A 177,516-nucleotide genomic window follows, 5' to 3' on the forward strand; every position below is an offset into this window, starting at 1 on the left:
TGTTGAGTTCTCAAGGAACGGTCGCTTCCTTTGTACTCACCCTCTCGGGCTTTCCTCCGGGCTTCCCTTCGGTGTTTCCGACTCTATCAGACCTTCTCTCGATCCGATTTCCTCGGCGCTTTCCAGGTTTCCGCTCTCGCGGTTTCCTTTTCGGCGGCTCCGACTTTATCAGAAGTCTTTGGCCGGTCTGACCGGCCGCTCATTTCTGAGTAGTAAGTCGGGGGTGCTTCTCAGGGTCACAGTCGCGACGCCTCGGGAAGCAGACAGACTCTAAACGATCAGCCCTGAACTGTCCAGTTCTAGGCAACTCATTGAATCTACCTCCCCACTCCACCCGTGTCAACGGGTCTTGCGGGGCGCAGAGGAGACTAGCAGCTCACAGGCCCCGAACGCACATCAGGCGGCCGTGGGGACGGTCGTACTGCGTTCGGTCGCGTCGAGGTCACCCGTCTCGCCGGAGCGCACCGCGCGGCCGCCGAGGACATAGACGTACGTCAGGAAGGCCACCTCGGCCGCGACCCCTATGCCGATGCGGGCCCAGGTGGGGAGGCCGGACGGGGTGACGAAGCCTTCGATGGCGCCGGAGACGAACAGGACCAGGGCAAGGCCTATCGCCATACCCACGGCGGCCCGGCCCTCCTCGGCAAGAGCGGTACGGCGGCTTCGGGGGCCCGGGTCGATGACGGTCCAGCCCAGCCGGAGACCGGTGCCGGCGGCGACGAAGACCGCGGTCAGTTCGAGCAGGCCGTGCGGGAGGATCAGTCCGAGGAAGGTGTCGAGGCGGCCGGCGGAGGACATCAGGCCGATGCCGACGCCCAGGTTGAGCATGTTCTCGAAGAGGATCCAGAGGACGGGCAGACCGAGGAAGACGCCCAGGACCAGGCACATCGCGGCTGCCCGGGCGTTGTTCGTCCACACCTGGGCGGCGAAGGAGGCCGCAGGGTGGCTCGAGTAGTAGGTCTCGTACTCGCCGCCGGGGCGGGTCAGCTCGCGCAGCTGGCTGGGGGCCGCGATGGTCGACTGCACGTCCGGGTGGGTGCCTATCCACCAGCCCAGAAGGATCGCGATGGTGGTGGAGATGAGCGCGGTGGGCACCCACCAGTGGCGCGCGCGATAGACCGCGGCGGGGAATCCCTGACCGAGGAAGCGCGTGACGTCGCGCCATGAGGCACGGCGGGTTCCGGTGACGGCGCTGCGCGCGCGTGCCACAAGTTGGCTGAGCCGTCCCGTCAGCTGTGGATCGGGAGCGCTGGACTGGATGAGGGACAGGTGGGTGGCGGTGCGCTGGTAGAGGGCGACGAGTTCGTCGGCCTCGGCGCCGTTGAGGCGGCGCTGGCGGCGGAGCAGGGCGTCGAGGCGGTCCCATTCGGCTCGGTGTGCGGAGACGAAGACGTCCAGGTCCATCGGGTCTGCCTGCTCCTCGGCTGGTCGTCCACTGCTCTTGGTGGAGGCTCGTGATGCTGTCAGCTTGTCCTACTGCAGCGCGATGCGCCCTCAGCTTGGCAGACTTGCGCTTCACGGGGCAGACCAGGGGAAGGGCGGCGGGCGTGAGTGAGCTGGTGACCGGCGAGGCGGTGGCGCTGGAACTGCGCCCGGCCAAGCTGCCGAGCAGGGCGTTGGCGGTGCTGCTGGACCTGGTCGTGGCGGTGCTCGTGTACATAGGCGTGACCGTCGCGCTGGTGGCCGCGACTTCGTCGTTGGACGAGGCGGCCCAGCTCGCGGTGTCGATCGCGACCTTCATGTTGGTGCTGGTCGGCGGTCCGATCGCGGTGGAGACGCTCAGTCATGGGCGCTCGCTCGGGAAGCTGGCGTTCGGGCTGCGCGTGGTACGGGACGACGGTGGGCCCATCCGGTTCCGGCACGCGCTGGTGCGGGGCGCGATCGGTGTGGTCGAGATCCTGATGACGTTCGGGATCGTGGCCTGCATCGCCTCGCTGGTGTCGGCGCGGGGCCGGCGGCTCGGGGACGTCTTCGCGGGCACCCTGGTCGTACGCGAGCGGATTCCCGTGGGGCGGGCCGGTCTCGTGCCTCCGCCTCCGCCGGGGCTCGCGGGGCGGTTCGCCGAGCTGGACCTGTCGGCCGTGCCGGATGGACTGTGGCTCGCCGTCCGGCAGTACCTGACGCGGATGCAGCAGCTCGATCCTCAGGTGTCCTGGGACATGGGTCAGCGGCTCGCGGCCGATCTCGCGGCTCGCACGGGGGCCCCGGCGCCGCAGGGCGTGCACCCGGCCGCCTTCCTGGCGGCTGTGGTCCATGAGCGGCAGGCTCGCGAGGCGCGGCAGGCCTTCGGGGGCCCGGGGCCCGTGGTGGCCGGGGGTGCGCCCGCCGGCTTCGCGCCCGGCGTGCCCGCTGGTGCCGTGCCCGGTGGCTATCCTCCGCCGGTGCCTCGGACGCCCGTGGCGAACGGGTATCAGCAGCAGGCGCCGCTCTGGCCGCAGAATCCCGGTCAGCCCGGCCCGTCCCAGGCGCCGGGCCCGCCGCAGTCCCAGGCTCCGGTCGTGCCGCCCGCGTCGACGCAGCGGGACGAGTCACCGTCCGACCCGCCGGCCAAGGGTTCCGGTTCCACCGGGTTCGCTCCGCCGGCGTAGCAGGCTGCGTCGCGCCGACGGCTCGGGCGGCGTCGGCTCAGTCGAATCTCGACGGCGGTGACTGGAGGTCTTCCAGCTCGATTCCGGGCGCGGACAGGACCACGTCCCCGGCGATGTGCACGGTGTGCCGTTCGCCCGTGTCCAGGGCTGTGACCTGGTATTCGTCCACGGTCAGGGGGCCGTTGTCGGTGGCGTGTGCTTCGCTGTTCACCAAGGCCCAGGACTGGTCCACGGTGCGGGGGGCGAGGACCGGGTCCGTGAAGGCCACGAGGCGTACGCGGGTGGCGGCGGACGAGGGGGTGAGGCGCAGCAGACGGGCGGTGGCGACCAGGAACGCGGGGGACGTGCCGGTGAAGGCATGGGCGCGCACATTGCCTTCGGTGGCCTGGGTTCCGGTGGGGTCGGTACGGACCCAGGTGACGCCGTCGAGGGCGGCGCCGCGTACCTGCCAGCCTCCCGCGTGGAGTTCGAGGCGGATGGGCCGCCCGAGGTCGTCCAGGGTGAGGTCGACCGAGCCGCTGTGGTCTCCCGCGGGGGTGGTCAGCTGGGAGACGTAGCGCCAGCCGGACGGGCCGGGGGCGCACTGGAAGTGTTCTTCTGCGAGGGGGGTGTGATCGTGCGGATCGTGGAGCGAATAGCGGCCGCGCGGCATGGGGGTCCTGGGGCTTGACGGGTGGGTCCGGCCTGAGACCAAAGGGGCAGGCCCCCGGCACGGGGGTGCGGGGGCCTGCCTCGGAGGAACTGGCTGCGGACCTACGAACTCAGTAGCGGTAGTGGTCCGACTTGTACGGGCCGTCGACCTCCACGCCGATGTACGCGGCCTGCTCGGGGCGCAGCTGGGTGAGCTTCACGCCGAGCGCGTCCAGGTGGAGACGGGCGACCTTCTCGTCGAGGTGCTTGGGCAGCGTGTAGACGCCGGTCGGGTACTCGTCGGGCTTGGTGAACAGCTCGATCTGGGCCAGGGTCTGGTCAGCGAAGGAGTTGGACATCACGAACGACGGGTGCCCGGTGGCGTTGCCCAGGTTCAGCAGGCGGCCCTCGGACAGCACGATGATCTTCTTGCCGTCCGGGAAGGTCCAGGTGTGGACCTGCGGCTTGACCTCGTCCTTGACGATGCCGGGGACCTTGGCGAGGCCGGCCATGTCGATCTCGTTGTCGAAGTGGCCGATGTTGCCGACGATGGCCTGGTGCTTCATCTTGGCCATGTCCGAGGCCATGATGATGTCCTTGTTGCCGGTCGTGGTGATGAAGATGTCGGCCTTGTCGATGACCTCTTCGAGGGTCGTGACCTGGTAGCCGTCCATCGCCGCCTGCAGGGCGCAGATCGGGTCGATCTCGGTGACGATCACGCGGGCGCCCTGGCCGCGCAGGGACTCGGCGCAGCCCTTGCCGACGTCGCCGTAGCCGCAGACGACAGCGGTCTTGCCGCCGATCAGGACGTCGGTGGCGCGGTTGATGCCGTCGACCAGGGAGTGGCGGCAGCCGTACTTGTTGTCGAACTTCGACTTGGTGACGGCGTCGTTGACGTTGATCGCCGGGAAGAGAAGGACGCCGTCGCGCTGCATCTCGTACAGGCGGTGGACGCCGGTGGTGGTCTCCTCGGTGACACCGCGGATCTCGGAGGCCAGCTGGGTCCACTTCTGGGGGTCCTCGCCCAGGGTGCGGTGCAGCAGCTGGAGGATGACGCGGTGCTCGTCGGACTCGGCGGTCTCCAGACCGGGGACCTTGCCGTCCTTCTCGTACTCGACGCCCTTGTGGACGAGGAGGGTGGCGTCACCGCCGTCGTCCAGGATCATGTTCGGGCCGCCGGTGGGGCTGTCCGGCCAGGTCAGCGCCTGCTCGGTGCACCACCAGTACTCCTCCAGGGTCTCGCCCTTCCAGGCGAAGACCGGGATGCCCTGCGGGTTGTCGGGCGTGCCGTTCGGGCCGACGGCGATGGCGGCGGCCGCGTGGTCCTGGGTGGAGAAGATGTTGCAGGACGCCCAGCGGACCTGCGCGCCCAGGGCGACGAGGGTCTCGATGAGCACGGCGGTCTGCACGGTCATGTGCAGGGAGCCGGTGACACGGGCGCCGGCGAGGGGCTGCGCCTCGGCGTACTCCTTGCGGATCGCCATGAGGCCCGGCATCTCGTGCTCGGCGAGGGTGATCTCCTTGCGGCCGAACTCGGCCAGGGAGAGGTCGGCGACCTTGAAGTCCTGTCGGTTCTCGACAGTCGTCATTGCGAGCTGCTCCTCGGGGTTGGGTCGAGGTGGGTACGGCTGGTCTGCGCGGCTGCGGACACAGGGGTGCCCGAGAAGAGGCACAGGCATGCCCACGTCCGCGCAGCGCAGTCCGTCGGAGGCCCTCTCTCCCTCGGTCGGTCCGCAGGGGGACCGCCCGACCGCCATCAGCAGCGACGTCTGGCTCCGTCCCAAGCTACACCGGAGGTCCGGGTCGTCCCCAGTCCGCATGCGAACAGTTCAGGTCGTTCCGGGGACGTGGCCGGGGGTCGGAGCGGGGTTTCGCGGGCTGGTCGGCAGGTGGCGGGAGAGCGTGGGCGGAAGGCCTCAGACCGGCATGACCTGGGACTTTCGCACCTTTGAGCCGGGGGTTGGGTGCCCGCTCCGCCGGGCCTGCACCGGCTTCTCTCCTGGCCGGGGAAGAGTTACCGCGCGACGAGTCCACGGCGAGCGGTTGTCGTCCGCGCCGCGGACGAGACGCCTGCGGGCGCGCCTGCGGTACGACGGCGAAGGGCGCCGACGGTGCCGCCGGCGCCCTGGCCTGTGGAGGTGACTCGGGGTGGGCCCCTCAGTGACCGACGGGGTGCGGGGTCGGGCCGCCCGGGGTCGCCTCCGGGTCCGGGCCCTTGGCGGCCTCGGCCTCGCTGTAGATGTCCGGCTCCAGGTAGATGACCCGGGCGATGGGGACGGCGGCGCGGATGCGGGCCTCGGCCGCGTTGATGGCGCTCGCGACCTCGGCGGCCGTGTCGTCGTGCTGGACGGCGATCTTGGCGGCGATCAGCAGCTCCTCGGGGCCGAGGTGGAGCGTGCGCATGTGGATGACGCCGGTGACGGTGTCGCCGTCGACGATCGCGGCCTCGATCTTCTTGACCTCGTCGATGCCCGCGGCCTCGCCGAGCAGCAGCGACTTGGTCTCCGCGGCCAGGACCAGGGCGATCAGGACGAGCAGGACGCCGATGCAGACGGTGCCGATGCCGTCCCAGACACCGTCGCCGGTGAGCAGGGCGAGGCCGACGCCGCCGAGGGCGAGGACCAGACCGATGAGCGCGCCGAAGTCCTCCAGCAGGACCACCGGCAGCTCGGGTGCCTTGGCGCGGCGGATGAACTGCGACCAGGAGAGCTTGCCCCGCAGCTCGTTCGACTCCTTGATGGCCGTACGGAACGAGAAGCCCTCGGCGATGATCGCGAACACGAGGACGCCCACCGGCCAGTACCAGTGCTCGATCTGGTGCGGGTGCAGGATCTTCTCGTAGCCCTCGTAGATGGCGAACATGCCGCCGACGGAGAACAGGACGATCGACACGAGGAAGGCGTAGATGTACCGCTCGCGGCCGTAGCCGAAGGGGTGCTGGGGGGTCGCCTCGCGCTGGGCCTTCTTGCCGCCGACCAGGAGCAGGAACTGGTTCCCCGAGTCGGCGAGCGAGTGGACGCCCTCGGCGAGCATCGACGAGGAGCCACTGAACGCGAACGCCACGAACTTCGATGCCGCGATCGCGAGGTTGGCGCCGAGTGCCGCCACGATCGCCTTGGTACCGCCTGACGCGCTCATGTGTCCGCGTTGTCCCTTCGCCCTCGTCCGTCCACGCCGTCCGGGCGTGTGCCCGGCTTTGCCCGTGCTTTGCCGGTGGGCCATTCTTGCAGCCCGCCCGGGCGGCGACGCCTCAGGTGTCCACAGCCCCGGTCATACGATCACAGTGGCGCGGAAGACCGTGCCCGCACCGGACACCTCGGCCTTCTCGTCGGCGGGGACGAAGACCGACTGGCCGGGGGCGAGTTCGTGTTCGCCCGCCCGGACGGAACCGGCCGTGCAGAGCAGGATCTGCGGGGTGTGCAGGGTGAGGTCGTGGGTGGTGCCGCCCTCGGGGAGCACGTACCGGGAGAGCCGGAACTCGTCGATCGGCGTCTCGTAGACCTCCTCGCCGTCCGGGGAGGCCTCGGGGCGCAGCACGCCCGGGTCGCCGGCCTCGAAGCGGACGATACGCAGGAGTTCGGGGACGTCGACGTGCTTGGGGGTCAGGCCGCAGCGCAGGACGTTGTCGGAGTTGGCCATGATCTCGACGCCGAGGCCGTTGAGGTAGGCGTGCGGGATGCCGGCGCCGAGGAACAGGGCCTCGCCGGGCTGCAGGCGGACGTGGTTGAGCAGCATCGCCGCGATGACGCCGGGGTCGCCCGGGTAGTGGTGGGCGAGATCGGCGTAGGGCGCGTAGTCGCCGCCGAGACGGGTGCAGGCGGCGGTGGCCTCGGCGACCGTGTGGGCCATCTCCTCCGGGTCGGCGCTGAGGACCGCCGTGAGGACCTCGCGCAGGGCCGCGTCCTCGGGGTGTGCGTGCAGCAGGTCGACGTACGGCTTCAGGGAGTCGACGCCGAGACCGTCGAGCAGACCCGCCGCCCGGACCGGGTCACGGAAGCCGCACAGGCCGTCGAACTCGGTGAGCGCGCAGATCAGTTCCGGCTTGTGGTTGGCGTCCTTGTAGTTGCGGTGCGGGGCGTCGACGGGGATGCCGCGCCGCTCCTCGTCGGCGTAGCCCTCCTTGGCCTGTGCCAGGTCGGGATGCACCTGGAGGGAGAGGGGGGCGCCGGCGGCGAGGATCTTGAGCAGGAAGGGCAGGTGGGGGCCGAACTTGGCGACCGCCTCCGCTCCCAGTTCCCTCTCCGGGTCGGCGTCGATGACCTCGACGAGCGTCCCGCGCGCGGTGCGCGAGGGAGCACCCGGGTGTGCTCCCATCCACATCTCCGCCTGCGGTTCGCCGGTCGGCTCCACTCCGAGCAGGTGCGGAATGGCGGTGGGGGAACCCCAGGCGTAGGGGCGGACGGTGTTGTCGAGGCGGTCCATGTGGTTTCTCTGTCTCCGTTGCGTACGCTGCTCGGCCGGCGCCGTCGCCGGGTCCCGCACCGGTGGTGGGCGCGGGACCGGACGACCTGGAGCAAGGTCAGGCCCCGGAAGCGAGCGCCAGGTAAACGGCGGCGAAATCCGTGATGGCGATCAGTTCCGCGAGGGTCTCCAGATCGCCGCCCTCCTCCGGTTCCAGCTCGCTGATCGGTGTGTCGTGGCTGAGGGCCAGGTCACGCGCGCCGGGGGCGGCGGTGAGGCCGCCGATCGGGCGGTCGCGGAGCAGCACCACGCGCGCGTGCAACGCGGGCGTCTCCTCCACGCGGTCGCGGAAGAAGTCCTCGGGGTCGGCGCTGGCCGCGAGGGGACCGGCCAGCAGGGCGCTGTGCGCGGCGAGTGCCTCGGGGAGCTCGGCGACCAGGGCGGGGCGGCCCGCCAGCTCGGCGAGGGCGGCGGAGAAGCGGCGGCCCGCGGGCCCGGCCGAGCTGCCCTCCGTCCAGACGACGGGCAGCGCGTCGGCGAGCTCGGCGGCCAGGGTCTTGGCTGGGTTGCTGTAGGTCGCGATGGCCGGGCCGCAGCGTTCGGCGATGTTGTCCAGGCGGTCGGCGACCTTCTCCAGGGCGTCCGGCCCGGCGGTGAGCAGACCGATGCGGTCGAGAAGGGCCAGCAGCGGGGTGAGCAGGGCCCAGAAGACGCCCGAGGAGGACGCGGCGAGGGGTTCTTCCTGGTCGTAGGGCGACGTCGCCATCGGTACGAACAGGCCGTGCGCGCCCGCCATCGCCTCGGCGAGCGGGGTGCCGGCGGGAGCCACGGCGACGACCGAGGACCCGCGGCGGTAGGCCTGCTCGGCCAGCATGGAGAGGCTGGGTTCGGTGCCGTCCGGGGTGGCGATCAGCAGCAGGTCCACGGAGCCGGCCCAGCCCGGGAGGTCCCAGCGCAGGGCGCCCGCGGCCGGGGCGACGCCCGTCGGGGCCAATCGGGTGACGGGGCTGCCGGGGCCGGCGAGGCTGCTGATGAAGTCGGCCGTGTGGGTGGCGGCTGCTCCCGGGCCCGCGATCAGGACGGCGCGGGGCCGTCCGTCGGGCTTGAGGTCGCCGACGCCGGCCTCGATGGCGTGCCGGGCCGCGGTGCGGACGCGGGCGCCGGCCTCCGCCGCGCCGCGGAGGAGGCCTCGTCGGTCGGCCTCGGCGAGGCCCTCCGGGGCGTCGAGCAGCGATTCGTCGAGCATGGGCGGCAGCCTCCGATCGCCGGGGGTCCTGTGCGGGGGGTCGAGCGCGGGGGTGGGCGCCTCGCCGTTGCGGGGCGGTGGGCCACTTACGCGGGGCGGCGGGCCTCGTCGACGAGCAGGACCGGGATGCCGTCACGGACGGGGTACGCCAGGCCGCAGTCCTGGCCGGTGCAGATCAGCTCGGTGTCCTGCTCCTTGAGGGGGGCGTGGCAGGCAGGGCAGGCGAGGATCTCCAGAAGGCCGGCTTCGAGCGGCATGGGGTTTCCCTTCGGGGGTGACGGCTTTGCTGATGTCCGGTCAGCGTACCGCTGGTGGGTGGGTTGAGCTGGGCTTGCGTGCCGCCCAGGGGCTCTGTCCCCTGGGCACCCGGACTTTTTTCCCACCCGCGCACCCGTCTCGATCGGCTGAGAAGCGAGGTCCCGGTGATACGGCTCACCTGGTCCGGAAGGGCAGGGGGGCCTCAGGGGCGGGTTTCGTGGGTCAGGCCCTGATGATCGCCAGTGCCTCGTCTCGGATCTGGGTCATCGTTGCCTCGTCCTTCGCCTCGGCGTTCAGCCGGAGGAGGGGCTCCGTGTTGGACGGGCGGACGTTGAACCACCAGTCGGCGGCGGAGACCGTGAGGCCGTCGAGGTCGTCGAGGGTGATGCCGGGGCGGCCCTCGTAGGCGGCGCGGATCGCGGCGAGGCGGGCGGTCTGGTCGGCGACCGTGGAGTTGATCTCGCCGGAGCCCGCGTAGCGGTCGTACTGCGCGACGAGGGCGGACAGGGGGCCGTCCTGTCCGCCGAGGGCCGCGAGGACGTGCAGGGCCGCCAGCATGCCCGTGTCGGCGTTCCAGAAGTCCTTGAAGTAGTAGTGGGCGGAGTGCTCGCCGCCGAAGATCGCGCCGGAGCGGGCCATCTCGGCCTTGATGAAGGAATGGCCGACGCGGGTACGGGCCGGGGTGCCGCCGTTCTCCTTCACCACCTCCGGGACCGTGCGGGAGGTGATCAGGTTGTGGATCACCGTGCCCCTGCCGCCGTTGCGGGCCAGCTCGCGGGCGGCGACCAGCGCGGTGATCGCCGACGGGGAGACCGGGTCGCCGTTCTCGTCCACGACGAAGCAGCGGTCGGCGTCGCCGTCGAAGGCGATGCCCAGGTCGGCTCCCTCCTCCGGGACCCGCTTCTGCAGGTCCACGATGTTGGCCGGGTCGAGCGGGTTGGCCTCGTGGTTCGGGAAGGTGCCGTCCAGTTCGAAGTACATCGGGACGACGGTCAGGGGCAGGCCGGCGAAGACCGTGGGGACCGTATGGCCGCCCATGCCGTTACCGGCGTCGACCACGACCTTCAGGGGGCGGATGGAGGTCAGGTCGACGAGGGAGCGGAGGTGCGCCGCGTAATCCTCCAACGTCTCGCGCGTGGTGAGGGTTCCCGGCTCGGCGACCGGTTCGGGGGCACCCGACTCCAGCCAGCGCTCGGCCAGTTCACGGATCTGCGTGAGGCCCGTGTCCTGGCCGACGGGGGCGGCGCCCGCGCGGCACATCTTGATCCCGTTGTACTGCGCCGGGTTGTGGGAGGCCGTGAACATCGCGCCCGGGAGGTTCAGCGCGCCGGAGGCGTAGTACAGCTGGTCCGTGGAGCACAGGCCGATCTCGGTGACGTCCACGCCGCGGTCCGCCGCACCGCGTGCGAAGGCGCGGGACAGGGCGGGGGACGAGGGGCGCATGTCGTGGCCGACGACGATCGCCACCGCACCCGTCACCTCGGCGAAGGCGGCACCGAAGAGGCCGGCCAGCGACTCGTCCCACTGGTCCGGGACCACTCCGCGTACGTCGTACGCCTTCACGATCTGCGACAGATCAGCAGCCACGGCCAACCCTCCTGAAAGTCCTATGGGTGCCCACAAACTACCCGTCAGGGGTAAGGGGCGGGTGTGCGGACACCAAGTGGACCCTGAGGCGCCTCTGAGCCGTAACGCGGGGCGGGGGTGGTGCGGGGTGACGCCTGAGGGCCGACTGCCGTTGGGCGGGGCTCAGTTGTCCGGGGAACGCAGGACGCGCAGGTGGCCGCGGCGGGCGACCTCCATGGGGTCCGCCGTACGCCCTCCGCCGCCCGCCTGGGCCGCGCGCTCCTGGGGGCGGGCCGCCTCGCGCACGGCGTTGGCAAGCGCTTCGAGATCGTCGCCGCTGGGCCGTGCGGGAGCGGAGCCGTCGAGAAGACGGACGACCTCCCAGCCACGCGGGGCGGTGAGGCGCTCGGAGTGCTCGGCACACAGGTCGTAGCAGTGGGGTTCGGCGTAGGTGGCGAGCGGGCCGAGGACCGCGGTCGAGTCGGCGTAGACGTACGTCAGCGTCGCGACGGCGGGTCGGCCGCAGGCGGTTCGCGAACAGCGACGTACAGGGCTCACGACGTTGGACGGTACCGCACTCTTGAGCGGGCCGCGACGACTCTCCACCAGGTCACTCCACCGTGTCGTGCTGTGAGACGCCCCACACACCCCTCCGAACACGCCCTTCTGACCTGCGGGGACGGGCCTGTTGGAGGTGCCGGTCGGGAATCCGCCAGGTCATGAGTCGGTACAAACAACGTCAATTGCCTTGAGTTCGGCGGTCTTGGAGGGTTACGGAAACGAGCCAGACCTTGGCCGGAATGGTCATCCTGTGACACGGGGGTGTCGGTGGCCGATCGCCGTGCGGTCGGGGGCCGGTTGCCGCGCGGGCGCCGGGCGGGGCGAGCGTACGGGGACTACGCTTCACCAGTGATGGACAACCGTGTACCGCCCCGTGCCGCCGGCCCCGGGCCCCGTCGACGTGATCGTCACGGGCGGGGCATGAGGGGGCCTATCGCGCCGCCGCAGGTGCCGTTGGCGGCCAGCCGCGCCGAGGTGTTCGCCGACCTCGTGCAGGACTCCGTGGAGCGTCTCGAGCGGCGGTGGCCGCAGCTGGCCGACATCGACTTTCTGGTGCTCGAGGTGCCTCGGCTGGAGGGGCGGAGCACCGAGGCGTGGAGCGACGAGGCTGTGCCGTTGGGCGGGATCATTCCTGCGCGGGACGGACGGCGGGCTCGGGTCGTGGTGTACCGGCGGCCGGTGGAGATCCGGACCAAGGGGCGGGACGAGCGGGCCGCGCTGGTGCACGAGGTGGTGGTGGAGCAGGTGGCCGAGCTGTTGGGGCTGACTCCGGAGACCGTTGATCCTCGCTACGGGGAGGACTAGCCGGGTTTTCCGGTTGCCCGTTGCCGCGGTCGGCCGGGGGTCGGCTTCGCCCCGGCCCCGCTCCTGACCGGCTACTTCTGCAGTACCGACAAGTCCTCGTCCGCTTCCGGTACCGCCACCAGACCTCGGTCACTCGGGATGGTTTGGATGGTGAAGCCCGGGATGCCGGATTCTGTGGCCGAGAGGGTTCGGGCGCCGTAGAGGGGGGCGTCCGAGGTGGGTTCCACCGTGAGGGCGTAGGTGCCCTTCAGACCTGAGGGGACGGGGGCCGAAATGTCCTGGGTGGTGCCGGACTTGATCGTGTAGGTCTTCGTCACCGGGGTGCCGCCCTCGCTGCCCGCCGAGGCGGTGACCTTGACCGTGACCGTCGCGGTGGGGGCGGTCAGGGAGAGGGTCGAGGACTTGCCGCTGTTGTCGGCCGACGTCGCGCGCGTGCCGACGGGGGCCGTGGCGGGGATGAACGCCGTCTCCTGTTTGGCTCCCTTGCCGCGGATCACGCGCAGTGCCGCCACGACCGGGACCGACTGGTCCGTGGGCGTCAGCACCAGGGAGCCCGCCTCGCCGCGGGTGACGTCGCGGAGGTCGGCCGCGGTGGTCATGCCTGACTTGACGTGCAGAGTCTCGTTCCCGGCCGGGGTGATCAGGCCGTCGGGCGAGGCCAGGCGGACCTTCAGGTCCGCGTCGGCGTCGCCGGGCGTGAAGGCGATGAGGCGGACGTCGGTGGCGTCCTTCGGGATGCCGGGCAGGACCAGGCTGCCGGCCGGGTCGGCGGCCGCGGCCAGCCAGTCGCCGCCCACCTTGTCGTCCAGGGCCTGCACCGCCGCGCCGACCCGCCCGCTGCGCACGTTGACGTGCACCGTCAGGTCGGTCTGCTGCTCGTCGGTGAGGGTGGACAGGAGGATGGGCTTGCTCGAGTGCGGGGGGATCGTGAAGCCGTCCGGCACCGTGGACTTGATCGCGCCGCCCTTGCCGTACAGCTCGATGTCGACGACCGCGGCGGAGTCGTCCGGGTTGGTGAGGTGCACGTAGTCGGTGCGGTCGGTGGCCGTGCTGGCGCCCGGGAACCAGAACTCGGTGTCCGGGGCGGTGCAGTTGACGCCCTGGAGGCCGCGGCCGGTACCCGCGACGATCTCGGTGGTCTCCTGGACGGTCCAGCCCGGCGCGAACTTCCCGTCGGCTGTGCCGACCAGCGCGGGCCCGTCGGCACCGGAGGTGTCACCGGTGACCGGTGTGCCGGGTTCCTTCGGGGTGAGGACCGGCTTCTCGGCCTTCTTCTTGGTGCCCTTGCCGGTCTTGGTGCCGCTCGTGCCGTCCGCCGACTGCTCGGTGGCCGCCTGGAGTTCGGCCTTGCCGCCGCTCGCCGCGTCCTTGGTCACGGGCGTGAACGACGTGTACGACGTGTCGGCGATGTCGGAGAGGCTGGGCGCGGGGCACACCAGGCTGGCGCGCTCCACGGGCAGCTCGGCGGCCGCCTTGGCGGTGCTCGCGCCGGACGCGGACGGTGTGTCGAGCGCGGCGAAGGCGGTGACGGCTGCCAGTGCGGTCGTGCCGGCGATCAGGGACAGGGTCGTGCGGTTCACTGCTGGCTCCCGTCGGGGCGCTCGCTGCCGGTGCCGTAGGGGTGCTGGGCCTGGTCGTAGCCCTGCTGGTACGCCGTCGGGTCGTACGGCATCTGCCCGTCCGTACCGCCGTAGGCGTAGGGGTCGTACTGGCCGTTCTGGTACGGATCGGGCTGGTACGCCTGCTGGTCGTAACCGCCTGCCGGGTACTGGCCCGCGCCCTGGTACTGGTCGGTGCCGTAGCCGGTGTACTCGGTGGCCTGGTAGGACGCGGCGTCCCAGTCGGCGTACTGCTGCTGGTGCGGGACGGCGGCCGGGACCTCCTCCGGGACGGGAGGCACGCCGGGCTGTTCCTGGTCGGCCGCTTCCTCGGCCTGGGCGCGCAGGCGGCGGGCGCGGCGGCCCTCGCCCGCGGTGGCCTGGGCGGGCAGCGGCTGCTCCTCGGGGAGGTCGTCGTCGATGTCGCGGCGGCGGCCGGGCAGGGCGAGGACGACGAGGACGACGGCGAGCGCGCCCTGGGTCCACAGCCAGGCGGTGTGGGTGACCGGGGCGTCGTAGGTGACGTCGAGCCTGCCGCCGGTGGCGGGCAGCTGGAAGCCCTGGGCCCAGCCGTCGACCGTGGTGCGGGTGAGCGGCCTGCCGTCCAGGGTGGCCGTCCAGCCGTCGGCGGTGGCGTCGGCCAGGCGCAGGACGCGACTGCCCGCGCCCGAGGGGACGGTGGTGTGGATCTCCACCGGCCCGGCGGCGACGGGCTGGGCGGCGCCGGAGCCGCCCGCGGACACGATGGTGGCGCGGGAGACCTGCTGGTCGACCCGCCACAGGGCGCTGCCGTTCTGCTGGCTGAGCCTGCTCAGGCCGTGCGTGGCGTCCAGGACGCGGGTGATCTCGCGGGGTGCGCCCTTGTGGACGAGGACGTAGCGGACCGCGAAGCCGCCGAGCTGGCCGGCCTGGTCGGCGCCGGAGCCGGCGACGAGGTTGGCGACGACCTTGTCGAGCTTGGCGTTCTCGCCGTCGGCGGCGGCGAGTTCGGCGTCTCCCAGGCGGGCGCCGGAGCCGCGGACGAGGGTGTAGCGCACGCGCGCGGTGGAGTCGCTGTCGAGGATCAGGGTGCGGGCCTGGTCGGCGGTGGTGGCGTCCTCTGCGACGAACGCGGGGACCTGCACCGGGTCGCGGCGCTCCAGCGGGCCGTCGGCGCCGCGGATCATCCAGCCGGCGGCGACGAGCAGCGGGCCCGCGGCCGAGGCGAAGGCGATGAGGGCGGCGACCGGCTGGCGCCAGCCGAAGCTCTGCTCGGCCACGCGCGCGCGTGCCCCGTCGGCGCCGAGCGCGGCGGCGGCCAGCAGGGCGATGCCGTAGACGAGGGTGGCGGGTCCGGCCCAGGTGGAGTGGTTGGACAGGACGCCGAAGACGAGGCCGACCAGGGCGACCGCCCAGGCGGTCCGGATGCCCAACTGGCGTTCGGAGCGCAGGAGTGCGGCCAGGGCGGCGAGGACGATGCCGATGAGCATCAGGCCGTGGACGGTGCCGGGGCCGCCCGGGCTCGCGCCGAGCAGGTCGAGCGCGGTGGCGGACGAGGATCCGTACTCCAGGCCCGCTTCCTTGAAGAAGCCGGTCGGGAGCAGGGTGAGCGACCAGGGGGCGAGGACCAGCAGCGGGGTGCCGAGCTGGGCGACGAAGCGCAGGCCGTGGGCGACGAGGTCGCCGCGGCGCAGGACCAGCACGCCGAGGCCGAGGATCAGGGCGATGGGCCAGACGATCGGCGTGAACGCGGTGGTGACGGTCAGCAGCAGCGCGTACGCCCAGGTGGCGCGCCAGCTGCCGCGCGCGCCGGAGGCATGGGCGAGGCCGCTCGCGGCGATGCCCGCGCGCGCGATGAGCGGCAGCAGCACGGCGAGGACGGCGGTGCCGATGCGGCCGCCGGCCAGGGCGCCGGTGGCGGCGGGCAGGAAGGCGTAGGCGATGGCCGCCCAGGCGCGCAGCAGGCGGGAGGTGACGAGCGGCCGGGAGGCGAAGTAGGCGGTGAAGCCGGCCAGCGGCACCGAGCAGACCAGCAGGACGGTGACCGCGAGCCCGGTGGAGCCGAACAGGATCGACGCGAGCGCCGCCACGACGGCGAGGTAGGGCGGTGCGGACGGGGTGCCGCCGGCGCCGACGGGGTGCCAGCTGTCCGCGAAGCGGGACCAGAGGTCGCCGGCGTCGGCCGGGGCGGGCAGCAGGGCGCCGCCCGCGAGCGCGCCACCGCCGAGCAGGGCGCGGCAGGCGGCGAGGGAGACGAGGAGGAGAGCCAGGAAGAGCACCGGGCCGGGCTTGCGGGCGATCCGCTTGAGCCGGGCGAACTGCTCGATCTCCAGGAATTCGGCGTCGTCGCCGCCGGGACCCGACTCCACGGCGCCGCCGTGCCGGCCGGCCGAGGCGGTGTCGGTGTCGGAGCCGCCGGAGAAGTTGCCGGCGATCTGTTCCACGGTGGCGCGGACGGTGGCGCCGGGCGGCGGGAAGAGCTGGCGCAGTTCGCCCTTGTCGATCTGCGAGGCTCCGCGGCGGCGCCGTCCGGCGAGGATCCGCTCGGGCCGCAGCAGGGTGCCGAGCAGGCCGCGGATCTCGTCGACGGCCTGTCCCGGGACCTTGCCGACGAGATAGGCGACGGTCCGCAGGAGGGTGCCGAGGACGAGCCGCAGCAGCACCCAGGGCAGCACGGCGGCACGGGCGTTGACGAGGAGGGTGTAGACGGCGCCGGCCTTGTCGACCTTGTGCGGGGAAGCGGCGGTGCGGCCCACACAGTCGACGGTACGGCGCTCGCGGGAGGCCGCCTCGGCGTGCCGAACGACCGCCTCGGGGGCGATGAGGACGCGGTGTCCGGCCTGGTGGGCGCGCCAGCACAGGTCGACGTCGTCGCGCATCAGGGGCAGCCGGCGGTCGAATCCGCCGAGCTGTTCGAAAACGTCGCGGCGGATGAGCATGCCGGCGGTGGATACGGACAGCACGGTGCGGACGTGGTCGTGCTGGCCCTGGTCCTGTTCGCGGCGGTCCAGGCCGGTCCAGCGGCGGCCGGAGTTGGCGATGGAGACGCCGACCTCCAGCAGTTGCCTGCGGTCGTACCAGCCGCGCAGCTTGGGGCCGACGACCGCCACGTCGTCGCGGCCCAGTTCGATCTCGTTCTCGACGACGCGGAGCAGCTGGGCGAGGGCGTCGGGTTCGGGCGCGCAGTCGTCGTGCAGCAGCCACAGCCACTGGACGGGCTCGCCGTGCGGCAGTTCGGGCATGTCGTAGGCGTCGTCGCGCCACGAGCGGGTGACCGGGTCCCAGCCGCTGGGGCGCTTGAGGTACGGCAGCTCGTCCGGGGTGAGGACGGGGACGGTGCGGCACGCCTCCTCGACGGCCTGGCCGAAGCCGGTGCGCCGGGCGAGGTGCAGCACGCGGTCGTCGCCGAGGGCCTCGGTGACCAGCTGGGCGGAGTCGTCCGCGCTGCCGGTGTCGGCCGCCACCGCGTACTGGACGGGGCGCTCCTGGCCGAGCAGCCCGGCGAGCGCGTCGGGCAGCCAGCGGGCGCCGTCGTGGGAGACGAGGACCGCGGTCACCACATGACGCGGGAACTCAGGAGTGGCAGCCTGCTCTTGGGCTGCCGTATGGCTGTGCACGGACATCGAGGTACGGGCCCCGGTTCGATGGACTGCGGTGGACGCCTGTGCCCACGGGGGGCAGCGGGGCGTCTCGGACGAGCGACCACACTATCGGCTGGCCATGACGACGGCCCGCCGCCTGTGGATAACCCACTGGCAACGGGCCGTTCGCGTAGCTTGTGTGTGTTTGTACCTTCAGACGGCGGCCTTCTTCAGGCGGCGGCGCTCACGCTCGGACAGACCGCCCCAGATGCCGAAGCGCTCGTCGTTGGCGAGGGCGTACTCGAGGCATTCGGAGCGCACCTCGCAGGCGAGGCAGACCTTCTTCGCCTCTCTGGTGGAGCCGCCCTTCTCGGGGAAGAAGGACTCGGGGTCGGTCTGGGCGCACAGCGCGCGCTCCTGCCAGCCGAGTTCCTCGTCCGCGTCGTCGACCAGCAGTTGCTGCACCAGCTCGGTCATGTGCGCCCCTCGTCTGTCTTTCGCGTCCCCGTGCGTAGCCGTTACCGATTTCGGCTGAACGACACGAGTGAAATTACAAGTGTGCTGCTCCGGGCGAGTCAAGCCGAGATCTGCTATTGAGCCCGTTATTCACTCTGCGGAACCAAGGCCGTGCGGAAAGTGTTCAAATCGCCATATACCTTGACACGCAAGCGAGGCCCAGAGGGGCGACGGACCCCGTACGGACCTTTGTACGAAGAAGGACGCCCCCGCGTTCGATCGCGTTCCGCGAGGCTTGAGCGCTCGGATGTGCGCCATGTGTCCTCGGGGTCAGGTGAACAAACCTTTCACCTGACAGATGAACCGGATGAGGTGAAGCATGTCCCACATTCCGGGCGCCGAGTTGACAGTGCGGGTGTGAACCGCTGTCCTAGGGGGCATGCTCGCGAACTTGGCACTCACCTCGACCCGCACCGCCGGGTCCTTCGGTGCTGCCCAGGTCCGCTGTAGCTGTTGTTGCTGTCCCAGCTGTTGAGCCCGACGCGCTCCGGCTGTCGCCGAGTCCTGTGACCCGGCCGTCTCCTCCTTTGCAGAACCCCAGTTCAGGGCACCCACTCTTCCGCTCTTCCGCCGAGGAATCACAGCATCCCCATGAACAGCGACAGCGACCTCCAGATCGCCGGCGACATCCTCGAAGTCCCGCACCTGCTCCAGCCACCGCGCGAGCACCCGGCCACCGTCGCCGAGTTCGTGGGCCTCGCCCGCGAGATCGCCGCCGACCGCTCCCAGTGGGCGCACCTCGTCCGCTACGACGCCACCACCCGCTGGTACCACCGGCTGCGCACCGGTCCTGGCTACGAGGTATGGCTGCTGTCCTGGGTGCCCGGGCAGGGCAGCGGGCTGCACGACCACGGCCGCTCCTCCGGTGTCCTCACCGTGCTGGAGGGCGAGCTGACCGAGCGGACCGAGCGGACCACGCGCGCGCTGACGCCCGGCGCGCAGCGGGTGTTCGCGCCCGGGTACGTGCACGAGGTGGTGAACGACGCGCTGGAGCCGGCGGTGAGCCTGCACGTCTACTACCCGGGCCTGACCGAGATGCCGATGCACACGGCCCAGCACTGCGAGGCGCGCACCGAGCCGCGCCCGGTGACCGCCTGAGCGATCGACGCCCGGCAGATCATCGGTCGACGGTCCGGCCGGTGGACCGTCCGGCCGATCGACCGTCCGGCCGAATGATCGTCTGGCCGATTGACCACCTGACGCGTTGTCGTACCCGCCTGCCAGACTTGTCCCCATGCGCATTGTGGTTCTGGCAGGCGGCATCGGTGGTGCCCGGTTCCTGCGCGGTCTGAAGCAGGCCGCGCCGAACGCGGACATCACGGTGATCGGCAACACCGGTGACGACATCCACCTCTTCGGGCTGAAGGTCTGCCCGGACCTCGACACGGTGATGTACACGCTGGGTGGCGGCATCAACGAGGAGCAGGGCTGGGGGCGGACCGACGAGACCTTCCACCTCAAGGAGGAACTGGCGGCCTACGGCGTCGGCCCGAACTGGTTCGGGCTCGGCGACCGGGATTTCGCCACGCACATCGTGCGGACCCAGATGCTGGGCGCGGGCTATCCGCTGAGCGCGGTCACCGAGGCGCTGTGCGACCGCTGGAAGCCGGGCGTGAGGCTGATCCCGATGACCGACGACCGCGTGGAGACGCACGTGGCGGTCGAGACGGACGGCGAGCGCAAGGCGATCCATTTCCAGGAGTACTGGGTACGGCTGCGCGCCTCGGTCCCGGCCGAGGCGGTCGTGCCGGTCGGTGCCGAGCAGGCCAAGCCCGCGCCCGGTGTCCTGGAGGCCATCGCCGAGGCCGACGTCATCCTCTTCCCGCCGTCCAACCCGGTCGTGTCCATCGGCACGATCCTGGCCGTGCCCGGCATCCGGGAGGCGATCGCGGACGCGGGCGTGCCGGTGGTGGGCCTCTCCCCCATCGTCGGTGACGCGCCCGTGCGCGGGATGGCCGACAAGGTGCTCGCCGCGGTCGGCGTGGAGTCCACGGCGGCGGCGGTCGCCGAGCACTACGGCTCCGGGCTGCTGGACGGCTGGCTGGTCGACACCGTCGACGCGGGCGCGGTCGAGCGGGTCGAGGCGGACGGGATCCGCTGCAGGGCCGTACCGCTGATGATGACCGACCTGGACGCGACCGCGCAGATGGCGCGGGAGGCGCTGGCGCTCGCCGAGGAGGTGCGCGAAGCGTGAGCGAGGAGCGCGCGGAGTACCGGGTCTGGGCGCTGCCCGGCATCCCCGAGGTGCAGCAGGGCGACGATCTCGCCAAGCTGATCGCCGCGACCGAGCCCGGCCTGGTCGACGGGGACGTGCTGCTCGTGACGTCCAAGATCGTGTCCAAGGCCGAGGGGCGGGTCGTCGAGGCAGCCGATCGGGAGGCCGCGATCGACTCCGAGACCGTGCGGGTGGTGGCCCGGCGCGGCACGCTGCGCATCGTCGAGAACCGGCAGGGCCTGGTCATGGCCGCCGCCGGGGTCGACGCCTCCAACACCCCTGCCGGGACCGTGCTGTTGCTGCCCGAGGACCCGGACGCCTCCGCGCGCGCGATCCGCGACGGGCTGCGCGACACCCTCGGCGTCAACGTCGGGGTGGTCGTCACCGACACCTTCGGGCGGCCCTGGCGCTCGGGGCTCACGGACGTGGCGATCGGCGCCGCCGGGGTGCGTGTGCTGGACGATCTGCGCGGGGGCACGGACGCGTACGGCAATCCGCTCAGCGCCACCGTCGTCGCCACCGCGGACGAACTGGCCGCCGCCGGTGACCTGGTCAAGGGCAAGGCGGCGGGACGGCCGGTCGCCGTGGTGCGCGGGCTGGCCCATGCCGTGGCCGACGAGCACGGTGAGGGGGCGCGGGCGCTGGTGCGTACGGCGCAGGACGACATGTTCCGGCTCGGCACGTCCGAGGCCGTGCGGGAGGCGGTGGCCCAGCGCCGTACCGTGCGGGCCTTCACCGACGCCCCCGTGGACCCGGGCGCGGTCCGGCGTGCGGTGGCCGCGGCAGTGACCGCGCCCGCGCCGCACCACACCACACCCTGGCGGTTCGTGCTGCTGGAGTCGGAGGAGTCGCGGGTACGGCTGCTCGACGCGATGCGCGACGCGTGGATCGCGGATCTGCGCCGGGACGGCAAGAGCGAGGAGTCCATCGCCAAGCGGGTCCGGCGTGGGGACGTGTTGCGGCACGCGCCGTATCTGGCCGTGCCCTGCCTCGTCATGGACGGCTCGCACACCTACGGGGACCCGCGGCGGGACGGCGCCGAGCGGGAGATGTTCGTGGTCGCGGCCGGCGCGGGCGTGCAGAACTTCCTGGTGGCGCTGGCCGGGGAGCGGCTGGGATCGGCGTGGGTGTCCTCGACGATGTTCTGCCGGGACGTGGTGCGCGAGGTGCTGGGGCTGCCGGCGGACTGGGATCCGATGGGGGCGGTGGCGATCGGGAATCCGGCGGAGGAGCCGAGGCCGCGGCCCGAGCGGGACGCGGGGGCGTTCATCGAAGTGCGGTGAGGGCCCCGTACGACCGCCCGCTCTCGCCTAGTCTCGTAGGACGGCAGCCTCGGCGGCGCCGGCACCCGCAGGACTCGTAGGACTCGGACTTGTAGGACTCATTCGTGGCAGGACGATTCGCTCCACGGCCCACTCGCACGACCGTGCGCGGTGGGGAGGTCGCCGTGCCCGCCGGAGTGCCCCGGCAGGGTGCGGGGGCCGCTGTGCGGGTGCGGAGCTGGGTGCCGGACGAGCCGCTCGATCTCGGGCTGGTGCTGGGGCCGCTGCGGCGCGGGCCGGCCGATCCTACGTTCCGGGCGACGCGGGACGGGTCCGTGTGGCGGGCCTGCCGGACGCCCGCCGGGCCCGGGACGCTGCGGGTGTACGTCCACGGCGGTGAGGTGCGCGCGGAGGCGTGGGGGCCGGGTGCCGAGTGGCTGCTGGAGCAGGTGCCGGAGCTGCTCGGTGCCGCCGATGACCCGGCCGCGTTCGTGCCGCGGCACCGGGTCGTGGCGCTGGCGCGGCATCGGCGGCCGGGGCTGCGACTGACGCGGACCGGGCTGGTGCTGGAGTCGTTGATTCCGTCGGTGCTGGAGCAGAAGGTCACGACCGATGAGGCGTATCGGGCGTGGCGGTTGCTGGTGCGGAGGTTCGGGGAGCGGGCGCCCGGGCCTGCGGGGGTGAGCGAGCGGCCGATGTGGGTGATGCCGGCGCCTCGGACCTGGGCTCTGATTCCGTCCTGGGAGTGGCATCGGGCCGGGGTCGACGACAAGCGGGCCTCGACGATTCTGCGGGCCGTGCGGGTTGCTGCGCGGCTGGAGCAGGCGGTGGGCATGTCGGCGGGCGAGGCTCAGGCGCGGTTGGAGGTTGTGCCGGGGATCGGGCCGTGGACGTCGGCGGAGGTTGTGCAGCGCAGTCATGGGGCGGCGGATGCGGTGACCGTCGGGGACCTGCATCTGCCGGGCATCGTGGGGTGGGCGTTGGCCGGGGACCGGGATGCCGACGATGCGGAGATGCTGCGCCTGCTCGAGCCGTATGCGGGGCAGCGGCATCGGGCGGCTCGGTTGATCCTGCTGAGCGGGCAGGTGCCTGCGCGCAGGGCGCCGAAGATGCCCCGGGTGGACATCGGCCTGCTGTAAGGGCGTTGCTTCGGTGCCCGGTGCTGCGGCCGGCCGGGGGCGGGGTTCGCCTGCCCGCGCCGGCAGGGTGCCGCTGCGCCCACCCGTGCCGCCCCTAGCGGCACGACCGCCCGCAGCTACGCAGGTTGGCTGGGCGCCGCCCTGGCGGTACAGCTGCCCGCAGCTACGACGACATACCCAGCCGCGGGTACCAGCGGCACCTATGCAGCCGAGGGGACTGCGCTCCCTGGGGCGCGGGACTGCGTCGATATGCGACTCCGCCGCGTGGGCGCGACCAGCCCCCCGCCGGCCCGCAGGCGAGCGACGGTCCAATGGGGGTCCAGGGGCGCAGCCCCCATGGCGGGCCCCCTGCCGGCCCGCACCGCTACTGGTCGGAAGAGAAGCGGAGCGCCCCCGCCGGGATGCGGGCGTCGCACCACACGCGTACTCCCTCACGGAGTTCGTTGTCGGGGCCGACCACCGCGCCGTCGCCGATGACCGTGCCGGTGAGGACGGAGCGTTCGCCCACTCGGGCCCGGGTGCCGATGAGGGAGTCGGTGATGACGGCGCCGGGTTCGATGACGGCGCCGGGGAGGATCGTCGAGCCGAAGACCCGCGCGCCCTCCGCCACGAACGCGCCCTCGCCGACCACCGTGCCGCCGGTCAGCTTCGCGTCCGGGGCGACCGTGGCCGTGGGCAGGATCAGGCGGTCGCCGCAGCGGCCGGGGACGGCGGGGGACGGGGCCCGGCCGAGGACGAGGTCCGCCGAGCCGCGGACGAAGGCGGCGGGGGTGCCGAGGTCGAGCCAGTACGTGGAGTCGACCATGCCCTGGAGGTGGGCCCCGGCGGAGAGGAGGTCCGGGAAGGTCTCGCGTTCCACCGACACCGGGCGGCCCGCCGGGATCGTGTCGATGACCGAGCGGCGGAAGACGTACGCCCCCGCGTTGATCTGGTCGGTGACGATCTCCTCCGGTGTCTGCGGCTTCTCCAGGAAGGCGAGGACACGGCCGGTGTCGTCGGTGGGGACCAGGCCGTAGGCACGCGGGTCCGTCACCTTGGTGAGGTGCAGGGAGACGTCCGCGCCCGTCGACTCGTGGGTGTGCACGAGCCGCCTGATGTCCAGGCCCGTCAGGATGTCGCCGTTGAAGATCAGCACCGGGTCGTCGGGGCCGGAGTGCAGACGCGAGGCCACGTTGCGGATGGCGCCGCCCGTGCCGAGAGGCTCCTCCTCGGTGACGTACTCGATGTGCAGCCCGAGGGAGGCGCCGTCACCGAAGTAGGGCTCGAAGACCTCGGCGAGATAGCTCGTCGCGAGGACGATGTGCTCCACGCCCGCCGCTCTCGCCCGCGCCAGCTGGTGCGTCAGGAACGGCACCCCGGCCGCCGGGACCATGGGCTTCGGCGTGTGCACGGTGAGCGGACGCAGCCGGGTGCCTTTGCCGCCGACCAGGAGGATCGCTTCTGTCACCTGTCGTCTCTGCTTCCTGCCGGGACCGGCCGAACTACTCGTTTCGGCCGGCCAGTGTATGCAGACCGTGCGACGGTGCCCTCGTCGGCCGCGCGGTGTCCCGCGAGATCGGCGTCCGGTTTCCCCCAACCGACCCCCGCCGTCCGCGAGCCTCCCCACCCGTCCTCCTGACGGCGGTGAACGCGCGCCCCCGTGCCCTCAGCGCCCCTGATACCGCGCCGCACCGGAACGGGCGGTGCCGAGCTGGGCGTAGAGCCGCTTGCCCGGACACTCGGTGGCATACCCGTCCCGATGGCCGGAGATCACGTTCAGTCGTACGTTCTTCCCCTTTGGGTAGAGATTGCCACCGCCCGACGTGAGATATGTCTTTCCGCTGGGATTGGCCCCGAAGAGCCCGAGCTTCCACGCGGTCAGCTTGGCGACGGCCGTCACCGCGGCGGCGGACGGCTTGGTGGAGCTGTATGTGCCGATCACGGCGATGCCCATGCTGTTGCTGTTGAACCCGAGGGTGTGGGCACCCATGACCGCCTTCGCCACGCCCCCGGCCCGGCCCTCGTAGATGCTTCCGCACTTGTCGACGAGGAAGTTGTAGCCGATGTCCCGCCAGCCCATGCTCTTGACGTGGTAGCGGTAGATGCTGCGGACGACGGAGGGGGCCTGGGAGCAGGTGTAGTTGTTGCCCGAGGCGGTGTGGTGCACGAAGGCCGCCTTGACCGTCTTCGTGTAGATGAACCCGCTCTCGCGCAGTGACTCGTCCGCGCCCCAGCCGCGCCGCGTCACGATCGGCGGCCGCGGCCCGATGTACGGCTTCGCGCGCGGAACACCCCCGTTCAGGCGGGCCAGTTCCTGCTCGGTGTCCCGCCGGCCCAGCTGGGGGATCTCCAGGGCGCCGTAGGGCACGAGGTCGGTGTTGGCCGCGTAGGCGGCGACCGTCGCGTCCGTGCGGATGCCGCCGGTGCGGGGCACGTCCGCCGGCGGGCCCTGGGGCGGTGCCTCGTCCCCGGGGTCGACGAGTTCGAGGCGCAGCCCGGTCGGCAGGGACGAGTCCGGGCCGCCGGCGGGGTCGCCCCGGTCTCCGGCCGCCGGGGCCGCACGCACCCGTACGTCCACGCCGTCCGAGTCACCCACCCACAGCGGCGCGGTGGCCCCGCGCACCCGGCCCGAGGACCGTTCCGCCGTGCCCGGGTCGGCGCCGTGCTCCTCGTTGTGGGTCTCGACGTCCTGCCAGCCGGACCACGCCCGGGACGCGGTGGACCGGGTGCGCACCTGGACCCGGCCGTGCAGTTCGGCGTCCGGGTCGTCCCAGACGACGCCGACCAGCGAGAAGTGTCGTACGCCTGCGCGGTACAGGCCCTGCTCCGGGGCCGTGCCGAGACCGCGGGCGCGGGGAACGAGGGGCAGCGACCGAGTGCTGCCCGGGACCGCGGCCTCGTCCACCCGGCCCGTGGCGGCCGTCCGCTCCGCCCGTGCGGGCACGGCGGTCGCGGGCAGGGTCAGCGGGAGTGCGAGGGCGGCCGCGCACGTGACGCCGATCGAGGTAGCGCCGACGGAGGTGGTGAGGAATCCGCGCATGCCCATGATCCTGGACATGGTCATATGAATCTGTCCATCGGGGAACTGACGGGCCGTCGGGAGACGTTCCGCCGAACCGGTGGCCCCGGCGCTCGGTGCGCGGGCCGGCCCCGGCGTACTCTTGCGCGGGTGAATGCCACCGATCGCACCCCTGCCGACCTGCTGCGTTCCGCGCTCGCCGCGGATCCCGGCCGCCCCCTGGTGACCTTCTACGACGACGCCACGGGCGAACGCGTCGAACTGTCCGTCGCCACCTTCGCCAATTGGGTGGCCAAGACCGCGAACCTCCTTCAGGGCGACCTGTCCGCCGGACCCGGCGACCGGGTCGCGCTGCTGCTGCCCGCGCACTGGCAGACGGCCGTGTGGCTGCTCGCGTGTGCGTCGGTGGGGGCGGTGGCGGATGTGGCCGGAGACCCGGCCGCCGCCGACGTCGTCGTCAGCGGGCCGGACTCCCTGGAGGCGGCGCGGGCGTGCCGCGGGGAGCGGATCGCTCTCGCGCTGCGGCCGCTGGGCGGGCGGTTCCCGCAGGCGCCGGACGGCTTCGCCGACTATGCCGTGGAGGTACCGAGCCAGGGCGATCGGTTCGTGCCGTTCGCGCCCGTGGATCCCGAGGAGGCGGCGCTGATCGTCGCGGGGGCCGAGTTCAGTGGGGGCGAGGTCGTCGAGCGGGCCCTGGCGGATGCGGTGTCGCTGCGCTTGGCAGGGCCGGGATCGAGGCTGCTGTCCGCTCTGCCGTACGACACGTGGGAGGGGTTGAGCGCAGGGTTGTACGCGCCGTTGGCTGCCGGGGGGTCCGTGGTGCTGTGCAGGAATGTCGGCCGACTGGATGAGGAAGCTCTCGCCAAGCGGGTCGAGAGCGAGAGGGTGACTGTGTTGCGCCGCTGAGAGGGGGTGGGGGCGGTCATCGGGCGAGTGCGGGTGTGGGGGCCGTTCGCGCCCACGCGGCGGAGCCGCATGTCGACACAGCCCCGCGCCCCTTCAGGTTGGCTGCCCTCACCCATGTGGAGTAGCAAAGGGCGACTCCCCTCCCGCTCCCCCGCCATCGTCGTAAGAGCAGAGGCATGACGCTCGTACGCCATGAGGGGGCCCGCACCGTGAACGACAACGTTCGTCGGGGGCTCGGGGCCTCGCCCGCCGGGGAGGGGCTCCTGCGGCGGCGTCGGCGGCGGCGGTGGGCCAGGGGCGCGGCGCTGGCGGTGGGCGTGGTCGTCGTGGCGGCGGCCGGGGCGGGGTGGGCCGTGTACGCCAAGCTCAGCGCCAACATCACCCCGGATGACGCGGCCGCCGCGGAACTCGCCCGGTACGAGCGGGAGCGGCCCACCGCGCTGGTGCGGGACGCGCAGAACATCCTGCTGATCGGGTCGGACACCCGGGCCGGGGACGGGAACGGGCAGTACGGGCGGGACCTGGGCAGCGAGCGGTCGGACACCACGATCCTGCTGCACCTGGCCGCCGACCGGCGCAGCGCCACCGCCGTCTCGCTGCCCCGGGACCTGATGGTGGACATCCCCGGCTGCCGACGGGCGGACGGCAGCCGCAGCGAGCCGGTGTTCGCGATGTTCAACCACGCCTTCCAGGTGGGCGGTTCGGCCTGCACCATCCGTACCGTCGAGAAGCTGACGGACATCCGGATCGACCATCACATGGTGGTCGACTTCAGCGGGTTCAAGGAGATGGTCGACGCCGTCGACGGGGTCCAGGTGTGCCTGAAGGAGCCCATCGACGACAAGGCGGCCAAGCTGAAACTTCCCGCGGGCCGGGTGACCCTCGACGGGGAGCAGGCGCTCGGGTACGTGCGGGCCCGCAAGTCGATCGGCGACGGCAGCGACACCGAGCGGATGGAGCGCCAGCAGCGGTTCCTCGGCGCGCTCGTCAACAAGGTGCAGAGCAACGACGTCCTGCTGAACCCCGTGAAGCTGTATCCGGTGCTGGACGCGGCCACTTCCTCGCTCACCACGGATCCGGAACTGGCAAGTCTGCGCGGTCTGTACCAGTTGGTGCGCGGGCTGCGGGACATCCCCGCGGAACATGTGCAGTTCCTGACGGTTCCGCGTGAGTCGTACGTCTACGACGCCAACCGTGACCAACTCGTGGAGCCGGAGGCCCAGAAGCTGTTCGCACGGCTGCGGGCGGACCAGCCGGTGGCGGTGGCGCGGTCGGATTCTCAGGAAGTTCTCAGGGAGACTCCCGGGGCGGATCCCGGGAACGGCCCCTCCGCCGCTCCGACGTTCCGTGGGAACACCGCGGCCGAGCAAACCTGCGAGTAAGGCGCGCATCAAGACGACGAACTTCAGTTCAGAAATATGAGGTGGATTGCCCAGTTGTAGGAAGGTGGAATTTGTCACCGGCGTCGCTTGACGCTGAACTGGGCGGATAGTGTGAGCGATCCGGTGCACCCGGCCACGAGGTCCGTCCTGGGGTCGTGCACTGATTCACCGAGACCCGAGCGCCTTTGAGGGGGAAGGCGCCGCGTGGCCCCGACGGAGGATTCGAACAACCGTGGACGCGCAAGGCCGTGGGCGGGCGGACAACATCGACCCCGCAGACCAGTGGGTACTCAATCCGAACACCGGCGAATACGAACTGCGACTGAGCGCTTCCGCACCGCAGTCGTCGGTTCCCGGTCCGCGGAGACCGAACTCCCGTGATTCCGGCGGTGCCGGGCGCGACCGCGGCGACGCGGCGGGGGGTCGGACCCGCGAGATGCAGGAGGTGCGCGGCGCGGAGGTGCCGGGTCCCCGGTCGGGCCGGCGCAGGGGTGCCGAGCCCGAGCCGCCGCCGACGCGGCGCGGCCGACGGCCGGTGAAGAAGAAGTCGAGGGCCAAGAAGGTGCTGGCGTGGACGGCCGGCGGCACGGCGTTCGTCCTGGTCGCCGTCGGCACGGCCGGCTACCTCTACCTCAAGCACCTCGAGGGCAACGTCACCACCACGGACGTCGGCGACGCGGCCAAGGACGGCTTCAGCAAGGACGACGCCTTCAACATCCTGATCATCGGCACCGACAAGCGGACCGGCAAGGGCAACGAGGGCTACGGCGACTCCGGCAGCGTCGGGCACGCGGACACCAACATCCTGCTGCACGTCGCCAAGGACCGGACGAACGCGACCGCGCTGAGCATTCCGCGCGACCTGATCGTGGACGTGCCGGACTGCGAGACCACCCAGGCCGACGACACCAAGAAGGTCATTCCCGGCAGCGACGGCGTCCGCTTCAACACCAGCCTGGGGCAGGAGGGCCGGGACCCGGGATGCACGATGCGCACGGTGAAGGCGGTCACCGGCATCGAGCCCGACCACTTCATGATGGTCGACTTCAACGCCGTGAAGACCCTGACGACGGCGGTCGGCGGCGTCGACGTGTGCCTCAAGCACGCGGTGAAGGACAAGCAGTCGCATCTGGACCTGCCCGCCGGCCCGTCCAAGATCGCGGGCGAGCAGGCGCTGGCGTTCGTCCGCACCCGGCACAGCTGGGGCAACCAGGGCGACCTGGACCGCATCAAGGTGCAACAGCAGTTCATGGCCTCGCTGATGCGCAAGATGTCCTCCAGCGACACCCTCACCAGCCCGACCAAAATCGTGAAGCTGGCGGAGGCGGCCACCAATGCGCTGACCGTCGACAAGGGCATCGGCAAGGTGAGCACGCTCAAGGACGTGGCGCTGGAGCTGAAGAAGGTGCCGCCGAAGAACATCTCGTTCATGACGGTGCCGGTGGTCGACAACCCGGCCGAGAAGGTCCACGCGACGGTCGTCGTCGACAACACGAGGGCGCCCGAGGTCTTCGACGCCATCAGGAACGACGTCTCCTTCACCGAGGTGAAGAAGCGGCAGAAGGCGGCCAAGGACGCGGCGGCCGCCCGCCTCAAGGGCAGCAAGTCCCAGCCCTCCGAGGTGCGGGTGCGGGTCCTCAACGGCGGCGCCGAGGCCGGCAGCGCGCAGGAGACCCTGCAGTGGCTGCAGACCGAGAAGGGCGTGCTCAAGTCGGAGAACGCGGGCAACGCGCCCGCGGAACTGAGCAGGACCACGCTCGAGTACGCGCCCGACCAGGCGCCCCAGGCTCGTGAACTGGCAGCCCTGATGGGGCTGTCCGGATCCGCGCTGAAGCCGGGCAAGAGCGTGACCAACTCGCAGGGGCTGCCCGCGATGACGCTCACCCTGGGCAAGGACTTCAAGGGTGCGGGCGTCTCCCTCACCGCTCCGACGAAGGCTCCGTCGGTCGACAAGTCCACGGCGGACAAGGTTCAGTGCGCCTCGTAGGTAACCCAACGGGTCCGTCGTGCGTCTAACTCGGCGCGGGACGGACCCGTTTCATGGCGCAGGGTGGGGAGGGCAGGGAGTTGTCGCAGAGCGATGTGCGCGGGGAGCCTCCTGCGGTCGAGGACACGATGGCGCTCACGCCGCAGGCCGCTCGGGCGCCTGAGGGGTCCGGACGGCACGGCGGCGGACGTCGCGGCGGCGGCCCGAAGACCGAGCGGCGCGGGCCCCGGCGGCGCGTGCTGCGCTGGTCGGCGAGCGTGCTGGCGGTGGTGATACTCGGGACGGCCGGCGCCGGATACCTGTACTACCAGCACCTGAACGGCAACATCCAGAAGGGCCGCCGCAGCAACGGCGACGACTCCAAGGCGCAGCGCACCCGGCCGAACGCGGCCGGCCAGACCCCGCTGAACATCCTGCTGATCGGCTCCGACAGCCGTAACTCCGACGAGAACGTGAGACTCGGCGGCGCCAAGTACGACCGCGGCAGCCCACCGCTCGCCGACGTGCAGATGCTCATCCACCTCTCCGCGGACCGCAAGAGCGCCGCCATGGTGAGCATTCCCCGGGACACCCGGGTCGACATCCCCAAGTGCACGGACCCCGACTCCGGCAAGGTCTATCCGGCGACGAACGCCATCATCAACACCACCCTGGCCCGGGGCGGGGCCGGCTGCACGCTGGCCACCTGGGAGAACCTCACCGGTGTCTACATCGATCACTGGATGACGATCGACTTCGCGGGTGTGGTGAGCATGGCGCACGCCATCGGCGGCGTCGAGGTCTGTGTGAAGCAGAACGTCTGGGACCACTCGACGCCCGCCCAGCGCGGCGGCTCCGGGCTGAAGCTGAAGGCCGGGACGCACAAGGTCGACGACGTGCAGGCCCTGCAGTGGCTGCGCACGCGGCACGCCTGGGGCAGTGACGTGATGCGGGCCCGCGCCCAGCACATGTACCTCAACTCGATGATCCGCACGCTGAAGCAGCAGAACGTCTTCACCGACACCGGCCGGCTGATGGACCTGGCCGAGGCGGCCACCAAGTCCCTGAAGGTGTCCGAGGAGATCGGCACCGTCAAGAAGCTCTACGACCTGGGCATGGAGCTGAAGTCGGTGCCGGCGGACCGCATCACGTCCGTGACGATGCCCAACGTCGAGGACGCGCAGAACAGCGAGCACGTCGTACCGGAGAAGGCCGGCGCCGACAAGCTGTGGCAGATGCTCCGCGACGACGTCCCCTTCGACAAGAACGGCAAGCCGTCGGGGGCGAAGAAGGCGGCGAGCAAGTCGCAGCCGACGAAGGCTCCTTCGGTCGACGCGGCACGGCTCGGGCTCGTGGTCCAGAACGCGACGCAGTCCGCGACCGAGGCCGCGGTCGGGGGTCGGGCCAGGACGATCGGCCAGGCGCTCGTGCAGAAGGGGTACGGCAGGGCCACGGCCGACACCTCGGCGACGCTGTCCGCGGACCGGACCGTCGTGCGCTACCCGAGCGCCGATCTGGAGGGGGACGCGCAGGCCGTCGCCAAGGCGCTGGGCATCCCGATGAGCCAGGTGAAGCAGTCCACCGACGTGTCGGGGGTCACCCTCGTCGTGGGCGCGGACTGGCGCACGGGCACCGCCTACCCCAAGAAGTCCGCCCCGAAGGCCGGCGACCTGCCCAGCAACTCCGACGCCATCAACGGCTCGGACACCTCCCAGTGCATGGACGTGTACAAGCCCTACCAGTGGTGAACGCAACACGAGGGCCCCTCCGCGACGTGCGGAGGGGCCCTCTTCGTTCCTGTGCTCAGCGGAGTTCGAGCACCGCCGGCCGCCGCGAGGCGATCACTCGCTTCGCCAGGGACCTGGGGCTGGTCAGAAAGCCCCAGCCCCACGACATGTGCATGGTCGCGAGGGCCACGGGGATCTGCAGCCGGGCCTTGACCGGCAGCCCCTTGCCCGCCGGGACCGAACCCGCCACGATCGCCGCCAGATAGCCGCCGGGGATCACCAGGCCCCACGGCGTGAGGGCGGCCCCCACCACGAGACCCGCCGCTATGGCGCACACCGCGGTCGGCGGGGCGAGGTAGCGCAGATTGATGGAGCCCTCGTGGTAGCGGGCGACGACGTGGCGCCAGCGGCCGTAGTCCTTGTACTGCTTGGCGAGCGCCTTCACACTCGGCCGCGGCCGGTACGACACCTTCAGCTCCGGCGAGAACCAGATCAGGCCGCCCGCCTCGCGGATACGGAAGTTCAGCTCCCAGTCCTGGGCGCGGATGAACTCCTCGTTGTAGCCGCCCTGTTGCTCCAGCGCCTCGCGGCGGAAGACGCCGAGGTAGACCGTCTCGGCGGGGCTCGCCTGGCCACCGGTGTGGAAGGCCGCGTTGCCGACGCCGATCTTCGAGGTCATGGCGGCGGCGACCGCGTGCTCCCAGTCGTTCTCGCCCTCGGCGTGCATGATGCCGCCGACGTTCTGCGCGCCGGTCTCCTCCAGGAGCCGCACGGCGGTCGCGATGTAGTTCGGCGAGAGCATGCCGTGGCCGTCGACGCGGACCACGATCGGGTGCCGGGAGGCCTTGATCGCCGCGTTCAGCGCGGCGGGGGTGCGGCCGGTCGGGTTCGGGACGGTGTGCACACGGGGGTCTTCGGCGACCAGCTCGGCGGCGATCTCGTCCGTGCGGTCCGTGGACGGACCGAGGGCGATCACGACCTCCATCTCGCCGGCGTACTCCTGCGCGAGGATCGCTTGGACGGCCCCGCGCAGATGCCGCTCCTCGTTGAGGACGGGCATGATCACAGAAACGGCGGGGTGTCGCACGTCGGGCTTGGCGTTCATAGGGGGCTCACGTTACCGCGAACGGGGGACACCGGTGCGCGCCGCCGGGCGCGTGAAGGCGGGCTGGAGATCGTATCGGCCTACGGTGCTCACAAATCCCACATACGGCCGCAGTCCGGAGGTGTCCCTTGCCCAGCCCGCCTAGGTCCCCCGCCCGGCCGCAGCGCCGACCGCAACCGCCCCGCCGGGTGCCACGGCAGCCCGAACGGATCGTGCGGCCCCCGCGCCCCAGGCGGCCGCGCTGGGCCATGCGGGCGGTGACGACGCTGTCCGTGGTCGTGCTCGCCTCCGCCGGGATCGGGCACGCGGTCGTCACCAGCCTGGACGCCGGCATCACCCGGGTCGACGCCTTCAAGGACATGAAGAACCGTCCCCGCGCGGGGCACGGCATGAACGTCCTGCTGGTCGGCACCGACGCCCGCGACAAGATCAGCGAGTCGGAGCGGCGCGCGTACCGGCTGGGCGGGCAGCCCTGCCACTGCACCGACACGATGATGATCGTGCACATCTCTGAGGACCGGGAACGGGCGAGCGTGGTGAGCCTGCCCCGCGACTCCTACGCCGAGGTGCCCGAGCGCGTCGACCCGCGCACCGGCCGGCGGCACGCCCCGCACCCCGTCAAGCTGAACGCGGCCTACGCCGAGGGCGGCCCCCAGCTGACCATCGCCACGGTCGAGAACATGACCCGTGTGAAGATCGACCACTATCTGGAGGTCGACTTCACCAGCTTCATGAAGACCGTGGACGTGCTCGGCGGCGTCCGGATCTGCACGACGACGCCGCTGAAGGACTCGTACACCGGACTCGACCTCGCGCCCGGCACGTACACCCTCAACGGCGGGCAGGCGCTGCAGTACGTGCGCGCCCGGCACGTGGACGGGGCGAGCGACCTGGGCCGGATGAAGCGGCAGCAGCGGTTCCTGGCCGCGCTGATCGAGCGGGCCACCTCCTCAGGGGTGCTGCTGAACCCGATGCGGTTCCGGGACGTGACCCGGGCGGTGCTCGGCTCGGTGCGGGCCGACGAGGGCTTCGGCACCGACGAGCTGCTCGACCTCGGCCGGGCGATGCGGAACTTCTCCCCGTCCTCCTCCGAGTTCTCCACGGTGCCCATCGGGCAGATGAACTTCCCGGTCAAGGGCCTCGGCTCGACCCTGAAGTGGGACCCGACGGCGTCCGGCCGGCTCTTCCAGACCCTGCGCGAAGACAAGCCGCTCACCGTGGACCACCCGCACCGCGGGCCTCGGCCCGCGCCCGTCGAGGTCGAGCCGCGGCAGGTCCGGGTCCAGGTGGAGAACGGCACCCGCACGGCCGGGCTCGCCAAGCGGATCGACGCGGCGCTCGCGGCGGCCGGCTTCGCCACCACCCACCAGCCGACCACCGCGGCCGTGCACGACGTCAGGCGCACGGTGATCTCCTACGACCCCCGCTGGGACCGCTCCGCCCGCACCCTGGCCGCAGCCCTGCCCGGCAGCGCGTTGCGCGCGGTACCGGGGATGGGCCCGACACTGAAGGTGACCGGCGGGTCCGACTTCAAGGCCGTGCACCGGGTGAAGACCGAGGACCCGGCCAAGCCGGAGCAGAGCGCGCTGCGCGGCAGCGAGGTGGTCTGCTCGGCTTCCGAAGGGGCTTCCGAAGGGGCCTAGGGGCGGCCGGAGGCCAGGACGACCTGGGGGCCGGGCCGACCTGGGGGCCGGGCAGGCCCTAGTCCTCGAAGCCCTCCGCCGCGCGCTTCTCGCGCAGCTCGCGGATCTCGCGTCGGCGCGCCAGGCGGTGGGTGCGGCGGATCTGGGCCTCCTGGTTGCGGCGGCGGTCGCGGTCGGTCTCCGCAAGCACCGGGGGCACCCGGCGCGGCTTGCCATCGGCGTCCACGGCCGCGAAGACCAGATAGGCCGAGCCGACCTGGGTCGGCGGGGTCGACTCGTTCCAGCGCTCGGCCAGGACCCGCACGCCGACCTCCATCGAGGTCCGGCCGGTCCAGTTGACCTGGGCCTTCACATGGACCAGGTCGCCCACGCGGACCGGCTCGAGGAAGGCCATCTCGTCCATGGACGCGGTGACGGCGGGACCGCCGGAGTGCCGGCCGGCCACCGCACCCGCCGCGTCGTCGACCAGTTTCATGATCACCCCGCCGTGCACCGTCCCCAGCAGGTTGGTGTCGTTGTGGGTCATGATGTGGCTGAGCGTGGTGCGGGAAGCGGATATCGGCTTGCCCGGGATGTCCGGATCCGCGTCCGGGGCCTGGTCTGTCATGGCCCCCACCTTATGCCGAAGCGACATTCACGGAATTTGTGTCGGCTTCGCAACAGCGCCGCTCTGATTTTCCGACACCCCTTGTAAGGCCCACACCCGTGCCCTGCACACTGGGGCGCATGAATGACTGGCCCCAGGGATGGTCCGACGACAATCGCGGCCCGCGCTACGGACGCGGCAGCGGCGGCGCGCAGCCGGAAGGCGCCCGTGTGATGCGCCAGGTACAGCGCGGCCCTGCGGGACCGCCCGGGCAGCGCGGCTACGGCGCCGGAGTCCCGCAGCAGCCGTCGTACGTCGACGGCCAGGGACACGACGACGCCGGCTACGGCGAATACGACAGCGGCTACAACACGGGCCAGGTCTACGGCGGTGGCCACGGCGGCTTCGTGCCCAACGACAACGACGCGGACCCGGACGTCGGGCGCTACCGGCCGCGGCCGAACTGGCGCCGTCGCATCAAGTGGACCGCGATCACGGTGGCCGGTGTGCTGATCGTCACGTCGGTGGCGACCTACTTCTGGGCCGACTCGAAGCTGCGTCGCGAGGTCGACCTGTCGAAGGTCATCGACCGGCCGGAGTCCGGCTCGGGCACGAACTACCTGATCGTCGGCTCGGACAGCCGCGAGGGCATGTCCAAGGCGGACGAGAAGAAGCTGCACACCGGCGGCGCCCAGGGCAAGCGCACCGACTCGATGATGATCCTGCACGTCGGCGACAACGGCGACACGCTGATCTCGCTGCCGCGTGACTCGGACGTGGAGGTCCCCTCGTACAAGGGGTCGACGTCCGGGAAGATCTACCCGGCCAAGGGCCGGCACGAGAAGCTGAACGCGGCCTACGCCGAGGACGGCCCGACCCTCCTCGTGCGCACGATCGAGTACAACACCGGCCTGCACATCGACCACTACGTGGAGATCGGCTTCCAGGGCTTCGCGAACATCGTGGACGCGGTCGGCGGTGTCGACATCGACATCGACAAGGGCTTCAAGGACAAGTGGTCCGGCGCCGACTTCAAGGCGGGCAAGCAGACCCTAAACGGCCAGCAAGCCCTCGCCTTCGTCCGCACCCGGCACGCCTTCGCGACCAGCGACCTGCAGCGCACCAAGAACCAGCAGAAGTTCCTGGCCGCGCTGGCCCACCAGGTCGCCACCCCGTCGACGGTCCTGAACCCCTTCAAGCTCTACCCGACCATGGGCGCGGGCCTGGACTCCCTGATCGTCGACAAGGACATGGGCCTGTGGGACCTGGCGTCCATGTTCTGGGCGATGAAGGGCGTCAACAGCGGCGACGGCACCTCGATGAACATGCCGATCTCCGGGTCCACCGGCGGCAACCTCGTCTGGGACAAGGAAAAGGTGAAGACGCTGGTGAGCCAGTTGAAGAACGACGAGAAGGTGACCGTCACCGGCAACTAGGCGGTCGCGGAGGCGAGCAGCGACACATGGGGAAGGGCGAGCTGCCCTTCCCCATCCGCGTATGCGGCGCTCAACCGCTCGTACTCCCGCCGGATCCGGACGGCCGTCTCCGCGTCCTGCGAGGTCACGACCAGCCCGATGGTGGCGACCCCGCCGGCCGCGCCGCCCCACCACTCCTCGACGCCTGCCCGGTGCTCCCAGGCCAGCTCCGCCGCCTCGGCTCCGCCGAACCCGGCCTGCGCGAGCAGCTCCGCCAGGCCCTCCGGGGTGCGCGTGAAGTCCTCGTCCGGATCCAGGCGCGGCAGGTACGACGGCGGTACGGCACCGCCGGCCGCGCACGCCTGCCCGAGCAGCTCCTGACCGGCCCCGCGCCGGGCGCCCCAAAGCGTCAGGGCGATCCGCCCCCCGGGCCGCAGCACCCGCCGCAGCTCGGCGAGCGCGGCCCGCGGCCGGCCCACGTGGTTGAGCACGAAGTTGCCGACCACGGCATCGAACTCGCCGTCGGAGAAGGGCAGTTCGGGCAGGACGGCGACCTCTGCGGCCACCCCGCGCCGCCGCGCCTCGGCGACCATGTCGGCGTCGGCGTCCACGGCCCGCACCAGCGCGCCCCGCTCCGCCGCCGCCAGGGCGGCCGTACCGGTCCCGGTCCCGACGTCGAGGACCCGCGTCCCCGCGCCGACCCGGGCCGCGTCGAGCAGCGCGGGCACCGGGTACGCGCACAGCCGGCCGAAGCTCCCGGCGTACGCCTCGGTCCGCCCCGCCCACATCGCCCGCTCGGCGGCGTCGAAGGCCGCCGTCGCATCCGTCTCGATCATGCCCCCAGCGTGCCGCACAAAGGATCAAGGGCACCCACTGGGGTGCCCTTGAACGCCCTCATGGGGGGGTTCCGCCGCTCGAGCGAAGCCGAGAGCAGGGGAGGGTCACATCCGCGCGCCCGCCATCGCCCGACACGTCTCCGCGGCGCGACGACACGCCTCGGCACAGCGCATCATCTGCTTGTCGTCGGGCATGGACATACACGCCTCGGCGCACATGTCACAGGCCCTGGCGCACATCGCGCACATCTCGGCGGACATCGGCGAGCGGCGCATCATCATGTCGGCGCACATGCGGGTCATCTCGGAGCAGTCCATGAGCGCGCGCATGATCTGCATCTGGGCCTGACCGCCCATCTGCATGCAGGAGCTCATGGTCTCCTCGCAGACGTTGTGGCACGTCATGCAGGCCTCGACGCAGTCCTGCATCTCCTTGGTCATGGCGGGCACGGTGGTTCCGGGCTGGGTCATGGCTCCTCCTGGGAGGGAGAGGGGTCCGGGGCGGGCCCCGTGTGCTTCCGTCCTACGCCCGCGTGCACCGCTCTGCCATCCGACGCCTGTCCCGCTTCGCACCCGTTCGGCCCACAGGGCGACTTCAGACGGTGGGGGTCGTGCCGCCGTCGATGACGTACTCGGCGCCGAGGATGGCCGACGCGCGGTCGGAGACCAGGAAGGCGATGAGGTCGGCGACCTCCTCGGGGCGGTCGGGGCGCCCGAGCGGGATGCCGCCGAGGGAGTCCATGAGGCGGTCCAGGGCCACCTCCCGGGTGACGCCCGCCTCCTCGGCGATCCGGGTCACCAACTGGTCGGCCGCGCTGGTCCGGATGAAGCCGGGCGAGACCGCGGTGACCCGTATCCCGTGCGGGGCGACCTCGTTGGCCAGGCCCTTGCTGTAGGTGGTCAGCGCGGCCTTGGCGGCGGCGTAGGCGAGGGTGCCGTTCCACAGCGGCATCCGGCGCTGGATGGAGGTGACGTGCACGATCACGCCCCGGCCGGCCTCGATCATGCCGGGCAGCAGGCCGCGGTCCAGGCGTACGGCGGCCAGCAGGTTGACGGTCAGCTCGCGGGCCCAGTCGTCCTCGCCGAGGACCGCGAAGCCGCCGGCCGGAGCCTCGGACCCCCCCAGGGTGTGGACGAGGATGTCGACGCCGCCCAGGCGGGCGTCCACCTCGCAGACGACCTCGGCGGCACCCTCGACGGTGGAGAGGTCCGCCGCGATGAACGTCTTCTCCTCCACCTCGTCGGGGCGGCTGCGCGCGGTGACGAGCACGCTCGCGCCGGCCCGGCGCAGGCGTTCGGCGACTGCGGCTCCGGTGCCCCTGGTGCCGCCGGTGACCAGTGCGCGCCGGCCGTCGAGGGATTCGCTGGTGGGCATGGTGACGGTGCCTTCCGTGACCGGGACCGGGCCCGGGAACGCCCCTCTGTCCACGCTACGCCGATACGCCGATACGCCGGCAGCCCCCGTCCGAGGCGGACGGGGGCTGCCGGGAAGCGAGGGGAGCGTGCCTTACGGCAGGTTGCGGGCCATGACGATCCGCTGCACCTGGTTCGTGCCCTCGTAGATCTGGGTGATCTTGGCGTCGCGCATCATGCGCTCCACCGGGTAGTCCCGGGTGTAGCCGTAGCCGCCGAGCAGCTGGACGGCGTCGGTGGTGACCTCCATGGCCACGTCCGAGGCGAAGCACTTGGCGGCCGCGCCCTGGAAGGTGAGGTCGCTGTCGCCGCGCTCGGAGGCGGCCGCGGCCTGGTAGGTCAGGGCGCGGGCGGCGGCGATCTTCATGGCCATGTCGGCGAGCATGAACTGGATGCCCTGGAAGTCGGCGATCGGCTTGCCGAACTGCTTGCGCTCCTGGACGTAGCCCTTGGCGTAGTCGAGGGCGCCCTGGGCGACACCGAGGGCCTGGGCCGCGATGGTGATGCGGGTGTGGTCCAGGGTCTTCATGGCAGTGGCGAAGCCGGTGCCCTCCTCGCCGATCATGCGGTCGGCGGGGATGCGGACGTTGTCGAAGTAGACCTCGCGGGTCGGGGAGCCCTTGATGCCGAGCTTCTTCTCCGGGGCGCCGAAGGAGACGCCCTCGTCCGACTTCTCGACGACGAAGGCGGAGATGCCCTTGGTGCGCTTGGCCGGGTCGGTCACGGCCATGACCGTGTAGTACTCGGAGACGCCCGCGTTGGTGATCCAGCGCTTGACGCCGTTGAGGACGTAGTGGTCGCCGTCGCGGACCGCCTTCGTCTTCATGCCGCCCGCGTCCGAGCCCGCCTCCGGCTCGGAGAGGCAGTACGAGAACATCGCGTCGCCCTTGGCGAGCGGGGTCAGGTACTTCTTCTTCAGGTCCTCGGAGCCGGACAGGATCACCGGGAGCGAGCCCAGCTTGTTCACGGCCGGGATGAGGGAGGACGACACGCAGGCGCGGGCCACCTCCTCGATCACGATGACCGTGGCGAGCGCGTCGGCACCGGCGCCGCCGAACTCCTCGGGTACGTGCACGGCGTGCAGGTCATTGGCGACCAGGGCGTCGAGGGCCTCCTGCGGGAAGCGGGCCTCCTCGTCGACCGCGGCGGCGAACGGCGCGATCTTCGCCTCGACCAGCGAACGGACGGCGTCGCGGAGCATGTCGTGCTCCTCGGACGGGCGGTACAGGTCGAAGTCAGCCGATCCGGCCACGGTCTCTCACGCTCCAAAGACGCAGTGATACTGACGCTAATTACCGTTAAGTAACTCAAATTTTAGAGGGCCGCCCGAAGGACGCCTACGTGAGATGGGCGACAGCGGGGAAATTGCCCGGCGGACGCCCCGACTATGCTCGGCTCCGCATCACCGACGTACCCGATCTGGAGCACATCCATGAGCCTGAAGATCACCGTGATCGGCACCGGTTACCTGGGGGCCACGCACGCCGCGGCCATGGCCGAACTCGGTTTCGAGGTGCTGGGGCTCGATGTCGTGCCCGAGAAGATCGCGATGCTGGAGCGCGGCGAGACCCCGATGTACGAGCCGGGACTCGAGGAGCTGCTGCGCCGGCACGTCGCGGGCTTCGAGGGGTCCACCGGGCGGCTGCGCTTCACCCAGGACTGGGCCGAGGTCGGGGCCTTCGGCGACGTGCACTTCGTCTGCGTGAACACTCCGCAGCGGCACGGGGAGTACGCGGCGGACATGTCGTACGTCGACGCCGCCTTCGCCTCCCTCGCCCCGCATCTGCACGGGCCCGCCCTGGTCGTCGGCAAGTCGACGGTGCCGGTCGGCTCCGCCGAGCGGCTGGCCGCCTATCTGGCCGAGCACGCGCCCGCCGGCGCGGACGCCGAGCTGGCCTGGAACCCGGAGTTCCTGCGCGAGGGCTTCGCCGTGCAGGACACGCTGCACCCGGACCGGATCGTGGTGGGCGTGCGCGGCGAGCGCGCGGAGAAGCTGCTGCGGGAGGTGTACGCGACGCCGACCGGCGAGGGCACGCCGTTCGTGGTGACCGACTTCCCGACCGCCGAACTGGTGAAGACCTCGGCGAACTCCTTCCTCGCCACCAAGATCTCCTTCATCAACGCGATGGCGGAGGTCTGCGAGGCCGCGGGCGGTGACGTGGTGAAGCTGGCGGAGGCCATCGGCCACGACGACCGGATCGGGAAGAAGTTCCTGCGCGCCGGCATCGGGTTCGGCGGTGGCTGTCTGCCGAAGGACATCCGGGCGTTCATGGCGCGCGCCGGTGAGCTGGGCGCGGACCAGGCGCTGACCTTCCTGCGGGAGATCGACTCCGTCAACATGCGCCAGCGCGGCCAGATGGTGGAGCTGGCCCGGCAGGCGCTGGGCGGCGGTCCCTTCCTGGGCAAGCGGGTCGCGGTGCTCGGCGCCACCTTCAAGCCGGACTCGGACGACGTCCGTGACTCGCCCGCGCTGAACGTGGCCGGACAGATCCATCTGCAGGGCGGCCAGGTGACCGTGTACGACCCGAAGGGAATGGAGAACGCCCGCCGGGTCTTCCCCACCCTGGGCTATGCCGACTCGGCGCTCGACGCGGTCCGGGGCGCCGACGTCGTGCTGCACCTGACCGAGTGGCGGGAGTTCCGCGAGCTGGACCCGGCGGCGCTGGGCAGGGTCGCGACGGCCCGGCTGATCCTGGACGGGCGCAACGCCCTGGACCCGGAGCTGTGGCGGCGGGCCGGGTGGACGTACCGGGCGATGGGCCGCCCGACCGCGTAGCCCCGACCCCGCAGAGGCATCCCTGCAGAGGCATCCACGAGGACGCCGGTTCGGCCGAGGCTCAGTCGGCCGAACCGGCGTCTTCCCGCATTCTGCACCACCGAACACATACATGGCCGATGAACTCCCTGTGGTTCACGCCTCCTTCGCGCGGTAGCGGCGCATCTTCGCGCGCGCCCCGCACACCTGCATCGAGCACCAGCGGCCCCGTCCGGCGGGGCTGCGGTCGTAGTACGCCCAGTGGCAGGTCTCGGCCTCGCACGCCTTGAGACGCGTCCAGGTGCCCGCGACCAGCGCCTCGGCCACGGCGGCGGCGACGCGCGAGAGCAGCGGGCCGGTGTCGGCCGGAGCGAGCCTCGCGGAGCCGTCGTGGTCGTCGACGGCGACGTACAGGGGCGCGTGCGCCAGCAGCTCGCCGAGCGGGGTGACCTCGCGGTGCGGTCGATGACCGGCGTGGGCGAGCAGCGTGGCCCGCAGTGACTCGCGCAGCGCGCGGGCCTGCGGCAGCTCGTCCTCGGCGAGTCCGAGGCGTGCCCGGCCGTCCGCCGTGTCGAGCGAGTCGGCGCCCGACTCGATGTCCAGCGTGTTCACCAGGGACTCGACCAGGGCCAGGCCTCCGGGCGCGGGCGATCTCTCACTCATGACTGCAAGTTACCTCCCGAATTCGGTTGCGGCGTTACCACCGATGCGGCAGCATCAGGTAACGCGTTACCGGTTACACGGATTTAAAGGTAACTCCGACTTCGAGGAGGAAGTCATGGCACTCGCCAAGCTGGGTGTGGTCGTCCTGGACTGTCCCGACCCCCGTGCGCTGGCCGGCTTCTACGCCGGGGTGCTGGGCGGCACGGTGGAGGGCGAGGGCGACTGGGTCGATCTGAAGGTGCCGGGCGGTCAGGCGCTGGCCTTCCAGCGCGCGCCCGGGTTCGTGCCGCCGCAGTGGCCCGCGGCCGACGCCTCCCAGCAGCTCCATCTGGACCTGGTGGTGGAGGACCTGGACACGGCCGAGAAGGGCGTGCTGGAGCTGGGGGCGAAGCCGCTGGCCGAGCAGGGCGGCAGCAGCTTCCGGGTCTACGCGGACCCGGCCGGACACCCCTTCTGCCTCTGCGCCTGCTGAGCGGGCTAGCCGTCCAGCTCCGCGATCCGCGCGTTGGACGGCTCCCGGCGGTTCTGTGCGGCGCGGGCCGTGAAGTCCGCGCTGCGGAGCACCCGCTGCACGTTTCCCCAGGTCAGCAGGGACAGCTCGGACTCGGACCAACCGCGGCGCAGCAGCTCGGCGATCAGGTGGGGGTAGCGGGAGGCGTCGGCGAGGTCCTGGGGGTGGGCCGCGCCGGAGTCGTAGGTGCCGGACAGGCCGACGCACTCGGGGCCGGCGACCGCGCGGACGTGGTCGAGGTGGTCGGCGACGTCCCGGACGGTCGGGCCGGTCTGCTCCGCGGTCAGCGGCACCATGCACAGGCCGCCCGCGGCGCCCAGCTCGGCGAGCAGGTCGTCGGGCAGGTTGGCCGGGTGCGCGCGCAGGGCGCGGGCGGCTGAGCGGGTGCACAGCACCGGGGTCTTGGAGAGCGCGGTGGCCCGGCCGACGGTGGCGTCGGAGGCACCGGAGAGGTCGGCCAGGACGCCGAGGCGGTTCATCTCGCGGATGACTTCCTCGCCGAACCGGGTCAGCCCCGCCTCGCTCGCCCAGGCGGTGCCCGTCAGGGTGAGGACGCGCAGGCCGAGGACGTGCAGGATGCGCAGGATGCCCAGGGAGTCGTCGAGCGCGGGCGCCCCGGCCGGGCCCAGCACGACGGCGGCCCGGCCGCAGTTGCGGGCGTCGATGATCTGTCCGGCGGTGCGCACCAGGCGCAGTCCCTCCGGATGGGAGTCGATCACCGAGTGGACGAGGTCCAGCTGCTCCAGGGTGGCGCCCACCGCGCGGTCCCCGGCCAGGCCCTCGGGCAGGTGCAGCGACCAGAACAGGACGCCCACATGCCCCTCGCGCATCCGCGGCACATCGGTGTCGACGGCCATCTCGCCCAGCTCAAGGTCGTACCAGGACAGATGGCGCAGGGCCCAGGGCAGCCCGCTGTAGCCGTCGGCGACGGGGTGGTCGGCGAGCAGGGAGTGCGCCCGCCGCAGCGTCTCGTCGGCCGGTGCGTACGACTCCTCGGGGAACGGGTCGTCCGGCAGGCCGTAGCCCCCGCCGACCTCGGTCGTACTGGGCCTGTCGTCCTGCAGGTCGGCCATGGCGGGCTCCGTACGTCGTCGAGAGCTACGTCGGTCGTGAGCTACGTCTGATGCGGCTGGCGTACCGCCACGGTCGCACGGGGCGCGGTGATCCTTCCTGGTGAGTGGGGCGTTCGGGGGTACGGCCGGTCACGCGTCCCCGGCCGCCCGGATGACCTCGTCCAGCGTGTCCCGCGAGCGGACGAGGTCGGCGATCATGCGGTCGATGCGGTCGCGCTCGGCGGCGAGGTCGGCGACCAGCCTCGGCGTGGCGATCGCGGAGGGCCCGCCGTCCTGGTCGCGCATGCAGGGCAGCAGCTGCCGGATCTTCGCACTGTGCAGCCCGGCCGCGTACAGCTCCTGGATCCGTACGACCCGGTCGACGGCCGACTCCGGGTACTCCCGGTGTCCGCCGGGCGTGCGCTCGGCCGCGAGCAGCCCCTGGGACTCGTAGTAGCGCAGCGACCGCTCGCTCACGCCGGTGCTCCGGGCCAGTTCACCGATCCGCATCGTCCGCCTCCGGGCCGTCCGCGACTTGAATCTGACATCAGTGTCAGCTTCTACCGTACGGCCATGACACGGACAACCGACTTCCTGGCCCCGGCCCGGCTCGGCCGGCTCGCACTCCCCAACCACCTGGTCATGGCCCCGCTGACCCGCAACCGCGCGGAGGCCGACGGCACCCCGACCGCGCTCATGGCGACCCACTACACCCAGCGCGCCTCGGCCGGCCTGATCATCGCCGAGGGCTCGACGCCGAACGCGGTCGGGCAGACGTACCCGGACATCACCGCGATCCACACCGACCGGCACACGGCGGGATGGCGCCAGGTGACCGAGGCCGTACGGGCGGCCGGCGGGCAGATGTTCCTGCAGCTGCAGCACGGCGGCCGGGTGAGTCATCCGGCGACCACGGGCCTGACCCCCGTGGCACCCTCCCCGGTCCCGCTGCCGGAGACGATCTTCACTCCCGACGGCCACCGGCCGGCCCCCGTCCCGCGCGAGATGACGGCGGACGACATCCGCACCACGATCGCCGACTTCGCCGCAGCGGCCCGCCGGGCCGTCGAGGCCGGCTTCGAGGGCGTGGAGGTGCACTCGGCCAACGGGATGCTGCTGCACCAGTTCCTCGCGGACAACACCAACCGCCGCACGGACGCCTACGGCGGCTGCGTCGAACGGCGCGTGCGGTTCGCGGTGGAGGTGACCGAGGCAGTGGCCGACGCGATCGGCGCCGAGCGGGTGGGTATACGGATCTCTCCCGGCTCCACCGTCAACGGCGTCCTGGAGGACGACACCGCCGGCCTCTACGCCGCCCTCACGGCCCGCCTGAAGGGACTGGACCTCGCCTATCTGCACCTGGTGCGCTCCGCCCCGGAGACCGGCTGGTACCGGCGGATCCGCGCGGACTGGCCCGGCACCCTGATCGGCAACCCGGACCTGACCGACCTCACCACGGAGGCCGTCGCCCGGGAGAGTGCACGCATGCTGGCCGCCGGGGCCGACCTGGTGGCGCTCGGCCGGCCGTTCCTCGCCAACCCGGACCTGGTCACGCGACTGCGCCTGGGCGCCCCGCTCAACCCGGTCCGGGAGCGGTACCTGATGTATGTGGGCGGGGCGGACGGCTACACCGACTACCCCGCCCTCGGCGCTCAGCCGTCCAGCGACTCGATGGTCGCGTTGGACGGGCCGCGCGTGGCCTGAACGTCACGGGCCACGTCCTCGGCAGCGCCCAGCACCCGCACCGCGTTCTGCCAGGTCAGCTTGGCCAGGTCGGCCCGGGACCAGCCGCGGTCGAGCAGCTCGGCGATCAGGTTCGGGTAACCGGAGACGTCGCTCAGACCGTCGGGGGTGAAGGCGGTGCCGTCGTAGTCGCCGCCGATGCCGAGGTGGTCGATGCCCGCCACCTCGCGCATGTGGTCGAGGTGGTCCGCGACCGTGGACACGGTGGCGACCGGGCGCGGGTGCCGCTCCTCGAAGGCGCGGTGGACCTTCATCGCCTCGGGAGTGGTGTCGAGGTGGTGGAAGCCGTTGGCGCGCATGTTCTGGTCCGCCGCGACCGTCCAGTCGACCGCCGCCTGGAGCACGAACTTCGGCACGAACGTCACCATCGCCATGCCGCCGTTGGCGGGCAGCCGCTCCAGGACGTCGTCCGGGATGTTGCGCGGGTGGTCGCAGACGGCACGGGCGGAGGAGTGCGAGAAGATCACCGGCGCGGACGAGGCGTCCAGCGCGTCCCGCATGGTCGTGGCCGCCACATGGGAGAGGTCCACGAGCATGCCGAGCCGGTTCATCTCGCGGACGACCTCGCGGCCGAAGGCGGACAGACCGCCCACGTTCGGTGCGTCGGTCGCCGAGTCCGCCCAGGCCACGTTGTCGTTGTGGGTGAGCGTCATGTAGCGCACGCCGAGTGCGTACAGGCCGCGGAGCGTGCCCAGGGAGTTCCCGATGGAGTGGCCGCCCTCGGCACCCATCAGGGAGGCGATACGGCCGTCCGCACGGGCCCCCTCCATGTCGGCCGCCGTCAGGGCCGGGGCCAGCTGCGCGGGGTAGCGGGCCAGCATCTGCCGGACGCCGTCGATCTGTTCCAGCGTCGCCGGGACCGCGTCCGGCTGGTCGGAGGGGACGTACACCGACCAGTACTGGGCGCCGACCCCGCCCTCGCGCAGCCGCGGCAGGTCGGTGTGCAGACTCGCCCTCTGGGAGGCGGCGAGGTCGAGGGCGTCGAGGTCGTAGCGGACCTGCTTGCGCAGCGCGTACGGCAGGTCGTTGTGCCCGTCGACGACGGGGAACTCGCGCAGCAGTGCGCGGGCGTCGTCCAGCGAGGTCACGGGCCTCACTTCCCGAAGCCGAAGCCGCCCGCGGCGCCCTCGACCTTGGCGCGCAGCCGCTTGCCCTTCTCGGTGGCCTGGTCGTTGAGGTCCTGCTGGAAGTCGCGCATCTTCTGCAGCAGGTCCTCGTCGTGCGCGGCGAGCATGCGGGCCGCGAGCAGACCGGCGTTGCGGGCGCCGGCGACGGAGACGGTGGCGACCGGGACGCCGGCCGGCATCTGCACGATGGACAGCAGGGAGTCCATGCCGTCGAGGTACTTCAGCGGCACGGGCACGCCGATGACCGGCAGCGGGGTGACCGAGGCGAGCATGCCCGGCAGGTGGGCGGCGCCGCCGGCACCGGCGATGATCACCTTCAGGCCGCGGTCGGCGGCCTGCTCGCCGTACGTGATCATCTCGCGCGGCATGCGGTGCGCGGAGACGACGTCGACCTCGTACGCGATCTCGAACTCGTCCAGGGCCTTGGCGGCGGCCTCCATGACGGGCCAGTCGGAGTCCGACCCCATGACGATGCCAACAACAGGGCTCATTCGGTGATCGTGCCTCTCAGGTAGCCGGCTGCGTGACGGGCGCGCTCCAGCACGTCGTCCAGGTCGTCGCCGTAGGTGTTGACGTGTCCGACCTTGCGGCCGGGCTTCACGTCCTTGCCATACATGTGGATCTTGAGCTTGGGGTCGCGGGCCATGCAGTGCAAGTACGCCGAGTACATGTCCGGGTAGTCGCCGCCGAGGACGTTGGCCATGACCGTCCACCTGGCCCGGGGACGCGGGTCGCCCAGCGGGAGGTCCAGCACGGCACGCACGTGGTTGGCGAACTGGGAGGTGATCGCGCCGTCCTGGGTCCAGTGGCCCGAGTTGTGCGGACGCATCGCCAGCTCGTTGACGAGTATGCGGCCGTCGCGGGTCTGGAACAGCTCGACGGCGAGGTGACCGACGACGCCGAGTTCCTTGGCGATGCGCAGCGCCATCTCCTCGGCCTGGAGGGCCAGCTCCTCGTCCAGGTCGGGCGCGGGCGCGATCACGGTGTCGCAGACGCCGCCGACCTGCTGCGACTCGACCACCGGGTAGGCGACGGCCTGGCCGTGCGGGGAGCGCACGACGTTGGCGGCCAGCTCGCGGACGTAGTCGACCTTCTCCTCGGCGAGGACCGGGACGCCCGCCTTGAACGGGTCGGCGGCCTCCTCGACGGAGTCGACGACCCACACGCCCTTGCCGTCGTAGCCGCCACGGACGGTCTTGAGGACGACCGGGAAGCCGTCCCCCTCCACCGCGAAGGCCTCGACGTCCTGCGGGTCGCTCACGATCCGGTGCCGCGGGCACGGCACGCCGATGGAATCGAGCTTCGCCCGCATCACGCCCTTGTCCTGGGCGTGCACAAGAGCGTCGGGCCCCGGGCGCACGGGGATGCCGTCCGCCTCCAGAGCCCTGAGGTGCTCGGTGGGTACATGTTCGTGATCGAAGGTGATCACATCGCAACCGCGCGCGAACACACGCAGCGTGTCCAGGTCGCGATAGTCGCCGACGACGACATCGCTGACGACCTGCGCCGCGGAATCCTGAGGGGTGTCACTGAGGAGCTTGAACCTGATGCCCAACGGGATGCCAGCCTCGTGCGTCATACGCGCGAGCTGCCCACCGCCGACCATGCCGACTACCGGGAACGTCACGCCCCTAGGGTATCGGCCGCGGCGACCCGGCCCGGATTACGTCCCTCACACCGCCTCTTACCCGGGGCTTTCCCGGCTCTTTCCGACCCGTTCCCAAGCTGTGGCCCGGTCCGGGGGCGGCGGACAGGTCACCTGGATAGCATGGCTGGGTTGACGAAACCTACCGACGGGAGCTGCACAGCCATGGAACCTCGTTCCTCGGGGCTGCAACGGCTCGTACGCGAGGTGGCCAAGTTCGGCGCTGTCGGAGGCGCCGGCGTCCTAGTCAATCTCGGCGTGTTCAACCTGGTCCGGCATGTCTCCGATCTGCCGGTGGTGCGCGCCAGCATCATCGCGACCGTCGTCGCGATCGCCTTCAACTACGTCGGCTTCCGTTACTGGACGTACCGGGACCGCGACAAGAACGGCCGCACCAAGGAACTCACGCTGTTCCTGATCTTCAGCGCGATCGGCCTGGTGATCGAGAACGGCGTGCTCTTCCTCGCGACGTACGGCTTCGGCTGGGACAGCCCGCTGCAGAGCAACGTCTTCAAGTTCCTCGGCATCGGCGTCGCCACCCTGTTCCGGTTCTGGTCGTACCGCACCTGGGTGTTCCGCGCCATGCCCGCCCGGGATGCCGTGGCGCGTGCGGAATCGATCCTGGAGCAGGAGTCGAGAAAGCCCGCACCCCAGCAGCGCGTCCCCTAGGGACCCGCTAGCGGACCGTCGGCTGGTCCTCGTCCGCCGGCTTGCGGGTCGGGGGCGTGCGGGACAGGAACAGGCCGAAGACCGGTGGCTGGGACTGGAGCAGTTCCAGGCGTCCGCCGTCGGCCTCCGCGAGGTCGCGGGCGACGGCCAGCCCGATCCCCGTCGAGTTGCGGCCGCTGATCGTGCGCTCGAAGATCCGGGCGCCCAGGTCGCCGGGGACGCCCGGCCCCTCGTCGGTGACCTCGACCACGGCCTGGTTGCCGGTGACCCGGGTACGCAGGGCGACCGTGCCGCCACCGTGCATCAGGGAGTTCTCGATCAGCGCGGCCAGCACCTGCGCGACCGCGCCGGGCGTGCCGACGGCCCGCAGATGCCGCTTTCCGGAGCTGACGATGGCCCGGCCCACGCTGCGGTAGGCGGGCCGCCACTCGGCGAGCTGCTGCTGGATGACCTCGTCCAGGTCGAAGGAGACGGCCGAGCCGGTGCGCGGGTCGCGCGCGTTGGTCAGCAGCCGCTCCACCACGTCCGTCAGCCGCTCCACCTGCGCCAGCGCGATCGTCGCCTCCTCCTTCACCGTGTCCGGGTCGTCGGTGAGGGTGATCTCCTCGAGCCGCATGGACAGCGCGGTCAGGGGCGTACGCAGCTGGTGGGAGGCGTCGGCGGCGAGGCGCCGCTCCGCAGTCAGCATCCGGCCGATGCGCTCGGCGGAGGAGTCGAGCACGTCGGCGACCCGGTCCAGCTCGGGGACGCCGTAGCGCTTGTGCCGCGGGCGTGGATCGCCCGAGCCGAGGCGTTCGGCGGTCTCGGCGAGGTCGGTCAGCGGGGAGGCGAGCCGGTTGGCCTGGCGTACGGCGAGCAGGACGGCGGCGACGACCGCCAGCAGCGCCACCAGACCGATGATCAGCAGGGTCCGGCCGACCTCGCGGGTCACCGCGGAGCGGGGCTCCTCGACGGTGACGATCTCGCCCTCCTCGCCCCTCTGCGTGGAGCGGATGACGTCACCCTCGGGCTTGGTGCCGATCTCGATCGCCGGCCGGCCCGGAACCCGGATCTCGGCGTACTGCTCCTTGCTGACCGGGTTGCGCAGGACGTCGGCGTTGACGTTCTCCGCCGCGAGGATGCGGCTGTCCACGATGCTGGCCAGCCGCACCGCCTCGGACTCCACCCGCTCCTGGGCGCTGTTGCTGATCGTCCGCGTCTCGACGATCACCAGGGAGACGCCGAAGACGGCGATCACCACGAGGACTACGGCGAGGGTGGACTGGATGAGACGTCGACGCATGTTCCGTTACCTGAAGGGACTGCCGGACCCCGGTGCGGGGTCAGCTCTTCTCGAAGCGGAAGCCCACGCCGCGCACCGTCGCGATGTACCGGGGGTTCGCCGCGTCGTCGCCCAGCTTCTTGCGCAGCCAGGAGATGTGCATGTCGAGCGTCTTGGTGGACGACCACCACGTGGTGTCCCAGACCTCGCGCATCAGCTGGTCGCGCGTCACGACCCGGCCGGCGTCCCGCACCAGCACCCGCAGCAGGTCGAACTCCTTCGCCGTCAGCTGGAGTTCCTCGTCGCCCATCCAGGCGCGGTGCGACTCGACGTCGATCCGCACGCCGTGCGTGGCCGGCGGCTGCTGCGGCTCCGCCGCACCGCGCCGCAGCAGGGCCCGTACCCGGGCGAGCAGTTCGGCGAGCCGGAAGGGCTTGGTCACGTAGTCGTCGGCGCCCGCGTCCAGACCGACGACGGTGTCCACCTCGTCGGCCCGCGCGGTCAGGATGAGGATCGGCACGGTGTGGCCGTCGGCACGCAGCCGGCGGGCGACCTCCAGGCCGTCCATGCCGGGCAGGCCGAGGTCCAGCACGACCAGATCGACGCCGCCCTGCATTCCGGCGTCGAGCGCGGTGGGTCCGTCCTCGCGCACCTCGACCTCGTAACCTTCCCGGCGCAGGGCGCGGGCCAGCGGCTCCGAGATGGACGCGTCGTCCTCGGCGAGCAGTACACGGGTCATGAGGTGATGGTAGACCGCCTGCGCGCAGTGCTGGGGTGTGATCGCTTCCAGGAGTTCTTACCTTGCCGGGCCCGTGGTACGAACCATTGCCCGAGAGGTGGGATCGTAGATAACGCCTTCGAAACAGGTCGCGCGGTTCCCTCGACACCTGTGATCCGTGTCTCAAGTCCTTCCATATCCGGCACTGTCCTGCCGTATGGTGACCTGAACGCCTGTAGCACACCGGGGACCTTTGGCGGGATTGACGCTGAAGGTCTCTTTTGTGTGCGGGCTGACGAAGATCAGCCTTGAAAGGAATGACCTCTGGCCGGGCTCCGGACGCAGTGACGCGTCCAGGGCGTGGATCCCGGTGGTCGCCGTCCGCCGCTCCGTGATCCGGATCGGACTCCCCCTGGGCGTGGGGGTGGACGACCGACCCTGCCGGTGCCGGCCGCACCCCCACCGGGCGCGCAACGCTCCAGCCGCCGCGTCCCGACCAGCAAGGAACGACCATGGCGTCCAGCCTGACGAAGGACTCGGTCCGCCCGGGCACCCCCGGTTCCGAGAAGACCTTCTTCGGCCACCCCCGCGGACTGGCCACTCTCTTCATGACCGAGATGTGGGAGCGATTCTCCTACTACGGCATGAGGGCCCTGCTCCCGCTGTACCTGGTGGCCCCGGGTGGCCTGCACCTGAACGCGGGCACCGCGACCGCGATCTACTCGGTGTACGTGTCGCTCGTGTACCTGCTCGCCCTGCCCGGCGGCTGGTTCGCGGACCGCGTCCTCGGTCCCCGCAAGACGGTCGCCGTCTCCGGCCTGATCATCATGCTGGGCCACCTGTGCCTGGCCCTGCCGGTCTCGGCCAGCTTCTTCGTCGGCCTCGGCCTCGTCGCCATCGGCTCGGGTCTGCTGAAGGCCAACATCTCCACGATGGTCGGTCACCTGTACAAGGGCGCCGACGACCCGCGCCGTGACGGTGGCTTCACGCTCTTCTACATCGGCATCAACCTGGGCGCCTTCGCCGCGCCGCTGATCATCGGCACCGTCGGCGAGAACGTCAACTGGCACCTCGGCTTCGCGCTGGCCGCGCTCGGCATGGCCCTGGGTCTGGCCCAGTACCTGCTCGGCAGCCGTCACCTGAGCGAGAAGAGCAGCGTCGTCCCCACGCCGCTGTCCGCCGAGGAGAAGTCCGCCACGCTGCGCAAGGGCCTGATCTGGCTGGGCGTCGCCGCGGTCTTCTACGCCGCCGTCGGCTTCTCCGGCCACTTCACCCTGAACTGGGCGCTCATCCCGCTGACCGTCATCGGTCTGATCGTGCCGATCTTCGTCATCACCCGCATCCTGCGGGACAAGGACCTGGACGGTGCCGAGCGTTCGAAGGTGTCGGCCTACGTCTGGTTCTTCGTGGCCGCCGCCGTCTTCTGGATGATCTACGACCAGGGTGGTTCGACCCTGTCGATCTTCGCCGACGGCAAGGCCGAGAACACCGTCTTCGGCTGGGAGTTCCCGGTCTCCTGGTACCAGTCGGTCAACCCGGTCATGATCATGGCCCTGGCGCCCGTCTTCGCCTGGCTGTGGCTGTGGCTGAACCGGCGCGGCAAGGAGCCGAGCACGATCGTGAAGTTCGCCTCCGGCCTGGTGCTGATCGGTGCGTCGTTCTTCCTCTTCCTCGCCCCGCTGTCGATCGCCGAGGGCGGTCACAAGGCCGCGGCGATGTGGCTGGTCGCGATCTACTTCGTCCAGACGATCGGTGAGCTGACGCTGTCTCCGGTGGGTCTGTCCGTCACGACGAAGATGGCGCCGAAGAAGTACGCCTCGCAGATGATGGGCGTCTGGTTCCTCGCGGTCACCGCGGGCGACTCGGTCACCGCGCTGCTGTCCAACCCGGCCGTCGGCGGGGTGAACCTCGACAGGACGGGCTTCGTCACCCTGGAGGCCGTGCTCGCCGTGGTCGCCGGTGTCGCGGTGTGGATGTACCGCAACAAGGTCAACAAGCTCATGGGTGACGTCCACTGACGTAGCCCCAGGCGCTGAGGAGGGCCACCGCATCCCTGACGATGCGGTGGCCCTCCTCCGTTGTCCGGGAACTAGCGCGTCCTTCGCTTCGGCATGAACGTGAACACCGCGGCGCCCAGCAGGATCGCCGTGCCCGCCACCAGGCCGAGGGCCTTGAGGGCGCCGTGGTCACCGGAGCCGGTCTCGGCGAGGCCGCCCGCGCCGCTGCTGCTGGTGCCGCCGGTGGACGACGAACCTCCGGAGGTCGACGTGCCGCCCGAGGCGCCGCCCGGCTGCTGGGCGGTGTCCAGGGTGAGGGAGACCAGCGACTTTTCCGGCGTGCAGGTCGTCGTCGTCCCCAGGGCCTTGATGGTGAGGACGCCCGGCGCCAGCGTCGAGGTGCCGCTCGCGCCCGGCTTGTAGGTGCCGGTGAGATCCGGGATCTCGATCGGATCGCCGGACTTGATGGGCTGCGCGTTCGTCGGCCCCTCCACATGCACGGTGCCCTTGTCCGCACCGCCCAGCACCACCTCCATCGACGGCTTCACGGAGTCCTTCGGGATGTCGGCGGGGCTGTTCATCACCGACTTCTTGAACTGCACCGTGAGGTCGTAGTCACCGCCGTTCTTCTTGGCGTTGATCTGCACCGGCGAGGTCGCGTTCTTGTCGCCGATCGGCGTCTTGCAGGCGTAGGGGACCTGGACCTCCTTGCCCGGGAAGTCGGTCTGGCCCGTGCCGCCGGTCGGGGTCGCGCTCTTCGTCGGCGTGGCCGACTGCGTCGGCGACGAGCTGGACGTGCCGCCGCTGCCCGGCGTCACCTGGATCGTCGCCGCCTTCTGCACGGTCTCCTTCGGCGTGCACTTGGTGTCCGTCGACATCGCGTTGACCGTGTAGGCGTCCGGCGTCAGCGTCACCTCGCCGGCCGTCGTCAGCTTCAGGGTGCCCTTCATGTCGGACAGCACCATGTCGCCGCCCTTGGGGATCGCCGGGTTCTGCCGCGGGCCCTGCATGGCGATGTCGGCGGCCTGCGCCCCGGCCGCCTTGAGCACCCCGGACGGCTGCACCGAGTTGGCGGGCAGGTCGATGATGTCCGGGTTCTTGGAGGCGGCCTGGACGAACTTCCACACGATGTCGACCGTGTCGCCCACCTTGGCCGTGGCCGGCGCGGTGATCTCGACCTTCGTGGTGCCGTCCACCGGGTCGATGCCCGCGGGGGGCACGCAGTGGGTGGCGAACGACACCTCGGCCGCCTGCGCGGGCGTGGCCGCCACGCCCAGCAGCACGCCCGCCGAGCAGAGCACCAGTGCGGCGCCTGCGGCGCCCGTCCTGCGGGCCGGTGTGACTCTCCTTCGCATGCTCACGTGGGTCCCTTCGTGGTGGGAGTCGTAGGACTCGTCGGGCTGTCGTCGTGCGGTGCGGAGAGCCGGCCGGCCGGGCCGCCCGGAGCGGAGTCCGGGGTGAACCACGGCAGGGTCGGAGTCGGGTCGGGCGCGGGCCCGGGGGTGCGGGAGCGGGGCAGCCGCAGTGCCGGCCGGTCGAGCCGCCGGTGGCGGACGCCGCCCGGCCGGCGCGGCCGTACCCGGTCCACGACGGCCATCCCGATGCGGAAGAGCGCGGCCGGGACGACCAGGCAGAGCAGGATCCAGAACAGCGTCACGCCCCAGGGGCGGCCCACGCCCCACGGCTGCTCGGCCAGGACCTTGCCTTCGTACCGGAGGGAGACGGTGTAGTCGCCGTGCGCCCCGGCCGACAGTTCGACGGGCAGCTTGATCTGCGCCTTCTTCCCGGGGGCGAGGGTGCCGCGCCACTGCTGCTCGTCCCACTGGGGCGCGAAGACGCCGTGCGCGGTACCGACGCGGAAGACCGGGTTCTTGATCTCGGTGGAGCCGATGTTGCCCGCGGTGAAGACGAGGGTGCGGCTCGGTGGCGCCCCGAACCAGGTGAGCACGCCGCTGGAGCCGGTCAGCCGGGTGTCGGAGAGGATCGACAGCCGGCCGCCGGAGGGCTCGGCGGGCAGCGGGGCGACGGGATGCCCGGCGACCTGGAGCACGGCGTCCGCCTCGGCCTTCGCACCCGTGACCGTGGCGACGTGCACCACGCAGGGGCAGGGCACGGGCGGCTCGGCGACCGGCAGCTTCTTGGCGAAGGACCCGCCGGTGTCGGTGGTCACGGCCCGGCCGTCGCCGTTGGCGCAGGAGTTGGTGCCGCCGATCACGCCCCGGGACGGGATGGACCGGCCGCAGATCAGCATCATCAGCAGCGTGTGCGGCCGCCAGCCGCTCCCGCTGACGGTGACCGAACCGCCCGTGCCCGCCTGGGACGTGGACAGCTTCACGACGGGCCCGTCCGCCGCGGCCACGGGGACGGAGAGCGGCAGCAGGAGCAGCGCGAGCACCACCGCCAGCACGGGTGTCCGGGCCCCTTTCCGCTTTGCCTCCGGGGCGGCACAGCGGGTGTCGAGAGAGCGACCGTGCTCACCCCTTCGGGCCTTCGCGCTCCCCCACTCTCGGCACCGTCGCACCCCTTCGGCTGTGCCGCTCACGTCACCGCTCCCGTCAACTCGGCTTCCGTAGAGATGTGTTCGTCTGCCTCGGCGGTGCTCCTTCGACGCCTGCCGCGCCGTACGGCCACGAGTGCGGCCGCCGCCCCCAGCGCCCCGAGGACCCCGGTCACCGCGCCCCAGGGCACGAACCGGGCCGAGGTGTGCGTGGTGTCGTGGGCGCCGTCCGCCGCCGTGACCGTCAGCCGTACGTCGACGTCGTCCAGCACGGGCCGGTCGGGCCACGGCTCGCTGAGGGTGCGGCGGGACGCCGGGGGCAGGTGGACCGGCAGGGTGCGTGCGGGGCGGTCCAGGACCGGGCCGAGGAGGCCGTCCGCGTGGACCGCGAGTTTCGGTACGAGGGTGGTCGTACCGCGGTTGACCAGCTCGTACGTGATCCGGTCGCCGTGCACCGCCACATGTTCGACGGTCAGCGCGGACAGGGCCGGGCCACCCACGCGCAGCCGGAGCGCCACGGCCGCCGTACGGCCTTCCGCGTCCCGGGCGGTGATGGTGCCGGAGCGGTCGCCGGGTGCGGCACCGGCCGGCACGGTCACCGTGAACGGCACCTCGGCGCGGGTGCGCGCGGGAACGCGCAGCCCGGTCCGGGCGAACGCGATCGGCACGCCGGTGCCGCGCAGTCGGACGGTGAGCGGCTTCCGGCCGCGGTTGGTCACGGACACCGTGTCCTGCAGGACCGTTCCGGGGGCGCCCTCGGCATAGAAGGAGGGGCGTCCGGCGCCGGCGGGCGCGAGGGACCAGGCTGCCGCGGCTTCCGCGTGCGGTGCGGAGGCCAGCAGCAGGAACAGTGCGAGGCCGAGGACACGGCCGGCGGCGGACGGCATGGGCGGCTCCAGCGGTCGGAGGCTGCGGTTCAGCGGCGTGCGGCTGGTTCAGCGGCGCGTGGCCGGGTTCCGCCGGGTCAGCCACAACGCGCCCGCCGCGCCCGCGAGGAGAACCGTTCCGCCGAGGGTGCCGAGGGCGACGGCGGAATCCTCGGGGCCGGTCTGCGGGAGCTGCCCGCCGGAGCCGCCCGACGACGAGGACGAGGACGAGGACGAGGAGGACGATCCGCCCGCCGCCGTCACGTCCAGCGTCAGGGACGGCTTGGGGCTGTTGGTGGGGGTGCAGGTGGTCGTCGTACCGAGCGCCTTGATGGTGAGCGTGCCCGCCGTGAAGGTGACCTTGCCGGTCTTCTCCGGCGTGTAGGTGCCACTCAAGTCGCTGATCTTGATGGGGGTGTTGGCGGGTATCGCGGCCGCGTTGGCGGGTCCGGTGACGGCGAGGGTGCCGCTGTCGGCGCCGCCGAGGTCGATGGTGGCGCTCGGCTTCATCGCGCCCTTGCCCAGCTCGACCGGGCTGGAGGAGACGCCCTTCTGCCAGGACATGGTGATCTTGTAGCTGTTGCCGCTCTTGACGCCCTTGATGTCGATGGGCGAGAGGGCACTCTTGTCGCCGATCGGCGTCTTGCAGTGGTAGTTGACGTCCACGACGTCGGCGTGGGCCGCCGGCGCTGCCAGCAGCACCGCCGAGCCGGCCAGGGCCGCGGCGGACACGAGCGCGGCGGTTCGTTGCGGGTACGACACGGTCGGTCCACCCCATTCATTCCTGACGGCATATCAGATTCGGCCGTCAAGGTACGCCGGGGGCCTTGAGGAGGGAAGACGCAGCACACGCCGGAGTTGTGTCGATCCGGCGTGCGCGAAAGGGGGTTCGAGTGGAGACGGAGGCTCAGGTGACCGTGCCCGGCCGGGCACCCGAACGCTCAGGCAGGAGCGCCCAGTTCCGCCCAGACGGTTTTGCCCGAGCGGCCCGGCGTGCGGACGACGCCCCAGTCGAGGCACAGCCGCTGCACGATGAACATGCCGTGGCCGCCGGGGCGGCCGGCGCGGTGCGGAGTGCGGGGGGCCGGCTGGCCGGCGCCGCGGTCGGTCACCTCCACCCGGATCACCTTGTCGTCGCGGGCGAGGAGCAGCTCCTCCGGGCCCTCGGCATGCAGGCAGGCGTTGGTGACCAGCTCGGACACGACGAGCAGGACGTCCTCGGCGGCGGCCCGCCGGTCGGCGGAGGCGGCGGGCAGCCAGCCCCACACGTACAGCGCCTGGCGGGCGAAGTCGCGGGCGAGCGGGACGACCCCGCTCTCACCCTCCAGGCGCAGCCTGCGGACCTGCCGCCCCGGGATCTCCCGCGGGGTCTCCCGCACGCCTTCGGACGACACGGACGGCGCGGTTGCCCCCGTGGACACGCCGTCCTCCGGCGCACCCCCCTCGGACGCCCCGGAAGCGCCGCTCGGCTCCGGGCCGCGGTCGCCCGGCGAGTAAGGCCGGGTGGTGCTCATCAGCGCTTCACCTCACCGATTCACCAGTACACGATTCAAAAGCACACGACTCAATAGCTCGGACGTCCGGCCCGGGCCGTTTCACCGACCCCCCGGGCGGTCCGCCCCCCGGCGGCCGACGCGTTCAGCATGCTCCTGCCCGACGGATCCGGGAGAACACCCCCGTTCTGGGCATGACGCGCGCCACGCCGGGCCACGGCCCCACAGGGGACGGCCGGGGCACGGGGCTCAGTCGGCCTCGCCGGCCAGCGCCGCCTCCAGGGAGTCATGGACGGTGAAGACCGCGCCCGCTCCCGTGATCTCGAACACCCGGGCGACCACCGGAAGCATCCCGGACAAGTGCACTCCGCCACCGGCGGCCTCCGCCTTCAGCCGGGTTCCGAGCAATACGTTCAGGCCGGTGGAGTCGCAGAACTCCAGCCGTGAGCAGTCCACCACGAGGCGTGAGAACCCTTTGCCCAGAAGGTCGTCGAGCGGCTCGCGCAGAAGATCGGCGGTGTGGTGATCGAGCTCACCCGCCGGTGTCACTACGGCACTGGAGCCCACTTCGCGCACCTCCACCAGAAGCCGGCCCGACTGTGCGCTGCCGACCGTCCCGTGGTCCATGCCGTCTCTCTCCCGAGGTCGTGGCTGCTACTGACGCCCTCGAACACTACGCCTTCCTCACACTCTCCGACACCCGAACAACCTCACGCAGTAGGACATATCACTACAGAACGTACTTGCGATCGACTCGCCGAAGCAGGTAGGGCTAGTAGGGACACACATCCCTACACGCCGGCTTCGGAGGCGCCGCACACCGCAGTGCACGTATTGGCTTCGGCAGCCATATGCCGAGAACGACGGAGGACACCCATGTCACCCCGGCTCGACGAATCGCCTACCCGTATCGCGACGTCGACACCCCCACGGGAACAACTGGATCACCCCCTCGATCCCGCCGACACCCACGACCCCCTCGCGGGGCTCCCGGAGATCCCGCCCTTCGACGAGGTCGACCCGGTGGACGCGCGGGCCCTGTCCAAGACCCTCTTCGAGCGGCTGGCGTCGCTGGAGGAAGGCACGCACGAGTACGCGTACGTCCGCAACACGCTCGTCGAACTGAACCTCGCGCTCGTCAAGTTCGCGGCCTCCCGCTTCCGCTCCCGCAGCGAACCGATGGAGGACATCGTCCAGGTCGGCACCATCGGCCTGATCAAGGCGATCGACCGCTTCGAACTCACTCGCGGCGTGGAGTTCCCCACCTTCGCGATGCCGACCATCATCGGCGAGATCAAGCGCTTCTTCCGCGACACCTCGTGGTCCGTACGCGTACCCCGCCGGCTGCAGGAGCTGCGCCTCGACCTGGCCAAGGCCGGGGACGAACTGGCCCAGAAGCTGGACCGGGCCCCCACGGTCGGGGAACTCGCCGAGCGGCTCGGCCTGTCCAACGACGAGGTCGTCGAGGGCATGGCCGCCTCGAACGCCTACACCGCATCCTCCCTGGACGCCCAGCCCGAGGAGGACGACTCCGAGGGCGCGCTCGCGGACCGCATCGGATACGAGGACCACGGGCTCGAAGGCATCGAGTACGTCGAGTCGTTGAAGCCCCTGATCGCCGAACTCCCGCCCCGGGAACGGAAGATCCTCTCCCTGCGCTTCGTCGCGGGCATGACCCAGTCGGAGATCGGCGAGGAACTGGGCATCTCCCAGATGCACGTCTCCCGCCTGCTGTCGCGGACCCTGGTGCGGCTGCGCAGGGGGCTGACCCTGGAGGAGTGACCCTCCTTCACCCGCGGGAAGCGGCTCGGCCGACGGCGCCGGGCCGCTTCGCCGTGTTCGATCACCCGAACCGTTATGTGGTTACCCAGGGAAACGTCTTTTCCGAACCGCACCCCTCCACCACGATGGGCCCCCACAACTGACGGGTACGTCAAAGGCCTCGGGGACGGAGTGTGCGGGATGGCTCAGGGCGGCGACCGGGCCGAACCGGGCGCGGAACACGCGGACGCACCGGACGCGCGGCTGACGGAACTGCTGCGCGCCCCCACCCCGACGGCCTACCCAGCACTGCAGGAGCTGCGCCGCCGGCACCACCCGGCAGTGCTCGCCTACGCCCGGCTGTGCACCGCGAGCGAGTCCGCCGCGCGCCGGCTGGCGGCGGAGGCCATCACCACGGCGGCCCGTGAGACGGCCCGCGGCCGGGAACCGAGCGTCCCGCTGCGCCACCAACTCCTGCTCCTCACCGCGCAACTGGCCGCCGGCTGGGCGAGCGACGAACGCTCCGCGGGGGTGGACCCGGCCCTGCTCCTGGTCCTGAACTCCAGCAGCCTGCCCGACGGCCCGACCCCTCCGCTCCTCCCGGCGTTCCAGACGCTCCCGTCCCGCACCCAGGGACTGATCTGGTACGGCGTCCTCGAAGCGGAACCCGTGGAGCGCACCGCGGCCTTCCTCGGTCTGAGCCGCGCGGACGTGGCCCACTGCATCCAGCCGGCCCTCAAGTCCCTGGCCGAGGCGTGCCTGAGACACCGTCTGGCCGCCTCCGACGACCCGCACTGCGCCGACTTCCGCCGGCTCATCGAGGAGGCGGTACGGCAGGACGGCCCCCGCCGCAGCCCCGACCTGGACGCCCACCGGGCCCGCTGCCCCTACTGCACGGCCGCGTTCGAGGACCTGACGGCGCTGCGGGACGCCCCGAGGCAGACCCTGGCGGAGGGCCTGCTGCCGTGGAACGGGACGTCGTACATCCGCCCCGACGAGCCCTTCCTCGCCCCTGAACCGCCTGCCGCCCAGGGGAGTCGGCCGCCGCAGCGCCGCTACCTGCTGGCCTCGGCGGCCCTGGGCGTGGCCCTGCTCCCGCTGCTGGTGTTCCTGCTGTCCTCGCCGGACGACTCCGCCCGGCAGCCGGTGGCCGCCACGCCCACACCCCCACCGGTGACGGTGACGGCGACGGTCTCGCTGACCCCGTCCCCCTCGCCGACCCCGACCCGCACCACCGAGTCCCCGTCCCCGTCCCCGAAGCGGTCTTCACAGCGGCCGACCCCGTCGCCGCGCCCCAGCCGCACCCCGAGTCCGTCCCCCACACCCTCGTTCTCGCCCCCGGGCAGCACCTACGCCCAGGTGGTGAACCTCGCCACGGGCCGCTGCCTGGACATCCGCGACGGCGACCTCTCCCAGGGCAACGACGTCATCACGGCCCCCTGTTCCTCCTCCCCCACCCAGCGCTGGCGTCTCGACACCTACCTGGGTGTCCTCCGCTCGGCCGCCGACTCCGACTTCTGCCTGGACAGCCGCGGCTCGACCGACCGCGGCGTGGGCATCTGGGGCTGCGACTCGGTCTACGGCTCCAACGGCCAGAACCTCCGCTTCACCGTCGACCCCGACGGCACGATCCGCCCGGCGATCGCCATCGAGACGGCGGTGACGCCGGAGGGCTGGGGCGGGGTGGGGCTGGATCCGTTGGACGGGGGTTCGGCGCAGCGGTGGCGGGCGGGGGCCGCCTGAACACGACCCCCACCCGCGCACTCACACGACCCGCTCGCCCCTGCGCCAGACCCCGCTGACCAGCGGCACACCCGGCCGGTACGCCAGGTGGACGTGGCTCGGGGCGTCCAGGAGCGTCAGGTCCGCGTACGCGCCCGGGGTGAGCCGGCCGACGTCCGTGCGGCGCAGGGCCGCGGCGCCGCCCGCGGTGGCCGACCAGACCGCCTCGTCGGGGGTCATCCGCATGTCCCGGACGGCCAGGGCGATGCAGAAGGGCACGGACGAGGTGAAGGACGAGCCCGGGTTGCAGTCCGTGGAGAGGGCGACCGTCACGCCCGCGTCCAGGAGGCGGCGGGCGTTCGGCCACTCGGCGCGGGTGGAGAACTCGGCGCCGGGCAGGAGCGTGGCGACCGTGTTGCCGTTCGCGAGGGCGTCGACGTCCGCGTCCGTGAGGTGGGTGCAGTGGTCGGCGCTCGCCGCGTCCAGTTCGACGGCCAGCTGGACGCCGGGTCCGTAGGAGAGCTGGTTGGCGTGGACGCGGGGGTGCAGCCCCTTGGCCTGGCCCGCGGTCAGGATCGTGCGGGCCTGGTCGCCGTCGAAGGCGCCCTTCTCGCAGAAGACGTCGATCCAGCGGGCGTGGGGCGCGCAGGCGTCCAGCATCTCGCCGGTGACCAGGGCGACGTAGGCCGCCGGGTCGTCGGCGTAGTCCGGGGAGACGATGTGGGCGCCGAGGTACGTCACCTCGTCGGTGTGCCGGGCCGCGATGGCGAGGGCGCGGGACTCGTCCTCGACCGTGAGGCCGTAGCCCGACTTCGTCTCGAAGGTGGTGGTGCCCTGGCGAAGGGCCTCGTCCAGGTAGTGGGTGAGGTTCGCCTCCAGTTCCGCGTCGGTCGCGGCGCGGGTGGCCGCGACCGTGGTGCGGATGCCGCCCGCCGTGTAGGAGCGGCCGGACATGCGGGCGTTGAACTCCTGCGTGCGGTCGCCGGCGAAGACCAGGTGGGAATGGGAGTCCACGAAGCCCGGCAGCACCGCCCGGCCGCCCGCGTCGACCCGGTTGTCAGTGGCGGGTGCTTTGCTGGATTCACCGGTCCACACGACGCGGTCGCCGTCGATGACGACGGCCGCGTCCTGGATCAGGCCCAGGGGGGATCCTCCCCCACTCTCGAATTTACTCGAGCGGGGGGACCCCCATCCGAGGGAGGGGTCGTTGGTGACCAGCGTGGCGATGTTGGTGATGGCGGTGCTGCTGCTCATGGTGTCCTCAGGGGTGGCCGGGTGGGGTTCGGCGGTGGTCAGCCGCGCAGGGCGTCGATCGCTTCCGCGAGTGCCGACGGCACGTCGGGCACGAGCGCGTGCACACCGTCCCGTACGACATGGCGGCCGCCCACGATCGTGTGCCGTACGTCCGCCGCGCTCGCCGCGAATACGGCCGTCTCGGCGCCCAGCCTGGGCAGCGGCCCGGCCGTCCTGACCGAGTCCAGGGCGATCGTCGTCAGGTCGGCGAGCGCACCGGGTTCGATGGTGCCGGCGTCCGTCCAGCCGAGGGCCGCGTGGCCGTCGGTAGCGGCGGCCCGCAGCAGCGCCGCGGCGGTCCAGTGGCCCCGGGTGCGGGTGCGCAGCCGCTCGTTCAGCTCCATCGCGCGTGCCTCTTCGAGCAGGTCGATGACGGCGTGGCTGTCGGAGCCGAGGGAGAGCGGGGAGCCCGCCCGCTGCAGGGCGACGGCGGGGCCGATGCCGTCCGCCAGGTCGCGCTCGGTCGTCGGGCACATGCAGGTGCCGGTGCCGGAGTCACCGAGCAGCGCGATGTCCTCGTCGGTGAGGTGCGTGTTGTGCACACCGGTGGTGCGCGGCCCGAGGACGCCGTGGTCGGCGAGCAGCCGGGTGGGGGTGCAGCCGTGCGCGGCCTGGCAGGCGTCGTTCTCCGCCGTCTGCTCGGACAGGTGCACGTGCAGCGGGGCCCGCCGCTCCTGCGCCCACCGCGCCACGGTCGACAACTGGTCCGCGGGCACGGCCCGTACGGAGTGAATCGCAGCGCCGATCCGCGCGTGGTCCCGCTCCTTGAGAACTGCACAGCGTTCGGCCCAGGCCTCCGCGTCGCCGTCGGAGAAGCGCATCTGGTGCGCGTCGGGTTCCGCTCCGAAGCCGGAGGAGAGGTAGGCCGTGTCCAGCAGGGTGATGCGGATTCCGGCCTCGGCGGCCGCCGCGATCAGCGCCTCGCCCATGGCGTTGGGGTCGGCGTAGGGCCTGCCGCCGGGGGCGTGGTGCACGTAGTGGAACTCACCGACACAGGTGACGCCGGCCAGGGCCATCTCGGCGTACACCGCGCGGGCGAGGGCGTGGTAGGTCTCCGGGGTCAGGTGGTCGGCGACGGAGTACATCACCTCGCGCCAGGTCCAGAAGGTGCCGGAGCCGACCTGGACCGTGCCGCGCAGCGCCCGGTGGAAGGCGTGCGAGTGGGCGTTGGCCAGGCCGGGGAGGGTCAGTCCGCGCAGGATCTCGGCGCCGGGCGGCGGGGTGGTGACGCCCGTGCGGACGGCGGTGATACGGCCACCCGGCCCCGCGGCGGAGCCGCTGATCGACACAGTGAGGGCCACGCCCGGCTCGACGTTGGTGTCGAGCCAGGCGTGCTCCAGCCAGTACGTCCGTGTGGTCACGTGCAGGCCAGCCCTTCCAGTACGTCGGCGAGCGCGCTCACCCCGGCCACGCAGTCGTCCTCGGCCGCGAACTCGGCCGGGGAGTGCGAGACGCCGGTGGGGTTGCGCACGAACAGCATGGCGGTCGGAATGCGCCCGGAGAGGATTCCGGCGTCGTGTCCGGCGCCGGTCCCGAGGACGGGCACCTTCAGTCCGGTGTCCCTGCCCAGGATTCGGCCCAGTTCGTCACGGAGCGCGTGGTCGAACTCGACCACCGGGGTGAAGGACTCCCGGACGACGTCGAGGTCGATGCCGTGGGCGTCCGCGTACTCCCGGGCGGCCTTCTCGATGCCGCCGACGACCGTGTCCAGGGTCTGCTGGTCGGCGGCGCGGGAGTCGAGCCAGCCGCGCACCAGGGAGGGGATGGCGTTGACGCCGTTCGGCTCGACGGAGATCTTGCCGAAGGTGGCGACGGCACCGGCGAGTTCGGCCTCCCGGCGGGCGGCCAGCACGGTCTCGGCGTACGACAGCATCGGGTCGCGCCGGTCGACCAGCCGGGTCGTGCCGGCGTGGTTGGCCTCGCCCCGGAAGTCGAAGCGCCAGCGGCCGTGCGGCCAGATGGCACTGGCGACGCCGACCCGGTCGCCGGACAGGTCCAGCGCGCGGCCCTGCTCGACGTGCAGCTCGACGAAGGCACCGATACGGGCCAGCCGCTCCGGGTCGGCCCCGATGCCGTCGGGGTCGTAGCCGGCGGCCTCCATGGCCTTGGGCAGGCTGATCCCGTCGCCGTCGGTGAGCCGATGGGCCTGCTCGACGGTCAGCTCCCCCGCGGTGAGCCGGGAGCCGACACAGGCCAGCCCGAACCGGGCACCCTCCTCGTCACCGAAGTTGACGATGGCGAGGGGCTTGGCGAACCGCACGTTCCTGCTGCGCAGCTCGTCCAGGGCGGCGAAGGAGGAGACGACCCCGAGAGGCCCGTCGAAGGCGCCGCCGTCCGGCACCGAGTCCAGATGCGACCCGGTGACGACGGCGTCCCCGGCGGCCGGGTCCCCGAGCCAGGCCCACTGGTTCCCGTTCCGGTCGACCTCGTAGGCCAGCCCCCGCGCCTCGGCCTGTTCCTGGAACCAGGCACGGCATTCGGCGTCGGCACCGGTCCAGGCGTAGCGCCGGTAGCCGCCGGAGGCGGAGCTGCGGCCGATCGGCAGCAGCTCCGCCCACATGCTGTGGAAGGTCACGCCTGGTCACCCTCGCGCATAGGCACCCGGACCCCGCGCTCCTGCGCGACCGACTCCGCGATGTCGTACCCGGCGTCCACGTGCCGGATGACACCCATACCGGGGTCGTTGGTGAGGACACGCCGGATCTTCTCGCCGGCCAGCTTCGTGCCGTCGGCCACCGTGACCTGGCCGGCGTGGATGGAGCGGCCCATGCCCACGCCACCGCCGTGGTGGATGGACACCCACGACGCACCGGAGGCCACATTGACCATCGCGTTCAGCAGCGGCCAGTCGGCGATCGCGTCGGAGCCGTCGAGCATGGCCTCGGTCTCGCGGTACGGGGAGGCGACGGAGCCGCAGTCCAGGTGGTCGCGGCCGATGGCCAGCGGAGCCGCCAGCTCGCCGGAGGCCACCATGTCGTTGAAGCGCTCGCCGGCCTTGTCGCGCTCGCCGTAGCCGAGCCAGCAGATACGGGCGGGCAGGCCCTGGAAGTGGACGCGCTCGCCGGCCATCTTGATCCAGCGGTGCAGGGACTCGTTCTCCGGGAAGAGCTCCAGGATCGCCTTGTCGGTCTTGGCGATGTCCGAGGCCTCGCCGGACAGCGCGGCCCAGCGGAACGGGCCCTTGCCCTCGCAGAAGAGGGGACGGATGTAGGCGGGGACGAAGCCGGGGAAGGCGAACGCGCGGTCGTAGCCGGCCAGCTGGGCCTCGCCGCGGATGGAGTTGCCGTAGTCGAAGACCTCGGCACCGGCGTCCATGAAGCCGACCATCGCCTCGACGTGCTTCGCCATCGCCTCACGGGCCCGCGTGGTGAAGCCGGCCGGGTCCTTGGCGGCGGCGTCGGCCATGTCCTCGAAGGCCACGCCGACCGGCAGGTAGGACAGCGGGTCGTGGGCGGAGGTCTGGTCGGTGACGATGTCGATCGGGGCGTTCATCGCGAGCAGCTGCGGGACCAGCTCGGCGGCGTTGCCGAGGACGCCGATGGAGAGCGGCTTGCGCTGGTCACGGGCCTCGGTGGCCAGCTGGAGCGCGTGGTCGAGGTTGTCGGCCCTGACGTCCAGGTAGCGGTGCTCGATGCGGCGCTCGATGGCGCGCGGGTCGCAGTCGATACAGATGGCGACGCCGTCGTTCATGGTCACGGCGAGCGGCTGGGCGCCGCCCATGCCACCGAGGCCGGCGGTGAGGGTGATGGTCCCGGCGAGGGTGCCGTTGAACTTCTTCGCGGCGACGGCGGCGAAGGTCTCGTAGGTGCCCTGCAGGATGCCCTGGGTGCCGATGTAGATCCAGGAGCCGGCGGTCATCTGGCCGTACATGGTCAGGCCGAGGGCCTCCAGACGGCGGAACTCCTCCCAGTTGGCCCAGTCGCCGACCAGGTTGGAGTTGGCGATGAGGACACGCGGGGCCCACTCGTGGGTCTGCATGACGCCGACCGGGCGGCCGGACTGGACCAGCATGGTCTCGTCCTGCTTGAGGGTCCTCAGCGTGCGCACCATCGCGTCGAAGGAGCGCCAGTCACGGGCGGCCTTGCCGGTGCCGCCGTAGACGACGAGCTTGTCGGGGTGCTCGGCGACCTCGGGGTCGAGGTTGTTCTGCAGCATCCGCAGAGCGGCTTCCTGCTGCCATCCCAGGGCGCTCAGTTCCGTGCCGCGCGGTGCTCGTACGGGGCGGGGTCCCGACATCGTCTGCCTCCTCCTGTTGCTATCTCTATTCACATCCTGACTTCCTGAATAGAACTAGTCAATACATCGGCGGCACACCGTCAGCGCGTCGCGGGTGTTTGGCTGGAATCACCCGAACACGCGGGCAGGGCGGCAGGAGGACAGGTCGTGGACCAGGACACCGACAGCGAGGCCCGGGAGCGGGCCGCCCGGCGGGACGAGGCGGTGCGTGGCGCGGTGGAGCAGGGGCTGCTGGGGCCGGACGCGGCCGTGGTGGCACTGCTGGACGTCACCGGCATCCGGGAGTCGGCGGCTGCCCTGCGGGCGGCGTTCGACGCGGTCACGGCGCCGGGGACGCCGGTGCTGCACGCCTTCGCGGTGAAGGCGACCCCGCTGGTGCCGGTACTGCGCCTGCTGCACGAGGAGGGCATCGGCGCGGAGGTGGCGAGCCCGGGCGAGCTGGCGCTGGCGCGGGCGGCGGGGGTGCCGCCGGACCGGACGGTGCTCGACTCCCCCGCCAAGACCCCGGCCGAGCTGCGCGAGGCGCTCGCGCTGGGCATCGCCGTCAACGCGGACAACCCGCAGGAGCTGGACCGGCTCGACGCCCTCGTCCTCCCCCACGGCCCGAAAGGCGGGGGAGGCACCTCCACGGCGCCCGGCCAATCGCCGCTCGGCATCCGGGTCAACCCGCAGATCGGCGGCGGCACCATCGGGGCGACCTCGACGGCGACGGAGACCTCCAAGTTCGGGGTGGCGCTGCGCGACGAGGGGGCCCGGGAGTGGGTCGTGCGGGCGTACGCGGACCGGCCGTGGCTGACCCGGCTGCACGCGCACACCGGTTCACAGGGCATCCCGCTGCCGCTGCTGGCACGGGGCGTGGCGGAGACGTACGCGCTCGCGGAGGAGATCAACGCGCGGATCGGACGGCGGCAGATCGACACGCTCGACATCGGCGGCGGGCTGCCGGTCGACTTCACGGCGGAGGCGACGGCGCCGACGTACGCCCAGTACGCGCGCCTGCTGGCAGAGGAGGTGCCGGGGCTGTTCGACGGGCGGTACGGGCTGGTGACCGAGTTCGGGCGGTCGCTGCTGGCCAGGCACGGCACGGTGGTGGCACGGGTGGAGTACACCAAGAGCTCCGGCGGGCGGCGGATCGCGGTGACGCACGCGGGTGTACAGGTGGCCACGCGGACCGTGTACGCACCCGGGGCGTGGCCGCTGCGGATCGCCGCGTACGACGCCAAGGGGCGGCCCCGGCCGGGCCCCGAGGTGGTGCAGGACGTGGCCGGCCCGGCCTGCTTCTCGGGCGACCTGCTCGCCGAGGGGCGCACACTGCCCCTGCTGGAGCAGGGCGACTACGCGGCGGCGCTGGACACGGGCGCGTACTACTTCGCCCACCACTACGCCTACAACTCCCTCGCCCGCCCGGGGATCTACGGCTTCGCGCCCGACGGCACGGGAGGCGTGGCCTTCGCGACCGTGCGGGAGCCGCAGACCGTGGCGGAGGTCGTGGCCGAGTCCGGTGGGGCGCACGCATCCGCTCTCACCACCCTGCACGCGCCCGGAAGCCGTTGACGTACCCCGGACACATCTCGAACAACTGGATCAACTGCCGTGAAACAGTCGTCAGTTGACCCACACTAGTACGCCGGATGCATGTTCCACCGGAAAATGCCAAAGCGCTCACCTCTCGCGCATACGTTGCGTAGTGTCCCTGTCACTCAACCGGAGTCACAGGCGGGAGGGAAGCCAGGGTGCCCGGAATCGACGAGTGCTTGCTGGAAGCGATGCGGTTGCCCGGTGCCCGGGGAGCCTCCCTGGTGGACTGGACGAGCGGACTGGCCCTGGGCACCGTCGGGGACGCCCCCGGCGGTGACCACGAGACCACCGCGGCCGAGGCCGCCGAACTGGCGCGGCTGGCCGCCGAACACGGTGCCTTCGCGGCCGGGGACGGCGACGACGTCGGCCCGCCCGTCGAGGACGTGATCGTCAGCAACCACGACAGCTACCACCTGCTGCGGTTCGTGGACACGTCCTTCGACAGCAGCGTCTTCCTGCACCTGTGGCTGGGCCGGGAGGAGGGCAATCTCGCCCTCGCCCGGATCCGGCTCGGCGAGATGGCTGCCCGGTTGGTGCTGGGATGACGATGGTCGAAACGCCTCCGCCGCTGCCGGTGCGGGACAGGTCTGCGGCCCAGGACCGTACGGCGGGCGCGCTGTCCCCGATGCTCCGCCGGCTCGCCGAGGAGCAGGCCACCGGCGTCCTCGTCCGCGAGCACGGCACCCTGCACCTCGCCGAGGGCCGGGTGGTGCACGCCGAGAGCCCCCATGCCCCTGGTCTCGACGTGCTCCTCACGGCCCACGGCACCCTGGCCACGACCGCCTGGCAGCGGGCTGCCGCGCAGGCCGACGGCCCGACGGACGCGGCCCGGCTGCTGCTGGACGCCGGGCTGCTCCCGGAGGGCGCGCTGGAGCTGTGCCACCTGGACGCGCTGTACGACGCCGGGTACTTCGCCCTGTCGCCGAGCAGCGCCCCGGGCCGCTTCCGGTACGCCCGGGCGCCCCGCCTCGGCCCGCTGCCCTCGGTTCCGGTCATCGCGCTGGAACGCGAGACGCTGCGCCGCCGGCTGCTGCTGCACCGCCTGTGGCCGGACCCGGCGACCGACAACGTGCCGCTGATCCGCGCCGACCCGGCCGCCACGGCGCCGGTCACCCCCCGCCAGCGGGCGGTCCTGGACCGGGTGGACGGCGTCCGCACGGCCCCGGAGATCGCCCGCAACCTGGGCAGGCAGGCCTTCCACACGCTGGTGGACGTACGCCGGCTCTCGGCGGCCGGACTCCTCAGGCCGAAAGCCGTGACCCCCGTTCCCCCGCCGGTGCCCCCGGCTCCCCCGCTCACGGTCACCGACCCCGACATCGCGCTGCTGAAGAGGCTCAGGGATGCGCTGGAGGCGCTTTGAACGGCACCAACCCGCCGAGAGGAGAGAGCTGATGGTGTCCGCACAGGACCTCGACGCCGTCCTGGACGAGCTGCGTCGACTGCGGACCCGCGTGCCGCAGCTCACCGGCGCCCTCGCGGCCGGCGTCGACGGTCTCGCCGTCGCCCACGACACCCCCGGTGTCGACCCGGAGGGGCTGGCGGCACTCACCGCGGCCGCGCTGGGCGTCGCCGTACGGATGGCCGACGCGACCGGGAACAGCGGCTTCCGGGAGCTGCTGGTGCGCGGCGAGAACGGCTACGTCGCCACCTACGCGGCCGGCCGCACCGCCGTGCTGACGCTGCTCGCCCAGGACCGGGTCAACGTCGGCCGGCTGCATCTGGAGGGCCGCCGCGCGGCCGCCCGCGTCGGGGAAGTGCTCGACGCCGCCGAAGCCGCCGCGGAAGCCACCCGGCCGGCCACCAGGACCACACCCGCATCACGGACCAGAACCACACGCACGCCACGCACCACGACCGAAGCGCGCACCGCAACCGACAGCTGAAAGGACCACCATGGCCAACACCGAAACCGCACTGAAAGAGGCGCTGACCTCCATCGAGGGCGCCACCGGCGTCGCGCTCGTCGACTACACCAGCGGCATGGCGCTGGGCACGATGGGCGGCAGCAAGAGCTTCGACCTGAACGTGGCCGCCGCCGGCAACACGGACGTGATCCGCGCCAAGATGCGCACGATGGAGCACCTGGGCCTCAAGGGCGACATCGAGGACATCCTGATCACGCTGTCGGACCAGTACCACCTGATCCGTCTGCTCAAGGGCCGCGGCGGCAACGGCCTGTTCCTCTATCTGGTCCTGGACGCCAGCCGGGCCAACCTGGCGATGGCCCGGCACCAACTGAAGGGGATCGAGGCAACGCTGGAGGTCTGACAGGTCAGACGAGCGCTGCGGCGCGGCGGCGGGTCCCGCCCGGGGCCGCGTCGCTGGCCGCGAGGCCCGTGCCGCGCAGGCCCTTCACGGCCGCGCCCGCCGGGCTTCCGCCCCGCCGGTCGAGCCAGTCGACCCGCACCCACAGCAGGGTGTCCTCGGCCCGCTCGCGCCGCCCGAGCCAGGCGGCCTTCAGCCGCAGCCCGGTGCCGGCCCCGGCGAGGAGCATGCCCCCGGCCGCGGGCACCGCGAAGGAGCTGCCGAACGCGACGGCGAAGGCGAGCAGCAGCCACCAGCGGTGCCCCCGGCGCCAGGTGCGCACGGTCACCGCCCGGTCCTGCAGGACGTCGAACTTGCCCGCACGGGCGGCCCCGCGGGCGAGGGCGGCGTACCGCCTGTGCCGGACCAGCGCCACGACCGCGGCGGTGACCAGGAACAGGGCGGCCCCCGCGAGCACGCCGATCCGGCGCCCGGTCACCCCGGGCAGCAGGACCCCGATCCCCGCGGCGAACACCCCGAACCACCACAGCGGTGCGGCCCCGGCCCGTACGACGACGGCCACCCGGGCCAGCCCCTGTCCTCCACGCGCCACGATCCGCCTCCTCATCGTCCCGGCACAGTGCTGTCGGCCGGGCACGGTAACGAGCGAACGTGAGACGAGTCTGAGAGCGCGCCGGGCCGTTCGGCCCGTTCGGCCTATTCGACGAACAGTCCGCGGGCCGCCGCGTGCGCGTCGAACTCCTCCAGCCGGGCCTGGGCGTCCGGCAGGTCGTCGCAGACCGCCTCCAGCAGCACCCGCCCGAGCAGCATGGGCGCGCACGCGGTGTCGAAGGCGAGCCCGGTGCCGACGGCGGCGGGCAGCAGCAGGTCGGAGTACTTGGCGACGGGCGCGAAGGCGGAGTCGGCCACCGTGACGACGGTCAGGCCCGCCTCCTTGGCGTAGGCGAGGGTGTCGACGACCTCGCGCGGATGCCGGGGCAGCGCAAAGCACAGCAGGGCGGAGGCGCCCGCGCGGACGGCCGCGTCGATGCGGTCGTGGATCATCGTGCCGCCCTCGTTGAGCAGCCGGACGTCCGGGTGGACCTTGGCGGCGAAGTACGCGAAGCCGTACGCCTGGGAGGCGGCGGCCCGCAGCCCGAGCACCGGCAGCGGGCGGGAGGCGGCCAGGACCCGGCCGGCCCGCTGCACCGGGCGGGGGTCGGCGAGCAGCTCCGCGAGGTGCTTCAGGTTCTCGATCTCGGCCTCGACGGCCTGCTGGTACTCGTTGTAGGAGCCCGCCTCCGCGGCCGGTTCGGCGGGCACGACCTCACGCAGGTGCTTGCGCAGCGCGGGGTAGCCGTCGAAGCCGAGGGCGACCGCGAACCGGGTCACCGACGGCTGGCTGACCCCGGCCAGCTCGGCCAGCTCCACGCTGGACAGGAAGGGCACGTCGGCGGCCCGGCGCACCATGCTGTGCGCGATGCGGCGCTGGGTGGGCGTGAGCCGGTGCCCCTCGAAGAGCACCTGCAGTCGGGCGGCCGGGCTGTCCGCCACAGCGGACATGACCTCGGAAGCCACCTCGGTCGTCGCCTCGGACGTCACACCGGTACTCCTGTCCACGCTCATGCCGTGCTCCCCCTCCAGACCGACGCTGCGAGCGAGGCGAAACCCGCCCGTTCCTCGACGCCCCGGGAGAGTACAGCGTGCCCCGTCGGCACACCCCCGATACGAGACGACAGCAAGCCTGGACTCCCCTCAGCTATTCACACACCAAGAACTCTGCATGACGTTATGCAGCCGGGCAAGGGGCGGTATCGCCGTGGCGATGATCCGACGACGAAACAGCCAAGTGTCGTTAAACAGACACTCAGGGTGATCGGACGGCTGCTTACGGTGAACGTGCGCTACTGGCACGACTCCTGAGGAAGCGTCATGGCCTCCAACCGCAGGGCCTTCCTGACGGCCACCGCCGTCACCGCCCTGACCGCCGCCCCGGCGACGGCCGCCCCCGGTCCCCGTCCCCTCCCCCCGAGCGCGGCGCACACCGCGCGTACCGCCCTCGACGAACTCCTCGCGGGCAACCGCCGCTACGCGGCCGGCCACCCCCGTCACCCGCACGACAGCCCCGGCCGGCGCCACCTGCTGGCCGCCGCACAGGACCCGTTCGCGGTGATCGTCGGCTGCATCGACTCCCGGGTGCCGCCGGAGCTGGTCTTCGACCTGGGACTCGGCGACGTGCTGTGCATAAGGACCGCCGGCCAGGTGCTGGACGAGGCCGTGCTCGGCTCCATCCAGTACGGCGTCCAGGAGCTGGGCGTCCCGCTGGTGCTGGTGCTCGGGCACGAGCGCTGCGGAGCCGTCGCCGCCACGCTGGACCATCTGCGCACGGGGGCGCCGGTGCCGGGCCACCTGGAGCTGCTGGTGGACGAGATCGCACCCGCCGCCTGCCGCACCCGGGCGCTGCCCGGCGACTGGGCCGAGCACACCATGCGCGCCCACACGGCCTGGGTCCGGGACGCGATCCGCGCCGACCCGGCCTTCACCTCGGCCCACGTCGCGGCCGCCCGTTCCGACCTGGACACGGGGCTCGTGTCCCTGCTGCCCTGAACCCACCCCTGAAGAAGCCATGAAACTGAACCGAGCCCTGTCCGTCCTGCCCTCCCCCGCCGACCTCCGCTCCATGGCCCTGGCCCCGCGCCGCGACCTGCTGTGCGGGCTGACCGTCGCCGTCGTCGCCCTGCCCCTGGCCCTCGGCTTCGGCGTCACCTCCGGACTCGGCGCCGCCGCCGGGCTGACCACGGCGGTCGTCGCCGGTGCGCTGGCCGCGCTGTGCGGCGGCAGCGCCCGCCAGGTCAGCGGCCCGACCGGCGCGATGACCGTCGTCCTCGTGCCGATCGTGCATCGCTACGGCTCCGACGGCGTCCTCACCGTCGGCCTGATGGCGGGCGCCCTGCTGCTGCTCCTCGCCTTCGCTCGGGCGGGCGCGGCGATGGCGTACGTCCCCGCGCCGGTGATCGCCGGTTTCACCCTCGGCATCGCCTGTGTGATCGCCCTCCAGCAGGTGCCGGCCGCGCTCGGCGTGCCCACCCCGCACGGCGAGCAGGTCGTCGTGGTCGCCGTACGGGCGGCGCGGGAGTTCGGGCGCGTCCCGCACTGGCCGGCGCTGCTGCTGGCCGTCGGCGCGGCGGCGATCGTGCCGGCCGGCGCCCGCTGGAGGCCGGCCGTGCCCTTCTCCCTGGTCGCGGTGGCCGCGGCCACCGGCGTGGCCGAGGCGCTGCACCTGTCCGTCACCCGCATCGGAACCCTGCCCGCGTCCCTGCCGGCGCCCTCCCTCTCCTTCCTGGACCTCTCCCGTCTCCCCTCCCTGCTCGCCCCTGCCGCCGCGGTGGCCGCGCTGGCCGCGCTGGAGTCCCTGCTGTCGGCGTCGGTCGCCGACGGGATGCGGCCCGGCCAGCGGCACGACCCGTCCAAGGAACTGTTCGGGCAGGGCATCGCCAACCTCGCCGCCCCGCTGTTCGGCGGGGTCCCGGCCACCGGTGCCATCGCCCGCACGGCGGTCAACGTCCGCACCGGCGCCGCCTCCCGGCTGGCCGCGCTCGCGCACGCGGTGATCCTCGCCGGGATCGCGGCGGTCGCCGCCCCGCTGGTGGGCCGTGTCCCGCTGGCCGCGCTGGCCGGGGTGCTGCTGGCGACGGCCGTACGCATGGTGGAGCGGGACGCGGTAAGGGCGATGGCCCGGGCCACCCGCGGCGACGCTCTGGTGCTGGTCCTCACCGCCGGCGCCACGCTCGCCCTGGACCTGGTGCGGGCGGTGCTGATCGGCCTCGGCGTCTCGGTGCTGCTGGCGTTGCGCGCGGCGATGCGCGGCACCCGGCTCACCCCGGCCGCCGCCGACGAACTGCCGGGCCAGGTTGGCACGGTGACCTACCGGTTCGACGGCCCGCTGCTGTTCGCCGCCGCCCACCGCTTCCGATGCGGGCTCGCCGACCTGCACGACGGGGTCTCGGCGGTCGACCTGCGCCTGTCCGGTCTCACGGCGGTGGACGCGACCGGCGCGCTGGCGCTGAAGGAGGCGGTCGCCGAGCTGCGCGGGCGGGGCGTCGACGTCCGGATCAGCGGGGTGGACCTGGACCACCGCAGGGTCCTGGAGTCCTGCGGGGTGCTCACGGCCGGCGGCGCCGGGGCGAAGAGGGGGGTTGTCCCCAGTGCGGCGGGCATGACCGCTCCCTAGGGTGGAGCGCATGAGCGCACTGGACTCACGGGACGTGGACCTCGAGAAGGACCTGGACGCCACCGTGCGGGCACGCAGGGAACTGGGCGAGGAGTACGACTCCGCACTCGTCGAGTCCTTCCTGGAGAAGGTCGACCAGCGGATCGACGACGTGGTGGACCGCCGGGTGCGGCGGCACCTGGCCGAGCAGCGGATGGTGGACGCGCGCGGTGCCCGGCGGCCGAAGGGCGGCGACAGCTGGGCCGAGCGCTTCGGCTTCGCGATCGTCTCGCTGGTGCTGGCGATCCCGCTGTCCGCGATCGGCGGCGCCTTCGCGGACATGACCGGGGTGGTGACCACCTGGGTCGGCATCGTCGGCGTCAACGTGGCCCAGGCGGTCCGGCACAACCCGGAGATCCTCGCCGGGCGCCGGGCCTCCCGGGAGGACTGAGGGGTTCACGCCTGCCGGGTCGGCAGCACCATGATCTGGCGCAGGTTGACGTGCCGGGGGCGGCTGGTGGCGTAGGCGACGACGTCCGCGACCTCCGCCGCCGCGAGGCTGCCGATCGCCTGGAGCATGCCGTCCAGCTGCCCGGACAGCTCCGCGTTGCCGACGTGCGCCTTCAGCTCGGTCTCCGTGAGCCCCGGCTCGACGTTGGTGACCCGTACGTCACGCGGCCCCAACTCGGTGCGCAGGGACTGCGAGAGGTAGGTGACGGCGGCCTTCGTGGCGCCGTACACCGCGTAGTTGGGGAAGGTGACGTGGGCGCCGATGGACGACACGTTCACCAGGTCGGCGGTGCGGCCCTCGGCGGCCGCGGCGACCAGGTCGGCGGTGAAGGCGCGGATGACCCGCAGCACGCCGGCCACGTTGGTGTCGAGCATGCGCTGCCACTCGTCGAGCCGGCCGTCGTCGACGGGGTTCGGCAGCATCACCCCGGCGTTGTTGACGACGAGGTCGACGGGCCCGTAGGTCGCGTGGACCAGGTCCCGGGCGGCCTCGACGGAGGCGTCGTCGGTGACGTCGGCGGCCACCACCAGCGCCTCGCCGCCCTCGGCCCGGATCTTCCCGGCGACGGTCTCCAGCCGGTCCGCGCGCCGGGCGAACAGCGCCACCCGGGCGCCCTGCGCGCCCAGTTGCCGGGCGACGGCCTCGCCGATGCCGCTGGCGGCTCCGGTGACGACGGCGGTGCGGCCGGACAGGTTCTCGTACGACATGGGTGTTCTCCCCGATCGGGTGCCGGGGCGTCTCCCCGGCGGCTGACACCACCCTCGCCGGGTCCGGCGGCCGTACCCAGGGATGCGCTTTTCCTGGGTCTGCCAGTACCAGGTTGGCAGACCGCCGCTCCCCTACGATCGAACCCATGGACGGGGACCTCGGAGACTTCCTGCGCTCGCGCCGCGCCCGCATCCAGCCCGAGGAGGTGGGGCTGCCCGTGCACGGGCGGCGCCGCGTACCGGGCCTGCGCCGCGAGGAGGTGGCGCAGCTCGCGGGCGTGAGCGTGGACTACTACATCCGCCTGGAGCAGGGCCGCGGCCCTGGGGGAGTGTCGGACGCCGTGCTGGACGCGATCGCGCGGGTACTGCGGCTGGACGAGACCGAGCACACGTACCTGCGTACGGTGGCGCGGCCGCGCGGGCGCCGCGAGCGCCGCGAGCGCCGTCCGGCCGCGCCCCGGGTGCGGCCGGGCGTACAGCTGCTGTTGGACAGCATGGTGCGGACGCCCGCGTTCGTGCTGGGACGCCGCATGGACGTGCTCGCCTGGAACGCGCTCGGCGACGCGGTGGGCGGCTTCAGCCGCATGGCACCGGCCGAACGCAACATGCCGCGCCAGGTCTTCCTCGACCCCGCCGCCCGGGAGCTCTACCCCGAGTGGGCCGCGGTGGCCGCCCAGACCGTGGCCAACCTGCGCATCGGCGCGGGCCGGTACGCCGACGACGCCGCGCTGTGCGCCCTGGTCGGCGAACTCTCCCTCAAGAGCGAGGACTTCCGCCGGCTGTGGGCCGACCACGAGGTCAAGGAGTGCGCGTACGGCGTGAAGCGCGTCCGGCACCCCGTGGCGGGCCTGCTCACCCTCCCGTACGAGACGCTGACCGTCCCGGCGGACCCGGAGCAGACGATCGTGGTGTACACCCCCGAGCCGGAGTCGGAGACGGCGCAGCGGCTTGCACTGCTCGGCAGTTGGGAATCGGCTCCCGCCCGCTGAAGAAAACAATGCGCGGGGACCGCCGCACCCCCGTTTCCGGGGGGCGGGACGACGGCGGTCCCCGCGAGGGACGCGGGCCGGGTCAGGGCCGGGCTTGCGCGTCCTTGGCGTCCATGGAGGTCCGGGAGCCGCTCCGGAGGTTCCTTGGCGCCGTTCGGCGTCGGCCGGGGCGGGGAGCCGCTCCCGCCCTGCCGACACCCACTAATCTGCCTGACCCGTGTTAAGCGGGTGCTGCGCGCACGTGACACGCTCGTACCACTTCCGAAACGGCTCGATCGGCCGTGGTCACCGCAAGTTCGCCGCCGCCACGGGCAGTTCACCGCAGGTTCGCTACTTGTTCCCGCCCTTGGCCAGGAAGGCCAGCAGGTCCTGCCGGCTGACCACTCCGGTCGGCTTGCCCTCGACCAGGACGATCGCCGCGTCCGCCGAACCCAGCACCGACATCAGGTCGCCGACCGGCTCGCCGGAGCCGACCTGGGGCAGCGGGGAGGACATGTGCTTCTCCAGCGGGTCGTCGAGCGAGGCCCGCTTGTTGAACAGGGCGTCCAGCAGCTCCCTTTCCACGACCGACCCGACGACCTCGGCGGCCATCACGTCCGGGTGGCCGGCGCCCGGCTTGACGACCGGCATCTGCGAGACGCCGTACTCGCGCAGCACCTCGATGGCCTCGCCGACGGTCTCCTCCGGGTGCATGTGCACCAGGGACGGGATGGAGCCGCCCTCCTTGTCGTTGAGGACGTCGGCGACGCGGGCGCTGGGGCCCTCGTCCTCCAGGAAGCCGTAGTCGGCCATCCACTCGTCGTTGAAGATCTTGCTGAGGTAGCCGCGGCCGCTGTCGGGGAGCAGCACGACGACGACGTCGTCCGGGCCCAGTCGCTCGGCGACCTCCAGCGCGGCCACGACGGCCATGCCGCAGGAGCCGCCCACCAGCAGGCCCTCCTCCTTGGCCAGGCGCCGGGTCATCTGGAAGGAGTCCTTGTCGGACACGGCGACGATCTCGTCGGCCACGGTCCGGTCGTAGGCGGTGGGCCAGAAGTCCTCGCCCACGCCCTCGACCAGGTACGGCCGGCCGGAGCCGCCGGAGTAGACCGAGCCCTCGGGGTCGGCGCCGATGACCTTGACCCTGCCGTCGCTGGCGTCCTTCAGGTAGCGGCCGGTGCCGGAGATGGTGCCGCCGGTGCCCACGCCCGCCACGAAGTGGGTGATCTTCCCCTCGGTCTGCTCCCACAGCTCGGGGCCGGTCGAGTGATAGTGCGAGAGGGGGTTGTTGGGGTTGGAGTACTGGTCGGGCTTCCAGGCGCCCGGCGTCTCGCGGACCAGCCGGTCGGAGACGTTGTAGTACGAGTCCGGGTGCTCAGGAGCGACGGCGGTCGGGCAGACCACGACCTCCGCGCCGTACGCCCGCAGCACGTTGATCTTGTCGGTGCTCACCTTGTCGGGGCACACGAAGATGCACTTGTAGCCCTTCTGCTGGGCCACGATGGCGAGTCCGACGCCGGTGTTGCCGCTGGTCGGCTCCACGATGGTGCCGCCCGGCTTGAGCTCGCCGCTCTGCTCGGCGGCCTCGATCATGCGCAGGGCGATGCGGTCCTTCACGGAGCCGCCCGGGTTGAAGTACTCCACCTTGGCCAGGACGGTGGCCTGGATGCCCTTGGTCACACTGTTGAGCTTCACCAGCGGGGTGTTGCCGACGAGGCTGATCATCGAGTCGTGGAATTGCACCGTTGTCTCCGGTTGCTTGCAAAAAACAGTGGTCGTATGTGGTTCCGCCAGCCTAAGGCCCCTGAGTGACGCGGGGCGGGCGTTCACTCCCCGTTGAGATTGACGAACGGGCTGTACGGGGCAAGGAGTGGATGTACGGCTACGAGGAGGTGGCGGCGACGCATGACGAGCATGTCGAGGGCGAGGGTGGCCCGGCGCATCGCGGCCGGAGCGGCGTACGGCGGTGGCGGGGTCGGGCTGATCGGGGCGGCCGCCGTCGGCCTGTTGCTGGCGGAGGTGCGGCTGGCCCGGCGTCACGTGGGCAACGGCAGCGGTGGACGGGTGCCGGTGGCCGAAGGCGTGTACGGCACCTCTTACAACCTCCCCGGTGAACCGCCGCTCAGGCTGAGCATGCTCGGCGACTCGACGGCGGCCGGGCAGGGTGTGCACCGGGCGGGACAGACACCGGGGGCGCTGCTGGCGTCGGGACTGTCCGCGGTGGCGGAGCGCCCGGTGGAGCTGCGGAACGTGGCGCTGCCGGGGGCGCAGTCGGACGACCTGGACCGCCAGGTGGCGCTGGTGCTCTCGTCCCCTTATCCGCTCCCCGACATCTGCGTGATCATGATCGGCGCGAACGACGTCACAAACCGGATGCCGCCGACGCGTTCGGTACGGCACCTGTCGGCGGCGGTACGACGGCTGCGCACGGCCGGCGCGGAGGTGGTGGTCGGCACGTGTCCCGACCTCGGCACCATCGAGCCGGTGCAGCAGCCGCTGCGGTGGCTGGCCCGCCGGGCCTCGCGGCAGCTGGCGGCGGCGCAGACCATCGGGGTGGTGGAGCAGGGCGGCCGGACCGTGTCGCTCGGTGATCTGCTCGGGCCCGAGTTCGCGGCGAATCCGCGGGAGCTGTTCGGGCCGGACAACTACCACCCCTCGGCGGAGGGCTACGCGACGGCGGCGATGGCGATACTGCCCACGGTGTGTGCGGCGCTGGGGCTGTGGCCGGCCGAGGAGGAGCGGCCCGACGTGTCCCGTCGCGAGGGCTTCCTGCCGGTCGCACGGGCTGCGGCGGAGGCGGCGTCGGAGGCGGGCACGGAGGTCACGGCGGCGATGCCCACCGGTCCGCGGGGGCCGTGGGCGTTGCTCAAGCGCAGGCGCAGGCGGCGCGTACCCGAGGCCGAGCCCGCGACTCCGTCCCCGTGACCGTGCGCAGGCCGGGGGGCCAGGGGGCGGAGCCACCTGGCTGCCAAGCAAGCGCTTAGTAAATTGCGGCCAGTGTCACACCGCGACACCGGTGACCTGGACCATACGGACAGGTAACTTCCCAAGCGGCCTGCCAAAACATCGCCCACTGGAGCCGTGATGCCCGAAGCCGTCATCGTCTCGACCGCCCGCTCCCCCATCGGCCGCGCCGGCAAGGGTTCCCTCAAGGACCTGCGCCCCGACGACCTGACCGCGACCATCATCCAGGCGGCGCTCGCCAAGATCCCCGAGCTGGACCCGCGGGACATCGACGACCTGATGCTCGGCTGCGGCCTCCCCGGCGGCGAGCAGGGCCACAACCTCGGCCGTATCGTCGCCGTACAGATGGGCATGGACCACCTGCCGGGCTGCACGATCACCCGCTACTGCTCCTCCTCGCTGCAGACCTCCCGCATGGCCCTGCACGCGATCAAGGCCGGCGAGGGAGACGTCTTCATCTCGGCCGGTGTCGAGACGGTGTCCCGTTTCTTCAAGGGCAGCTCCGACGGCCTCCCGGACACGCACAACCCCTTCTTCGCCGAGGCCGAGGCCCGTACCGCCGCCGTCGCCGAGCAGGAGGGCACCACGTGGCACGACCCGCGTGAGGACGGGCTGGTCCCGGACGCGTACATCTCGATGGGTCAGACCGCCGAGAACCTGGCCCGCCGGAAGGGCGTCACCCGCCAGGAGATGGACGAGTTCGGCGTCCGCTCGCAGAACCTCGCCGAGGAAGCCATCAAGAACGGCTTCTGGGAGCGCGAGATCACCCCGGTGACCCTCCCCGACGGCACGGTCGTCAGCAAGGACGACGGCCCGCGCGCCGGCGTCACCCTGGAGGGCGTCTCGGGCCTCAAGCCGGTCTTCCGCCCGGACGGCCTGGTCACGGCCGGCAACTGCTGCCCGCTGAACGACGGTGCGGCCGCACTGGTCATCATGAGCGACACCAAGGCCCGCGAGCTGGGCCTGACCCCGCTCGCCCGCATCGTGTCGACCGGCGTCTCCGGCCTCTCCCCGGAGATCATGGGCCTCGGCCCGGTCGAGGCGAGCAAGCAGGCCCTGCAGCGCGCCGGCCTGACCGTCGACGACATCGACCTGTTCGAGATCAACGAGGCCTTCGCCGCCCAGGTGATCCCCTCCTACCGTGACCTCGGCATCGACATCGACAAGCTGAACGTCAACGGCGGCGCCATCGCCGTCGGCCACCCCTTCGGCATGACCGGCGCCCGCATCACCGGCACGCTCATCAACTCGCTGCAGTGGCACGACAAGCAGTTCGGCCTGGAGACGATGTGCGTCGGCGGCGGCCAGGGCATGGCCATGGTCATCGAGCGCCTCAGCTGACCTGATCCACCCTCGGTAGCCGAGCGGGTACGGAAGGTCAGGAAACGGCCCAGAACCTGGAAAACACCCGGGTTCTGGGTCTTTTTGTGATCCAATCTCCCCCAGGATGTGACCTATCTCCCTCACTGGGGGTATCGCTGCAGGTCAGCGCAGGTCAGCGCGGTGACGGGCGAAACCACGAGCCCAAAGTCCTGTCCGTTTCGTGACGTTACGCACTGACAGCTGCTTAGTCCGCCCTTCAAGCTGATGTAGGAAGTCGGGGGTCGACTTTGAACCTGGGAGTACGTCAGTGAGCGCCATGCCGATCGCCCTGCTGCTCACCACGGCCGCCACGGGCGCCGTGGGCGTCGCCGTCCTGCGCACCGTCCTGAAGCTGCGCCGCCAGCTCGCGGAGCTGCAGGCCCAGCTCGCGGAGAGCCAGGCCGCAGCCCTGGGCGCGCTGCTGCCCGCGGCCCGCACGACCACCGACACGGACGAGATACGCGCGGCCGTGGCCGAGGCGCTCGCCGAGGAGCGTGAGCGCGAGCTCGCCGAGGCCCGCGCGTTCTGGGCCGCCCAGGAGGCCCGTGACGCCTCCGACGCGCCCTCCCTGCTGGGCCTCCCGGAGAGCGACCTGTTCCTGCCCCGGCAGGCCGACTTCGCGGGTCTGGAGCCGCTGGAGCCGGTGTCCGAGCCGTCCGCCGAGGCCGACGAGTTCTCCCCCAAGGACTTCGTCCAGGGAGGGACCCCCACGGACTCCCCCGAACTGGCCGCGGCCCGCCGCCGTCACCCCTCGCACCCCGACTTCGTCCCGGTGCAGTCGCCTGCCGTGAACGACCACGAGCGCACGGTGACCACGTTGGAGCAGCTGGCCGCCGACCAGGTCGAACTCTCCGACGTCCGCCCCGGCCCCCTCGGCACCCTCGACGTCTACGTCTTCGCCGACGGCACGACGCTGTGCATGACCCCCGGCCACCGTGAGACGGCCGAGCACCTGGCAGCGGCTCTCCGCGAGGGCGAGACCCCGTACCTCCTCGGCGGCTCGGGGATCTCGGGCGCCTACACCCTGACCTTCGCCTGCGGCAAGGACACGGTCTACATCCTGGCCGACCGGGTCATCGCCTCGCTCTGACGTCAGACTCCGGCTCTTTTGCGGGCCTCCTCCACCAGCTCCACGGCCTCGGTGACCTGGTCCGCGTTCTCCAGCACCACCGCCAAGTCGTGCCCGGCCACCATGATTTGGTCGGCGGCCGCGAACATCCCGGCGTCCGGCATCTCCCGGGGCTCCGCGCCGGGCTCCTCCAGCATCTGTGCCCGCCGTGAAAGTTCCCTGGCCGCGGCCAAGGCCTCGGCCGCGGCGCCGCGTTGGAGCCGACTCTGCGGAGCCGCCCGCAACCGGTCGGCGAAGTGATCCACTGCTCGGGTCAAGGGCGTCGTATCAACCACGCGCCGAGCGTAACGCGCCGCACTGTTGCCAATACGCGAACGCTCAGGCACGGTGACGTGAAGGACCGGCTTACATCCCCTTTGCGTTCGGAGGCGCCGATGTCCCAGCTCTTCTCCGAGGAGACCCACCGCAATCTGCTCGCCCGCATCCCGCACTGCACCGGTCGCGAAGTCTCCGACTGGCTGCGCACCGTCGAAGAAGGCCCCGCCCTGTTCCGCTTCGAGGAGAAGGTCAGCTGGCTCCGGCACGAGTACGACCTCGCGTACGGCCACGCGAAGGCGATCGTCCACGAGTACGACCTGAGGAGGGCAGCCCGCAAGCTGCTCTGAGACGCCGAGAGGGCCCCGGGACGAACCCGGGGCCCTCTCGCACGACCGGCGTGTCGGCTAGTCGTTGCTGCTGAAGATCGCCACCAGCCGCAGCATCTCCACGTAGATCCACACCAGGGTCATGGTGAGGCCGAACGCGGCGAGCCAGGACTCGGTGCGCGGGGCGCCGTAGGCGATGCCGTCCTCGATCTGCTTGAAGTCGAGGGTCAGGAAGAACGCGCCGAGCACGATGGCGATGATGCCGACGATCGCGCCGAGCGGGCCCATGCTGCGCAGGCCGCCGCCCTCGGCGACGCCGAACGCGACCAGCAGCAGGTTGACGGCCATGACGAGGACGAAGGCGATGGCGATGGCCGTGCCGATGCGGGCGTAGCGGGCCGTGACGCGGATCCAGCCTGCCTTGTAGATCAGCAGGGTCGCGGCCGAGACCGCCATGGTGCCGAGCACCGCCTGGAAGGGTGCGCCGCTCCAGCGGCTGTTGTACATCTCGCTGATGACGCCGAGGAAGACGCCCTCGAAGGCGGCGTAGCCCAGGATGAGCGCGGGCGAGGGGGTGCGCTTGAAGCTCTGCACCAGTCCCAGGACCATCGCGACGATCCCGGCGCCGAAGGCGAGGCCGTAGCTGGTCGCCGAGATCGGCAGCAGCACCCAGGCGAGGACGGCGCCGACGACGACCGTGCCCAGCGTGAGGGCCGAACGCATGACGACGTCGTCCATCGTCATCCGGCCGGTGGTGGCCGGGGCCTGCGGCGGGGCGCCGTACTGCACGCTCTGCTGGCCGTACGGGTTCTGGGCGTAGGGGTTCTGCGCGTACGGGTTGCCCTGTGCGTACCCGGCCTGCGCTGCGGTGTTGAAGCCGGCGTAGCCGTTGTCGCGGCTGAACCCCCGTCGCGAGAAGACCGGGTTGCTGCTCCTCATTTCACTCCTCCATGGCCACCGTGCGCGGCCTTGGCCTCGAGAGTAATGGATTGGCAAAGGATCGACCGTAATACCTGGGGAGGATCTTTCCCCTGCCGTGCTGCGCAACACGCTAACCGGAAGGCTCATTCCCGGCCACGGGCGACTCAGTCCAAGGGGAAGCCGGTATAGGCCTCGGCCAGATCGGTCTCGGCCGCGCGGGAGGATGCGATCCGTTCCAGCCGGGCCAGCTGGAGGCGGGCGTCGAAGTCGGTGGCGTCCGGGGCGCGATGGAGCAGGGTCGTCATGTCGTAGGAGAACCGTTCGGCCTGCCAGACGCGGCGCAGACAGGTCGACGAGTAGGCGTCGAGGAGGTCGGAGGAGCCGGTCTCGCGCTCGTGGACGAGTGCCCGGGCGAAGGTCATGACGTCCCCGACGGCCAGGTTCAGTCCCTTCGCGCCCGTGGGCGGCACGATGTGGGCGGCGTCGCCGGCGAGGAAGAGCCGGCCGTGGCGCATCGGTTCGTGCACGAAGGAGCGCATGGGGGTGACGGACTTCTGGGTGATGGGCCCGCGCTCCAGCTCCCAGTCGTCGTCGGTCGCGCAGCGCCGCTCCAGCTCGGCCCAGATCGCGTCGTCGCTCCACCCCTCGGCCCTGGCGTCCGTCGGCACCTGGAGGTAGAGGCGGGAGACGAAGGACTCGACAGGGAGCGAAGCGACTTCCTCGCAAGGGTGGTGGCGGGCGACGGGCGGGCGCATGGACAGGAGGGCGAAGCCACGGTCGTGGCGGGCGTAGACCAGTTCGTCGTGCGAGGGGGCGACGTCGGCGAGGATGCCCAGCCACGCGTAGGGGTACGACCGTTCGAACACTCGGGAGGCGGCGGCCGGGAAGGCCTTTCTGGCCACGCCCCAGAAGCCGTCGCAGCCGACGACGTAGTCGCACTCGAGTTCGCCCTCGCGCCCTTGGCGCCGGAAGGGGATCCGTGGCCGGTCGCCCTCCGCACCCTCGACGGCGAGCGCCTCCGCCTCGAACAGCAGCGGGCCGCCGTCCTCCAGTTGGAGGGCGATGAGGTCCTTGCAGACCTCTGTCTGGGCGTAGACCGTCACGGACCGCCCGCCGGTGAGCCCGGGGAAGTCGACGCGATGGCGGCGCCGGCCGAAGCGCAGTTCGATGCCGTCGTGCCTGAGCCCCTCCCGGTCCATCCGCCGCCCGGCCCCGGCCTCGCGCAGCACGTCCGCCGTTCCCTGCTCCAGGATCCCGGCGCGCTGCCGGTGCTCCACGTAGGCGCGGTCGCGGCTCTCCAGGACGACCGAGTCGATGCCGGCGCGGTGCAGCAGCCGCGCGAGCAGCAGCCCGGCCGGGCCGGCTCCGATGATCCCGACGGTGGCACGCATCGGTCGTCCCCTTTCCCCTGACACGCAGTCTGTTCGTCTGGTGAAATTTCCTTCACTCATTTACGAGCGTGAGTCTCCGACTGTGGCCGCACCGCTGTCAACGGTCGTGCTGTCATGTGAGGGGGGGCGCGAAGACGGAAAGTGCCCGGAGCCGGACTTGAACCGGCACGCCCGCGAAGGGGCAGCGAGGTTTAAGCTCGCCGTGTCTGCATTCCACCATCCGGGCAGGCCATGGGCTCCGCTTCGAGGTTCCGACCCTATCGGTGCGCATCCCTCGAACAGCGGAGGGGACAGCCCGATGTTGTCTTATTTTATTGAGGTCTGAGGGTGCATCAGCCCACGGAACTGGCCATCCGCACTTGCCAATAGCGTGACGTGGCGTGGGCGCGTGCGTACACGGAATGACGGAATTTCACCTACCGAACGAGGGCGGTCGTCCGGTTCTGGACCCCACGGGGCGTCAGGGTCGCCCGTCCTCCCCAGGTATGACTCGGGCCCGCTCCGTCCGACCGGAGTCGCCCCTAGGAACCGGATCAGCGACTGACTACAGGGGCGCCTGCGGCCGAGACGATGGATCGGTCCCCACGAACCGACGTCGTCCCGACAGGAGCACCTTCCCGTGACCACCACACCCACCGCCGGCCGAACCACGGCCGTGGCCGCACGCGCCACGGAGCTGTCGAAGATCTATGGGCAGGGCGAGACCCGGGTGGTCGCCCTGGACCGGGTCTCCGTCGACTTCCGGCAGGCCGAGTTCACCGCGATCATGGGCCCGTCCGGCTCCGGCAAGTCCACGCTGATGCACTGCGTGGCGGGCCTGGACAACTTCTCCTCGGGGTCCGTGCGGATCGGCGACACCGAGCTGGGCTCCCTGAAGGACAAGCAGCTCACCAAGTTGCGCCGGGACAAGATCGGCTTCATCTTCCAGGCCTTCAACCTGCTGCCCACGCTGACCGCGCTGGAGAACATCACTCTCCCGATGGACATCGCGGGCCGTAAGCCCGACAAGGCGTGGCTGGACCAGGTCATCCAGATGGTCGGTCTCTCCGGACGGCTCAGCCACCGGCCCTCGCAGCTGTCCGGCGGCCAGCAGCAGCGCGTCGCCGTCGCCCGCGCGCTCGCCTCCAGGCCCGAGATCATCTTCGGTGACGAGCCGACCGGAAACCTCGACTCGCGCTCCGGCGCCGAGGTGCTGGGCTTCCTGCGCAACTCCGTGCGCGAACTGGGCCAGACGGTGGTCATGGTGACCCACGATCCGGTCGCCGCGGCCTACGCGGACCGCGTGGTCTTCCTCGCCGACGGGCGGATCGTCGACGAGATCTACGGCCCCACGGCCGACTCCGTGCTCGACCTGATGAAGCAGTTCGACGCGAAGGGCCGTACCAGCTGATGTTCCGCACCGCCCTGCGCAACGTACTCGCGCACAAGGCCCGCCTCCTGATGACCGTGCTCGCCGTCATGCTCGGCGTGGCGTTCGTGTCCGGGACGCTGGTCTTCACCAACACCATCTCCCAGGCCTACCAGAAGAGCTCCGCCAAGGGCTTCGACCAGGTCGACGTCGCCGTCACGGCCAAGTACCAGGACTCCGAGGGCGACAAGGTCGGCAAGACCCCCGAGCTGACCCAGGCGCTGCTCGACAAGGCCGGAAAGGTCCCGGGCGCCGCCTCCGCCACCGGTGTCGTCACCGGCTTCACCGCGATCGCCGACAAGGACGGCAAGCTGCTCGGCGGCGGCTGGCAGTCCGAGGGCGGCAACTACTGGGGTACCAAGGACGCCCGCTATCCGCTGGTCAGCGGCCACGCGCCCAGCGGCAAGGGCGAGATCCTGATCGACTCCAAGACTGCCGAGCGCGCCGGTTACAAGGTCGGCGACACCGTGCGCGTCTCGGTCGACGGCCCGGTGCTCACCCCGCGCGTCAGCGGCATCTTCACCACCGACGACGGCAACGTGGCCGCGGGCGGCAGCCTCGCCCTGTTCGACACGCCGACCGCCCAGGCGCTGTTCGGCAAGAAGGGCGCGTACGACGAGATCGACGTGAAGGCAGCGGCGGGAACCAGCCAGACCGCGCTGCGGGCCGCGCTGGACCAGGCACTGCCGTCGAAGCTGGTGGAGACCAGCACCGGCAAGCAGCTCGCCGACGACCAGGCGCAGGAGATCTCCTCCTCGATGAGCGGTCTGAAGCAGGCCCTGCTGGTCTTCGCCGGTATCGCCCTGTTCGTCGGCACGTTCATCATCGCCAACACCTTCACCATGCTGGTCGCCCAGCGCACCCGGGAACTGGCCCTGCTGCGCGCGGTCGGCGCCTCCCGCCGGCAGATCACCCGGTCGGTGCTGATCGAGGCGTTCGTGGTCGGCACGGTCGCCGGTGTGACCGGTCTGGTCGCCGGCGTCGGCATCGGCGCGGGGCTGCGGAGTCTGCTGGGCTCCTTCGGCGCGAGCGTGCCGGACGGGCCGCTGGTGGTCACGCCGGGCACCGTCGTGGCCGCCCTCGCGGTCGGCATCGTCATCACTGTGCTCGCCGCCTGGCTGCCGGGCCGCCGGGCCGCGAAGATCCCGCCGGTGGCGGCGATGAGCAGCGTGCACGCCAAGGCGACCACCAGGTCGCTGGTGCTGCGCAACACGCTCGGCGCGCTGTTCTCGGCGGCCGGTGTCGCGGTGGTCCTCGCGGCCACCACGATGGACGCCGACGCCGCCGAGGGCCCGATGGGGCTCGGCGCGGTCCTGCTCATCATCGGCGTGTTCATCCTGACCCCGCTGCTGTCCCGCCCGCTGATCGCGGCCGCCGCCCCGGTGCTGCGCGTGTTCGGTGTCTCGGGCAAGCTGGCCCGCCAGAACTCGGTGCGCAACCCGCGCCGTACGGCGGCCACGGCGTCCGCGCTGATGATCGGCCTGACCCTGATCACCGGTATGACGGTGATGGCGGGCAGCCTGCAGACGTCGATCGACAAGATGGCCAGCTCGGCGATCCGTGCCGACTACGTCGTCTCGATGGCGAACCGCAGCCCGCTCTCCCCCGACGTGGCGAAGAAGATCGCCGCCGACTCCGACGTCACCGCCAGCAGCCCTCTGCGCAACGCCGTGTCCCGCGTCGACGGCCGGACCGAGTTCCTCACCGGCGTCAACGGCTCGGCCATCACCGAGCTGACGGACCTCAAGGTGGCCGACGGCGCCTTCAAGGTCGGCGGTACGCAGGTGGTCGTGGACCAGGACCGGGCCAAGGACTACGGCTGGAAGGCCGGTTCGCAGTTCACGGTGCACTACGAGGACGGCAAGGCGCAGAAGCTGACCGTCACCGGGGTCTACGAGGGCAACGACATGCTCAACGGGATCATGATCGACAACAGTGTCCTCACCCCGCACCTGAGCGACGCCTCGGACATGCAGGTCATGGTCAAGACGGCGGACGGCGCCTCCGATTCGGTCAAGGACCGACTGGAGAAGGCGCTCGGCTCCAACCCGGCGATCAAGGTCCAGGACAAGCAGGACATCTCCAACGACATCGCGAAGATGTTCACGACGATGCTGAACATGCTCTACGGCCTGCTCGGCATGGCGGTGATCGTCGCGGTCCTCGGTGTCATCAACACCCTGGCCATGTCGGTCTTCGAGCGCTCCCAGGAGATCGGCATGCTCCGCGCGATCGGCCTGGACCGGTCCGCCGTCAAGCGGATGGTCCGTCTGGAATCCCTGGTGATCTCCCTGTTCGGCGGCGTGCTGGGCATCGGTCTGGGTGTGTTCTTCGGCTGGGCGGCCGGTGAGCTGCTGGGCACGAAGATGGCGACGTACGAACTGGTCCTGCCCTGGGGCCGGATGACGGTCTTCCTGCTGCTGGCGGCGGTGGTCGGCATCCTGGCCGCGCTGTGGCCGGCCCGGCGCGCGGCCCGGCTGAACATGCTGACGGCGATCAAGGCCGAGTAGCCGTACGACGGACCGAGGGGCCCCGCTCCGGGACGGAGCGGGGCCCTTGCCGTGTCAGAAGTTCCAGGTGCGGGTGCGCAGCGGCAGGCCGGACCCGCCGGACTCCGGGGTGCGGACCGCCAGGACCTGGTTGACGCCGATGCGGTTGCGTTCGAAGGCGAGTGCGCAGGCGGCCATGTACAGCAGCCAGACGCGGGCGCGGCCGGGGCCGGTGAGGCGGACCGCGTGGTCCCAGTCGGCCTCCAGGTTGGTGACCCACCGGCGCAGGGTGCAGGCGTAGTGCTCGCGGATCGACTCCACGTCCCGGACCTCGAAGCCGGCATGCTCCAGCTGGGTGACGGTGGTGCCGATCGGGGCGAGTTCGCCGTCCGGGAAGACGTAGGCGTCGATGAACCGGTCGGTCTCGTACGCGGATTCGTCGTGCTGCGGGCGACGGGCGATCTGATGGTTGAGCAGCCGCCCGCCGGGCTTCAGCAGGGCGTACAGACTGCGCGCGTAGGCCAGGTAGCGTTCGGCGCCGACGTGTTCGGCCATGCCGATGGAGGAGATGGCGTCGTACGGGCCGTCCACGACGTCCCGGTAGTCCTGGACCCTGATCTCCACCCGGTCGGTCAGGCCCTCGTCCGCGACGCGCTTGCGGGCGTACGCGGCCTGCTCCTGCGACAGCGTGACCCCGACGACGCTCACGCCGTGCTCACGGGCCGCGTGAATGGCCATCGAGCCCCAGCCGCAGCCGACGTCCAGCAGCCGCTGACCCTCCTTCAGACCGAGCTTGGCGCAGACGAGTTCGAGCTTGTCGCGCTGGGCGGACTCCAGGGTGCCGCCGTCCTCCCAGTACGCGCACGAGTAGACCATCGACGGTCCGAGGACGATCTCGTAGAAGTCGTTGCCGACGTCGTAGTGGTGGCTGATGGCCTCCTTGTCGCTGCGCCGCGTGTGCAGATGACGGCGCCTGCGGACCTCCTCGCGCGGCGGGGCGGGCGGGATCGGCGGCCCGACGAGCTTGAGCAGCTCACGCCCGGCGGCCCGTACCTCGGGATCGCGCAGTGCCTGGGCGAGGCTGCGGGAGTCCTCCCCGCGCTCCCACACCAGTCCGGCCATGGCGTCGAGTGCGGCGTACAGGTCACCCTCGACGCCCAGGTCTCCGGCGACCCAGGCACGGGCGAGGCCCAACTCGCCCGGTTTGAACAACATGCGGCGCAGGGCGCGGCGGTTGCGCACGACGAGCGTCGGCGCGTCCGGCGGTCCCGCCTGCGACCCGTCCCAGGCTCGTAGCCGCACCGGGAGCGGGGCTCCCAGCATCTGCTCGGCAAGACTCCTCAGCCGCGACGCGGCTTCGGCCATGGCGCACCTCCGGTGAAAGGAATCGGCTGCCCGCTGGATCGTCTCCATCCGGCTGGCAGGGAAACGACCCGGCACGCTGACGTCATTCCCCTCCGCACGCTCGTGCCGACACGATGGCCGAACCGTCACACTCCCGCGTTAGCGCCGGGGACCGTGTTCGGTCAAGTCCCGAGATCCAGGGTCGTGCCCTGCCTGCTCCGGAAGGTCCTAATGGAGGGAGAACATCCCACCCGATCCCTCTTGACCACTTCTGGATGTGAACTCCCATGACCCGTCTCGCCAGGTTCCGGCGCCTCGCCCTGCTCGCCGCTTCGACCACCGTGATCACCGGCGGCGTGCTGCTGCCCACCAGTGCCTTCGCCGCTCCGTCGACGCCCCCGGCCGCCGCCACGGCGGCCGTCGCCGACGCCGCCACCCGCTGGATGCAGACCACCGACGACCCGAGCGGCGTCACGGCCGAGCTGCCCGGGGACGCCCAGATGCAGAAGTACACCGTGAACGGCATCCAGGGCCGCGCCTACCAGGTGGAGACCGACTACGGAGCCATCGGCTTCATCGTCTACGACGCGCCAGGGGGCGGTGGCCAGTGGGACCTCAAGGGCAGCCTCAAGAACGCACTGGACAACTACAACAAGGACTCCCGGTCCGCCGACGACCGGCTCACCAGTCACGACGTCCGGGAAAGCACCACGGACAGCGGCCAGCCCGTGGTCGACGCGGCCCTCTCCGCCGGTGACGGCACGGCCGGCCACACCCGCTTCATCAATCTCGGCGACCACATGGTCCAGATCCTGGTCATGGGCACCAAGGACACGCAGAAGACCATGGACGCGGACTACCGGCAGTTCCTCAGCAGCCTCCAGCTGCCGAGCGGCACCACCACCCGGTCCCTGTGACCCGACGCCCGCTACAGGCGGCTCAGCATGAGCGTGAGGGCGTGCACCGCCTCCTCACGGTTGCGCCCCTGACCGCCCGAGCGGGCGACGGTGGCCTGCATCAGGACCTGCCCTTTGCGGCCGGTGAGCTGCGTGTAGTACTCGTCCAGCTTCAGGCCCGTCTCGTCGACGACCTGATGGCCCTCCTCGCCCGCCACCTCGTCGAAGCCCTTCAGGCCCGGAACGTCGACCGCGTGCACGTCCTCCCACTTCTGCTTGCTCGCGGAGTCGTACTCCGTCCGGCATCTCCGCGGGTCCGTGCGGAACCGGGCGAGGCCCGCAGCGGCGGTCGCGGTGTCCCGATGAACGATGACCGTCGACGTGTTGACCACCCTCCGGTCCGAGCTCTGGGCGTTGCGCTCCAGAGCGGCCAGCATGTTCACCGGTGTCTGCACCCCGAGGTAGCAGCTGGCATCGGCGAACGACTCCGTGATGTCGTCGGTTTCGTAGGGAGTGCTGCGCACGTAGCCGGACCCCCAGTCCGCGGGCTTGAGGGCCACGCGTCTCGCGAGGTCCCGGGCCTGTGCGACGGTCTCGACACGTTCGTGTCCCTGCTCGTGGCCGCCGAGCAGGACCACGAGCCCCACCGCGATCGCGACCACGGCGGCGGCAGCGCCGATGAGCGCGGGCGGCCTGAGCCACCAGGGGCGCCGAGGAGGCGGCTGACCGGAGCCGGGGACCCCGAACAGGGGTCCGGGTGGCGGGCCGAGCGGCGGTTGCGTGCTCACGTGGCTCCTGTACCACCCGCGCTCGGGCTGGCGGGGCGGCGCGTGCAGAGATCACCCCCCTGACGGCCCGATCGGCTCCCCGGACGCTCCGGCGCGCACGACGAAGGGGCCGCCCGCACCACGGATGGCGGGCGGCCCCTTCGGGCTGTCGGACGACCTGAGGTCAGGAGGCCTTGGCCTTCTCCTCGGTCTTGGCAGCGGCGACCGGCGCCGGCTTGGCAGCCTCGTAGAACTCCTCGCGCGGGTTCTCCATGGCGCCGAGGGAGACGACCTCGCGCTTGAGGAACATGGCGAGAGTCCAGTCGGCGAAGACGCGGATCTTGCGGTTCCAGGTCGGCATCGCCAGACCGTGGTAGCCACGGTGCATGTACCAGGCGAGGCGGCCCTTGAGCTTGATCTTCATCTTGCCCATGACGATCATCGCCACGCCCTTGTGCAGGCCGAGACCGGCCACCGCACCCTTGTTGGCGTGCTCGTACTCCTTCTGCGGGAAGCCCCGCATACCGGAGATCACGTTGTCGCCGAGGACGCGCGCCTGACGCAGCGCGTGCTGGGCGTTCGGCGGGCACCAGGCGTTCTCGTTGCCCGCCTTACGGCCGACGAGGTCGGGCACCTGGGCGTTGTCGCCCGCGGCCCAGATGTAGTCGGTGCCGGCGACCTGGAGGGTCGGCTCGCAGTCGACGTGGCCGCGGGGGCCGAGGGGCAGGCCGAAGCGGGCGAGGGCCGGGTTCGGCTTGACGCCGGCGGTCCAGACGATGGTGTTGGAGTCGACCTCGAGACCGTTCTTCAGCACCACGTGGCCGTCGACGCAGGAGTCCATGGAGGTGGAGAGGTAGATCTCCACGCCCCGGCTCTCCAGGTGCTCCTTGCCGTACTGGCCGAGCTTGGGGCCCACCTCGGGAAGGATCTTGTCGGCGGCGTCGACGAGGACGAAGCGCATGTCCTCGCGGGAGACGTTCTTGTAGTACTTGGCCGCGTCCCGGGCCATGTCCTCGACCTCGCCGATGGTCTCCGCACCCGCGAAGCCACCGCCGATGAAGACGAAGGTGAGGGCCTTGCGGCGGATCTCGTCGTCGGTCGTGGAGTCTGCCTTGTCCAGCTGCTCGAGGACGTGGTTGCGCAGGCCGATGGACTCCTCGATGCCCTTCATGCCGATGCCCTGCTCGGCGAGGCCGGGGATCGGGAAGGTGCGGGAGACCGCGCCCATCGCGATGACGAGGTAGTCGAAGGGCAGCTCGTACGCCTCGCCCACCAGCGGGGCGATCGTGGCGACCTTGCGGTCCTGGTCGATGGTGGTGACCCGGCCGGTGAGGACCTCCGCCTTCGGCAGCACGCGTCGCAGCGGGACGACGACGTGCCGAGGGGAGATGCTGCCGGCGGCGGCTTCGGGGAGGAAGGGCTGGTAGGTCATGTACGACCGGGGGTCGACGACCGTGACGGTCGCCTCGCCGTAGCGCATCTTCTTGAGGATGCGCCGAGCTGCGTACAGGCCTACGTACCCACCGCCTACTACGAGGATCCTGGGACGCTCCGTGGTGCTCATGCCATCGAGTATCCACCCGGCCCAGGAGGGGTGCTCGTGCGCCCCTTCACAAGCTCTGACAGGCCCTGTGCTAAACTCCGCGACCCGCGTGACGCAGGTCATGACGCCGAAGGGGAACCCCTGGGCGGTCTGACCCGTTGTCAAGGCCGCGTGAGCTGCCTCTCTGGGCAACCGAGGTGCTTGTGAGCGCCTCGCAACACCCCCGGAGCACCCCCTTCCGAGCCCCTGCTGCATCCACCGTCTGAACATGTTCAAACGGCCTGGAAGCCCCCGGAAGGGCCAACCGGCCCCTTTTCACGGTTCCACGAGGCGGAATTCCTTGTGAAGAACTTCACGAACTTTTCCGACCGACCGTCACCGAGGGGCCCTTGAGGGCCCCTCGGTCATGCTCAGACGTTATCCGACCTGCTCAGTCGACAGCTACTAGCCAGTAACAAAAGAGAGCTACGCCACCGACCACGCGATGCCGTCGAGGATGTCGTGCTCGCTGACGACGACCTCCTCGGCCCCGATCCGCTCCATGATCGCGAGCAGCACGAGGGCGCCCGCGCCGATGACGTCGACCCGGCCCGGGTGCATGGACGGGATCGCGGCGCGCTCGGCGTGCGTGGAGCGCAGCAGCTGGTCGGTGATCTCGCGGACGCGGTCGCGGGAGATGCGGGAGTGGTGGATGCGCACGGAGTCGTACTCGGGCAGGTCCTGGGCGATCGCGGACACGGTGGTGACCGAGCCGGCCAGGCCGACCAGGGTGCGCGCCTCGCGCAGCGGGACCGTCTCCTCGGCCAGGTCCAGGGCGGCCTCGATGTCGGCCCGCATCGCGGCGATCCGCTCCGCGGTGGGCGGGTCGCTCACCTTGCCGTCCTGCACCAGGTGCCGCTCGGTCATCCGCACGCAGCCGACGTCGACGGACCGCGCGGCCCGTACATGGTCCTCGCCCACGACGAACTCGGTGGACCCGCCGCCGATGTCCACCACCAGGTAGGGCTTGGCGAGGTCGTCACGACCCTTCAGTTCCTTCGTGGCACCGGTGAAGGAGAACTCGGCCTCCTGGTCGCCGCTGATGACCTCGGGCTCGACGCCGAGGATGTCGACGACACCACGTACGAAGTCGTCGCGGTTCTCCGCGTCCCGGGAGGCGGAGGTGGCGACGAACCGCACCTTGGTGGCGCCGAGTCCACGGATGACGTCCGCGTACTCGCGGCAGGCCGCGAAGGTCCGCTCCAGTGCCTCGGGCGCCAGCCGGCCGGTGCGGTCCACGTCCTGGCCGAGCCGCACGATCGTCATGCGCCGGTCCAGCTCCAGCATCTCACCGGTCGCCGGGTTCACGTCGGCGACGAGCAGCCGGATCGAGTTCGTACCGCAGTCGACGGCCGCGACACGTGAGAAGCCCTCGGCGACCAGCGGCCTGTCGGCGAAGAAACCGCTGCGGACCTCGGCGGGGTCGAAGACCGCGCCCTCCTCGCCCGGGTGCTCGTCCGCCGGGTCGGGCGCCTCGAGCGGCTGCACGCACGGCCCCTTGCGCCACCACTCCGGCAGCATGGCGATCGCCTCGTCGCCGAGCGGGTTCACGCCCGGGCCGGCGGCCAGCGAGTGGGCCACGAGGACGTGCAGGCACTTCACCCGGTCCGGCATGCCGCCCGCGCTCGGGAAGCCCTCCAGGACCTCGATCTCGTCCCGGCGCCGGATGTAGTCCTCGTGCGCGGCCCGGTACGCGGCGGCCAGCTCGGGGTCGTTCTGCAGCCGCTCCGTCATCTCCTTCATGACGCCGTCCGCCTCCAGCGTGCCGATCGCCGAGGCGGCGCGCGGGCACGTCAGGTAGTACGTCGTCGGGAAGGGCGTGCCGTCCGGCAGCCGCGGGGCCGTCTCCACGACGTCCGGCTGCCCGCAGGGGCACCGGTGCGCGATCGCCCTCAGCCCGCGCGGCGGACGCCCGAGCTGCTGCTTGAAGGCCTCGACGTCCGCGTCGGTCGGCTCGGTACGCGGAGTGGGCGGCGGAGGCGTTTCCATGACTGTGTTCAGCTGTCTTTCTGTCGGTTCACTGGTCGGAGGCGTCGGACTTGTCGACCCCGTCCCAGACGTTCGCGTACCAGGGCCGGTGGGCGGCCCGGAGGTCGGCGCGGGACTGCTTGGCCGCGCCCGGGTCGATCACGACGTACCCGGTCTCACCGGGCATCACATAGTGCAGCCGGCGGCGGATCTGCTGCTCGGCATAGGCGTCGTCCTGCCACCGCGCCTTGAGGTCGCGCAGCTGTTCCACGCGCTTGCGGGCCTGCTCCTGCTGCCGCTGCTGGTCGGCGATCTCGGCGCGCTGGGAGACGTACTGCCGCATCGGATAGGCGAGCGCGACGATCAGCGAGCACAGCACGAGCGCCAGCAGCGCCGCGCGGCCGGTGAGACGGGAGCGGCGGGCCTGTCGCTTGGTCTGGGAGCGGTAGACGCGGGCAGCCGTCTGCTCGCCGAGCAGCTTGAGCCTGGTCGCGGTGGAGAACCGGTCCCGGTCCTTCACGGCCATGTCCCCGCCTCCCCTTCACACGTGCGTACGTCCCCGCACACGGTACGGGACCGAGTACGGGGACGTACGTACGACTGGCTAAGGCTTAGCCCGAGATGGGTCAGCCCTTGCTGTGCCCGATGGTCCGCAGAGCGGACGTGCGGGAACGCTCAGCCCTTGAAGCGGGGAAAGGCCGAGCGGCCGGCGTACACCGCGGCGTCGTCGAGGATCTCCTCGATGCGCAGCAGCTGGTTGTACTTGGCGACGCGCTCGGAGCGGGCCGGGGCGCCGGTCTTGATCTGGCCGCAGTTGGTGGCGACGGCCAGGTCGGCGATGGTGACGTCCTCGGTCTCGCCGGAGCGGTGGGACATCATGCACTTGAAGCCGTTGCGCTGGGCCAGCTCGACGGCGTCCAGGGTCTCGGTCAGCGAACCGATCTGGTTCACCTTCACGAGCAGGGCGTTGGCGGTGCCCTCCTCGATGCCGCGGGCCAGGCGCTCCGGGTTGGTGACGAACAGGTCGTCGCCGACCAGCTGGACCTTGTCGCCGAGCTTGTCGGTGATGACCTTCCAGCCGGCCCAGTCGTCCTCGAACAGCGGGTCCTCGATGGAGACGAGCGGGTAGGCCGCAACGAGCTCCTCGTAGTACTCGGTCATCTCGGCGGCCGAGCGGGACTTGCCCTCGAACTCGTACTTGCCGTCCTTGTAGAACTCGGACGCTGCGACGTCGAGCGCGAGCGCGATCTGCTCACCGGGGACGTAGCCGGCCTGCTTGATGGCCTCGAGGATGAGGTCGAGGGCCTCGCGGTTGGAGCCGAGGTTCGGGGCGAAGCCGCCCTCGTCGCCGAGGCCGGTGGACAGGCCCTTGCCCTTCAGGACCTTCTTGAGGGTGTGGTAGACCTCGGTGCCCCAGCGCAGGGCCTCGGAGAAGGACTCCGCGCCGATCGGGGCGATCATGAACTCCTGGATGTCCACGTTGGAGTCGGCGTGCGAGCCGCCGTTCAGGATGTTCATCATCGGCACCGGCAGCAGGTGCGCGTTCGGGCCGCCCAGGTAGCGGAAGAGCGGGAGGTCGCTGGCCTCGGAGGCGGCGTGGGCGACGGCGAGGGAGACGCCGAGGATGGCGTTGGCGCCGAGGGAGCCCTTGTTGTCGGTGGCGTCCAGGTCGAACATGGCCTGGTCGATCAGGCGCTGCTCGGTGGCGTCGTAGCCGACCAGCTCCGGGCCGATCTGCTCGATGACGGCGAGGACGGCCTTCTCGACGCCCTTGCCCTGGTAGCGGTTCGGGTCACCGTCGCGCAGCTCGATGGCCTCGAAGGCGCCGGTGGAGGCGCCGGACGGGACGGCGGCACGACCCGTGCTGCCGTCGTCGAGGCCGACCTCGACCTCGACCGTGGGGTTGCCTCGGGAGTCCAGGATTTCCCGGGCTACGACGACGTCGATGGACGGCACGAGCATCTCCTTCGTGGATGTGACGCTGGTTGTGCGGGGCTTGTGTGCCTTGCGCCTAGAGCCTAACCGTCCCGGGGGCGTCGGCCACCGACCGACCGTCCCGTGGACAGGGAGGGACAGGGAGACCGTACCTATTGTTCAGGCTCGGAACAAAGGGGCTTGTGAATGAGGCCCGGCCGAAGAGTGGGGAAACAGGCGGGGAGAGAGGGGAAACGGGGCGGGGAAACAAGGCGAGGAGACACAAACAACCCCGCCCCGGCGCGTACGGGGGAACACGCGCCGGGGCGGGGAGCCCGTGGGGACGGGGGGACGACCCTCACGAGGCCTTCAGAGTGGGGGCAGGCCTTGTGAGAGCACTGTGGTTCCGGTGGGAGCCAGGTGTCACTTCAGGTGCAGCTGCTGGCCCGGGTAGATGAGGTTCGCGTCCTCGACGATGTCCTTGTTCAGCTCGAACAGCTTCTTCCAGCCGCCGTTGACCTTGTGCTTCTCGGCGATCGCGCCGAGGGTGTCACCCTTGACCACCTTGTACTCGCCGTCACCCTTCTTGACCTTCTTGCCGGTCGGGGTGGTGACGGTCTGGCTCGCGGCCGGGCGCTCGGCGGACCGGGAGGCGGCCTGCTGCTCGGTGGCGCGGGTGGTGGTCGTGGTGGTCTTCGAGGAGCTGCTGCTCGACGGGGCCGCCGCGGTGCCGCTGTACGGGGTGCTCGACAGGCCCGTGCCGCAGACCGGCCAGGCGCCCTTGCCCTGGGAGGCGAGGACCTTCTCGGCGACGGTGATCTGCTGCTGCTTGGTGGCCAGGTCGGCGCGGGCGGCGTAGGCCGTGCCACCGTAGGCGGCCCAGGTGGAGGCGGAGAACTGCAGGCCGCCGTAGTAGCCGTTGCCGGTGTTGATCGCCCAGTTGCCGCCGGACTCGCACTGGGCGACCGCGTCCCACTCGGAGGCGGTGGCGGCGGAGGCGTTGCCGGCCGCCATCAGCGGGGCGGCGACGGCGGCGCCGGTGACACCGGCGAGCGCGATGACACGGGTGGCCTTGAACGGACGACGGTGCTTGCCCTTGCCGGAGAACAGCATGGATCGATCCCCTCACCGACGCCTGCGAGGTGAGCTGTCGGGTTCGGGCCGGTTGAGTTGCCCGGCCGCGACCCTTACGGGACGCGGCTTCACCCCAAGCCGGTACCGACATCAACTGCCGGTCCCGGCACTTACCTTGGGTCCCCCGCTCCTGCCTACGGCGCATGACGCGACGACTGTTCCCGGGCAACCGCTGGCAGGACTCGGCGTTGCGGATGCCGGGGCTCGTGGTGACGAGCGGCCTTGACCGTAGACAGGCGATCGGCGGAATTTCAAAGACGATCAGGGCTTCTGAGACTCATCCCACACTTTCGCCAAAACGGACATTAAGGAGCGAAGCGGGGCGTCAACTCCCGCTACTTATCGCCCTTTTCGGCACCGACTTTCAGGGTCTGACCGGCACTGATGTGGTTCGGGTCGGTGCCGATGGCCTTCTTGTTCTCGGCGTAGAGCGCGTGCCATCCACCGTCGAGGTCAAGGGAGTCGGCGATGGAGACGAGGGTGTCGCCCTCGCGGACGGTGTAGGTGCCCGGGTCGCGGTCGGCGTGGCGACCCGACGGGGTGTCGCTCTGACCGTTTGCCGTACTTTCGTCCGCACTCGCACCGCGGTGACGTCCGCCACTGCTGAGGGCGCCGGTGTCGACCAGGCTCCAAGAGCTGCTGGTCTGCCACGAATTGTCCGAGTCTTCCGTTGCGGGATCCGTAGTGACGGACTCGCCGCCCTGGACATCCCCGGAGCCGGGCGATACGGATTTGTCGGACTTGGGAGTGTCTACCCCCTTGCCGGAACCCTTGGAGTCGGCACCCTTGTCGGCACTCGGGGACGGCATGGTCGTCGCATCCGAAGAAGAGTCGGACGAGGGCGACGAGGAGGACGAATCCGGCAGATCGGACGGGTCGGAATTCTCGTCGGAACCGGAATTGCCGTCCTGGTTGGACGAGTCCGAGGACGTGGAGGAGTCACCGGATTGCGCCGAGCCCGAGTCGGAGCCCGAGACGCCCGTGTCGACATCCACGGAGCCGGACTTCGAGGTCATGCCGGCGAGCAGGGCGCAGGTGGCCCAGGGAGTGGTGCCCTGGTCGGCGAGAATCTTCTCGGCGACGGCGATCTGCTGTGAACGGCTGGCCTGGTCGGCGCTGGAGGCGTACTTCGTGCCGCCGTACTTGGCCCAGTCGCCCTGGGATATCTGCAGACCGCCGTAGTAACCGTTGCCGGTGTCGGCACTCCAGGAGCCGCCGCTCTCGCACTCGGCCACCTTGTCCCATGTGGTGCCGTCGGCCGCGTTGGCGCTCGCCGCACCGAGGAGCGGGATGGCGATGGCGGAGCCGGTCACGCCGGCCGCGACGAGGAGGGCCGGAGCCTGGCGGGGGCGACGGTGACGACCGTTCCCGGAGAGCATGCGGAAGCCTTTCGTACGACGGCGGGGCCGGCATGGCCGATGGAACTCGGGGGCCACGCTGATGAGTGAACGTATCGGCAGACGATCACTTGTCACAAGTTAATGCCGCACAGATCACGTGAAGATCACAGAAGAGAGTGTCTGTCATGTTCGACTGTGTGAACGTCTGTCCGCGTCCGGCCTGTTCGAGCCGCGCTCAGAGGGCGGGCGTGAACTCCACGGGGAGGGTGCGCACGCCCCGCATGATGAGTCCGCCGCGCCAGCGCAGCTCGGCCGGGTCCGCCCCGAGCCGCAGGTCGGGGAGGCGGGTGAGGAGGGTGGCGAGCGCGGTCTGGCCCTCCAGACGGGCGAGCGGGGCGCCGAGGCAGTAGTGGATGCCGTGGCCGTAGCCGAGGTGCTGGTTGTCCCGGCGGGACAGGTCCAGGACGTCCGGGTCGGCGAACCGCTCCGGATCCCGGTCCGCGGCGGCGAGGACGACGAGCACCGGGTCCCCGGCGGCGATGTCCTGCCCGCCGATGGTGAGCGGCCGGGTGGCGAACCGCCAGGTGGCCAGCTCCACCGGGCCGTCGTAGCGCAGGAGTTCCTCGACCCCGGTCTCCAGCAGGTCCCGCTCCCCGGCGGCCAGGGACCGCTGCAGGCGGTGGCGCTGCTCGGGGTGGGTGAGCAGGGCGTAGGTGCCGTTGCCGATCAGGTTCACGGTCGTCTCGAACCCGGCGAACAGCAGGATGAAGGCCATCGCGGCGGCCTCGTTCTCGGTGAGGTGCTCGCCGTGGTCGGAGGCGCGGATGAGGCCGGAGATCAGGTCCTCGCCCGGGGTCGGCTCGGCGGGCAGCGCCTCGCGCTTGCGGTGGATGAGGTCGGCGAGATAGCCGCGCATCTTCTTGACGGACCGTGCGACCCCGCCCCGCGGCCCTCCCCCGTGCCGGATCATCATCCCCGCCCAGTCCCGGAAGTCGTCCTGGTCCTCGCGCGGTACGCCGAGCAGGTCGCAGATGGCGTAGATGGGGAGCGGGAACGCGAACTCGTGGATGAGGTCGGCCGAGCCCTGCTTCGCGAACTGGTCGATGAGGTGGTCGGTCAGTTCCTGCACCCGGGGCGCGAACTCGGCGACCCTGCGGGGCGTGAACGCCTTGCTGACCAGCCGGCGCAGGCGGGTGTGGTCCGGCGGGTCGATGTTCAGCAGGTGCGTCATCAGCTCGGCCTTGCGCTCGCCCGGGATACCGGTCTTCCCCTTGGCGTGCGCGGGCTCGTCGTGATGCGCCGGGTTCTTGCTCAGCCGCTGGTCGGCGAGGGCCTGCTTGGCATCGGCGTACCGCGTGACCAGCCAGGCCTCGACCCCACTGGGCAGCCGGGTCCGGTGCACGGGGGCGTGCTCACGGAGCCAGGCGTAGGCGGGGTAGGGGTCGCTGGCGAACTCCCAGGTGAAGAGGTCGGGGGCCGTCGGGGGGTGGGGGTGGCTGGGCTGGCTGGTCACTCCGTGACGGTATCCGGCTTCCCGGACGTCTCGCCGAGCGCCTTCAGGGCAGCGGGGTGGCCCAGGGCGGCGGCTTTGCGGTACCAGGCCAGGGCTCCCGGGTTGCTGCCCTGCTTCTTCAAGAGGGTGGCGAGCAGAAAGGCGCCATAGGCGTCACCGAGTTCGTACGCCTTGCGATACCAGGTGACAGCCTCGTCGACCCGGCCCTGCTGCTCCAGCAGGAACCCGAGGTGGGCCGCTTGCATGGCTGTCCCGTTCTCGGCGTCCTCGCGGCAATAGGCTTCGGCCTGCTCGATCGACCGGCTGAGCGGGCTGTCCCAGAGCGCCTCGGCGGCCCTGTGGTCCCCGGCAGCGGCGGCACGACGGAACCAGACCTCGGCCAAGGGCACCTCGTCCGACGCCCGATGCAGCGCCCCATAGCTCATCGCGACCTCGGTACGGCCCATCACCATCGCCGCGTAGTACCACTCAGCGGCGCCATCGTGGTCCCCGGCCCCGAACAGCAGGTCGCCCAGGAGGTGGGCGGCCTCCCCGTTTCCCCTGTTGGCCCCCCACCGCAGCCATCGCGCCGCCCGCTCTTGCAGCAGCTTGCCGAGCAGTGTCGCCGCCTCCGCGTCCCCCGCCCACGCCGCCGTCTCCAGAAACGGCTCCGCCTGCTCCTCATGACCGCGCTCCACCAGCAGCCGCCCGAGGTGTCCCGCCGCCTTGGCCATCCCGGCCTCGGCCGCCCTCCGGAACCAGACCTCGGCCTCCTCGCCGGCCCCCAGACTCTCCTCCAGCAGCCCGAGCCGGTACATCGCCGTCTTGTCCCCGCCCTCGGCCGCGTCCCGGAACGCGGTCCGCGCCAGCGCGGCCACCGTCTCGAAGTCGTACGCCCCGTTCTCGCGCGCGACCTGCACCGCCCGGTGCCACAGCGCCCCGCTCACCGGCGGCAGGCCTCCGTCCTCCTCCGCCATGTCCACGAGACAGGCCGCGACCTCCCACACCCGTGGCCCGCCGCGCCGCAGCAACGGCAGCACCCCGAACCGCTCCTCCACCGCCCACGCGAACGCCTCTTCCACCGACTCCCGGTCCAGCCCGGCGGGAACCTCGTGCGTCTCGTGCACCTCCACGAGCAGCTCCTGTGGCAACGGCCCCCTGAGCCCGCACCGCGCCAGATCCATCGCCGCCCGCACCAACGCGTGCCCGCGCGGGTGCCGGTCGGGGCGCCGGGCGCGCCGCCACTCGTCCCAGAGCAGCGGGGCGACGGCCAGGTAGGCCGCGGCGCCCTCAGGGCCACTGCGCCGGGCGGCCTGCGCGAGTCTCGGGTCACCCGCCCCCTCGGCCCTCCCCCGCTCCGCCCGGCTCCAATCGCGGGGCAGCTCCACGAGCTGCGCCAGGTCCAGCACGCGCCCCCGTGACGTCTGTCGGTGTTCGTCGTAGGCGTCCTCGCGCAGCGTGGCGAGTACGACCACGCCCTGCCCGGTCAGCCGTGCCAGCAGCCGTGGCTCCAGGCCGCCGCCGCCGAGGTGGCCGTCGAGGTCGTCCAGCCACAGCACGCACCGGTCGGGCCGGCCGCGCAGCAGGTCGGGCAGGCCCCGCAGGTCCGCGTGCCGGGCCGGTGCGTACACCCGGGCCGTCGGGAGCACGGTGGCCAGGGCCGCCAGCGCCGTACGCGACTTCCCGGCGAACGGCTCCCCGAGGACGACCACCAGCCCGCCCTCCGCCACCGCCGAGCCGACGGCGCCGTCCATGTCCCGCTCGACGTAGGGCGGCAGCTGGGGCAGCCCCTTCGTACGCCGGGCGGGCCGCACTCCGTGTGCGAGCGGTTCCAGTTCCCCGGCCGTCGGCCAGTCGGCCGGGCTGGGGTGGGAGTGGGTCGGCTGGGCGCCGTAGGTGTTCTGTACCTGGACGCCGATGACCTGCCCGTGGAAGGTGCCGCTCCGGAAGTCGACGTGGTCCGAGAGGCGAGGCGGGTGCTGCTCCGGCTCCGGGCCCGGGGCGGGGGTGCGGCCCTCGTCCGGAGCGGGGGCGAACTTCTCTATCAGGACGTGTAGTTGCTCAGCCGCTGCATTTCCGTCCGGCGCATGGTCGAGCGTCATGCGTACGCGCGTGAACCAGACCTTCCGCTCCAGCTCCGTGAGACCGGCCGCGGGCCACGGGTCGACGCGGAGTTCGGTCTCGTAGCCGGGAGCGCCGTTGCTCTTGAACCAGGCCGCGAACGCCTTCCGGACCCGGGTCCACTCCACCGGGTCCCGCCTCGCCACGAGGACCTCGGCCCCAATGCTCGCCAGCTCCGACTCCAGCCTCACGCACGCCCCCACACCTCACGACCACGTTCAGGTCAACGGTACTGAGACGCAAGGGCTCTGACGCCCTGTAAGCAATCAGCCCTCCGTCTCCTTGATCGCGTCCCGGTACGCCCGAGCCGCCGCCCGCAGCGCCGCCTCCGGGTCCACACCCTCCGCCTCGGCCCGCACCGCCATGGCCAGCAGCTCGTAGCCGATGCCCTCCCCCTGCGGCAGTGGGACGTCCAGGCCCGCCGTGCGGGCGCGGGAGGCGAGTTTGGCGGTGAGGGCGAGGCCGGGCTGGCCTAGGGGGACGCCCTCGGTGACCGAGGTGCGCCGCTTCTCCTCGGCCTTGGTGCGCAGCCAGTGCTCCTTGACGTCCTCCGGGGTCTCGGCCCTCTCGTCGCCGAAGACGTGCGGGTGGCGGTGGATCAGCTTGGCGACGATGCCGCCCGCCACGTCGTCGATCGAGAACGGCGCGTCCGGGTCCTCCTCGGCGATGCGGGAGTGGAAGACGACCTGGAGCAGGACGTCGCCCAGCTCTTCCCGCAGTTCGTCGCGGTCGCCGGCCTCGATCGCCTCGACCAGTTCGTACGCCTCCTCGATGCCGTACTTCGCCAGGCCCTTGTGGGTCTGGCGGGACGACCAGGGGCATTGGGCGCGGATGCGGTCCATGACCTGGACGAGATCGAGGAGGCGGGCGCCGGGCAGGTCGTAGGAGGCGGGCAGCAGCTCCAGCTCCGGCATCCGCACCCGGCCGGAGCCGGCCAGGCGGGCCAGTCCGTCGGTGAGGGCGGGCTCTCCCTCACCGGTGGCCACGACCACCACCGTCCGCCCGCCGGCGCAGGCGTCGACCAGCTCCTGGGCGGTGGGGGACGCCTCTGCCACGGTTATCCCGGCCTCGCGCAGATACGGCAGCTGAGGGTGCGCGCCGTCCGCGCACAGCACCGCGTCGGCGGCGCGCAGCGCCTGCCAGGCGGGCCAGGACAGCAGGCCGGGCGCGACACGGTGGCTGGTGGTGAGCAGGACGATGCGGCCGGGGGCGGCTTCGGGGCTGGTTGCGTTCACCATGCGAACGTAACCCACGGCGAAGAGGGACGGGATCGGTTGTCCACAGGGGCAGGGGTGTCGTGTGATCGTATGACCGACGGTCGTCCACGGGCCGCTGCCGTACCGCTACGGCACCCCGGAGCCCGCCCGCTACGCCGTCTGCTGCTGCTCCCCCGCCGTGACCTCCCGCACCCACGGCGTCTTGGCGTCCACCCGGCTGCTCTTCTGCACGTCCCAGGACCCGTAGCGCGGGTTGAGGTCGACGTGGAGTTCCCCGGAGGCGTTGGACAGGGCCTTCCAGAAGGCGGGCTGGGTGGTGTCGGTGCCGAGCTTCGCGGCGAGCTTCTGGGCCTCGAGCTGGAGGCGGAGGTTGTCGTCGAGGCGCTCGGGCGCGATGCCGTACTTCTGCAGCCAGGCCGTCTCCAGCCCCTTGATGCCGCCGGCCTGCTGCTCCAGGCCGGTGCGCATCTGCAGGACCTCCTTGCGGGTGACCGTGATCCCCTGGTCCTGCGCGGCGCGGTGCAGCACCCGGTCGAGGACCATGTTGTGCAGGGTGTCGCGGGTGAGGCTGCTGGTGGAGGAGAGCACCTGCTGGTACTGGGTCTCGTCCGGCACCGCGGCCCGCTGCGCCTTGCGTACCTCGTTGACCCGGTTCTCCAGCTGGGCGACGGTGATCCGCTGCCCTCCCACGACGGCGGCCGCGCCGGGGTGCGCATCGTTTCCGCAGGCGGCAAGGAGGGGGGCCGCGGCGGCGATCGCGGCGGAGAGGACGAGCGCGGTGCGACGGCGGCGGTGCAAGGAAACCTCCCGAGGAGATTGTGCGACGGTGCACAAAGTCTTGCGGTGATCGATGGTAGGCAGCGGCTCAGCTCAGGCCAACCCATTCGACCAACGATTCACCACGACTTCAGGCACCGCCGCGCGCACCGGCGGTCCCGTCGTCAGCCGGTGATGGCCACCGGCGCGTCCCACGCGTCACGGTCGACGGTGAGCGTGACGCCGCCGTGCGCCTCCTTGCTGTTGACCATGTACTGGTGGGCGCGACTGTGGCCGGTGAACTGGGTGGCGCCCCACGGCCAGTCCGCGGTGGTGGTGTTCTGCTTGTCCCACAGCGCGTACCAGAGGTTGCCGGGCAGGTCCGTCTTGTCGGTGGCGGTGGCGACGGCCTTGGCGCTGGAGCTGGTGAAGCCGTAGTAGCCGGCACGGTACGTCTTGGCGTGCAGTTCCTTGTCGAAGGCGCGGACGTACGTCAGCACGGCGTCGTTGCACGACGTGTTCGTGGTGTCGTACGCCTCCATGTCCAGGTAGATCGGGCTGCCGGCCTTGATGCCGAGTGCCGAGGCCTTGGCCACCGCGTCGTCCGCCTCGGACTTGCCGACGGACGCGGCGGTGGAGGCGCTGATCTTCTCGGAGCCGCCGGACCCGCAGGACGGCTGGGCGCCGACGTAGAGGGGGATGAGCTTCCAGCCCATGGCGGTGACGTCCGTGACCCACTTGGACGTGAGGTTGGGCTGGTTGCAGCCGCGGTTCTTGCCGCCCACGTAGACGGCGGCGGCGCCGTAGAAGCCGGTGTGCCAGGCCTTCATCGTGGCTTCGGAGGGCGCGGTGCAGGTGTCGAAGGCGCGGCCGGTGAACGTCTTCTGCGCCGGCCAGGTGGTGGCGGCCATGGAGGCCTGGGCCGCAATGCCGGCACCGGCGACGACGGCCGCACCGGCCACCGCCCACGTGACGTACCTGCGCTTCTTCGACTGCCGATGGCCGGCCATGAAACCCCACCCCTGCTCGTACGTGCCTGGCGAAAAACGAAGCGCAACCTATACGGCGCCGCCCCTGTCTTCGGGAAACGCAATCTCCCGAAGATCACAAGAATCCCTCAGGGAACGGCAAAATCTAGCCGCGCACCTGTCCCAGCCACTGCAGAGTGCGGCGGATCTCCGCGGCCAGCGGGTGTCCCGGGCCCTGGAAGCGTTCGACGTCCATCAGCAGTCGCGCGAGCGTGTCGTGGGCGGCCGGGCGGTCGCCGAGCGCGAGCAGCAGGTGGCCTATGCGGCGCCGCACGTCGTGGGCGAGCTGCGGGTCGCCGGAGACGTACTGGTTCTCGTAGTACGGCAGCAGCGCGCGGTACTCGGCGAGCGCCGCCGCCGGTTCGCCGAGCTGCTCCAGGCACTGGGCGGCCTCGTAGCGGAAGCGCAGGGACTGCGGGTCGGCCTGGCCGGCCTCGGCGGCGCGTTCGTCGCCGAGGCGGCGCAGTTCGGGCAGCGCGCGCCGGTACTGGCCGTCGTCCATCAGGGTGGCCGCGTACTGCTTGCGCAGGGTGCGCACGACCGGGGAGTGTTCGCCGTGCTGTTCGGCCGCGGCGGGCAGGATCGCGCCGAGTATGTCGACGGCCTGGGTGATGCGCCCCTCCCCGAGGAGCCGCTTGACCTCGTCGACGGCGGCGGCGACATCGGGCTTCTCGGCCGTGTTCGGCACGGGTGTCACGGGGGCGGGCTGGGGCGCGGGCGTGCGCGCGCGGTCCGGCCACGGGGCGTGCGGGCGCAGGAAGGGGCGCGTGGGGTCCAGAGGCGCCCCCGTGGGCATCCCGCGCGCGGGCAGGAGCAGCGCCAGGTGCTCGTACACCTCCTGTGCGGAGGCCGGCCGGTGCTGCGGGTCCTTGGCGAGCAGGCGCAGGACCAGTGCTTCGAGCGCCTCGGGGACCTCGGGGCGGATACGGCGCACGGGCAGCGGGGGCTCGTACAGGTGCCGGTGCAGCACGCCGAGCGCCGTGGATCCGGCGAACGGCACGTCACCGCTGAGCAGTTCGTGCATCAGCACACCGAGCGCGTACAGGTCGGTGTACGGGCCGACCGCGCCGCCCATCGCCTGCTCGGGCGCCATGTAGGCGGGCGAGCCGATCGGCGAGCCGGTGTGGGTGAGGCGGGTGGTGTCGGTGTCCATGACCGAGGCCACGCCCAGGTCGAGCACCGTGACCGTGCCGTCCTGCTTCACCATGACGTTCCGCGGCTTGAGGTCGCGGTGCACGATCGGCACGGCGTGCACGGCGCTCAACACGGCGCACAGCTGCGCGGCCACCGCGACCGCCCACTGCCACGGGTACGGGTCGTGCTCGGCCAGGTGGTCGGAGAGGTCGGCGCCGTCCACGTACTGCATGACGAGGAACAGCTCCTCGCCCTCGCTGCCCGCGTCGTGCACGGTCACCAGGCCCGGATGGTCCACCTGCGCGGTGACCCGGCACTCACGCACGAAGCGGCGGCGCAGCTCGTCGGCCTCCTGCCCGGCCACCTTGTCGGGGCGCAGCAGCTTTACCGCCACGCGCCGGTCGAGCCGCTGGTCGTATGCCGTCCAGACCTGGCCCATGCCGCCCTGCCCGATGAGCGTGGACAGTTCGTACCGGCCGGCGACGACACGTCCTGTCGCCACGGTCACCGTCCGCCCTCGTGGCCGGCGTCCTGCCTGCCCTCGTCACGGCCTTCCTGGTGGCCGTCGTGCTTGCGCAGGTAGTCGCTCAGCTCGTCCAGTTCGGCACGCACCTGCTCGATCCGGGCGGGCGCCGGGCGCTGGGGCGGCGGGGTCGTCAACGGGGGCCGCGGGACGGGTGTGTGCGCCATCGGGGGCGTGACGGGCGGGGACGGCGCGGGCGCCGGGGTCTGCGCCCCGATCGTCGCCGTGAACGGCGGCGCAGGCTGCGGATAGCCGTACCCGGACAGCGCCCGGTTCGCCTCGTACGCCCTCCGGAGCTTCTGGAAGTGCCGTATGTCCGCCACCAGGTAGTAGACGAGCACGACCGGCAGGCCGCCGAGGATCAGGACCATCCCCAGGTAGCCGCCCGCGGTGTGGACCTCCTCGCCCGGCTCGCTGCCCAGCAGCACGATGGCGAGGAAGTCGGCCGCCAGCACCGCCACGAACAGGCCCCAGTCCAGCGACTTGCGCGTGACGGCGGCCAGCCGCAACAGCATCGCCCAGGTCAGGAAGCCGAGGCTGAAGATCCCGATCGCCACGAACAGCACACGCATGAAGACCAGCCACCCGGTGTGGGGCGGCTGCTTCACCGGCCGTGCGTAGCCGTGGCCTTGCATGACTGCTCCTGATGCCTGACAGGGGTGTACGTGCCCGCCCGATGCGCTCGGCCGGGCGGACAACACCACTCGTGCGATGGTCGCTTCGAGCATATGGCCCGGCGCGGACAACCGGCCCGGGTTGTACCGAACCGTTGTCCGGGCACCGCGGTCAATCAGGCGCGACGGTGCCGTCCGTGAGCCCGTCGTACATCCCGCGCACGAGCTGCTCCCCGAGCCGGCTCGTGTGGCGCAGTGCGCGTTCGAACTCGGCGAGCGCGCGGAAACGCGCACCGTAGCGCCGTTGTTCGTCGAGCGGCAGCCGGGGCAGCTGCAGGCGGCGCACGTCCAGACGTGTGGCCGTGGACGCGTAGCTGCTGGCCTGGCGGTGGTTGGCCGTACCGCGCAGGAAGCCGGCGAGGAACCAGGGATCGAGCGCCGTGGGATCGGGGCGCAGCAGCACGAGACTGCGCCCCAGGGCGGCGCCCCCCGTCGCCTCGTCGATCACGCGCGCCACCGAACCACCCCCGAGCACCGGTACGACGACGTCGCCCGGCTCGGTCAGCACGGCCTCCTCGTCGCTCTCCGGAAGCGTCCCGGAGGGTGCCGTTCCGGCGAGCACGTCATGGTCGGTGAGAACGGGCACGCGCGCGCGGCCACCGTTTCCGCCGGTGCGCAGCACCAGCGCGCCCCCGCGCGCGAGTTCGCCGACGGTGGTGAGCGGCCACCGCGCGGGTGACCCCGGATCGGCCGGGGGCGGGGTGAGGTCGGCGGTCAGCCGCAGGGTCTCGCCTAGGCGTTCGCGCACCGCCGCGAGCTGCTCCACCCCGTCGGCCACGGCCGGGGGCGGCAGATGGCGGGCGGGGGCGAGGTCCACGTCGTCGTCGAGCAGCCCGATGACCGGCACGGAACGCGCCAGCCCCGGCCGCTCCTCCAGCCGCCCCGCGCGCTCGAAGGTCCGCCAGGCGTCCAGGACGGCGTCCCGGACCGCCTGCCAGTCCGGCCCGCCCCGCGCCTCGCCCGCGAACCGCCCGGTGTCGGCGAGCAGCACCTCGGGCGCCGCGGGCATCCGGTCCGGCCGGCGCAACACCCACACATGGAGCGGGATGTTGTACGGCGGCGCCGCCCCGACCGGCAGTGCGACCACGGCCCGCAGCGCGCCCCGGCGCAGCAGGTCGGCACGGATCCGGCGCCCGGAACGGCGGGAGGCCGCGGCCGGCGGCATCAGCAGGACGGCGGTGCCGCCGTCGGCCAGCCGGGCCAGCGCGTGCTGCACCCAGGCCAGCTCGGACTCGGTGCGCGCGGGGAAGCCGTACTCCCAGCGGGCGTCGTAGGCGAGCTCGTCGTGGCCCCAGTTGCGCTCGTTGAACGGCGGATGGCACAGGACGGCGTCGGCGCGCAGCTGCGGGTAGGCGTCGCCGCGCAGGGTGTCGCCGACGGCGCCGCGCACGGTGGCCCGGGCGTTGAGCGCGAGGCGCAGCGCGGTCAGCGCGGCGAGGTCGGGCGCGCTGTCCTGGGCGTACAGCTCCTGGTCGGGGCGGGCGTCCACGGCGCGCAGCAGGGCGCCGGTGCCGCAGGCCGGGTCGAGGACGGTGCGGGCGGGACCGGCGAGGTCGGCCATGAGGCGGGCGAGTTCGGCCGGGGTGAGCGTGTACTGGCGCGGGTTCGCGTCCAGATGCCGGCCCAGCAGGAACTCGAAGGTCTGCCGCGCGCCCAGCTCGGCGGCCAGCTCGGCGGCGCCGCGCAGGAGAGGGGCGGAGGGGAGGAGCTGGGGGCCTGTGGGGGTGTGGAGGGCGGGTGCGGTGTGGAAGGTCGGTGCGTTGTGGGTGGCCGGTGCAGTGTGGGTGGCCGGTGCCGTGTGGGTGGCCGGTGCGCTGTGGGCGCCCTGCGGGGTGTTCGCGGTGGACGGGGTGTGCACGGCGGGTGGGGCGTGCACGGCGCTCGGAGTCGGGGAGCCGACCCCGCGGTGAGCCGCTGTATCGGTGTTCACAGAAAGCGGACTGTTCACAGCCGATGAGGCGCTCCCAGCTCCGTCGGCGTGAACACCGCGGCTGTACGTGGCACCGAAGCGCGGGGTGAGCACCTGGTCCAGCGCTCCGGGCAGCATCGCGGCCAGCCGCTCGTCGGAGCCGGCGCTCACGTCGAGCCAGACAGTGGGGCGCTCGTGGATGAGCAGCAGGGCGCAGCCCGCGTGCACCAGGGCGGTGACCGGCCCCTCGGGGTGACCGGCGAGCTGCTGCCAGACCCGTTCCCGCAGCGGTACCTCGGCGAGCTTGCCCTGCTTGCGCAGCCAGGCCTCCACCTCGGCCAACGCGAAGGACGGGCTGGTCTCGGTGCCGCCGACCGGCTTGGGGAAGTCGGCGTGCCGGCGGCGCCAGTTACTGACGGCGGCCCGGCCCACCCCGGCGAGCCGGGCGATACCGGCCGCGGTCACCTCTGTCGCGTTGTCCTGCACCGGCCCCACTCCCCCTCGTCCCGTGTGTGCGTCGAGCATACCGACGTACACAAGATCCCTGCATTCACGCGCGTGTACACAATCAATGATGTGAACCGTGTTGACTCGGTTCACAGCCTCTGGTCTTATTGACCCAGCGAACGAGCGACCAGCCGGAGGGGGCGGTCGCCACGCCAGGGGAGGGGGTCCCGTCATGGGGATGAAGGGCAAGATCGCGCTGGGCGCCGTCGTGGGTGTCGTCGTCATCGGTGTCGTGTCCGCGAACGCCGGCAGCGACGGCAAGGACGCCGGCTCCGACAGCAGCGGCAAGGACTCTTCGGCGTCCGCCGCGCACCAGCCCGGCGGCAAGAAGGACTCTGGGGGTGCCAAGGCGGCCGAGGGGAAGAAGGCGGCCTTCGGCGGGAACGGCGACTACCAGGTCGGCTCCGACATCAAGCCCGGCACCTACCGCACCACCGGCAACACCGACGGCATGTGCTACTGGGAGCGCGCCAAGGACGCCTCGGGCGACATGGACTCGGTGCTGGCCAACGACAACGTCACCGGCACGAGTTACGTGACCCTCAAGGCCGGCGACAAGCTGTTCAAGTCGACCGACTGCAAGGACTGGGAAGCCGTGGACCCGAAGGCGAAGGGCACGCCCGCCTCCTCGATGGACGGCGACGGCGGCATGTTCAAGGTCGGTACGGACATCGCGCCGGGCACCTACAAGTCCTCCGGGAACAAGGACGACTCCTGCTACTGGGAGCGCACCAAGGGCGCCTCGGGCGACACGGACTCGGTGCTGGCCAACGACAACGTCGCCGGTACGGCCGTCGTCGCCATCACCTCCACGGACGCCTACTTCAAGACGACCGGCTGCGGCGACTGGAAGAAGACGGCCTGACCCGGCAGGCGCTCCCGCCCCGGCACCCTGGCCCCGCCTCCGGTGCCGCTTCGCACCCCCACTGCCTCACACCTACCACCGCATACCAAGTACCGACTCTTCCAAGGAAATTCCATGCGTCTTCCGTCCCGTTTCGTCAAGGTCCTCGCCGTCGCCGCGCTGCCGCTGGCCCTGGCCGCCTGCTCCACCGGTTCCTCCGACGCCACCACGTCGGCCAAGGCGACGAAGGCCAAAGACCCCAACGCCGGCCTGATGACGGGCACCCAGCTGAAGAAGGCTCTGGCACCGGCGTCGGTCTACCCGTCCCACCTCACCGCCGTCGCGGACGGCGCCGCCGACAGCGGCAGCGAGTTCCTCGCCCCGAGCAGCCGGAACACGGCGAAGCCGGATTGCTCCAAGTTCGAGAACACCTCGTGGATCGACGTGACCGGCTTCAAGGGGGGCGTGTCGTTCGCGCAGAACGACTACGCGAACAAGGACCAGAGCGAAGAGATGGTCCAGGAGATCGACGCGTTCCAGGGCACCACCGCGACGACGGTGATGAAGGAGGTGCGCAACGCCGCCACCGCGTGCGCCACCTTCACGGACACGGACGCGCACGCCAAGGTGAAGCTCTCCGGCCGCGACACCTCCGGACTCGGTGACGAGGCCTACACCATCACGCTCACCAGCCCTCGCTGGGAGAACGGCACCACCCTGGTGGCCGCCCGCGTGGGCAGCTCCGTGGTCACCGTGATGTCCACGGCCGGCAGCGACAACGGCGCCGCCAACGCCACCAAGCTGGCGGGGCACGTCGTGGGCTCCCTGAAGGACGCGGCCGCCAAGTCCTGATCACCGGGACCGACGGCCGAGCCACGCCTCGCACGGGTCACACCGAGCACGGGCCACGCCGGCACGGATCAGAGCGGGTGTCGCATCCAAACGTTGGGTTCGACGTAGACGGCGTACCCCCGCTCCGGTTCGCAGCGGACCGGGACCAGCGCGCCGGGCACCTCGACGTCCCCCGGGACGTCGAAGGGCAGCCCGGTCCAGCGGCGCCACTCCGCCAGCGAGGCGCCCACGGTCATGGAGGCCGGGGCGATCGAGTCGATGGTGGCGCCGGCCCGGGCGTGCACGCGCAGCCACGGGTCCTCCGGCAGGCCGTCGGGGCGCACCCGGTGGGCGTACTCGGTGATCGGGGTGTGCGGTTCGCGGTGCTTGGCGCTCGGGCGGACGGGGGCGACGACCTCGCAAAAGCCGTGGGCGCGGGCGTTGTCCCGCATCGCCGAGAGCATGACGGCGGACAGGCCGTGGCCCTGGGCGTGCGGCGCGATGACGACGGAGATCGCGCTGACCGTGTCCGGGCGGGTGCCGCGGCGCCGGTCGGCGAAGGCCCACAGCAGGATCTCGTCCCAGCCCCGGGCGGGCAGGGTCCCCCGGCCCTCGGCGGCGAGGGAGAAGGGCACGCTGAAGGCGTGGGCCACGACCTCGCCCCGCTCGTCCTCGGCGAACAGCGCGTACTGCGGCAGTTCGGTGGGGATGCGGCCGTAGTGGGCGCTGCCCACGGGGTCGTTGGTCACGAACTCGGGCCATGTGTCGGCCATCCCGAGCACCGCCTGCAGCCGGTCGGGCCGTTCGGCGAGAGTGCTTACCTGTACGTCCATGCAGGTCACCGTAAGTGGCACGCACCTGCGGGGACAGCGAATTCAGCCCGTCGCCGAGCGACGGTCCTTCAGTCGGAGCCGGCGAGGAAGAGGACCCGGTCGGTCTTCGGCTCGTACCCGAGCATCGGATGCCCGTGAGCACCCTCCGGATCCAAGCGGAAGATCGCCACTATGTCGGGCGTCAGCCATACGCTCAGGTTCGGGCACTCGGCGCCGGCAGGCCTGGAGAGTACGGCCGCCGCCCGTGGCAGCGGGAGAACGGTGCCGCCCTCCTCGTAGCAGTACCGCAGGCCGCTGTCCCGTACGAGGTCCAGAACGGCCTGCCAGTCCGCGGTTGAGGCGCCGGGCACGCGCAGGTCCGGCAGCGTGCCCGTCACCTCGGGGTCAAACCAGTCGGCGACGTCGTCCCAGAGCAGGTCGGGCATCCCCCCCATGGTGCCTGTCGGGCCGTCACCGGTGCACCCGGGTTCCGGCCGTGGACAGGCCCGGCTCAGCGCGCCCGGAACCGCTCCGGGGCCTGCGTCGGGTTGCCGCCCGTGGGGAGTTTCTGGTTCGGGCAGGTGGTGAGGACCTTCGTCATCGCGGCCTTCTCGGCGGCGGTGACCCACAGGCCGTACTTCTTCTTGACGGCCACCTGGGCGGCCACATAGGTGCAGCGGAAGGCCTGGCCGGGCGGCACCCAGGTGGCGGTGTCGCCGTCGCCCTTGCCGCGGTTGGTGCTCGCGTCGACCGCGAGCAGGTTGAGGGGGTCGTTGGCCAGGGCTATGCGCTTGCTGGGGTCCCAGTACTTGGCGCCCTTCTGCCAGGCGTCCGAGAGGGCGACGACGTGGTCGATGTCGACCTGGCTGCGGCCGCGCCGGTAGGTGATGTCCTTGCCGGAGTAGGGGTCGGGCTCCAGGAGGCCGTAGGTGACCTTGCAGGTGCCGCCGGTGAACTTCACGTCCTTCAGGTCGCGCTTGAGTATGTCGTCGCGGGTGTCGCAGGAGTTGGAATCGGTGTCGGCCCAGGCGGAGCCGAACCGGGCCCGGGAGTAACCGGTCTTCGGGGCGCGGCCCTTGACGGGCAGCGACTCGGCGGCCGCGAGGGCGGCGCCCCCGCCTCCCGTCCGCTCGGGCCCGGAGGCCCCCTTGCCGGGTTCGGCCTTGCAGCCGGCCACGGCGACCATCACGACCGCAGCGGTGACCGCCCCACCCCTCAGACGCCTCACGCGCGTCCCCCCTGGCTCGCCCTGGTCCGCCCTCACATGCGGGGCGGATCGTTCCGCCTACCACCGTAACGGCCCCGCGGCGTCCCTCCGATGGGGGCCGTCGAGGAGATTCCGTGCATTCGGTGTTGTGCGGGGGCATGCGACGCCCGGAACGGAGCTCGGGGCGGCAGGGTCGCACGCCCCCTGAAGGCCTGCGACCCCGAAACCCTCCTCGCCGCCTACGAGCCCAGGATCGAGGCGAGGAACTCCCCGACCCAGCCCAGCAGTTCCCGGCCGACGAGCGGCTTGCCGCCCACCTTCGCGGTCTTCGGGCGCGGCACCAGCACCTGGTGCACGGCCGGCTTGATGACCGTGCCGGGGTACAGGCGCTTGACCCGCAGCTCCTGCGACTCGCGCAACTCCACCGGGGCGAAGCGGATGTTGGTGCCCTGAAGGACGATCTCGCCGACGCCGCACGCGCGCGCGAGCATCCTGAGCCCGGCCACCAGGAGCAGGTTCTCCACCGGCTCGGGCAGCTTGCCGTAGCGGTCGGTGAGTTCCTCGCGGACCGCCTTGATGTCCTCCTCGGAGTTGGCGGAGGCGATGGCACGGTAGGCCTGCAGACGCAGCCGCTCGCCGGGTGCGTAGTCGTGCGGGACGTGTGCGTCGACGGGCAGCTCGATCTTGACCTCGAGCGGCGGCTCCTCCTCGATCTCGCCGGTCTCCAGCTGCCGCCGGTAGTCGGCGACGGCCTCGCCGACCATGCGCACGTACAGGTCGAAGCCGACGCCCGCGATGTGCCCGGACTGCTCGCCGCCGAGCAGGTTTCCGGCGCCGCGGATCTCCAGGTCCTTCATGGCCACGTACATGCCCGCGCCCATCTCGGTGTGCTGGGCGATCGTGGCCAGACGCTCGTGCGCGGTCTCGGTGAGCGGCTTCTCCGGCGGGTACAGGAAGTAGGCGTAGCCGCGCTCCCTGCCTCGTCCCACGCGGCCGCGCAGCTGGTGCAGCTGGGAGAGGCCGAAGGTGTCGCCGCGCTCCACGATGAGCGTGTTGGCGTTGGAGATGTCGATGCCGGACTCGACGATCGTCGTGGAGACGAGCACGTCGAATTTCTTCTCCCAGAAGTCGACGACGACCTGCTCCAGGGCCGACTCGGACATCTGGCCGTGGGCGGTGGCGATGCGCGCCTCGGGGACGATGTCGCGCAGTCGGGCCGCCGCGCGGTCGATGGACTCGACCCGGTTGTGGATGTAGAAGACCTGGCCCTCGCGCAGCAGTTCGCGGCGGATGGCCGCGCCGATCTGCTTCTCCTCGTACGGCCCGACGAAGGTGAGCACCGGGTGGCGCTCCTCGGGCGGGGTGGTGATCGTGGACATCTCGCGGATGCCGGTGACCGCCATCTCCAGGGTGCGCGGGATCGGGGTGGCCGACATGGTCAGCACGTCGACGTTGGCGCGGAGCTTCTTCAGCTGCTCCTTGTGCTCGACGCCGAAGCGCTGTTCCTCGTCGACGATGACCAGGCCCAGGTCCTTGAACTTCGTCTCGGAGGAGAAGAGGCGGTGGGTGCCGATGACGACGTCCACGGCACCGTCCTTGAGGCCCTCCAGGACCGCCTTTGCCTCCGTGTCGGTCTGGAAGCGGGAGAGCGCCCGTACGTTCACCGGGAACTGCGAGTACCGGTCGGAGAACGTACCGAAGTGCTGCTGCACCAGCAGGGTCGTGGGGACGAGGACAGCGACCTGCTTGCCGTCCTGTACGGCCTTGAAGGCGGCGCGGACCGCGATCTCGGTCTTGCCGTAGCCGACGTCGCCGCAGATCAGGCGGTCCATGGGGACCGACTTCTCCATGTCCTCCTTGACCTCGGCGATGGTGGTCAGCTGGTCGGGGGTCTCCGCGTAGGGGAAGGCGTCCTCCAGCTCGCGCTGCCAGGGGGTGTCCGCGCCGAAGGTGTGGCCGGGGGCGGCCATGCGGGCGCTGTAGAGCTTGATCAGGTCGGCGGCGATCTCCTTGACGGCCTTCTTCGCGCGCGCCTTGGTCTTCGTCCAGTCCGCGCCGCCGAGGCGGTGCAGGGTGGGGGCCTCGCCGCCGACGTACTTGGTGATCTGCTCCAGCTGGTCGGTGGGGATGTAGAGGCGGTCGCCGGGCTGGCCGCGCTTGGCGGGGGCGTACTCCACGACCAGGTACTCGCGGGTGGCGCCCTGCACCGTGCGCTGCACCATCTCGATGTAGCGGCCGACGCCGTGCTGTTCGTGGACGATGTAGTCGCCCGGCTCCAGGGTGAGCGGGTCGATGGTCTTGCGGCGGCGGGCCGGCATGCGGGCGCCGTCCTTGCCGGCGGCCTTCTGGCCCGACAGGTCGGTCTCGGTGAGGACGGCCAGCTTGAGCGCCGGGTCGACGAAGCCGAAGTCGATCGAGCCGCAGGAGACGTGCACGACGGAGGGGTTCAGCTCGCCGAGGTCGGCGTCGAGGCGGGCCGCGATGCCCTCGCCGCCGAGCACCTCGACGGTGCGGGCGGCCGGGCCGTGGGCCTCGGTGACGAAGACCGTGCGCCAGCCGTCGGCGAGCCAGCCCTTGGTGTCGGCGAGGGCCTTGGCGGTGTCGCCGCGGTAGGTCTCGGGAGCGTGCATGCCCAGCTTGAGGGTGTCCGCGTCGAGCTCTTCGTCGGCGGCGAAGGGCGAGACGGACCACCACATCATGTCCCGTTCGCGGGCGCGGTCGCGGACGTCGGCGATGGACCACAGGGAGGCGGCGCCGACGTCGATGGGGGCCTCGCCGCCGCCTGCCGTGGCCGCCCAGGAGGCCTGCAGGAACTCCTGGCTCGTCGCCACCAGGTCCGCGGCACGGGTACGCACCCGCTCCGGGTCGCACACGACGGCCATGGCGTCCTTGGGCAGGACGTCGAGCAGCAGCTCCATGTCGTCCACCAGGACCGGCGCCAGGGACTCCATGCCCTCCACCGCGATGCCCTCGGCGATCCTGCCGAGCAGTTCGCCGAGCTCCGGGTGCTCCTCGGCGAGGGCACGCGCGCGCGCACGGACGCTTTCCGTCAGCAGCAGTTCGCGGCAGGGCGGGGCCCACAGACCGTGCTCGGCGACTTCGAGGGAGCGCTGGTCGGCGACCTTGAAGTAGCGGATCTCCTCGACGTCGTCGCCCCAGAACTCGATGCGCAGGGGGTGTTCCTCGGTGGGCGGGAACACGTCCAGGATGCCGCCGCGTACGGCGAACTCGCCGCGCTTCTCCACCAGCTCCACGCGCGCGTAGGCGGCGGCTGCGAGGGCTTCCACGACCTCGTTCAGGTCCGCCGTCCGGCCCGTCCTCAGGGACACCGGCTCCAGGTCGCCGAGGCCCTTGACCTGCGGCTGGAGCACGGAGCGTACGGGCGCCACGACCACGGAGACCGGACCGGTCTCGGGGTCGTCGGGGCGGGGGTGGGCGAGGCGGCGCAGGACGGCGAGGCGGCGGCCGACGGTGTCGCTGCGCGGGCTGAGGCGCTCGTGCGGGAGCGTCTCCCAGGAGGGGTACTCCACGACGCCCTCCGGGGGCAGCAGCGAGCGCAGGGCCGCCGCCAGGTCCTCGGCCTCGCGGCCCGTCGCCGTCACGGCGAGCACCGGACGGGCGGCCTCGCGGGCGAGGGCGGCGATCGCGAAGGGGCGGGCGGCGGGAGGGCCGACGAGGTCGATGTGCATGCGGTTGCCGTCCGCGGCCGCTGTGATCGCTTCCGCGAGGGCGGGGTCCTTGACGACGGCGTCGAGCAGACCGTGCAGGCTCATGGGGGGTTTTCCGTCCGGAGATGGGCAACGCAAGTAGCCCGGCGCGGGTGGCAGCCGGGGGTGTCCAGCCTACGACGCCGTCGCTGCGGGCGTCGGAGGCTGTGGACAACTCGGGTGGTCCGAAGGCGCGGGCAGCGAAACGCCCGGTGCCGACGCGTCCCGCAGGACGTGCCGGCACCGGGTCTTCCCCCGCAACCCCCGTATGCGGTGGCTGTCGGCCGTAGGGCCTCAGTCCGTCGCGATGGCGTTCAGTACGTTCATCCGGCCGGCCCGGAACGCCGGGATCAGGGCGGCGAACAGGCCCACGAAGGCCGAGCCGATGAAGACGGCGGTGATCGTCGGCCAGGGGATCTCCAGGACCTTCAGGCCTTGCAGCGCGAGGAGCTTCTGGGCGGTCGCGCCCCAGCCCATGCCGAGGCCGAGGCCCAGCAGGGCGCCGAAGACGGCGATCACCACGGACTCCAGGCGGATCATGCGGCGCAGTTGGCGGCGGGAGAGGCCGATCGCCCGCATCAGGCCGATCTCGCGGGTGCGCTCGACCACGGACAGGGCCAGCGTGTTCACCACACCGAGGACCGCGACGATGATCGCGAGGGCCAGGAGGCCGTAGATCATGTTCAGCAGCTGGCCGATCTGGTCCTTCAGCGCCTTCTTGTAGTCGGTCTGGTCCCGTACGGTCAGCTCCGGGTGGTCGTCGTGCAGGGCCGCCTTCAGCGCCTTGTAGGCGGCCGCCTGCCGGCCGTTCTCGGCGGTGGCGAAGACCAGCGCGTCGAGCGGCATGTTGTCGGCAGGCACGTACTTGGCGAGCGTGGCGAGGGACGTGTACTTGGCGCCCTGGTCGATCACCTCGTCGCTGCTGGTGATCGCGCGGACCGTCAGGTGGGCGGTGGAGCCCTCCTTGAAGGCGACGGTGATCTTCGAGCCGACGTGGATGTCGTGCGCCTTGGCGAACTTCTCGTGGACGGACATCGAGTCGGGCAGGTAGGCGTCCTTGAGGTTCCCGGCGACCGTCTTCTTGTGCAGGTCGGTCGCGTACGTCGGGTCGGCCGCCGTGATGTCGGTGTCCTTGAGCGTCTGGCCGTCCGGGGTGGTGAAGTCGGCCAGGGCCGGCCGGTACTCGGTGACCCGCTCGAGACCCGGGGTCTCCTTGATCGCCTTGACCGCCTGCGGTGCGACGAGGCCGTTCTGCGGGTTGTCCGGCTGGATGATGAAGTCCGTACCGACCGTCTTGTCGAGCTGGTCGGTGGCGGAGGCCACCATGGAGGAGCCGACCACCGACAGGCAGGCCACCAGGGCCAGGCCGATCATCAGGGCCGCGCCGGTGGCGCCGGTGCGGCGCGGGTTGCGCAGCGCGTTGCGCTCCGCCATCCGGCCGACGGGGCCGAAGATCCGCAGCATGACAGCGCCGAGGACGCGGACCAGGCCGCCGACGAGGAGCGGGCCGATGACGACGAACCCGATCAGCGTGAGGACGACGCCGAGGCCCAACCAGGACGAGCCGGCCTTGGCCTTGTCGGCGGTGCCGGCCGCGTAGAGGCTCGCGACGCCGGCGCCGGTGAGGACCAGGCCGATCGCGGCGCGTACGACGCCTGCCTTGGCGTCGGCCGGGGCGTGCGCGTCACGCAGGGCAGCCATCGGGGAGACCTTGCCGGCGCGCCGGGCGGGCAGGTAGGCGGCCAGGACGGTGACGACGACACCGAGGAGCAGGCCGGTCACCGGGGTCGTCCAGGCGACCGTCAGGTCATCCGTGGACAGGTGCATACCGATATTGCCCATGAGTTTCATCAGGCCGACCGCGATGCCGATGCCCGCGCCGACGCCGAGGGCGGAGCCGATCACGCCGAGCAGCAGCGCCTCGATGAGCACGGACCGGTTGACCTGGCGGCGGGAGGAGCCGATGGCTCGCATCAGGCCGATCTCCCGGGTGCGCTGGGCGACCAGCATCGAGAAGGTGTTGATGATCAGGAAGATGCCGACCAGGAAGGCGATCCCGGCGAAGCCGAGCATCGCGTACTTCATGACGTTCAGGACGCTCTCGACGTCCTTCTGGTTGGCGTCGGCGACCTCCTTGGCGGTCTGCACCTTGTAGCGGTGGCCGAGCGCGGCGGTCACGTTCTGCTTCAGCCGCGCGTCGGTGACGCCCTTGGCGGCGGTGACGTTGACGTTGGTGTACACGCCGGTCCGGCCGACCAGGTTCTGCTGGGCGGTCTTCGTGTCCAGGTAGAAGATCGCCGCGCCGGGGTTGGTGACGGTGAAGGTGGCGATGCCGGACACGCGCGCGTGGTGCGTGCCGAGGACGTTGATCATGCCGATGTCGTCGCCGAGCCTGAGGTGGTGCTTGTCGGCGGTGTCCGCGTCGACCATGACCTGGTCGGGGCCCTTGGGCGCCGTGCCGGAGGTGATCTTCATGGTGCGGGCGTCGTTGCCGTTCCAGCTGCCGACGATGGTGGGCGCGCCGCTGCTGGGCGACAGCTTGTCCTTGTCGGCGTCGACCACGGTCACCGTGGTGGAGAACACCGTGCCCTCGGCCGCCTTGACGCCCTGGGCCCTGCGGATCTCGCCGAGCACGGAGGCAGGCATGACCGGCGGCTTGCCGGTGCGGGAGGTGGTCTGGCCGGTGTCGGAGGAGCTCTTGGCGGTGACCGTCACGTCCGACGAGGTCGCCTGGAACAGGTTGTCGAAGGTGGTGTTCATCGTGTCGGTGAACACCAGGGTGCCGCAGACGAAGGCGACCGACAGCAGCACCGCGATCGCCGACAGCGCCATGCGGCCCTTGTGCGCGAAGAAGTTGCGCATCGAGGTCTTCAGGACGGTCATGACGTACGCCCCCGGGCGTCGAAGTCCTTCATGCGGTCCAGGACCTGATCGGCCGTCGGCTGGTACATCTCGTCAACGATCCTGCCGTCCGCGAGGTAGAGCACGCGGTCCGCGTAGGAGGCGGCGACCGGGTCATGGGTGACCATCACGATGGTCTGGCCCAGCTCGTCCACCGAGCGGCGCAGGAAGCCCAGAACCTCCGCCCCCGCGCGCGAGTCGAGGTTTCCGGTCGGCTCGTCACCGAAGATGATCTCCGGGCGGGCGGCGAGCGCACGGGCCACGGCGACACGCTGCTGCTGGCCGCCGGAGAGCTGGGTGGGCCGGTGCTTGAGCCGTCCGGCAAGCCCGACGGTCTCCACGACCCGGTCCAGCCACCCCTGGTCCGGCTTGCGGCCCGCGATGTCCATGGGCAGCGTGATGTTCTCGAGCGCGTTGAGCGTCGGCAGCAGGTTGAAGGCCTGGAAGATGAACCCGATCCGGTCCCGGCGCAGCTGGGTGAGCTTCTTGTCCTTCAGGCCGGTTATCTCGGTCTCGTCCAGGTAGATCTGCCCGCTGCTCACGGTGTCGAGGCCGGCGAGGCAGTGCATCAGGGTGGACTTGCCGGACCCCGAGGGGCCCATGATCGCGGTGAACTGGCCCCGGGCGATGTCCACGTCCACGTGGTCCAGGGCGACGACACGGGTCTCGCCGGACCCGTACGCCTTGACGACCTGCCGCGCCCGCGCGGCAACGGCCGTCCGCCCTCCAGTTCCCCCGTGCCTGGTAGTGCTCACAGCCGATGTCACGGTATGTCTCCTAAATCGGTTGGCAGGTGTGTCGTCGCGCCCCGGTGTGCCGGAGCGTCATCCTGGGTACGGCGTCGAGTCTCGCGTACGGCGGGCATGCCCCGCGCTGGTGCGAAGCCCCCTCTTGTGCGGGGGAAAACCCCACCCCCGCCGGTTCGGTCAACCGCCCCCCGACGGCGTAAAGCCAGATTAAGGACGGCACCCGGCCCGTCTCCTCCTCCGGCGGTACGAACCCTCCCCAGGTCGTAGTACGGAGATACCCCTAGGGGTGGTCCACCGCCGGGTGGAGTCGTTCTCAGGGTCGGCTCCACCCTCCGGCCCAGAAAGCCTCCACCCTCCCGTCGCGTCAGGGTCAAGTCGCGCGGGCCGTGGGAAGCTGTCGTACCGGAGATAGGTGCAGGGGGCACGGGAGGGGGATCCGGTGGGGAGTACGACACCCGCGATACGCGACGGCGCCACGACGGGGCAGCGCACCGACAGGAGGGGCGCGGTCGTCGCCGCGCTGATGCTGTCGATGGCGCTGGCCGCGCTGGACGCCACGATCGTGTCCACCGCCGTACCGCAGATCGTCGGCGATCTCGGCGGGTTCTCCGTCTTCTCCTGGCTGTTCTCCGGCTATCTGCTGGCCGTCACCGTCACCCTGCCCGTCTACGGCAAGCTGTCCGACACCTTCGGCCGCAAGCCGGTCCTGGTCGCGGGCGCCGCCGTGTTCCTGCTGGGCTCGCTGCTGTGCGCCGGCGCGTGGAACATGGGGGCGCTGATCGCGTTCCGGATCGTGCAGGGGCTGGGCGGCGGCGCGTTGCAGGGGACGGTGCAGACGCTGGCCGCCGACCTGTACCCGCTGGCGGAGCGCCCGAAGATCCAGGCCAGGCTGTCCACGGTGTGGGCGGTGTCGGCGGTGGCCGGGCCGGGTCTGGGCGGGGTACTGGCCGCGTACGCCGACTGGCGCTGGATCTTCCTCGTCAACCTGCCGATCGGGGCGGCCGCGTTGTGGCTGATCGTCCGTCATCTGCACGAGCCCGAGCGGGAGAAGGCCGCACGCGCGCGCGTGGACTGGGCGGGTGCGCTCGCGGTGTTCGCGTGCGGCGGGGTGCTGCTGACCGCGCTGGTGCAGGGTGGGGTGGCCTGGGCGTGGCTGTCGCCGCCCTCGCTCGCGCTGTTCGGTGCGGGGTTCGCCCTGGTGGGCGTGGTGGTGTGGGTGGAGCGGCAGGCGGCGGAGCCGATCATCCCTGGGTGGGTGTGGCGGCGCCGGACGATCGCGGCCGTAAATCTGGCGTTCGGCGCGCTGGGGCTGCTGATGGTGGCGCCGTCGGTGTTCCTGCCGACGTACGCCCAGTCGGTGCTCGGACTCGGTCCGGCTGCCGCCGGTCTCGTGCTGTGTGTGTGGACGCTGACCTGGTCGGGTTCGGCGGCGCTCAGTCAGCACGTGTACCGGCGCATCGGCTTCCGCGACACCGCGCTGCTCGGCATCGGCATGGGCGCGCTGGTCCTGCTCGCGTTCCCCTTCCTGCCGTATCCGGGGTCCTGGTGGCAGCCGATGCTGCTGATGCTGGCGCTGGGCGCCGTACTGGGGCTGTTCCAGCTGCCGCTGATCATCGGGGTGCAGTCGACGGTGGGCTGGTCGGAGCGGGGGACGACCACCGCGTCGGTGCTGTTCTGCCGGCAGACCGGGCAGACCTTGGGCGCCTCCCTGTTCGGCGCCGTCGCCAACGGGGTGCTGGCGGCCAGGCTGGGCGGGGCGGGCGACCTGGAGTCCGTCACGCGCGCGTGGGACGGCGGCAGGGCCCCGGAGACGACGCGACGGGCGATCGCCTCGGCGGTGCACGCGGTGTACTTCGGCGCGGCCGGGGCCGCGGCGCTGGCCTTCCTGGTGCTGCTGGTGGTGGCGCCGCGGAAGTTCCCGGTGCGACAGGAGTAGCCGCACGGGAAGCGGCCCCCTTCCCGACTCACCCGGTTAACGCGGGTAACACCCGAGGTCAGGCCCGTTTTCGCACAGTAAGCGCATACCGACCGTCCAGTTTGGTGAAAACCTCCCGCGCCCCCGAACCGGCGAGTAACGTGCATGACTCCGCTTTCCCCCACCCCCCACCTCCCTGCGGTCCGCCGCCACGGACCCGAGCCACGCAAGGAGCCCCGGGATGTCCTACGACCCGCCGCACCCTCCGTCGTACCTCACCTACCCCTGGCAGCCCCCGCCCCCCGAACCGCCCCGCCCACGCCGCACTCCGCCCCGCGAACCTCTCGGCCACCACAGCGACCTGCGCATCCTGCGCGGCGCCTACCGCTGGCAGCGACGCACCGCCGCTCTCACCGCGCTCGGCTACTTCACGCTGTTCCTCGTCCTGTCCGCGTTCGCACCGGACGTCATGACGAGGACGGTCGTCGACGGCATCCCGGCCGGCCTGCTGCTCGCCCTCCTCCAACTCCCCGTCACCTGGCTGGCGATCGCCCTGTACGAGCACACCGCGCGCCGCCATGTCGACCCGCTCGCGGACCGCATCCGCAAGGAGGCCGAACTGGACGCACGGCGAGGAGCCGCCCGATGACCGCCGACGCCGCCCCGGACCTCTCCGGCTTCACCGGCTTCAGCAGCTCCGCACAGGCCATGTCGCTGGTCGCCTTCTCCGCCGTCGCCACCCTCACGCTGCTGCTGTGCGTGATGGCCGGCCCGGACCGCGACGACCTCGACGAGTTCTACACCGGCTACGGCTCCCTGTCCCCGCTGCGCAACGGCCTGGCCATAGCGGGCGACTACATCTCCGCCGCCACCGTCCTGGGCACCAGCGGGGTGATCGCCCTGTGCGGCTACGACGGTGTCGTGCTCGCCCTCAGCACGGCGCTGTCGCTGATGCTGCTGATGTTCCTGCTGGCCGAACCGCTGCGCAACGCGGGCCGGTTCACCATGGGTGACGCGCTGGCCCGCCGGATGCCGGGCCGCTGTGTGCGGATCACCGCCTGTGCGGTGACGATCGCCTCGCTGCTGCCGATGATGCTGGTCCAACTCGCCGGCACCGGACAGCTGATGGCGTTCATCCTCGGCTTCTCGAACGAGTCGCTGAAGACCGGCTGCGTCGTCGGACTCGGCGCACTGATGATCAGTTACGCGGCGATCGGCGGCATGAAGGGCACCGCCCTCATCCAGATCCTGAAGATCGTGATGCTGGTCGGATCGGGCGCCGTGGTCGCCGTGCTGATCCTGCGCCGCTTCGACTGGGACCCGGGCGCCCTGTTCGACGCCGCGGCACGGCAGAGCGGGGCCGGTCCGGCCTTCCTGCACTCCGGGCTCGAGTTCGCCGGGCACCGGGGCGCCCGCCTGGACATGATCACCTCGGAACTGACCATCGTCCTCGGCGGCGCCTGCCTGCCGCACATCACCATGCGCATGTACACCGCCTCCAGCGCCCGCCAGGTGCGCCGCTCACTGTCCTGGGCGGTGTCGATCGTGGCGCTGTTCGTGCTGGTCATCACGGTGATCGGGTTCGGTGCCACGGCCCTCGTCGGCCGCGGCGCGATCGCGGCGGCCGACCCGCAGGGCAACACGGCCTACCTGCTGGGCTCGCGGGCGGCGTTCGGCGCCGGCGTGTCGACGGCGGAGACCTTCCTGTTCACCATGGTCACCACGGCGATCTTCCTGACCCTGCTCGCCTCGGTGGCCGGGATGATCCTCGCCTGCGCCAACTCCCTCGCCCACGACGTGTTCGCCGCCCGGGTCCAGGAGATGCCGGCCCGCAGGGAGATGACCCTGGCCCGGCTGTCCGCGCTCGCCATAGGTGTCCCGACGATCCTGCTGGCCACCCTGGTGCAGACGTACAGCCTGCAGCCCCTGGTCACCCTCTCCTTCTGCCTGGGCGCCTCCGCCCTGGCACCCGCCCTGGTGTACGGCCTTTTCTGGCGCCGCTACACCCGGAGCGGGCTGATGGGCACGCTGCTCGGGGGCTCGCTGACCGTCATGCTGCTCATGCCGGGCACCAACCTCGTCTCCGGCTCGCCCGTCTCGGCCTTCCCGCACGCCGACTTCAACTGGTTCCCGTTCACGACGACCGGGATCGTCTCCATCCCGGCCGGCTTCTTCTTCGGCTGGCTGGGCACGGTCGTCTCGGGCCGCCGGAAGGCGGAGGAACAGCGGCGCCAGTACGAGGCCGTGGAGGGATGGATCCTCGCCGGGGCGGTACGCAGAGGCGGTTGACGACGTCCGCGCGGGGGGGCGCTAGTCCAGGGTCGCTCTGCCCGTCAGCGAGATGAGGCTGCTGCGCACGTAGTCCATGTGCGCCTGGACGTCGTCCCAGGTCTCGCTGTGCTCGCGCAGCACCCGCTCGGTGTCCAGGGCGATGCGCTCCTCGCGCGCGTGTGCCTCGGCGACGACGTCCGCGGCCCGCACGCACGCCTCCTCCTGACAGCGGCGCGCGAACTCCTCGGCCTCACCGAGGGCGCGTTCCGCCTCGGACAGGGCGGCCTCGGCGCGGGTGATCCGCTCGGCGTCGTCGGCCTCGAGCGCGGCCGCCCGCTCGGCGTCCTCGCGTTCCGCGGCCTCCCACCGCTCGGCGTGCTCCCGGGACTGCTCGGTGAGCATGCCGGTGGTCCGCTGCCGTACCTCCCGCAGCGCGGCGAGCGCCTCCCCGCGCGCTTCCTTCACTTCGAGCCGGGCGCCGACGCGCAGGTCGTCGGCCTCCGCGCGCGCCGCGAGAAGACACTGACGGGCGCGTTCATCGGCGTCCGCGCGGAGCGCGTCCGCCGCTTCCTGCGTCTCCTGGCACAGGCCGAGGGCTTCTGCTTCGGCCTGCGCGACCTGCTCGTGCGCTTCGCGCCGCGCGCGGTCGCGGACGTCCGCCCCCTCCTGCAACGCGAGCTGGTAGAGGCGCTGCGCCTGCTCCCCGAGGGTCTCGTAGGTCTGGGGAGCGAGCTGCGCGACCACCTCGCGCAGCCGCGCGACCTCCGCGCCCATGTCCTTGGCGAGCACGGTCAGCCGCGCGGCGCGCTCCCACGCGGCGTCCCGGTCCAGCGACAGCGCCTCCATGAACGCGTCGACCTGATCGGGGCGGTAGGCGCGCCCCCGGACGGTCGGGAAGCCGTGCGGCGTCATCGATGCGCTGCTCACCCTGGGAACCCCTCTCCACCGGACATACACGACAGGACGATGTGGCGCACATCTTGATGGATCGGACGTAAGTGTGCATAACGCGACACTCCGCAGACATGTCACGGTCGAAATCTCGCGGCATGTCGCACTTCTCGATCCGCGTCGCTGTCCGGAACGCGAGTGGGGCGGCTGAAGCACGTCCTCCTCCAGGGTGACGATCATGCTGCGGACGGGCGCGAACTGCTGGAGGTGCGCCGCTTCGGCGGCGGTCGCGCTTCCCTCGGGTGAGGCGAACGCGGCGCGCAGATCGTCCAGCGAGTCCCACTCCGGTGCCGCGAACAGGTAGTACGGCTCACCGCCGCGTACCGGGGCGAGGTCGCGGCCGACCATGTAGCGGCGCAGGCCGGGCTCATGGGAAGAGGCCCTCTCAGGGGTGCTACGGAAGAGCAGCCTCAGGGACGCTACGGCGCGGGCGGCGCGACGCGGCCAGCACGCGCGGGTCGGCGAACACCACGTTGCGCGCGACCCGGCCGCCGGTGACCGTCAGAACCTGCACGGTGTGCAGGACGTGGCCGCCCCCGGGGCGCCGGCACGTACGCCGCGAACGCCGGTTGCCCGTTGGCCGCCACCCGCCGCACACGCCAGCCCGTGCCGCGCAGCGCGAACACCCGCTCCATGAACCGGCCGTAGTCCCGGCAGCCCCGGTACCACAGCGGCACCGGCGGCATCTGCAGGACCACGTCCTCGGTGAGCAGCCGGACGAGCGCCGGCACATCGGCGGCCTCGAAGGCGCGCACATAGCGCTGCACCACCGCACGCACCTCCGGATCGTCCGGCTCGGTGACCTCACCCGCCCCACCGGCGCCCACGACCGCAGCGCGCGCCCGCTGCAGCGCGCTGTTCACGGCGGCCACGGACGTCTCCAGCCGGCCCGCGACCTCGGCGGCGGAGAACTCCAGCACCTCGCGCAGCACCAGGACGGCCCGCTGCCGGGGCGGCAGCAGCTGCAGCGCGGCCACCAGCGCGAGCCTGAGATCCGCGCGCGCCTCCACGTCGAACCGGGCCTCGGGGAACGGCTCCAGCCACGGGATGTCGAACGCCGGCGTGAGCGGCGCACCCGGATCCTCGCTCGGTGCCCCGCGCCCCGACGGCAGCGGGCGGCGGCCGCGACCCTCGAGGGCGGTCAGGCAGGCGTTGGTCGCGATCCGGTACAGCCAGGTCCGCACCGAGGCGCGCGCGAGGTCGTACCGGTCCCGGGCCTACCAGGCCCGCAGCATCGTCTCCTGCGTGACGTCCTCGGCCTCGTGGAACGAGCCGAGCATGCGGTACCAGTACGCCACCAGCTCACCCCGGAACGGCTCCAAGTCCACCCGCCCATCATGCCCTTCACGCGCGCGCGTGAAGGGCATGATGCGCTCGGACTCCTCAGCCGCGGACTACAGCAGCCCGTCCCACATCTGCTCCAGCAGCACCGACCACCAGCTCTCCGGCGAACCGAGCGCCGCCGGGTCCAGCGAGGCCAGCTGGGACTGGAAGTCGACGGTCCAGCGGCCCGCCTGCTCCTGGTTCAGCCCGAACCTGAGCCGCCACATCCGGCCCAGCAGCGCCAGGCAGCGCGCGAACTCCGGCAGCCCGCTGTTCACGAACTGGGGCGGCACCGGCGCACCGCCCGGGCCCGCCTCCACGGGCACCGCGACGATGTTCGCCGTCCCGTACTGCACACAGATCGCCCGGCCGAAGTCCGTGCCCATCACCAGGTACGAGCCCGCGTCCGAAGCCGGCTGCACCCCGCGCTCGGCCGCCAGCTCCGCCAGCGTCGGCACCGGACGGCCCGGCTGGGCCTGCGCCCAGAAGAACGGGGCCACGTCCGCCGGCAGGCCGGCCACCACCAGCGTGTGCGCCACGATCGGCGGCACACCCTGCCGCGACACCGCCTGCTGCTCGAACCGGAAGACCCCCGGCCCGAACGCCGCCGCCAGCTCCTGCGCGATGCCCTCCGGCGGGACGGGCTGCACAGCCTGCACCGGCGGCAGCGGCGCCCGCACCGGCGCCGGCCGCGCGGGACCGTCCGCCACCTGGTGCAGCTCGCCCTGGTGCGCCAGCAACTGCTGCATGCCCTGCTGCCGACTCGCGTGATCCGTGCCGTACGGCGCGATGCTCGTGATCCGCGCCTGCGGCCACTGCTCCCGGATCATCCGCGCGCAGTACGCACCAGGCAGCTCGCACGACTCCAGCTCCGTGTGCAGCTCCAGCACCTGGTCCGGCGGCACGTTCATCGCCCGCAGCTCATGGAAGATCTGCCACTCCGGGTGCGGCGTACCCGGCGCCGAACGCCGGATCAGCTGCTGCTCCGAACCGTCCTGCGCGCGGTAGCGCAGCACGGCCTGATAGCCCGGGCCCACCGTCGGCTGCCCCTGCTGCGGGTAGCCGTACGCCGGAGGCTGCCCCGGCACGGGCCCACCCGGCGGCGGCATCGCGCCCGGCGGCATCGGCTGCGGGGCACCCGGGACGCCGGGCGGCATGCCGGGAGCACCCGGCGCGCCGAGTGCGCCGGGGGCGGGCGGCGGCGGAGGCGCGCCCGGGCCGCCCACGGGAGGCGCGGCCAGCACGGTCTCCGCATGGTGCACGGCACCACGCCCGCCTCCGGAAGCCCCTGAGGCGCCGGGCATGCCCGGGGCACCCGGGGGCTGGGGTGCGCCAGGGGCGCCGGGGGGTTGCGGTGGGCCGGGGACCTGAGGCATGCCCGGGGCGCCCGGTGCCGCGGGAGCGCCGGGCGAGTGCGGCATGCCCGGGACGCCCGGAGGCTGCGGCGCGCCCGGAGGCTGTGGCGCGCCTCCTCCCATCTGATTCGGGTCGGCCAGCATCGTGGCCGCGTGGTGCACGTTGCCCGGAGGCCTGCCACCGGGAACGCCCGGCGCACCAGGCGGGTTGGGGGCGCCGGGCCCACCGGGAGCTCCCGGAGCGCCCTGCACCTCAGGCCCCTCGGGCCCGAGCGCCGACACCAGCTGCGTCGGCACGTACCCACCCGCAGGCGCGCCCGGAGCACCGGGCGCGGGCGGCGGAGGCGCGCTCCCCGGGTGGGCGCCCGGCATACCCGGAACACCGGGAGCGCCCGGCGGCGGAGGCGGCGCACCCGGTCCACCGCGAGCCTTGCGCGGCGGCGGCGCGGCCTTGCTCGTCGCGGCGTCCGCGATGTCCCCGGCATGCGGCGCGAGCGGACGCCCGGGGGCACCAGGGCCGACCGGAGGCTGCGGCGCGTTCGGGACGGCACCCGGCGCCTGCGGATACCCGTACCCGGGAACACCCTGCGGACCACCGGGAGCACCAGGCGCGCCCGGGCCCTGCGGGTAGCCGTACTGCGGGGCGCCCGGAGGCGGCGGCGGAGGCGTGCTGCCCTGCGGAACGCCCGGCGCACCAGGCGCGACCGGGGGCGCGGGCGGCGTGCCCGGCGCCGCCGGGGAGTAGGCGGGCGCACCCGACGGGGGCGTGCCCTGCGCCGCCGGACCCTGCGGATAGCCGTACGACGGCGCACCCGGAGGCGGCGGAGGCGTGCTGTGCTGCGGCGCACCCGGCACACCAGGAGCAGCGGGCGCCCCGGGCACACCAGGCACGCCAGGCGCCTGCGCCATGCCAGGCGCTCCCGGTGCCTGCGCGAAGCCGGGCGCCCCCGGAGCACCGCCCGGAGCGGACGCACCGCCCTGCGCTCCCGGCGGGAAGTTCTGCGCTCCGGGCGCGTCCGAACCGTCGAGCGCCGGCGCGACCGCCGTCGGCGGCAGCTGGCTGCCCCCCGACATCAGCGCCGTCTTCGCGTCCGGCGCCACCGCCGGCGGCCGCGGAGCCTCGACGTCCGCATCGCTCAACGGCGGCGCGAACACCGTCGCGGGCAACGGCACCGAACGGTCCTCACCCGCATCCGCGTTGGTGTCCGTACCGGCCCACGGCGTAGCCCCGTCAGGCACCTCCGCCGCACCCGGCGCCCCGCCGGGCACACCCGCACCCGGCGCACCCGCACCGGCCACAGCCCCGGCAGCCGGCCACGACGCACCGCTCCCGAACCCACCGGCCGTACCCACACCGTCGGTTCCGGCCCGCGCGTCAGCAGCCGCAGGCACCCCGGCCTGCGTCTCGGCAAGCGCACCGCCCCCGACGGAACCCCCACCCACAGAACCGGACCCGGCACCGGAGCCGGCCGCGGCCGCGGCGCCCGCGTCCTGCGCCGACCCCGCCCGGCGATCCGGAATCCCCAGCTTGTCCGCCGCCTCCTGCAACCACTCCGGCGGACTCAACAGGAACGACGTCTGGTTCAGGTCCACCCGGGCAGCCGCCGGCGCCGGCACCGCGTCCTCGACCTCGGCGCGGCCGTACTCCTCCTCGTACCGGCGGATCACCTCACCCACCGGCAACGCCGGCCACAGCGTCGCCTCGCCACTGTCCCGGGCGATCACCAACCGCTGCGCGCCCGCATCCGAACGCGGGCCCTCCGCACGGTCCTCGCCCCACACCACGAAGCCCAGCTCGAACTCCCGCACCCGCACCTCACGATGCTGGTACGCGGGAACATCACCGTTGATCCACTCCTCGGCGCGCTCCTGCGCCTGTGCGAACGTCACCATCGCGAAGCTCACTCCCCCACCGAAGAGACCGGAACGGCACGCGCGAAACCGCCGTCCACCATCAGGTTCGCCACCGTCTCCAACTCCGGCGGATTACCCGCCAGCCGCGACAGGAAGGCGTCGAAGTCGTCACCGCACAGCAGCAACAAGCGCTCCACCCGCTCCGCCGGGGACCACGACGGATCCACGTCCCGCGCATCGTCGTACGCGCAGAACCACACCGAACCGACCCGCTCGCCCTTCACCTTCACCGCGAGCAGGCCGCCCTGCACGAAACCGACGCCCAGGTAATCCTTCGTCAGATGGTCACGCAGGCACTTGTTGACGTACACCAGGTCATTGACCGCCGCCTCGTCCCGCACCGTGAAAAACGGCTGATCGAGCAACAGACCAAGCTCGGCGTCGAGCGCAGCACCCACCGGCGCGGCACCACCCGCCGCCTTCAGGAACGAACGGTAGGCACCCGGCAGGCGGTAGCCCAGGTCCTCCTCCACACCCTGAACCTGCGACTCCGTCACCGCCACACCCGACTTCGACAGCCCGAAGTGCGCCGGACGCGTCTCCTGCAACGGCCGCGTACCCCGCTTGCCCTGGTCCACCCGCGCCGTCGCCACACCACCGTGATGCCGCAGCAACGCCTTCACCTCGACCGGAACCAACTCCAGCCGCCGCGAACCCACCACGTGATGCCACGTCCAGCCGTGCGGCGTCGCCACCGCCGGCACCGTGTCCCACAACTCGTGCCCCGACGCCGCCAGAGCCGCGTTCGCCGACACATAGTCCGTCAGCCGCAACTCGTCGACGCCGAAACCCTCCGGCGGATCGGCGATCTCCGCCGCCGCGCGCGCGTACGACGAGAAATCCGGGTAACCGCGCTCGTCGATCCGTACCCCTCTCGGGTGACGTGCCGCCCGGACCGGATCCGGGAAGTGCACGACCTGCCCGGCGTAGGCCGCGTTCGGCGGCGCGGCTTGCTGCCCGAGCCGACCTGTCGTCATGGCGGTTGCCCCCTGCGGCGTTCTCTCTGGCCTGAACGGCGGTGTCGATCGCGGATGGCGACAGCCTATGCGGTACACGAACCCCGGTCACCGGCCCTCCACCCCACTGCTGCACTTCCCACCTCCCCTTTCGTGACCAGCCGTCACCCCGTCGTGACAGCCTGCCCAAACCCGGGCGTGTCGCGCCGCCCCAGCTTCCGCACCAGCCACGGCATTTGGCACTCTGTGTCCTTCGAGGGGATGCCCGGGGAGGGGAAGACGATCATGAATACCTTGCAGACCGGAGGTAACGACGTGCGGGCCGGCGACCCTCGCATCGGCTGGAGCGGCACCGACACACCCCCAGCCCCCACCCTCCAGCACCGCCGCGACGGCATCCTCCCCACCGTCGCCGCCGCCCTCTCCGTACGCGGCTCCACCCTCACCGGCACCGCCGCCCGCGGCGACCAGCCCCCGCCCCTCCACCCCCTCGTCCAGGACTTCCTCGACACCCTCACCAGCACCCAGCGCGACCGCTTCACCGGCCGCTGCGCCGAAACCATCCTCATCTCCCGGCACATCGCCGCCGCCGACGCCACCCGCAGCAAACGCGCCGCCCGCAAACCCATGACCAACGGCGAAGCCCGCAAAGTCCTCAGACAGGCCAAACTCACCGCCCGCCGCATACGCGAGGACGGCGACCCCCTGCACGGCAGCTTCGCCACCCCCTGCCGCGCCTGCACCGCCCTCAGCGCCCACTTCGGCGTCCGCATCGTCGACCCGACCACCACCGCCGACTGACACCCCGGCCCGCCCCGGCACCGACCAGCACCACCCAGCCAGCACGAGCCAGCACGACGATCGAAGGGCCGATGCACCCCGACCGCACCTCGTCCACCCGCTTCCCCGTACCCGTCGACGCCGCCCTGCGCGCCGCCGGCTGGCAACCCGGACGCTGGGACATAAAGCAGGCGGAGATCTGGGCCGACACCCTGCGCGAGCACACCTCACCCGCCGGACACCGGCACACCGTCTTCCCCGCCGCCGTCGAAGCCTGGGCCGAATTCGGCGGACTCCACATCAAACCCGGCGGCCCCGGCCGCCAGGTCGCCCCCGCCACCCTCCACCTCGACCCGCTGCACGGCCTCCACCACGCCCGCACCCTCGGCGACCTCGGCCGCGCCCTCGGCACCGAAGTCAGCCCCCTCGGCGAGGAAGCCGACACCACGGCCCTCCTCGCCATCGACAGCGAAGGACGCGTCTACACCCTCGACCACACCGGCGACTGGTACCTCGGCCCCGACATCGACCACGCCCTGTCCACCCTCATCGCCGGCACAGAACCCGTACGCCTCACCGTCGCCTGACCCACCGCGCACCTCGGGCTACACCGCCGGAATCACCGCCGACACCCGGAAACCCCCCGCATCCGTCGGCCCCGAGACAAACACACCCCCCAGCGCGACGACCCGCTCCCGCATCCCCACCAGGCCATTGCCACCCGACGGCAACCGCGCCGCCGACGCCGACCCGGGCTCCGGCGGCTCGTTCTCCACCTGCATCGCGATCTCCGCCCCCCGATGCGCCAGCCGCACATACGTCTTCGCGCCCGCCGCATGCTTGTGGACGTTCGTCAACGCCTCCTGCACCACCCGGTACGCCGTCTGCTCGACCTCCGCCGCATACACCCGCACCTCCCCCTCGACCGAGAGATCCACCACCATCCCGGCCGCCGCCGACTGCCCGACCAGCTCCTCCAGCTCCTCCAGACACGGCCCGTCCCCGACCGCCTCCTCGGCAACCACCTTCGACACCGCCTCCGCGGCCGCCACCCCCACCGCGGCCAACGGCACCGACGCCGTACGCCGCTCCACACCGTCACCGGCCCGCAGCACCCCGAGCATCTCCCGCAACTCGGTCAACGCCTGCCGCCCCATGTCCCCCACCAGCGCCGCGTTCCTCACGGCCTTCTCGGGATCCTTCCGCGCAACCGCCTGCAACGCCGCCGCATGCACCACCATCAGACTCACCCGATGCGCGACCACGTCATGCATCTCCCGAGCGATCCGCGTCCGCTCCTCGCTACGCGCCCACTCGGCCCGCTCCTCCGCCCGCTCCGCGAGCAACTGAAGCTCCCGCTCCAGACTGTCCGCCCGCTCCCGCAGGCTCTCCATCAACCGGCGGCGCGCCCCCACGTACAACCCGAGCAGCACCGGTGGAGCCGTCAGCCCCAGAGACGTCGTGATCGAAGCGAACGGCACGAACCAGTCACCCAGGGTCACATCACCCCGCGCCATGTCCTGCCGCACCCGCACGAACGTCACGATCATCGTGCCCAGCAACGACATCCCCGCCAGCGCCACGATGATCCGCCGCGGCAACTCGCACGCCGCCAGCGTGTACAGGCCGACGATGCCCATCAGGAAACCCATCTGGGCCGGCGTGATCGCGATCGCGACCAGCACCACGGCGATCGGCCACTTCCTGCGGACCAGCAGAACCGAACCGGCGATCAAGCCGAAAACGATCCCCACCGAAACCGGGATCCCCGCATCCCGCGCGAACGGAATCCCCTCCGCGCCGCACTCCACGGCGGACACCAGCGCGAGACTCCCGTCGAGCACCGCACTGCGCCGCCTGGTCCACCACCATGGGCCGGTCAGGGCCCCGGCATGCTCTTCCCCCGTCGCGGTCATGCCTCCAGCCTACGGGCGCGGGCAACGGCATTTCCGGTGACTTTCGCCCACTGGCACAGACCACACCCGGTAATCGAATGGCCTCGAAACCCGCCGGTATCCCTCGAACTACTGAACGTCACCCGTTCACACCTGGAAGCGAACATTCCGCCCGGACGGTATGCGTATGACACATTCACCCGGCAAGGGCGGCAAGTACGAGGACTTCGAGGGGTTGCGGGAGCGAGCGGTCGCGTTGCGGCGGGAGGGGCTCAGCCGTCGACAGATCCGGGACCGACTGCACGTCGACAACAACGACATCCTCAACCGACTGCTGGAAGGTGAGCCGCCGCCCGAGTGGACGAAGCGGCCGAACGCCAAGGACGACCTCAGGGAGAAGGCACGGGAGCTACGGCTCCAGGGGTGGACGTACGACCAGATCCAGGTCGCGCTGGGGTGCTCGAAGAGTTCGATCTCGCTTTGGGTGCGGGATCTGCCGAAGCCGGAACGGCGGGACCCTTCGGCACAGGCGAAGCTGGCGGCCCAGAAGCGTTGGGAGCATGAGCTGGCCGTGCGCGACGAGGAACGGCGGAAGACCAAGGCAGCAGCCGCGAGTGAGATCGGCGCGATGACTGTCCGCGAGCTGTTCATGGCGGGCGTCGCCCTCTATTGGGCCGAGGGCGCCAAGGACAAGCCGTATGACAGGCGTGAGAACGTGCAGTTCGTCAACAGCGACCCCGGCGTGATCGGGATCTACCTTGCCTGGCTGGACCTACTCGGCGTAGAGCGCGAACGCCTCCGATATCGCGTCATGATCCACGCGACGGGTGACGTCGAGGGCGCCAAGCGCTACTGGGCCGACCTCGTCGGGGTCGACGCCTCCGCCTTCCAGCGGACGACCATCAAGAAGCACAACCCCAAGACGGTCCGCAAGAATGTGGGCGAGAACTACCGGGGCTGTCTCGTGATCAAGGTCTTGCAAGGCGCAGAACTCTATCGTCGCATCGAGGGCTGGTGGACGGGCATGGTGGATGCCGTCTCCGGGATCACGGCACCGCTCTCCTCAGGTAAGGTCTGACGCAGCCATCCGCCATGGGGTAACTGGTAGCCCGCGGGCCTTTGAAGCCCTGTAGTGCTGGTTCGAATCCAGCTGGCGGAGCTTCTTGGTTCGGGCCCTGACTGCACCGTCAGGGCCCGCTCTCATATCCCCCCAACCCCACCCCGGTATCCTTCGGCTGTCACCCACACCCATCCAGAGCCGAAGGGCAACCCCGTGAGCGCCATTCGCCCGGCAGCCGTCGTCGTTCTCGCAGCGGGTGAGGGCACCCGTATGAAGTCGGCCACACCGAAGGTCCTGCACCAGATCTGCGGCCGTTCCCTGGTGGGCCATGTGCTGGCCGCGGCCCGCGAGTTGGACCCCGCGAACCTGGTGGTCGTCGTGGGCCACGCCCGTGAGCAGGTCTCCGCGCACCTGACCGAGATCGACCCCGGCGTGCGGACGGCTGTGCAGGCGGAGCAGAACGGCACGGGGCACGCCGTACGCATGGGGCTCGAAGAGCTGGGCGGGGGTGTCGACGGGACCGTGGTGGTCGTGTGTGGGGACACCCCGTTGCTCACCGCCGACACGCTCCAGCAGCTCGCCGCGGCCCATCACGCGGACGGCAACGCCGTGACCGTGCTGACCGCCGAGGTCCCGGACTCGACCGGTTACGGGCGTATCGTCCGCGACGACGCGAGCGGTGCCGTGACCGCGATCGTGGAGCACAAGGACGCCACCGACGCCCAGCGGGCGATCCGGGAGATCAACAGCGGGGTGTTCGCCTTCGACGGGCAGTTGCTCGCGGCCGCGCTGAAGAAGGTGCGGACGAACAACAGTCAGGGTGAGGAGTACCTGACGGACGTGCTCGGGATTCTGCGGGAGGCGGGGCATCGGGTCGGGGCTTCCGTGGCTGCCGACCACCGCGAGATCGCCGGTATCAACAACCGTGTGCAGCTCGCCGAGGCCCGTCGGATTCTCAACGACCGGCTGCTGACTCGCGCGATGCTCGACGGTGTGACTGTCGTGGACCCGGCCACCACCTGGGTCGACGTGACCGTGACCTTCGAGCAGGACGCCGTCGTGCATCCGAACACGCAGCTGACCGGTTCGACGCACCTCGGTGAGGGTGCGGAGGTCGGGCCGAACAGCCGGCTGAAGGACACCCGGGTGGGTGCTGGGGCTCGTGTGGACAACACGGTCTCGGACGGTGCGCGGATCGGTGAGCAGGCGTCCGTGGGGCCGTACGCGTATCTGCGGCCGGGTACCCGTCTCGGTCTCAAGGCCAAGATCGGTACGTACGTGGAGACGAAGAACTCGTCGATCGGTGAGGGGACGAAGGTTCCGCATCTGTCGTACGTCGGTGATGCGACGATCGGTGACTTCTCGAACATCGGTGCCGCGAGTGTGTTCGTGAACTACGACGGTGAGAGCAAGCACCACACGACCGTCGGGTCGCACTGCAAGACGGGTTCGGACAACATGTTTGTGGCTCCTGTCACGGTCGGGGACGGTGCTTACACCGCCGCCGGGTCCGTGATCACGAAGGATGTGCCGCCCGGTTCGCTGGCCGTGGCCCGTGGTCAGCAGCGGAATATCGAGGGTTGGGTGGCCCGGAAGCGTCCTGGGAGTGCTGCTGCGAAGGCGGCCGAGGCCGCGACCCGGAAGGGCGAGGGCGAGGACTGACCGGAAACGGGTGCGCCAAACACGGCGTACCGTGATAAGTGCAGATCCGCACGAGTGCATACCCGCTGCTGAGACACCTCTGAGGAGATAGTGCTGTGACCGGGATCAAGACGACCGGCGAGAAGAAGTTGATGTTCTTCTCCGGCCGCGCCCACCCCGAGCTTGCCGAGGAGGTCGCCCAGCAGCTGGGTGTCGGGGTTGTCCCGACGAAGGCCTTCGACTTCGCCAATGGCGAGATCTACGTCCGTTACCAGGAGTCTGCTCGTGGTGCGGACTGCTTCCTGATCCAGAGCCACACGGCTCCGATCAACAAGTGGATCATGGAGCAGCTGATCATGATCGACGCGCTGAAGCGTGCGTCGGCGCGGTCCATCACGGTCATCGTGCCGTTCTACGGTTACGCGCGGCAGGACAAGAAGCACCGGGGTCGTGAACCGATCTCGGCGCGTCTGATCGCGGATCTGATGAAGACGGCCGGTGCCGACCGGATCCTGACGGTGGATCTGCACACGGACCAGATCCAGGGCTTCTTCGACGGGCCGGTGGACCACCTGTTCGCGCTTCCGCTGCTGGCGGACTACGTGGGCGAGAAGGTGGACCGGGACAAGCTGACGGTGGTGTCTCCGGACGCGGGTCGTGTGCGGGTGGCGGACCGTTGGTGCGACCGGCTGGGTGCGCCGCTGGCGATCGTGCACAAGCGGCGTGACAAGGACGTGGCGAACCAGGTGACCGTCCACGAGGTCGTGGGTGAGGTCAAGGGCCGGGTCTGTGTGCTGGTGGACGACATGATCGACACCGGTGGCACGATCTGTGCGGCTGCGGACGCGCTGTTCGCGCACGGTGCGGAGGACGTCATCGTGACGGCGACGCACGGTGTGCTGTCGGGTCCGGCGGCGGACCGGCTGAAGAACTCGCGGGTGAGTGAGTTCGTGTTCACGAACACGCTGCCGACGCCGGGGGAGCTGGGCCGGGACCTGGACAAGATCACGGTGCTGTCGATCGCTCCGACGATCGCGAGTGCGGTGCGTGAGGTGTTCGAGGACGGGTCTGTGACCAGCCTCTTCGACGAGCAGTGAGGTTTCTGCAGGCCCGCTCGGCGGGCTAGCTGAAGATCCTTTTGGGTGCGGCCTCCCTGCCGAGTAGACTGCTTCAGTTGCTCGGCGAGGGAGGCCGTACCTGTTCATACGGGTATCGGCGGTCCGTTATCGACGCGCTCTTCGTAGCAGGCCGTTCGTGGCCGGGTGACCCTGTCCGTTCGCGATTCCTACGAGGAGTGATCAATATGTCCGAGGTGAAGCTCGCCGCCGAGACGCGCACCGAGTTCGGCAAGGGTGCCGCCCGCCGTATCCGCCGTGAGAGCAAGGTTCCCGGTGTCCTGTACGGCCATGGCTCGGACCCGCTGCACCTGACCCTGCCGGGCCACGACCTGCTGCTGGCGCTGCGTACGCCGAACGTCCTGATCTCCCTGGACATCGACGGCAAGACCAACGAGCTGGCGATCCCGAAGGCCGTGCAGCGTGACCCGCTGAAGGGCTTCCTGGAGCACGTCGACCTGCTGCTGGTCAAGCGTGGCGAGAAGGTCACGGTCGAGGTTCCGGTCCACGCCGAGGGTGAGCTGGCCGCCGGCGGCAACCTGCTCGAGCACGTTCTGAACGCCCTGCCGGTCGAGGCCGAGGCCACCCACATCCCCGAGGCGCTGACCGTCTCCGTCGAGGGCCTGGAGGCCGGTGCCTCCGTCCACGCCAAGGACATCAAGCTGCCTTCCGGTGTGACCCTGGCCGTCGACGAGGACGCGGTCGTCCTGCAGGTCCTGCAGGCGCAGGTCGAGGAGGCCGTCGAGGGCGAGGCCACCGAGGGCGAAGAGGCTGCCGAGGCCTGATCGGCGGTTCGGCCGTAGCAGGGCCGGAACCTGTTTTCAGGGCGCCCGGCGCTGCAGGCTGTGCCCACCCGTTCCGTCCTACGGAACGATTGCCCACAGCGGTAGCTGTACGCTCCAGCCGCTGCTTCCCTTGGGGGAGCAGCGGCTGTTGCACGTGAGGAGACATGGACGTGACCACCCCCGCAAGTGCCCCCTGGCTCGTCGTCGGGCTGGGTAATCCTGGGCCGGAGTACGCCATGAACCGGCACAACGTCGGGTTCATGGTGGTGGATCTGCTCGCGGAGCGGATCGGCGGGAAGTTCAAGCGTGCGGGCAAGGCGCAGGCGCAGGTGCTGGAGGGGCGGATCGGTCCGATGGGGCCGGCGAACCGGCGGGTGATCCTGGCCAAGCCGATGTCGTTCATGAACCTGTCCGGCGGTCCGGTGAACGCGCTGCGGGACTTCTACAAGGTGCCGGTGGCGAACATCGTCGCGGTGCATGACGAGTTGGACATCGACCACGGCACGCTGCGGCTGAAGCTGGGCGGTGGCGACAACGGGCACAACGGTCTGAAGTCGATGACGAAGGCGATGGGGGCGGACTACCACCGGGTGCGGTTCGGGATCGGCCGGCCGCCGGGGCGGATGCAGGTGGCGGACTTCGTGCTGAAGGACTTCTCGTCGGCGGAGCGCAAGGAGCTGGACTACTTCGTGGACCGTGCGGCGGACGCGGTGGAGTGTCTGGTGATCGAGGGCCTGGAGCGGGCGCAGAGCGCGTACAACTCCTGACTTGTCCGGCCATGCCGTCCGCCGGAGTTGACCGGTCGTGGACGTATGGCCAATGATCCCGGCCATGCCTGCCACAGCCGCCACCGCTCGCCAGGCCTCCGTGACCGCGCTGCGGTTCGGGCGGGTCGCCGCTACGGGTGTGTTCGCCGCGCTGATCCTGTTCACCGGGGTGTGGGGTTCCTGGGGGACCGCGCAGCACGTGATGCTGACGAAGGGGCGCGAGCGCGGCACGATCAGGGTGACGAGCTGTACCGGGGACACGTGCCGGGGCCCGTTCACGCCGGTGTCCGAGGGGGCGCGGGCGCGGTCGAGCGTGGAGATCTCGCAGTCGGTCGCGGTGCGCAAGGGGCTGACGTACGCCGTGGTGGTGAAGCCGGGGACCGACGAGGTGGTGCGGTCGGGGCCGGCGGGGATCCTGTACGCCTGGATTCCGCTGGGCGGTGCGTTGCTGCTGGCGTCGGTGGTCGTGGCGGGCGGTATGCGGCTGACGCGGCCGGCGTGGGTGCTGGCGGGGTCGGGGATCGCGCTGCTGACGGGTGCCTTTCTCGTGACCCTCTGATTTCGTGATGCGCTGATTTCATGATGCGCCGACTTCGTGATGCGCTGATTTCGTGACCCGCTGAGGGGTTGGGGCGTTCTTCACGTGTGTGGGAGGCCTGTGTGTTGCCTGTTCGTGATTGACGGGCCGCCGGGCGGGACCGGAAGCTGAACCGCCCCCTCCACATCTTCCCCGTTCGCCACTCGAAGATGGATCACCCCATGCGTACCCTCATCCGCGCCGGCGCGCTGTCCGCCGGTGTCGCGGCGGCGCTCGTGTGCGCCCCAGCCGCCCAGGCGAGTGCCCCCGGTGACAACGGCACCGTCAAGATCCATGACGCTCGGACCGGCGAGGAACTGCGCCGCAACGAGCCGCACGTGTGCACCTTCTACCTGGACGCCTTCGGTTTCGACGGGGTGCAGCAGGTGGACTGGCACATCGAGGCCTGGGCGCCGACGGCCGCGTCGAAGGGGGCCACGGTGAAGTCGGGCGCCCTCACGCTGGACGCGGACGGTCACGGCCGTAGCGAGGACCTGTCGCTGCCGGACGGTCACTACAAGCTGTTCTGGAACTTCGAGGGCGAGAAGGGCGCGGCCAAGCACAAGGTGTTCTGGACGGACTGCGCCGGCTCGCAGGGCGGCGGGGGCGGTGCGGTGCCCCCGTCCGGTTCGGCCTCGCCGTCGGCGTCCGGTGCGGCGGCCGGCGGGTCCGCGTCCCCGTCCGGAAGCCCGTCGCAGGGCTCGTCGTCGGCTCCGTCGTCCCCGTCGTCCGCGCCGTCCGCCCAGGGAGGCGGCGGTGGCCTGGCCGAGACCGGCAACGGTGCCCCGGTGGGCCTGCTGTCGGCCGTCGCTGCCGCGCTGGTCGGTGCGGGCGGTTGGCTGGTGGCCCGGCGGCGCAGGGCCGGGCAGGGCTGAGGCGGCTGGACGCACGGGTGCCCCCGAGGTCGTACGGACATCGGGGGCACCTTTGTCGTGCGGTGGCGGTCAGCCGGTGTTGCGCAGGCCCGCTGCCACGCCGTTGACGGTGAGGAGCAGGGCGCGGGAGAGCAGCGGGTCGGGTTCGGCGCCGGCGGCCGCGGCGTCGCGCTGGCGCCTGAGCAGGGTGACCTGGAGGTAGGAGATCGGGTCCAGGTAGGCGTCGCGGATGGTGAAGGTCTGCCGGAGGGCGGGCTGGGCGTCGAGGAGTTCCTTCTCGCCGGTGACGCGCAGTACCTCGCGGACGGTCAGCTCGTGTTCGGCCTTGATGGTGTCGAAGACGTGCTTGAGCTCGTCGGGGACGAGGGTGTCGACGTAGTGCTGGGCGATCCGCAGGTCCGTCTTGGCGAGGGTCATCTCGACGTTGGACATGAAGTTGCGGAAGAAGTGCCACTGCTCGTGCATCTCGTCGAGCACGGTGTCCAGGCCCGCCTCGCGCAGGGCCTTGAGGCCCGAGCCGACGCCGAACCAGCCGGGAACGATCTGCCGGGACTGGGTCCAGCCGAACACCCACGGGATGGCGCGCAGTCCGTCGAGTCCGGCGCCGGAGTCGGGGCGGCGCGAGGGCCGGGAGCCGAGGTGGAGGTCGGCGAGCTGGTCGACGGGGGTGGAGGCGAAGAAGTACGCGGGCAGGTCGGGGTCCTCGACGAGCCTGCGGTAGGCGGCGTGGGCGGCGTCGGACACGACGTCCATGGCCGCGTCCCAGCGGGCGAGGGCCTCGTCGGACTGGCGGGGGGCGGTGTGCAGGGCGGAGGCCTGCAGGGTGGCCGCGACCGTCAGTTCGAGGTTCTCCCGGGCCAGGGACGGGATGAGGTACTTGTCGGAGATGACCTCGCCCTGCTCGGTGACCTTGATCTCGCCCTCCAGGGTGCCCCAGGGCTGGGCGAGGATGGCGTCGTGGGAGGGGCCGCCGCCGCGGCCGACGGTGCCGCCGCGGCCGTGGAACAGCCTCAGCCGCACCCCGTACCGGTGCGCGACGTCACGCAGGCGCCGCTGCGCCCGGTGGATCTCCCACTGGCTGGTGGTGATGCCGCCGAACTTGGAGGAGTCGGAGTAGCCCAGCATGACCTCCTGGACGTCGCCGCGCAGCGCGACCAGGCGCCGGTAGGACGGGTCGGAGAGCATGTCCTCGAGGATGGTGTCGGCGGCACGCAACTCGTCGGTGGTCTCCAGGAGCGGGACGATGCCGATCTTCGCCCAACCGGCGTGCAGGTCGAGGAGGCCGGCCTCGCGGGCGAGGACGGCGGCGGCGAAGACGTCGTCTGCGCCCTGGCACATGGAGATGATGTAGGACTCGATGACCTCGGGGCCGAAGACCTCGAGGGCGCGCTTGACGGTCTCGAAGACGCCGAGGGTCTTGGCGCCGGCCGCGTCGACGGGGGCCGGGCTCGGGGCCAGCGGCCTCCGGGAGCGCAGCTCCTTGGCGAGGAGCTTGGCCCGGTAGTCGCGGGGCATGTCGGCGTAGCGCCAGGACTCCTCGCCGAGGCGGTCGAAGAGCTGGCCGAGGGCGTGGTGGTGGGCGTCCGCGTGTTCGCGTACGTCCATGGTGGCGAGCTGGAGGCCGAAGGCGGCCAGGGTGCGGATGGTGCGGCTCATGCGGCCGTCGGCGAACAGCGCGCCGCGGTGCTCGCGCAGGGAGGTCTGGATGAGCCGGAGGTCGGTCAGCAGTTCGCCGGTGCCGAGGTAGTCGCGGCCCGCCTCGTGCGGGGTGCCCTTGGCGAGGCGCTGCTTGGTGTTCTCCAGCTTCTGCCGGACGCAGGTGGCCTTGAGCCGGTAGGGCTCCTCGGCGTTGAGGCGCTTGTAGCGGGGGCTGATCTCGGGCAGCCGCTCCAGGTCGGCCTGGAGGGACTCCAGGAGTTCCTCGGTGGCGCCGGCGTAGCGGATGGAGTTGGAGAGCAGGCCGCGCAGCTCGTCGATCATCTCCAGGGCGTCGTTGATGCCGTGCTCGTGCTGGAGGATGAGGACGTCCCAGGTGACCTGGGGGGTGACGTTGGGGTTGCCGTCGCGGTCGCCGCCGATCCAGGTGCCGAAGGTGAGGGGGCGGGTGTCGTCGGGGAGCTTGACCCCGACGCGCTCCAGTTCGGCGGTGAGGTCCTCGAGGACGTCGCCGACGGCGTCGGCGTGCAGCTCGTCGAGGTAGTAGATGGCGTTGCGGGCCTCGTCGGCGGGCTCGGGGCGCACCACGCGCAGTTCGTCGGTCTGCCAGACGAGGTCGATGTTCTCGGCGAGGCGGACGTCGTGGCGGCGGCGGTCGGAGTCGAGGACGGGGGTGTCCAGGAGCGCGGCGATGCGCCGGAGCTTGTTGAGGACCGAACGGCGCGCGGCCTCGGTGGGGTGTGCCGTGAACACCGGGCGAACGTTGAGGTGCTCGACGCTCTGCCTGATGTGCTCGGGGTCGGCGTCCTTGAGGCGGTCGGCGGTGCGGGCGAGGAGGCCGCCCTCGGCGGCGCGGCGGGCGCGCAGCTCGCGGCCGCGGTGCACCTGCTCGGTGACGTTGGCCAGGTGGAAATAGGTGGAGAAGGCGCGGACCAGCTTGGCGGCGGTCTGCAGTTCGGTGCCGCGCAGCAGCTCGGCGGCGGCCTCGCCGTCCTCGCGGGTCAGGCGGCGGACCTTTTCGACCAGGTCGAGGAGTTCGGGGCCTTCCTGCCGTACGAGGGTCTCGCCCAGGAGGTCACCCATCCGCCTGATGTCGGCGCGCAGCTCGGTGCTGGTCGTGATGGTCTGGTCGTCGGCACTGCTCACAGGTGCGGCTCCTTGCAGTGTTGAAGCTCGTCTGGGAGGGAACCCGGGGCACCGTGCACCACGCGGCGAGGGTGCCGCATACGGGCCGGAACGTCCGGGAAGGAATCAGAGCGGACCGCGCTGTCCGACCGAGTCCAAGGATAGGTGTCGATGCGGACGCGCAGGCTCTCGGGCTCTTGCCGCGGCTCGGCACGCTGCCATACTTACGTCGCCGTAGGTTACGGAACCGTAGGGAAGTACCGCTGGAGTCCCGTTCGGTCCGGTCGGCCCGGCGCCCTGTCCCGACCCTCGAACCCCACAGGGGACACGCATGACCTCACGTTTCGATGTGATCGAAGAATCCCGTACGGCCGACGACACTTCCCTCACCTCCGCCACGCTGGGTGGCGAGCAGAAGCGTTCGATCGAACAGATCACTCTGCTCCTGTTCATCACCGTGCCGTTCCTGGCACTGGTGGCGGCCGTGCCGCTGGCCTGGGGCTGGGGGGTGAGCGGGCTCGATCTGGGCCTGCTGGTGTTCATGTACTTCCTGGGGTGCCACGGCATCACGATCGGTTTCCACCGGTACTTCACCCATGGTTCGTTCAAGGCCAAGCGGCCCCTGCGGATCGCGCTGGCGGTCATGGGGTCGCTGGCGGTCGAGGGCCCGCTGGTGCGCTGGGTGGCCGACCACCGCAAGCATCACAAGTTCTCCGACGCCGAGGGCGACCCGCACTCGCCGTGGCGGTTCGGGGAGACGGTCCCCGCGCTGATGAAGGGCCTGTGGTGGGCGCACATCGGCTGGATGTTCGACGAGGAGCAGACGCCGCAGGACAAGTACGCGCCGGATCTGATCAAGGACCCGGCCATCCGGGCGGTCTCCCGCCAGTTCGTCCTGTGGACGGCCGTGTCCCTCGCGGTGCCCCCGCTGGTCGGCGGTCTGGTGACGATGTCCTGGTGGGGCGCGTTCACCGCGTTCTTCTGGGGTTCACTCGTACGAGTGGCGCTGCTGCACCATGTGACGTGGTCGATCAACTCGATCTGCCACGCGGTGGGCAAGCGGCCGTTCAAGTCGCGGGACCGCTCGGGCAACGTGTGGTGGCTGGCGGTGCTGTCCTGCGGTGAGTCCTGGCACAACCTGCACCACGCCGACCCGACCTCGGCGCGGCACGGCGTGATGCGCGGCCAGATCGACTCCTCGGCGCGGTTCATCCGCTGGTTCGAGATGCTCGGCTGGGCGTACGACGTGCGCTGGCCGTCACGCTCGCGTATCGATTCGCGCCGTAACACCGAGGAAGGCGGCTCCCGGCGCCGGAAAGAGCCCGCGAAGGCGGCATGATTGACGCCGTGGCGACCGACTCCAACACCCCCAGCACCGACAAGCCGCGGCGAGCGCGCCGGACCCGCATGACCGGTGCGGAGCGCCGCCAGCAGCTGCTGGAGATCGGTCGCACCCTCTTCGCCGCGAAGGGCTTCGAGGGCACCTCGGTGGAGGAGATCGCGGCGAAGGCCGGGGTGTCCAAGCCGGTGGTGTACGAGCACTTCGGCGGCAAGGAGGGGCTGTACGCGGTGGTGGTGGACCGCGAGATGCGGCGGCTGCTGGACATGGTCACCGGCTCGCTGACGGCCGGCCATCCCCGCGAGCTGTGCGAGCAGGCCGCCTTCGCTCTCCTCGACTACATCGAGGAGTACACGGACGGCTTCCGCATCCTGGTCCGTGACTCCCCCATCCCGCAGTCGACGGGCTCCTTCGCCTCGCTGATCTCCGACATCGCCACCCAGGTGGAGGACATCCTGGGCCGCGAGTTCAAGTCCCGCGGCTTCGACCCGAAGCTCGCCCCGCTGTACGCCCAGGCCCTGGTCGGCATGGTCGCCCTGACCGGCCAGTGGTGGCTCGACGTACGCCGCCCGAAGAAGGCGGAGGTCGCGGCGCATCTGGTCAACCTGGCATGGCACGGCCTGGACGGGCTGGAGCAGAAGCCTCGGTTGATAGGGCACCGCAAAAGCTGAGGTCAGCGGGGTTCCAGGAACTCGAGCCGGTTGCCGACTGGGTCCTCGGAATAGAAGCGGCGGTGGCCCGGGAGGTTGTCGTCCCAGGTGACGGGCGCGCCCTTCGCCGTCAGCCGGGCCGCGTACGCCTCGATGCCCGTCACCCGGAGTCCCGGGTGTGCCTTCTTCGCGGGCCGGAAACCTTTTCCGCCTCCGGCGGGGGGCTGCTCGATGCCCAGGTGCAGCTGCACGGACCCCGCCTGGAACCAGCAGCCCCCGCGCGCCGCGAGCACCGGCGGCTTGGGGATCTCCGTCATACCGAGGACGTCGGCGTAGTACGCCCGCAGGACGTCCTCGGAGCCGGGCGGTGCGGCCAGCTGCACATGATCCACGGCGGTGATCACCTCACACCCCCTTCACGGCCACCGCGAACAGGCGCCGGAAGGGCAGGACCGTGCCGTACGGCGCGCTCGGGTAGGCCTCGCGGAGCAGGTCCCGGTACTCGGTGACGAAGGCATCGCGGGCCTCGGGGTCGTCGGCGAGGGCGGTGAGGGCGGGGCGCAGGCCGGTGCCCTTGACCCAGTCCAGGACCGGGTCCTCGCCCTCCAGGACGTGGAAGTACGTCGTCTGCCACACGTCGGCCTCGCAGCCGAGGCGGGCGAGGCGGTCCAGGTAGGTGCCGGGGGTGTGGACGGAGTCCTCGTGGCGCAGGACGTCGGCGAGGCGGGGCTTCCAGCGGGGCGTGGCGGCCAGTTCCCGCATCAGGGCGTGCAGCGGGGCGTCGATGTTGTCCGGGACCTGGAAGGCGAAGGTGCCGCCGGGCTTCAGGGCGGCGATCCAGTCGGCGAAGCGGTCGACGTGACGCGGCACCCACTGGAGGGTGGCGTTGGACAGGATCAGGTCGTGCGGCCCCTCGGGCGTCCAGACGCGGGCGTCGGCGTGGGCGAAGTCCAGGTGGCCGCCCCCGGCCGTGGCGCCCTCGTGGTCGACGTGCGCCTTGTCGAGCATCTCGGGCGAGTTGTCGTAGCCGGTGATGTGAGCGGTGGGCCAGCGTTCGGCGAGCAGGGCGGTGACGTTGCCTGGGCCGCAGCCGAGATCGGCGATGCGCGGTCGCCCTGCGGGCGGTTCTGCCGGGAGCGCGGGGACGCGGGCGAGCAGGTCGGCGAAGGGGCGGGCGCGGTGGCCGGCGTGGCGGAGGTACTGGGCGGGGTCCCAGGTGGGCGTCGTCATGACTCCACTCTCCCGCCCCATATATCTTGATGTCAAGAGACTTGAGATCAAGAGACTTCATGTCGACACAACCACTACACTGATCTCCATGGAGGACGAGGTCGATCGGCTGGTCGCAGCGTGGCGCCGGGAGCGTCCGGACCTCGACGTGGAGCCGCTGGAAGTGCTCAGCCGGGTGAGCAGACTGGCCCGGCACCTGGACCGCGCACGCCGGCTCGCCTTTTCCGAGCACCAGCTCGAACCCTGGGAGTTCGACGTGCTGACCGCGCTCAGGCGCGCGGGAACGCCGTACCAGCTCTCCCCCGGGCAGCTGCTGACACAGACCCTGGTCACCTCGGGCACGATGACCAACAGGATCGACCGGCTCGCGAAGAAGGGCCTGGTGGAGCGGCTGCCCGACCCGAGCGACCGGCGGGGCGTACTGGTCCGGCTGACCGACACGGGCCGGGACCGCGCGGACCAGGCACTGGCGGGCCTGCTGGAACAGGAGCGGGCGATCCTCGCCGAGCTGTCCCGAGCCCAGCGCGCCGAACTCGCCGGCCTGCTACGCCAGCTGACCGCCCCGTTCGACAACATCCCCGGCTAGGTCCACCGGACCGACTCCGGCCCGCCGGGCGAGCGCGACGGCCGCCAGGGTCGAGTGGACGCCCAGCTTGCCGAGGACGTTCTGCATGTGGGTGCGGACGGTGTGCGGGGAGAGGAACAGCCGCTCGGCGACGGCCTTGCGGCCGAGGCCCGCGACCATGCAGCGCAGCACCTCCCGCTCGCGCGGGGTCAGCGACTCCACCAGCCGCTCGCTCTCGGTGCGGTGCTTGCGCGCGGCCGTCAGCTCCTTGAGGACGCCGGTGAGCAGGGCGGGCGGCAGATGGGTCTCGTCGCGCAGCACCCCCCGGATCACCGTCAGCAGCCGGGAGAGCGAGCAGTCCTTGGCGACCCAGCCGGAGGCACCGGCCTGCAGGGCGAGGGCCGCGCGCCGGGGGTCGTCCTTCTCCGCGAGGACCACCGTGCGCACCGCGGGCTGCGCCGAGCGGACGCCCGCGACCAGCGAGATCCCGTCGACCAGGCCGTCCTCGTTGCCCTCCTGCACCGGCACGGCCGGGCGCACGCCGGGCAGATTGCCGCCCAGGTCGGCGTCGACGAGCAGAACGTCGTAACGGCGGCCCTCGGCGGCCGCGCGCTCCAGGCAGCGCAGCGCGGCCGGGCCGCTGCCGGCGGCCGAGACGTCGACGTCGGGCTCGGCGGCCAGTGCCGCGGCCAGCGACTCGGCGAAGATACGGTGGTCGTCGACGACCAGGACTCGGATACGAACCACGAAACCCCCTTCCCCAGGCTCCGCATGGAGCAGGGGATGACCAAGGTCCGGAGCACGACGACCCGCGCGGACACGACACCTGCGGAAGGAACGCCGACCGCACGGCCGCCGCCGTTGCGGAAACTGCTACCCCCACCGCAGGCGCCGTACCCGCCTGTCTCGCCCCCTGATATGCACCGGCCCCCACCGGTGCTGTTCATCAGAGTACGGATGGGAGCAGAGAGCGGAAGCCGATTTGCAGAACTGGCCGTCCGGCACGTTTATGGTGTGCCGCATGTTTCGTATTGAGGCGGAAGTCGACAAAGCCCGACGTGATCTGCTCCGCTCCCGGCTGCGGGACACCAACACGGCGGCCTCGCCGGTCCTGGCGGCGCTTCGGGGCACGCCGGGGGAGCGCGAAGTCCCGCTGCACGTCTGGGCGCTGGACTCGGCGGGAGACCTGGCCGGAGGTCTGGTCGGCCACACCTGGACGACCTGGATGCACGTCACCTACCTGTGGGTCGACCCCGCCCACCGCGGTACGGGCCTCGGCTCCCGCCTCCTCGCCGAGGCCGAGCACGTCGCCCGCACCGACCGCGGCTGCACGAGCGCCCGGCTGGAGACGTGGGACTTCCAGGCACCGGAGTTCTACAAGAAGCAGGGCTACGACGTGGTGTGCGTGATCCCCGACTATCCGCCGGGGATCACGGAATTCACTCTGACGAAGCGGCTGGGGTGAAGCGCAGGCGCCCCTTCACTCACTCCGGAGCGAGCCCCAGCTCTTTCGCGCTGTAGCGGGGCAGGTCGGTGGTATCGATCGTCCAGGTGCCCAGGTCGGTGGTGACGGTGACAGGCTTGCCGTACAGCAGGTGCAACCGGTTCTCGTAGCAGGGGCGGCCCTCGGCCCGGCCGATCCCCCACTGGTAGGTCCACGTCCCGTCGCGGGGGTCGAGGATCAAGTAGTGGGCGATGCCCATGGCCGGATAGTCACGGGTCTTGTGCTCGTAGTCGTTCTCGGGGTTCGACGGCGAGACGATCTCGATCGCGAGGACGATCTCGTGCGGGTCGAGCGGGGAGTCGGTCTGCATGGCCTCGCCGGAACACACGAGAATGTCCGGGACACGCAGTTTGCCGAGGGACTCGTCGTCCGTGTCAGTCGCCTCGAACGCGAAGTAGCCCTCCGGAACCTGCGCGTCGAGCTGCCGGGAGACCAGCTTCGCCGTGAACTGGTGGCGAGGCCGCGGGCTCATCATCATCACAAGCTGTCCGTCACTGATTTCGGGCCAGGCGAAGCCCGGCGGCGGAGTGATGCGATCACGGCGCTCCCGCAGCCGCCGGTACAGGATCTGCTGAGTCATCGGTCCTCCCGCCTCCCAGTATGACGGCGACGGCCTCCCGGTGCGGGCGTAGCGCGGGGGACCAGGGCGGCGGACTCGATGGGGATCTCGGCCCAGACCGTCAGGCCGCTGCCGGTCCGGCACGTTCCCCAGCGATTGGCCAGGGCTTGGGTGATCAGTAATCCACGGCCTTGTTCTTGATCGTGACCTGGCCATCTGGCCAGCGTGGTAGAGGTCGCCGGCGCGTGGCTGTCACCCTCGTCGGTCACGCTGATCATGACCGTGCGGGCCATGAGGGCGCAGGTGACCGTCATGAGAAGGGATCCTGCCAGGCCATCCCTCACGCTCCTGCTCCCCATCCTCCCGGCACCGTCCATAACCGAATCAGGAGAGGCGGTGTCGTCATGCCTTCCGCCTTCCGGCTGCCGCCGAGTTCCTGAGCGCTCCTACTCGGGTCGGTGCTCGAAGGTCATTCCGGCGCAGACTCCGGGGTGACGGTAGGCGGTGGCGGGGGCGGGTAGGGCGGTCGGGGCGGAATCCGTGGCCCGGGCGGGCCCACCGGTGGAGGCGGCTGGGGTTCCATCGACCGGCGGGGGCGGGGTGGCGGCTGCCGGGGTGTGAGGGGCGGGGGCGGAGGTGGCGGTGGGGGCGGAGACGGCTCCACCTCCGGCAGCACCGGGCCGCCCGCCCGCAGCCGTTCGATGGTCTGCGCGGCCCGGCGGCGGGCGTGCGGGGCGTCGTCACGTTCGTAGTAGCGGGCGATGCCCCCACGGCCGAGAGTGCCGGTGGAGAGCGGCCGGTAGCCGAGCGCGTGGGCGATCTCCACCATCCGGCGAGCCTTCTCGGCGTCGACGTGGCCGAACCGAAGGTGGACCCGGCCACGGCCGTCGAAGTGCGCGACGATCTCCTCGTCTCTCATCAGCCGTCCTTGTAGCGGGGCAGCTTCGCAGGAAAGTCGCGGGACTCCTTGCACTCGGCCAGTTTGTAGGCGTGCTCGGTCAGTTGGTAGGCGATGTCAGTCAGGGTCTGTCCCAGTGCCGTGCCAGTGGCCTTGGGGTCTTCGTAGGTACGCACACTCACCTCGGTTATGACCGCGTAGTCCTCAGAGGCGTCGGAGGAAGGGACAGCGGGAGGCGCACAAGGCACGTACACCGCCGCGACGCCGTCCTCGGGATCGAGTTGGGCCACAGCTTCTATGCCGTCGGCAGAGGCACGGATGATCCGTTTGTCGCCGCCGCTTCCCCGATAACTTTCCAGCCAGTCCGCCTTGGAGACAGGTCGGACGCGTGTTTCGCCCCAGAGTGACGAAGCACTACTGGTGACGACGTGGCAGTAGAACGTGAAGTCGTCCCCCGCGTTCTGGTGCATCGACGCTTCCTCCGCCGATCGCGCCTGCGGCAGCACCTGGACGACCTGGTCCCGTTCCACAGTGTTTTCACACATCGTCACGGGAAGGTGCTCGAGCCCCTTGGTGAAGAACTGCACGTATCCGAACCACACGACGAGGCCCGCAAGACAGAGACCGGCGAGGCTGAGAAGAAAATTCTTCGCACTGTACTCAACGACAGCCCGTTTCTTACTCCTGGCCACTCGGACGCTCCTTGGATCGGCTCAGGAATTCACTGGCGTCGTTCCATCCGTCATTGACGGCGTTGCGGATGGTGTCAGTCGACCCGTCCCGGGGGAGATCCACATGGTGCCGTTTCAAGGCGTCCTCAACCGACGACTGTGTCTGCTGATTGACCGAGTCCCGACTCGCATAGAGGTCCTTGGCACTTGCGTACAGGGCTCCATCGCGGGCGCCATCAAGTTCCTGGCCCTCCAACAGACGGTCCACGGCCAAGCCGATGACTCCCCCGGCGAAACCGCCAACAGCAGCGCCGGTCGCCGAGCCCAGACGAGTTTCCGGGAACAGCGAGACGGATCCATATCCAACACCGGTCCCAAGCCACGTCTTGACGAAATCACCCTTCTTGTGCAGCGCGTCGTTGTAATTCTTCTCGCCATCGACGATGGCTTGGACCTTCTCGTCCGCCACCGAATGCGCGACGATTCCCTCGATGATGCCTGCGTTCCTTCCGATGTCTGCAAGGACTTTGTCGCGGGGACCGTCGAACAGCGAGGGGTCCGAAAGATGCGCGTCAAGAAGCCCACTGGTGTACACGCCTTCTCCGACAATGATCCCAGCCCGTCCTTCGGGATCCACGGACACCGCTGAAAGGAACCGGGTTGCGTCCGCCGGCTCCAGCCCCTCCGGAGCCCCGCTGTTCGTGAGGAACACCGTCGCGTTGGAGCTTCCGAGTGCCCGACTGATCTCCGGCATGTAGGACGCCGCCATGTTCCCGAAGCTGTCCCCCATCCCCTTACTCACCAGGTCTGCGCCTCCGTGGGGTTGTGCCACCGCGTTCATGATGTTGGCCATGATCTGCACTTGCGCGGCGCTGTGCGGCGGCGCCGACGAGGTGTAGTCACCGTTGGCCACTCCGGTGACCGCCGCCTCCAAGGCGCGCCCGAGGGACCCGCCACGGTCCGTGAACTTGGTGGTTCCGAGCATGTGGTCCAGGTCCGACTTGGACTCGAAGGCGTGCTCCGCCGCCTCGGGGTTGTGGGAGAGGCCGTCGAACAGTCCCTCCAGCGGGTCCCGGCCGTTGCCGTCACCGAAGACGAGGTCCGTCGCGTCGTAGCCCTTGACCCACAGGTCGTCGGTGTTCGACTCCCCCGCTCCCCTGTCCTGCTTGAACAGCTTCTCGCGGTAGTCGTCCAGGAACTCGGTGTCGTACTGGCCCTGGCGCATGAGGCTGCTGATGACCTGGGAGCCGAGGGCGCCGATCGGGTTGGGCGACTTGTCGGCGCAGAAGTTCGTGTTGGTCTCGGCGAGGAGGTCCTTCTTCCAGTCCCGCATCGCGTCCGAGTCCGAGAAGGACGCCGTGGCCAGCGTCATGCTCAGGTTGCTCTGCAGGTCCTTCATCGTGTCGAGTTCCGAGCCCCTGGCACCGGCGTGGGTGTAGGTCATCTCGGTCCAGAAGCGGAGCGTCCCCTTGGCGCCGAGGCGCGACGCGAACTGCTCGGCGAACAGGGGGTCGTCGTGGTACTTCGCCATCGTGCGGTTGAAGGCGGTGATGTCGTCCAGGGACATGTCGGCAGGCTTCTTGGCCATCTCCGCCAGCTTCTTCGCGGCCGCGACCGCCTTGGCCGCTTCGTCCCGGTCCGCGTAGGAGGCATCGGTGAATCCGTACTTGGCCTGGTCGACAAGGAGCTTCAGGGCCTCCGCGGCACTGGTGTCACTCTGCGTCGCCTTCGTAAGGATGCCCTCGATCTCCTTGCAGAAGGCGTCCACCACCTTCTGGTCCGTCACCCCGGTCTTTCCGCTGGGGTCGGACGCCCAGTCGGGCCGGGTGTTCCCGGCAACGGTGAACGTGCCGCAGCCGGTGTCGACCACGGTCAGGTTCTGCTCCGTGGCCCGCCTGATCGCGTCGTTCAGCTGAGTGCGGTAGCCGATGAGTTCACCGCGTGTGTCGCTGAGGATCTTGGTGATGGAGTCGGCCTGGGTGTGCGCGTCGGCGAACTCGGCAGCCGTCTTGGAGATGAACTCGCGGCTGACGGTGGCGTTGACCCCCTTCCACTTGGCCTTGTCGGCCTGAGCCTTGAGGTTGTTCTCGGCGTCCTTCTGCAAGTCCGCGAGCTTCTTCGTCATCTGTTCCCAGTCGGTGACCGCTTCACCGAGCTTCGAGAAGTCGCCGTGACGGAGCGCGTCGAGGTCCATCGGCGTCAGTGGCCCTTCCGGTCGTCGAAGCCCTCGTCGAGCGTGGCGATGCTGCTGACCGCGCCGGCGATGTAGGAGTCGTCGGCCGCGTGCTGGTTCTTGGTGTACCTGAGATGGTTGGAGATGTGGGCGCAGGCGTCCAGCAGGGTTTTGGTCTGCTCGCTCCAGCGCTCCGTCACATGCTCCAGCGCGCCCCCCAGGGCGAAACCCTCGCCCTTCAGTCCGCCCGCGGCCGCCTCAGAAGCTACGCGCGCGTGCCCGCTGTAGGTCGTGAAGTCGTTGAACAGGTCATGGGCCGCCTTGCCGACCGCCTCGAGATCCTGATGCCCTACTACGAGGTCCCCCTGGGTGCCGCCGCCTCCCTGGTCGGCCGGGTACTGGTTGAGCTGCATCCGTGTGGAATGCTGATCGCCCGCCCGGGCCTTCGCCTGCTCCCACTCGTCCCACGCCATATGGGCCCTCCCCCGTGTCTCTCCCGGTCCACCGCCGGCTCTGCCGGACAGGTACGAACGTGCGACCGCAACGCCGCGGCGAGCGCCAAGTACATTACCGGCCCCCAAGTGCCCTACGACGGCTTGGCACTTCGACGCCCGGCGCCGAGGTCCGGGAACGACGACACCGGCCCCGTACACGTCGATCGCGTACGAGGCCGGTGTGGGCCGTGGGAACCGAGGTGGTCAGTCCACCCGCCGGGCCCCCGCCGCCGGAACCGCCTCGAAGACGCGCGGGGACATGAAGCCGGCCACGGCGAAGGCCTCCTCGACCGCCTTGGTGAGGGTGTCCACGTCGGTGGCCTCCGCGAGGACGATCGCCGAGCCGCCGAAGCCGCCGCCGGTCATCCGGGCGCCGAGTGCGCCGTTCGCGAGGGCGGTGTCGACGACCAGGTCCAGCTCCGGGCAGGAGATGCGGAAGTCGTCGCGCAGGGAGGCGTGGCCCTCGGTGAGGACCGGGCCGATGGCCCGGGTCTCGCCGGCGCGCAGGAGTTCCACCACCCGCTCCACCCGCTGGTCCTCGGTGACGACGTGCCGGACCAGGCGGACGACCTCCTCCTCGTCGCCGAGGCGGGCGAGGGCCGCGTCCAGGTCGGCGTAGGCGATGTCACGCAGGGCGTCCACGCCGAGCAGGGCCGCGCCCTTCTCGCAGCCGGCCCTGCGCTTGCCGTACTCGCCGCCGCTGTGGGCGTGCTTGACCTGCGTGTCGACCACCAGCAGGCGCAGGCCCTCGGCCGCGAGGTCGAAGGGGATCTGCCGCTGGGACAGGTCGCGGGTGTCGAGGAAGAGCGCGTGGCCCTCCTCGCAGCAGGCCGACGCCGTCTGGTCCATGATCCCGGTCGGCGCGCCGACGTAGACGTTCTCGGCGCGCTGGCACAGGCGGGCCAGCTGCCAGCGCTGCAGGCCGAGGTCGTACAGGTCGCACAGCGCGAGCGCGATCACGACCTCCAGGGCCGCGGAGGAGGACAGGCCCGCGCCGGTCGGGACCGTGGAGGAGAGGTGGACGTCGGCGCCGGTGACCGGGTGCCCGGCCTCGCGCAGCGCCCAGACCACGCCCGCCGGGTAGGCCGTCCAGTTCTCGTCGCTCTGCGGGGCGAGGGAGTCGAGCCGCAGTTCCACGACCCCGCCCTCGACGTCCGCCGAGTGCAGGCGCAGGACGCCGTCGGTGCGGCGGGAGACCGCCGCGGTGGCCTGGTGCGGCAACGCGAAGGGCATCACGAAGCCGTCGTTGTAGTCGGTGTGCTCGCCGATCAGGTTGACCCGGCCGGGCGCCGCCCACACTCCCTCCGGCTCGGCCCCGTACAGCTCGGCGAAGCGCTCCCGGACCTGCTGTGCCCCCACTACTGCTCCCTTGCCGTGCTTGCGATGTGCCGCGCGAACTCCCACGCGTCCGCGACGATCCCCGCGAGGTCCGCGCGGGACGGGTTCCAGCCCAGCTTCTCGCGGGCCGTGTCAGCCGAGGCGACCAGGACCGCCGGGTCCCCGCCGCGGCGCGGGGCCACGACCTCGGGGATCGGATGGCCGGTGACCGAGCGGGCGGTCTCGACGACCTCGCGCACGGAGAAGCCACTGCCGTTGCCGAGGTTGCAGATCAGGTGCTCGCCCGGCCGCGCGGCCGTGAGGGCCAGCAGGTGGGCCTCGGCCAGGTCCGCGACGTGGATGTAGTCGCGGATGCAGGTGCCGTCCGGGGTCGGGTAGTCGTCGCCGAAGACGGAGATCGCGTCGCGGCGGCCCTGGGCGACCTGAAGGACGAGCGGGATCAGGTGCGACTCGGGGTCGTGGCGCTCGCCGTACGCCCCATAGGCGCCGGCCACGTTGAAGTAGCGCAGGGACACCGCGGCCAGGCCGTGTGCGTTCGCCTCGCTGGTGATCATGTGGTCGACGGCGAGCTTGGTGGCGCCGTAGGGGTTGGTCGGCTTCGTCGGGGCGCTCTCCACGATCGGGACCTGCTCCGGCTCGCCGTAGGTGGCCGCGGTGGAGGAGAAGACCAGCTTGCGGACGCCCGCCTCACGCATGGCGCCGAGCAGGGCCATGCTGCCGGCCACGTTGTTGTCCCAGTACTTCTCCGGCTTCACCACCGACTCGCCGACCTGCGAGGAGGCGGCGAAGTGCAGCACGCCGTCGTAGGAGGCGTCGAGCCACTTGGCGGCGTCGCGGATGTCGCCCTCGACGAACGCGGCACCGGCGGGCACGCCCACACGGAAGCCGGTGGAGAGGTTGTCGAGGACGGTGACCTCGTGTCCGGCCTCCAGCAGGTGCTGGGCCACCACGCTGCCGACGTAACCCGCCCCGCCCGTCACCAGGTACTTCATGAACTAGCTACCTCTCGCAGTCGCTCGGCCGCGCGCTCCGGCGGCACATCGTTGATGAACACGTTCATGCCGGACTCGGAACCCGCGAGAAACTTCAGCTTGCCGGAAGTGCGGCGGATGGTGAAAAGCTCGAGGTGGAGCGCGAAGTCGTCCCGCGTCACACCGTCGAACTCCTCCAGCGGGCCGAACGGGGCCTGGTGCCAGGCCGCGATGTAGGGCGTAGGGGGCTCACCTGCCCCTTCTTTCCCTCCATCCCGCGCCCCTTCTTTCCCTGCGTCCCACCCATCGAAGATCCGGTCGAAGCGCCTCAAGAGTTCCAGATAGATCTGAGGGAATTCTGTGCGTGCCGGCTCGTCGAGCGCGAGCAGATCGGGGACGCGGCGCTTCGGGTACAGGTGGACCTCGTAGGGCCAGTGCGCCGCGTAGGGCACGAAGGCCACCCAGTGTTCACCCTCAAGGACGACCCGCTCCCCGGCGAGTTCCTGCTCCAGGACGGCGTCGAACAGGTTCTCCCCGCCGGCCGCCTCCTTGTGGGCGGCGAGCGAGCGGAGCATCAGTGCGGTGCGGGGCGTGGTGAAGGGGTAGGCGTAGATCTGACCGTGCGGGTGTCCGAGGGTCACGCCGATCTCTTCACCCCGGTTCTCGAAACAGAACACCTGCTCGACGGAGGGCAGGTGCGACAGCTCCGAGGTGCGGTCCGTCCAGGCGTCCAGCACCAGGCGGGCCTGCTCCTCGGTGAGGTCGGCGAAGGAGGCGTCGTGGTCGGAGGTGAAGCAGACGACCTCGCAGCGGCCGGAGTCGCCCGCGAGCGACGGGAAGCGGTTCTCGAAGACGACGACGTCGTACGAGGAGTCCGGGATCTCGCTGAGCCGCTCGCCCCGCGTCGGGCACAGCGGGCACTCGTCGGCCGGCGGATGGTACGTGCGGCCCTGCCGGTGGGAGGCGATCGCCACCGAGTCACCGAGCAGCACATCGCGGCGGACCTCGGACGTGGTGATCGTACGGTCCAGCGGGCGGCGGTCGACGGCGTCCCGCACGGTGTCGTCCCGAAGGTCGTAGTAGATCAGCTCACGACCGTCGGCCAGCCGGGTCGAGGTCTTCTTCACGCCGGACTCCTTGATCAAGCGCCCCTGGGGGAACAGCCCGCGGGGCGTGTCCGCACCCAATCACTCAACACAATCAAACATAACAGACCACAACCCGACAACACCCTGGACCATCACAATCAAACAAAGGACATCAACAGAAGTGTTCAATTGCTGAACGCGGAGGCATAGGTTCCGCTCTGGATCAGTTCGCGCAACGAAGCGAGTTCTCATGCAAACCCCCACATATGCCCCCACAGAACTGGCGGCGCAGCTACGGCTCCCCACCAACGGGCTGGACTACGCGATCCTGGCGATCTACTTCGTCGTCGTCCTCGGCATCGGCTTCGCCGCCCGCCGCTCGGTGAAGACCACCCTCGACTTCTTCCTCTCGGGACGCTCGCTGCCCGCCTGGATCACCGGCCTCGCCTTCATCTCGGCGAACCTGGCGGCCACGGAGATCCTGGGCATGGCCGCGAACAGCGCCCAGTACGGCGCCTACACGGTGCACTGGTACTGGATCGGCGCCATCCCCGCCATGGTCTTCCTGGGCCTGGTGATGATGCCCTTCTACTACGGCAGCAAGGTCCGCTCGGTCCCCGAGTTCCTGCTGCTGCGCTTCGACCGGGGCGCCCACCTGCTCAGTTCGATCTTGTTCGCCTTCGCCGCCATCCTGATCGCCGGTGTCAACCTCTACGCCCTCGCGATCGTCGTCGAGGCCCTGCTCGGCTGGCCGCAGTGGGTGGCCATCGTGGTCGCCGGCGCCTTCGTGCTCGCGTACATCACGCTGGGCGGCCTGTCCTCCGCGATCTACAACGAGGTGCTGCAGTTCTTCGTGATCCTCGCCGCCCTCATCCCGATCACCGTCCTCGGCCTGAAGAAGGTCGGCGGCTGGGGCGGCCTGACCGACAAGCTCACCGCCACCCACGGCCCCGACTTCACCACCGCCTGGGGCGGCACCGGCATCGGCAGCGCCAACCCGCTCGGCGCCAACTGGCTGACCATCGTCCTCGGCCTCGGCTTCGTGCTCTCCTTCGGCTACTGGACGACCAACTTCGCCGAGGTGCAGCGCGCCCTGTCCGCGAAGAATCTCTCCGCCTCCCAGCGCACCCCGCTGATCGCCGCCTACCCGAAGGTCTTCATCGTCTTCCTGGTGATGATCCCGGGCCTGGTCGCCGCCGCGATCATCCCGAAGTTCGGCAGCCCCGGCTCCGGCTACCAGTACAACGACGCCATCCCCTTCCTGATGCAGGAGCTGCTGCCCAACGGCGTGCTCGGCATCGCGGTCACCGGTCTGCTCGCCGCGTTCATGGCCGGCATGGCCGCCAACGTGTCCTCGTTCAACACGGTGTTCACCAACGACATCTGGGGCCGCTACGTCGTGCGCGGCCGCGAGGACTCGTACTACGTGCGCTTCGGCCGCCTGATCACCGTGGTCGGCGTCGTCGCCTCCGTCGGCACGGCCTTCCTGGCCTCGTCGTTCTCGAACATCATGGCCTACCTGCAGACGCTGTTCTCCTTCTTCAACGTGCCGATGTTCGTCGTCTTCATCGTCGGCATGTTCTGGAAGCGCGCGTCCGCCAAGTCCGGCTTCTGGGGCCTGCTCGCGGGCACCGTCACGGCGATGGTCAACTACTTCGTCTTCTACAAGAAGGGCATCATCTCGATCCCCACCGACCAGGGCGCCAACTTCGTCTCCGCGATCGCGGGCTTCGTCGCCGGTGCGGTCGTCATGTTCGCCGTGTCCCTGTTCACCCGGCCGAAGCCGGCCCACGAGCTGGAGGGCCTGGTCTACGGCACCCGCTCCCCCGGCATGGCCGAACCGCCGGCCGCCGGCGACGACGCCTGGTACCGCAAGCCGGCCCTGCTGGGCTGGGGCGCGATCGTCCTGGCCGCCGCCTGCTACATCCCGTTCTCGTTCTGACCGCGGGAGGATGAGGAAACCATGACCGAGCATTCTCGCCGTCACGAGCACGAGCACTTCCACTACTCGGAGGAGGACGTCCAGCGGGAGGTCACCGAGCTGGAGGGCAAGTCGGCGACCGCGGCCCGCATCTTCGACCTGCGCCGCATCATCGGTGGCCTCTTCGTGGTCTACGGCGTCATGGTCACGATCGTCGGCATCACCGACTCCCAGGCCGCCATCGACAAGGCCCAGGGCATCAACATCAACCTGTGGACCGGCATCGGCATGCTGCTCCTCGGCATCTTCTTCCTGGCGTGGCTGAAGCTGCGGCCGACTCCCCCGCCGCTTCCTCCGGAGCAGTTGCCGGAGGAGAAGGAGGAGCCGACCTCGTAGCCGGCTCGGAGTCGGAGTTGCCTACAGCTCCGGCTCCGACGAGTCCGTCAGGAGGCCCGCCCTGTCCAGCAGGCCTGTGCGGGCTGCCAGGGCCGCCGCCTCCAGACGGGAACCCACGCCCAGCTTCATCAGTACCCGCTGGACGTGGGTACGGGCTGTGCTCGGGGCGATGCCCATGCCCGCCGCGATCAGCCGGGTGTCCTCGCCGTCGGCCACCCGCACCAGCACCTCCACCTCCCGCGGCGTCAGCATCTGCAGCAGCCGCTGCCCCTCGTCATCGGGCTGGGCCGCCGGATTGAGCAGCTCGCCGAAGGCGCCCTGCAGCAGCTGCGGCGCCACCGCTGCCTCCCCCGCCCGGGCCTTCATGATGGCCCGCTCGACCCCCTCGATCCGCTCGTCGTGCCGTACGTACCCCGACGCACCGGCCGCGAAGGCCGCCGCGATACCCCGCGGCGACGGCACCGGGCCCAGCACCAGTACCGCCACCTGCGGACGGTCCCGCTTGATCTTCACCACCGGGTCGAAGGCCCCCGGCTCGGCCGGCGCCGCCGTCCCCAGCAGGCACACCTCCGGCGCCCGCGCGATCACCAGATCCGCCGCGCCCGCGGCCGGCGCCGCCGCCGCCAGTACCCGGTGCCCGCGCAACTTCAACGCCGACGCCAACGCCTCCGCGAGCAGGCGATGGTCGTCGACGACCATGAGCCGCACTCCCATAGAGCAACCCCCCAGTCCCCCCCATGGATGCCCCACTATGGACGCCCACCGGTCCACCACGACAGAGGGCCGCCCCCCGGCGCCCCTGCCTTCATGCCCCCCGGAAGCTACACGCTTGTTCGACGTCGCGCTGCCCCTATGAAGGAGAAGTGCCCCGGATCGACGAAATCCGGGGCACTCCCTGGTAATACCTGGCATTCACCCCGGGCGCTCTGAAGCGCCCGGGGGCGTGCGATCAGCCGCCCGCGCCGAACGCGAGCAGCAGATACTCCTTGCCGTACGACACCTTGTGCGCGTACGCGGCCGACATGAACAGCCGTCCCTGCCCGTACCGGATCTCCGAGTAGTCCGGGGCCATCGTGGATTCCGCCTGCCGCACGTCCTGCGCGGCCGGGTTCTCCAGCAGCTTGGTCGCCTTGAAGGAGCCGCCGTCGATGCTGACGACCTGGCCGCCCTTGTTGTACGGCGGCTGCTTGTAGGCGAGCAGGTTGCCGCCGTCCATGCGCAGCGGGGAGATCGTGTAGCCGTCGCCGGCCTCGGCGCGCTGGCCGGTCTGCTTGCCGGTGGTCAGGTCGAAGGCGACGATCTCGTTGGTCTTGCTGTACTGGCCGCTGCCGTCGTGCTGCTCGGTCGGCACGTACAGCTTGCCGGCGCCCGCGACGACCTCCCGGCAGTCCTCGACACGGGTGATGCCCTCGCAGCGGCCGGCGTAGGTGTCACCGGGCGCGGAGATGCGGGTGAGCAGCTTGCCGGTCTTGTTGTCGATGGAGAAGTAGTCCGAGATGCCGCTGCCGTCGCCGGCGCTGTTGCCGACGTCGGCGGCCACCACCAGCGGGTCGGTCGAGACGACGCTGGCGTATTCGATGCCCGTGGCCATCTGGTAGTCGGAGATCACCTTCCCGGAGGTCGGGTCGATGGTCTGGATGTGCAGCTGACGGCTGCCGTAGCTGCCGCACTTGCGCACCGCGACCAGTTTGGGGCCGCCGCCGTATCCGTTGTCGTAGCAGGAGTCCGTCGGCTTCGGCTGCCACAGCGGCTTGCCGGAGTCGATGTCGAACGCGGCACCGCCGCTGGTGCTGCCGACCGCGACGGTGTGCTGAGAGACCGTCACGTTCTCCAGGCTGATCAGGGAATCACCGGTCTTGACCGTCTTCGTCCACAGCTTGGTGCCCTTGGTGAGGTCGACGGCCGCGACCTGGCTGCATCCCGCGGTGGAGCCCTTCGCGGGCATCTTCGGCTGGAAGACGATCGCCGTCTTGTTGTCCGCGGTGACGTGCTTGCTGGCCGTGCACACCGGGCCGGGCAGCTTGAGCGTCCACAGCTTGGCGCCCTTGGCGGGGTCGTAGCCGACGATCTCCGCGATCCCGCTCTTGGCGTACACGGTGTCGGTCAGCCAGGAGCCCGCGGTGACGACGGAGTCGTTCGTCTTGGGCATCGGGACCTTGAAGAGGACGTTGGCGGCGGTGTTCGCAGGCACCTTCTCCTTGCCGCCCGAGGACGTGCCCCCGGAGCCGTCCTTGCCGCCCGGGCCCCCGCTGGAGCTCGCGGTGTCGTCCTTCTTGCCGTCGTCCCCGGAGGACTTGGCGTACCAGACTCCGCCGCCGACGATCAGGCCGATCACGACGAGCGCCGCGACGATGATGACGAGGGCGTTGTTGTTCTTCCCGCCGCCGGACTGCGCCGGCTGCGGCGCCATCGGCACGGTGGGAGCGCCGGGGTAGCCGTAACCCTGCGGCTGGGTGTACGGGTTCTGCGGCGCGCCGGGGTAGCCGTAGCCGGGCTGGGGCTGGGGCGGCTGCGGGGCCTGGGGTGCCTGGGGGTAGCCGTAGCCGGGCTGGGGCTGCGGAGCCTGCGGGTAGCCGTAGCCGGGCTGCGGGGCCTGGGGCGGCTGGGGTGCCTGGGGGTAGCCATAGCCGGGCTGGGGTTGGGACGGCTGAGGTGCCGGGGGCTGGGGCGGGCCGAAGCCGCCCTGCTGCGGGGGCTGGTTCGGCGGCTGGTTCGGGGGCGGAGGAGGCGGCTGGGTCATGACGAAGGTACCTCGGTGAAGCTCTCGGGGCCGGACGGCGGAAGGAGGACGGGAGACGGACCGGGACTCACTTGCCGAAGGCCATCATCAGCTTCTCCTTCGAGTCGTCGTTGCCGGACAACCGGGTGGAGGAGATGAAGAAACGCCCGTCGGCCCACTCGACGTCGCCGTCGAAGAAGGTGTCCTCGATCTCCGCGGTGCCCGCCGGGTTCTGCAGCACCTTGGCCGGGGTGTGCGAGCCGCCGGAGGTCGGGATCGACACGACCTGGCCGCCAGCCTCGTACGACGGGTGCACATACGCGATCAGCTTGCCGCCCTCGGTCCGCAGCGGGGACATCGACTCGTCCACGGGGGACTTGACGCGCCACTTCTGCTTGCCGTTGGCCAGGCTGATGGCCACGATCTCGTTGGCGCCGCTCGTGGCGTCGGTGGGCAGGTAGAGCGTGTCGCCGTCGACGGCGACGCCCTGGCAGCCCTGCAGGTCGCGTTCGAGGATCGCCCAGCCGCAGTGCGGGGCGAACTTCTCGTTCACCTTGACCTCCGAGCGGAACTTGCCGTCCTTGGTGAAGGTGGAGATGTTCCAGGCCTTCTTGCTCTCGTTGGTCAGGTAGACCACCAGCGGGTCGAGGGAGTAGGTCCGCGCGACCGTCCAGCCCTTCTTGACCGGCTGCGTCCACTTCACCTTGCCGCTGGCCGGGTCGAGTTCCTGGATCTCGTCGTGCTCGTTGCCGCCGCCGGCGCCGCAGGAGGCCACCTGGACCAGCCGGCCCGTGCCGCCCGCGAACGCGGTCGGGAAGCAGTCCGTGCCGTACTTCTTCTTGTCGAACAGCTTGTGGCCGGTCTCGAGGTCGTACGCCGTGCCCGACTGGGAACGGCCCACCATCAACGTCTTTCCGCTGATGGTCAGTTCGATGCTGATCGCGCTGTCGAACAGCGCGCCGTCGGCGACCTCGCCGCTCCAGCCCTTCTTGCCGGTGTTCAGGTCGATCTGCTGGATCTGGTTGCACTTGGCGCGGTCGCTGACGCCGCTCATGTACGCCACGACGATCTTGTCGTCGGCGGACTTCTCCGGGGTGACCGCGCAGATCTTCTGCGGGAAGGCGATCGGGTCCCAAGACGGGTTGCCGTTGCCGACGTTGTAGGCGACGAGCTGCTTGTACGCCGCCTTCACCGCCGTCTTGCCGGTGATCCACATGCCGGGCGCGTCGGCTCCGGAACCGGGGGCGTCGGGTGCGGTCTTGTACCAGAGCACCTTCGCCTCGCCGGGCTTGCGGCCGGCGTTGAGGTTCTCCGGGTCCGCACCGCCGTCGCCGCTGCCGTCACCGGGGTTGACCGGGGCGCCGGAGGACTGCTTGCCGTCGTCGCTCTTGTGGGCCACCGGCTTCTTGCCGCTGCCGCCATCGCTCGTGACCGCGTAGACGGTGCCGCCGATGACGGCCAGCGCGGCCACCGCGGCACCGATGATCAGCGCCGTCCGCCCCTTGGACGCCGGTTTCCCGCCATAGGGGGCACCGGGCACGGTGCCGGGCGCGCCCGGGAACTGGGGCGGCTGCTGCGGATATCCGTAGCCGGGCTGGGCGGCGTACGCGCCGGGCTGCGGAGGCTGGGCGTACGGGCCCGGTGCGCCGGCTCCGGGTGCGCCGGGGGTTCCGTACGGGCCCGGCTGGGCGTAGGGGCCGGGCTGCTGCGGGTAGCCGTAGCCGGGCTGGGGCTGCGGAGGCTGAGGAGGCTGGGCCGGTGCCTGGGGCGGCTGGGCCGCCGGAGGCGGCGGCGACTGCGGCGCCCCGAATCCGCCACCGTACGGCGGTTGGTCCTGCGGTGCTCCGAAGCCGCCCTGCGGCGGCTGGTTGGGCGGCTGAGTCATCAGCGCTCTTCCCCCTCGTTCACTGATTTTTAGCCACGCCCTGAGGTTCGTTCACGGACCCAAGGTCGTACTCAGACAGTTCTCAGACGGCTCTTTCTATCACCAAGGACAGACAGCACACGGGGCCGTGCCCTCCCCTGTTCCCAAGGGAGGACCGGCCCGTGACGTCGCCGTTATGCGCCTTCACGCCCCCTTCACGCAGCGCACGCGCCCCCTGCGCGAGATGCGTGAGAGGTCAGGCGTCCTCCGCCAGTTCCAGCCAGCGCAGCTCCAGTTCCTCGCGCTCTGTGGCCAGATCGCGCAACTGGCCGTCCAGTTCGGCGACCTTCGTGAAGTCGGTGGCGTTCTCGGCGATCTGGGCGTGCAGCTTGGACTCCTTCTCGGAGACCTTGTCCAACTGACGCTCGATCCGCTGGAGTTCCTTCTTGGCGGCACGCTGGTCGGCGGCGCTCTTCTCCGACGTGTCCGGCTTCGGCGCCGTGGCGGCGGCCTGTGCGGCGACCGCCTCCTCCATCCGCTGACGGCGCTCCAGGTACTCGTCGATGCCGCGCGGCAGCATCCGCAGGGCGCCGTCGCCGAGGAGGGCGAACACCCGGTCCGTGGTGCGCTCCACGAAGAACCGGTCGTGGGAGATGACGATCATCGAGCCGGGCCAGCCGTCGAGGACGTCCTCCAGCTGGGTGAGGGTCTCGATGTCGAGGTCGTTGGTGGGCTCGTCGAGGAAGAGGACGTTGGGCTCGTCCATGAGCAGGCGCAGCAGCTGCAGGCGCCGGCGCTCACCACCGGACAGGTCGCCGACCGGCGTCCACTGCTTCTCCTTGCTGAAGCCGAACGTCTCGCACAGCTGGCCGGCCGTCAGCTCGCGCCCCTTGCCGAGGTCGACGCGCTCCCGGACCTGCTGCACGGCCTCCAGGACCCGCCAGCTGGGGTCGAGTTCGGCGACCTCCTGGGAGAGGTAGGCGAGCTTGACGGTCTTCCCGACGGCGACCCGGCCGCCCGCCGGCTGCGTCTCCCCCTCGGTCCGCGCCGCCTCGGCCATGGCCCGCAGCAGGGAGGTCTTGCCGGCGCCGTTGACGCCGACGAGGCCGATGCGGTCGCCGGGGCCGAGCTGCCAGGTGACGTGCTTGAGCAGCACCTTGGGTCCGGCCTGCACGGTGACGTTCTCCAGGTCGAAGACCGTCTTGCCGAGGCGGGAGGAGGCGAACTTCATCAGCTCGCTGCTGTCCCGGGGCGGCGGCACGTCCGCGATCAGCTCGTTGGCGGCCTCCACCCGGAAGCGCGGCTTGGAGGTGCGCGCGGGCGCCCCGCGGCGCAGCCAGGCCAGCTCCTTGCGGATGAGGTTCTGCCGCTTGGCCTCCTCGGTCGCGGCGATCCGCTCCCGCTCCGCGCGCGCGAAGACGTAGTCGGAGTAGCCGCCCTCGTACTCGTAGACGTCGCCGCGCTGCACGTCCCACATGCGGGTGCAGACCTGGTCGAGGAACCAGCGGTCGTGCGTCACGCAGACCAGCGCCGAGCGGCGGTTCTGCAGGTGCCGGGCCAGCCAGGAGATGCCCTCGACGTCGAGGTGGTTGGTGGGCTCGTCGAGGACGAGCAGGTCCTGTTCCTCGATGAGCAGCTTGGCGAGCGCGATACGGCGCCGCTCGCCACCGGACAGCGGCCCGATGACGGTGTCGAGCCCCTTCGGGAAGCCGGGCAGGTCGAGCCCGCCGAACAGCCCGGTGAGCACGTCCCTGACCTTGGCGTTGCCGGCCCACTCGTGGTCGGCCATGTCGCCGATGACCTCGTGGCGGACGGTGGCGGCGGGGTCGAGGGAGTCGTGCTGGGTGAGCACGCCGAGGCGCAGCCCGCCGGAGTGGGTGACGCGTCCGGTGTCGGCCTCCTCCACCTTGGCGAGCATCCGGATGAGCGTGGTCTTGCCGTCGCCGTTGCGGCCCACCACACCGATCCGGTCGCCCTCGGACACACCGAGCGAGACGCCGTCCAGCAGGGCACGGGTGCCGTACACCTTGCTGACGTTCTCGACATTGACCAGGTTGACGGCCATTTCACTCCTGCCAAGGGGGACGGATCGACCTTCCAGCGTAGTCGGCGGCGGCCGCGCCCCTTCCCGCCGCAGGTCAGCGCACTCAGTCAGGCAGCACGGTCGCGCCGGACGCGGGCGCCGTCGCCGTGCGCACCGTGCGGCAGGTACCGGAACCCCGCAGGGCCTCGGCGACCTTCGACGCGGACTCCGCGTCGCGGGCGAGGAAGGCCGTCGTGGGACCCGAACCGGAGACGAGCGCGGTGAGCGCACCCGCGCCGCGACCCGCGTCGAGGGTGTCGGCCAGCTCCGGGAAGAGGGAGAGCGCGGCCGGCTGCAGATCGTTGGAGACGGCGGCCGCGAGCGCTTCGGGGTCGCCCTTGGCGAGCGCGTCGAGCAGGTCGGCGGAGGCGGTCGGCTCGGGGATCGTACGGCCCTCGGCGAGACGGTCGAACTCGCGGAAGACCGCCGGGGTGGACAGTCCGCGCTCGGCCATCGCGAACACCCAGTGGAAGGTGCCGCCGACCTCCAGGGCGGTCAGCTGCTCACCGCGCCCGACCCCGAGGGCCGCGCCCCCGACCAGGCTGAACGGCACGTCGCTGCCCAGATCGGCGCAGATGGCGAGCAGTTCGGCACGGGAGGCGCCGGCCCCCCAGAGCGCGTTGCACGCGAGGAGCGCACCCGCGCCGTCCGCACTTCCGCCCGCCATGCCGCCCGCGACCGGGATGTCCTTGGCGATGTGGATGTGCACGGCCGGCTCGATGCCCCGGCGCCCGGCGAGCGCGACGGCCGCGCGCGCGGCGAGGTTGGTGCCGTCCAGCGGGACCTGGCTCGCGTCCGGCCCCTCGCAGGTGATGCGGAGCTCGTCCGCCGGCGTGACGGTGACCTCGTCGTACAGACCGACCGCGAGGAACACGTTGGCCAGGTCGTGGAACCCGTCGGGGCGGACGGCACCCACCGCGAGCTGCACGTTGACCTTCGCCGGTACCCGTACCGTCACGCTCACTTGCCCGCCTCCTTCTGCTCGGCGATCCGAGCGAACTCCTCGACCGTCAGTGACTCCCCGCGCGCCTGCGGCGAGATCCCGGCCGCGACCAGCGCCGCCTCGGCGGCCGGGGCGGACCCGGCCCACCCGGCGAGCGCCGCGCGCAGGGTCTTCCTCCGCTGCGCGAACGCCGCGTCGACGACCGCGAAGACCTCCGCCTTCGAGGCCGTCGTCTTGAGCGGCTCGGCCCGCCGGACGAGCGAGACGAGCCCGCTGTCGACGTTCGGCGCGGGCCAGAAGACGTTGCGCCCGATGGCCCCGGCCCGCTTCACGTCGGCGTACCAGTTGGCCTTCACGGACGGGACGCCGTACACCTTGGAGCCGGGCGCGGCGGCCAGTCGGTCGGCGACCTCGGACTGCACCATCACGAGCGTCCGCTCGATGCTCGGGAAGGTGTCGAGCATGTGCAGCAGCACGGGTACGGCCACGTTGTACGGCAGGTTCGCCACCAGGGCCGTCGGCGGCGGTCCGGGCAGTTCGGCGACGTGCATGGCGTCGGAGTGGACCAGCGCGAACCGCTCGGCGCGCTCCGGCATGCGCGCGGCGATGGTCGAGGGCAGCGCGCCGGCCAGCACGTCGTCGATCTCGACGGCGGTGACCCGGTCGGCGACCTCCAGCAGCGCGAGCGTGAGGGAACCGAGCCCCGGGCCGACCTCGACGACCACGTCGTCGGGGCGGACCTCGGCGGTACGGACGATACGGCGGACCGTGTTGGCGTCGATCACGAAGTTCTGGCCGCGCTGCTTGGTGGGACGGACACCGAGCGCTGCCGCGAGCTCACGGATGTCGGCGGGGCCGAGAAGGGCGTCGGGGGTGGGGCTGCTCACGGGACAAGGGTACGGGGGTGCGGACGGCGGGGTTGCCAGGGCGTCGGCCGACGGCGCTGCGACTCCGGCTACCTGTGCAGCCGGGCCCCGCAGTGCGGCCAAGGACTGGCGCCGGCGCGTACGTACAGCTTCTTCGCACGGAACGTCTGCTCGTCCGCCGTCGCGTCCTGCGGACGCCCGCTGCCGCCGAGGCTGTGCCAGGTGTGTGTGTCGAACTGGTAGAGCCCGCCGTAGTTCCCCGACGGGTCCACCGCGTGCGGACGGCCACCGGACTCGCACGCGGCCAGCCCGCGCCAGTTGAGGTGGTCGGCGCCCTGCACCGACTTCGGCCGGGGCTTGGTCCCCACCTTCACCAGCTGCTTGCGCGGCCCCCGCACCACCTCGGACTTCTCCTTGCGCGGCTTCTCCCGGACGCCGTTGACGGTGCGCAGCAGGTAGGTGACCCGGCGCAGCCCGGGCTGTCCGAGCCGTTCGACGACCTCGGTGCCCTTGAAGAGGGAGGGGTCCTCGGTCCGCTCGACCTCGAAGGCGATCTGCTCCTCGCGCACCTCCCTGACCCCGGTCACCCGCAGCACGGTCACCGTCTGCCCGTCGCGCGGGAAGCTGTCGGCCGGGACGGAGGTGGTGTCCTGCCCGTGCAGGGTGATACCGGCCTCCTCGACGGCCTCGCCCACCGTGGCCGCGTTGGTGCGGATGGTGCGGGTGCGGCCGTCCGCCATGATCGTGACCGCGCGCTCGGTGCGCACGTCCAGCGCGAGCCCGGCACGTCCGATGCTCCGGGAACGCGAGGCCGACAGGTACGCGCCCTCCGCGCGCACCCCCAGCTCCCTGAGCGCCTCGTCCACCGTGTGCGCCGTCGTCCACACCTCGCGCCGCTCGCCGTCCAGCGTGAGCCGTACGGGGCGCCCGTAGCGCACCGCGACCTCGTCGCCGCTGGCGAGGGCCGCGCCGCGGGCGGGCGCGACCACGTCGTGGGCTCCCACGCGCACGCCCTCCTCGGCCAGCAGCTCCGACACGTCGTCGGCGAAGGTGTGCAGCGTGCGCTGTTCGCCGTCGACGCTCAGCTCGACCGCCTTGTCCTTGGCGACGAAGGCGGTGGTGCCGCCGGCGAGGAAGACGACGACCAGCGCCTGCGGCAGCAGACGGCGCATCGCGGACTCCGGGCGCTCGGCGGAGCGGGCCCTGCGCCGGCGCACCGCCCGCCCGACCGCCTCCTCGGGCGCGGCGTACTCCGGGATCACCGGTTCGGGAACGTCGGGCATGCTCGCCGCCTGCCGCGGCAACGGCAGCACCGGTTCGGTGACGAAGTACGCCTCGGCCTCGTAGGCGGGCCGGTAGGTGTCCTCGTACATCCCGTAGGGCAGCGTCTCCGCGGTGTACACGGAGGCGTCATGGCCGTACGGGTCGTACGTCTCGTACTGCGACTTGCTCACGCCGACACGCTCCAGAAGGCCAGAGGGGTCCGGATCGGGCCCCCAGAACCTAGCGGAGCGGATGTCACTGTCCAAAGCGACGCGACTACGTACTGTTGCGCGCCGAATCTGCGGTCAGTAATCGAAGGCGCGTGCGGTGTTCGCGCCCAGGGCGGTCGCCAGGGTGTCCTCGTCGATGCCGCGCACGGCGGCCATCGCGCGCACGGTGACCGGAACCAGATACGGGGCGTTGGGCCGTCCGCGGTAGGGCGCCGGGGTCAGGAAGGGCGCGTCGGTCTCCACCAGGACCAGCTCCAGCGGGGCGACGACGAGGGCGTCCCGGAGGTTCTGGGCGTTCTTGAAGGTGACGTTGCCGGCGAAGGACATGAAGTAGCCCTCGCGGGCACAGATCTCGGCCATCTCGGCGTCGCCGGAGTAGCAGTGGAAGACGGTGCGTTCGGGGGCGCCCTCCTCCTTCAGGACGCGCAGGACGTCGGCGTGGGCGTCACGGTCGTGGATGACGAGGGCCTTGCCGTGCCGCTTGGCGATCTCGATGTGGGCGCGGAAGGACCGCTCCTGGGCGGCCTTGCCCTCGGGCCCGGTGCGGAAGTGGTCCAGCCCCGTCTCGCCGACGCCCCTCACCTGGGACAGACCGGCCAGCCGGTCGATCTCGGCGAGGGCGTCGTCCAGCGCGGCGTCACCGCCCGGCTGCCGGGCGCCCTGCCGGGACCAGCCGTCGGGGTCGCCGTGGACGATCCGCGGGGCCTCGTTGGGGTGCAGGGCGACGGTCGCGTGGACGTTCTCGTACGCGGCGGCCGTCTCGGCGGCCCACTGCGAGCCCTTGATGTCGCAGCCGACCTGGACGACCGTCGTCACACCCACCGACGCGGCCTTCGCGAGACCCTCCTCGACGGTGCCGGACTGCATGTCGAGGTGGGTGTGGGAGTCGGCCACGGGCACCCGGAGAGGCTCCGGGAGCGGCGGTGCCGCGTTCTTGTCGGCGTTCGAAGGCATGCCCCGATCCTACGAAAGGAGCATGCGTTCGAACGTCGGCGACGTGCTCAGCTCGCCCTGCGCTGGAACGGGTGCAGGAGATCGGACAGATGCCAGTGGTGGTGTTCCTTGGCCCGCGCGGCCGCCTCCGCCGCCTGCGGTGCCTCGGCCCGCGGCGCCTCGGCCCGCGGTGCCTGGTGGTGCTGCGCCGCGCTGCGTACCGACGACACCTGCCCCGGCCGCATGATCCGGACGACGTGACCGTCGCAGTTCTGGCACGTCGGCCGGCTCAGCGGGGACGGCACGACCTGCCCGTCGGCCACGTACATCACGAACTCGTGACCGTCGGCGTCCGTGTGGTGCTCTATCTCGTACGACTGCTCCCAGCCGTGCCCGCATCGCATGCAGGCGAACGAGTAGGACTCGTGAACGACGGCTGTGGCCGTACCGCGGAGGCCGGTCTGCCCTGCGATCTCGCTCATGCCAGCTCCTCTTGTCCGCTGGACGAGGGACGGGTGCGTCCCTTCGACCAGTGGACGCCTTCACCGGAGCGAATGCATCAGGCCTGTCGAGTGTTGGAGGCGATTTGGACGTCGCTTGCCAAATCGGCCCCGGACAGGGGGTCTGGTCTTTGCCTTGGACGCCGCCCCTTTGCCCCCGCATGGGGCGCGCGCTCAACCGAGAACGCTCCTGCTCAGAGGGCTGTTCAGCAGGCCGGGGGGACGCGCCCCGAAAGGGGCGCGGGGAGCTGTGCGACCAGCCGCGAAGGACCGCCGACCCGCCAAGAACCGAACCCCCGACGGCACCCTCGGCTCAGTCCCCCGCCTTCTTCGCAGCAACGACCGCGTCGAAAACGATCCTCTTCTGCAGCCCGGCCTCCGCCGCCACCGCGGCGATCGCCTCCTTGCGCCGCTCCCCCGCCTCCTCCCGAACCCGCACCCGGCGAACCAGCTCCGCAGCGTCGAGTTCCTCGGGGCCGGATTCAGGCGCACCCTCCACCACGACGGTGATCTCCCCACGAACCCCCTCGGCCGCCCACCGCGCCAGCTCGTCCAGCGGACCCCGCCGCACCTCCTCGTACGTCTTGGTCAGCTCACGGCACACGGCCGCCCGCCGCTCCGCGCCGAAGACCTCGGCCATCGCGGCGAGGGTGTCGTCGAGCCGGTGCGGGGCCTCGAAGTAGACGAGCGTCCGCCGCTCACCGGCGACCTCGCGCAGCCGGGACAGCCGCTCCCCCGCCTTGCGCGGCAGGAAGCCCTCGAAGCAGAACCGGTCGACGGGCAGCCCGGACAGGGCGAGGGCGGTGAGCACGGCGGACGGCCCGGGGACGGCGGTGACCCGGATGTCCTTCTCCACGGCGGCCGCGACCAGCCGGTACCCCGGGTCGGAGACCGACGGCATCCCCGCGTCCGTGACGAGCAGCACGCGCGCGCCGCCGAGCAGCTCCTCGACCAGCTCGGGCGTGCGGGCGGCTTCGTTGCCCTCGAAGTACGACACCACGCGGCCCTTGGGGGTCACACCCAGCGCCTGGGTGAGCCGGCGCAGCCGACGCGTGTCCTCGGCTGCGACGACGTCGGCGCCCGCCAGCTCCTCGGCCAGCCGGGGCGGCGCGTCCGCGATGTCGCCGATGGGGGTACCTGCCAGGACAAGGGTTCCAGTCACGCCCCCCATCCTCCCAGGGCCGGCGAGGAGGGAGGAAAGCGACCGCATCCCGACCGGTACCTCACATGCACGGGACTCACACAGAACGGTTCCCTACGATGGCGCGGTGACCAGTACCGCGTCCTCCACGGACCTCCGGCAGGGCCAGGCACCGCACGACCAGCGGCCGTCGTGGCAGCAGCGGCTGCGCCGATTCGGCTACACGCCCGCCAAGGACGCTCCTTCGGGCGACGTACGCGACCGGCTGGTGCCGCCGTACGTCGAGCCGAGTCCGCGCCTGTGGCAGGCGCTGGGCGTCCCACCGGTCCTGGCGGAACGGATCACTCGCTGGTCGGGCTGGGTCGGTCCGCTGCTGGTGACGCTGATGGCGGGCCTGATGCGGTTCTGGAACCTGGGCAGCCCGCGCGCGGTGATATTCGACGAGACGTACTACGCCAAGGACGCCTGGGCGCTCGTCCACCGCGGGTACGAGGTCAACTGGGACAAGAACGCCAACGACCTGGTGCTGCAGACCCACGGCCATCTCGTGATCCCCACGGACGCGGCGTACGTCGTGCACCCGCCGGTCGGCAAGTACGTCATCGGCCTGGGCGAGCTGATGTTCGGGTTCAACCCGTTCGGCTGGCGGTTCATGACGGCGCTGCTGGGGACGCTCTCCGTCCTGCTGCTGTGCCGGATCGGCCGCCGGATGTTCCGCTCGACGTTCCTCGGCTGTCTGGCGGGCGTGCTGATGGCGGTGGACGGCCTGCACTTCGTGATGAGCCGGACCTCGCTGCTCGACGGCGTGCTGATGTTCTTCGTCGTGGCCGCGTTCGGCTGCCTGGTCGTCGACCGGGACAGGTCACGGGAGAAACTCGCCGCCGCGCTGCCGGCCGGACCCGACGGCCGGGTACGCCCGGACGACCACGTCGGCGACACCTTCCGCTTCGGCTGGCGGCCCTGGCGCTGGGGCGCCGGGCTGATGCTGGGCCTGGCCATCGGCACGAAGTGGAACGGCCTGTACATCCTGGCCGCGTTCTGTGTGATGGCGGTGCTGTGGGACGCGGGCGCCCGCAGGACGGCCGGCGCCCGGCACCCGTACCTCGCGGCGCTCAAGTACGACACCGGCATCACGTTCCTCGCGACGTTCCCGGTGGCGCTCACCGTCTACCTGGTCTCCTGGACCGGCTGGATCCTCTCCCCGACCGACGGCACCGGCGGCTACTTCCGCAACTGGGCGGCGACCGACGGCAGGGGCGGAAACTGGGCTTTCCTGCCGGACTGGCTGCGCAGCCTGTGGCACTACGAGCACGAGGTGTACAAGTTCCACATCGGGCTGTCGTCCCCGCACACCTACCAGTCCAACCCGTGGAGCTGGATCGTGCTGGGCCGCCCGGTGTCGTACTTCTACGAGTCCCCCTCCCCCGGCACCGACGGCTGCCCGGCCGACGCCGGCCAGAAGTGCGCCCGGGAGGTGCTGGCCATCGGCACACCGCTGCTGTGGTGGGCGGCCTGCTTCGCGCTCCTGTACGTACTGTGGCGCTGGCTGCTGCGCCGCGACTGGCGGGCCGGCGCCATCGCCTGCGGGATCGCGGCCGGCTACCTGCCCTGGTTCATGTACCAGGAGCGGACGATCTTCCTCTTCTACGCGGTCGTCTTCCTGCCGTTCCTGTGCCTTGCGGTGGCCATGCTGATCGGCGCGATCATCGGCCCACCGGGCTCCACGGAGACCCGCCGGGTGATCGGCGCATCGGCAGCGGGCGTCCTGGTCCTGCTGATCGCCTGGAACTTCATCTACTTCTGGCCGCTGTACACGGGGACCGCGATTCCTATCGACAGCTGGCGGTCGCGGATGTGGTTGGACACCTGGGTCTAGCTCGGCAGATACACCAGGAGGGCGCGGCAGACTGCCGCGCCCTCCTGGCCGTTGTTGGTGGTGGGCGGTTGTCGTGGGTCTCCCTCGGACGGCCCGAGGACGGCCCGGCTGCGGTCACCGGCAGATTTGCAGCTGGCTAAGTCCGCTATCCGTGACCTGCAGGTTTTGCTCTGCGTGCTGCTGCTGGGGGATGCCTGGGGGAATCAGCGTCTGTTCCAGGTCTGCTCTGTGTCGCGAACAGCCGGTGGCCGGGGTGGGTGCGCGGGTACGGTCGGGATGCTGGATCCGACCGTGTTCGAGGGGGCTTGGGGTGGCGGGCGGGGAAGCGCAGTACGGCGCTGATGGTGGCGACCACGTCGATTTCCGTGGTGGTGTGTTCACCGGCCCGGTCACGGGCAAGGGCGACCACAACCACTACTACGGAACACTGCGGCCTGCGGCCGTGTGGCCGCATCAGGTGGGGGTGATGCCGCCGCGGGCGGGCTGTTTCCAGACCCGGGCCGAAGTGGTGCGGCTGCGTGAAGCCCTCACGGGTGGGCAGGCCGCGGTCCTGGTGGGGCAGGACACGGTGCACGGGCAGGTGCTGGCCGGGATGGGTGGGGTGGGCAAGACCCAGCTCGCCGCCGACTACGCCCGCACGGCTTTGCGGGCCGGTGAGCTGGATGTGTTGGTGTGGATCACCGCGAGCAATGCCACCGCAGTCACCTCTGGGTATGCGCAGGCCGCGGTGGAGATCCTGGGTGCCGACCCGGCGGACCGGGAGACGGCCGCGCGCGCGTTTTTGGCCTGGCTGGAGCCCAAGGCGAACGCTGCGCCGTGCCGGTGGCTGGTGGTCCTCGATGACGTCACCGACCCGGCCGACCTGAACGGGCTGTGGCCGCCGGCCGGCCCGCACGGCCGGACCCTGGTCACCACCCGCCGCCAGGACGCCGCCCTGGCTGGCCGTCTCATCAAGGTCGGACTGTTCACCGAGGCTGAGTCCCTCGCCTACCTCACCGCCGCGCTGGGCGCCCGTAGCCGCCGTGAGCCCGATGAACAGCTCGCCGCGCTCGCCCACGACTTAGGGCACCTGCCGCTCGCACTGTCGCAAGCCGCCGCCTACCTCATCGACGCCGGCATCAGCGCCACCGCCTACCGGGCTCGGCTGGCCGACCGCGCCACCCTGCTCGCCGACGCCGCCCCCGAGGTCCTACCCGACGGCCAGACCCAGACCGCGGCGGCGGCCTGGTCGCTGTCCGTCGAGCGCGCCGACACCCTGCGCCCGGTGGGCCTGGCCCGCCCGATGCTCCAGCTCGCCTCGCTCCTCAGCCCCAACGGCATCCCCGAAACCGTCCTGACCAGCGCACCCGCCCTTACCCACCTGACCCGGCACCGCAAGACTCCCGTGTCCGTCACTGCAGACGAGGCGGTCGGTGCTCTGCGGGCTCTGCACCGGCTCAGCCTCATCGACCACATTCCCGCCTCTCCGCACCAAGCTGTCCGTGTCCACCAGGTCATCCAGCGCGCCACCCGTGACACGCTCACCCCCGACCAGCACGACCGACTCGCCCGCACCACCGCCGACGCCCTCACCACCGCCTGGCCCGCCATCGAACGCGACACCGAACTCGCCCAGGCCCTGCGCGCCAACGCCACCACCCTCACCCGCACCGCCGAAGATGCCCTGTACCAGCCCTACGCGCATAGGTTGCTGTACCGGGCCGGACGCAGCCTCGGCGAAGCCGGCCAGGTCGCCGCCGCCGCAGCCCACTTCCGTCGCCTGACCGAGACCACCGGCCACCGCCTCGGCCCCGACCACCCAGACACCCTGACCGCCCGCCACAGCCTCGCCCGGTGGCGGGGGTATGCGGGGGACGCGGCTGGCGCCGTAGCCGCGTTCGAGGAACTGCTGGCCGACTGGCTGAGGGTGCTGGGTGAGGACCACCCCGACACCCTGACCACCCGCGACGACCTCGCCCGGTGGCGGGGGGAGGCGGGAGACGCGGCGGGTGCCGTAGCCGCGTTCGAGGAGCTGCTGGCCGACCGGCTGCGGGTGCAGGGTGAGGACCACCCCCACACCCTGACCGCCCGCCACAACCTCGCCTACTGGCGGGGGACGGCAGGAGATGCGGCCGGTGCCGTAGCCGCGTTCGAGGAACTGCTGGCCGACCGGCTGAGGGTGCTGGGTGAGGACCACCCCCACACCCT

General features: G+C 71.2%; 151 protein-coding genes, 2 tRNA genes, 2 pseudogenes and 1 riboswitch. Of the genes and pseudogenes, 58 read left to right on the plus strand and 97 right to left on the minus strand.

Going from position 1 to position 177,516, the window contains the following annotated elements; translation table 11 throughout:
• Positions 1-396 precede the first annotated feature (396 nt).
• Positions 397-1,404: a stage II sporulation protein M gene (locus ACIF83_RS15725; protein WP_399727191.1), complete on the minus strand. Its 1,008-nt coding sequence runs from the start codon at positions 1,402-1,404 to the stop codon at positions 397-399.
• A gap of 143 nt (positions 1,405-1,547) precedes the next feature.
• Here ACIF83_RS15725 and ACIF83_RS15730 point away from each other — a divergent pair, with 143 nt between their 5' ends.
• Complete coding sequence (locus tag ACIF83_RS15730; RefSeq protein WP_399727194.1) at positions 1,548-2,588, plus strand: RDD family protein; 1,041 nt, start codon at positions 1,548-1,550, stop codon at positions 2,586-2,588.
• Positions 2,589-2,625: 37 nt separating this feature from the next.
• Here the strand turns inward: ACIF83_RS15730 and ACIF83_RS15735 are convergent, their stop codons facing one another.
• The 8 genes from ACIF83_RS15735 to ACIF83_RS15770 form a co-directional block, all read right to left on the minus strand.
• Positions 2,626-3,240, minus strand: a complete 615-nt coding sequence (locus tag ACIF83_RS15735) for a hypothetical protein (protein ID WP_393471355.1) — start codon at positions 3,238-3,240, stop codon at positions 2,626-2,628.
• Positions 3,241-3,349: 109 nt separating this feature from the next.
• Complete coding sequence (ahcY, locus tag ACIF83_RS15740) at positions 3,350-4,807, minus strand: adenosylhomocysteinase (RefSeq protein ID WP_393471358.1); 1,458 nt, start codon at positions 4,805-4,807, stop codon at positions 3,350-3,352.
• Between the two features lie 568 nt (positions 4,808-5,375).
• A complete protein-coding gene (locus ACIF83_RS15745) occupies positions 5,376-6,356 on the minus strand; it encodes a cation diffusion facilitator family transporter (protein ID WP_393471360.1) in 981 nt (326 codons plus the stop codon).
• A gap of 132 nt (positions 6,357-6,488) precedes the next feature.
• The gene (manA, locus tag ACIF83_RS15750) at positions 6,489-7,640 is read right to left on the minus strand and encodes a mannose-6-phosphate isomerase, class I (protein ID WP_399727199.1); all 1,152 of its coding nucleotides are present in this window, start codon (positions 7,638-7,640) and stop codon (positions 6,489-6,491) included.
• 97 nt (positions 7,641-7,737) lie between these two features.
• Positions 7,738-8,865 (minus strand): SIS domain-containing protein, encoded by a 1,128-nt coding sequence (locus tag ACIF83_RS15755; RefSeq protein WP_393471366.1) that lies wholly within the window; start codon positions 8,863-8,865, stop codon positions 7,738-7,740.
• 86 nt (positions 8,866-8,951) lie between these two features.
• Entirely contained in the window at positions 8,952-9,122 is a 171-nt protein-coding gene (locus tag ACIF83_RS15760) for a Trm112 family protein (protein ID WP_007382472.1), read from the minus strand.
• Positions 9,123-9,345: 223 nt separating this feature from the next.
• Positions 9,346-10,710 (minus strand): phosphomannomutase/phosphoglucomutase, encoded by a 1,365-nt coding sequence (locus tag ACIF83_RS15765; protein ID WP_393471369.1) that lies wholly within the window; start codon positions 10,708-10,710, stop codon positions 9,346-9,348.
• Positions 10,711-10,872: 162 nt separating this feature from the next.
• The gene (locus tag ACIF83_RS15770; RefSeq protein WP_351812215.1) at positions 10,873-11,295 is read right to left on the minus strand and encodes a DUF3499 domain-containing protein; all 423 of its coding nucleotides are present in this window, start codon (positions 11,293-11,295) and stop codon (positions 10,873-10,875) included.
• 306 nt (positions 11,296-11,601) lie between these two features.
• Between ACIF83_RS15770 and ACIF83_RS15775 the strand changes: the two genes are divergently transcribed.
• Positions 11,602-12,054, plus strand: a complete 453-nt coding sequence (locus tag ACIF83_RS15775) for a metallopeptidase family protein (protein ID WP_393472668.1) — start codon at positions 11,602-11,604, stop codon at positions 12,052-12,054.
• Between the two features lie 71 nt (positions 12,055-12,125).
• On the opposite strand, the gene ACIF83_RS15780 is transcribed toward ACIF83_RS15775, so the two are convergent.
• From ACIF83_RS15780 to ACIF83_RS15790, 3 genes are all read right to left on the minus strand, one after another.
• Complete coding sequence (locus tag ACIF83_RS15780; protein WP_399727204.1) at positions 12,126-13,634, minus strand: DUF5719 family protein; 1,509 nt, start codon at positions 13,632-13,634, stop codon at positions 12,126-12,128.
• Positions 13,631-17,254, minus strand: a complete 3,624-nt coding sequence (locus ACIF83_RS15785; protein ID WP_399727207.1) for a glycosyltransferase — start codon at positions 17,252-17,254, stop codon at positions 13,631-13,633. The genes ACIF83_RS15780 and ACIF83_RS15785 overlap by 4 nt, the downstream gene beginning before the upstream one ends.
• Before the next feature lie 171 nt (positions 17,255-17,425).
• Complete coding sequence (locus ACIF83_RS15790) at positions 17,426-17,689, minus strand: WhiB family transcriptional regulator (RefSeq protein ID WP_003975777.1); 264 nt, start codon at positions 17,687-17,689, stop codon at positions 17,426-17,428.
• 630 nt (positions 17,690-18,319) lie between these two features.
• Here ACIF83_RS15790 and ACIF83_RS15795 point away from each other — a divergent pair.
• The 4 genes from ACIF83_RS15795 to ACIF83_RS15810 all read left to right on the plus strand — a co-directional run bounded on the left by ACIF83_RS15795 (position 18,320) and on the right by ACIF83_RS15810 (position 22,344).
• Positions 18,320-18,826, plus strand: a complete 507-nt coding sequence (locus ACIF83_RS15795) for a cysteine dioxygenase (RefSeq protein WP_393471379.1) — start codon at positions 18,320-18,322, stop codon at positions 18,824-18,826.
• A 136-nt stretch (positions 18,827-18,962) separates the two neighbouring features.
• A complete protein-coding gene (cofD, locus tag ACIF83_RS15800) occupies positions 18,963-19,922 on the plus strand; it encodes a 2-phospho-L-lactate transferase (protein WP_393471382.1) in 960 nt (319 codons plus the stop codon).
• Positions 19,919-21,226: a coenzyme F420-0:L-glutamate ligase gene (locus ACIF83_RS15805; protein ID WP_399727212.1), complete on the plus strand. Its 1,308-nt coding sequence runs from the start codon at positions 19,919-19,921 to the stop codon at positions 21,224-21,226. Before cofD ends, ACIF83_RS15805 begins: the two co-directional genes overlap by 4 nt.
• A 104-nt stretch (positions 21,227-21,330) precedes the next feature.
• On the plus strand, positions 21,331-22,344 hold the full coding sequence (locus tag ACIF83_RS15810; RefSeq protein ID WP_399727215.1) for a DNA-3-methyladenine glycosylase family protein: 1,014 nt from the start codon (positions 21,331-21,333) through the stop codon (positions 22,342-22,344).
• Between the two features lie 364 nt (positions 22,345-22,708).
• On the opposite strand, the gene ACIF83_RS15815 is transcribed toward ACIF83_RS15810, so the two are convergent.
• Both ACIF83_RS15815 and ACIF83_RS15820 read right to left on the minus strand, forming a co-directional pair.
• Positions 22,709-23,791 (minus strand): sugar phosphate nucleotidyltransferase, encoded by a 1,083-nt coding sequence (locus ACIF83_RS15815; protein WP_393471389.1) that lies wholly within the window; start codon positions 23,789-23,791, stop codon positions 22,709-22,711.
• A gap of 198 nt (positions 23,792-23,989) precedes the next feature.
• Positions 23,990-25,381, minus strand: coding sequence for a peptidoglycan recognition protein (locus tag ACIF83_RS15820; protein ID WP_399727956.1), 1,392 nt, complete (start codon positions 25,379-25,381; stop codon positions 23,990-23,992).
• Between the two features lie 111 nt (positions 25,382-25,492).
• On the opposite strand from ACIF83_RS15820, the gene ACIF83_RS15825 reads away from it, so the two are divergent.
• From ACIF83_RS15825 to ACIF83_RS15840, 4 genes are all read left to right on the plus strand, one after another.
• On the plus strand, positions 25,493-26,248 hold the full coding sequence (locus ACIF83_RS15825) for a TIGR03089 family protein (RefSeq protein WP_399727218.1): 756 nt from the start codon (positions 25,493-25,495) through the stop codon (positions 26,246-26,248).
• A gap of 176 nt (positions 26,249-26,424) precedes the next feature.
• A complete protein-coding gene (locus ACIF83_RS15830) occupies positions 26,425-27,630 on the plus strand; it encodes an LCP family protein (protein WP_399727221.1) in 1,206 nt (401 codons plus the stop codon).
• Between the two features lie 232 nt (positions 27,631-27,862).
• Positions 27,863-29,617 (plus strand): LCP family protein, encoded by a 1,755-nt coding sequence (locus ACIF83_RS15835; protein WP_398139455.1) that lies wholly within the window; start codon positions 27,863-27,865, stop codon positions 29,615-29,617.
• A gap of 128 nt (positions 29,618-29,745) precedes the next feature.
• Positions 29,746-31,344 carry an LCP family protein gene (locus ACIF83_RS15840; protein ID WP_399727959.1) on the plus strand — a complete coding sequence of 533 codons (1,599 nt, stop codon included), beginning with the start codon at positions 29,746-29,748 and terminating at the stop codon, positions 31,342-31,344.
• Between the two features lie 55 nt (positions 31,345-31,399).
• On the opposite strand, the gene ACIF83_RS15845 is transcribed toward ACIF83_RS15840, so the two are convergent.
• Positions 31,400-32,428, minus strand: coding sequence for a glycosyltransferase family 2 protein (locus ACIF83_RS15845; RefSeq protein WP_393471400.1), 1,029 nt, complete (start codon positions 32,426-32,428; stop codon positions 31,400-31,402).
• A 248-nt stretch (positions 32,429-32,676) separates the two neighbouring features.
• Between ACIF83_RS15845 and ACIF83_RS15850 the strand changes: the two genes are divergently transcribed.
• Complete coding sequence (locus ACIF83_RS15850; RefSeq protein WP_399727225.1) at positions 32,677-34,071, plus strand: LCP family protein; 1,395 nt, start codon at positions 32,677-32,679, stop codon at positions 34,069-34,071.
• 58 nt (positions 34,072-34,129) lie between these two features.
• Here ACIF83_RS15850 and ACIF83_RS15855 read toward each other — a convergent pair whose 3' ends face one another.
• Positions 34,130-34,678, minus strand: coding sequence for an acyl-CoA thioesterase (locus tag ACIF83_RS15855; RefSeq protein ID WP_393471406.1), 549 nt, complete (start codon positions 34,676-34,678; stop codon positions 34,130-34,132).
• 119 nt (positions 34,679-34,797) lie between these two features.
• Between ACIF83_RS15855 and ACIF83_RS15860 the strand changes: the two genes are divergently transcribed.
• Positions 34,798-36,093, plus strand: coding sequence for an LCP family protein (locus tag ACIF83_RS15860; protein ID WP_399727228.1), 1,296 nt, complete (start codon positions 34,798-34,800; stop codon positions 36,091-36,093).
• Here the strand turns inward: ACIF83_RS15860 and ACIF83_RS15865 are convergent.
• From ACIF83_RS15865 to ACIF83_RS15880, 4 genes are all read right to left on the minus strand, one after another.
• Positions 36,090-36,908, minus strand: a complete 819-nt coding sequence (locus ACIF83_RS15865; RefSeq protein WP_393471412.1) for a class I SAM-dependent methyltransferase — start codon at positions 36,906-36,908, stop codon at positions 36,090-36,092. The two genes, ACIF83_RS15860 and ACIF83_RS15865, sit on opposite strands and share 4 nt — an antisense overlap.
• Before the next feature lie 105 nt (positions 36,909-37,013).
• Positions 37,014-37,379, minus strand: a complete 366-nt coding sequence (locus ACIF83_RS15870; protein ID WP_393471415.1) for a four-helix bundle copper-binding protein — start codon at positions 37,377-37,379, stop codon at positions 37,014-37,016.
• A 124-nt stretch (positions 37,380-37,503) separates the two neighbouring features.
• Positions 37,504-38,283 (minus strand): SDR family oxidoreductase, encoded by a 780-nt coding sequence (locus tag ACIF83_RS15875; protein WP_393471417.1) that lies wholly within the window; start codon positions 38,281-38,283, stop codon positions 37,504-37,506.
• A 132-nt stretch (positions 38,284-38,415) separates the two neighbouring features.
• Positions 38,416-39,573, minus strand: a complete 1,158-nt coding sequence (locus tag ACIF83_RS15880) for an acyl-CoA dehydrogenase (protein ID WP_393471420.1) — start codon at positions 39,571-39,573, stop codon at positions 38,416-38,418.
• Between the two features lie 180 nt (positions 39,574-39,753).
• Here ACIF83_RS15880 and ACIF83_RS15885 point away from each other — a divergent pair, with 180 nt between their 5' ends.
• Complete coding sequence (locus ACIF83_RS15885) at positions 39,754-41,097, plus strand: UDP-glucose dehydrogenase family protein (protein WP_393471422.1); 1,344 nt, start codon at positions 39,754-39,756, stop codon at positions 41,095-41,097.
• Positions 41,098-41,232: 135 nt separating this feature from the next.
• Here ACIF83_RS15885 and ACIF83_RS15890 read toward each other — a convergent pair whose 3' ends face one another.
• Complete coding sequence (locus tag ACIF83_RS15890) at positions 41,233-41,739, minus strand: CGNR zinc finger domain-containing protein (protein WP_393471425.1); 507 nt, start codon at positions 41,737-41,739, stop codon at positions 41,233-41,235.
• Positions 41,740-41,854: 115 nt separating this feature from the next.
• Here ACIF83_RS15890 and ACIF83_RS15895 point away from each other — a divergent pair, with 115 nt between their 5' ends.
• On the plus strand, positions 41,855-42,211 hold the full coding sequence (locus ACIF83_RS15895; protein WP_393471428.1) for a VOC family protein: 357 nt from the start codon (positions 41,855-41,857) through the stop codon (positions 42,209-42,211).
• A 5-nt stretch (positions 42,212-42,216) separates the two neighbouring features.
• Here the strand turns inward: ACIF83_RS15895 and ACIF83_RS15900 are convergent, their stop codons facing one another.
• A complete protein-coding gene (locus ACIF83_RS15900; RefSeq protein WP_393471431.1) occupies positions 42,217-43,323 on the minus strand; it encodes a dipeptidase in 1,107 nt (368 codons plus the stop codon).
• Between the two features lie 129 nt (positions 43,324-43,452).
• Complete coding sequence (locus ACIF83_RS15905) at positions 43,453-43,812, minus strand: MerR family transcriptional regulator (RefSeq protein WP_393471434.1); 360 nt, start codon at positions 43,810-43,812, stop codon at positions 43,453-43,455.
• Positions 43,813-43,875: 63 nt separating this feature from the next.
• On the opposite strand from ACIF83_RS15905, the gene ACIF83_RS15910 reads away from it, so the two are divergent.
• Positions 43,876-45,006: an alkene reductase gene (locus ACIF83_RS15910; RefSeq protein ID WP_399727236.1), complete on the plus strand. Its 1,131-nt coding sequence runs from the start codon at positions 43,876-43,878 to the stop codon at positions 45,004-45,006.
• On the opposite strand, the gene ACIF83_RS15915 is transcribed toward ACIF83_RS15910, so the two are convergent.
• From ACIF83_RS15915 to ACIF83_RS15925, 3 genes are read right to left on the minus strand one after another with little or no spacing between them, the layout of a single operon-like run.
• A complete protein-coding gene (locus tag ACIF83_RS15915; RefSeq protein ID WP_399727239.1) occupies positions 44,955-46,133 on the minus strand; it encodes a dipeptidase in 1,179 nt (392 codons plus the stop codon). The genes ACIF83_RS15910 and ACIF83_RS15915 overlap by 52 nt on opposite strands.
• A gap of 5 nt (positions 46,134-46,138) precedes the next feature.
• A complete protein-coding gene (gene purE, locus ACIF83_RS15920; protein ID WP_381670392.1) occupies positions 46,139-46,663 on the minus strand; it encodes a 5-(carboxyamino)imidazole ribonucleotide mutase in 525 nt (174 codons plus the stop codon).
• Positions 46,660-47,799 carry a 5-(carboxyamino)imidazole ribonucleotide synthase gene (locus tag ACIF83_RS15925; protein WP_393471445.1) on the minus strand — a complete coding sequence of 380 codons (1,140 nt, stop codon included), beginning with the start codon at positions 47,797-47,799 and terminating at the stop codon, positions 46,660-46,662. Before ACIF83_RS15925 ends, purE begins: the two co-directional genes overlap by 4 nt.
• Before the next feature lie 183 nt (positions 47,800-47,982).
• On the opposite strand from ACIF83_RS15925, the gene ACIF83_RS15930 reads away from it, so the two are divergent.
• Complete coding sequence (locus ACIF83_RS15930; RefSeq protein WP_393471447.1) at positions 47,983-48,486, plus strand: GtrA family protein; 504 nt, start codon at positions 47,983-47,985, stop codon at positions 48,484-48,486.
• 7 nt (positions 48,487-48,493) lie between these two features.
• Here ACIF83_RS15930 and ACIF83_RS15935 read toward each other — a convergent pair whose 3' ends face one another.
• Positions 48,494-49,768 carry an ATP-binding protein gene (locus ACIF83_RS15935; RefSeq protein ID WP_393471449.1) on the minus strand — a complete coding sequence of 425 codons (1,275 nt, stop codon included), beginning with the start codon at positions 49,766-49,768 and terminating at the stop codon, positions 48,494-48,496.
• Positions 49,769-49,808: 40 nt separating this feature from the next.
• Entirely contained in the window at positions 49,809-50,486 is a 678-nt protein-coding gene (locus ACIF83_RS15940; RefSeq protein ID WP_020940464.1) for a response regulator transcription factor, read from the minus strand.
• A gap of 491 nt (positions 50,487-50,977) precedes the next feature.
• Between ACIF83_RS15940 and ACIF83_RS15945 the strand changes: the two genes are divergently transcribed.
• Positions 50,978-52,483: an oligopeptide:H+ symporter gene (locus ACIF83_RS15945; RefSeq protein WP_393471451.1), complete on the plus strand. Its 1,506-nt coding sequence runs from the start codon at positions 50,978-50,980 to the stop codon at positions 52,481-52,483.
• A 71-nt stretch (positions 52,484-52,554) separates the two neighbouring features.
• On the opposite strand, the gene ACIF83_RS15950 is transcribed toward ACIF83_RS15945, so the two are convergent.
• The 6 genes from ACIF83_RS15950 to ACIF83_RS15975 all read right to left on the minus strand — a co-directional run bounded on the left by ACIF83_RS15950 (position 52,555) and on the right by ACIF83_RS15975 (position 57,945).
• Positions 52,555-53,817: a hypothetical protein gene (locus ACIF83_RS15950; RefSeq protein ID WP_393471454.1), complete on the minus strand. Its 1,263-nt coding sequence runs from the start codon at positions 53,815-53,817 to the stop codon at positions 52,555-52,557.
• 2 nt (positions 53,818-53,819) lie between these two features.
• On the minus strand, positions 53,820-54,869 hold the full coding sequence (locus tag ACIF83_RS15955; protein WP_399727247.1) for a hypothetical protein: 1,050 nt from the start codon (positions 54,867-54,869) through the stop codon (positions 53,820-53,822).
• A gap of 131 nt (positions 54,870-55,000) precedes the next feature.
• The gene (locus tag ACIF83_RS15960; protein WP_399727250.1) at positions 55,001-55,846 is read right to left on the minus strand and encodes a hypothetical protein; all 846 of its coding nucleotides are present in this window, start codon (positions 55,844-55,846) and stop codon (positions 55,001-55,003) included.
• A gap of 48 nt (positions 55,847-55,894) precedes the next feature.
• On the minus strand, positions 55,895-56,587 hold the full coding sequence (locus ACIF83_RS15965; RefSeq protein WP_399727253.1) for an LPXTG cell wall anchor domain-containing protein: 693 nt from the start codon (positions 56,585-56,587) through the stop codon (positions 55,895-55,897).
• Positions 56,588-56,766: 179 nt separating this feature from the next.
• On the minus strand, positions 56,767-57,339 hold the full coding sequence (locus ACIF83_RS15970) for an ATP-binding protein (RefSeq protein WP_393471465.1): 573 nt from the start codon (positions 57,337-57,339) through the stop codon (positions 56,767-56,769).
• A gap of 228 nt (positions 57,340-57,567) precedes the next feature.
• Positions 57,568-57,945, minus strand: coding sequence for an STAS domain-containing protein (locus ACIF83_RS15975; protein WP_393471468.1), 378 nt, complete (start codon positions 57,943-57,945; stop codon positions 57,568-57,570).
• 249 nt (positions 57,946-58,194) lie between these two features.
• Here ACIF83_RS15975 and ACIF83_RS15980 point away from each other — a divergent pair, with 249 nt between their 5' ends.
• Positions 58,195-59,100: an RNA polymerase sigma factor SigF gene (locus ACIF83_RS15980; protein ID WP_393471471.1), complete on the plus strand. Its 906-nt coding sequence runs from the start codon at positions 58,195-58,197 to the stop codon at positions 59,098-59,100.
• A gap of 180 nt (positions 59,101-59,280) precedes the next feature.
• A complete protein-coding gene (locus ACIF83_RS15985) occupies positions 59,281-60,822 on the plus strand; it encodes a ricin-type beta-trefoil lectin domain protein (protein WP_393471474.1) in 1,542 nt (513 codons plus the stop codon).
• 21 nt (positions 60,823-60,843) lie between these two features.
• Here the strand turns inward: ACIF83_RS15985 and hutI are convergent, their stop codons facing one another.
• Genes hutI through hutU form a run of 4 tightly spaced genes read right to left on the minus strand, consistent with a single transcriptional unit; the run spans position 60,844 to position 66,330 of the window.
• Positions 60,844-62,055, minus strand: coding sequence for an imidazolonepropionase (gene hutI, locus ACIF83_RS15990; RefSeq protein ID WP_393471477.1), 1,212 nt, complete (start codon positions 62,053-62,055; stop codon positions 60,844-60,846).
• Positions 62,056-62,093: 38 nt separating this feature from the next.
• Positions 62,094-63,455 (minus strand): formimidoylglutamate deiminase, encoded by a 1,362-nt coding sequence (locus ACIF83_RS15995; RefSeq protein ID WP_393471479.1) that lies wholly within the window; start codon positions 63,453-63,455, stop codon positions 62,094-62,096.
• Positions 63,452-64,669 carry an allantoate amidohydrolase gene (locus ACIF83_RS16000; RefSeq protein WP_393471482.1) on the minus strand — a complete coding sequence of 406 codons (1,218 nt, stop codon included), beginning with the start codon at positions 64,667-64,669 and terminating at the stop codon, positions 63,452-63,454. The genes ACIF83_RS15995 and ACIF83_RS16000 overlap by 4 nt, the downstream gene beginning before the upstream one ends.
• The gene (hutU, locus tag ACIF83_RS16005; protein WP_393471485.1) at positions 64,666-66,330 is read right to left on the minus strand and encodes a urocanate hydratase; all 1,665 of its coding nucleotides are present in this window, start codon (positions 66,328-66,330) and stop codon (positions 64,666-64,668) included. The genes ACIF83_RS16000 and hutU overlap by 4 nt, the downstream gene beginning before the upstream one ends.
• 147 nt (positions 66,331-66,477) lie before the next feature.
• On the opposite strand from hutU, the gene ACIF83_RS16010 reads away from it, so the two are divergent.
• From ACIF83_RS16010 to ACIF83_RS16030, 5 genes are all read left to right on the plus strand, one after another.
• Positions 66,478-67,884 (plus strand): diaminopimelate decarboxylase, encoded by a 1,407-nt coding sequence (locus ACIF83_RS16010; RefSeq protein ID WP_399727261.1) that lies wholly within the window; start codon positions 66,478-66,480, stop codon positions 67,882-67,884.
• A 179-nt stretch (positions 67,885-68,063) separates the two neighbouring features.
• Positions 68,064-68,453 (plus strand): hypothetical protein, encoded by a 390-nt coding sequence (locus ACIF83_RS16015; RefSeq protein ID WP_393471491.1) that lies wholly within the window; start codon positions 68,064-68,066, stop codon positions 68,451-68,453.
• Positions 68,450-69,268: a transcriptional regulator gene (locus tag ACIF83_RS16020; RefSeq protein ID WP_393471494.1), complete on the plus strand. Its 819-nt coding sequence runs from the start codon at positions 68,450-68,452 to the stop codon at positions 69,266-69,268. Before ACIF83_RS16015 ends, ACIF83_RS16020 begins: the two co-directional genes overlap by 4 nt.
• A gap of 31 nt (positions 69,269-69,299) precedes the next feature.
• Positions 69,300-69,791 (plus strand): roadblock/LC7 domain-containing protein, encoded by a 492-nt coding sequence (locus tag ACIF83_RS16025; protein ID WP_393471496.1) that lies wholly within the window; start codon positions 69,300-69,302, stop codon positions 69,789-69,791.
• Between the two features lie 10 nt (positions 69,792-69,801).
• Entirely contained in the window at positions 69,802-70,176 is a 375-nt protein-coding gene (locus ACIF83_RS16030) for a hypothetical protein (RefSeq protein ID WP_393471499.1), read from the plus strand.
• A gap of 4 nt (positions 70,177-70,180) precedes the next feature.
• Here the strand turns inward: ACIF83_RS16030 and ACIF83_RS16035 are convergent, their stop codons facing one another.
• Entirely contained in the window at positions 70,181-70,765 is a 585-nt protein-coding gene (locus ACIF83_RS16035) for a hypothetical protein (protein WP_399727266.1), read from the minus strand.
• Positions 70,766-70,869: 104 nt separating this feature from the next.
• Entirely contained in the window at positions 70,870-71,778 is a 909-nt protein-coding gene (locus ACIF83_RS16040) for a MurR/RpiR family transcriptional regulator (RefSeq protein ID WP_399727269.1), read from the minus strand.
• 306 nt (positions 71,779-72,084) lie between these two features.
• On the opposite strand from ACIF83_RS16040, the gene ACIF83_RS16045 reads away from it, so the two are divergent.
• Genes ACIF83_RS16045 through ACIF83_RS16055 form a run of 3 tightly spaced genes read left to right on the plus strand, consistent with a single transcriptional unit; the run spans position 72,085 to position 74,813 of the window.
• Positions 72,085-72,759 carry a carbonic anhydrase gene (locus tag ACIF83_RS16045; protein WP_393471508.1) on the plus strand — a complete coding sequence of 225 codons (675 nt, stop codon included), beginning with the start codon at positions 72,085-72,087 and terminating at the stop codon, positions 72,757-72,759.
• Between the two features lie 19 nt (positions 72,760-72,778).
• Positions 72,779-74,383 carry a SulP family inorganic anion transporter gene (locus ACIF83_RS16050; protein ID WP_399727273.1) on the plus strand — a complete coding sequence of 535 codons (1,605 nt, stop codon included), beginning with the start codon at positions 72,779-72,781 and terminating at the stop codon, positions 74,381-74,383.
• Positions 74,384-74,393: 10 nt separating this feature from the next.
• Positions 74,394-74,813: a hypothetical protein gene (locus ACIF83_RS16055; RefSeq protein WP_399727276.1), complete on the plus strand. Its 420-nt coding sequence runs from the start codon at positions 74,394-74,396 to the stop codon at positions 74,811-74,813.
• A gap of 5 nt (positions 74,814-74,818) precedes the next feature.
• Here ACIF83_RS16055 and ACIF83_RS16060 read toward each other — a convergent pair whose 3' ends face one another.
• Positions 74,819-75,580: an SDR family oxidoreductase gene (locus tag ACIF83_RS16060; protein ID WP_393471517.1), complete on the minus strand. Its 762-nt coding sequence runs from the start codon at positions 75,578-75,580 to the stop codon at positions 74,819-74,821.
• A 146-nt stretch (positions 75,581-75,726) separates the two neighbouring features.
• Here ACIF83_RS16060 and ACIF83_RS16065 point away from each other — a divergent pair, with 146 nt between their 5' ends.
• The gene (locus ACIF83_RS16065) at positions 75,727-76,569 is read left to right on the plus strand and encodes a helix-turn-helix domain-containing protein (protein WP_399727279.1); all 843 of its coding nucleotides are present in this window, start codon (positions 75,727-75,729) and stop codon (positions 76,567-76,569) included.
• Positions 76,570-76,899: 330 nt separating this feature from the next.
• Here ACIF83_RS16065 and ACIF83_RS16070 read toward each other — a convergent pair whose 3' ends face one another.
• On the minus strand, positions 76,900-78,291 hold the full coding sequence (locus tag ACIF83_RS16070; protein WP_399727282.1) for a cystathionine beta-synthase: 1,392 nt from the start codon (positions 78,289-78,291) through the stop codon (positions 76,900-76,902).
• A gap of 162 nt (positions 78,292-78,453) precedes the next feature.
• On the opposite strand from ACIF83_RS16070, the gene ACIF83_RS16075 reads away from it, so the two are divergent.
• The 3 genes from ACIF83_RS16075 to ACIF83_RS16085 all read left to right on the plus strand — a co-directional run bounded on the left by ACIF83_RS16075 (position 78,454) and on the right by ACIF83_RS16085 (position 81,964).
• Positions 78,454-79,473 (plus strand): SGNH/GDSL hydrolase family protein, encoded by a 1,020-nt coding sequence (locus ACIF83_RS16075; RefSeq protein WP_393471523.1) that lies wholly within the window; start codon positions 78,454-78,456, stop codon positions 79,471-79,473.
• Between the two features lie 159 nt (positions 79,474-79,632).
• Entirely contained in the window at positions 79,633-80,853 is a 1,221-nt protein-coding gene (locus ACIF83_RS16080) for an acetyl-CoA C-acetyltransferase (protein ID WP_399727285.1), read from the plus strand.
• Positions 80,854-81,151: 298 nt separating this feature from the next.
• Complete coding sequence (locus ACIF83_RS16085) at positions 81,152-81,964, plus strand: hypothetical protein (RefSeq protein WP_393472677.1); 813 nt, start codon at positions 81,152-81,154, stop codon at positions 81,962-81,964.
• 2 nt (positions 81,965-81,966) lie between these two features.
• Here ACIF83_RS16085 and ACIF83_RS16090 read toward each other — a convergent pair whose 3' ends face one another.
• Positions 81,967-82,278: a hypothetical protein gene (locus tag ACIF83_RS16090; protein WP_398139436.1), complete on the minus strand. Its 312-nt coding sequence runs from the start codon at positions 82,276-82,278 to the stop codon at positions 81,967-81,969.
• Positions 82,279-82,377: 99 nt separating this feature from the next.
• Here ACIF83_RS16090 and ACIF83_RS16095 point away from each other — a divergent pair, with 99 nt between their 5' ends.
• Complete coding sequence (locus tag ACIF83_RS16095) at positions 82,378-82,608, plus strand: DUF4287 domain-containing protein (protein WP_020940491.1); 231 nt, start codon at positions 82,378-82,380, stop codon at positions 82,606-82,608.
• 57 nt (positions 82,609-82,665) lie between these two features.
• Here ACIF83_RS16095 and ACIF83_RS16100 read toward each other — a convergent pair whose 3' ends face one another.
• From ACIF83_RS16100 to ACIF83_RS16110, 3 genes are all read right to left on the minus strand, one after another.
• Positions 82,666-83,526, minus strand: a complete 861-nt coding sequence (locus ACIF83_RS16100; protein WP_393471531.1) for a Bax inhibitor-1/YccA family protein — start codon at positions 83,524-83,526, stop codon at positions 82,666-82,668.
• 146 nt (positions 83,527-83,672) lie between these two features.
• Positions 83,673-84,899 (minus strand): 4-hydroxybenzoate 3-monooxygenase, encoded by a 1,227-nt coding sequence (locus tag ACIF83_RS16105; RefSeq protein ID WP_393471534.1) that lies wholly within the window; start codon positions 84,897-84,899, stop codon positions 83,673-83,675.
• A 142-nt stretch (positions 84,900-85,041) separates the two neighbouring features.
• Positions 85,042-85,125, minus strand: a tRNA-Leu gene (locus ACIF83_RS16110).
• A gap of 393 nt (positions 85,126-85,518) precedes the next feature.
• On the opposite strand from ACIF83_RS16110, the gene ACIF83_RS16115 reads away from it, so the two are divergent.
• Together ACIF83_RS16115 and ACIF83_RS16120 are read left to right on the plus strand one after the other, a co-directional pair.
• A complete protein-coding gene (locus ACIF83_RS16115; RefSeq protein ID WP_393471537.1) occupies positions 85,519-86,289 on the plus strand; it encodes an ABC transporter ATP-binding protein in 771 nt (256 codons plus the stop codon).
• Complete coding sequence (locus ACIF83_RS16120; RefSeq protein WP_399727290.1) at positions 86,289-88,817, plus strand: ABC transporter permease; 2,529 nt, start codon at positions 86,289-86,291, stop codon at positions 88,815-88,817. Before ACIF83_RS16115 ends, ACIF83_RS16120 begins: the two co-directional genes overlap by 1 nt.
• 54 nt (positions 88,818-88,871) lie before the next feature.
• On the opposite strand, the gene ACIF83_RS16125 is transcribed toward ACIF83_RS16120, so the two are convergent.
• Complete coding sequence (locus ACIF83_RS16125) at positions 88,872-90,161, minus strand: class I SAM-dependent methyltransferase (RefSeq protein WP_393471543.1); 1,290 nt, start codon at positions 90,159-90,161, stop codon at positions 88,872-88,874.
• Between the two features lie 266 nt (positions 90,162-90,427).
• Between ACIF83_RS16125 and ACIF83_RS16130 the strand changes: the two genes are divergently transcribed.
• Complete coding sequence (locus tag ACIF83_RS16130) at positions 90,428-91,057, plus strand: hypothetical protein (RefSeq protein WP_393471546.1); 630 nt, start codon at positions 90,428-90,430, stop codon at positions 91,055-91,057.
• Positions 91,058-91,068: 11 nt separating this feature from the next.
• On the opposite strand, the gene ACIF83_RS16135 is transcribed toward ACIF83_RS16130, so the two are convergent.
• The 16 genes and pseudogenes from ACIF83_RS16135 to ACIF83_RS16210 all read right to left on the minus strand — a co-directional run bounded on the left by ACIF83_RS16135 (position 91,069) and on the right by ACIF83_RS16210 (position 111,081).
• Entirely contained in the window at positions 91,069-91,824 is a 756-nt protein-coding gene (locus tag ACIF83_RS16135) for a hypothetical protein (protein WP_393471549.1), read from the minus strand.
• Between the two features lie 163 nt (positions 91,825-91,987).
• Complete coding sequence (locus ACIF83_RS16140) at positions 91,988-93,367, minus strand: NAD(P)/FAD-dependent oxidoreductase (protein ID WP_393471552.1); 1,380 nt, start codon at positions 93,365-93,367, stop codon at positions 91,988-91,990.
• Positions 93,368-93,811: 444 nt separating this feature from the next.
• Positions 93,812-94,768, minus strand: coding sequence for an exopolyphosphatase (locus ACIF83_RS16145; protein ID WP_399727962.1), 957 nt, complete (start codon positions 94,766-94,768; stop codon positions 93,812-93,814).
• Between the two features lie 204 nt (positions 94,769-94,972).
• A pseudogene (locus ACIF83_RS16150) lies at positions 94,973-95,374 on the minus strand (DUF501 domain-containing protein); the annotation flags it as partial.
• A gap of 28 nt (positions 95,375-95,402) precedes the next feature.
• Positions 95,403-95,879 carry a septum formation initiator family protein gene (locus ACIF83_RS16155; RefSeq protein ID WP_393471555.1) on the minus strand — a complete coding sequence of 159 codons (477 nt, stop codon included), beginning with the start codon at positions 95,877-95,879 and terminating at the stop codon, positions 95,403-95,405.
• 149 nt (positions 95,880-96,028) lie between these two features.
• Entirely contained in the window at positions 96,029-97,315 is a 1,287-nt protein-coding gene (eno, locus tag ACIF83_RS16160) for a phosphopyruvate hydratase (protein WP_386573185.1), read from the minus strand.
• 375 nt (positions 97,316-97,690) lie between these two features.
• The gene (locus ACIF83_RS16165; RefSeq protein ID WP_393471557.1) at positions 97,691-98,380 is read right to left on the minus strand and encodes a transglycosylase family protein; all 690 of its coding nucleotides are present in this window, start codon (positions 98,378-98,380) and stop codon (positions 97,691-97,693) included.
• Between the two features lie 4 nt (positions 98,381-98,384).
• A riboswitch (cyclic di-AMP (ydaO/yuaA leader) is annotated at positions 98,385-98,553 on the minus strand.
• Between the two features lie 183 nt (positions 98,554-98,736).
• Positions 98,737-99,780 (minus strand): transglycosylase family protein, encoded by a 1,044-nt coding sequence (locus ACIF83_RS16170; protein ID WP_399727298.1) that lies wholly within the window; start codon positions 99,778-99,780, stop codon positions 98,737-98,739.
• 196 nt (positions 99,781-99,976) lie between these two features.
• Positions 99,977-101,254, minus strand: a complete 1,278-nt coding sequence (locus ACIF83_RS16175; protein WP_399727301.1) for a cytochrome P450 — start codon at positions 101,252-101,254, stop codon at positions 99,977-99,979.
• On the minus strand, positions 101,251-103,545 hold the full coding sequence (locus ACIF83_RS16180; RefSeq protein ID WP_399727304.1) for a tetratricopeptide repeat protein: 2,295 nt from the start codon (positions 103,543-103,545) through the stop codon (positions 101,251-101,253). The genes ACIF83_RS16175 and ACIF83_RS16180 overlap by 4 nt, the downstream gene beginning before the upstream one ends.
• A 75-nt stretch (positions 103,546-103,620) precedes the next feature.
• On the minus strand, positions 103,621-104,589 hold the full coding sequence (locus tag ACIF83_RS16185; RefSeq protein ID WP_393471566.1) for a nucleoside triphosphate pyrophosphohydrolase: 969 nt from the start codon (positions 104,587-104,589) through the stop codon (positions 103,621-103,623).
• A gap of 132 nt (positions 104,590-104,721) precedes the next feature.
• Entirely contained in the window at positions 104,722-105,369 is a 648-nt protein-coding gene (locus ACIF83_RS16190) for a SurA N-terminal domain-containing protein (protein ID WP_393471568.1), read from the minus strand.
• A gap of 143 nt (positions 105,370-105,512) precedes the next feature.
• Positions 105,513-106,337, minus strand: coding sequence for a glycoside hydrolase domain-containing protein (locus tag ACIF83_RS16195; protein WP_393471570.1), 825 nt, complete (start codon positions 106,335-106,337; stop codon positions 105,513-105,515).
• A 124-nt stretch (positions 106,338-106,461) separates the two neighbouring features.
• Positions 106,462-107,955, minus strand: coding sequence for a protein kinase (locus ACIF83_RS16200; RefSeq protein ID WP_393472684.1), 1,494 nt, complete (start codon positions 107,953-107,955; stop codon positions 106,462-106,464).
• Between the two features lie 38 nt (positions 107,956-107,993).
• On the minus strand, positions 107,994-108,647 hold the full coding sequence (locus ACIF83_RS16205; RefSeq protein ID WP_399727307.1) for a hypothetical protein: 654 nt from the start codon (positions 108,645-108,647) through the stop codon (positions 107,994-107,996).
• 151 nt (positions 108,648-108,798) lie between these two features.
• Positions 108,799-111,081: an N-6 DNA methylase gene (locus ACIF83_RS16210; RefSeq protein ID WP_399727310.1), complete on the minus strand. Its 2,283-nt coding sequence runs from the start codon at positions 111,079-111,081 to the stop codon at positions 108,799-108,801.
• Between the two features lie 193 nt (positions 111,082-111,274).
• Between ACIF83_RS16210 and ACIF83_RS16215 the strand changes: the two genes are divergently transcribed.
• Together ACIF83_RS16215 and ACIF83_RS16220 are read left to right on the plus strand one after the other, a co-directional pair.
• Positions 111,275-111,967 carry a hypothetical protein gene (locus tag ACIF83_RS16215; protein WP_399727313.1) on the plus strand — a complete coding sequence of 231 codons (693 nt, stop codon included), beginning with the start codon at positions 111,275-111,277 and terminating at the stop codon, positions 111,965-111,967.
• 114 nt (positions 111,968-112,081) lie between these two features.
• On the plus strand, positions 112,082-112,798 hold the full coding sequence (locus tag ACIF83_RS16220) for a hypothetical protein (protein WP_393471582.1): 717 nt from the start codon (positions 112,082-112,084) through the stop codon (positions 112,796-112,798).
• Between the two features lie 68 nt (positions 112,799-112,866).
• On the opposite strand, the gene ACIF83_RS16225 is transcribed toward ACIF83_RS16220, so the two are convergent.
• The 6 genes from ACIF83_RS16225 to ACIF83_RS16250 form a co-directional block, all read right to left on the minus strand.
• The gene (locus tag ACIF83_RS16225; RefSeq protein WP_393471584.1) at positions 112,867-113,610 is read right to left on the minus strand and encodes an N-acetyltransferase; all 744 of its coding nucleotides are present in this window, start codon (positions 113,608-113,610) and stop codon (positions 112,867-112,869) included.
• Between the two features lie 68 nt (positions 113,611-113,678).
• A complete protein-coding gene (locus ACIF83_RS16230) occupies positions 113,679-114,035 on the minus strand; it encodes a hypothetical protein (protein ID WP_399727316.1) in 357 nt (118 codons plus the stop codon).
• 65 nt (positions 114,036-114,100) lie between these two features.
• Positions 114,101-114,817 carry an HNH endonuclease family protein gene (locus ACIF83_RS16235; protein ID WP_399727319.1) on the minus strand — a complete coding sequence of 239 codons (717 nt, stop codon included), beginning with the start codon at positions 114,815-114,817 and terminating at the stop codon, positions 114,101-114,103.
• Between the two features lie 218 nt (positions 114,818-115,035).
• On the minus strand, positions 115,036-118,569 hold the full coding sequence (gene mfd / locus ACIF83_RS16240) for a transcription-repair coupling factor (protein WP_399727322.1): 3,534 nt from the start codon (positions 118,567-118,569) through the stop codon (positions 115,036-115,038).
• 228 nt (positions 118,570-118,797) lie between these two features.
• Entirely contained in the window at positions 118,798-121,386 is a 2,589-nt protein-coding gene (locus tag ACIF83_RS16245) for an ABC transporter permease (protein ID WP_399727325.1), read from the minus strand.
• Positions 121,383-122,171 (minus strand): ABC transporter ATP-binding protein, encoded by a 789-nt coding sequence (locus ACIF83_RS16250; protein ID WP_393471598.1) that lies wholly within the window; start codon positions 122,169-122,171, stop codon positions 121,383-121,385. Before ACIF83_RS16250 ends, ACIF83_RS16245 begins: the two co-directional genes overlap by 4 nt.
• Positions 122,172-122,592: 421 nt before the next feature.
• On the opposite strand from ACIF83_RS16250, the gene ACIF83_RS16255 reads away from it, so the two are divergent.
• The 3 genes from ACIF83_RS16255 to ACIF83_RS16265 all read left to right on the plus strand — a co-directional run bounded on the left by ACIF83_RS16255 (position 122,593) and on the right by ACIF83_RS16265 (position 126,357).
• The gene (locus ACIF83_RS16255) at positions 122,593-124,089 is read left to right on the plus strand and encodes an MFS transporter (protein ID WP_399727328.1); all 1,497 of its coding nucleotides are present in this window, start codon (positions 122,593-122,595) and stop codon (positions 124,087-124,089) included.
• 220 nt (positions 124,090-124,309) lie between these two features.
• On the plus strand, positions 124,310-124,717 hold the full coding sequence (locus ACIF83_RS16260) for a DUF485 domain-containing protein (RefSeq protein WP_389175951.1): 408 nt from the start codon (positions 124,310-124,312) through the stop codon (positions 124,715-124,717).
• On the plus strand, positions 124,714-126,357 hold the full coding sequence (locus tag ACIF83_RS16265; protein WP_399727331.1) for a cation acetate symporter: 1,644 nt from the start codon (positions 124,714-124,716) through the stop codon (positions 126,355-126,357). Before ACIF83_RS16260 ends, ACIF83_RS16265 begins: the two co-directional genes overlap by 4 nt.
• Positions 126,358-126,378: 21 nt before the next feature.
• Here the strand turns inward: ACIF83_RS16265 and ACIF83_RS16270 are convergent, their stop codons facing one another.
• The 5 genes and pseudogenes from ACIF83_RS16270 to ACIF83_RS16290 form a co-directional block, all read right to left on the minus strand.
• Positions 126,379-127,266 carry a cellulose-binding protein gene (locus tag ACIF83_RS16270; protein ID WP_399727334.1) on the minus strand — a complete coding sequence of 296 codons (888 nt, stop codon included), beginning with the start codon at positions 127,264-127,266 and terminating at the stop codon, positions 126,379-126,381.
• 443 nt (positions 127,267-127,709) lie between these two features.
• Positions 127,710-128,474, minus strand: coding sequence for an RNA polymerase subunit sigma-70 (locus tag ACIF83_RS16275; RefSeq protein ID WP_399727967.1), 765 nt, complete (start codon positions 128,472-128,474; stop codon positions 127,710-127,712).
• Positions 128,469-128,657 (minus strand): annotated as a pseudogene (locus ACIF83_RS16280) (sigma factor); the annotation flags it as partial. The pseudogene ACIF83_RS16280 and the gene ACIF83_RS16275, both read right to left, overlap by 6 nt.
• Before the next feature lie 27 nt (positions 128,658-128,684).
• Positions 128,685-131,861 carry an SUKH-4 family immunity protein gene (locus ACIF83_RS16285; RefSeq protein ID WP_399727337.1) on the minus strand — a complete coding sequence of 1,059 codons (3,177 nt, stop codon included), beginning with the start codon at positions 131,859-131,861 and terminating at the stop codon, positions 128,685-128,687.
• Positions 131,862-131,869: 8 nt separating this feature from the next.
• Positions 131,870-132,859 (minus strand): SMI1/KNR4 family protein, encoded by a 990-nt coding sequence (locus tag ACIF83_RS16290; protein ID WP_398139414.1) that lies wholly within the window; start codon positions 132,857-132,859, stop codon positions 131,870-131,872.
• Between the two features lie 264 nt (positions 132,860-133,123).
• Here ACIF83_RS16290 and ACIF83_RS16295 point away from each other — a divergent pair, with 264 nt between their 5' ends.
• Entirely contained in the window at positions 133,124-133,639 is a 516-nt protein-coding gene (locus ACIF83_RS16295) for a YwqJ-related putative deaminase (RefSeq protein ID WP_393471617.1), read from the plus strand.
• A 71-nt stretch (positions 133,640-133,710) separates the two neighbouring features.
• Positions 133,711-134,205, plus strand: a complete 495-nt coding sequence (locus ACIF83_RS16300) for an SUKH-3 domain-containing protein (RefSeq protein ID WP_393471620.1) — start codon at positions 133,711-133,713, stop codon at positions 134,203-134,205.
• An 18-nt stretch (positions 134,206-134,223) separates the two neighbouring features.
• On the opposite strand, the gene ACIF83_RS16305 is transcribed toward ACIF83_RS16300, so the two are convergent.
• The gene (locus ACIF83_RS16305; protein WP_399727342.1) at positions 134,224-135,534 is read right to left on the minus strand and encodes a sensor histidine kinase; all 1,311 of its coding nucleotides are present in this window, start codon (positions 135,532-135,534) and stop codon (positions 134,224-134,226) included.
• A 166-nt stretch (positions 135,535-135,700) separates the two neighbouring features.
• Between ACIF83_RS16305 and ACIF83_RS16310 the strand changes: the two genes are divergently transcribed.
• The 8 genes from ACIF83_RS16310 (at position 135,701) to ACIF83_RS16345 (ending at position 142,333) form a co-directional block, all read left to right on the plus strand.
• A complete protein-coding gene (locus ACIF83_RS16310) occupies positions 135,701-136,591 on the plus strand; it encodes a hypothetical protein (protein ID WP_399727345.1) in 891 nt (296 codons plus the stop codon).
• 8 nt (positions 136,592-136,599) lie between these two features.
• Positions 136,600-136,672 (plus strand) — tRNA-Gln (locus tag ACIF83_RS16315).
• A gap of 114 nt (positions 136,673-136,786) precedes the next feature.
• On the plus strand, positions 136,787-138,235 hold the full coding sequence (gene glmU / locus ACIF83_RS16320) for a bifunctional UDP-N-acetylglucosamine diphosphorylase/glucosamine-1-phosphate N-acetyltransferase GlmU (protein WP_393471628.1): 1,449 nt from the start codon (positions 136,787-136,789) through the stop codon (positions 138,233-138,235).
• Positions 138,236-138,330: 95 nt separating this feature from the next.
• On the plus strand, positions 138,331-139,311 hold the full coding sequence (locus ACIF83_RS16325; RefSeq protein WP_393471631.1) for a ribose-phosphate diphosphokinase: 981 nt from the start codon (positions 138,331-138,333) through the stop codon (positions 139,309-139,311).
• Between the two features lie 206 nt (positions 139,312-139,517).
• Positions 139,518-140,114, plus strand: coding sequence for a 50S ribosomal protein L25/general stress protein Ctc (locus ACIF83_RS16330; RefSeq protein ID WP_393471634.1), 597 nt, complete (start codon positions 139,518-139,520; stop codon positions 140,112-140,114).
• Between the two features lie 164 nt (positions 140,115-140,278).
• Positions 140,279-140,881, plus strand: a complete 603-nt coding sequence (gene pth / locus ACIF83_RS16335) for an aminoacyl-tRNA hydrolase (protein WP_393471637.1) — start codon at positions 140,279-140,281, stop codon at positions 140,879-140,881.
• 52 nt (positions 140,882-140,933) lie between these two features.
• Entirely contained in the window at positions 140,934-141,440 is a 507-nt protein-coding gene (locus ACIF83_RS16340) for a hypothetical protein (protein WP_393472687.1), read from the plus strand.
• A 200-nt stretch (positions 141,441-141,640) separates the two neighbouring features.
• Positions 141,641-142,333: an LPXTG cell wall anchor domain-containing protein gene (locus tag ACIF83_RS16345; RefSeq protein WP_393471639.1), complete on the plus strand. Its 693-nt coding sequence runs from the start codon at positions 141,641-141,643 to the stop codon at positions 142,331-142,333.
• A 69-nt stretch (positions 142,334-142,402) separates the two neighbouring features.
• On the opposite strand, the gene ppc is transcribed toward ACIF83_RS16345, so the two are convergent.
• The gene (gene ppc, locus ACIF83_RS16350; RefSeq protein WP_393471642.1) at positions 142,403-145,135 is read right to left on the minus strand and encodes a phosphoenolpyruvate carboxylase; all 2,733 of its coding nucleotides are present in this window, start codon (positions 145,133-145,135) and stop codon (positions 142,403-142,405) included.
• Between the two features lie 310 nt (positions 145,136-145,445).
• Here ppc and ACIF83_RS16355 point away from each other — a divergent pair, with 310 nt between their 5' ends.
• Both ACIF83_RS16355 and ACIF83_RS16360 read left to right on the plus strand, forming a co-directional pair.
• Positions 145,446-146,453: an acyl-CoA desaturase gene (locus ACIF83_RS16355; protein WP_393471645.1), complete on the plus strand. Its 1,008-nt coding sequence runs from the start codon at positions 145,446-145,448 to the stop codon at positions 146,451-146,453.
• On the plus strand, positions 146,450-147,124 hold the full coding sequence (locus ACIF83_RS16360; protein WP_393471648.1) for a TetR family transcriptional regulator: 675 nt from the start codon (positions 146,450-146,452) through the stop codon (positions 147,122-147,124). Before ACIF83_RS16355 ends, ACIF83_RS16360 begins: the two co-directional genes overlap by 4 nt.
• 2 nt (positions 147,125-147,126) lie before the next feature.
• Here ACIF83_RS16360 and ACIF83_RS16365 read toward each other — a convergent pair whose 3' ends face one another.
• Together ACIF83_RS16365 and ACIF83_RS16370 are read right to left on the minus strand one after the other, a co-directional pair.
• Complete coding sequence (locus ACIF83_RS16365) at positions 147,127-147,507, minus strand: VOC family protein (RefSeq protein WP_393471650.1); 381 nt, start codon at positions 147,505-147,507, stop codon at positions 147,127-147,129.
• Between the two features lies 1 nt (position 147,508).
• Complete coding sequence (locus ACIF83_RS16370) at positions 147,509-148,333, minus strand: trans-aconitate 2-methyltransferase (protein WP_393471652.1); 825 nt, start codon at positions 148,331-148,333, stop codon at positions 147,509-147,511.
• A gap of 88 nt (positions 148,334-148,421) precedes the next feature.
• Here ACIF83_RS16370 and tamR point away from each other — a divergent pair, with 88 nt between their 5' ends.
• A complete protein-coding gene (gene tamR / locus ACIF83_RS16375) occupies positions 148,422-148,919 on the plus strand; it encodes a MarR family transcriptional regulator TamR (protein WP_053661755.1) in 498 nt (165 codons plus the stop codon).
• Here the strand turns inward: tamR and ACIF83_RS16380 are convergent.
• On the minus strand, positions 148,878-149,645 hold the full coding sequence (locus ACIF83_RS16380; RefSeq protein ID WP_399727354.1) for a LuxR C-terminal-related transcriptional regulator: 768 nt from the start codon (positions 149,643-149,645) through the stop codon (positions 148,878-148,880). The two genes, tamR and ACIF83_RS16380, sit on opposite strands and share 42 nt — an antisense overlap.
• A gap of 262 nt (positions 149,646-149,907) precedes the next feature.
• Here ACIF83_RS16380 and ACIF83_RS16385 point away from each other — a divergent pair, with 262 nt between their 5' ends.
• Positions 149,908-150,363 (plus strand): GNAT family N-acetyltransferase, encoded by a 456-nt coding sequence (locus ACIF83_RS16385; protein ID WP_393471657.1) that lies wholly within the window; start codon positions 149,908-149,910, stop codon positions 150,361-150,363.
• 19 nt (positions 150,364-150,382) lie between these two features.
• On the opposite strand, the gene ACIF83_RS16390 is transcribed toward ACIF83_RS16385, so the two are convergent.
• The 8 genes from ACIF83_RS16390 to ACIF83_RS16425 form a co-directional block, all read right to left on the minus strand.
• On the minus strand, positions 150,383-150,982 hold the full coding sequence (locus ACIF83_RS16390) for a Uma2 family endonuclease (protein ID WP_393471660.1): 600 nt from the start codon (positions 150,980-150,982) through the stop codon (positions 150,383-150,385).
• A 448-nt stretch (positions 150,983-151,430) separates the two neighbouring features.
• Entirely contained in the window at positions 151,431-151,880 is a 450-nt protein-coding gene (locus ACIF83_RS16395; RefSeq protein WP_399727358.1) for a hypothetical protein, read from the minus strand.
• Positions 151,880-152,551 (minus strand): hypothetical protein, encoded by a 672-nt coding sequence (locus tag ACIF83_RS16400; RefSeq protein ID WP_399727361.1) that lies wholly within the window; start codon positions 152,549-152,551, stop codon positions 151,880-151,882. Before ACIF83_RS16400 ends, ACIF83_RS16395 begins: the two co-directional genes overlap by 1 nt.
• The gene (locus ACIF83_RS16405) at positions 152,538-154,724 is read right to left on the minus strand and encodes a hypothetical protein (protein ID WP_399727364.1); all 2,187 of its coding nucleotides are present in this window, start codon (positions 154,722-154,724) and stop codon (positions 152,538-152,540) included. The genes ACIF83_RS16400 and ACIF83_RS16405 overlap by 14 nt, the downstream gene beginning before the upstream one ends.
• 5 nt (positions 154,725-154,729) lie before the next feature.
• Positions 154,730-155,176: a hypothetical protein gene (locus tag ACIF83_RS16410; RefSeq protein ID WP_399727367.1), complete on the minus strand. Its 447-nt coding sequence runs from the start codon at positions 155,174-155,176 to the stop codon at positions 154,730-154,732.
• A gap of 225 nt (positions 155,177-155,401) precedes the next feature.
• On the minus strand, positions 155,402-156,556 hold the full coding sequence (gene galK / locus ACIF83_RS16415) for a galactokinase (protein WP_399727370.1): 1,155 nt from the start codon (positions 156,554-156,556) through the stop codon (positions 155,402-155,404).
• Positions 156,556-157,527, minus strand: coding sequence for a UDP-glucose 4-epimerase GalE (gene galE, locus ACIF83_RS16420; protein WP_393471679.1), 972 nt, complete (start codon positions 157,525-157,527; stop codon positions 156,556-156,558). The genes galK and galE overlap by 1 nt, the downstream gene beginning before the upstream one ends.
• Positions 157,524-158,633, minus strand: coding sequence for a DUF4931 domain-containing protein (locus tag ACIF83_RS16425; protein ID WP_399727373.1), 1,110 nt, complete (start codon positions 158,631-158,633; stop codon positions 157,524-157,526). Before ACIF83_RS16425 ends, galE begins: the two co-directional genes overlap by 4 nt.
• Positions 158,634-158,844: 211 nt before the next feature.
• Here ACIF83_RS16425 and ACIF83_RS16430 point away from each other — a divergent pair, with 211 nt between their 5' ends.
• Both ACIF83_RS16430 and ACIF83_RS16435 read left to right on the plus strand, forming a co-directional pair.
• Positions 158,845-160,536: a sodium:solute symporter family protein gene (locus ACIF83_RS16430; protein WP_393471684.1), complete on the plus strand. Its 1,692-nt coding sequence runs from the start codon at positions 158,845-158,847 to the stop codon at positions 160,534-160,536.
• A gap of 21 nt (positions 160,537-160,557) precedes the next feature.
• Positions 160,558-160,911 (plus strand): hypothetical protein, encoded by a 354-nt coding sequence (locus ACIF83_RS16435; RefSeq protein ID WP_393471686.1) that lies wholly within the window; start codon positions 160,558-160,560, stop codon positions 160,909-160,911.
• A gap of 21 nt (positions 160,912-160,932) precedes the next feature.
• Here ACIF83_RS16435 and ACIF83_RS16440 read toward each other — a convergent pair whose 3' ends face one another.
• From ACIF83_RS16440 to rsmI, 10 genes are all read right to left on the minus strand, one after another.
• Positions 160,933-161,625 (minus strand): LuxR C-terminal-related transcriptional regulator, encoded by a 693-nt coding sequence (locus ACIF83_RS16440; protein ID WP_393471689.1) that lies wholly within the window; start codon positions 161,623-161,625, stop codon positions 160,933-160,935.
• 235 nt (positions 161,626-161,860) lie between these two features.
• The gene (locus tag ACIF83_RS16445; RefSeq protein WP_399727377.1) at positions 161,861-163,651 is read right to left on the minus strand and encodes a PQQ-binding-like beta-propeller repeat protein; all 1,791 of its coding nucleotides are present in this window, start codon (positions 163,649-163,651) and stop codon (positions 161,861-161,863) included.
• A 67-nt stretch (positions 163,652-163,718) separates the two neighbouring features.
• Positions 163,719-165,515, minus strand: coding sequence for a PQQ-binding-like beta-propeller repeat protein (locus tag ACIF83_RS16450; protein WP_399727380.1), 1,797 nt, complete (start codon positions 165,513-165,515; stop codon positions 163,719-163,721).
• Between the two features lie 235 nt (positions 165,516-165,750).
• Complete coding sequence (locus ACIF83_RS16455) at positions 165,751-167,559, minus strand: ABC-F family ATP-binding cassette domain-containing protein (protein WP_398139403.1); 1,809 nt, start codon at positions 167,557-167,559, stop codon at positions 165,751-165,753.
• 82 nt (positions 167,560-167,641) lie between these two features.
• Positions 167,642-168,541: a 4-(cytidine 5'-diphospho)-2-C-methyl-D-erythritol kinase gene (locus ACIF83_RS16460; RefSeq protein ID WP_393471701.1), complete on the minus strand. Its 900-nt coding sequence runs from the start codon at positions 168,539-168,541 to the stop codon at positions 167,642-167,644.
• Complete coding sequence (gene rsmA, locus ACIF83_RS16465; protein ID WP_393471704.1) at positions 168,538-169,407, minus strand: 16S rRNA (adenine(1518)-N(6)/adenine(1519)-N(6))-dimethyltransferase RsmA; 870 nt, start codon at positions 169,405-169,407, stop codon at positions 168,538-168,540. The genes ACIF83_RS16460 and rsmA overlap by 4 nt, the downstream gene beginning before the upstream one ends.
• Before the next feature lie 68 nt (positions 169,408-169,475).
• Positions 169,476-170,840: a ubiquitin-like domain-containing protein gene (locus ACIF83_RS16470; protein ID WP_393471706.1), complete on the minus strand. Its 1,365-nt coding sequence runs from the start codon at positions 170,838-170,840 to the stop codon at positions 169,476-169,478.
• Between the two features lie 114 nt (positions 170,841-170,954).
• Positions 170,955-171,833: a TatD family hydrolase gene (locus ACIF83_RS16475; protein ID WP_393471709.1), complete on the minus strand. Its 879-nt coding sequence runs from the start codon at positions 171,831-171,833 to the stop codon at positions 170,955-170,957.
• A gap of 47 nt (positions 171,834-171,880) precedes the next feature.
• Positions 171,881-172,294 (minus strand): hypothetical protein, encoded by a 414-nt coding sequence (locus ACIF83_RS16480; protein ID WP_393471712.1) that lies wholly within the window; start codon positions 172,292-172,294, stop codon positions 171,881-171,883.
• A gap of 331 nt (positions 172,295-172,625) precedes the next feature.
• Positions 172,626-173,474 carry a 16S rRNA (cytidine(1402)-2'-O)-methyltransferase gene (gene rsmI / locus ACIF83_RS16485; RefSeq protein WP_393471714.1) on the minus strand — a complete coding sequence of 283 codons (849 nt, stop codon included), beginning with the start codon at positions 173,472-173,474 and terminating at the stop codon, positions 172,626-172,628.
• Positions 173,475-173,580: 106 nt separating this feature from the next.
• On the opposite strand from rsmI, the gene ACIF83_RS16490 reads away from it, so the two are divergent.
• A complete protein-coding gene (locus tag ACIF83_RS16490; protein ID WP_398139401.1) occupies positions 173,581-175,329 on the plus strand; it encodes a dolichyl-phosphate-mannose--protein mannosyltransferase in 1,749 nt (582 codons plus the stop codon).
• A 310-nt stretch (positions 175,330-175,639) separates the two neighbouring features.
• Positions 175,640-177,516, plus strand: a 1,877-nt coding sequence (locus ACIF83_RS16495) for a tetratricopeptide repeat protein (protein WP_399727389.1), incomplete at its 3' end; no start/stop codon positions are given.

Origin of the sequence: Streptomyces sp. NPDC085866 (assembly GCF_044541035.1) — a bacterium.
GTDB lineage: Bacteria > Actinomycetota > Actinomycetes > Streptomycetales > Streptomycetaceae > Streptomyces.

Excerpts from the sequence above, each read along its gene's own strand:
- ACIF83_RS15725 (WP_399727191.1), bottom strand. The coding sequence starts at position 1,404 with ATGGACCTGGACGTCTTCGTCTCCGCACACCGAGCCGAATGGGACCGC.
- ACIF83_RS15735 (WP_393471355.1), bottom strand. The coding sequence starts at position 3,240 with ATGCCGCGCGGCCGCTATTCGCTCCACGATCCGCACGATCACACCCCC.
- ahcY (WP_393471358.1), bottom strand. The coding sequence starts at position 4,807 with ATGACGACTGTCGAGAACCGACAGGACTTCAAGGTCGCCGACCTCTCC.
- ACIF83_RS15745 (WP_393471360.1), bottom strand. The coding sequence starts at position 6,356 with ATGAGCGCGTCAGGCGGTACCAAGGCGATCGTGGCGGCACTCGGCGCC.
- manA (WP_399727199.1), bottom strand. The coding sequence starts at position 7,640 with ATGGACCGCCTCGACAACACCGTCCGCCCCTACGCCTGGGGTTCCCCC.
- ACIF83_RS15755 (WP_393471366.1), bottom strand. The coding sequence starts at position 8,865 with ATGCTCGACGAATCGCTGCTCGACGCCCCGGAGGGCCTCGCCGAGGCC.
- ACIF83_RS15760 (WP_007382472.1), bottom strand. The coding sequence starts at position 9,122 with ATGCCGCTCGAAGCCGGCCTTCTGGAGATCCTCGCCTGCCCTGCCTGC.
- ACIF83_RS15775 (WP_393472668.1), top strand. The coding sequence starts at position 11,602 with ATGGACAACCGTGTACCGCCCCGTGCCGCCGGCCCCGGGCCCCGTCGA.
- ACIF83_RS15785 (WP_399727207.1), bottom strand. The coding sequence starts at position 17,254 with ATGTCCGTGCACAGCCATACGGCAGCCCAAGAGCAGGCTGCCACTCCT.
- ACIF83_RS15790 (WP_003975777.1), bottom strand. The coding sequence starts at position 17,689 with ATGACCGAGCTGGTGCAGCAACTGCTGGTCGACGACGCGGACGAGGAA.
- ACIF83_RS15795 (WP_393471379.1), top strand. The coding sequence starts at position 18,320 with ATGAACAGCGACAGCGACCTCCAGATCGCCGGCGACATCCTCGAAGTC.
- cofD (WP_393471382.1), top strand. The coding sequence starts at position 18,963 with ATGCGCATTGTGGTTCTGGCAGGCGGCATCGGTGGTGCCCGGTTCCTG.
- ACIF83_RS15820 (WP_399727956.1), bottom strand. The coding sequence starts at position 25,381 with ATGTCCAGGATCATGGGCATGCGCGGATTCCTCACCACCTCCGTCGGC.
- ACIF83_RS15830 (WP_399727221.1), top strand. The coding sequence starts at position 26,425 with ATGACGCTCGTACGCCATGAGGGGGCCCGCACCGTGAACGACAACGTT.
- ACIF83_RS15840 (WP_399727959.1), top strand. The coding sequence starts at position 29,746 with ATGGCGCTCACGCCGCAGGCCGCTCGGGCGCCTGAGGGGTCCGGACGG.
- ACIF83_RS15845 (WP_393471400.1), bottom strand. The coding sequence starts at position 32,428 with ATGAACGCCAAGCCCGACGTGCGACACCCCGCCGTTTCTGTGATCATG.
- ACIF83_RS15850 (WP_399727225.1), top strand. The coding sequence starts at position 32,677 with ATGCGGGCGGTGACGACGCTGTCCGTGGTCGTGCTCGCCTCCGCCGGG.
- ACIF83_RS15855 (WP_393471406.1), bottom strand. The coding sequence starts at position 34,678 with ATGACAGACCAGGCCCCGGACGCGGATCCGGACATCCCGGGCAAGCCG.
- ACIF83_RS15860 (WP_399727228.1), top strand. The coding sequence starts at position 34,798 with ATGAATGACTGGCCCCAGGGATGGTCCGACGACAATCGCGGCCCGCGC.
- ACIF83_RS15865 (WP_393471412.1), bottom strand. The coding sequence starts at position 36,908 with ATGATCGAGACGGATGCGACGGCGGCCTTCGACGCCGCCGAGCGGGCG.
- ACIF83_RS15870 (WP_393471415.1), bottom strand. The coding sequence starts at position 37,379 with ATGACCCAGCCCGGAACCACCGTGCCCGCCATGACCAAGGAGATGCAG.
- ACIF83_RS15875 (WP_393471417.1), bottom strand. The coding sequence starts at position 38,283 with ATGCCCACCAGCGAATCCCTCGACGGCCGGCGCGCACTGGTCACCGGC.
- ACIF83_RS15885 (WP_393471422.1), top strand. The coding sequence starts at position 39,754 with ATGAGCCTGAAGATCACCGTGATCGGCACCGGTTACCTGGGGGCCACG.
- ACIF83_RS15890 (WP_393471425.1), bottom strand. The coding sequence starts at position 41,739 with ATGAGTGAGAGATCGCCCGCGCCCGGAGGCCTGGCCCTGGTCGAGTCC.
- ACIF83_RS15895 (WP_393471428.1), top strand. The coding sequence starts at position 41,855 with ATGGCACTCGCCAAGCTGGGTGTGGTCGTCCTGGACTGTCCCGACCCC.
- ACIF83_RS15900 (WP_393471431.1), bottom strand. The coding sequence starts at position 43,323 with ATGGCCGACCTGCAGGACGACAGGCCCAGTACGACCGAGGTCGGCGGG.
- ACIF83_RS15905 (WP_393471434.1), bottom strand. The coding sequence starts at position 43,812 with ATGCGGATCGGTGAACTGGCCCGGAGCACCGGCGTGAGCGAGCGGTCG.
- ACIF83_RS15910 (WP_399727236.1), top strand. The coding sequence starts at position 43,876 with ATGACACGGACAACCGACTTCCTGGCCCCGGCCCGGCTCGGCCGGCTC.
- purE (WP_381670392.1), bottom strand. The coding sequence starts at position 46,663 with ATGAGCCCTGTTGTTGGCATCGTCATGGGGTCGGACTCCGACTGGCCC.
- ACIF83_RS15930 (WP_393471447.1), top strand. The coding sequence starts at position 47,983 with ATGGAACCTCGTTCCTCGGGGCTGCAACGGCTCGTACGCGAGGTGGCC.
- ACIF83_RS15935 (WP_393471449.1), bottom strand. The coding sequence starts at position 49,768 with ATGCGTCGACGTCTCATCCAGTCCACCCTCGCCGTAGTCCTCGTGGTG.
- ACIF83_RS15940 (WP_020940464.1), bottom strand. The coding sequence starts at position 50,486 with ATGACCCGTGTACTGCTCGCCGAGGACGACGCGTCCATCTCGGAGCCG.
- ACIF83_RS15945 (WP_393471451.1), top strand. The coding sequence starts at position 50,978 with ATGGCGTCCAGCCTGACGAAGGACTCGGTCCGCCCGGGCACCCCCGGT.
- ACIF83_RS15950 (WP_393471454.1), bottom strand. The coding sequence starts at position 53,817 with ATGCGAAGGAGAGTCACACCGGCCCGCAGGACGGGCGCCGCAGGCGCC.
- ACIF83_RS15960 (WP_399727250.1), bottom strand. The coding sequence starts at position 55,846 with ATGCCGTCCGCCGCCGGCCGTGTCCTCGGCCTCGCACTGTTCCTGCTG.
- ACIF83_RS15970 (WP_393471465.1), bottom strand. The coding sequence starts at position 57,339 with ATGAGCACCACCCGGCCTTACTCGCCGGGCGACCGCGGCCCGGAGCCG.
- ACIF83_RS15975 (WP_393471468.1), bottom strand. The coding sequence starts at position 57,945 with ATGGACCACGGGACGGTCGGCAGCGCACAGTCGGGCCGGCTTCTGGTG.
- ACIF83_RS15980 (WP_393471471.1), top strand. The coding sequence starts at position 58,195 with ATGTCACCCCGGCTCGACGAATCGCCTACCCGTATCGCGACGTCGACA.
- ACIF83_RS15985 (WP_393471474.1), top strand. The coding sequence starts at position 59,281 with ATGGCTCAGGGCGGCGACCGGGCCGAACCGGGCGCGGAACACGCGGAC.
- hutI (WP_393471477.1), bottom strand. The coding sequence starts at position 62,055 with ATGAGCAGCAGCACCGCCATCACCAACATCGCCACGCTGGTCACCAAC.
- hutU (WP_393471485.1), bottom strand. The coding sequence starts at position 66,330 with ATGTCGGGACCCCGCCCCGTACGAGCACCGCGCGGCACGGAACTGAGC.
- ACIF83_RS16020 (WP_393471494.1), top strand. The coding sequence starts at position 68,450 with ATGACGATGGTCGAAACGCCTCCGCCGCTGCCGGTGCGGGACAGGTCT.
- ACIF83_RS16025 (WP_393471496.1), top strand. The coding sequence starts at position 69,300 with ATGGTGTCCGCACAGGACCTCGACGCCGTCCTGGACGAGCTGCGTCGA.
- ACIF83_RS16030 (WP_393471499.1), top strand. The coding sequence starts at position 69,802 with ATGGCCAACACCGAAACCGCACTGAAAGAGGCGCTGACCTCCATCGAG.
- ACIF83_RS16040 (WP_399727269.1), bottom strand. The coding sequence starts at position 71,778 with ATGAGCGTGGACAGGAGTACCGGTGTGACGTCCGAGGCGACGACCGAG.
- ACIF83_RS16045 (WP_393471508.1), top strand. The coding sequence starts at position 72,085 with ATGGCCTCCAACCGCAGGGCCTTCCTGACGGCCACCGCCGTCACCGCC.
- ACIF83_RS16050 (WP_399727273.1), top strand. The coding sequence starts at position 72,779 with ATGAAACTGAACCGAGCCCTGTCCGTCCTGCCCTCCCCCGCCGACCTC.
- ACIF83_RS16055 (WP_399727276.1), top strand. The coding sequence starts at position 74,394 with ATGAGCGCACTGGACTCACGGGACGTGGACCTCGAGAAGGACCTGGAC.
- ACIF83_RS16060 (WP_393471517.1), bottom strand. The coding sequence starts at position 75,580 with ATGTCGTACGAGAACCTGTCCGGCCGCACCGCCGTCGTCACCGGAGCC.
- ACIF83_RS16065 (WP_399727279.1), top strand. The coding sequence starts at position 75,727 with ATGGACGGGGACCTCGGAGACTTCCTGCGCTCGCGCCGCGCCCGCATC.
- ACIF83_RS16075 (WP_393471523.1), top strand. The coding sequence starts at position 78,454 with ATGACGAGCATGTCGAGGGCGAGGGTGGCCCGGCGCATCGCGGCCGGA.
- ACIF83_RS16080 (WP_399727285.1), top strand. The coding sequence starts at position 79,633 with ATGCCCGAAGCCGTCATCGTCTCGACCGCCCGCTCCCCCATCGGCCGC.
- ACIF83_RS16085 (WP_393472677.1), top strand. The coding sequence starts at position 81,152 with ATGCCGATCGCCCTGCTGCTCACCACGGCCGCCACGGGCGCCGTGGGC.
- ACIF83_RS16095 (WP_020940491.1), top strand. The coding sequence starts at position 82,378 with ATGTCCCAGCTCTTCTCCGAGGAGACCCACCGCAATCTGCTCGCCCGC.
- ACIF83_RS16100 (WP_393471531.1), bottom strand. The coding sequence starts at position 83,526 with ATGAGGAGCAGCAACCCGGTCTTCTCGCGACGGGGGTTCAGCCGCGAC.
- ACIF83_RS16105 (WP_393471534.1), bottom strand. The coding sequence starts at position 84,899 with ATGCGTGCCACCGTCGGGATCATCGGAGCCGGCCCGGCCGGGCTGCTG.
- ACIF83_RS16120 (WP_399727290.1), top strand. The coding sequence starts at position 86,289 with ATGTTCCGCACCGCCCTGCGCAACGTACTCGCGCACAAGGCCCGCCTC.
- ACIF83_RS16125 (WP_393471543.1), bottom strand. The coding sequence starts at position 90,161 with ATGGCCGAAGCCGCGTCGCGGCTGAGGAGTCTTGCCGAGCAGATGCTG.
- ACIF83_RS16130 (WP_393471546.1), top strand. The coding sequence starts at position 90,428 with ATGACCCGTCTCGCCAGGTTCCGGCGCCTCGCCCTGCTCGCCGCTTCG.
- ACIF83_RS16140 (WP_393471552.1), bottom strand. The coding sequence starts at position 93,367 with ATGAGCACCACGGAGCGTCCCAGGATCCTCGTAGTAGGCGGTGGGTAC.
- ACIF83_RS16155 (WP_393471555.1), bottom strand. The coding sequence starts at position 95,879 with ATGGCCGTGAAGGACCGGGACCGGTTCTCCACCGCGACCAGGCTCAAG.
- eno (WP_386573185.1), bottom strand. The coding sequence starts at position 97,315 with ATGCTCGTGCCGTCCATCGACGTCGTCGTAGCCCGGGAAATCCTGGAC.
- ACIF83_RS16165 (WP_393471557.1), bottom strand. The coding sequence starts at position 98,380 with ATGCTGTTCTCCGGCAAGGGCAAGCACCGTCGTCCGTTCAAGGCCACC.
- ACIF83_RS16170 (WP_399727298.1), bottom strand. The coding sequence starts at position 99,780 with ATGCTCTCCGGGAACGGTCGTCACCGTCGCCCCCGCCAGGCTCCGGCC.
- ACIF83_RS16195 (WP_393471570.1), bottom strand. The coding sequence starts at position 106,337 with ATGGCCGGCCATCGGCAGTCGAAGAAGCGCAGGTACGTCACGTGGGCG.
- ACIF83_RS16205 (WP_399727307.1), bottom strand. The coding sequence starts at position 108,647 with ATGCAAGGCCACGGCTACGCACGGCCGGTGAAGCAGCCGCCCCACACC.
- ACIF83_RS16215 (WP_399727313.1), top strand. The coding sequence starts at position 111,275 with ATGGGGATGAAGGGCAAGATCGCGCTGGGCGCCGTCGTGGGTGTCGTC.
- ACIF83_RS16220 (WP_393471582.1), top strand. The coding sequence starts at position 112,082 with ATGCGTCTTCCGTCCCGTTTCGTCAAGGTCCTCGCCGTCGCCGCGCTG.
- ACIF83_RS16225 (WP_393471584.1), bottom strand. The coding sequence starts at position 113,610 with ATGGACGTACAGGTAAGCACTCTCGCCGAACGGCCCGACCGGCTGCAG.
- ACIF83_RS16230 (WP_399727316.1), bottom strand. The coding sequence starts at position 114,035 with ATGCCCGACCTGCTCTGGGACGACGTCGCCGACTGGTTTGACCCCGAG.
- mfd (WP_399727322.1), bottom strand. The coding sequence starts at position 118,569 with ATGAGCCTGCACGGTCTGCTCGACGCCGTCGTCAAGGACCCCGCCCTC.
- ACIF83_RS16245 (WP_399727325.1), bottom strand. The coding sequence starts at position 121,386 with ATGACCGTCCTGAAGACCTCGATGCGCAACTTCTTCGCGCACAAGGGC.
- ACIF83_RS16260 (WP_389175951.1), top strand. The coding sequence starts at position 124,310 with ATGTCCTACGACCCGCCGCACCCTCCGTCGTACCTCACCTACCCCTGG.
- ACIF83_RS16265 (WP_399727331.1), top strand. The coding sequence starts at position 124,714 with ATGACCGCCGACGCCGCCCCGGACCTCTCCGGCTTCACCGGCTTCAGC.
- ACIF83_RS16285 (WP_399727337.1), bottom strand. The coding sequence starts at position 131,861 with ATGGTGACGTTCGCACAGGCGCAGGAGCGCGCCGAGGAGTGGATCAAC.
- ACIF83_RS16290 (WP_398139414.1), bottom strand. The coding sequence starts at position 132,859 with ATGACGACAGGTCGGCTCGGGCAGCAAGCCGCGCCGCCGAACGCGGCC.
- ACIF83_RS16295 (WP_393471617.1), top strand. The coding sequence starts at position 133,124 with ATGAATACCTTGCAGACCGGAGGTAACGACGTGCGGGCCGGCGACCCT.
- ACIF83_RS16300 (WP_393471620.1), top strand. The coding sequence starts at position 133,711 with ATGCACCCCGACCGCACCTCGTCCACCCGCTTCCCCGTACCCGTCGAC.
- ACIF83_RS16305 (WP_399727342.1), bottom strand. The coding sequence starts at position 135,534 with ATGACCGCGACGGGGGAAGAGCATGCCGGGGCCCTGACCGGCCCATGG.
- ACIF83_RS16310 (WP_399727345.1), top strand. The coding sequence starts at position 135,701 with ATGACACATTCACCCGGCAAGGGCGGCAAGTACGAGGACTTCGAGGGG.
- ACIF83_RS16330 (WP_393471634.1), top strand. The coding sequence starts at position 139,518 with ATGTCCGAGGTGAAGCTCGCCGCCGAGACGCGCACCGAGTTCGGCAAG.
- pth (WP_393471637.1), top strand. The coding sequence starts at position 140,279 with ATGGACGTGACCACCCCCGCAAGTGCCCCCTGGCTCGTCGTCGGGCTG.
- ACIF83_RS16340 (WP_393472687.1), top strand. The coding sequence starts at position 140,934 with ATGATCCCGGCCATGCCTGCCACAGCCGCCACCGCTCGCCAGGCCTCC.
- ACIF83_RS16345 (WP_393471639.1), top strand. The coding sequence starts at position 141,641 with ATGCGTACCCTCATCCGCGCCGGCGCGCTGTCCGCCGGTGTCGCGGCG.
- ACIF83_RS16355 (WP_393471645.1), top strand. The coding sequence starts at position 145,446 with ATGACCTCACGTTTCGATGTGATCGAAGAATCCCGTACGGCCGACGAC.
- ACIF83_RS16360 (WP_393471648.1), top strand. The coding sequence starts at position 146,450 with ATGATTGACGCCGTGGCGACCGACTCCAACACCCCCAGCACCGACAAG.
- ACIF83_RS16370 (WP_393471652.1), bottom strand. The coding sequence starts at position 148,333 with ATGACGACGCCCACCTGGGACCCCGCCCAGTACCTCCGCCACGCCGGC.
- tamR (WP_053661755.1), top strand. The coding sequence starts at position 148,422 with ATGGAGGACGAGGTCGATCGGCTGGTCGCAGCGTGGCGCCGGGAGCGT.
- ACIF83_RS16385 (WP_393471657.1), top strand. The coding sequence starts at position 149,908 with ATGGTGTGCCGCATGTTTCGTATTGAGGCGGAAGTCGACAAAGCCCGA.
- ACIF83_RS16390 (WP_393471660.1), bottom strand. The coding sequence starts at position 150,982 with ATGACTCAGCAGATCCTGTACCGGCGGCTGCGGGAGCGCCGTGATCGC.
- ACIF83_RS16395 (WP_399727358.1), bottom strand. The coding sequence starts at position 151,880 with ATGAGAGACGAGGAGATCGTCGCGCACTTCGACGGCCGTGGCCGGGTC.
- ACIF83_RS16405 (WP_399727364.1), bottom strand. The coding sequence starts at position 154,724 with ATGGACCTCGACGCGCTCCGTCACGGCGACTTCTCGAAGCTCGGTGAA.
- ACIF83_RS16410 (WP_399727367.1), bottom strand. The coding sequence starts at position 155,176 with ATGGCGTGGGACGAGTGGGAGCAGGCGAAGGCCCGGGCGGGCGATCAG.
- galE (WP_393471679.1), bottom strand. The coding sequence starts at position 157,527 with ATGAAGTACCTGGTGACGGGCGGGGCGGGTTACGTCGGCAGCGTGGTG.
- ACIF83_RS16430 (WP_393471684.1), top strand. The coding sequence starts at position 158,845 with ATGCAAACCCCCACATATGCCCCCACAGAACTGGCGGCGCAGCTACGG.
- ACIF83_RS16435 (WP_393471686.1), top strand. The coding sequence starts at position 160,558 with ATGACCGAGCATTCTCGCCGTCACGAGCACGAGCACTTCCACTACTCG.
- ACIF83_RS16440 (WP_393471689.1), bottom strand. The coding sequence starts at position 161,625 with ATGGGAGTGCGGCTCATGGTCGTCGACGACCATCGCCTGCTCGCGGAG.
- ACIF83_RS16445 (WP_399727377.1), bottom strand. The coding sequence starts at position 163,651 with ATGACCCAGCCGCCTCCTCCGCCCCCGAACCAGCCGCCGAACCAGCCC.
- ACIF83_RS16450 (WP_399727380.1), bottom strand. The coding sequence starts at position 165,515 with ATGACTCAGCCGCCCAACCAGCCGCCGCAGGGCGGCTTCGGAGCACCG.
- ACIF83_RS16455 (WP_398139403.1), bottom strand. The coding sequence starts at position 167,559 with ATGGCCGTCAACCTGGTCAATGTCGAGAACGTCAGCAAGGTGTACGGC.
- ACIF83_RS16475 (WP_393471709.1), bottom strand. The coding sequence starts at position 171,833 with ATGCCTTCGAACGCCGACAAGAACGCGGCACCGCCGCTCCCGGAGCCT.
- ACIF83_RS16480 (WP_393471712.1), bottom strand. The coding sequence starts at position 172,294 with ATGAGCGAGATCGCAGGGCAGACCGGCCTCCGCGGTACGGCCACAGCC.